The sequence below is a fragment of the Frigidibacter sp. genome (assembly GCF_030695035.1).
Lineage (GTDB): Bacteria > Pseudomonadota > Alphaproteobacteria > Rhodobacterales > Rhodobacteraceae > Frigidibacter.
This window is the reverse complement of sequence record NZ_JAUYTT010000020.1, coordinates 1-171690: the sequence shown is the minus strand read 5'-3', so window position 1 is coordinate 171690 and position 171690 is coordinate 1. Positions and strand designations below refer to the sequence as shown.

The window sequence follows — 171690 nt, the reverse complement described above, 5'->3', positions numbered from 1 at the left end:
GTGCCTGCGCGACCGTATGTGAGGTTGATCGTGCCCGGGACCGGGCCGCGTCATGCATTCGGGCTCGGACCTCGGATCCTGAAACACAAGGAGCACCATCATGTGACCGCCAACCGTTGACATCGAAATGCCCATGTGAGGATCTGACCGGGCAATTCGCGCACCGGGTGCATTCGCTCGACCTGTTCGCGCAGGGCACGACACTCTTCGCCATCGGCCTCGCAAAAAAGGTCCTGCTGGCAGACACGGTCGCGCCGCTGGCTAATCTTGCCTTCCAGACCCCCGATCCATCGCTGGTGTTGTCCTGGGTCGGCGCAATTGCCTACATGATCCAGCTCTACTTCGATTTTTCCGGCTACAGCGACATGGCCATCGGCATCGGCATGATGCTGGGCTTCCACTTCATGCGCAATTTCGACACGCCCTATATCAGCAGCTCGATCACCGAGTTCTGGCGGCGCTGGCATATCAGCCTGTCGGTCTGGCTTCGCGATTACCTCTACATCCCCCTGGGCGGCAACCGGCTTGGGGTGGCGCGGACCTATGTGAACCTGATGCTGGTCATGTTTCTGGGCGGGCTGTGGCACGGGGCGAACTGGACCTTCGTGCTTTGGGGTCTGTGGCATGGTGGCTGGCTCGCGGTAGAGCGGGCAACCGGGCAGGTTGCAGGATCGAGGGCCTTTGCCCATGCCACGACGCTGCTGATCGTGCTGATCGGCTGGGTCATGTTCCGCGCCGCCGATGTGTCCGAGGCGATGGGCGTCTATCGCGGCATGATGGGGCTGAACGGGCTTGCCACGGCGCCCGACATCGCCCTGGCGATCACGACGGAAAGCCTGCTGTTCCTGATGCTGGGCCTCTCGGTCGCAGCGTTCGAGCCGCAATTGAACCGGCTGGCTGCGCACCGCCTGAGCCCTGTCTCGCCAGATGCACTGACCCTGTTCAACACCGCGATTCCCACGTCCCTGATGATCGGTCTGGGCGCCTTCACGGTGATGAAGATGGCAGAGCAGAGCTTCTCTCCATTCCTGTATTTCCAGTTCTAGGGGGCCCGATGACCATCATCTTGAAAACCATTCGCGTCGCCCTGCCTGTGCTGCTCTTCGGCTATGGCACCGTAGCCAGTCTCTCGATGCTGGCCGCGCCGCAGCCGGCATTCGGCCTTCCGGCCGACGGCCTTCTGTCCGGCGGGCTGACCCGCGATATCGACGGGATCTACAAGAAGAACCTGCCGCATATGGACCTGTCCTTCGGCCTGATCGGAGCCGCGCGCTATGCGCTGCTTGGCGAAGCGCGTGAGGGCGCCATTGTCGGACAGGATGGGTGGCTGTTCAGCGCCGAAGAGCTGCGAAGCCAGCCAAGCGATGCAGAACTCGCCTCCGCCGTGGCGACTGTGGCGGAGGTGCGCGACCGGCTGAGCGCCGCCGGGGTGGATCTGGTGGTGGTGCCCCTGCCCGCCAAGATCGACATCTACCATGACCGCAGCCCCGACCCGGTGTTCGGCCAGGATCTGGCGGCGCTGCTGGCCGGCTTTGCGGCGCAACTGGCGGGTGAAGGCATCATGGTTGTCGATGCGCGTTCGGCCCTGTTGAGCCCCAATCCCGTGGTGCCGGTGTTCTTTGCGACCGACACGCACTGGTCGCCGGCGGGCGCCGAACTGGTGGCCGGGGCGGTTGCGGCCTCCGGCCTCGTGGCCCAAGGCAGCAGCGACTTCACCCGCGCGGACACGGCGACAAAGCCCTTGGCCGGGGATCTGGTTCGCTTTGTCACCACCTCCGCATTGGCACCCAGGCTTGGCCTTGCGTCCGAGACACTGGTGCCCTTCGTGCTGACGCCGACGGGCGACGCCGGGGATATCTTCAGCGCGGCACCTGCGGATGTGGTGCTGGTCGGAACCAGCTACAGCGCCAATTCCGACTGGGGTTTCGCAGAGTTTCTGATGCTCGCCCTGCACCGCGACGTCCTCAACATGGCGGCCGAGGGCCAAGGGCCACTGCAGCCGATGCGGGACTATCTCGCCTCGGATCTGATGCGCGATGCGCCACCTGCGGTGGTGATCTGGGAAATTCCCGTCCGCTATCTGACCGACCCGGCGATGTGGAATGCCACCGGCGTCGCCCCCGATGAAATAGCAACGCTGCCCTATGGAGGACATGCCGATGGATAGGCTGATGACGACCTTGCTTTGTCTGGCGCTGATGCCCTTGGCATCCGAAGCAGCCGCCACGCCGAACGGCGAGGCGGCGTCGCCGCCGGTCGTGAAGGTCGATTTCGTCTTCGACAACGCGGTCCGCAAGACGAGGGATCTCCCGACCTCGGCCTTGCGCGCGGCACGGCGACAGATGATAGCGGGCGAACCGATGAGCGGCTCGAAGCTGCAGATGCTGGCGGATGCCGGCGACGGTCTGGCGGCCTTCCGCTATGCCAAGCAGCTGCAAGAGGAGGGGAAACCCGACCCGAGCGGCGCGACGGCGCATTACTTCGCCATTGCGGCCTATACCGGACGGGCCTTTGCGGTTGCACCGCTGGCACGGCTGCTGAAGGCCGATGGCAGCACCTATTCCGCCAGCCGACTTCGGCATTGCCTGAACGCGATGACCGTGCAGGCGCTGAGCGGCAACGCAGAGGCGGCGACGCTTCTGGGCGAGATGTATGCCGATGGCACGCCCTTTGGCCGCGACCTGGCACAGGCCCAGCATTTTCTGGGCATGGGGACTGGCGATGTCAGCAGGAAAGCGGCGCTGAGCCTTGGCCTGGCGTTGTTGTCCGACCCCGAAGACGCCGCGGCCGGCCATGTCGGGGCGTTATCCGCCCTGCGGGTGGCGGCCGAGGGCGAAGACCTGTCGGTGCGCGTGACGGCTGAAAACTTGCTTCGCCAGATCGAGGCGGCACCCGCACCCGGCGCTGCGCCTGAAAACCCGCCCATGATACAGCCAGAGGTAACCCAATGATCGCTTCCAGACTCGTGCTTCCTGCCGTGCTGGGTCTGATGGCCTGCCCGGCCCTGGCCCAGACCTCGGCCTTCGGCTGCAGCCAGACCGAAACCGCGGTGGGCGTGCCTTCCATCGAAGGCCGCGACGGGGTCTTTTACAGGGTGCTGGCCGACCTTCGCCTGCGCCACCCGATGGAAGACGCGGTCACAGAGCAGATGGGCGCGCTGTCCTTGGCACTTGCCGGCCGGGGAACCACGCTGATCTATGTGACCGTGCCGACCAAAAGCCAGGCGATGCCGGAGTTCCTGCCGCCACTGGCCGCCGACTATGCCTATGACAGCACGACGGCGCAGCTGGTCTATGACGACATCGTGGGCCGACTTGCTGCGCGCGGCGTCCTTGCGCCCAATATCCTTGCGGCGCTGACCAGCGAGGGCGCAGACGCGCTACCCTTCTTTCAGACCGACTTTCACTGGACCTCGGACGGCGCGCGTCTTGCTGCCAAGGTGATCGGCGAGGTCATGAAGGCACAGCCCGGTTACGACCAACTCGGCCTGTCCACCTATCACACGGTTGCGCTTGAACCGACCCCCGCGTTTTCAACCATGCGCCGCAGCCTGCAGGCGTTCTGCGTCGATCAGTTGCCCCGGGTCGAGGCAATGGCCCATCTGACCGAGGAGACCGCCACCTCGGTCGAAGGCGTGTCCGACATCTTCGCAAGCGGTACCGATCAGACCGGGATCGTGCTGGTCGGCACCTCGTTCTCGGATTCGCCGCTGGCCAATTTCGCGGGCTACCTGTCGGAGTTTTCCGGGTTGGATGTCGTGAACTACGCGGTGACCGGCGGCAACCAGTATGGCGCGATGACGTCATACCTGACCTCGCGGGACTTCGCCGACAACCCGCCCCGTTTCCTGGTCTGGGAAAACCCGATCTACAGCAACCTGGCGCAATACGGGCCCGATCCGCTGGACGAGTTGATCGCCGCCGCCGGGGACACCTGCGGCACGAACCTGCCTGCCACACGGACAGGTTCGAATACCCTCTCTGCCGATCTGCGCGGCGTGACGCTGACCCCGGGTGACGTGATCCTGGCCGATCTGGGCACCGACGGCCCGCGCGAGGTGCTGTTCACTCTGACCACGGCAGCCGGAGTTACCCGGTCGGCGCTGATGCAGCGCAGTGACCGGATGCTGGCTTCGGGACGGTTCTTCAAGCCGCTCGCCAGCATCTACCACCCCGATTTCGTCACACTGACCGCAACGTTCGACCGGCCCGTCAGCGAGGTCTCGACCCTGACGCTGTGCCCCCTCGCCAAAAAGGACGCCACATGATGACCCGATTTCCCACGTTCCTGAGCTGTGCCCTGATCTGTGCCGCCCTTCCCGCGCTGGCGCAGGACAACCAGCTTTATCAGGATCCCGCCGATCCCGATGCCTCGTTCGTGCGGATCGTCGCACCTGACGAGACCCTTGCCGTTGTGGCCGGGAAGACCTTCGACGCAGTCGAGGGCGGCATGACCCCTTATGTCATGGTGATGGCGGGGCCGGTCTCGGTGGCGGTCGGCGATCTGGCGGGGGAGGGCGAGATCGAGCCCGCGTCGTTCTACACCTTTGTGCGGGGCGTGGATGGCGGGCTGCACATGGTGCAGGACGCGATCACCAACAGCCCGGCGCAGGCCGATCTGGTGTTTTACAACCTGTCCGACCTGCCCTTGGTTGACCTGTTCGTGCCCTCTGTCAACGCGATGGCGATGGAGGAGATCGCCCAGAACACCTCGCGCCAGGTGACGCTGAAGGCTCCGCTGACCCTCGACTTCGAGATCCGTGACGATAGCGCCACCTTGGCCAGCGTGACGGCGTTGAAGATGCGCCGACGTGCCGGCGCAACCGTGATCTTCAGCGGTTCTGCCGGGAACTATTCGGCCTACAGCGCCGAAAACCTCTACGCCAATTGATCCCGGAAAGGGCCCGCACCATGTCCATCACCACACTTCGCGCCAGCGCAATCATGGTAGCAGCGGTTACCGCCGTCGCAGCCCTGCCCACAGCACTTTGGTCGCAGACGCTGGAGCTTCGGTTCGAACCCCCTGAAATGGAGGTGGCACCGATCTGCGTGGCCCGGTCTTCCGATACAGATCTGATCGCGGCCTGGGGCGAGTGGGACGGCAAGGCCCTGCCCGACCGCGATACCGGCCTGATCAACCGCGACATGCGGCGCTTGGCAGAAATCGACCCCGTGGCATGGGACGCGACGATACAGGCCGTCATCACCCTTTTGCCGCAGGTTTCCCCCAGCTTCACCCAAGACCATGTCACCCTCGCCCGCATCGAGCAGATGATCGCCACGGGAGACTTGCAGGCGCTGAACTCCGCAGGGCTGGTCCAGAAGTTGCTGGACCGTGGCGAGGAGAATTCCCCCCGGATGCTCAACGCGCTGGCGGGCTATCTGACGGAGGGCGTGGGCATCGAACGGGATGCGGCGCGGGGTGCCGAAATGCTGATGGCTGCGGGCTATGGCGGCAATGCGGATGCGCTGCTGAAACTGTCGCACCAGAGCGTTGCGGGCACGGCGCCTGAGGGGTGGGACATCAACCCTCAGCTGGCCGTGACAATGGCCTTCGGCGCGCTGGTCGGCCAGATGGACCCGCTGATCTGTGACCGCATCGCGCGGATCGCACGGGAATACTCCAGCGGCGAGGTTGTGCAACTCGACCACGATCTGGCACTGCGCTGGTACCGGTTTGCGGCCGACCTCGGCGACCCGCTCGCCGCGTGGCGTGTGGCAGAGTATGAGCTGCAATCGGAACTGGTGACCAAAGACAACGCCGTCCTTCTTACCTACCTGCAGCTCGCGGCGGCAGGGGGGCTTCCTTATGCCCAGGTGACGCTGGGGCGGGCCTATGAGACGGGGGCGCTGGTGCCGGCGGACCTTGAGAGGGCGCAGCAGCTCTATGAGGCGGCGGCGCGGAACAACGACCGGGCCGCGCTGATCCGCCTGTCAGGGTTCCTGGAATCGCAACTTGCAGCGCGGCCCGAGCTAGGGCCGGAGTTTGTAGAAACGCTTGTTCGGCTGGGGGACCTGCCGGCACCGCCTCCTTGGGTATTTGGCAAGCACGCCGCCTTGATCCAGGCCGACAAGGGTCGTTGGGATGGCTCGGACGAAGCCTATGCGCTGTTGCAGCGCGGGGCTGCGCTGGACGATTCCGCAGCCATCCAGATGCTAGCGCAGATGGATCTTGGCACCGCGACAACGGACGCCGCCTTTTACGCCGTCGTGGACCGGCTGATCCACGCGGTCACCAATCTTGGCGAGGCAGGGCCGACAGCCGACCTGCAAGCCGCGTTCTTGTGCAAGGCACCGGGCGCGCCGCTGCTGGATCAGGCCGCTTACTGGGCCAAAACCGAGGATACGGTCGGGTCATCGTCTACGCCGTTCAACCCGGATGATCTGACGGCCCTTGCCGACAACCCGGAACCGCTGACGATGGCAGCCCTGCAGACCCAGGCGCTCTACGGTCGCGCGACCCCGCTGGCGAATTTCCTCGCCGTGCTGGAACAGCGTGCCGCGCCCGCATCCGAACAGGCGTTCTGGGTGGACTATGCCGCCCGCTATCCGAACGTGGGCACCGCCCGGGCCGCGCTTGCCCTGTCGCAGGCGACAACACCGGTGGCTCATGCTGCGGCGCTGGACATGTTCCGCGCGGCACATGCCGCGGGGGAAGAGGGCGCGGCGCTGAAGCTAGGGGACACGCTCTTGACGGACGCTACCCCCGAAGCCCGCGCAGAGGCGCTGGTTCTGCTGACCGGACTTGCACAGACGGGCAATGGCGCGGCGATGCTTCTGCTGCCCAGGGCTGATCCGGGCGCCTTCCCTGATCTCGGCGCGGTCTACTCCGCCTATGCTCCGGCCATTGCCGCGCGGGGCGATTTCGAGGCCACCCTTCTGGCGATGCCCTTCTTGCCAGACGAGGCCGGCCGCGAGACCTATCGCCAGCGCGCCATGACCGCGATGCAATGTTCCTTTCCCGAGGCCATCGCGATGGCACAGGTCGAGGACCAACTGGACAATCCCGATGAGGCACGCCGCTGGCTGTCCATCGCCACGCATCTTGCGGGTGACGACGGTTGGAAAATCGTTGAACTTGCCGACAGCTCCCGCGCACTTCTGGACGACGAGGCGGAGCCCACAGCGCTTGCCCTCTATGAGCGGGCCCATGATCTTGGCAACCGGACGGCCGTGCAGCGCCTGCTGCGGCTCAAGGGCAATCCGAAACGACCCGGCTACGATCCCGAAGACGTCGTGACCCTTTATGTCGAGCTTGTTACGCTCAGCACGCCAGATCAGATTCCGCAGGTTCTGACCGATCTGGCCCGCAAGGAGACCAGCCTGCGCCAAGCGGTCGAAGCGCGCCTTGACCTCGATACGCTCTATCGCCGGTCGGCCGAAGCAGGCAATCCCGCAGCGATGCGCGAACACGCAACCCGCCTGCAAGCGGCGGCAACGACGGGCGCGGATATCGAAGCCTCGACCAAGTGGCTGATCCGCGCCTCGGAAGCAGGCGATGTGCAGGCCATGGTCACGCTGGCACAGGCCTATTCGATGGGTGTGGGCGTTGCCCCGTCCCTGACAAGCGCACGCGGCTGGCTTGAAAAAGCGGCACTTGCGGGCGATCCGACCGCCATCAGCATGGTGAAACTGTTCACAGTCAACGCGGAGACGAATTGATGACCCCGATCAGGACCGCCATCATGGCCCTCTGTCTGGCCCAGCCTTTGGCCGCACAGGAGCCGACGCCCCCGCCCCCGCCCCCGCCCGAGGCCTATGTCTGCAAGCCGATCCCGGACCCGGTTGTAACGCTTGACCACGGCAGCCGCTACATTGCCAAGGACAAAAGTCGGTCCGAATTCGACAGCGCGTCGAACGCCGACGTCAACGCGCAGCTGAAGCCGGTTGACGACTTCATCAGCACGCTTGCAAGCGCCGCGAACCATGCGGCCAGCTCTGAGACGGATCAGCTTGTCGCGGCAGAGTGTGTGCTGGCGGGGCTTGCAGCCTGGGCCGAGGCGGATGCGCTCAGCGAGCTGGGGACAATGAATGCGCAACTCTCGGCGCCGTCGCGGGTCGCTGGGCTGGCTTTTGCCTTTGCCCAGGTGCAACCGCTGTTACCGGCATCCGATGACAAGGCGCGTGTCGAGCATTGGCTGGCCGCCCGCGCACTTGCGACGATGGATTATTTCGACACGGAGGCGCCCAAGAATGCCAGCCGCAACAACCTGCGGGCCTGGGCCGCGCTGGCCGTGGCGCGGGTCGGCCTGACTGTCGGGGACCAGGCGATGATCGACTGGGCAGATGCCTCGGTCCAGGTCATGGTCTGCAGCGCGGCCGAGGACGGCAGCCTGCCGCTGGAAATGGCGCGCAAGGATCTGGCCCTGCATTATCAGTTGCATGCCGTGGCGCCGCTGGTCGTCACGGCGGCCTTGCTGCAGCCAGAGGGTCACGACCTGTTCTCGGCCTGCGACGGCGCGTTGCATCGCTTGGTGGATTTCGTCCTGGCCGCCTTCGACGACCCATCGCTCGTGGAAGGGATCACGGGCCATGAACAGTCCTATTTCAACGGCAAAGAGGATTTGCGCGGATTCGAAATGGCCTGGGCCGACGCCTATCTGTCATTGTTCGAAAACCCGGAACTGGCCAAGTTTACCGAACAGTTCGTCCCGCTTGGCAATTCCAAGCTCGGCGGGGAGCAATCCTTGATCTGGGCATCAGCCGATGGACAGAACTGACCCTTTCTGTGCCAGAACTGTCCCGTTGCGACTTCAAGGCATGAGCCGGCACCCTTGATCGTCACCATGACATTCGACAGCTGGACCTCGGCCAACACCGGCAACGCTTCACAGACAGCATCTCTCCCGGTGTCTTTCCGCAACTGATTATTTTGTGTGCACAAGTCGGCGACTGCGCTAGGGTCAACTGCGAAGGACAGAACTCTGTGTGTGTCGCGCCGCCTTTGGCGGAGGCGCAGCGAAGAACCGGCCAGCCTCAGGGGCTGCGATCGTCTGCACATCCCTGCATAGCAGCGATGGGGCGCTGAGCAGCGGAATTGTAACCGAATTCTCCCTCAAATGGCCCGTAAGAACGGAGTGCATCGTGCGGAACTTCCTGACACAAGAAATCGAGCGCCTTCAGATGCTCTTTCGCGATGCGCCTGGTTTCATTTGTGTCCTCCAGGGCAAGCAGCACGTCTATGAGCTGGCAAACGATGCCTATTATCAGCTTATTGGTCACCGCCCCATCATCGGCGGAGCCTTGGCCGAGGTGCTGCCAGAAGTGATATGGCAAGGATTCCTCGACAAGCTCGACCATGTCTATTTGACCGGAGAGCCTTTCGTAGGCCGGGCCATCCCCATCCAGCTCCAGCGCGTTGCGGGCGGCGACCTCGAGCAGCGCTACATCGATCTGACCTACCAGCCCCTGCGGGATCATGATGGCAAAGTCATCGGCATTTTTGCTCAGGGCCACGATGTCACCGAGGCGCACGAACTGGCCAGGAAGCTGGCCTATCAGGCCGCCCATGATCCCTTGACCGGTCTGTATAACAGGCGGGAGTTTACCAATCGCCTCGAAGCGCTTGATGCCCCCGGGCCACACGCCATCCTTTATCTCGACATCGATCACTTCAAGCTCATCAATGACCGATGCGGTCATGCCGCGGGCGACGTCGTCCTGGTTCAGATCGCCGAGGCGCTGCGGGCCGAGGTGGCCAGCGATCACCTCCTGGCGCGGATCGGAGGGGACGAGTTCGCCCTGATCCTGCCGGCCTGCGATACGGAAACCGCCTTCGAGGTTGCGCACCGCCTGAGGATGGCGGTGCAGGGTCTCCACCCGGTCTTCCGTGGCAGGCGCTACAGCTTGTCTCTCAGTGTTGGCATTGCCGTCTGCGGCCAGAAAGACGGGCTGTCATTCGAGGCCGCCTTGGGGCTCGCGGATACGGCCTGCTACCTCGCCAAGGAGAAGGGACGCAATCGCACGCAGGCCAGTTCATCGACGGATGAGGAAATCAGGCTGCGGCGACGCGACATGGATGGTGCGACACTTCTGACGGAGGCGCTTCGGGAAGACCGGGTTGTTCTGCATGCACAGCGAATTTTCCCTTTGCAGCCCGGCGCACAACAGGGTCCCATTTTCCATGAGGTCCTCGCGCGTATCCAGGGTCACGATGGAAGACTGATCCTGCCGAGTGACTTCATACCGGCGGCCGAACGCTTCGGCCTGGTGGAGCAGCTCGATCATCATGTCATCGGCAAGGTGTTCGCCCACCTGCAAAATGTCCGACAGGAAGATGGTGACACCGCCTGCTATTTTGTCAACGTGTCAGGCCTGACCCTCGGTTCTCCGGAATTTGCACCTTTCGTCGAAAGACAGCTTGGTTCCAACCCCGATCTGTCTGCGTCCCAAATCTGCTTCGAAGTGACAGAGACGGCTGCCATCTCGAATATTCGGTGGGTCTGTGAAACGATGCACAAGCTGATCGGAGCCGGATTTCGGTTTGCTCTGGATGATTTTGGCAGCGGGATGTCGTCCTTCGCCTATCTTCAGGATTTGCCGGTGCATTTCGTCAAGATCGACGGAGAGTTCATCAAGGGCACCCTGACCAGGCCTGCGGGTGCGGCCATCGTCGAGGCTGTCGTCAAGGTTGCACGTGTCATGAACATGCAGACGATCGCTGAATCGGTTGAGGTCGCCGATCTGCTTCCGCTGCTTCGCGGGATCGGCATAGACTACGGTCAGGGTTTTGCGCTTCAATACCCGGAACCCCTTTGCGGGTTCGTCGCATCCAGTTGATGCGTTGTGCAGGCCGCTGTGACGGCTTCCCCCACCGAATGACATCGCCGTCCTTGGCGATATCCTGCAGAACCTTCGCCACTTTCGATCCCCCGCGGGGGACAGGCGTCACTCATTCACACGGGCGCGGCCGGCGGCTTTGGCATCATAGAGGCATTTGTCGGCCCGCCGGATCGCGTTATGGATGTCCTCGTCCGGGTCGATCCTGACCAGCCCAGCCGAGAAGCTGTAGCGGAATGACGGATGGTCCGCGATAGGCCCCGATTGATCGAGTTTCTGCTGCAGTGATCCCAATCGCTCACGTGCGACCTCCAGCGGGCAATTGGGCATCAGGACAAGGAACTCCTCTCCGCCGATGCGGCCGAACAGATCCTGGGACCGGATCCCCCCCACCACGTCCCGGCAGAACGAGATCAACACCGCATCGCCACAGCTATGGCCGTAGCGATCGTTCACCTGTTTGAAATGATCCAGATCCACCACAGCCAGACAGTGGGTGCCGAGGTCCGGGTGAGCGCACTGCTTCTGATGCCACTCCTCAAGCCGAGCCATGAGGTAGCGGCGGTTGGGAACTCCGGTCAGAGCATCCGTCCAGGATTCGCGCCGCGCCGCGTCACGTTCGAGGCGCAGCATCCGCCCCTCGGTCCGGAGCCCCGAGATGTCCGTGGCACGGAACAGCATGCGCCCTTCCGGACAGACCGTCTCTGTGATCCAGATCCACCCTCTGCCATACAAACCCGCCTCGAAAGATCTGTAGGGAACTGTGCCACGACGGGCCATGGCGATCGTCAGCCAGCCATCAATGTCCCCGGTCTCTATGATGGGACCACGCTTGTGTTCGAAGTTGACCCGCATGATCTCGCGCCAGCACAGGTGTTCGGCGGGATCACAATGGTAGGCGTCGCGGTAGGCGGGATTGGCCGCCTGCAGTCGATCATCGCCGTCATAAAGTGCAACCAGATCCGGAGACTGCATCAAGAGATCAACGACATCCTCTCGCCAAGCCTCGCCGTCTGCCGTGCCGAGTCTTGTCACTTTATTGTGGCGCGACAATCTGGGTGAGAAGAGCGCGACAATCAGGATGAGAGTCGTGGTTGTCGCGGCGGGTTCAGGATGGCCGCATGGCGATCAGCGATCAAGTGGTTTCGCATCCTGATTGTCGCGGAGCGTCAATCAGGGGTGTTCTTGATTGTCGCGCGGGTTGGCGGGCGGCCAGGTCCCTTCTTCCGCTCAATTGCGGTGCGTCGCCTGTAGCTCTCCACGTTCAGTTCAATGATGGTCGCGTGGTGGACCAGCCGGTCCACGGCGGCGAGCGTCATCGCCGGATCGGGGAAGATCCTGTTCCATTCGCCGAATGGCTGATTGGCGGTGATCAGGATGGAGCGGCGCTCATACCGTGCGCTGATCAGTTCGAAGAGCGCACTGGTCTCGGCCTGATCTTTGGTGACGTAGGCGAGGTCATCGAGGATCAGCAGGTGGTATTTGTCGAGCTTGGCGATGGCCTGCTCCAAGGCCAGTTCCCGGCGCGCGACCTGCAGGCGCTGGACGAGGTCGGTGGTGCGGGCGAAGAGCACGCGCCAGCCGTTCTCGATCAGGCCCAGTCCGATGGCCGCCGCGAGATGGCTCTTGCCGCCGCCGGGCGGCCCGAACACGAGAAGATTGTCGCCCTTCTCAAGCCAACTGTCGCCGGCGACCATCGCCATGATCTGAGCCTTGGACAGCATCGGCACGGCGTCGAAGTCGAAGCCATCGAGGGTTTTGCCCGGCGGAAGATGCGCCTCGGTCAGGTGTCGCTCGATGCGGCGCCGGGCGCGCTCAGCAATCTCGTGTTCGGCGAGGGCCGCAAGGAAACGTGCGGCGGGCCAGCCCTCCTTGTCGGCGCGCCCGGCGAAGGCTGGCCATATGTACTTGATGGTGGGCAGACGCAGCTCGCCGAGGATCAGTCCGAGGCGGGCCTCGTCGATGGGTTCGCTCGCGGTCATGCCCGGGCCTCCCCGCAGGAGGTGGTCAGGGCGTCATAGGCGCTGAGCGGGGCCATCTGCACCGTGACCTGCGGCAGGGCTTCGGGGTCAGGCGCGAAGCGAGTGCGAAGCTCGGCCAGGTCCGGGAGCGCTCCCGCATCGAGGCAGGCGTCGATCAGGGAGGCAAGGTCGGCCTCGCAGGCACGTTCATGGGCAATTGCCAACGCACCCACCACGAGTTTGCACGCGGCCCTTTCGGGCAAAGCCTCCATCGCGACTTCGTAGAGACGACGATAGGCCTGCCGCGGAAAGAGCTGGTCGCGGTAGACTAGACCGGGCAGCGCCCCCGGTTTGGCCCGGAGGGAGTGGATGACGTGGCGATAGTCCACGACATGAGCGCGGCGGTTGTCGCCATAGCCGCGGCCGCGCGCCAGGGTCATCAGGAGCGTGCCGCCGAGGAACACTTCGAGCCGGTCGTCGTGCAGGCGCACCCGGAGCCGGTGGCCGATGAGGCGCGAGGGGACGCTGTAGAAGACCCGCCTCAGCATGAAGCCGCCCGATGAGGTGACCGTGACCATAGTGTCCTCGCCATCTTCGGCCCGCCGCGCCGGCAGGGGCCGCAGCGCCGCCCGCTCGGCATCGATGCGCTTGCGGTTGCGGGCGTTGTGCCGCCCGACCAGCGTGTCGATGAAGGCGCGGTAGGCATCGACTGTGCCGAAGTCGCGAGAGGTGCGGAGCAGCAGGGCATCCTCGACCCGGCGCTTCAGGTGGCCGTGCGGCCCCTCGATCGCGCCGTTCTCGTGCGCAACGCCGCGATTGTTGCGGCTGGCAGCCATGCCGTAGTGATCGCACAGTGCCGAGTAGCGGCGGGTCCAGTCATCCTCGACCTCAGGCGCAAGGTTTTTGAATGCCGCCGAGAGGCTGTCGGTCCTGTGCTCGCGTGGTGCGCCCCCGAGGGTCCAAAGCGCGTCCTGAAGGCCGGCGGCCAGCGCCACGAAGCTCTCACCCTGCAACACGACCAGGGCATGCTCGAAGCCACTGAAGACCAGCCGGAAATGGTAGAGCCGGTGCGGCAGCGGCGTGCCCGCCACCGTGATGCCAAGCCCAGCCATGTCAGTGAAGTCGGAAAGACCCATTCGGCCTGGCTCGTGGGTCTGGCGGAAGATGACCTCGCGATCCGGCCCGTTCAGGGCACGCCACTGGCGGACGCGCCGCTCGAGCGTCCGGCGGATCCCATGGCCAAGTTCCGGATGCCGGCGCAGCAGTTCCTCGAGGAGGGCAACGGGTCTCAGGCCGGGGTTGGCCTGCAGCATCGGCACGACCTCTGCTTCGAAGACCTCGGCCAGCGGATCGGGGCGCCGCCGCCCGCGGGTCCCATGCTTCTCGGAGGGAGGTCGCGTGTCCTCGGCAAGGCGGTAGCCGGTGGCGACGCTGAACCCCGCACGCGCAGCGGCGACGGGGATCGGGTGGGTCAGGCGGTGCTTCATGAAGAGCCTCATCTGGTGATCGGTCACATGGCGGCCGGGCAAGGGGCTCCTCCAGACAGAGAAAAGCACCAGAATAGCCCATCCGACCGCGATCACCCCGACTTCCGGACCGGAAGTTTGGCCGCAGCGCGCGGGGCGTCGACTTCCGATCGGGCTACGCCCTCCCTTCAGTCGACGCCCCGCGCGCCAGTCTCATCCTGATTGTCGCTCAGTTCTCATCCTGTTTGTCGCGCCGCACTTTATGCCCCTCTCCGACACCACGTCACTGGACCAACTGCTGAAGACGCGTTTGGGTTACGTGCAACATGGGCTCTTTTCGGCCCTCATAGGTTCGCCGCACCAAAGCAGGGCATTGCCGCCGAACCTGTTTGGTCCGGTGCGGAAACCGAGGAGGGCCAGACCAACCTGCATCAATGCACGGGATCGGGGACGGGTGCACTGTGGATCATCGGAGGTGGCCGACTTCCCGTCTATCCTCCGCTTTCCAGCAAGGACGCCGCCATGAAGGGCTATCTCGCCGACATCGTACATCTGACCGAAGCAAACACCGACTTCCGGAATGTGCTGTATACCGGCCAACACCTGCAACTCGTCCTGATGACCCTGACACCCGGCGAGGACATCGGCACGGAGACCCACGCGACCCATGACCAGTTCTTTCGCATCGAAACGGGCAAAGGCACGGTCGTGATCGACGGCGTGACCCGCGAGTTCAAGGAGGGCGACGGCATTGTCGTGCCCGCCGGGGCCGTCCACAACCTGACCAACACCGGCGACGAGCCCCTGCGGCTCTATACGATCTACGGCCCACCGAACCACATCGACGCGCTGGTCCAGGCGACGAAATCGCAGGCAGAAGCCTCGCACGAGGTGTTCGACGGCGTTACGTCCGAGTAGGGCGGCAGGCGACGGCTCTGGGGTCGCGCGCCACAATAACCAGCTTGTCTGGTTGTTGCCCTCCGGCATCACCCCCGGCCAAGCCGATCCGGCCGGCCTAGACGGCCACCCCCGCCCGCGCCCGTCAACCCGTCACAACCCCGTCGCCCACCACGATCTGCCGGCGGCACAGGCCCGCTATCTTCTCGTCATGGGTCGAGATCAGGAAGGTCGTGCCCTCGTCCCGGTTGATCTCGGCGATCAGGTCCATGACCTGCATGGCCGAGGCGCGGTCGAGGTTGCCGGTCGGCTCATCCGCCAGCACCAGTTCGGGGCGGTTCATCAGCGCGCGCGCCACCGCGACCCGCTGCTTTTGTCCGCCCGACAGGTTGGCCGAGGGGAAGTCGATCCGCGCCTCCAGCCCCATCCGCGTCAGGAGTTCGCGCCCGCGTGCCCGGGCGGCGGCGGTTTCGCGCCCCTCGCGCACGGCTGTCGGGAACACCACGTTTTCCAGCGCAGTGAAATCGGGCAGCAGGTTGTGGAACTGAAAGACGAAGCCGATATGGCGGTTGCGGAACTCGGTCAGCTCGGTGTCATCTGCACTGACCAGATCCTGCCCCAGCATGGCATAGCGCCCCGAGGTCGGCTTCATCAGCGTGCCAAGGATCGTCAGAAGCGTGCTCTTGCCTGACCCGGACGGCCCGAGCAGCGCCGCCATCTCGCCCACCGCCAGCACCAGCGACAGGCCGCGCAACACGCGGGTCTCGGCCTCGCCTGTTCCGAAGGTTTTGACCAGCTCTGACACTTCCAGCAGCGCTGTCATTGGCCAATCGCCGTGACCGGATCGACCCGTGCCGCCGACCGGGCGGGCAGGATCGAGGCGAGGATGGCGCCGATCACCGTCAGGGTGATGGCAAGACCGTAGGAGCCTTGGGTGATGTCCATGGGCAGGGTGCCGACCTCGAAATCCTCGCGGGACGGAAACGGCAATAGCGCCAGATAGCCAAGCGCGGCGCCAGTGACGCCGCCCATCAGCCCGACCAGCGCGCCTTGCGTGACGAAGACGAACACCACGAACCCCCTGCCTGCCCCCATCGCCCGCATGATCCCGATCTCGGGGCGGCGGCGATAGGTGGACAGCAGCAGCGCCGAGGCGACGCCGATCACGATGGTGATCAGCGCGAAGGATTTGAGGAAGACCCCTGTCTGCGCCTGCGCGTCCAGCGCCTCCAGCAGCTGTTCGGCGCCCTCGGTCCAGGGCTCGGCATCCAGCCCCGTCAGCGCCGCGATGCGCAGCGCTGCGGCATCGGCATCGTTCAGGTCGCGCAGCTTGATCTCGATCCGCGTGACCCCTTGCGGCAGCGCGAAGAGCGTGCGCGCGGTGGACAGGCTGACATAAATGCTGCTGCCGTCGATCAGCCCGTTGCCGGTGTCGTAGAGCCCGCTGAGCGTCAGCACCGCCGACACCCCGGTCGAGGATTGCAGCCGCACCGTCTGCCCCAGCCGCAGCGACATATCCTCGGCCAGCGCCTCCCCCAGCACGATCAGACCCGAGCCAAGGCGCACCGAGCCTTGGGTCATGTAGCCATCGAGATCGAGGATGTCGGACTCGCGCCCCGGCTCCAGCCCGGTCACGCTGACCTGCGCCACCTGCGCCCCGCGCGCCAGAAACCCCGCGCCGGTGATCTGCGGCGAGACGGCGATCACCCCCGGCACCGTCTCGATCAGCGGGATGAAGGTCGCGGCCTCGGACAGCGAGGCGGTGCGGGCGCGGCCGCGTTCAATGACGGCCAGAACCTGGCCCCCCGGGTGGATCAGGATCGCAGGGTCAGGATCCTCGGCCTCGATCGTCACATGGCTGAGATCGCCCACGGTGCGCGACAGGATGAACTCCGCCAGCCCCCCGATCAGCGCCGACATGAAGATGAAGATGAACACCCCCACCGCCACCCCCAGCACCAGAAGCGCGGTCTGGGCCTTGCTGGCCGTCAGGTAGCGTGCGGCGATCTTGAGCGCGTAGAGCATCAGGGCGCCTCCACGCGCACGGCCTGCCCTTCGGTGATGCCGGACGCGTCGAGGATCAGCACATCGCCCGGCGTCAGACCCTCGGTCACCACCAACCGGGCGGCAGGCCATTCGATCACCGAGACCGGACGGCGTTGCGCCTTGCCGTCGCTGACCACGAACACCGCGTCGCCGCCATCGCCGGTCTGGATGGCCGCGCGGGGCGCGGTCAGGGCCGCGTCCCGGCTGTCGACGATGATGTTGATGGTCACGGTCAGGCCAACCGGCGCACTTACAGGCGCGTCGAAGAGCAGCTCGACGGCGAGGCCCCCGGTTGCCGCGTCAACCCGCTGCGAGACATAGCTGACACGTCCATCGCGCGGGATCGTCTCGCCCGCCAGTTGCAACACGGCCGGCAGGCCCACGCGGATCTGGGTGGCATAGGCTTCGTCCACATCCGTCTCGACCACCAGTTGGCCCAGGTCCGCAATCGTCATCAGCACGGTGGAGGAGTCGATGCTCTGGCCAGGATCGACATTCAGATCAAGCACCGTGCCCGTCATGGGCGCGCGGATGGTGGAGTATTCGAGCTGCACCTGCGCCTGATCGACGACGGCGGTGGCCCGCGCCACCTCCTGCTCTGCAGATTGAAGGGCGCGCGCGGCTGTGTCCAGAGCGGTCCTTGCCACATTGGCCCCAAGAGCTTCGGCCCGTGCAAAGCTGTCCTTTGCCTGCGCTGCGGCCACCAAGGCGGCATCCAGCCCCGCCACAGCCTGCCGCAACACGGCCTGTTGCGTGCCCGCGTCGATCCGGGCGATATCCACGCCCGCTTGCACGTTGTCGCCTTCGGCCACGGACACATCCGCAAGGCTGCCGCCGACCAAAGCCCGCACATCCACAGAATGAGCCGCGGCGATCCTGCCATTAACCGCCAGAACCCGCGTGACCGGCGCCAATGCAGCGGTTTCCACCGCAACGGCAACCGGGCCGGTGACCCAAGGCTGGAAATACAGGCCCAGACCCGCCCCGCCAGCAAGAGCGAAGCCAACGGCCCAGACCCAGACGCGCCGCGATGGCTTGGGGATAGGGGTCCCAGAGGACGGACGCACTGCGGGCAAACGAGGTTCGTGGGTCGCGGGGGGAATGGTCCCGGCCGCTTGAGACCCGCCTAACTCCTTTTGTTGTTCCGGAGTTGCCATTTCCCGCTCCAAGCCCGTGAAATCGCCCGGACGCGTCGCTGATACCATGTCACTTTTCGTCACGCGCTGATCTGAATCAGGGACCGAGCCGGCGCCGCCGTGAGATGAGTTGGACTGGGCTCCTGCCGGAGAGGGGAACTTCACGGATGACTCTCGATCCCTATGCCGCACTCGGCTTGGCCAAATCGGCCACACCGGACGACATCAAGAAAGCCTACCGCAAGCTGGCGCGCACCAGCCACCCTGATCTGCACCCCGATGACGCCGGAGCCGAGGCGCGGTTCAAGGCTATCTCCGCCGCGTATGATCTGCTGAAGGATCCCGAAACCCGGGCCCGTTTCGACGCGGGTGAGATTGATGCCACGGGCACGGAGCGGCCGCAGCGCCAATACTACCGCGACTTTGCCGAAGCTGGGGGCAACCCCTACCAACAGCGGCATGGCTTTGAAACACATGGCGATCCAGCCGACATCTTCGCCGAGATCCTGCGCCAGCGAACGCGCCAGGGCGCCGAAGGGTTTGGCAGCCGCGGTTTCGCCGCACCCGGCCCCGACCTTCGATACGCGCTTGAAGTGCCATTTCTCGACGCCGTGCGTGGCGGCGAGATGCGCATCACCTTGCCCGGCGGAGATAACCTCGCGGTGCGGATACCGCAGGGGGCGCATGACGGCCAGACCCTGCGCCTGCGCGGCAAGGGCGGGCCGGGCCAGGGCGGCGGTGGACCGGGTGACGTACTCATCACCCTCTCGGTGCGCCCGCATCCGGTCTTCCAGCGAGAGGGCGACGATATCGTGGTGACCCTGCCCATCACCATTGACGAGGCGGTTCTTGGGGCAAAGGTCACGGCACCGACCATCTCGGGGCCCGTGAGCCTGACCATTCCCAAAGGTGTAAGCTCCGGCCGGGTTCTGCGCCTGCGCGGGCGCGGCGTGGCCGGTTCGGGGGGCAAGATTGCGGGCGATCAGCTTGTGGAACTGACGATCGTCTCCCCCCCTGTGATCGATGATACCCTGCGCGATTTTCTGACCGAATGGCGCAAGACCCATTCCCACGACCCACGCGCGGAACTGCTGAACGAGGCCGCATCATGACCGACCATCTTACCGAGGATGAAGTGCTTGCAGCCATTCCGGGGCTGACCCGTACCCGCCTGGTCGCGTTCATCGAGACCGAGTTGATCGTTCCACTGCGCCGGGATGATGACCGCGGTTCGCCCCCTGTGTTCCGCCGGGTCGACTTCGCGCGCGTGCAACTGCTTTGTGATCTGACCAGCGATCTCGACCTGGGTGAAGACGCACTCGCTGTTGTCATCGCGCTGATTGATCAGCTTCATGCTACACGCCAGGAGCTATTGGCGATTGCGCGGGCTGTGGAGGCTGAGCCACCCGACATACGCGCCCGGATCGGATCGGTTCTTGTCGAAAACCACAGATGATGGTTTGTGGCCGCTCTCGACGCAACGCCGCTGCGCTTTTTCTGCCGGAGCGGGGTCGCCCGCTATAGCAACGGCCCGTCCTGATCCAGATAGTCTGGGATGAACCCAGCCAGATCCTTGAGCCTTTCGAAGTCATTGAAGCTGACGAGTTCGTTCTGGAAAGTGACCAATCCGTCTTCGCGCAGGCGCCGCAGGACACGGTTCACATGCACCGGACTGAGACCCAAGGCATCGGCAAGGTAATGCTGCTTGAGCGGACAGCCAAAGCCCGTGTCATCTCCTTTTCCCACCAGCTTCAAGCGCGCTCCCAATTCGAGGAGGTAGTGGGCGACGCGCGCCTCCGCGGAGCGCCGGCCAAGGTCGACAAGGTGTTCCACAACCGTCGCTTCGTCCCGGGCCGCCGCCCATAGAACAGCGGTTGCAATGCGTGGCGCCTGAGAAAAGCAGGCAAGAAGATCTGGAATAAGAACCTCGGACGCCTTGACCGGCGTCACGGCTTCGACGCTATGATCCGACCTGCGAAGCAAGATACTTCGGAGACCCAGAACGTCACCAGGGACATGGAAGTCCACGATCTGTCGCTCGCCTTCGGGGAGCAGCTTGAAAGAACATGCCCAACCTGATTCAACGATAAAAGCGGACAGGCTTCGCTGCCCTTCAAGAATTATCTCCCGCTTGGCCGCAAACGTGCGACGGCGCCGGCGAAGGCGCGCAAGAGCCTGATGTTCCGCGCTGGACAAGGTGACGAAGGCAGCAAGCTTTAGGGAAAGTGGGTCCTCGGGGTTCAGCATTTTGGTTTCCAGCCGTGATCGGGCGCTTGAAGCGTTCGATCGCGCCTAGCCGGAAAAATTGCGCCCGACGCTGATCCTGATTAAATCAACGTATCAGTTGAGGTGCAATCTATCAACCTGCCGACGCCGGGCGGCGCTCTCGCGAACTATCCCCGCGCGGCTGGAGAGGAAAGCCAATCATGCCCGCATCCTGTGACATTGCCGGAACTGCCGCCCTATCAATCTGCGAGTCGTTGCTACTTGCGCTGAGCGATCGAAATATCCTGCCAGAGAACGAAATTGCCGGGATCCTCATGGATGCAGCGGCCGCACATGAGTATGCTTCGGACGAAGCCAGCGCCGAAATGCATGCGGGGGTGGTCGCCTTGATTAAAGCGATCCGGACAGGCGGACATCTTGTTCGCCGGCGCTGAAGGTCGGCCCGGACCCAATAATCACGGCCATCGCCGTAGGTCTGTCGCGCCATCGCAAGGTCCAGAGCAGGGGGGCGCCATCGACATCTGTAACTTGCATGTGGTTGCCATAGATTCCTCGCATCGACGGGTAAATGGGGGTATTCGCGGCGCGTTCGCCGTCAGAGCATCGACATCAGGTGACTGGGTCTAGCCAGACCGCGAACCCTGTCGCCTCAATGTGATCTTGGCAGCGCCCGACGGGTAGTATAGCGAAGATTTGGTGCGAACCAAGGCGGCCCATGACGTGACTTCGGACGAGACCCAGCACATTCCCGGCATCCCTGCAGGTTGCAAAACAGGGTCCGAGGACAGCCAGACACAGCTCGACTCCGCGCTTGAGGCGCTAATGTCAGAGGTGCGCGCAGAAGACGTTCCCGAGCGGATCCGCGACTTGGCCGAGGAGCTGAGCCGGGCCCTCGAAGTGCGCCGGAAGGGGTGAGGCTGCGGGAGTAAGGGGAACCCCCCGCTCGTCGGCGCGTTGGCTGGTATCTTCCCAAGCCTCCCCGAAGGATAGACACCGTGAGCGGTCCCGTTCCCCACGCCCAGACCGTGACCGAGGACCACATCACCTGTGACGTCGTCTCCCTGATCCCGCCACTGCGCGCCTATGCGCGGGCGCTGACCCGGAACAGCGTGGACGCCGACGATCTGGTGCAAGAAACACTGTGCAAGGCGCTGGCGAACCTGCACCGCTTCCAACCGGGAACGCATCTCCGGGCCTGGCTTTTCACCATCATGCGCAACACCTTCTACACCCGCGCCGGCCGGGCCCAACGCGAGGTGACGGGCGGGGCTGACTGCATCTCAGGAACGCTCGTCTCGCAGCCGACGCAGGAATGGTCGGTGCGCGGCAATGAGCTGATGGCCGCCGTCTCGCGCCTGCCGGTGCATTACCGCGAGACCCTGGTGCTGGTGGTGATGCTGGGGGAAAGCTACGAAACGGCGGCGGGCATCTTTGGCTGCACGATTGGCACCATCAAGAGCCGGGTGAACCGGGCCCGCGGGATGGTGCGGCAGGATCTGGGCGATCACGGCGTTTAGCCAAGGTTCGGCACCTCGCCAAGCGGCCCCATCGGGTGGGCGCTGAACGCATCGTTCCCGTCCATCGAGGTGCTTCGGACCAGCGGCCCGGCGCCCGTTCGCCGCCATACTTGTGGAAACCCAGATAGGCATAGCTGAGCTCGGAGCTCTCTTCGGTCGCCAGGAAGCTGTTCGGGATCGCGAACACGTTTTCCGTCCCCCCGGTTCTTCCAGCGCGGCCAGCCCCTGGTTCTGGTGCTGGGCACGCAATCGCAAGGTGTCACCGGCGCGGTCACGCCGCACCGGGGCGGTCAGGGCCGCAATCCCCATCCCCGAACCTGCACCCAGGAGGCCACGAGATGCCACGCCAGAAGTTTCTGGAACAGAAGGCCGATCCACCGGTTTCAAGCGCACCGAAAAGCCGCCTGTCCGGCGAGCGCGCTTGTGCCGGGACAGACGCAGCCGGGCGTTCGCCGCGCCTCAACCTCTCTATCAGGAGACGATCAATGTCCTATTCCAACCACCTGCTTCCGCCTCGCGCCTTCGGGCCCCATTCCGGCGGGACCCGCTAGATGCGCGCGCTGTGCTGGCATGGGAAAGGCGACGTTCGCGTTGACACCGTGCCCGACCCGACAATCGAGCATCCCCGCGACGCCGTGATCAAGATCACCGCCTGCGCCATCTGCGGGTCGGACCTGCATTTGCTGGACGGCTACCAGCCGACGATGGAAAGTGGTGACATCCTGGGCCATGAGAACATGGGCGAGGTGGTCGCGCTTGGGTCTGAGGTCACGAACCTCAAGATCGGCGACCGGGTCGTGGTGCCCTTCACCATCAGCTGCGGCCAATGCTGGTTCTGCCAGAAGGGCCTGTTCTCGCTGTGTGACCGGACCAATCCGAATGCGGAAATAGCCATCAAGGCGATGGGCCATTCGCCGGCGGGCCTGTTCGGCTTCAGCCACATGCTGGGTGGTTATAGCGGCGGACAGGCCGAATACCTGCGCGTGCCGATGGCCGATGTCGGGCCGATCAAGGTGCCGGACAGCGTGACGGACGAGCAGGCGCTGTTCCTGTCGGACATCTTCCCCACCGGCTACATGGCGGCGGTGAACGCGCAAATCGAGCCGGGGGACACCGTCGCGGTCTGGGGCTGCGGCCCTGTCGGTCAGTTCGCCATCCGCTCGGCGCTGATGATGGGCGCGGGCCGGGTCATCGCGATTGACGAGGTGCCCGAGCGGCTGGCCATGGCCGCGGCGGGCGGGGCCGAGACCATCGATTTCTCGGAGCTTGATGTCTACGACGAGCTGATGGTCCGCACCAAGGGTCGCGGCCCGGACAGCTGCATCGACGCCGTCGGCTGCGAGGCTGCGGGCCACGGCGCCGCCGATGCCGTGCTCGACCGGGCCAAGGCGGCGGTGGGGCTGGCGACCGACCGGGTGCATGTCCTGCGCGAGGCGATCTTCAGCTGCCGCAAGGGCGGCACCATCTCAATCCCCGGCGTCTATGTCGGGATGGGGGACAAGCTGCCCATTGGCGCCGCGATGAACAAGGGCCTGACCTTCAAGATGGGCCAAACCCATGTGCAGGCCTATACCAAGCCGCTGCTGGAGAAGATCGAGGCGGGAGAGATCGACCCGAGCTTCGTGGTGACGAATACCACCTCGCTGGAGGAAGCCCCCGAAATGTACAAGAAATTCCGCGACAAGGAGGATGGCGTCATCAAGGTCGTCCTGCGCCCGGGCAGCTGAGGCGGCCCAAGCCGCGACACGGACCAGTCCGGGGACTTGCCTGCCCCCGGGCGGGTTGAAGGTCCGAGAACTTCCATTCGGAGGGCAGGACAATCCGCGCCAGGCGGCCGATTTCGCAGGAGCCTGACAAAGGCGCGTTGCATGATCCACAGACTTCAGCCCGGCACGCGTGAGCGGCCGGGCTGTTCCTCATCCGTTGTAGCCTTGAATGCTCGTCTTGGGCCGGGTGGCGAACCGAACTGGGCGACCGGCTCCCGCGCTACCGCCGCAGGCGATAGGCGACTGCCTGATCCGAAACCTCGGGCTTCAGGATCGAGTTGCCGCCCACGGCGAAGACTACGTAATCCTCGCCCTCATGCGTGAAGACGGCGGGGATCGACACGGCCGGAGCCTCGACCAGGTCCGACCACAGCTCTTCGCCGGTCGCCGCGTCCAGCGCGCGCACGCGGGCATCCATCGAGGCGCCGATGAAGACCACGCCGCCTGCCGTCACCACCGGCCCCCCAAGGGTCGGCGAGCCCCAGTCGGACACCCCGTAGAAGCCGTGGAACTGCGCCTTGCCGAAGGGCACCTCATACAGCAGCTCCCCCGTCGCAAGGTCGATCGCCGAGAAGGTGCCGAACGGCGGCTTCCAGCACGGGATCCCTGCCCAATTGCTCCAATCGGTGAGGTAGATGCCGTAGGGGGAGCCAAGCTGCGGCGAGTAGCCCTCTTCATTGCCGCCCCCTGCCGGGTCCAGCGCGTCATACTCGGCGCGCGGGATCAGCTGGATCAGCTGCACGATGCGCGAGGCATTGCTGTAGAGGATGCCGCTGCGCGGATCGACCGCGACCCCGCCCCAGTTCGTGGCGCCTGCCGTGCCGGGAAACATCAGCGTCCCCTGTTCGGAAGGCGGGGTGTAGATGCCCTGATAGAGATACTTCTCGCGGTCGCGCGAGCATTGTCCGAAACCGACGATATCGGCAAGGGGCCACACCTCAGGCAGTTCCAGCGCGCCACCGACGGGTGCGGGGGTCATCGCGAAGGGCTGCGTAGGGGCCGTGACCTCGCCTTCTGCGGTGCTTTCCGGCACCGGGCGCTCCTCGATGGGAAACAGCGGCTCACCTGTCCGGCGGTCGAGGACGAACAAGAAGCCCTGCTTGGTCGCCTGCACCAGCGCCGGGATGGTCTGACCATCGCGCGTGATATCGACCAGCGTCGGGGCCGAGGGCGTGTCGTAATCCCAGATGTCGTGGCGCACATGCTGGAAGGTCCAGACGACCTCGCCCGAGGCAATATCCAGCGCGGTCACCGACGTGGCCAGCGGCAGCGGTTCGGTCCGGTCCCCGCCCCAGTAGTTCGGGCTCGGGGACGAGACCGGTGCATAGACAAGCCCAAGCTCGGGATCGGCCGTCATCGCCGTCCAGATATTCGCGGTGCCGGTCTTCGGGATCATCTCGGGCGGGATGAAGCCGGTATCCCAAAGCAGCTCACCCGTCCGCGCATCGATGGCCAGCAGGTTGCCGGGCGGCGCGACGGCATATTCCCAGTCCTTCCCCGCCCAACCCAGCAGCAGCACGTCCCCTACGACCAGAGGCGGCTGGAGAAGCGAGAAGGGAAAGACGTCGTTGACGTCGTTCCACTGGTTGACGTTCAGCACGCCGCCTTCGGCGAAACCTGCGCAGCGTTGGCCGGTATCGGCGTCGACCGCGTGCAGTTCGGCATCCATCGTGCCCAGAAAGACCCGCTTTTCGCAGATGCCCGACTGACCGCTTTCCCAATAGGCGACGCCGCGGTTCTTCAGGGCCGGCTGGGTCAGCGCCTCCAGCCGTGACTCGCTGTCGTAGGTCCAGCGTTCCGCCCCGGTCGCAGGGTTGAGGGCGACGATGCGGTAGAAGGGTGTGCCGAGATAGAGGGTGCCGTTTGCATAGATGGGCGTGGCCGACCATACTGTCTCTGGCAGGTCTCCGGACCCATCGGCGACATCGCCGGTGCGATAGTCCCAGGCCCGCTCCAGATTGCCCACGGTCTCGGGGGTAATGGTGCCGGCGTGGGAGAATTTGGTGGAGGCCAGATCGCCGTGGAACGCCGTCCAGCTGTCCTGCTGCGCATGGGCAGCCGAGGCGGTGAGGAGGGTCAGGGCGGCCGGCAAGATGCGAGCGGTCATGAAAACCTCCTGCGTTGGCTGGAAAGGACGAATGCCAGGGCCATAAGCGTGACGACCATCGCCGCCAGCAGGAGCGTTTGCATCAGGAAATAGGCCGCGAGGGCGGTCAGCAGCACCGCGATCATGGCAAGCGTCACAAGGCTGACGAACCAGCTGCGCGGCAAGGGTCGCATCAGGACGACCACGATGACCGAGGCGACGAAGACGCTGCCGAGAAGGGCGAGGGCCGCCCCGAGGGTTCCGTCGACGCCGGTGTTTCCGAACGGCGCCACAAGCGCAACGGTCGCGATAGCAACGCCGACGAGGGCCGGAAACAGGGGGATTGCATTCAATTTGTTCATGGCAACCAAACGGCGGTCACGTCGAATTGTTCCTGGTTTAGGGTCGACTTCAGCCTTTGGACCTAAACCAGAATATTCACGGAGCTTGCTGATATGTGGGACTTCGAAATCCCGTCATACGCCGCAAATTACTGCCTGCGACCCAATTTGGCGCTATGAGTGCCCGAAGGCCACCGATCCGGGACACGAAGGGCACCCCTGCAAGCGCAAGGAAAGACGCCGCGAACACGGTCCATCCTGCTTTTTCAGGCGTCGGCCTTTTCCATCAGCCGCCGGATATGGCCGGCGAAAGCCCATGTGGCGGGGATGCCCAGTGCCGCGCCGCCGATGACGGACTGCACGGGCGTCAGAACCGGCCAGCCGACCCACGATGCGATCAGCGAGGCGAAGAACAGATTGACCGCCATGGCCCCGGCCCCGAACGGGTAGAGGATAAGGGTCAGGCGCACTTGGGTCATTTGCGGCTGATCAGCCATTGCACGGCGACCAAGGCCATCAGCAGCAGTACCGAGGCGGCGAAATAGCTGATCTCGGCCTGCGCGGTCTGCGGCTGCGGGATCGGACGCTGGAAGGCCTCGGCAAAGGCTATGGTCGGGGCGAGGATGGCGGCAAGGCAGAGGGGAAGGCGCATGTCAGGTCTCCTGTGTCAGCGAACGGTAGATGTCGGGAAGGGCACGGCCAAGCCGCGCGGGGTCGGGCAGCAGGGTGAAGCCGGCGCGGCCGAAGATGCGGGCGAACCAGTCCTGCCCGTCGGCATCGACGATCACGGCATGGACCGCCTGCCCCGCGCGGCGCGCCTCGCGCACCGCCATGTGGCTGTCTTCGATGCCGTGGATGCCCTCGTAATGGTCGAGGTCGTTGGGCTTGCCATCGGTCAGCACCAGCAGCAGCTTGCGGGCCGAGGGCTCGGCGGCAAGCTGGGTTGAGGCATGGCGGATCGCCGCCCCCAGCCGTGTATAGTGGCCGGGATGCAGCCCGCCAATGCGGGCAGTCACCTCGGGCGTCACCCGCCCCTCGAACCCCTTGCAGCGGGTCAGGAACACCCGGTCGCGGCGCAGCGAGGAAAAGCCCCATATAGCCAGCCGGTCCCCCGCGGCGTCGATGCCGCCCGCCAGCGCCGCCAGCGCCTCGCGCATCGTGTCGATGATGCTGCGCGTGCCCACGACGGATTCGGTGGAGCGCGAGCAATCCATCAGGATCGCCACCGACAGGTCGCGCTCCACCTGCCGCAGGTCGCGGAAGATACGGTCGCTCGCCTGCCCGCTGGCGCGCAGCGTGACGCGCGCGGCGATCAGCGCGTCAAGGTCCAGTTCCGCCCCGTCCACCTGCCGGGGCATCAGGATGCGGCGGGGGCGCAGCGCCTGGAACTGCTGGCGCACGCGGGCCATCAGGCGGGGATCGGGGGCGAAGCTCTCGCCCGGGGCACCATCCGCCTCCAGCACGCGGGTGTGGTCCGGCATGTAGCCGCGGGCGCGGTGGTTCCATTCGGGGTAGGTGAAGCGGTCCGACAGCCGTTCATGGTCCGCATCTTGCGGCGCAAGGTCCAGATGCAGGCGCAGACGGGTCGCGGCGCGCTTGTGGTGGCGGGTCAGGGCGATGTGGTCCTGATCCTCGGCCGCCTTCTGGGCGTTTTCCAGATCGTCATCATCGGTGGCACGGTTCAGCCCCATGCTCTCGACCCATGAGAAGATGGATTCGAAGCGGTGCATGATGAAACTGTCGGTGCGGTTGGCCTGCTCGTTATCCTCGCGCATCGCCTGCTTGCGGGTGGCAGAGGCAAGGCCGGGAGGGGCGCTGATCGCATCGCCATCTTGCGCGGCACTCGCCCCGGCACCGTGCTCATCCAGTCGCAGCCAGATCGGCAACGGTGCCAGCGGAGCATAGCCGCGCGGGGCGGGGGCTGTGTCTTGCGGCGGCAGCGCCTCGCCCGCGAGCACGGCGCGCGCAAGATCGGCCACCCGGCGTTCGGCCGGGGAGGCGGCAGTCAGGGGCGCGGCGACCAGATGCGCGCACATCACGGCATGGGGCGCGCGCAGGCCGGGGCAGAGCAGCAGGACCCGGGTCGAAGCCCGGTGCATTGCCGCCAGATGCGCAATGTCGGCAGCCAAGGGGTCAGCGGGCGCGGCGCAGGGCGGCGAGAGGGCCGCCAGCGCGGCCAGCCACAGATAGGCGGCGCGGTTCAGCTCTACCGTCGGGAACGCGTCCATCACCGGCGGCAGGCGCAGGCTGGCGCCGTCGAAACGGGCGACATGCTCCAGCACCCGGGCCTCGGCGAGATGCGCACCAAGCCCGCGGCGGTGGCGCGAGGCGGTGCCGGGGCTGGCCGCAACCTCGACCCCCGGCACGCCGCCAAGCGCGCGGAACAGCAGCGTGACGCTGGGGCGCATGGTCTCCAGCGTGACGGCGCTGCCCTGATGGCCCGTCACCGGCGCCAGCCGCAGGGCGAGCCCGTGCCAGAGGTTGCCCATCGTCTCCTCGGGCTCCATCAGGTCCATCGGGTGCAGGGCCATGGCGCTACCCGTAGACGCTGGCGATGAGGTCGCGCAGGGCCTGCGCCACGTCGGGCTCATCGGTCAGCGGCTCGACCACGGCGGCCTGCAGGGCGCGCTCGATCGGCATCCCCCCGGCAATCAGGCTGGCGGCGTAGATCAGCAGGCGGGTGGACACGCCCTCCTCCAGATCCATGCCCGACAGCGCGCGGATCATCCCCGCCAGCCGCACCAGCGGGGCAACCCGCGCCGCATCGAGCCCGCTTTCGCGCGCCACCACGGTCACTTCGGTCGCCGCATCGGGAAAGCCGAAGGTGATCGACAGGAAGCGCTGCCGGGTCGAAGGCTTCAGGCGCTTGAGGATGTTCTGGTAGCCTGGGTTGTAGCTGGCCACCAGCATGAAGCCCGGCGGGGCCAGCAACTCCTCGCCGGTGCGGTCGATCATCAGGGTGCGGCGGTTGTCGGTGAGCGGATGCAGCACCACCGTCACGTCCTTGCGCGCCTCAATCACCTCATCGAGGTAGCAGATCGCCCCTTCCCGCACGGCGCGGGTCAGCGGGCCATCCACCCATTCCGTCTCGCCGCCGCGCAGCAGGTAGCGGCCGATCAGGTCGGCGGCGGAGAGGTCATCGTGGCAGGCGACGGTGTAGAGGGGGCGGCCGAGACGGGCCGCCATATGCTCCACGAACCGGGTCTTGCCGCAGCCGGTCGGCCCCTTCAGAAGAAGGGGAAGACCTTTGGCATGGGCCGCCTCGAACAGCGCGCATTCCTGCGCAACGGGGCGGTAGTAGGGCGCCGTGCGGTCGGCGCGGTCCGGGGCGAGCGCGTTCATACGGTCTCTCCCTCTGCCTGTCCGTCAGGCTTGGGCATGGTGTTCGGCGTGATCACCTCACGCCGCACCACGACCTGGCTGTAGATGAACAGCAGCGCCCCCAGCACCACGCAGACGCCAGCGCCAAGACGCATCATGTAGAACAGGGCCAGCTGGTCCTGCACATCCATGTAATAGTCGCCGACGATGCGCTGCATATGGGTCTGGATCGTGCCGGCAAATGTCAGCACGAAGGTCATGAACGCCATGCCGCCGGTCATCAGCCAGAACGAGATCATGTTCAGCACCTGATTATAAGGCGCCCTGCCCCGCAGCAGCGGCATCGCATAGGTGATGATGGCAAGGTTCATCGCGACATAGGCGCCGTAGAAGGACAGGTGGCCATGCGCCGCGGTGATCTGGGTGCCGTGGGTGTAGAAGTTCACGCCGTGGAAGGTATGGAGGAAACCCCAGACGCCTGCCCCGAAGAACGCGACAGTGGCAGATCCAAGCGCCCACAGAAGCGCCGCCTTGTTGGGATGGTTGCGGCGGCCCTTCCAGACCATGATGAACGCAAAGGACATCATCGCGAAGAACGGCACCACCTCGAAGGCCGAGAAGATCGAGCCGGTCCACTGCCAGTAGCCTGGAAGGCCGATCCAGTAGAAGTGGTGCCCGGTGCCGAGGATGCCCGAGAATAGCGCGGTGGCGACGATGACATAGAGCCACTTCTCCACCACCTCGCGGTCGACACCCGTCAGCTTCAGCATCAGGAAGGCGAGGATCGCAGCCATCACCAGCTCCCATGTGCCTTCGACCCACAGGTGGACGACGAACCACCAATACATCTTGTCGAGGCTAAGGTTGTTAGGGTTGACGAAGGCGAAGATCCACAGCAGCGACAACAGCCACAGCCCGGTCAGCAGCACGCCGGTGATCGCCGTCTTGCGCCCGGCCAGCACGGTCATCGAGATGTTGATCAAGAAGATCACCGCGGCGACGAGGATGCCGAACTTGACCCAGAGCGGCTGCTCCAGAAACTCCCGCCCTCCATGGATGCCGACGAGGTAGCCACCGACGGCCCCAAGGGTGCCGACCACCAGGATGATCAGCTGCAGATAGGCCAGCTTGACCGACCAGATCTCCCGCTCTGCCTCCTCGGGCACAAGGAAATAGGCAGCCCCGAAGAACCCCAGCAGCAGCCAGACGATCAACGCATTGGTGTGGATCATGCGGATGATGTTGAAGGGCAGCAATTCGGACAGGGTGTTGGGCCAGACATAGATCCAGCCGGCCATCAGCCCGCCGATGACCTGAATGCCGAACAGCCCCATCGCCACCAGGAAGTAGGCGTAGGCGACCTTTTGCGATTGGTATTTCATGTGCTCTCTCCTAGCCCGCATCCGTCGGCGGCCAGCCTTGGGTGTCGGTCTGATCGGCCCAGCGCAGAAACTCTGCCAGACCGCGCATCTCTTCGGGGGTGATCTCGAAGAACGGCATCTGGCGCCGCCCTTCGATGCCGCTTGGCTGTGCAGCCATCCAGCCATCCAGCGTCTCGTACGCGGTTTCCGGATCATCCTGCACGCCCCAGCGGGTCATGACATTGCCAAGCTCTGGCGCGAAATAGGCGCCCTCGCCATGCAGGGTGTGGCAGTTGATGCAGCTGTGCCGCTCCCAGACATGCTTGCCAAGGATCACCTCGGGCGACAACGGCATGCCGGCGGTGGAGACGTTCACCACATAGCGGTGGGAATGGACCGTCATGGCGATGAACACGACGATGAAGAACAGCGAGCCGCCATAGAAGATGTTCCGGGCCCGTGACTTCGTGAGGATCTCTGACATGGCGTCATCCTGGCGATTGTTGCGGATCGGGCCGGTCTATCCCGCGCCGCTGCGGGCGACGTTGTGCCAGCACAACGACGTAGGGCGTTTGCGCGGCGAGGCTGCGGCACGGCCCACCCGGCCGAGGCGGAGGCATTATGCGCGGCCCCAAGCTCGACGATCCCGACCTGCCGCTGCGGCTGCTGTTCGACCGCTGGCCCGAGGCGGCGACGGTGTTCATATCGCGCAAGATGCTGTGCTTCGGCTGCCCGATCTCACCTTTTCACACGGTGATCGATGCCTGCGCCGAATATGCGCTGGACGAGGACGCCTTCCGCGCCGCGCTGGCCGCGGCGGTGGCGTAAAGCGCCTGCGCCTTAGCCTGAATTATCGGATCGTCGGCATCGGTGCCGAGTCCCGCCCCGCTCATCACCACAAGGCGGTGCGGATCTGTCACGATCACAAGGCAGCGGGTGCTTTTCACCACACCGTCCCGCTCCCAAAGGCTCAGCACCCGGCTGACGGTGTGCAATGTGGTGCCGGTCATGTCGGCGATATTCTGCCGGGTGATCGGAAAGCCGATCTCGATGCCGCCGGCGACTTTGCGCCCGGATTGGCCGATCATCCGAAGCAAGGCACAGGCGATGCGCTGTTCCACCAATTGGGTCGACAGCTCGACGATCCGGTTGCTCATCTCATCGGCCCGGGCGCCAAAGGCCCGGAAGGTTTCAACGGCAAAACCATCATACGCGCTGGAAAAACCCGGCCAAAGGGCATTGGGCCATGAGAGGACGCGGCAGTCACCGGCGGCAATCGCCGATGCGTGATACGTCTCCTGCCCAAGCGCGGCCCCGATCCCGAACACCTGCCCGGCCTGGATGTGGAGCAAGATGATCTGGTCGCCTTCGGCCGTCACCCTGACGAGACGGATGTTGCCGGACATCAGCAGATGAAACCGCCGGACAGGCTGCCCCTCGTCAAAGACCGTGGCGCCGCCCGTCAGGTGCCGCGAATCGGACAGGGCAAGGATCTCGCGCAATTGCCGCAGATCGAGGCGGCAGAACGGTGGCATTGCGCCAAGCTGGTTGATGTCGGGCCTGATCATCGGGCTGTCCAGAGGTTGAGCCAGCACAACGACGCTGACGTTCATCCTGGGGCACCGTCCGGGCCAAGGTGCTGACGCAGATCAGGGGTAAGTCCGTTTCCGGTCCCGCCTTGTGGCTTGGACTTCGTGCGCCGTCTCCACCACGACAAAGGACAGCTGTAGACCATGCCCACCCCGACCCGCCCGCCCTATGCCGGCCCCGCGTTGTTCAGCTACGGGTTCCGGCCGCTGTTCCTTGCCGCGGGCCTCTTCGCGGTGCTGATCGTCCCGCTGTGGATGGCGGTGTGGTCGGGACATGTGACCCTGTCCGGCCCGTTCTCGGCGCTGGACTGGCATATCCATGAAATGCTGTTCGGCTATACCTCGGCCGTGATCGCGGGGTTCCTGTTCACCGCGATCCCGAACTGGACCGGGCGGATGCCGACGCGGGGCTGGCCGCTGATGGCGCTGGCGGGTCTATGGGCCCTCGGGAGGCTGGCAATGGCCTTCGCGCCTTGGCCGCTGCTGGTGATGGTGGTGGATTGCGCCTTCCTTCTCGCCATTGGCGCGATGGTGGTGACGGAAATCGTGGCCGGCCGGAACTGGCGGAACCTGATGGTGGTGGTGCCGGTGCTGCTCTATCTGGCCGCAAACATCACCTTCCATCTGGAGGCAATGGTTCAGGGCAGCGCCGACATCGGCCGCCGCCTTGGCTTTGCGATGGTCACGCTGCTGATCACGCTGATCGGCGGGCGGATCATCCCCAGCTTTACCCGCAACTGGCTGACCAAACAGGGGCCGGGCCCGCTGCCGGTGCCGTTCGGGCGCTTCGATGCCGCCTGCCTTGCGGTGACGCTGGCGGCGCTGCTGATCTGGGTGGCGGTGCCGGAGACGGCGCCGTCCGGGGCGGGATTGCTGCTGGCCGGGGCTTTGCAGGCCGTGCGGCTGGCGCGGTGGCGCGGCATCCGCGTCTGGCGCTCGCCGCTGCTGGCGATGCTGCATCTGGCCTTTGCCTTCATCCCTGCGGGGCTGGCCGCCTTGGGGCTGGCCTCGCTCGGGATCTGGCCGGCGGTGACGGGGTTGCACCTCTTGGGCATCGGCGGGATTGGCGGGATGACACTGTCGGTGATGATCCGCGCCTCGCTTGGCCATACCGCGCGCGAGCTGGTGGCGGGGCGGGCGCTGACGGTGGCTTTCGGGTGTGTGGCGCTGGCGGCGGTGGTTCGGGTGGTGGTGCCCTCGGGCGCGGGCCTCTGGGTCGCGGCCACGCTGTGGGTGCTGGGGTTTGGTCTCTTCATCTGGCGGTTCGGGCCGATCCTGAGCCAGCCCAATCCGGCGCGGCGGGCGCCCGGCGGGCGATAGCCGTTGTACCGACCCCCGGCACCTTTACACTGCGCGTCAGAGATGGAGGCACGGCATGGGCGCGATCAGCTTTGAAGACGGCCGGATCGAGGTCGATGCGGCGCTGGTGGCCAAGGCCCTGCAGCTCGACCCCGAGGCGCTGCGCGCCGCCCTGCGCAGCGGCGGCGTCACCAGCCAGTGCGAGACGGGCATGGATGAGGATGCCGGGCGCTTTCGCCTGACGTTCTTCTCCGCCACCCGGCGGCTGCGGCTGACCGTCGATGCCAGCGGCACCATCCTGCAAACCTCTACCGCCGATTACCGCCGCTGACCCTCAGCCCTCGGCACCGCTCAGCAGCACCAGCCGGTGCGGCGCGGTCACGGTGATCTTGCGGCGTTCGGAAGCCACGATCCCTTCGCGCTCCCACGCGCTCAGCAAGCGGCTGACGGTGTGCAGCGTGGTGCCGGTCATGTCGGAGATGTTCTGCCGGGTGATCGGGATGCCGATCTCGATCCCGCCCTCGACCTTGCGGCCCATTTGGGTGACGAGGCGCAGGATGGCATTGGCGATGCGCTGTTCCACCTGCTGCGTTGCCAGTTCCACGATCCGGTTGTTCATCTCGCCTACGCGGGCGCCCACGACCTTGTAGGTCTCGGTGGCAAAGCCGTCATGGCGGGCGGTGAACTCGGCCCAGAGCCGGTTCGGCCAGGCCAGCACCACACATTCATCCGCCGTCATCGCGGTCGCCGGATAGGCGGTATGGCCAAGCGCCGCACCGATCCCGAACAGCTGCCCCGGCGCGATATGCAGCGCGATGATCTGGTCCCCTGCCGCCGTGGTGCGGATCACCCTTATGTGGCCGTCCAGCAGCAGGAAGAACCGCTCCACCGGCATCCCCTCGCTGAACACCGGCACCCCGGCATCGAAGCGCAGCGCCTGCGCCGCATCGAGGATCTCGCGGATCTGCGGGCGGGCGAGCTTGCGGAACGGCGGCAGGCCGGTCAGCAGGCTTTCGTCGAGTTTGTGCAAACGCAGCCTCCGAGGTTGTGGCAGCACAACGAGCCGCGCGCGACCTTAGCCTAGAACCGGGGCAACACCAATCGCTGCCATCCTTGGAAAGGACGCACCATGTTCCCGAAACTGATCACGACTACCTTTGCTGCCGGCCTTGCCGCCCTGCTGCTGGCCCCGGCCGCCCATGCCGCCAATGTCGATGTGCTGATGCTGAACAAAGGCGCCGAGGGCGCTATGGTCTTCGAGCCGGCTTTTGTGAAGGTCGCCCCCGGCGACACCGTCACCTTCATCTCGACCGACAAGGGCCACAACGTCGAGGGTATCAAGGACATGCTGCCCGAGGGCGTAGAGGCGTTCAAAAGCAAGATGGGCGAGGACTATGTGCTGACCATCGACGCCGAGGGCCTTTATGGTGTGAAGTGCACGCCGCATTACAGCATGGGCATGGTCGCCCTGATCCAGTCCGGAACGCCGGTCAATCTGGAAACGGCCGCGGCTGTCACCCAGAAGGGCAAGGCGAAAGCCCGGTTCGAGCCGCTGTTCGCGCAGGTTGCAGAGTAAGTTTGTCTGAAGCGCCCCGCGGTTCGGAGCGATTCAATCCGCAAACGGCGCTGCGAAGAGATTCTGCGGCCTGACGCTCTCACAACGCTCCCTTGCAGAATTTCGGCGACAAGACGAAATTCTGCTGTGCCCGCCCCCCTCAGGGCGGGCACATTCGTACCCACTAGGCGGTTCCATCAGAATTTAGCATCCTCCGAACCAAGCGGCACCCCCCTTGCCCTGCGGCTTGCGCCTCCGGGCAACCCGCGGGACGGAGGTGTTGGCCGAGGAGAAATGGACCACATAACTGTTCTGCCGCCCGCGGGTGAGGGCGAGGAAGACGGCGGGGCTCGGATCGGCCGGCTGCATTGCTCACAGGCTCGTCGTAGGACCACAGCATGTGGTTGGTGATAGCCACCGCAGGCAAGGGTCGCTGCACGCTGCAGGCGCAATCATGCGGTCCAGATTTCTCTGGCCGTGCGCGGCCAGCTTGCAGGCCGGTCTCGTGCCAACCGTGACATTGCCACAAGGTAGATGCGCTCGACGGCGAGTCGACCGGCCCAGCTATGAAGCGCGCGAATAGCGCACGCCGTCAGGCACATGGGTGTCGAACATGCTGGCCACGATCCGCGTCAGGGGCCGCCCGTCCGGAAGGATGGCAAGACGGTCGCCCTCATGGCAGACCATCGCGCCGAAGCGCGCCGCGACCTGTTTCAGGATCGGGGAAAGCGCTGCGGCGCCAGCGCCGAATTCCTGCCTCAGATCGGCCAGGTCCAGCTGGAAATCACACATCAGGAACTCGATCGCCCGGGCGCGCAGGGCGTCTTCCCCGGCCATGGTATAGCCGCGCGACCCCGCGAACTCTCCGGCGGTAATCCGCTGGATATAGGCAGCCGTTGCGGGCGCATTCTGCACATAGCCGCCGGGGAAGCGCGAGATCGACGACGCGCCGAGGCCGATCAGCGTCTGGCAGCCATCGGTGGTGTAGCCTTGGAAATTGCGGCGCAGGCGGCCCGCGGCCTGCGCCTGTGCCAGCGCATCTTCGGGCCGGGCGAAATGGTCGATTCCGATGGCTTGCAGGCCGGCCTCGGCGAAGCGCTCAGCAGCGAAGGCCGCAAGGTGATAGCGCGCCAGATCCCCCGGAAGCGCGCTTTCGTCGATCAGCTTCTGGCGCTTGGAGACCCACGGCACATGGGCATAGCCGAACAGCGCCACCCGGTCGGGCGCAAAGGTCAGCACCTTCTCGACCGTGTCCGCGATGCGCGCCTCGGTCTGGTGCGGCAGGCCATAGACCAGATCGGTATTCAGCGAGGTGATCCCCGCCGCCCGCAGATCGGCAACACAGGCCTGCGTCACCTCGAAGGGCTGCTCCCGCCCGATCGCTGCCTGCACCTCGGGCGCGAAATCCTGAATGCCGATCGAGGCGCGGGTCAGGCCCTCGGCGGCCAGTGCGTCGATCTTGGCGCGGTCAACCATCGTGGGATCAATCTCGACCGAGAACTCGAACCCATCCGCCGGTTCGAAAACGCCGCGGATCGCACGCGCCAGCCGGTGGATCAGCGCCGGGGGCAGGATCGTCGGCGTGCCGCCGCCCCAGTGCAGCTGACCCATCTGCAGCCCCTTGGGCAGGATGCGCCGCAGCAGGGCCAGTTCCGCCTCGAGTGTTTCGATATATCCCTCGACCGGTGCCAGCGTCTGGGTACCTTGGGTATGGCAGGCGCAGAACCAGCACAGACGCTCGCAAAACGGGATGTGGATATAGACCGAAACCGGCGTGTGGGGGTCCAGTCCCGCGAGGGACTCCGCCTGAAAGGCGGCCCCGGTCCGGGGCGAGAACACGGCCGCTGTTGGGTACGAGGTATAGCGCGGCACGCGCGCATCGAAGAGGCCAAGGGCGCCGAGATGATCTATGTGTTTCATCTGCCCCTTGTCCCAGACATGGCGCGCGGCATCGTTGCGCTATGTCAAATGCCGCCCAAGCTTGCGCACGCGGCGGGAACCGCCCGGTGCGGTGCGGCAACAAAGGTCACGCTCCACTGTAGGACTGCGGCTATCTGCCTCAAGGGGCTAGATTGACAGGCCAATGCGGCTCGGCCCATTAGTTAGTGTGTAGTAACTAACCAACGGATCACCCCATGCGCAAATCTGCCGAGGACCGCAAAGCCGAGATCGTGGCGACCATGCTGAGTCTGGCCGACGAGCTTGGCCCGGACCGTTTGACGACACTGGCGGTGGCAAAGGCGGTCGGCGTCACCCAACCGGGGATCTTCCGGCATTTTCCCACCAAGCAGGATCTTTGGCTGGCCGTGGCGGCGCAGATTGCCCAGACGATGACCTCAGCTTGGGAGGTGGTTCTGGAAGCCGACGCCCCACCGAAAGATCGCGTCACCGACCTTATCACGGTGCAGCTGCGCCAGATCACGGCCCACCCGGCGATCCCGGCCATTTTGCATTCCCGCGAGTTGCACACCGAAAACGCAGCCCTGCGCGCACAGTTCATCGCGCTGATGACGCAGTTTCAAACTCTGCTGGTCGACGCCCTGACCGAAGGCCGCGCGCAGGGCGTGTTTCGCGCCGATCTTGTGCCAAAGGACGCCGCCATCTTGCTGATCTCGCTTGTTCAGGGCCTGGCGCTCCGCTGGTCGCTCGGCCAGCGCGCCTTTTCGCTCGAGACCGAGGGGGGCCGCCTGCTGGCATGCCAGATCGATCTGTTCCGACCGCAGGCCCCGGAGACAATGACATGACCTTTCCTGCAAAACGCACACTGTTCGGGCTCGCCGTCCTGAGTGCGGTCGCCGTCGGGGGCTGGTTCTTTCTGAACGAACGCCCCGTGTTCGTGCCGGTGGTCACGGCGGATCAGACCACGCAGGTGCGGGTTTACGGGTTGGGAACGGTCGAAGCGCGGATCGTGTCGAAGATCGGGTTCGAGGTCGGGGCCGCGCTGGCCGATCTGCTGGTGGACAGCAACGATGCGGTGACGAAAGGCCAGGTGCTGGCCCGCCTGCATCCCGCGCAACAGCAGGCCCGCGTCACGCGGGCCGAGGCTGGTGTGGCCGCCTCGGATGCGGCGACCCTCAAGGCCGAGGCCAATGTCACAAGGGCGCAGGCAGTGCTGGCGCAGCGCAATTCGGCCAATGCCCGGCAGCAGGAACTGGCGTCGCGCAGCGCCGTCGCCGCGACATCCGCCGAAGAGGCGCAGCGCGATGTCGATGTGGCGGCGGCGGAACTGACAGTTGCACAAAGCGATGTCGCAGTGACCCGCGCCCAGACGGCCGATGCCCGGGCCGCGTTGCTTTATGAACAGACCCTGCTTGCCCAACACACCCTGACCGCCCCCTTCGATGCCGTGATCGTTCAGCGCCATGCCGAGGCGGGCACGGTGGTGCGGGCGGGGGATGTGATCTTTACCCTGATGGACCCCGAGACTGTGTGGCTGCAGACCTATATCGACGAAGGCCGCGCCGGGGATCTGGCCCTGGGGCAACCCGCCGAGATCCGGCTGCGGTCGCTGCCGCATTCGGCCTTTGCCGGTGCCGTTGTCCGCATCGGCATCGAAAGCGACCGTGTGAATGAAGAGCGCCGCGTCTGGGTCAGTTGCACCGACTGCCCCGCACAGGTGTTTCTGGGCGAACAGGCCGAGGTGCGGATTACTACCGCTTCCCTCACGGGCAGCCTTCTGGTGCCGGAAATCGCCATTCAGGGCTTCGATGGCCATCAGGGCCGCGTCTGGACCCTGCAGGATGGGCATCTGGCGCAGATACAGCTGATCTTTGGCCACCGCACCGAGGATGCGCGGGCCGAAGTCGTCTCGGGCCTGCCCGACGGCGCACAAATCATCTCTGGCCCGGTCAAGGGCCTGACGGACGGGCGGCTGGCCCGCGTCGCGGAGGATGCGCCATGAACCTCGCCTTCCGCGATGTGCGCCACAACCTCTTTCGCTTTTTGCTGACATGTCTCGGGCTGGGGCTGCTGATGACGGTCGTACTGGCAATGATGGGCATCTACAACGGCCTCGTCGCCGATGCGCTGAACATCGTAAAGGCTCCTCAGGCGGACCTGTGGGTGGTCGAGGCCGGAACACAGGGGCCGTTTGCCGAGGCGTCGAACATCCCAGGCGACACCCGCGATGCGGTGGCACGACTGCACGGCGTTGCGCAGGCCGGCAGCATCACCTACCAGACCATCGAGGCGCCGTTCGAGGGCGGCGCGCTACGGCTCTATGTCATTGGCTATGAACGCGGGCGCCTCGGCGGGCCGCAGACCATCGCGCAGGGCCGCGGGCTGCAAGCGAGCCATTTCGAGCTGGTGGCCGATGCCAAGACCGGCCTGACGCCGGGCGACACCCTCATGCTTGGGCGCAACCGGTTTACGGTGGTGGGGCTTGTGCGCGACACGATGAACTCGGGTGGTGACCCGGCGGTTTTCCTGACGCTGGCCGATGCGCAGGTGCTGCAGACCCAGCTCGCGCCCCCCGCAGCCCGCGTGCAGGCCGCGCGCGGTGGCAGCGTGAATGATGGGGCCACGGTGGCGGCGGTGATCGCCCGGCTGGACCCTTCGGTGGATGCGCAAAGCGTGGCCCACACCGTGCGACAGTGGAAACATCTGTCGGCACTGACCCAGGCCGAGCAGGAGGACATCCTGATCAGATCGGTGGTGGACAAGGCGCGCAAGCAGATCGGCCTGTTCCTTGGCATCTTGCTGACCGTGTCCGCCGTCGTGATCGCGCTGATCATCTACACCATGACGATGGAAAAGCTGAAGCAGATCGCCACGCTGAAGCTGATCGGCGCGCCCGACCGGGTGATCATCGGGCTTATCGTGCAGCAATCCGTGGCACTTGGGGTGGTCGGGCTGACCCTCGGCCTCGCGCTGATCATGGCGGTCAAGGACTACTTCCCGCGCCGCGTGATGCTGGAGCCGGTCAATGCGCTGGCGCTGACCGGGATTATCCTGGTGGTCTGTGTACTGGCCTCGGGTCTTGGCGTGCGTGCCGCCCTGAAGGTGGACCCCGCCACCGCCTTGGGGGGCTGATATGCTTCATGACAGCCGCCGGGTGATCGTGGATATCAAGGGAGTCGCCAAGCACTATGGGGACGGTGAGGCGCGGGTGGACGCCCTACGCAACCTGGATCTGACAGTGCATGCGGGCGAGGTTGTGGCGCTGCTCGGCCCCTCAGGCTCGGGCAAGACCACGCTGCTGAACATCATCGGTTGCATCATCGACCCGTCCAAAGGCCAGGTCAGCCTTGATGGGGAGATGGTTTATGACAACCGCTGGCTGCGCGGCGACCTGCGCCGCCTGCGGCTCGACAAGGTTGGCTTCATCTTTCAGGCCCACAACCTGCTGCCGTTCCTGAATGCCACCGACAATGTGGCGCTGGTGCTGCAACTGGCCGGCAAGACCGCGGCCGAGGCGCAGGCCCGCGCGCAGGAGCTGCTGGAGTATCTGGAGGTCGGCCACCGCGCCCGCGCCATGCCAGCGCTGTTGTCAGGGGGCGAGGCGCAACGGGTGGCGATTGCCCGTGCGCTGGCCAACGGCCCGCGCATCATTCTGGCCGATGAACCCACCGCCGCGCTGGACAGCAAACGCGCCGGGATCGTGATGGACCTGCTGCGCAAACTGGCCGCGGAACAGGACGCCTGCATCATCGCCGTGACTCATGACGAAAAGATCCTCGACCGGTTCGACCGCCTGTTTCACCTGCGGGATGGGCGTTTGGAGGATGACGAGGGAGAGCGGACCTGACCGCGATCAGGCGCGGCCGCCCGGCCTTTCGTCAGGTGACTTCGGGGCGGGCGGCGGCGGCAAAGGCTGGTCCGGCGTGATCAGGATGCGGGATGCAGCCCCCTGCAGATCGTCATACTGATCGTGGCGCATCGACCAGAAGAATGCGCCAAGCCCCGTCAGTCCAAGCGCGATCGAGATGGGGATCAGGAACAGATAGCTCATTCCTCCGCCCCGCTTGCTGCGGGGCTCAGGGCCCGCCAGGCGTGCCAGGTGCCATGACCTAGCAGCGGAAAGATCACGATCAGGCCAAGCAGGCCAGTCGCAGCCGACAGGGCAAAACCAGCCACCACGATGGCGCCCCACGGCAGCACGGCGCGGAGGTTTTGCGTGGTAATGGCGAAGCTGGTGCCAAGGGCGGTCAGCGCATCGACCCGGCGTTCCAGCAGCATCGGGATGGAAAACAGGCTGATCGCCATGGCGAAGGCGGCGAACAGGCCGCCGACGGCAGACCCCACCAGGATCAGCGCCCAGCCGCGCGGGGTGGTCAACAACTGCCCAAGGATCTGGTCATACCCCGGAAACGGCAGCAGCCCATAAAACAGCGCATACAAAAGGTCCGCCGCCCGAAGCCAGAGCATGACCAGAAGGCACAGCAGCAACCCGGCAAAAACCAGCTGCCTGCCAGAACGCGGATGCGCCAGGATCATACTTGCAAGCGTGACAGGCTGCCCCGCCTGCAAACGGCGGCTCTTTTCGTAAAGGCCGATCGCCAGCAGCGGGCCCACCACCAGAAAGCCCGAAAGCGCCGGCAGGATCAGCGAGGGCAGCCCGGCCGCGACCAGCCCCCAGATGACCAGCACCGAAAGGGCAAAGACCACCAGCCCATAGGCAAGGCTTTGTGCGGGCTTGGTCCGAAAGTCAGACCATCCGGCGGCGAGCCAGTCGCGGGCCACCAAGGGTGGGAGGTCTCGCGCAAACCCGTTGTCGGGGCGGACCCGAGGGGCGATGGCGGGAAGTGGTTCCAGCATTGTGTCCCTTCCTCAGCAGGCGGGCTTGGCGGCGGGACGGGCGGCATCCACCGGCACGCAGCCGGGGGCCGTGTCGAACGCAAGCCGCACGAATTGCCAGTTTGCCGCTATCACCAGCGACAGCCCTGCGCAGGCCGCAAGGATTGCCAAGTGGCGCGGCGCGATGGTCATGGAGCCATCCCCGCCAAGCCTTCGACATAGAGGGCCAGCGCGCGGATCTCGGCTTCGGTCAGCCGCGACTGCCAGCTTGGCATCTGTCCCTGCCGCCCGGCCATCAGGGTCTGGTGGATGCTGACGGCATCCCCGCCATAGACCCAGTCGTCATCGGTCAGGTTCGGCGACCCCGTGCCTTCGATCCCGAGGCCATCCTCGCCATGGCAGGCGGCGCAGTTGGTCTGATAAAGCACCGCACCTTCGGATGTGTCCTCAAGGTTCACGCCCTCGCCGAGCGTCTGAACGTAGTCGGTCAGCACGGCGATCTCGGGGCGGGTCAGCAATCCGTCGCGGCCAAATGCAGGCATCTGCGCGAAATGCGTGTCGGGATGCGCTGCGTTGATGCCAACCCGCAAGGTGGTGGCGATCTCTTCTGCCGTGCCGCCCCACAGCCATATGCCGTCATTCAATCGCGGAAAGCCCGGCCCGCCGATACCATCCGCGCCGTGGCAGACCTGACAGTTCTGCCCGAACAGAGGCTCGGCCGTCGCCAAGGCGCGCCCCAGAAGGTCCGGATCGGCACGGATAGCGTCGAACTCCTCGGTGGCCAGCGCTTCGGTCCAGCCCGCGCGGGCGGCGTTCGCCGCGGCGAGGTCGGCGGCGACAGAGGTTTTCTGGTCGATGCCGAGAACGCCCTTGGTGAACGTATCCCAGAGTGGCCAGGCCGGCAGCAAGACCCACACGACCAGCGCATAGAGATGGGTCACTGCCATGAAGAAGAACACGGTGCGCGGCACCGGCGAGTTCAGCTCGGTGATGCCGTTCCAGTCATGCCCGGTGGTCAGATAGCCCGAGACGGGATCGCGCTTTTCTACGGACATGGCCGGTCCTCCTCTGTCAGGATGGACCGGGCGGCATGGTCTGCGGCCGCCCTGCGCGACGGGCGGCATGTGACGATGACCACGATCAGGAAGAAACCCATCAGATAGAACAGGCCAAAGGTCTTGGCGATGAAAACGAAGGTTTCATGGGTCATTGCAAAACCTCCGTGTCGGCGGGCTGTGCCGCATAGGGCGCCTGGGTCAACTGGCCGAGCACCTGAAGATAGGCGACCAGCGCATCCATTTCCGTTAGCCGGGGCATTCCGGAAAACCGGCGCAGGGTCGTGGCCTCGCCGTATCGCTCGACAACACCACCGGCGCCGGCCGAGTCCGGGTTGGCCTGTGCCGCCGCATCTTGCGAAGCGTTGGCGATCATGTCCTCTGTATACGGCACGCCCAACCGGCGCAGCGCCACCAGATGGTCACTGAGGTCATCGACTTCCAACGGCGCGGATGCCAGCCAAGGATAGGCCGGCATGATCGAGCTCGGCACCACAGCGCGCGGATTGATCAGATGCGCAACATGCCAATCGTCCGAGTATTTGCCCCCCAGACGCGCGATGTCTGGCCCGGTGCGTTTGGACCCCCACAGCATCGGGTGGTCATACTGGCTTTCGGCGGCCAGCGAATAGGGGCCGTAGCGTTCGACCTCGTCGCGCAGGGTGCGGATCATCTGGCTGTGGCAGGCATAGCATCCCTCGCGGATGTAGATGTTGCGGCCTGCAAGCTCCAACGGCGTGTAGACACGCATGTCTTCGGTCGTTTCGACGGTCTCATCTATGGTGAACAGGGGCGCTATTTCCACCAGCCCGCCCACGCTGGCGGCAAGGATGATTGCGATGACCAGCGCGATGGAGTTCTTCTCCAAATTGTAGTGCGCCTTGAACAGGGCCATGCGTCTACTCCGCTGCCTGAGGTGCAAGGGGCCGGTCGGCGGCGTGATTGCGCGCGCCCCGCACCGTCAGCCAGATATTCGCCGCGCCGACACAGATACCTGCAAGGAACAGCGAGCCGCCAACCACACGGGCGATGTAATAGGGGCGCATCGCCTCCATGCTCTCGATGAAGGAATAGTTCAGCGTGCCCGCATCGTTATAGGTCCGCCACATCAGCCCCTGGGTGATGCCTGCATTCCACAGCGCGAACACGTAGGTCAGCAGCCCGCCCAGCGCGAGCCAGAAGTGCCATTCCACCAGCCGGGACGAATGCATCGCGGGCCGTCCCCAGATCTGCGGAACCACGGAATAGAACGCGCCGAAGGTGACCATCGCAAGCCAGCCCAAGGCCCCCGAATGCACGTGTCCCACCGTCCAGTCGGTGTAATGCGACAGCGCATTGACCGGCCGGATGGCAAGGAAGGATCCCTCGAAGGTCGAGAGGCCATAGAACACCGCCGCCACGAACATGAAGCGCAGCGTCGCATCATCCCGAACCCGGTGCCATGCCCCGTTCAATGTCAGCAATGCGTTGCCCGCCGAGGCCCAGCTTGGCACCAGCAACATCACCGAGAAGGTCATCCCCAGCGTCTGCACCCAGTGCGGCAGCGCGGTATAGTGCAAGTGGTGCGACCCGACCCACAGGTAGAAGAAGGTGATCCCCCAGAAGCTGAGGATCGAGAGGCGGTAGGAAAAGATCGGCCTCTGGGCCCTGACCGGCAGGTAGTAATACAGCATCCCCAGAAAGCCCGAGGTCATGAAGAACGCCACCGCGTTATGCCCATACCACCATTGCACCATGGCATCTTGCACACCCGAGAAGGCGGGATAGCTCTTCGCGCCCGTCCAGCTGACCGGCAGCGCGGCTGCGTTCACGATATGCAGCATCGCCACCACGACGATGAAGGCGAGGTAATACCAATTGGCGACGTAGATATGCGGTTCGGCCCGGCGCCTCAGCGTGCGCAGATACAGCACCAGATAGGTCACCCAGACGATCACCAGCAAGATATCGGCATACCATTCCGGTTCGGCATATTCCTTGGACTGGGTGATGCCCATCAGATAGCCGCTGACTGCCCAGAGACAGAACAGGTTATAGCCGACCAGCACGAACCACGGAGACAGCTGGTCCGCCAGCCGCGCGCGGCAGGTGCGTTGCATAACATGGAACGAGGTCGCGATCAGCGCATTGCCGCCAAAGGCAAAGATCACGCCGGTGGTATGCACCGGGCGCAGGCGGCCGTAGCTGGACCACGCCTGCCCGAAGGTGGCGTCGGGCCAGACCATCAATGCGGCGACCCACAGCCCTATCGACATCGCGAACACGCCCCAGACCATCGCCAGCACGATGCCGACCTTGATCGGGTCGTCATAATATTGCTGCAACCGGGCGGGGCTCGGGGAAGGCTCTTCCAGCACGCTGCCCACCGCGAACACAAGCCCAACACCCAGCCCAAGCGCCATGAATCCGTGCACTGCCATCGGATCATGGTCGCCCAAAGCCGCCATCGTCAGGCCCAAGAGCAGCAGAATCACGGCCAGAGCCATCGCGACAGAGCGCTCGGTGCGGGTCAGTCGGGCAATCATTCCTGTTCCTTCGGCGGGTCAGCTAGAAGGTGAAGCTACATGAAGCCATTGAGGCTCATGCTGATGCAGGTCAGGATGCGGGCTTCATGCGCACTCATTCACAGAAATCTGGGCAACACCACATCGCCGGGATGGCCGTCGCTATTGGAATCGATGGGAACACGGCGCTGCAGCGTCTAAAGAGCCCGGCTAGATGCAACTGGCGGATCACAAGACCAGATCGCCGCGATGGAGTCGGACGTTGCCCTGCGACTGGATGCGCTGAGAATCGGCACATCGCAGAACCCGGACGAACCCGGTTCTGCAGCTGAAATATCCCGACATCGGCCGGCGGGGGCGAGCGATCTCTATCGCATGAATTGGGCCCCGACGGTCAGGTCCACCTCCCACGTTTCGGATTTACCGCGCCGTTTTTCGAACTGCACCCCGCCCTCGGGAAAGCCAAAGATCGGCGGGTTCTTTGCAACCCATTGGCCAACGCCCCCATGCCACCGCCGGTGCCCGGGCCGCCACGGCAGGCGACCCGGGCCATCGCTTAAAGGTCCGGCGAGACTTTCCAGTCGCGCAGCTTGTAGACGGTGCCGGGCCGTGGCCGCGGCTTGTCTTCCGCCTCGCGCATCCGGCGCTTGAAACCGTGGATCGGGGTGGCGCGGTCGTCGATCCGCACCTCTACCACCGAGGGCCCGTCATGGGCAAAGGCCCGGTCCAGCGCATCGGCGATGTCGCCCGGCTTGTCCACATAGATGCCCAGCAGGCCAAGCCCCTGCGCTGCAGCGGCGTAGCCGGGGACCGAGCTTTGCGTCTCCAGCTCGGCTGATTGCACGTTCTTGAAGTAGATCTCCTGCCACAGCTGGATCCAGCCCAGCTTGCCGTTGTTGATCACCACGTTGACGATGCGCTGGTTGTAATGCGCCTGCGTCGCCAGCTCGCCGATGGTGTAGGAGAAGGCACCGTCGCCGGCAACCGTCACCACCCGCGCGCCCTTGGCCATGACCGTCGCGGCGCCGATGGCGCCGGGCACTGCATAGCCAAGCCCCCCCTGCCCGCGCGCGAACAGGAACTGCCTCTTGGCGTGCTTGGCCGGGATATAGCCCGAAATCCAGCCGGCCGAGAACGAGGCGTCGGACACGACCACATCGTCATCCCCCAGCCGCTTCGCGATTTCCACCATGATCCGCGGCGGCAGGATCGGCACCTGGTTCGAGGTCATCTCCTCGGCCTTGGCCGCGTCGCAGCGCGCCTTTACCTCGGCGATGCGGGCGTCCCATTCGGGGTTGGCGCCTGTTCGGCTGTCCCCCATTGCGGCGTCCAGCGCCAGCACCGTGTCGCGCACATCGCCCAGCAGGGCCACCGTGGGCCGGAAGGTGCGGCCATGCTCCAGCGGGTCGAAGTCGATGGTGATCGTCGCTTGGTCGGGCTTCGGCAGGGTCCAGTTCATGCCGGTGTTCTGGCTGACCTTGGAGCCGCACCAGATGATCAGGTCCGCCTCCTGGATCAGCTCGATGGCCGCGGCCGATCCCAGCGGGTTCAGCACCCCCGCCACGTAGTCGCGCGTCTCGGGCACCGATCCCTTGCCCGACAGCGAGGTCACAACCAAGCCGCCAAGCCGGTCGGCAAAGGCGGTCGCCGCCTCGGTCGCCACGGATCCATGCACGCCGCCGCCGCAGACCAGCGCCGGGCGCTTGGCCTTGCGGATCAGCTCGGCCGCGGCCGCGATCTCGGCCGCAGGCGCGACAGAGCGCAGGTAGGGCATGGCGATGGCGCGGTCATCGACCTTGATCTTCAACAGCTCTTCGTCCCAGTCGGCATCGAAGATGTCATGCGGGATGATCAGCGCCACCGGGCCGGGCCGCGGCGCCGTGGCGATGCGGAAGGCGGTGCGGATCAGTTCGGGCAGCGCCGCGACCGAAGGCACAAGGAACGCCTCTTTCGAGCAGGTCTTGAAGAAGGACAGCTGATCGAAGCCCTGGCTCGCGATGCCTTTTTCCTTCAGCGGCAGCCAGTCCAGCGGCAGCTCTCCGATGATGCCGATCATCGGGATCGAGGCGTTCAGCGCCTCGAGAAACCCTGCCGGCAGCAGGTTGGCGCCGGGCCCGACCGTCACGTCGCAGATGCCGGGCTTGCCGGTCAGCCGCGCATAGGCATCGGCGGCATAGGCGGCGTTGCGTTCGTCGCGCATCAGGATATGTCGGATGCGGTCGGTGCGGCGCGAGATGCCGTCATGCAGCGCGGTCGTCTGTCCACCGGGCATCCCGAAGACATATTCGACCCCGTACTGGGCAAGCATCTCTGCAATGAGATCTCCGATATGGGCCATGGTTCGTCCTTTCATCTGGCAACAAGGGGCCTGTCCGCGCCGAAGGGGCTGCGGAGGCATGAGGGTGTGGGGTGTGGGTGGCCGGGGGTCTACATGGCGGACGCCGCCGTGGCCCGGGTAAGGGCAGCCATCCGGTGCATCAGCGGTTTCAGCGCCGCATGGGTCTGCAGATAGACATCAAGCTGCGCGCGGAACTGCGCGTGGCTGGCGGGGTCGGGGTGAATTTCGTCGCGGATGCGCACCATGGCATCGGCGGCGGCTTCGAGGGACGGGTGCAGCCCCGCCCCTACGACGGCGGCGATGGCCGCGCCAAAGGCCGTGGCCTCACCCACCTCGGGGATGCGCAGCACGGTGCCAGTCGCATCGGCATGCATCTGCGCCCAGAACCGAGAGCGCAGCACGCCGCCCGCCAGCGTCATGCTGGACACCGCCATGCCCTTGCCGGTCAGCCGGTCAAGGATGTTGGCGGTGCCCAAGGCCACCGCTTCCATCAGCGCCCGGGTAATCTCGGCGCGGCCATGCTTCAGCGTCAGGCCCCAGATGGCGCCCTGCAGGTCGTAATCGGTGAAGGGGTTGCGGTTGCCTTGCCAGAAATCCAGCACGACCAGACCGCGGGCGCCCGGCGGCACCGTCTGCGCCGCGGCCAGCAGGGCATCATAGCCGTCCTGTCCCTGATGCAGCAGGTCATGCCACCAGCGCAGCACCGCGCCCGAAGAGACCTGCCCGCCCTCCATCACGAAGACGCCCTTGGTCACGCAGTCGGGATGCGGCCCGAACAGGCCCTCGACCTCGATATCCTCGGCCACGACCGGCAGGACCAGATGCGAGGTGCCGGTGATCAGCGCCGTCTCGCCCGGGCGAAGGGTGTTCAGGCCGACCATCGCCACATAGGCATCGGTGCCGCCCGCCACCACCAGCGTTTCGAGGTCCAGCCCCATCGCCGCCGCGGCCTCTGGCTGCATCGGCGCGATGACCTCGCCCACGGCGGGCATCTTGGCAGGGAAGCGGGCGGTGATCCCCTCCAGCCCCATCGCCGCCAGAAAATCCTCGGGCCAGCCGGTGCGGGGGTCATAGAACCAGCGGTTGATGGTCTGGTTCTGGCCGAGGGTCAGCTTTCCCGACAGGCGCAGCGCCAGATAGTCGGCCATCTCGACGAACCAGCGGCTGCGCTCGAAGACCGCCGGCGCCGTATCCTTCAGCCACAGGATCTTGGGCAGCGCGGTTTCGGCGCTGACCCCGGCCCGGCTGCGGCGCAAGGCGGGATGGCCGGTCGCCTCTATCCGGCGCGCCTGCGGCGAGGCGCGGCAATCCATCCACAGGATCGCATCCCCCAGCGGCTCCAACCCGGCATCCAGCGCAACCATTGTCGAGGAGGTGCCGGTGGCGCAGATCGCCGCCACCCGCCCGGGCGCGATGCCGCCCTGCGCCAGCGCCGCGCGCACCGCGCCGCAGGCCGCCTCCCACCAGTCGGCGGGGCTTTGTGTGGCCCAGCCGGGATGGGGATGCGCGGTCGGATAGTCGCGCACCGCCATCGCCAGCACCTGGCCCGCCGCATCGGTGACCAGTGCCCGCGCGCCGCCCGTGCCGCAATCAAGCCCAATCGTCAGATTACGCATCTCAGCCCCCTTTCCGGCGTTCGCCGTGGTGGCGTGCCGCGAGTGTCGCCACCACCAGCCCCGACAGCAGCAGCGCCCCTTGAATGATCTGGCGCTGGTAATCGGGCAGCCCCAGCAGGGCCGCACCGCTGAACAGCACGCCGATGAACAGCGTCGCGGTCAGCGTGCCAAGGATGTTGGGCTTGCCGACATGCACCATCATCCCGCCCAACAAGACCACCGTCAGCCCGTTGATGAGATAAGGCCCGCCGATCATCGGCTGCCCCGAGGCAAGGTTCTCGGCCAGGATGACCCCGGCGAGGGAGGCACAGAGCCCCGAGAACACGAACAGCAACAGGGTCAGCCCCACCACCGGCACGCCGACGCTGCGGATCGCCGCCTCGTTCTGCGCCATCGCGTAGATGTAGCGTCCCATCGTCAGCCGCTCTTGCACGAACCACGCGGCCCCGGCCAGCGCCAACACCGGCAACACGATCAGCGGCACCGCGCCGCCGAACTGCGGCTCCAGCAGGCTGGCGAGCGGGCCCGGGGCTGCGATGCGGATCACGGTGCCCTTGCCAAGCGCCGCGGCCAGCGAGGCACAGAGCCCAGCGGTCGAGATCGTGACGATCAGCGCCGGCAGGCGCATCACCGCCACCAGCCAGCCGTTCAGCAGGCCGACGGCCAGCCCGGCACAGAGGCCCGCACCGATCGCCCCCCACCAGCCCCAGCCCTGCGACAGGCCCCAGGCGCACAGCATGTTCGACAGCGCCGCGACCTGCATGAAGCTGACATCGATTTTGCCCGCGGCAATCACCCAGGTCAGCCCCAAGACCATCATCACCATGATCGAAAAGCTCTTCAGCACAGCGACCACGTTGCCCGGGTCCAGAAGCTGCGGCTTCTGGCTGGCAATGGCCGCCGTCATCAGCACCAGCGCCGCGACAAGCCAGAGGTTGGTGGTCAGCCGTGCGAGGCGGCGGCCCTTGCTGTGCCTGCGGTCCATTGCGCCCTCCAAAATCATTGTCATGCCTTGCCCCCCGAGCGCGCGCGGCGCAGGGCACGGACCGCCACCAACCCGGCCAGATAACCGCGCGCGGTGTCGGAAAAGGCCAGAACACCGGCCAGCAGGATCAGGCTGATCACCCCGTCGCTGTAGTAGTAGGGCACGCCCATCAGGGAGAATCCGTCCAGAAGCATGGTGATCAACAAGATCCCCCCAAGCGTCGCCAGAACAGAGGTTCCCCCCAGGATCGCTGCGCCCAGGAACACGCCAGCATAGGCTGGCATCATCAGGTTCGCGCCCTTGTTGGTTTCGGCATTGCCCGATTCCGCCAGGATCAGCAGCACCGCCAGCACCGTGCAGATCGCGCACATCACATAGGCCAGCGCGATGTAGCGCCGCGTGGCGATGCCCGAGAAATGCGCCGCCACCTGATTTTCGCCCGTGGCATAGAAGGCCATGCCAGTGCGGGTGCGGTGCATCACGAACCAGGCCACCGCGTAGACGGCCAGCAAGATCCACAGTGACACGCCAAGGCCCAGAAGGCGTGCATCGTTCAGATCGGTAATGCCGACCTGGAAGAAGTTCTGAAAGATCGACCGCCCGCCGGTATAGAGGAACGCCAGCCCGGCGCAGATCGACCCGACGGCGATGGTCGTCACGATATCGGGCAGGCCAAAGCGGCTGATGGCCGTGCCCGAGATCAGGCCGATGACAGCGCCGATGGCGATGCCCGCCGCAACGGCCAGCCAAAGCGGCGCGCCCGCGGCAATCACCGCGCCCATCGACATCGCGGTGAAAGCGGCCACGCCCGAGATCGACAGATCGAACTTGCGCACGATCACCACAAAAGTCAGCCCCAGCGCCGCCAGCCCGTTGGCCGCCATGTGCCGCGCAATGCCGTTCAGGCTGGCCGCGCTCAGAAACCGCGGCTCGGCAAGGGCCAGTGCGCCGCCGACCAGCGCCACCAGCGCCAGAAAGCCAAGGCCGCGCGCCGACTGGCGGGCCATGTCCTGCAATCCGCTCATTGTGTCACCTCGCCCATGATCCCGGCCATCAGCAGCGCATCGCGGCTGAACGTGCCGACGGCAGGCTCGATCTGCCGCCCCTTGTGCAGCGCAAGCGTGCGGTCGGCCACGCCATGCACCTCGTCGCAATCGCTGGAAATCACGATCACCGCCGCCTCCCGCGACAGCTGCCGCATCAGCGCATAGATCTTGGCCCGTGCGCCGATATCTACGCCCACCGTGGGCTCCACGAAAATGTAGACATCGGCCTGGCTGTAAAGCCCCTTGGCCAGCACGATCTTCTGCTGGTTGCCGCCTGAAAAGCCGCTGGCCGGCGTGGTCAGGCTGGGCGGATGCAGGGCCACCTGCCCTGTCAGCTCGCGCGCATCGCCCTGCATCCGGCGCCGTTTCAGGCCCCAGCGCCCGGCGGCGGCGCGGCCCAGATTGGCCAGCGGCACGTTGAACAGCGCCGGGCGCGACAGCACCAGTCCCTCGGTCCGCCGGTCGCCGGGCACCAGAAATACCCCCGCATCCAGCGCCTGACGTGGCGATCTCAGCGAAACCGGCTGGCCGTGCAGCCGAAGGGTGCCGCGATCGGGCGGAGTGACACCGAAGACCGCCTTGGCGAACTCGTCGCAGCCCGACCCGACCAGCCCGAAGATCCCCAGGATCTCGCCCTTGCGCGCGGTCAGGCTGATGCCCCTAAAATCGCCCTCGAGGCAGAAGTCTTCCACCTCCAGCACCGCGGCGCCGGGCGGCGTTTCTGCGCGGGGTGGGAAGATGTCGCCGATCGCCTCGCCCAGCATCAGGTTGGCGAGCGAGACGTCGCCGGCCTTGGCCTCGGCCACGGTCATCCGCGCCACGCAGGTGCCGCCCCGGAACACGCTGAAGCTGTCGGCGATGGCAAATACCTCTTCCAACTGATGGGTGATGTAGATGATGGCGATGCCCTGCGCCTTGAGCAGCCCCATCAGCGCGAAAAGGTCCTCACGCTCTACTTCCGTCAGGGTGGAGGTCGGCTCATCAAGGATCAGCACCCGCGTATGCTCGCCGGCGATGGCCTGAAGGATCGCCACCGCCTCGCGCTCGACCGCCGACATGCGGCCAACCTCCTGCCAGAGGTCCAGCGCCACCGGAAAGCGCGCCAGCAGCGCCTCGGCCCGCCGTTCCAGCCCGCGTTGGTCGATGCGCGAGAACAGCCCGCGGCTGGCGCTTTCCCGGCCAAGGAAGATATTGTCCAGACCCGACATGTCGGGCACCAGTTCGGGGTGCTGTTGCACAGTGGCGATGCCGGCGCGGATCGCATCCTCGGGCGTGCGGAAGGTCACCTCGGCCCCGGCAACGGTGATCCGGCCGCCATCTTTCTGGATGATCCCCGACAGGATCTTGATGAAGGTCGATTTTCCCGCGCCGTTGATCCCCAAAAGCGCGTGGACCTCGCCCGGCTCGACATGGAAGTCCACGCCGCGCAGGGCCAGCACCGGGCCGAACCTCTTGGACACATCCGACGCCATCAGGACGGGCGCTGCCATGACTGTCACTTCCTGTTGCTGAAGAAGGGGTGAGGGGCGCGCGGACGCGCCCCCTAAGGGAAAGGCTGCGCCTAGACGGCGCGGGTCCAGCCGAGTTCGGCGCCGCGGCCAGGCACGTCATAGTCGTCGGGGATGCCGGCCTGAAGCATGTCCTTGACCACGGCATAGGTGGGGGTGATCAGCAGGCGCGGCGTCTTGCGCCCGGCCAGCGCCTCATGCGCGTAGAAGACGTTGGAATAGGCCATCTCGTAGAAGCTTTGCGCCATCGACAGCTTCAAGGGCGTGTCCGAGGCGATGTAGTTGAACGCCTGCGATCCGCCATCGATGCCGGTCAGGATCAGGTCATCGCGGCCTGCGGCCCGCGCGGCCAACGTGCCCTCGACCGCCGCGCCGTCCCAGGCGCACCAGACCGCGTCGATATCGGGGTTCGAGGTCAGGATATTGTCCACTGCCTGCCGGGGGGTGACATTGCCGGCCAGGGCAAAGGCCCATTCGGTGACGATTTCCACGTCCGGATAGCTGCGCAGCACCCATTCCATCCCCAATGTGCGCTGATCCCAGCTTTCGTTCTGCGGCAGCATCACGCGGGCGATCTTGCCGGTGCCGCCGATGGACTTGCAGATGAACTCGCACGAATGCACGCCCATCCCGAAGTTGTTCGACATCGAGGTGGTGGTAACGGTCGCGCCCGGAACCGCGCTGTCGGCACAGAAGACCGGGATGCCCGCCGCGATGGCGCGCTGCACGGCGGGGGCGATGGCCACAGCGTCGGCCGGAGTGATGAACAGCGCATCGGGCTTGGAGGCGACGAGCGAGTCGATCTGGTCGCTTTGCACCCGCGCGTCAAAGCCCGCATCGGTGGTGGTCAGGTTGCCGCCCAGTTCGGCGACCGCGGCGGTAAAGCCGTCCTGGAGGTGGCGACCCGAGTCATAGGTCGTCCAGCCCAGCGCCGCCGCAAAATTGCGCTCCGCCGCCTGCGCCCGCATCGCCTTGGGCCAAAGCGCCGCGCTGGCGGCAAGGGCCGCAGCGCCCGACATGAATGCACGCCGCCCGAAGGCCGAGCCGAAAATCTGGTCCGTCATGATAAACTCCTCCACTGTTGTGCCGGCGAAACGCCGATCGTTATGCGCCGCCCCTCCCCGGGCGGGTGCCCAAACGGGCGGTCGTCAACACAGGCTGGCGAACGCCTTCCAGCGTTTGAAGGCCTGGGTATAGCTATCTGCATGGGCGGCAACCGGCCCGATGGTGGCGCCGATCTGCGGCCGGGTCAGAACCTCGGCCACCGGCTGCCCCGTCGCCGCGATCATCCCCAGCCGGGCCGCGCCAAAGGCGGTGCCCAGCGCGCTGGTGCACGGCACGTCAAGCTCAACACCAAGGTTCGTGGCCAGCATCGACATCCACAGCGGCGAGCGTGATCCGCCGCCGAGGGCCAGAAGCCGCCGCAGCTCGGCGCCGCTCTCGCCAAAGGCCTCGGCGCATTCGCGGATGGCAAAGGCGACCCCCTGCATCACCGCCTGCGCCATCGCGGCATCGTCATGCTGATGCGCCAGTCCCATGAAACCGCCGCGCACGGTGCCATCGCTGCGCGGTGACCAGCAGCCATCAAGGAACGGCACGAAGATCAGGTCCGTCGCGGGGCGCGGGTCATCCCCCAGCAGTGCCACCAGCTCTGCCGGGCTGCGCTTGAGCCGCGCGCCAAGCCATGTCAGGCACGAGGTGGCCGACAGCACCACCGACATCTGGTGCCAGCGCCCCGGGACGGCATGGCACAGTGCCTCAATGGCATGGGCCCCGGCCGGACGCGGCCGGTCATTCGCCACGAACAGCACACCCGAGGTGCCCAGCGAGACTGTGCCCTCACCATCCGCAATCACGCCAGACCCGCAAGCGCCGCAGGCATTGTCGCCGCCGCCCGCCGCCAGCACCGGGCGCCGCCCCATGCCCCAGCGCTGCGCCAGTCCGGCGCGCAGGGTGCCGGTCGGCTCTGTGCCCTCATGCAGGCTTGGCATCTGGGCGCGGTCCATGCCCGAGGCATCGAGCATCGGCCCCGACCAATCGCGCGCGGCAAGGTCCACCCACATCGTGCCGCTGGAATCGGCCAGGTCGCTGGCCTTGTCCCCCGACAGCCGCAGGCGGACATAGTCCTTGGGCAACAGCACCGTGCGCACCGCGGCATAGGTCTCGGGCTCGTGCCGGCGCAGCCACATCAGCTTGCTGGCGGTCACGCCGGGGGTCGGGTTGCGCCCCACGCGGCCCAACAGGTCGGGCACTGCCGCGGCCAGCTCATCGCATTCGGCAGCGCTGCGTGTGTCGTTCCACAAGATCGCCGAACGCAGCGGCTTGTCGGCGCCGTCCAGCACCGTCGCGCCATACATCTGTCCCGACAGACCAATGCCCGATACCTCGGCCATCGCACCCGGATGGCTGGCGGCCAGCGCATCAAGGCTTTCGCAGACTGCATCCCACCACAGGTCCGGATCCTGCTCGGACCAGCCGGGCCGTGACCGCGTCACCTCCAGCGGGCGGGACGAGGCTTCGGCGACAAGGGTCTGACCCTCGTCGATGATCACGGATTTCACCCCGGATGTCCCAAGGTCGATGCCCAGAAACATGTTTTCCTCCTCCCTGATATGGCGTCGTCAGGCGCCGCTGCTCTGCCACCGTGGCAAGGGCCTCCACTCCCTTGCCGCGGCGCTGTTCAAGCCGTCATTCTTTGTCGCACATCCTTTCGCAGATGGTCTTCCAGCGCCGCAATCTGCGCAGGTGTCAGCTGCAGCCCCAGCTTACTACGCCGGAACAAGATGTCCTCGGCCGTGCGCGCCCATTCGGTGCGGCACATGTAATCGACCTCGCATTCGCTGAGCCCGGCGCCGAAGTCGCGGCCCAGATCGGCGCGGCCGCGGGCATCTCCCAGCATCTCGGCCGCGCGGGTGCCGTAGAAGCGCACCAGCCGGGTTGCCTCGGGGCCGGTCAAGAAGCTGTAAGCCGACATCAGCTTGCGCACTTCGGCGTCGAACCCCCGGGGCGCAAAGCCGCCCCCCGGCAGGGGCTGTCGCCCCGTCCAGCCGGCGGGCTCGCCCGTTGCCCGGCCCAAGGTAGCCTCAATCCGTTCCAGCGCGGATTCCGCCAGCCGGCGATAGGTCGTGATCTTGCCACCGAACACCGACAGCATCGGGGCGCCGCCCGCGTCATCCAGCTCCAGCACATAATCGCGCGTGGCCTTCTGCGCCTCGGAGCTGCCGTCGTCATACAGCGGGCGCACACCCGAGTAGCTCCACACCACATCCTTGGGCGTGATCGGGCGTTTGAAATACTGCCCGACCAATGCGCAAAGGTAAGCGATCTCCTCCTCCGAGGCCACGACCTTTGCCGGATCGCCCGGATAGTCGCGGTCGGTGGTGCCGATCAGGGTGAAACGGTCCTCATAGGGGATGGTGAAGACGATCCGCCCATCCTCGTTCTGGAAGATGAAGCAACGGTCATGGCCGTAGAGCCGCGGCACCACGATATGCGAGCCCTGCACCTGCCGAACCGAACCCTTGGGTGGGCGCTGCACCAGATCGCGCGCCACCGCGTTGGCCCAGGGCCCACCGGCATTGATCACCATGCGCGCATGGACGACCTCTTCCGCGCCGGTTTCCTGATCGCGGGCCACTATGCGCCAACCGCCGCCCGGCAGTGGCCGCGCCTCGGTGCAGCGGGTGCGCACGTGGATATCGGCCCCCCGCTCTGCCGCGTCCTGCGCGTTGAGGATGGTCAGGCGGTTATCCTCGACCCAGCAGTCGGAATATTCGAACCCCAGCCGCAGATCGGCGTTCAGCCCCTCGCCATAAGGCCCCTGCGCGAGGTTCACCCGCGACGTGCCGGGCAGCAGTTTGCGGCCGCCCAGATGGTCATAGATGAACAGCCCAAGGCGCAGCAGCCAGGCCGGGCGCATCCCCTTGCGATGTGGAAGGATGAAGCGCAGCGGACGCACGATCTGCGGGGCGATGCCCCACAGCACCTCGCGCTCGATCAGCGCCTCGCGGACCAGACGGAACTCATAGTGCTCCAGATAGCGCAGGCCGCCATGCAGAAGCTTGGTCGAGGATGACGAGGTCGCCCCGCCAAGGTCGCCCTGCTCGCACAGCCAGACCGAATAGCCCCGGCCCACCGCGTCGCGGGCGATGCCGCAGCCGTTGATGCCGCCACCGATGATCGCCAGATCGATCCTGCGGTCTGGTGCGGGGTCAGACATGGGCCACCTCCCGCGCCGCAAGGATACGGTCCGCCACCTCGACAAAACCGGCGCCGCCAACCGAGGGCGCCACAAAGGATGGCGGGGCGAAGCTGCCGGGCGCAAACTCGCGCACATTGGCCACGCCGCAGGACAGCGGAAAGAACTTGAACATCGGCCCGTCATTCGGGCTGTCGCCGACAAAGACCACGCGGTCGCGGGCCGCGTCGATATCCAGCCCCAGCACGTCCTTGGCGAAGATCCGCGTCATCGACAGCTTGTCGTAATTGCCGAACCAGCCGTTGACGTGGATCGACGACAGTTTCGCCACCGCCCCCGCTTCGGCAAAGAGGTCCAGGATGCGCTGCACCTGTTCGGCCGGCAAGGCGGGCACGTCCTCACAGAAGTCGATGGCCAGATCCGCCTCGCGGTAAAGCTGGTCGGACGCGATGCCTGCGCCCGGAACCTCGGCCAGGATCTGCTCGCGCAGCGCGTCCAGCTTGGCGCGGTTGGCGCGGCGTTCAGCGGTGGTGGCAAAGAAGCGCTGCCGCATCACCCGCGCCTCGCGGTCATAGCTGAAATAGAAGGCGCCGTTCTCGCCAACGATGCCCGCAACCGGCCACAGCCGGGCAATCATGTCGCACCAGCCCGCGGGGCGGCCGGTAATCGGCACGACCTGCAACCCCGCCTGCGCCAGCCGCTCCAGCGCCTCATAGGCGGCGGCGGGCAGTTGGCCGTCGGTGGTCAGCGTGTCGTCGATATCGGTCAGGACCGCTTCGCAGCGTGACAGCGCCGCCAGATCAAGCTCGTGCAAAGGGCGCATCACAGCGTCTCCTCGATGAAATCTTCCAAAATGCCCATGTCGGCGGCCAGATCCAGCAACGAGAAGCGGTCGCGCATCTCGCGGCAGTGGCGGAGGGCGTCGATATAAAGGGTGCGGTCCATCCCGATCTCTTCGGGCGTGGCGCCGCCACCCGCGGCGCGCAGATGGGCCGCCATCTCATCCGCCGGCAGCATCATCGCCCGCAGGGTCTGGCGCAGGTCGGGCCAGATCGCGGCCAGCCGGTCGTTGAAGGCCGCGGCCTCGTCCGCCGTCATCGCCTTGGCGCGGCTGGCAGCAAGGCAATCCCCCACCGCCGCCGCGGGATAGCGGGCACGGATCCCGGCTTCATCCGGTTGCCAGCCGGTGATGCGCGGCGCCTCTTCCATCGCAAGAATGCGCTCTTGCAGCCGCGCCATCGTGATCGAGGCGACGCCGACCTGCTGGCCATGTACAGTGCCCGGATGCCGGTCGCCCGCGAAACTGTCGATCCAGTGCGAAATCTGATGCTCGCCCATCGAGCCCGGATGGCTCATCCCCACCGCGGCGATGCCAAGCCCGCCGAGAGTCAGCAGCCGCTGAAGATAGCCGATGGCGTCATGGTCGCGCTGGCCAAGACCGGCGCTGCGGGCCAGAACCTCTGCCTCATCAGCATCTTGAAGCCGGTAGGGTGCGGTGGCATAGCGGCTGCCCAGCAGGATATGCGAGAAGTACCAGTCCACCTGCGCGGTGGGGCGGCACAGGCTGTCGCCGAGCCCGGCGCCGATCAGGTATTGCGGCGCCCCGGCTGACACGCCGATGTCGATGAACACGCCCTTGGCGGCATGGGCTTTCTGGGTGGTCTTCAGACCTGAGTCGAGTGTGATCGAGGCTGTGGAGGAGGTGTAGCCATTCATCGACGGCGCCGTGCCGTAGACGCTGTAGTTGCGCCCGTCCTTGTAGGTGGCGAACTTGCACAGGTCGTTGATGGTGCCCGACCCGACCGCGACAAGCGCCGCCACATCGCGGGTCGCTTCCTGAAGCGCGCGCACCTGGCCTTCATCGGCATGGGGATGGTCCAGCACCACCAGCCGGGCACTGGCGCCCAGACGGCGGGCAATCTCGGCCCCCATCACATCGGCTGTCGCTGCATCACAGACCACGCCATAGCTGCTTGCAGGCATCACCTGCGCCAAAGCCTCGGGGGCATGGGCGGCAAGATCGTCGCCGATGTCGATATGCTTGAACGGAACCGTGACCAAGGACCCGGTATCGGGGTCGCGCCAGATGCCTTCGGTGACGTCACGGATGAGGGCATTCCACCCCCCGGACACGCTGTCGCGCGCCGAATGCATCAAGGTCATCTGAGCCTCCCAACTCATCTCGTCTCCCTGATATGAAAGTTGCCAGACTACCATGGCATATGTCAATGACGTTTTTCACTTACCATGGGCATATGCCAAAGCGCTTGAATTTTCGCGGATTTGGCAGGAAGGTGTCGCGGCCACGACCAAGGATTGCCGCATGGCCCGCAAGGATAGCGCTGACGCCGCCGACCCCAGACTGCGCCGACCGATTCCCGCCGCCTTCGGCATGGACGAGGTGTTCTGGGCCGCCTGGCTTTATTATGAGCAGGGCCAGAAGCAGGATCAGATCGCCGAGCAGCTTGGGATCTCGCGGGCCTCGGTGTTCAACCTGCTGCAAAAGGCGCGGGACGAGGGGGTGGTTAACATCTCTATCGACCCCAGCCGGATCGCGCGGGCGGACCTGTCACAGCGCCTGTGCGAGGCCTTCGGCATCGCCGAGTGCTTCATCCTGACCGGCCACAAGGATGCCGGGCCACTGCACCGGCAGATCGGGCATCTGGGCGCGCGGGTGCTGGAGAGCCGCTTGCAGGGGAATGACACCATCGGCGTCGCCTGGGGGCGCACGGTGCTGGCGCTGTCGCAATACCTCAACACCGTGAACCAGCCCAACGTGACCATCGCGCAGATCACCGGAAGCTCGGCGGCGACCTTCGACTTTTCGCCGGTGCTGTGCACCTCGAACATCGCGGGGAGGCTTTCGGCGCGCTGTGTCAACCTCCACGCCCCGGGCGTGGTCTCATCCGCGCGCGTCAAGGATATCCTGATGGAGGAGCCGGCGATCCGCGAGCATTTCGCGCTGCTCAAGCAATGCCGCAAGACGGTCTTCGGCGTCACGCAGCTGACCGGCGAGACGCTGCTGGTCACCGGCGGGTTCATGTCGCAGGCTGAGCTGGAGGCCTACTGCGATCTGGGCGCGGTCGGCTTTGCCTCGGGCTATTTCTTCGCCGAGGATGGCCGGATCATCAACAGCGAGTTCGATAACCGCCACATCACCATGCCGCTGGACGATCTGCGCGCCGTGCCCGAACGCATCTGCGTGGGTGGCGGGCCAGGAAAGGCAGTGGCAATCCGCGCGATGCTGCGGGCGGGGATCGCCTCGGTGCTGGTGACAGACGAGGCCACGGCGCGCAGCGTGGTCAGCGGCGCCTGAGCTTTGGCGCTTGCCGTTTCGCGGCGTTGGGCCCGACAGGCATGAAGATTTCGCCACTGCCCTTGTAGGCCAGAAGCTGGAGACGGCGAAGTCTATCTTAGCCGCAGAACCGCGACCCTCCCGCTCTGCACCCAAGACTGACCGCCCTTACTGACCCCCCCTTGTGCCGCGCCGAAGGGGCGTTGGCCGGCAAGGCTTATTTGACCTGTACGTCGGCTCTGCTGGATTTTGCGACTGCTTCGCAGATTCAAGCCTATTTGGTCCAGACCTACTAAATCGGGTCGGTGCGTTGATCTGTGACTTCGGCGATGCTTCCGCGCCCGGGATCCCGGGTACCGCGCCGGTTGCTCAAATCACATCCCGCTTCCCATCGGCGACGCCTACTTGTGCCATGCCTTTTAAACCGCAGAGCAGCTGTTGGCATGACCTTCACAGAGAAGGATGTCACCCGCCCACTCCTGCGGAGATCACCCCACCTTCGGCTTACTGAAAGATCAAGGCGATCTCGTCTTCACTCAGCAGCTTCCACTGACCGGGAGCCAACCCATCAGGCAAGGACAGACCGCCCAGACGTTCGCGGTGCAGGTCCTCGACATGGTTGCCGGTGGCGGCAAACATGCGGCGCACCTGATGGTATCGGCCCTCGGTCACACTCAGCAGGGCTTCGGTGTCCGAGACCACCTCCAGTTCGGCAGGCGCCAGCGGCTTGTCCTCGCCCTCCAGCATCAACTGGCCCGAGGCAAAGAGGTCGCCTTCGGTGCCACCCAACGGGCGGGCCAGCTTGGCGCGATAGGTCTTTTTGACGTGGCGCCGGGGGCTGATGACACGGTGCAGCAGGTCACCATCATCGGTCAGCAACAAAAGACCGGAGGTCTGCTTGTCCAGGCGGCCGATGGTCGAGATCGCCGGATCCCTCCGCTTCCAGCGCTGGGGCAGGATGTCATAGACGAGTGCGCCGGCTTCCTTGTGCGAACAGGTCATGCCCAAAGGCTTGTTGAGCAGGATGACCATGCCCACCACGGGATCGAGCGGCTCGCCGTCGATCTGGATGCGTGCAGGCAAGTCTCTGGTCACCGGGATGCGTTTGCTGACGTCCGATAGCTCTGCACCGTCCAGAGTGATACCGCCAGCCTTGGCCATGTGCACCATTTCGCTGCGCGAGCCATAGCCCATGGAAGACAGGAGCTTGTCGACGCGAGAGGTTGGAATCTTGGCCATGACTTCTGGTTCCTCTGGTAGCGATGGGCCCGCGCCGGCATCGCAAGCGCCGATTTGATGCTGACGAGATCCCAGACCCACCTTTGGCTGGGGCGTGCAGCGACTTGGGTTTAGCGCCTTGATCGCTGCCTTTCATCGTTCGCCTCTCATGTAAATGGTTCGCCCGATCCAAACGTGGCGCCGGGCAAGACCCCACGCCCAACGCAGCTCGTCCGTGTATCACCCTCCTCACGCGCCGCCGTTCATGATGTGGTTCATCCACCCGACCGGCGGCCGCCGCGAAACCGCCGCCCGGACCGATTTTGCTTTGGGTGGCGGTGGCAGAGATGGCGACCCGCGTGCCCGACGGGCTATATGCGGTGTTCACCTTCGTCGGCGCCGGCCGAGCACCATTGCGCGGCTGCTTCCCCGTGAGGCGAGGCGGAGGACAGGTCGCCAGTGCCCTCCGCCTGCCGGGTCAGCGCAAGCTAGGCGGCCAGCGCCTCTTTCGTCAGGCTCCAGGCCTGGTTGAGTTTTGCGGATCGCGCATCCAGATCTGCCTTCGCAGCGGCGATGCGCTTCTCGATCCGCGCCTTGGTGCGGTCGTTTGCGTCCTTGGCCTGCTCTTGCAGGGCCGCGATCCGGCCTTCCGTTTCGGCCGTGACCTGATCGAGCCGGGCCCGGGCCTGCTCTTGCGTGACCTGGATCCGCTTCTTCACCTGTTCGATGTCTTTCCGGATCGCCGCCTCATCCTCGGCAATCGCCTGGTTCAGGTCGTCGCTGAGGGCCTTGAGCTCGGCCTGGGCTTCGGCGCTTTCGCGCAGCAGTTGATCCTCGACAACCTCCGACCGCAGCCGCCGGAGCACAACCCCGCCAAGCGCTTCCAGGCGGCTGTCGACCGGCGTTGTCCAGCTCTCGTCCGCTTCGGCCAGCAGCGCCACCTTGCCAGGGGTCAGCGCCGCCGACACATCGTCGATGATCGTTGCGGTGATCCCGGCCTGATCCAGATCGAACAGCGAGCCGGTGAGGCCGCCAAGCGAGGCGCCGATGGCGATACCAGCCGGCCCGCCCAGAATGCCCAGCAGCCCGCCGGTCAGCAGGCCGACCGCGGTGCCGACAGGGCCTTCGTCAACCGCCTGCCGGAGGCTGACCGCACCGGCCTTGTCCTTCACGATCACCGCTGTGGCATAAAGGGTGATGTCGCCATCCCGGTGCAGGTCTTTCAACGCGCTCAGCCCCTCGAAGGCCGCGGGTTCGGACTCGAGGATGGCGACGATGATCTTGTTCATGGGGTACTCTCCTGTGTGAATGGCTGTTCGACGCCGCGGATGCCGGGGCTGGCGGGTGTAGGGCGAACGCCCGTCTTCTGACCTGTCGCGGGCGACGGGTCTGTCCGGTTTCGAACAGTGGCAGGCCTTCTTTCGGAGAATGCCCATACCTGCGGCGGGAGAGCCGTTGGCAGGCCCGCCCCGGTGCCGCGGTCAGGCTGCGAACACCGGCGACGTTTTCCCGGGCGGAAGGAAGTCGTCCAGCTCGCCCTGCGTTTCGCGGTAGCAGCCACAGGTGTGCTGCTCCAGGCCGGGGCGGTTGACCACCGTCACTATACCCCGCCTATGCTCGATCAGGCCGGCCTTGACGAGCGCCCCCATGGCGATGGAAACGCCCGCGCGCTGGTAGCCAAGCATCATTGCCAGAAACTCATGCGTCACGGGAAAGTCGGCCGAAAGCGCGCTGTCATGCGCGATCAGCAGCCAGTGGCAGCAGCGCTGCTCTATGTGATGCAGGCGGTTGCACGCGATGCGCCGGGCCAACTCGCTCAGCCCGAAGCTGACATATCGCTGCATCAAACGGTGAATGCCTTCATCCCTTTCGAGCTCGGCCCGCATTGCCTCGCAGCCGATGCGAAGGGCGGTGCCCGGTATCTGCACGTCCACGTCCAGTATCGTCTTCGGGACATCGATGAGCGGAAGCAGGTTCGCCACGCCCTCGATGCCGATAGCGCCGACCTCTACCGTCCGCCCGTCATCTGTCGTCTTGACCATGCAGACCAGCCCCCGGTTGATGAAATGGATGTGCCGGATTGGCTGGTCCGCACTGTCGATCCGTTGTCCCCGGACCAGACTGACGGGTTCTGACATCGCCAGGATGCGGTCCAGCCTGCCCGAAGGCAACGCAAGGAGCAGACGATTGTTGATGCTTCTGTGTTTGTCAGGGGGATGCGAGGCCCGCGCCGATCTGTCATGCACAGGCCATTCCCCTCTCATTGGCTCTGCCAGCACGCCCGGGCCCGGGCCTCCCTCCGGGGACCCGTGCCACGCCGGTCCCGACGGTCAACGCCGACAGTAGCATAAATTCGCGGCGTTTTGCCGATGGTCTCGCGCCGCAGGCGTTTGGCGGGCCTTGGGCAGGCGCAGGCGCCTCCGTTCCATTTTCTGATCCATGCCGCTGTTCGAAATCATACAGACCGGATCGCAATGGAAGCGCACACGGGGGCAACACCGAGGTTTCATTTCCTGAAAGGACAGAGATATGAACAAGACCAACAGCAGCGCCCATTTCTTTTTCGATTGGGCGAAGGCGCGGATCGACGAGATGGACGCCACCCTCACGTCGCTCGAAGGCAAGTCCGGCGCGATGCAGGCAGAAACCCGCGCCAAGGCAGATCGCTTCATCGCGGATCTGAAAGAGAAGCGGGAAGAGTTCGACCGCAAGGTCAAGACGCAGACAGAGGCAGCGGACGACGCCCTGGACGTCGCCCAGGCGCGCCTGGAAGCCGATTGGAAGGGCTTTCAGACCGAGACCAGCAAATACCTTGAAACGTTCGGCACGGGGATCGGAGAGCAGCAGGCGGTGTTCCAGAGCCAGGCCAGCGCGCAGATGAACGCCTGGCGCGAAACGGCTGACAAGCTCAATGCCGCTGGCAAGGAGTTCGCCGTCGAGCGTCGGCGCGAAATTGAAGAGCAGGTCGCGCGGATGAAGGCCGATGCCGGGGCCGCAGAGACGAAGCTTGCCGAGCTTGCCAAGGCGGGAACGGAGTCTTGGAACGCGCTTAATGCCGCGCTGGCTGAAACGCGCGCTTCGTTCGATCTGGCTCACAAGGCAGCCCGTGAGGCCTTTGATCGGGCGACCGGTCGCGACGCGGACAAGTGACCGCCGCCCGGCCTAATTCAAGCGGTTGAGAGGAAGCCGCCAATCCATCCGCAACCCGGCGGCAGGCACGCTGCGCCCCGGGCGCACGCTTGCGCATGCGCCCGGGGCGATCTCTTCAGCCGATGCTCACTTCAGCAGGGCGTTCACATCCTTCGCCGCGCGGGTGCGGGCCTCGTCGGCGGTCAGCTGGCCGTTCATCAGCGCCTGCAGCGTTTCGGTGATCTTGGCATGGATCCGCAGCCCGTTATCGCCGGGGAAGGCGTACCATTCCCCCAGCAGCGGCAGCTGCTGCAGGCTGAGCGCCTGGTTGGGGTTGGCTTCATACATCGCTTTCATGCGTTCTGCGACCAGCGCGTTGGGCGGCATGTAGCCCGAGGCCTTGACCAGAACCTCGCCGCCATCGGCCGAGGAGATGAAGCGCACGAAAGCCCATGCGGCCTTCTGCCGCTCGGGATCCGTGGTCAGGATCATGTTGACATTGCCGCCCGGCGCCAGGGTGCCGTCAGTGGCATTGCGCGGGAACAACCCGGTGCGTAGCTCGAACCGGCCGCCGATATTTTCGGTATGCCGGTTCAGCCCGTTGATGGATTGCAAGAAGATGCCGAGCTTGCCGGCATAGAACAGCTGCACCGCATTGTTCATCGAGGTGGCGGGCATACCACCCTCGGCCAGCATCGACGCGAAGATGTCGAAGGCCTGCGCGCCGGGCTCCTGATCGAACATCACCTCGGTGCCGTCCTCGTTGGCCATCCGGCCGCCAGAGCCGGAGACCAGCGACTGGAAGATCCAGTCTTCGTCGGCGGTGGTATAGAGCCCCGAGATATCCTCGCCAAGCGCGTCGATCTTCGCCGCCAGCGCAATCATCTCGGGCCAGGTGGTCGGGAAGGTGTCGATCTTGCCGACAGCGCGTTCCACCAGATCCATGTTGTAATAGGCGACCGGCGAGGAGAAGGCGACGGCGAGACCATAGGTCTTGCCGCCTTCCGAGGCGACATCGGTCATCGCGCCGCCAAAGCCTTCGGCAGCCCAGTTCGGTTCGGCCGCGATAAACGGTGTCAGGTCCACGGCCAGCCCGCGCGAGATCAGGGTTTTCTGCCGGTTCAAGGCCTGGTTGGTGATGTCGGGCATCTGGCCGCCGATCGACTGGCGCAGGACCTGCTGCAGGCCGTCATCGTAATCGGCATAGGGCGGCAGGAAGGTCACTTCATAGTCGGGGTGGCTGGCCTCGAAGGCGGTCTTCATCTCGGTGAAGATGCCCTCCATCCAGGGCACGAACTGTACGGTGATTTCGGTCTTGGCGGCGGCCGGCAGGGCAAGAAGCCCTGCGAAGGCGGTGGCCAGAAGGGGGATACGCATGAAAGTGCTCCTTTTCAGGGTTGGGGACAGAGGCTAGCCCTTCACCCCGCTGAGGGTGATGCCGTCGATGAAGCGGCGTTGGGCAAGAAGGAAGGCCAGCACGAGCGGCGCGGTGACGATCACTGTGGCGGCCATCATCGGGCCGAAATCCACCCCGCTTTCATCGCGGCGGAAATAGACGACGCCAAGCGCGGGCGGCGCGAGCTCGGTGGACTGGATGACGATGAAGGGCCAGAACAGGTCGTTCCAGTGACTGGTGACGGAGAAGATCGCAAAGGCGGTGATCGCGGGCCAGGAGGCCGGCACAACAACCCGCCAGATGATCGCCCATTCGGAAAACCCATCCACCCGCGCGGCGGCGATCAGGTCATCGGGGATCGCGGCGAAGAACTGGCGGAAGAGGAAGATGCCGAAGACCGAGATCGTGAAGGGCGCAATCAGCGCAGCATAGCTGTCCAGCAGGCCAAGCCGCGCAAACCCCAGGTAGAGCGGGATCGCGGTGACATGGACCGGGATCAGCAGGCCGACCAACACCGCCCCGAAGATCACCGTGCGCCCGGCAAAGCGGTGCTTGGACAGCGCATAGGCGCAGGGGATGGCGAAGATCAGCTGAAACAGCAAGATGCCGGCGCAGACGATCAGCCCATTCAGAAGGAACCGGCCGAAGGGCGCCCGGCTCAGCGCGGCAGAGTAGTTCTCCCAGCCGTGGAAGGTCTGGGGGATCAGTCGCAGCGATCCGCTCCAGATCTCGGCGGCCGGCTTGAACGAGGCGGCAAGGCCCCAGACGAAAGGGGCCAGCATCACCGCCGCCCCAAGGCACAGCACCACAAGCCGTGCGATGCGGGCGGTGCGGCCCAGACGATGCGCGCCGCTCATGCCCCGCCCCCCCGCCGGCCGCGCATCTGCACCATCGCGACCGCCAGGATCAGCGCCAGGAACACCAGCGTCATCGCGCTGGCATAGCCGGTGCGCAGATAGACGAACCCCTCGCGGTAGATGTTGTAAAGCAGCACGTTCGACGCATTCGAAGGCCCGCCTTGCGTCAGCGCCGCCACCGTGTCGAACACCCGGAACGAGTAGAGCGTGGTGATGACGGTCACGAACAGCGTCGTCGCCGCCAGCCCGGGCCAGGTGACCATCGCAAAGCGCTCGATCCCCCGGTCGGCGCCATCGACGCGCGCGGCGTGGTAGAGCTCGGACGGGATGCCCTTCAGCCCGGCCAGGAACAGGATCATGTTATAGCCGGTCTGCTGCCAGACGAAGATGAAGCCCAGCGAGGGCAGCACCCAGTCGGGATCGGCCAGCCAGTCCGGCCCCGTCACCCCGATCTGCGCCAGCGCGACGTTCACGAGGCCAAGCTGCGGGTGCAAGATGAACTCCCACACCGTCGCCATCGCCACCAGAAGCGCGGTCACGGGAAGGAAATAGATGGTGCGGAACGTGGTGCGACCCAGGGGATCCGCCTCGATCAGCAGGGCCGCGCCCAGGCCGAGCCCGACCGAGACCGGCACCGTCAGCGCGGTATAGATCAGGGTGTTGGCAAAGGCCTGCCAGAACACGCGGTCCTCCCACATCGCGGCGAAATTCGCCCCGCCGACAAAGCGGATGCTGCGCGCGCCAAGCTGGTAGTCGGTCAGCGCGAGGATCGCGGCCGAAAGGGTCGGGATCAGGATCATCACCAGCATCAGCAGCGCGGCCGGCAGCGACAGGCCCCAGCCCGTCAGCGCCGCGCCGATCCGGCGCAGACGCTGCGCACGGCCCAGAAGGCCCTCGCCCGGTGCAAGCTCAGCGGGCATGATACAGCTCGCGGGCTGCGGCCACGCTGTGACCGAACCCGATCCGGGCGCCATCGGCATCAAAAGCCAGCGCCTTGCCGGGCAGGACATCCAGCGCCACCCGCGAGCCGGGGCGCAGCCCCGCCCCCTGATCAGGCGTCAGCCGCGCGACCAGCACCGTGTCGCCCTCTGTCAGGACCGACACGAACAGCTCGGGCCCGGTATTCTCGATCGCCGTCACCGTGCCTACTCCGCCCGGATCCGCGCGCAGGATCAGATGCTCCGGCCGGATGCCGATCTGCACCGAAGCCCCCGCCGGTGCCGCGATCCGGCCCTGCAGGGCAAGGCCCGCCAGCTGCGCAGCGCCGCCCGACCCGACGCGCGCGGGCAGGACATTGATCCGGGGGCTGCCGATGAACTCGGCCACCTGCAGGTTCGCAGGCTCGGCATAGATCTCGGCCGGGGTGGCGACCTGCAGCAGCCGCCCCTCCATCATCACCGCCACATGGGTGGACATGGTCATCGCCTCGATCTGGTCATGCGTGACATAGACAAAGGTCGTGCCCAGCCGGGCGTGCAGCGCAGCAATCTCCGCGCGCATGTGCACGCGCAGCTTCGCATCGAGGTTCGAGAGCGGCTCATCGAGCAGGAACACCGCCGGCTGGCGCACCAGCGCCCGCCCCAGTGCCACGCGCTGGCGCTGCCCGCCCGATAGCTGCACAGGGCGGCGGTCCGCCAGGTGGGTCAGGCCCAGCATCGCCATGGCCCCTGCCACCTCGGCCTCTATCTGGCCAAGCGTCGCCCGCGCCTGCGGCAGCAGGCGCGAGAGCAGCGGCAGGCGCTGCCACAAAGGCAGGCGGCGCAGGATCAGCGGAATGGCAATATTCTGCGCCACCGTCATATGCGGGTAGAGCGCATAGGACTGGAATACCATGGCGATGTCGCGCCGGCTGGGCCGCAGATGCGACACGTCCTGCCCGCCGATCCGCAGCCGACCGCCGTCCTGCAGTTCCAGCCCGGCCAGAATGCGCAACAAGGTGGATTTGCCGCAGCCCGAGGGGCCGACAAGCGTCAGAAACGCCCCGTCCGGCACCGCGACACTGACCCGGTCGAGGATCAGGGTCGCGCCATAGCTTTTCGTCACGTCTTCGATTTCAAGCGATGCCATCGCCCAGTACCTCTGATGCCCCAGATGAAGCGCGACACGTCATGGCGCCGCACACCCGAAACCGCAGAAATCCTTGCGTTCGCCCGCTTTTCGCCGCGACGTGTTTCCAGAAAACCTTTGGTGCGCCCGATCTAGGACTGCCCTGTCACAGAGCGATGACGGCTGAATGAAGTTTCCTTGTCACGGGAGGCCTGCCCGTGCCCCCGATGACCGTCATTCGCATGTCACCTTGCGATGCGACCTGCTGCGGGGATCAACCGCGCAAGGACCAGCCACATGCTCATCGCCCAGATCACGGATGCCCATGTCGGCCCTGAAGGAGAGCTCTTCTATGACCGACTCGACACTGGCGCCGCGCTGGTGCGGGCTGTGGCTGCGCTCAATGCCCTGACCCCGCGCCCCGATATCGTGCTGTTCACCGGCGATCTGGCCGACCGCGGCACGCCGGCAGAATACGACTATATCCGCCGCCTGCTGGCCCCGCTGGAGATGCCGCTTGCCGTGATCCCAGGCAATCATGATCGCCGCGAGGCAATGCGCGCAGCCTTTGCCGAGATCCTGCCCGACGCCGGGTTCCTGCATCAGGTGATCGAGGAGTTCCCGCTGCGCCTGATCGGCCTCGACACGCTCGACGAGGCCGAGTTCAGCCTGGGCCTAATCTGCGCCGAGCGGCGGGACTGGCTGGACCGGCAGCTTTCGGCCGCGCCGGACCGACCCACGGTGGTGTTCATGCACCATCCGCCCTTTCTGACGGGCATCGGCCATATGGACCCGATCAACTGTGCCGGTGGCGCCGCGCTGGAAGCGGTGATCGCCCGGCATCCCCAGGTAATCCGGGTCCTGTGCGGCCATGTCCATCGCCCGGTCGTCGTCGGCTGGGGCGGCACGATTGCCTCGATCGCGCCTGCCGTGGCGCATCAGCTTCCGCTCGACCTGCGCCCCGACGCGCCCTCGGCCTTCGTGCTCGAACCGCCGGCCTTCGATCTGCATCTGTGGATCGAGGGGCAAGGGCTGACCTCGCACCGCCAGCTCATCGGCGAGTTCGGCCCGGCCATCTCCTACGACACCGGCCAGCCATTGTAACCGGAGCCCTCCCGCTCGTCATTTGATGCCAGCCAAAGGTGTCTCGCTGACATCAAGCGAGGTTGGTAGCACTTTGCTGTCGCCAACAGGCTTTGACGACAGGAGGCAAATTCCGTTGGCAAGCTGTGTTGCTGCGACTGCGGATGCTGTCCCAGGGCGTGGTGTAGGTTCTGCCCTGCCAAGAGCGACGGTCCCAGGCCGTATCCAGCACGCGTCCAGGCAAAGCGTCCCAGGTCCGGGGGTAGTCGGACCGTGTTCCAGACCGCGGCGGTATCCCCGAGACCTGCTTCAAAGACGACCATCGGCCCCCGGGTTGATTGGGTCACGTCCGGGGCTGGGGCAGCGCAGGCGCAAATTGAAAACAGCAGTGGCAGGCAGAGTGCGCCCGCTGGCCGCGCCATTGGAGGTGGTCATTTTCGAAGGCCTCAACCACTTGTTCCAGCGCAGTCAAAGTGGCGCCCCAAGCGAATACCGGCGTATCGAAACCACGATTGAGCCGGAGGTGCTTGGCAAGATCATCCAGTTTCTGGATAGCGACATAGGTCTGCTTCATTGAATGCCTGCGCTGTTCATATGGGTCCGCTTGCTGGACTGGGGGGTCGACCAGGTGGGTTTCGACTGGGCGAGCGGGGGTCGAATGGCCAGACCGAGGGCCCGATCCATCGCCTGAAGTTCCTCAAGCGTCAGACGTATGGCCGGGCCGCGGCCATGCCCATCGCGTCGTCCAGCGCGGTGACGAACAGGTCAGCCTCGGCGTGGCTCAGGCAAAGTGGTGGGCGCAGCTTGAGCGTTGCACCATGCAGCCCCGCCGCACCGATCAGCACACCGCGGCTGCGCATCGCGTCGATGACCCGCAGAGTCAGGTCCGGGTCTGGCGCGCCTTCGGCGCCAATGTCGACGCCAATGAACAGGCCCGCGCCGCGCACCGTCGCGATCTGCGGGCGGGCGGCGGCCAGCGCCCGGATCTCGGCCAGCAGGTGCTGGCCCGTGACACTGGCATTGTGCTGCAGGGCCTCTTCCTCGATCACCCGCAGCACCGCCGCGCCGGCAGCCGCCGCGACCGGGTTGCCGCCGAAGGTGTTGAAATAGCCGGTATCGGCGCAGAAGGCGGCCAGGTAGTCGGGCCGGGTCGCCATCGCCGCCATCGGAAAGCCGTTGCCCATCGGCTTGCCCATGGTCACGATATCGGGCGCAGCGCCATGGCGCGCAAAGCCCCAGAAGGCGGCGCCGGTGCGCCCGAAGCCGGGCTGCACCTCGTCGGCGATGAAGAGCCCGCCGCGCGCCCGCACCAGATCAGCCGCGCGGGCCAGAAAGCCCGGCGGCCCCTCATGGATCCCGTCGCTGGAAAAGATCGCGTCACAGAGGAAGGCCGCCGTGCCGAAACCCCGCGCACCCAGTTCGGCCATCGCAGCCTCCAGCGCCGCCAGAAAGCCTGCTTCGGCATCCGGCGTTGCACCCGGCGGCGCAATCGCCACCACATGCGCCGGCAGCCCGCCGCGTTTCAGCGCCGAGGGCGACACCCCCGTCACCAGATCGGTATTGCCGTGATAGGCGTTCGTGGTGACGACAAAACCCTGCCTCCCCGTGACCGCGCGGGCGATGCGCAGGGCCAGATCGTTGGCCTCGCTGCCCGAGCAGGTCATCACCACGTTCGACAGATCGGCCGGCAGCCGGGCCTTCAGCGCATCCAGATAGTCATCGACCACCGCCACCACATAGCGCGTATTGGTGTTCAGCCGCGCGATCTGGTCAGCTACGGCGCGCACGACCGCGGGGTGGCTGTGTCCGACCGAGGGGACGTTGTTGTAAAAATCCAGATAGCGCCGCCCGGCCGCGTCCGTCATCCAGCAACCGCTGGCCGACACCATCTCGATCGGGTCGCGGTAGAACAGGACCGAGGCTGCACCGACATTGCCCAGCCTGCGGCGCACCGCCGGCGCGGCATCCGCTGCAGCGCTGGCGTCGAAGGCGTTCATGTCGAGGATCTGGCGGATGGCGGGGGTGTCGGTCATGGGCGCGGCTCTGCCAGATAGCGCTCTGCCAGTTCCGCGGTGCCTTCGGTATAGGCGCCAAGGCCGGCCTCTTGCGCGGTTTCGGTTTCCGCATGGCTGCCAATCCACGCGGTCAGCAGCAGCCGCCGGAACAGGATCAGCGCCGGCAGCATTGCCTCGTGCTCTGCTCCGAAGGCAGCGACCTCGCGATAACCCTCCAGCCAGGCGACCTGCAAGGCCGGGATCATCGGCGAGGTTTCCAGAAAGCTGATCGCGGCGGCGAAATCATAGGCGAACCATGACAAGCCGCAGTCGTCGAAATCGATCACTGCCAGCTGGTCATCGGCGGCCAGCAGGTTGGCAAGCCGCAGATCCGCATGCACCAGACCGAAGCGGTCGGCGCCGCTGCCATAGGCGGCAAGCTCGCGCTGCAGCCGCGCCGCCAGCGCGGACAGCACCGCGGCGCTGTCTGCCGTCAGGCCCGGCGCGGCGCGCCAGTCGCCCCAGAGCGGCGCGGGGCCAAAGGCGCTGTCGAAATCCCACGTCTTGCGGGTGAAGCCCGCGGGCGGCTGCCACCCGCGGGCATGGCCATGCAGCCGGGCGCTGACCGCGCCAAGCTGGCGGAACCCCGCGGCAAGATCGCCCGCCGGATCGGGCTCTGATCCGGGCATGAACTCGAAGGCCACCACATGGCGCAGATCGCCGCCCTCCTCAAACCTTGCGATCATCTCGCCGGACTGCAGCGGCAGCGGGGCTGGTGCGGTGACTGCCCCGGCCTGCCGCAGCGCCGCGATCCATGCCAGTTCTGACGCGATCTCGGCCTCGGTATGATAGCCGGGGCGATGAACGCGCAAGATCAACGGCGCATCGCGGGCCGGATCATCGGCGCGGAAGGTCGCATTCTCGGACAGGGTCAGCAGCCGCACCTGCGTTTGCGGCGACAGGCCCCAATGCGGGGCGAGCGACTGCGCCCCGGCCCGCAACCGTTCCACCAGATCGCCTTGATAGAGACCCATCGCCGTCCCTCCCGTGCCCGCCCGTTACCGCAGCCTAGAAACCGATTGCTGCACTTGCAACACGGGCCTTGCGCGATTGCCGCGCGCGCGTGATCCTGTCGCAAAGGCGCCCGGCACGAGGCGCCGCATGACCGGCAACAGGGAGACTGGAATGCTGACATCCATCAGCGGGCGCAGCGTGATCGTGACCGGCGGGTCCAAGGGCATCGGTCTTGGCATCGCGCGGGTCTTTGCGGCGCAAGGCGCCAAGGTGATGATCGCCGCACGGGGCGAGGCCGCGGCGAACGCGGCCGTTGAGGCAATCCGCGCCGCGGGCGGCATCGCCGCCTTCCACCTGTGCGACGTGTCGGACTGGCAGGAGGTGCAGCGCCTCGTCGCCGCGGCGACGGCAGCCCATGGCGGCGTCGATATCCTGTGCGCCAATGCCGGGATCTTCCCGCAGGTCAAGATCGTCGACATGACGCCCGAGGATTGGGATGGCGTGATGTCCACCAACCTCAAGAGCACGTTCCTGTGCGTGAAGGCCTGCATTCCTGCCTTCGAGGCGGCCGGCAAGGGCCGGGTCATCGTCACCTCCTCGATCACCGGGCCGGTGACGGGCTATCCGGGTTGGGCGCATTACGGCGCCTCCAAGGCCGGGCAACTGGGCTTCCTGAAGACCGCGGCGATGGAGCTGGCGCGCTACAACACCACGATCAACGCGGTGATGCCCGGCAACATTATTACCGAAGGGCTGCAGGGGCTTGGCGAGGACTATCTGGCAAGCATGGCCGCGTCGATCCCGCTGGGGCGCCTCGGTGCCGTTGAAGATATCGGCAATGCCGCGCTGTTCTTCGCCTCGGACGAGGCGGGCTACATCACCGGCCAGCAGATCGTTGTCGATGGGGGGCAGATCCTGCCCGAAAGCCTTGAATCGCTCGCAGGGATCTGAGGGCCGGATTGGGTTCGAGTAGCCGCAGCACAGGAGGGAGAGTTGTCCAGACGCCTTGAAGGAAAGACCGCCCTGATCACCGGCGGGGCCGGGGGCTGCGGGCGCGCCGCCTCTGAACTCTTCGCCCGCGAAGGCGCGCGGGTCGGCATCGTGGACCTGCCCCGCAGCGAGGGCGCCGCCTTGGCCGAACGGCTGCGGGCCGAGGGGCATGAGGCGGTCTTTGCGCCAGCCGATGTGTCGGACGCTGCGCAGGTCATCGCGGCGGTCGCCAAGGTGGAGGCGGCCTTTGGCCCGATCACGGTGCTGATGAACCATGCCGGGATCCTCGCCGCGCTGCCCTTCCTCGAGACGTCCGAGGACGAGTGGGACCGCATCATGGCGGTGAACGTGAAAAGCATGTTCCTTGTCACCAAGGCGGTGCTGCCGGGCATGATCGCGGCCGGGGGCGGCTCCATCGTCTGCACCTCGTCGATCTCGGGCGTTGTCGGCACGCCGATGGAGGTGCTCTACTGCACCTCGAAGGGCGCCTGCCACATGTTCGCCCGCGCCATCGCGGTGGAATTCCGGGACCGGGGCATCCGGTCGAACGCGACCTGCCCCGGCTTCATCGCCACCGCGCATGGGCTGCGGGAAATCGAGCTGCTGCAAAAGCACGGCGTCGACGTATCCGAGGCCGCCATCGCCACCGCGCAGGGGCGCCTCTGCCGCCCCGAGGAGGTTGCTTCGGCGGCGCTGTTCCTGGCGAGCGACGAGGCCAGCTTCGTCAACGGCGCGCATCTGTTTGCCGACAATGCCTATACGGCCATGTGATTTAAGGGGGCTCCGCCATGACGGTTTCGTCGCATAACATGCAGGTCAACGACTTCGGCATCGACCATGCCCATTGGCGCAACTGGGTGGGCAATCAGTCTTGCGTGCGTGCGGCCCGCGGCGCGCCGCAAAGTGAGGATGAGCTTTGCGCCATGATCGCGGCGGCGACGGGCAAGGGGCTGAACGTGCGCGTCGCGGGATCGGGCCACAGCTTCACGCCGGTGGCGCTGACCAGCGGCCTGCACCTCACGCTGTCGGGGATGAAGGGCGTCCGCCATGTCGACCACGAAAAGCGCCGGGTGACGGCCGCCGCCGGGACCACGATCAACGAGCTGGTGAAGGTGCTGAAGGCCGAGGGGCTGTCGATGCTGAACCAGGGCGACATCGACAGCCAGGCCATCGCCGGGGCCTTCACCACCGGCACCCACGGCACCGGCGGCGCCTTGCCGGTTCTGGCCGATTGCATCGTCGGGATGAAGCTGGTGCAGCCGGATGGCTCAATCCTTGTCGTGGACGAAACCACACCCGATCTGCTGCTGGCCGGGCGCGTCTCTCTGGGCACCCTCGGCGCCATTTCCGAAATGACGCTGCAGGTGACGGACAGCTACCGCCTGAAGGAGCGCATCTGGCGCGAGGATTTTGAATCCGCGATGGAGATGCATGACGAGCTGGCCGAAAAGCACCGGCATTTCAGCTTCTTCTGGTGCCCGTATGAGGAGAGCCGCCACTGCTATTGCCTGCCCGACACCTCTGCCACTTCGAAGACCGGGCGCACCAGCGATGTGTGCGAGATGAAGGTGATGGACATCACGGATGAGGCGCCGTTCGAGGGGGAGTTCGAGAAGGTCGCCTACAGCTCGGATGTCTATCCCATCGAGTACATCCCGAACTTCCACGAGCTGGAATATGCCGTGCCGCGCCAGCACGGCAAGGATGCGGTGCGGGCGGTCCGCAAGATCATGCTCGAACAATTCCCCGAGGCGATCTTTCCCATCGAATACCGCTTCACCGCCGACGACGAGGCGTGGATGAGCCCCTTCCACCGGCAGGACAGCGTGACCGTTTCGGTCTCGGGCGAGCCGGGCAAGGACTACTGGGACTACCTGCGTGCGGTCGACAAGATCCTGCGCGGCTATGGTGCCCGTCCGCATTGGGGCAAGCTGCATTTCCTGACCGGCGAGGATGTGGACGCGATCTATCCGCATGCGCAGGACTTCCGCACGCTGCGCCGCAAGCTGGATCCGCAGGGCTTCTATCTGAATGACCACCTGAGCCAGCTGTTCCGCTGAGCCCCCGGGGCGGCAAGCGGGCCCGCGGGCTGCAACCGGATTTTTGTCGCTGAGATCTCCGCAGGCCCCACAGCGAGGCTGCCGCGCGACGCCTGATCGTAGCTGCCCAACAGCGCCCGAAACAGCGCCGCCGGACGCAACGGGCTGAAGCAGTTCCTCGGCACGGAGATCATGCGCAGACCGACATGCAGCGTGCCGCCTCGATTGAGGACCCCATCGCCAAGGCAGGCGACGCGGCCATCAGGTGCTTGGCCCCGATCTGTGCGGCGCCGCGTCCGCAGCTACCAGCGGGTCAACCCCGGAAACATCACCAGCAGCGCCAGCATCAGCGCCATCATCGCCGCGAAGGGGAAGGCGCCCCTGAAGATGTCGCCCAAGGTCGTGTCCGGGTCGCGGATCGCGTCCTTCACCACAAAGACGCTGATTCCCAGGGGCGGCGTCAGAAGCCCGATTTCCGCGCCCAAAACGGTAATGATCCCGAACCAGACCGGATCTGCCCCGAAGGCCAGTGCCGTCGGCAGGAAGATCGGGATCAGGATCAGCATGGTCGAGGTGGAATCGAGGATCATCCCCAGCAGGATCATCAGCACGCAGTAGAGGATCATCAGCTGCACGAACCCCACCTCGATCTCGCGCAGCCATTCGGTCAGCATGTAGGGAAGACCGGTCACGCCCAGCATCCGGCTGTACATCGTGGCGCAGATGATCAGGAACAGGATTGAGGCGGTCAGCCGCCCGCTTTCCACCAGCGAGGCCCAGAGCATCGCAACCGAAAACCGGCGCTTGGCGATGACGATCAGCAGCGCCAGGGTTGCGCCCGCCGCGCCGGCCTCTGTCGGGGTGAAGACCCCGCCGTAGATGCCGCCCATCACCATGACGATCAGCAGCAGGATCGGTCCGGACAGCGACATAGACTGCCAGGCCCCCAGTTTCGGGCCCCTCTCGGCGGCCGGGTTGAAACCGGGCTGCACGAAGCCCGGAGTCAGGCGGGTCATGATCAGGATGCCGACAGAGAACAGGGTCGCCAGCAGGATCGCCGGAAGGATGGCGGCACGAAACATGGCGGCCACGGATTGCTGCGCGACAATGGCATAGACGATCAGCAGCACGCTTGGCGGCATCAGCATCCCAAGGATCGAGCTGCCGGCAACGACCCCGGTCGCGAACTGCTTGCTATAGCCAAAGCGGCGCATTTCCGGGACGGCAACCCGCGAGAAGATCGCCGCCGAGGCGATGGAGATGCCGGTGATCGCGGCAAAGACCGCATTGGCCAGCACCGTGGCGATGCCAAGCCCGCCGCGGATGCGCCCGACCGCGGCATGTGCCACCCTGAAGGCATCGCGCCCCAGATCGGCATGGCCGACAAGGATGCCCATCAAGATGAACAGCGGCACTACCCCGAAGGAATAGCTTGAAACGCCATCGGTCGCTGCGAGAACAGCCAGACGCACCGGCAGGATCAGCGAGCCGCTATGCGCCAGAAGCGCCAGCCCCGACACCAGCGCAAGCGCGATGGCAACATGCATTCCCAGATACACCAGCAGCAGAATGCCGATGACCGACGTCAGGCCGACAACGATAGCGGGATCCATCAGCGGCCCTCCGGGGCACGGATCAGCCGCCGGACGGCCGATCCTGCATAGATCGCGACGCCAAGGGCGCAGCCGATCAGGCAAATGGCAGTGACGGGCCAGATAGGGGCGGTGAACATCCCGGGCTGGCCCTTGTAGAGGCTATCAGTCCAGGCCTCGGCCAATTTGGGCAGCAGCCCCGCCGCCAGCACCCCCAGCACGATGACCCCGGCCAGTTCGAAGAGCACGGTCAGCCCCTGCCCCAGACGCGGCACCCGCGCGGACAAGACCCGCAACAGCTCACCTGATCGCACCATGCCGCCATCTGCCACGGCCATCGGCAGCTGCAAGAATACCAGCGCCACGATGGTCAGCTCCACCAGTTCCGCGACACCGTTCAGGGGGCGGTTGAAGAAGAATCGGCTGCCGATATCAGCATCGATGAGCAGCACCAGCGCGAGGACCATGATGGCCCCCGCAATCGAAAGAAGCCGGGCCACACGGCACAGAAGTCCGGGGGCGAGGCCGCCCGGTTCGTCGGTGCTCTCGGCACCGGGTTGCATATCCATGATCGGACAGTCCTGTCACAAGAGGAAAGGCGCATTGCCGGGCGCGCGGAGGCGGCCCGGCAATGGCACGGGTCACTCGGTCCAGTCACGCAAGGGGGTGGCCCCCGCTGCCGTCATGCCCGACAGGTAGTTCGCAAGGATTGCCTTGCCGGGAACGCCCTGCGCCTCGAGGCTGTCGGCCCATTCCGTAGCAATCGGCGGGATGCCCTGCGCCCAGGCCTGGCGGGCAGGAGTGTCCATCTCGATCACGGTGCCGCCATTGGCCTTGAACGTTTCCACGCTTTGCACCGACCGGTCCATTGCATAGTTCGCCAGCGCCAAGCGGTATTCATCGGCCACCTCAGTCAGCACCGTCTGAACCTCCTCCGGCAGGGCCTCCCAGCGGTCTGCGTTCACCGTCAGCGCCATGGAGTTCACACCGCCGAAACTGACATCGACCAGATAGGGTGCCACCTCGTAGAGCTTGAAGTTCACGATCGCCTCGGGCCACACGACCGTTCCGTCGCAGATACCCGAGCGGATATTATTGTACCAATCCGACAGCGGCGAGGGTACGCCGACAACGCCCTGCCCTTCCACATAGCGCAGGTTCAGTCCGGCGCCGCACAGCTTGCGGCCCTGCAGATCGGCGGGGCTGGTGATCGGGTCTTTCAGCAGCAGCTGATAGTTGTCGACCCCGGCCAGCGTGGTCAGCATGTGCTGATCATATTTGGCCCAAACCTCAGTCATGGACGGTTCCACCTTGGCCAGACCGTTCACCACGGCGGTGATCTGGGCGATATCGGCCGACACGAACGGGGTGACATAGGCGATGTTGTACATCGGCACCTTGTCGGGGTGAAACACCGTCTGGATGATGCCGATATCGCCAAGCCCGGTCTCGATGGCCTCGAACTCTCCGGCCGGTTTCGCAATCGTCCCCCAGGCCAGGTTCCAGCGGATCTCATGATTGCCGGTTTCGGCCAGGCGCTTGTCCACTTGCGGCACAAAGACCTCTTCGAATTGCTTGACCCAGCCTGCGGTGGGCGCATAGCCCGAGACGACGGTCAGGCGGATGGTTTCGGCACTGGCAGGCGCTGCAAGCACTGCAAGTCCCAAGACACCGCCAGCGGCGGCTTTCGTCAGAATATTCATAATATCTCCCTCCCTATGACAGGTTTGCCGTACGGGCCCCGTCGCCGCCTGCCCGGCGACGGGGTGTCTGTTTCCCCGATGTCAGAAGGCCACGCGGTCGCCCCCCTTGAGGCCGAGGATCTCGCGCGCTTCATCGGGCGAGGCGACCTCGCAGCCCAGATCCTCGACAATGCGGCGGATCTTGGCGACCTGAGCGGCGTTGCTGGTGGCCAGCTTGCCGCGGCTGAGGAACAGGCTGTCCTCCAGCCCCACCCGCACATTCCCGCCCATCTGGCTTGCCGTCGTGGCCAGCCCCATCTGCGCGCCGCCCGCCCCCAGCACCGACCAGCGATAATCATCGCCGAACAGCCGGTCCGCGGTGCGTTTCATGAAGATCAGGTTGTCCACCTCGGGGCCGATCCCGCCAAGGATGCCAAAGATGAACTGGATGAACACCGGCGCTTTGAACAGGCCAATATCCATGCAAAAGCGCAGGTTATAAAGGTGGCCGACATCATAGCATTCGTGCTCGAACTTGATGTCATGGGGCGCCAACGCTGCGGCAACCGTGCCGATGTCGCGGAAGGTGTTGCGGAAGATGTAACTGTCGGAATTTTCGACATAGGCCTTTTCCCAGTCGAATTTCCACGTGTCATAGCGCTTGGCCAGCGGATGAAAGCTGAAGTTCATCGAGCCCATGTTCAGGCTGCACATCTCGGGCGAGAAGCGCAACGCGGGAGCGATGCGGTCCTCGATCGTCGTCAGCAGGCTGCCGCCGGTCGAGATGTTCACCACCGCGCCCGTCGCCTGCTTGATGCGGGGAAGGAAGGCGGCGAAATGATCCGGGTCGATGGACACGCCGCCATCTTCGGGGCGGCGGGCATGAAGATGCAGGATCGAGGCGCCCGCCTCGGCCGCGGCGATGGCCTGCCCGGCGATATCGTCCGGCGTGAAGGGCAGCGCATCCGACATGGTGGGCGTATGGATCGCGCCGGTGATGGCGCAGGTGATGATCGTCTTGGGGCGCTTGGCCATGTCTATCAGTCCTTGATCGGGGCGGGTTTGGGACCGGGACGCCCGGTCACGCGGTGGGAAAGGGGGGATTGGTCACGACCCGGCGCGCGTGAACGCGACACCCACGCCAGCGCATCGGCACCGGCCCGGAATGGGCGACGGTTTGACAAGGTTGTCATGTCAGGCTCCCCCTTATGGTCAGTCCGGCTCTCCCAAACCGGCCGATACGTCAGTCTTTGCCTGGAAGGATCCCCTCCAGGCGGATCAGATGGCGCGCCACGTTTTCGCGCACGTCCTGCGCCTGCTGCGGTGTCCAGTGCCGGAAGCCCTCGCCGGTTTTCATGCCCAGCTTTCCCTCGGCCACCAGCTGCTGCAGATAGGGCGACGGGCCGGGGCGATGCTCCAGATCGGCCAGCACGGTGTTGTGGATGTCGAGCGTCAGGTCAGTGCCCACCAGATCGGCATTCTCCAGCGGGCCAAGCACGGCCAGCCGCCGCCCGAAACAGGACTTCACGACGGTATCGACAGACTCCGCGTCGCAAATCCCGCGCTCGACAAGGCTGACGGCCTCGCGCCACAGCGCGTGTTGCAGACGGTTGCCGATGAAGCCCGGAACATCCTTTTCCACGCGGACGGGGGTTTTCCCGGCATCGGCCAGAAGCTCCATCATACGGGTGAGCGTATCTTCCGAGGTATCCGCAGTGCGGATCACCTCGACCAGCGGGATCAGGTGCGGCGGGTTCCACCAATGCGTCCCGAGCGCCCGCGCCTTGGTCTGTAGCCCCGACATGATCTCGGTGATCGGCATCACCGAGGTGTTGGAGGCGAGGATCGCCTCTGCCGGGGCATGGGCCTCGATCTCGGCGAAGATCGCCTGTTTCAGCGCCATCTTCTCGGGCGCCGCCTCGAACACGAAGTCGGCATTTCGCACCGCGCCGGGGATGGTGTCGCAGATCTCGATCCGCTTCAGCACCTTGGCGATGCTGCCCTCAGTCTCGCCCATCAGGCGCAGACTGTCCCCGATCCGGCCAGAGACCGAGGCGCGGGCGGCAGCCTGCGGGTCTGTCAGGGTGACATACTGCCCAGCCCGCGCCAGGGTCAGGGCGATGCCATGGCCCATCAGGCCAGCACCGATCACGGCGATCTGAAGGTTCTTTGTCATGCCTCAGCCCGCCGTATAGCCGCCATCGGCATAGAGGATATGCCCGGTGTAGAAGTCCGAGGCCTTGGAGGCGAGAAACAGCAGCGGCCCCGCCAGATCCTCGGGCTCGCCCAGGCGACCCTTCGGCACCCGCGCCAGAAAGCCGGCGCGCACGGCCTGCGCCTTCTCGTCGTCCTCGAACATCCAGGCGGTCAACGGGCTGCGGAAGACGGTCGGGGCGATGGCATTCACCGTGATTCCCGTCGGCCCAAGCTCGCAGCCAAGCGCCTTGGTGATCCCGTCCACCGCCGACTTCGACGCGCAATAGGCGGTGTAGCCCGCCGGATGCCCCAGCAGCCCGCGCGCCGAGGAGACGAACACGATCTTGCCGCCCTCGCCCTGCGCCTTCATCTGAACGGTCGCCGCACGGGCCAGAAGCCAGCTTTGGGTGACGTTGGCATCCATGACCGACAGGAAATCCGCCGGCGCCATCTCATCGATCTTGGCGACCTTGTTCATGCCCGAGGCGACGACCAGAATGTCGAGCTGGCCAAAGGCCGCAACAGCCTGCGCCACCATATCGGTGCAGGCGGCATCCGAGTCCGGGCGGGCGTTGATCTCGATCACCTCGGCCCCGACCGCGCGGCATTCGGCGGCGATGGCCGCCAGATCGGCCGCCTTGCCCGCCGCCAGCGCAAGGCGACACCCGGCCCCCGCCAGAACCCGGGCGGCGACCATGCCAAAGGCGCCCGAAGCCCCGGTGACCAGCGCCACCTTGCCCCGCACGTCGAACATCGAAAGAGGATCTGTCAGGCTCATGACGGCACCTTCGGGGGATAGGGGATGACGACCAGCATCTTGCAGACATGGTTGGACCGGTTGACCAGCTCGCGCTGCTCACCCGCCGCGATGGTGCAGCTGTCGAGCGGGCCAAGGACGGTTTCCTGCTCGTCCAGGATCACCGTCATCTCGCCCTCCAGCACCAGATAGACCTTCTCGAAGGGCGTGGCGTCGGGGCCGGCACCCCCGCCGGGCAGGAATTGCGAATAGCCCAGCCACTGATTGGTCGGGCCGCCCGCCTCGAACCCTTGCAGGCGCAGGCCCGTCACGCCCCGGTGGTTCGGGGCTTCGTAGGGCAGCGCGTCCTGAAAGCGCTTGACCAGCATCAGAACGACTCGCCCTGCTCGATGCGGTATCCCTGCCCCTTGTCGATCATGGCGACGAGGCGAATGATGCAGCCATCGCCGCGATCCCAGTTCCAAGGGAAGAAGGCGAAGGTGCAGCGCTTGCCCGTCACCGCGTCCAGATCACCGCCGACATTCTCGATGCCCATGATCCCGTTCTTGAACAGGATCTGGTGCACGGGTTCCCATTCCGGGAAATCCACCTTCCAGTCGCCACCGCCGGTATGCTCTTTCCACTCCTGCTCCAGATGCGGCAGAAGCGGGCCGTTGCGCTGCGGGCCGATGGCGGTGGCGAGCGGATGGTCATTGGCCTGGGTGTCGTGGCCGACGACCTTGACGCCTTTTTCCACCATCCAATGCGCGGCCGAAGGCACGAAGCCCGGGCAATAGGCGAAGTAGTCGCCATCCTCATACTGCTTGTGCCAGCCGGTATTGAGGATCAGCACATCGCCCTTGCGGATGACATGGCCGCAGGCCGCCTCAAGATCGTCGCCGGTGATGAACTCCCATTTCTTCTTGGGCATGTTGACCACGATGCCGGAGCCAAAGAAATGCGGCAGCGGCACTTCGTCGATGAAGGGCGTACCCTGAACCACATGGGCGGGTGCGTCGATATGGGTCGTCGCATGCATCGTGGTGGTGATCCGCTGGCTGAGCACGCCGGACTTCGCCATGTAGTGGATGCGCTCGATCTTGGTGTCCTGGAAATACGGCCAGTTCGGGTTCTGAAACCCGAAGCGATGGCTGAGGTTGTAGAACTCCAGCCCCATGCTGTTGTCGAGATTTCCCTCGAATTCGATGCCACGGACCTTGACCACGGGAATACTCCTTCGTTCACCGCGAGCGGTGTTTTGATCTTGCGAAATGTCAGGAAGGCTCCTCCCCACCTGTCCCGCATATTGATGCATTTGAACCGTATGGCGGTCAACAGGAATCTGCGCGATTTCAGGCCGCATGTATCGCATTGCAGTTCGAGGCGGATCTGCGTAACCATCGCCCGAACAAATGAAAGGGACAGCCAGCGATGAAGGACGACGGAGAGGACGGCGCCGGCGCCCGTAGCGGGATTCAGGTCATCGCGCGGGCGGCGTCGATCCTGCGGGTGCTGCGCGAGAACACTGACGGGATGAGCCTTGGACAGATCGCCGAGAAGGTCGAGCTGCCCCGCTCCACCGTGCAGCGGATCGTTGGCGCGCTGCAGACCGAGCGGCTGGTGATGGCCACAAGCTCTGGCGGCAGCATTCGTCTTGGCCCCGAGATCACCAAACTGTCCGAGGCGACGCGCTACTCCGTGGTCGAGGATTGCCGGCTGATCCTGTCGGAACTGTCGCGCGCCCTTGGCGAAACTGCGGATCTTTCGGTGCTGCGCGGCGCCGCAGTCATCTTCCTTGATCAGGTTCCCGGCACGCACCGGCTGCGGGCGGTGTCCTCTGTTGGCGAGGTGTTTCCGCTGACAACAACCGCAAACGGCCGCGCCGCGCTAGCGATGCTGCCGGAAGATCAGGCACGGCGGCTGGTCGAGGAAGAGTGGAAGCGGCGCCACATCGAGGGAAGCTGGGACGAGTTTTCCGCGCTGCTGGCGCGCGTCCGGGAAACAGGTCTCGCCTATGACATAGACGAGCACACGCAGGGCCTGTCAGCCGTGGGCGGCGCCTTCAGCGACCGGAACGGCGAGATTCACGCCCTGTCGGTCCCCGTCCCGTCAGGCCGCTTCGCCCTGCGTAAGGCCGAGATCGAAGCGGCCCTGCGGCACGCGCTCCGCGCGATCGAGGCGCAGATGGCACGCTAGGCGCCGGGCCAGTCACAGGCCCAGCAGGGCCTGCGCCGTTCCAAAGCACACCGCCTGCCGCTCGGCTTCGGTCAGGGGCGCAGCCTCGATCCACTCGCCGGCCTCTGCGGGCCGCTCGAACGGATAGTCGACCGCGAACATCACCCGGCCCGCGCCCACGCTATCCAGCGCGCAGCGCAGCGGCGCGTCGGCACAGACGCCCGAGGTGGTCATCCAGATATTCGTGCGGAAATAATGCGAGGGCGGATGCGCCAGCCGCATCGTCCCGCGGTTGGAAATCTCCCACCGGCTGTCGAGGCGCCAGAGCAGGAACGGAAGGGTCTCGCCCATATGCCCCAGGATCAGCTTGGCGCCGGGATAGCGGTCGAAGGTGCCGGAAAACAGCAGCCGCAAGGCATGGGTCGCGGTCTCGACCGTCCAGCTCCAGACCGGGCCGAAGAGTTCGGGGTGGTTGTGATACATGTAACCCATGTCGGCAGGGTTGTTCGGGTGGATGTAGATCGCCGCGCCAAGGTCTGACACACGCTCCCAGAACGGCGCATAGCGGTCATCATCCAGATAGGTGCCATTGGTCTGCCCGTTGATCATCGCCCCCTGCATCCCCAGCTGGCGGATGCAGCGTTCCAGCTCGTCCGCCGCCGCTGCCGGGTCCTGCATCGGCAGATGGGCAAAGCCGCCATAGCGGCCCGGCTGCGCAGACATCTTCTCGGCCAGATAGTCATTGACCTGGCTGGCAAGGCGGCAGGCAGTGGCCGTCTCGCGCTCTGCCTGAACGCCCGGACCGGCGAGCGACAGCACAGCGGTGCGCACTCCGATCTGGTCCATCGCTTCCAGCCGCCGCTCGCCGAAATCCTGCAAGGACTCCAGCGCCTTGCCGAAGAGGTCAGGGCTGATGTTAATCGCCGTGCGATTGAAATAGCCGATGAAGTCGGGATGCATGAAATGCTCTTCAAGCGCGATTTTCGGCGTGCGGGTCATATCGGTCATGGGTCGGTCCTTCAAAGCTCGAAGATCTTCTTTTCGGTCCGGTGCAGGCACTCGCCCGGGCCATTGGGGCCGATCAGGTAGTTGTCGCAAATCACCGCAAAGACGCGCCCGTCGTCATACCCCGGGTGAACGGCCATCAACATGCCCTCGGCCAGAGGCAGCGTCTCATCCTGGCGGATCAGCGGGCGCTCGACCATCTCGCTGCCCTGCCCGTGGGCAAAGAGGCGCGTCTCGGCCGGCAAGTCGCGCGCCTGCATGAAGCCATCATGCGCGAGCGCCACCGCTGCCGGATCGGCGCCGGGCAGCAGCAGGCCCAGAACATGGTCCTGTGCCGCCTTCACATGCGCAAAGGCCTGCAGCAGATGGTCGTCGGCCGCGCCCAGAACCATGGTGCGGGCAATCTCCAGATAGATCCCGCCGGGGCCGTTCACCTCGATCAGGATCGACAGATGGTCGCCCTGCGCCATCTCTCGCTGCTGCAAGTGCCGGCCGTGGAACCGCGACGCCTCGCCCAGCCGGGCCGAGAGGCCAAGATGGATGCCCTGATCGCTGCCCAGCCTACGGCCTGCCGCTTCGGCCACCGCCATGATCTGGCGGTCGGTGACGCCGGGGCGCATGGCATCGCAGACCTCGGCAAAGACCGCATCCTGAAGCGCGGCCGTCAGGCGGATCAGCTCCTGCTCCTCGGGGCTCTTGGGCGCCTTCACAAGATCAAGCGCATCGGTCGCATCCACCGCTTCGAACCCCCACGCCGCGATCCCCGCGACAAGGGAGTGCGGCAGCGCACCCGGCGCCAGCAGGCCGACACGCCGCGCGCCGCCCTCGGACAGCGCCTGCACGACCAGCGCGCTGTCATATTCGACCGTGTAGTGAATCGACACGAACGAAGGCGTGCCCAGGATCCGGTCCACGCCGCGATGCACAGCATCGTGGGTAAGCGATCGGTCGGTACCGAAAGCGCCCATCTCGACCACCGTCATCGGCCGGTCCGCCCAGAAGATCACCGACCGGGGGTAGCCGTTCATCGCCGGAACGTCGGTAAACCAGCGGACATAGCCGCCCATCCAATCCTCGCGCGCCTGCATCACCAGCGCGTCCAAGCCAAGCTCTGACATGACGGTGCGGGCCAGCTGCCAGCGCCGTGCCATCTCTGCGTCCGAAATCGGGGAAACCGTCTTCATGCGTCGCCTCCATGTGCGATATGCCCCGGCAGAGCCACTGTCCCGCCCTCACGCCACATGCCGATATTGCGGATCAGCAGCGGCAGGGCCTGTTCGTGATACGAGTCCGACATCCCGCCGATATGCGGCGTGACGATGCAGTTTGGCGCCGACCAGAGCGGGCTTTCGGGCGGCAGTGGTTCAGTCGCAAACACATCCAGCGCCGCGCCGGCGATCTGCCCCTCGGTTAAGGCCGCCAGAACCGCCGCCTCGTCCACGCAGCCGCCGCGGGCAATGTTCACCAGCACCGCAGCGGGCTTCATTGCCGCCAGCACCGCGCCGTCCACGATATGATGGGTCGAGGCGGAATAGGGCACCAGAACGACCAGAACATCCGTCTCGGTCGCAGCAAGGCCAAGCTCTGCTCGCGGATAGACCCGGGCAAAGCCGGGTGCCTGCGTGCGGCCGTTCGACACCGCAGTGACGCGCATCCCGAAGGCGCGTGCGCGGTGCGCCAGATCCTCGGCGATGGCCCCGAGGCCCACGATGCACAGTGTCTTGCCCGACAGCAGCGGCTGCGGCCAGCGGGCCCACCGACCCTCTGCCTGATTGGCCAGGATCTCGGGAAAGCGGCGCAGCAGGGACAGCATCAGCAGGAAGGCCAGTTCCGACATCTGCGGGCCGTGGATGCCGTTGCAGTTGGTCAGCGTCACATGCGGCGGCAGCACACCCGGCTTCAGCAGATTGTCCACCCCGGTGGTCAGCGCCTGAACCCAGTCCAGCTGCGGCGCGCTAGCGACCAGCGCCGGCGTCAGCGCCGGGGCAAGGCCGACCAGCACCCGCGCGTCCCGTCCATGCTGCAGGGCGACCGCCATGTCAGAGGTTCCGACGACATCAAGATCGGGATAATACTCCCGCAGCTTGTCGGCATAGAAGTCGGCCTTCGTGTCGAAGATCAGGATCGGTCCGCCCATGGCGTCCTCCGGTTAATACAGGACGCCCGGCAACCACAGCGCCAGCGACGGCATGGCAAAGAGCAGAAGAACCAGCACGACCGGTGCCAGCAAGAACGGCAAGATGGCGCGGTAGAGCTCGGCCATGGACAGGGTCGGGGCCTGGCCACGGATGATGAACAGGTTCATCCCCACCGGCGGCGTGATCAGGCCCAGTTCCACCAGAACCGTCACCAGAACGCCGAACCAGATCGGGTCGAACCCGAAACCGGTGACGACCGGCAGGAACACCGGCACGGTGATCAGCACCATTCCGATGCCTTCGAGGAAGCACCCCAGTAGGATGTAGATGAAGACGATCAGCCCCATCACCACGAAGGGCGAAAGCTCGGCCGCGGTGGCGAGGTTCAAGAGCGTGTCCGGCAGCCGGGTCTGCACCACGAAATTGGCAAAGATCGTCGCGCCGATGATGATCATGAACAGCGCGCAGGACAGCGCGACCGAGGCACGCACCGCCCTGACCAGCCCACGCAGGGTCAGCGAGCGGCGCAGCAGGCCCAGAACGATGGCGCCGAAGGCCCCGATCGAGGCAGCCTCGTTCGGGCTGAAAATCCCTGCATAGATCCCGCCGATGGTGATTGCGAACAGCAAGATGAACTGCCAGGGCCGGAGCAGCGCCCGCAGCCGCGCGCCAAGCGGCAGGCCGGCATCATGCGGCGCGGCATCGGAGCGGTGCGCGAGCCAGACGGCGATGACCGCATAGAGCCCCATGAGCACGAGGCCCGGCAGCATCGACGCTGCGAAGAGGCGGGCCACCGATTGCTCGGCAATGGACCCGTAGATGACGAGGATGATGGACGGCGGGATCAAGATGCCGAGGGTTCCGCCCGCCGCAACGGACGCAGCGGCCGTGCCCTGGCGATAGCCCGCCCGCTCCATCTCCGGCATGGCGATGCGGGTCATTGCGGCGGCGGTGGCCACCGACGAGCCGCAGATCGCCCCGAACGCGCCCGAGGCGGCAATGGTCGCCACAGACAGGCCGCCGCGCAGCCCCGAGACCAACGCGCGCGCCGCCTGAAACAGGTCGGCCGACATACGCGACCCCGAAGCGACCTCTCCCATCAGGATGAACAGCGGCACGACAGACAGGCTGTAGCCTTGCGCCACGTCGAAAAAGGTCGTGCCGACCACGAATTTGGCGACCTGCACATTGTTGAGGGCAATGATGCCGCCGATCCCGCACAGCACCATGGCGAGCCAGACCGGCTGGCGCAGAAACAGGAGTATGAACAGCAGGCCGATGCCGGTGCAGCCAAGAATAAAGGGCGTCATTCCTTTGCCCCTGTCCCGAACCCAGCGAGGCGATCAACCGAGGCGACAAGGATGCCCGCCATCCCGGCAAAGGCCAGCGCCCAGAGCATCCAGACCGACAGGCCCAGTTCCAGCGACCGTTCCTTGTAGCGCCAGGCATCCCCGGCTGGCCCGATCATCGCATAGAACACAAAGGCGATGACTGCGATGGTCAGCAAGACGGACAAGGCCTTGAGAAGCCACACCACGCGCGCCGGCAGCATCGCATCGACCAGATCGATGGCGATCTCGGCGCCACGGGCAATGACCCCACCCATACCGAAGAACACCATGATCAGCAGAGAAAATGACACCATGTCATAAGATCCGCGCAGCGGCTGCCCCAGAAGATGGCGCATGGCCACATCGGCGACGACGACCAGCATCATGACAACGAGGGCGGCAGCGGCCAGCCATTCCTGCGCGCCGACCAATGCGCGCGCAACCCTGTGAAGCGGCCTGTCCGGCATCTGGGCCTCCTGTTGGTGGGGCATATCTGTGGGATGGCGGGGCGGAGCACGCCCCGCCCCTGCGCAGCCTACTTCATGTAATCCGCAAGGAACTCTGCGCCCCGTCCGCCTGTGGCGGCGACAGCGCTGTCCACGATCGGCGAGATCGCTGCGCGCAGCTTCTCCTGCTCGGCGTCCGGCAGGCTGAGGATCTCGACTCCGTTTTCGACCATGTAGTCGCGGCCCTCTGCCTCGCCCGCATCCCACATGGCGCCGAACCATGCAGCGCGTTCAGGTCCGGTCGTCTCAACCACCAACGCCTGCTGTTCGGGTGTCAGCCGCGCATAGGCACTGTCGGAAATGACCACCGCGAAAGAGGCCGAGGCCAGACCCGGCTCCATCGAGAATTTCGTGACCGGCCCCAGATCAAAGGACTTGGTCGCCTCGAACGGGAAGGCGGCGGCATCGATCACGCCCTTCGATAGGGCATCCGCCGTCTCGCCCGGCGGAACCGGCAGCGGCGAGGCGCCGACAGCCTCGATGATCTGCTGCCAGATAGTCCCGGCATAGCGCACCCGCAGGCCCGACAGATCGGAGACTGAGGTCGGCTTGCGGTCCCGGAAATGCACCTTGAGCGGCGGCGTGACCGCCATCCACAGGATCCGCGTGCCCGGATGCTCTGCAGCCAGATAGTCGGGTGCAAGTTCGGTCAGGCGGCGCGAGGACACGGCGCTGGCATCGCCCTCGGCGGGGTGAGACAGCGGCAGGCCAGCCAGTTCGGTCATCGGGAACCGCCCGGGCGTCGCACTGTGAAGGATGATCGCCATATCGGCGGCGCCGGAAGTCACCAGATCGAACTGCCGCGGCGGCGGGCCAAGCTGGGCGGCGGGAAACACCTCGAGCGACAGCTCGCCACCAGTTTTCTCCGACAGTTCCTCCGACCAAAGCCCGAGCGCCTGGTTGAAGGTGTGGTTGGGCGGCAAGTAGCTTGAAACCTTCAAGGTTTCGGCGGAAACAGCGGTCGTGGCGGTATAGAGTACCACAGCCGCAAACGCGGCTTTCCGTGCAAATCTCATGATGTCCTCCCTCTTCGGATCCTCCATCCGAATTCCACGATACAATGCATCTGTATCGCTATTCAGTCAACGCCTATCCGAATGGAGCTATGAGCGACGACTAAAACGTACAAGTAGAAGTTTCGAAAATATCTTTATTTAACGAAAAATATCATCTAGCCTTGCTTCAAACGGCCAAGCGGGGCCTCGGCAAGGAGATGATGCGTGCAAGAATCTGACGTCAAACTGCGCCTCGGCGTGATGCTGGGAAGCCTGCGCAAGGCCTCCTTCAATGCCGCCCTTGGCCGCAGCCTGGCCACCTATGCGCCAAGCAATACCCGGATCGACTTGCTTCCGTCGATCGGCATGCTGCCCCATTATAATCAGGATATCCTCGACGAAGGCATCCCCGAAGCGCTGGCGCAACTGGCCGAGGCCATTCGCGCCGTCGATGGGGTGATCATCGTATCGCCTGAATACAATTGGTCGATGCCGGGGGTGCTGAAGAACGCGCTGGACTGGCTGTCACGGCTGAACCCGGGCCCGTTGCAGGACAAGCCGGTCACGCTCTTCACCTCTTCTCCGGGCCTGCTTGGCGGTGCCCGCGCGCATGCGCCGATCCGCAACGTGCTGCTTGCGCTGGATTGTAAGGTGCTGGTCAAGCCAGAGGTGCAGATCTCGCAGATCAAGGCCAAGCTATCGGCGGACACGCCCACCATCACCGACGCGGCGACGGCAGATTTCGTCACGCAGCGGTTGGCCGCATTCAGCGACTTCGCGCGGCGGGGCTGACCCGCCGCAAAAGACCATCACATCTTCAGGGGAGGAAAGATGCAATGAAATTCAAGGGTTTCCTGGGGCTTGCCCTTTCGGCGACTGCCTTCGCTTCGGCGGCCTATGCCGAGCCGGAAGTGCTGCGGTTTGCCGTCTCTGTTCCAGCGCAGGTTCACTACAACCAGAAGGTTCTGATTCCCTGGGCCGAAAAGGTCACGGCGGATTCGCAAGGAACGCTGGTGGTAGAGATGTATTTTGCCGGCGCGCTCGGCAAGGCGGGCCAGTTCGTGGATATCGTCCAGAGCGGGGCCGCCGACATCGCCATGGACATCACATCCTACTATCCGGGCCGCTTTCAGCAATCGGATGTGGCCTATCTTCCGAACCTGATCGGCTACGATTCGGTCAAGGCGTCCGAGGCTCTGTGGGCCATGTATGACGAGGGCGCTTTCGATGAGGACTACGCCGGCCTGAAACTGCTGGCCGTCAGCACGCCCACCGCCGCGATGATGATGACAACCGAGACGCCAGTGACGGCGCCAGCGGATGCGGCGGGCCTTCGGATCGGTGCCGGCGGACGTATCAAGGCGGCGATCCTCGATGAGGTCGGCGCGGCGATGATCAACCTCGATGCCTTCAACATGTATCAGCCGCTCGGCCGCGGCGTGGTTGATGGTGTGGTCACGCATTTCACAGGCATCGCAGCATTCCGGCTGAACGAGGTGGGCAAGTTCTACACCGAGGTTCCTCTGGGCGGGTCCTTCACGCCGGTATTCATGTCGCAAGGCCGGTTCGACGCCCTGCCCGAAGCGGCGCGCAATGCCATCGAAATGAACTCGGGCGCGGCGATGTCCGCAGCCCTGGGTGAGGTCTGGCGCGAGGCCCATGCCGAGGGCCAGGCTCTTGCGACAAGCACGGGCGGCACGATCATCGTGCCCGAGGGCGAGGCTGCTGCGGCATGGGAAGGCGCCCTCAACCCGGTCGTGGAGCAGTGGGTGTCCGAGGGCGAAGGCCGTCAGGTGCTGGTCGACCAGCTGAAGGCGCATCTGGCCGACTAGCCCCGGTCGTCGCCCGGCAGCCTTGCACTGCATGAAGCCGGCCGCTGGAGCAAAGCGGCCGGTTGCGTTTGGAGGCAGCGCCTAGATTTTCCCGGTCAGGGTGGGTTGCAAGACATGATCCCCGGTCAGCTCCGCCAGATCGTTGACGCCAACAAGCGCCATGTCCGTCAGGATCTCGTTTCTCAGCAGGCTGTGGGCATGGGCTATGCCGGCCTCGCCGGCCAGCGCGGCGGCATAGTTGAACGGGCGACCGACCCAGACAAAGGCCGCGCCGAGCGCCAGCGCCTTCACGACATCGGTTCCGCGCCGGAAGCCGCTGTCGATCATCACCGGCATCTCGCCCGCCGCCGCAACCGCTGCAGGCAGCATCCGCATTGGCGAGGGCGCACCATCCAGTTGGCGGCCGCCGTGATTGGACAGGATGATGGCATCGGCCCCGGCCTTGCGGGCCAGCGCAACGTCACCCGCGTGAAGGATCCCCTTCAGCACCAGCTTGCCCCGCCAGCGGCCCCGCAGACGGTGGATGTCCTCCCAGGACAGCCAGTCGCGGCCGCCGGTTTCGCGTTCGACATTCCGGGCGAGAATGGGCACGCCCCGGATTGCCTCGTTATTCTCGAAATGCGGGATCCCGTGGCGGACCAGCGTCCGCAGCGCGGTGTTGATCGTCCAGGCCGGATGCGTGACCCCCTGCCAAAGCAGCGACAGGCTGGGCTTCAGCGGTGTTCTGAACCCGGCGCGCAGGTTATTCTCGCGGTTAGGCAGGACACTGACATCGACGGTTATGACCAGCGTGGTGAACCCCGCCGCCTCAATCCGGCGCACAAGCGCCTCGGTACGTTCGGGCGTCGGGGGAACATAGGCCTGAAACCATGTGTCGGGGGCTTCCCGCACCACATCCTCGAGACGGATCAGGGATGAGCCCGACATGATCGCGGGAATGCCAAGCGCCGCCGCCGCGCGGGCCTGCGCCAAGTCGCCGCGATAGGCAGACAGGGCGCTGAGCCCCATCGGCGCGATGCCGAAAGGCGCAGAATGGCTGCGCCCCAGCAGCGAGGTCTCGGCCCGCCGCCGCTGCACATTCACCAGAACCCGAGGGGCAAGCTGGATCTCGCGGAACACGGCGCGGTTGTCGGCAAGGCTGGTGTTATCCTCGGCGCCGCCGGCGATGTAGCCAAAGACCGGCCCCGGCAGATGCCGCCGCGCAGCCCGTTCGAAATCGTCGAGGTTGAGGATCTGCGCCAGCCTGCGCTGCACAAAGAACGCCGTCATTGCCAAGGCTCCGGGCAGGCATATCGCCAAGCCCTCCGAAAGTCATTCATACAGGCGGAACGCGCGGCCTGTAGCGGCCGCGCGGCGCCCGGTCAGGCTTCGTCCGCGATGCCGTTGACGAGCACGCCGATGCCGCTGATCTCCACCTCGGCCAGATCGCCGGGTTTCATGAAGATCGGCGGCTTGCGCGTGAAGCCTACCCCGCCCATCGTGCCGCTGGCGATCAGGTCGCCCGGTTTCAGCGGCAGCCATTCCGAAATGTAGCTGATCAGCTTGGCCACCGAGAAGATCATGTCGCGGGTATTGGCCGTCTGCAAGACCTCGCCGTTCAGCCGGAACTCGATATCCAGCGCCTGCGGATCGGGGATCTCGTCGGCGGTGACCAGCCAAGGGCCCACGGCGCCAGTGCGGTAGAAGTTCTTGCCGGGCGTCAGCTGGCGGCTGTGGAACTGATAGTCGCGGACGCTGGCCTCGTTCATGGCGCTGTAGCCGAACACATAGGGCAGTGCTTCTTCCGGCGTCACATAGCGCGGCACATGGCCGCCGATCACCACCAGCAGCTCTGCCTCATAGTCCAGATGCTCGGACACCTTGGGCCGGATGATATCCTCGCGGTGGCCCAGAAGGGTGTCGGCCATGCGTGCAAACATCATCGGATATTTCGGAACCTCGCGCCCGCCCGGAAGGTGGGCGTTCGCCTCAGCGACATGGTCGCCGTAGTTCAGCGCCACGCAGAGGATCTTGTCGGGATTGGGGATCACCGGCAGCAGCGTCACGCTGTCCAAGGCGATTTCACCCGGTCCGGCGGCCAGCGCGCGTTCGGCCTCAGCGCGCCAGTCACTGCTTGCGATGAGCGTCTTGAGATCGGGATATTTCCCGTTCAGCCGCGCCTTCAGATCCACGATCTGATCGCCCTGGACGAGCCCGAAGCTGGCCTCGGAGTTCCGTTCATAGCTGACAAATTTCATCTTGGTTTGCTCCGTCACGCTTGCATGGGTTTGGGGGTTCAGAACTTCGGGCCTTCGCCCCGCGCACCTTCGGCAAAGGTCAGACCGCCAAGGCGCGCGTGGATCCGGCCACCGTTGGAGATGGCAAGGGCGAAGAGAATCTCGTTGGGCCGGGGGCCATCGGCGACGCTGATGTCGATGCCGTCGAAATGGCTGCGCACCCAGGGGCTGTGGACGCTGACCAGCGGGATATGCAGGCGGTCGCCCGCATTGCCGATGATCTGGCCTGCCGAGACAAATCCGCGGACCCCAAGCAGCCGTTTCAGCGCGGCGCCACCCGGCGCGTGCCAGGCGGCGCCTGTCTCGATCTCGCCATGCACCCCGACGATGGTGCCCTTGCCGAAGGATTCGATCTGCTCGGCCGGCAGCCCGAGCGCATCTAGGAGCCGCTGCGCCAGCATGGCGCCGAGGCCGTCAAGCGCCTGAACCCATTCGCCCAGTTCCTCGACATAGCGCCCCGCATAGGGGTTGGCGACCACGGCCGCCACGGCGCCCTTGCGCAGGGGCCGGTCCGCCGGCTTCCCGCCGTCGTGCCAGATGTCCTCAACGAAGACAGCGATCTTGCGACATTCGATCTTGATCATCGGTTCCTACCTCTGTGCGCCACAGTCCGACCTTTCAGCCGGATAGCATCGTTTTCGCACAGTGTCTATAATTTCGAAAAAAAGAATTACGCTCGACAAACTGGCTGTCACCATATAATTGAGAGACCCAAGGGAGACGGTCGCACTAGGGGGGCGGGGCATTCGTGCCCGTCACGCGCAGCGCGGCCACAGGGAATCCCAGTGACAAGGCTCTTGAACGGATGGCACAGCACATGAGCGGCATTGAATTCACGTTCCGGAAAACGCGCCCCGCGGACCACCCGAAGGCGCGGTACCCCGGCCTCCGCCCCACGCAGAAACGCTTCTCAAAGGGCGAACAGGTCGCCCCGGGCGCCCTGCCCCTGCTCTGCGATATCGTGATGGATCAGGATGTCGCCGTCACCTTGCGCGACGGCAAGCGCATCTATGTCGATATCTTCCGCCCGGCCGACCACACCCAGCCATTGCCGACCCTTGTCAACTGGGGCCCCTATGGCAAACAAGGCGGTGTGATCGCATTCGAGGATCTGCCCTTCCGCGGGGGCGTGACACCCGGCATGGTCTCGGGGTTGGAAATGTTCGAAGGTGCCGACCCCGCCTATTGGTGTGCCCACGGCTATGCGGTGGTTAATGTCGATGCCCCCGGCACCATGAGCAGCGAAGGCGACATTCACTGCTGGGGCCGCCAGGAAGGCCGCGACGGCCATGATCTGGTGGAGTGGGTCGGGGCGCAGAGCTGGAGCAATGGCAAGGTCGGCCTGACCGGCACCTCATGGCTGGCGATCGTGCAATGGTTCATCGCGGCAGAACAGCCGCCTCACCTTGCCGCGATCTCGCCCTGCGAGGGCTGGACCGATCTTTACCGCACCGATGTGGTGCGCGGAGGCATCCCCGATTTCGGCTTCAACGACCATATGCTGTCGATGTTTGCCGGGCCCGGCGGGGTCGAGGACGTGCCGGCAATCGGCAGGACGGACACGCTGATGAACGACTATTGGCGCGACAAGATCCCCGATCTGGGCAAGATCGAGGTGCCGGCATATGTCATCTCCAGCTGGACCAACCTTATCCACGCCATCGGCACCTTCAACGGCTGGTGCGGGCTCGCCTCGGCTCAGAAGTGGCTGCGCGTCCACAACAGCCACGAATGGGCCCATTACTACACCGAGGTCGACGATCTGCGCCGGTTCTTCGACCGCTTCCTGAAGGGCGATCAGAACGGGTGGGACGAAACGCCCCCGGTGCGGCTCGCGGTTCTTGATCCGGGCGGCGAGGACATTCTGGACCGGGCCGAGGCAGATTTCCCGCTGCCCCGAACGGTCTATACCCCGCTCTATTTGGATGCTGCGACCGGGACGATGGCGGCCGAGGCACCGGCGCAGGCGGCTTTCGCCGAGTATGACCCGGCCGACAAGACAAGCCGTGCCGTCTTCACCCATCGCTTTGACCGCGACACCGAGATTGTCGGCTACCTCAAGGCCCAGCTTTGGGTTGAGGCCAAGGAGGCCGACGACCTCGACCTCTACGTCGAGGTTCGCAAGCTGGATGCGGATGGGCGCCATCTGGGCTGCTGGACCTTCCTGCCGCCGGGCAAGTCGCGGGACGTACCGCCCGACAACGTGGAAAGCCAACCCGGCATGTTCGTCTTTTCAGGGGCGAAGGGCATGCAGCGCGCGTCCCTGCGCGCCGTCGATCCGGCACTGTCCGGCCCGGCGCGGCCCCATCACACCTATGACCGCACCCAAAAGCTTGCACCGGGCGAGGTTGTGCCCGTCGATGTGCAGATCTGGCCGTTGGGAATGCGCTGGTCTACCGGGCAGCAGATCCAGCTGGTGATAGCCGGTCAGAAACTTTCAGGCGCCGAGTTTCCGGGGCTGGCAGGCCCCGACACGGTCAACCGCGGCCGGCATGTGATCCACACCGGCGCGGAGCATGGCTCGTACCTGATGCTGCCGGTCACCGGATAGGTGCCTCGGCATGAACGATTGCCCGGCCACCAGGCACAGGCAGGAACGGAGGAGAAGACCTTGAAAATCGCAGTCATCGGCGCGACCGGCACCATCGGCAGCCTCGTCACGGGCCTGCTACTGGACCGCGGCCATGCCGTCACCGCCATTGCCCGCAACCCGGGCAGCGTGCCGGACCATCCGGGTCTGACCCGCGCGCAGGCGGATATCTTCAAGTTCGATCAGCTGCGCGAGGCGCTGGCGGGGCATGAGTCGCTGGTCGTGGCCTTCGCACCCAAGGACAACAGCTATCCGGGCTACATGCAGCTGGTCGAGGCTGCCTGGCGGATCAAGCGCGCCTTCAAGGAGGTGATCCCCGAGGCCTATTTCCTGAACGTGGGCGGCGCCTCCAGCCTCTGGACCCCGCGCGGTTTTCAGATGTTCGAGGACCCGGGCTGGCCGCACTGGTTCTTCAACGCGGCCGGGCCGGAGCATTGGGCGCGGCTCTACAAGCTCAGCGGCGGGATGCCCGCCTTCAAGGAAATGGCCGCGCAACGCGAGGCGATCCTCGCCGACCCCACCAAGGACCGCTATGCCAACTTCACCGGCGAGGTGATCGAGGGCTGGTACAGCGAGATCGACAAGATCTTCGGCAAGGGCATGGGCGGGCGGGCACAGCTCGAGTTCTTCGACTGTGATCGCAGCTTCCGATGGAGCTTTGTCTCACCGCCCTGGTTGCTGGGCCAGCCAGAGGTGACGGGCACCTATCGCACCACGATTGACACGTTGCCGGTCGAGGACGGGCAGCCGGCGGGCATCTCGGTCCAGGATCTGGCGCTGGCGATCACCGACACGGTCGAGGCCAATGGCCGCGTCCACCAGCATTGGAGCGCGGCGCGGGCCCTGCCCGAGGGCGTGGCGGGCTGAAGCATTGGCACCCGGGCGGGACTGGTCCCGCCCGGGTGCCCGCTGTCAGGCGGCCTGCGCGGTCGATTCTGCGGGGAAGAGGTGGCCCGCGAAGGTCAGCACATTCTCGGTCGTCTCGCGGATGTGGCGTTCGATCAGGTCCAGCGCCAGCGGCGAGCGGTCCAGCACGGCATCGCGGATCGCCTTGTGCTCGGCATCCTTGGGCCGCCAGCTGGTGCGGAACTGCGAGGACATCCGGCGATAGCGCAGCGCCCGGTCGAACAGCTTCTGCCGCATCTCGAGCAGCAGCGGCGAGCGCGAGGCGGCGACCAGCGACATGTGGAACTTGCTGTGCAGTGCGCCCCATTCGTCATCGAGGGAGTAATTCTCGCCAAGCCGTTCCTGCAGGCGCTCCATCCGGTGATAGATGGCCAGAACGCCGGCCTCCCAGGCATCGTCGCCGTATTGCATGGACAGGCGCATCAGCTCGCGGTCCAGAAGCACCCGCGCATTGGTCAGATCCTGCAGATCCGCCACCGAAACCGGCGCCACGGCGAAGCCGCGCTGACCTTCCGACAGGACAAGCCCTTCCTCGGTCAGCCGCGACAGCGCCTCACGCAGTGTGGAAAAGCTGACCTCGTAGCGATCCTTCAGCGCCTCGAACCGCAGCTTTTCGCCCGGCGTCAGACGGCAGGTCAGGATGTCGTCCCGGATGCGCATCAACACGTCGCCGGCGCGGGTCTCCCCTTTGATTTTCATGCTCGCCTACTCTCTTATGGCCCCAAGAGGGACTGCGATCCTCGCCAACTTCTAACATAGCACGTATCGAGAGTGAAGTTTCGTAAAACCAACGATTTTCGCATATAGCGGAGAAATCAGAGCCGACATGCCGCGCGTGTATCGCGACAGCAGAAATACCGCTTGTTGAGGCGTGCTGGCAGCCTGCAACCCCCATCCCCCATGCTCCGCTCTCGCTTTTTCGCAATACTCAACTATTTCGAAATTACTTGAGTTGCCACTGCCCGCGCGCTATAGGTTGCTGGTTCACTTGCCCATCCCGGAGGAAAGCTATGGCCCAGATCGTTCACGCTGCAGGGCATCTGAAAATCAACGCCAAGGACGTGGAGGCCTTGGTCAAGGACTCGACCGAAGTGCTCGGCCTGCGCGTCACGCGCGAAACCGGCAATCAGGTCTGGCTGTCGTCAAACGGTCGCATGGCCGAGCTGGTGGTGGTGGAGGCCGAGGAAAACTCGGCCCACACCATCGGGCTCGAAGCGCTGACGGCCGAAGATGTCAAAACCGCCGCGTCACGCATCGAGGCGGCCGGCTGCACCATCGTCGATGACGCGCCCAGCCTGGACTGCATGGATGCCGGCGTCACCTTCACCACGCCCGAGGGGCTGCGCTTCGAAATCCACAGCCCGATCCGCGATGCGATATTCAAGCCGCGCTACGACACCCTCGGCGTCGGCCCGCGGCGGCTGGACCATATCAACCTGCTGACACCCGATCCGCTGGCGACGCAGACCCAGCTGAAGATGATCGGCGATCTGCGCCTGGCCGAGAAGCTGGTGGACGATTCGCTGGCCTGGTTCTATGGCGGCAACCGTCAGCACCACATTCTGGGGCTGGTCAAAAGCCACGCGCCGGGGATCCACCACTACTCGTTCGAATTTGTCGAGTTCAACATGTATTGCCGTCTGGGCGACCTTCTCGACGGCAAGGACCGGCAGGTCCTGTGGGGCCCGGGCCGGCACCGCCCGGGGGACAACACCTACGCCTATTACCTCGATGCCAGCGGCGCGATGGTCGAGTGTTCCGGGCCGATGGCCTGCATCGCGGACGAGCAGTATTTCGAGCCGCGGATCATCACCAATCTGGCGCGCCCCGGCAACGTGCGCGAGATGAATGTCTGGGGCTCTCCGGCACCGCTGGAATGGCGCCAGCACTTCCACCCGTTCATGGCGCTCTGAGGCGCAAGCAGGGTCGGGATGGGCGCCGTGGAGGGCGCCTGTCCCGGTCTGGCCTGTGTCTGCCCCCTAACAGCCTGCAACGCCGCCCCGGCGTTGCCTTGTCGGAACGGACCTTCGGAGGAGAGGACCATGAACCTTGACCGGCTCGACCGTACAGCCTTGGCGGTGACAGAGCGCGTTGCCGCGTTGGGGGTCATCGGCATTATCGCCGTGGCTGTGTTCACCGTGGCGGATGTCCTGCTGAGGGTGGGCTTCAACAGCCCGATCCGCGGGCTGAACGAGATCACGCAGCCGCTGATGGCGCTTGGGGTCGCGGCCTGTCTTCCGGCAGGTGTGATGGGCCGGGTAAACATCTCGATCGACGCCGCCCAGTCCGTGATGCCCAAGACCGTCTATGCTTGGCTTCGGGTGCTGGGGGCCGTGGCGCTGCTGGTGTTTCTGGTGCTGGTGTCGTGGCGGTTGTTTGCCATCGCCGCGCGGGCCTACGATCTGGGCAGCGCGACCTCGGTCCTGCGCCTGCCGCTGGGGCCGATCCTGATGTCGGCCACGGTCATCGTGGGATTGTCGGTGCCGTTCCAGCTGATCCCCGTCGCCCGGTCGCTGTGGGATGCATTCGAGGTCAACCGCCGCGCCGCGATTGCCATCTGTGCGGTGCTGGCGGTTCTGGCCGGGGCAGTGGCCTTCAACTGGCCCGGCGCCGTGGCTCTGGCGCAGCCCTTGCTGGATCTGCCCCCGACCTATCTCGCTCTGGTCTGCTTCGGGCTGATCTGGATCGGGGTGCTGCTGACGATCCCGATCGCCGCCGCGACCGGCCTTGCCGGGCTGCTGGGAAGCGTGCTGCTGCTGGGGCCGGGGCCGGGCCTGTCGATGTTCGGCAATAAGATCCAGGAAATGCTGTTCAATGACAGCCTCGCTGTCCTGCCGCTGTTCCTGCTGATGGGGTCCTTCGCCACGGTCGCCGGCATGTCGGGTGAGATCTACCGCTGCGCGCAGGCCATGATCGGGCATCTGCGGGGCGGCCTCGCGATTGCCACGGTCCTTGGCTCTGCCGGGTTCGGCGCGCTGACCGGATCCTCGCTCGCCACCTCTGCCACCATCGGCAAGGTGGCTCTGCCGGAAATGGCGGCGCGCAACTACAGCCGGTCGCTTGCGGCTGGCTCGGTCGCCGCCGGCGGCACGCTTGGCCAGCTTGTGCCACCCTCGACGATCATCGTGCTCTATGCCCTGCTGACCGAGGAATCCATCGGCACCCTCTTTATCGCCAGCATCGGTCCAGCAGTGCTGACCGTGCTGCTGTATATCGCGGCCATCTTCATCAGCGTCTCGCTGAAACCCAGCTGGGCTCCGGCCGGGACGCGTCCCAGCTTGCGTGACATGGCCGCGTCCTTCCTCGGCGCATGGAAGGCCATCCTGCTGATCGGCGCCGTCATCGGCGGGATCTATACCGGGGTCTTCACCGAGGTCGAGGCCGCGTCTGTCGGGGTCATCGGCGCCTTCATCATCGGCCTCCTGAAGGGAGCCATCCGGCGTGAGACGATCTGGACCATCATGCGCGAGACAACGACGACGGTGGCGATGGTCTATATGCTTATCTTCGGGGCCGCCAGTTTCTCGTTCCTGATGGGGATTTCCGGCCTGCCGGATCTGCTGGTCACCGCAATGACCTCGATCACGCAAGAGCCGATGCTGATCATCGTGATGATCGTGATGATCTATCTTGTGCTTGGCACTGTGATGGACAGCATCGCGATCATGATCATCGCCGTGCCGGTTCTGATGCCGCTGATCACCCAGATGGGGCTTGACCCGATCTGGTGGGCGATCCTGACGATCTGTATCGTTGAGATCGGACTGATCACGCCGCCCTTCGGGCTCAACCTCTTCATTATGAAGTCGATCGATCCCGAGCTTTCGCTGTCGGACGTCTATCGCGGCGTCGCTCCGTTCATCCTCGCCGACCTGATCAAGATCGTGCTGCTGATCGCCTTCCCGATCATCGTGCTCTGGCTGCCGGGCACGAGGTAGCCTCAACCGCGCAGGCGCCACGTCACCCTAAGGCTGACGTGGTTTCTACGCCTGAGAACATCAGGAACGCGCGAAGCTCTTCCACGATCAGCGACAGCATCTTCTCGACGCCGGACTCTCCCTCTGCCGCCAAGCCATAGAGCGGCGCGCGGCCCAGCATCACGGCATCGGCGCCGGCAGCCAGCAGCTTTGCGACATCGCTTCCGCGGCGCACGCCGCTGTCTGCCAGCAGCGTCGCCTCCGCCCCGACGGCGGCGCGGATGGCCGGCAGCATCTCCAGCGGTGTCGCCGCGCTGTCATGGTTCCGGCCGCCGTGACTGGACACAACGACCGCGTCGCATCCGGCACCAAACGCCGCACTCGCGTCGTCTGGATGTGCAATGCCCTTCAACACCAGCTTTCCCGGCCAGCGTCGGCGAAGCTCTTCGACAAAGTGGAGATCGAGGATCGTATCGAGCGCAAAGCGCGGATCAATGACCGCCGATGTGACCTGAGTGCCGACCGCGGGCGGATAGTTCGCGTAGGAGGGCAGCCCCGATCCCGCCCAATACCGACCCATGACGCCAAGCGTCCAGCCCGGGTGCCGCACAAGATCGGCCGCCAAGCGAAGCGAGGGGCGCAGGGGGATCCCGAAGCCGTTGCGCTGGTTGTGGATCTTCTTGGGCGAGGCCGGGGTGTCGACCGTCAGCACCAGCGTCTGCACGCCCTGCGCGGCGACCCGATCGAGCAGCTTCCACGTCTCGCCCCGGTCGCGCCAGACGTAGAGCTGGAACCAAAGCTCCGCCGCCCTCGCATTGCCGGCGATAGCCTCGATGCTGGTCGAGGATTGCGTCGCCGCGCAGAATGGCACGCCCGCCGCCCCGGCCGCCCGTGCGATCTTGACCTCGCCGTCATGGCGCACCAGCCCGGCAAGCGCGGTCGGTGCCACGATCAGCGGCGTCGGGTAGCGCCGGCCCATGACGCTGACCGAGATATCGGGCGCGGCGACCGGCCGCAGGACACGCGGCACGACGCGGCAGCGGTCGAACCCTTGGCGGAGCGCATCAAGCGCCAGCTCCGCTTCGGTGCCGCGGTCGATATAGTCGAACAGCGCTCGCGGCAGGAACCGCCGCGCCTGAACGCGGGCCTCGTCGAAATCGAGGAACCCTGCGTGCGTCACGCGGGTCGACCACGGTCAGCCATGCTCCACCTTGGACAGGAAGGTACGCAGACGCTCTGCCTTCGGCGCGCCCAGAACCTGCTCGGGCGGGCCGTTTTCCACGATGACGCCGCCATCGAGGAACACGACGCGATTGGCGACGTTGCGCGCAAAGCTCATCTCATGCGTCACGACGATCATGGTCGTGCCGTCGCGGGCGAGCGATTGCATCACATCCAGCACCTCGCCGACAAGTTCGGGGTCCAGCGCCGATGTCGGCTCGTCGAACAGCATAACCTTGGGGTCCAGCGCCAAGGCGCGGGCGATGGCCACGCGCTGCGACTGACCGCCCGAGATCTGCCGCGGATAAAGGCCCAGCCGGTGGCCGAGCCCGACCCGGTCCAGCAACGACGCCGCCAGATCGCGCGCGTCCTTCTTGCCCAAGATGCCGTTGAACAGCGGCCCCGACATCACGTTTTCCAGCACCGTCATATGCGGGAACAGGTTGAAGCTTTGAAACACCATGCCGGTCGCCGCCCGGAACTCTGCCCGCTGACGCTCGCGGATGCGGGCCTTGCCGTCGAACTCGAGGCTGCGGCCGGCAATCTCCAACCTGCCCGCGGTCGGCTCTTCCAGCAGGTTGAGGCAGCGCAGCAGGGTGGATTTTCCGCAGCCCGACGGGCCGATCAGCACCGCCACATCGCCAGCCGACACATCCAGATCGATGCCCCGCAGCACTTCCAGCGTGCCGAAGTTCTTGCGCAGATTCCGGATCTTGATCATGTCCGCCCCCGTCAGTGTTTGATTTCGAAGCGGTTCGCCAGCAGCGTCACCGGCGTCAGGATCACAAGGTACAGCAGCGCGGCGAAGGTATAGACCTCCAGCGGGCGGTAGGTCGACATGGTCAGCCCGCCAGCCGCATACATGATGTCGGGCACCGCCACGACCGACAGCAGCGAGGTGTTCTTCAGCTGCAGGATCGTCTGGCTGACGATCGGCGGGATCATCCGGCGCGTTGCCTGCGGCAAGATGATATAGCGCATCTTGGTGAAGTAGCCGAAGCCAAGCACCGTCGACGCCTCCCACTGCCCCTTCTCGATGGAGATCACGCCGGCGCGGAAAATCTCGGCCGCGAAGGCCGCCATGTAGAGCGTCAGCCCCAGCCCGGCCGCAAACCAGTCCGGCAGGGTGTAGCCGGTCACCATCGGCAGCGCGTAGAAGAACCACACGATCTGAACCAGAAGCGGCGTGCAGCGGAAGACGTGGATGTAGAGGTTGACGATGATGTTCAGCACCGGGATCCGCGCCACCAGAACCAGTCCGAGGACGACCCCCAGCAGCAGGCCGACGACGGCGGTGACGAAAGCATAGGCGATCGTCACGCCCGCTGCGCGCAGCCACATCTCGGCGTCGAGCACCACCGACCAATCAAACTCATACATCCTGAACCTCCACAGCTGTTGGTCTGGCAGGGTGCCGCAGGACCGATGGATGCAGCCTAGCCAAGCAATCCCGAAACGCCACTGTTAAGATAAGAAAACCGCCACATCATCGCCATATCCCTAATATGTTATCGAAATACGATAACATATGTCCAGAAACTGGCCGTATTTCGGCTGAATGTAAATATTTCTGGTCTCTTTTGCAGAATATTCTTGCCCCAAGGTCCGCTTGCGAACAGGCTTTGAGTCAAGCGGCGAGGACCAACGCCGTGCCATCCAGACGGGAGACTGACATGACGCTGAAATTCGCCGCCATCGCCACGCTGGCACTCACTGCCGCAACCCCCGCCTTCAGCGAGGCGCTGTGGGACAAGATCGAACGCACCGGCGAAGTCGTGTGCGGGGGCATCCATGCCTACAAGCCGACCTCGTTCTACACGGGCAGCGAGCTGGAATATGAAGGCTACGGGCCGAACGTCTGCCGCCAGATGGTCGCCGACCTGTCCGAAGAGATGGGCAAGCCGCTGACCGTGAAATGGCACGAGACCACATGGCAGGGCGTCGTGCTGGACCTTCAGGCCGGCCGGATCGACATCTTCCCCGGCATGACCGCGACCGAGGAACGCAAAAAGGCGCTGGACATGGCCGGCCCGCTGTACCGGATGACCGATTGCGTCATCGCCGGCACCGGCGCCGAGACCAAGGCGACCTGGGACGAGTACAACTCTGCCGACGTGACCTTTGCCATGGTCACCGGCACCGCGCAGACCCAGTTCATCAAGGACGAGCTGCCGGAAGCCAAGGTCATGACGCTGAAGGAAATGAGCGAGGCGGTGATGGCGGTGCAATCGGGCCGCGCCGACTACCTGCTGCAAGAGCTGCCGATCTGCCTGCAGACCTTCTCGACCGCGCCGGGCGTGTTCTCGGGGTACACCGTGCCGACCCCCGCCCGCGGCATCCCGGCAGCGGCCGGCCTGCGCAAGGACGGCGATGGCCGCCTGCGGGATTTCATCCAGGCTTGGGGTGAAGAGAAGCGCGCCGACCGCTCCATCGTGCCGCTGCTGATCACCGGCTTCCAGGCTGCCGGGATGGACACCTCGGCCATTCCCGAAGGCATCGAGTTCTGATCAGCGCAGGCAGCGTAACGGGAAAGGCGCCGGATTTCTCCGGCGCCTTTTTTCATTTGCGGTCGAGGAACTTGGCCATCTGCGCCTGTGTCTCGCCAAGCTCGAAGGCCTTGCGGTGGATCTGGCGGGCAAGCTCGAAGGTCTCATCGAAGCCGGACTGGGTCGCCGCGCAGATGCGCTGCTTGTTGAAGGCATAGGCGCGCTTGGGCTTGGCCGCGAGATCCCGCGCCAGCTCCAGCGACCGGGCCATGACCTGATCCTGCGCCACGATATGATTGATCAGGCCAAGGCGGTGGCACTCTTCGGCCTCCATGATGCGGCCGGTCATCACAAGGTCGATGGCGCGCGCAAGGCCCAGCATCTCGCGCAGGATCCAGAAGCCGGTGGCGCTGGCGATGCCGTTGTTGATCTCGGGCTGACCCATGCGAGACATCGCATGGCCGATGCGGAAGTCGGCCAGCAGCGACACCTGGAACGCGGAACCGGCAGCGATCCCGTTCAGGGCGGCGACGAACGGCTTTTCGAACCGGCGGATCGCATTGTAAAGCGTGCGCCACTCCTCGATCCACAGCTCGGCCCGGTCGGCATCAAAGCTCTTGCCTTCGTTCAGGTCCTGCCCGGCGCAAAAGGCCCGGTCGCCCGCGCCGGTCAGGATCACCGCCTCGACCTCGGGGTTCTTCGATGCGCGCAGGATCGCGGTCACCAGATCGTCGCGCATGGGCTTGTCCCAGGCGTTCAGCTTGGCAGGCTTGTTCAGCGTGATGACGAGGACAGAGCCCTCCATCACTTCAAGGATATGGTCGGTCATCTTTGGTCCTTTCAGGGGCGGGTCCAGTCGCCCGAGGGCGATGCATCGAGCAAATGCTTCATGATCCGCTGGCTTGGGGTTCGCTCGAATTCTTGGGTAAAGGCGATGTGACGCGGCAGTTGATGGGGCGCGAGGCGGGTGCGAGCCCATGTGAAGATATCGGCTGCGGTCACTTCGGTTTCGGGGGCCAGTTGGATGAACAACTTGATATCGGCCTCGCCCACCTCGGCCTTGACGGGGATCACCGCGCAGGCGGCGACAGCGTCATGCTGCTCCACCACATGCTCCACCTCCCAGGCCGAGACATTCTCGCCGCGCACGCGGATCGTGTCCTTCAGCCGGCCGTGAAACTTGAAGCGGCCCTCGGCATCCATCTCGCCTTGGTCGCCGGTATGCAGGCGCCCGCCGCGCAGCGCATCGCGCGTGGCGGCTTCCGAGTTGAGGTAGCCGGTGAACAGCGCCGCCCTCCCCGTCCCGATCGGCTCCACCACGATCTCGCCGCGGGTGCCGGGCGGGCATTCGCTGCCATCCTCGGCCAGGATCTTCACGTCGAACCACGGCAGGGCGCGGCCGATATAACCGGGCAGCCCTTCGGTGTTGACCGTGGTCAGACTGGAGGCTTCGGTCATGCCGTAGCCCTCGACGATGCGCACGCCGAACCGGTCCGAGAACGCCGTCCAGACATCCGCCGTGCAGCCCCCGCCCCAGGCGACGGTGACCTTGTGATCCTTGTCGCGCGGGCTGGCGGGCTGCTTCAGCAGCATCTGCAAGATGCCGCCCAGATGGTGGATGCGGGTCGCGCCGCAAGCCCGCACCTGATCCCAGAAGCCCGACACCGTCAGCCGCGGGGTCAGTGCCAGCGTCACGTCGCGGATCAGCGGCAGCATGATCAGCTGTGCCCCGCCGATATGGTGGAACGGCTCCCAGACATAGAGCACATCGCCGGCTTCGGATTGCGAGGAGCGCGCCGCCGCCTCGGCCGCGAAGCGCATCATCGCATGGGTCACGGGCACGGATTTGGGCCGCCCCGTGGTGCCGGAGGTGAAGCTGATCATCAGGATATCCGACGGATCGACGTCCACCTTGGGCGGCGCAGCATCGGCCCCCAGCGAGGCTGCCAGATCGCCGTCGCGCAGGACGACCGGTACACCCGGATGCCCCGCCTTTGCCACCACATCCGCCAGACCCGTCTCGGCCAGCGCAAGCTGCACGCCCGCCTCGGCAAAGATGTAGTCCAGATTGGCCGGCAGCAGCCGCGTGCCGACCGGAACCCAGATCGCCCCAAGCCGCGCGATGGCCAGCACGGCGCAGAGGTAGTCGCTATGCGTGTCCATCATGCAGGCGACGCGGTCGCCCTTCCGGATGCCGCGCGCAGCAAGACCTGCCGCAATCCGGTCCGCGCGGGCCATGATGTCGGCCAGACGGTGGGTGATCAGGCCATCCGCGGTAAATTCCGATGCATATATCCTGTCCGGCTCGTCCCGGACGCAGCCCGCCACCAGATGCAGAAATCCGTAACCTTCCCAGTCGAACACCTGATGCTCCGTCCTTCAGATAAGTTATCGCATTACGATAAGTATTATTGACAGTAGAGGGTTAGGTGCGCAGAATGTCAATGTGCAGTTGGGCATACCCGGAAAGGAAGAGGGCGCAGATGTCAGATGAGAAGGACGATCCGCTGATGGTTCGGGCGGTCGAGAAGGCCTTTCGCATCCTTGCCACCTTTGACGCGGCCAATCCGCGCCAGACGCTGACCCAACTTGCCGACAAGGCCGGGCTGGACAGGTCGGCCACGCAGCGATTCACCCACACGCTGTCGCGCCTTGGCTACCTGCGCAAGGACGGCCGCACCAAGGCCTATGAGCTGACGCCCAAGACCCTGAACCTGGCCTATCAGTACACGCGGTCAAGCCCGGTCGTGCTGCGCGCCCATCCCTACCTGTCGCACCTGAACCGCACGACAGAGGAGACGATTTCCCTGACGGTTCTTGATGATACAGAGATCATCTACCTCTCGCGCTACCTGTCGCCCAACGTGCTCGACACCGATGTCATCGTCGGAAGCCGGCTACCGGCCTATTGCAGCGCGGGCGGCCTCGCGCTGCTGTCGATGCTGGAGGATGCGAAGATCGAGGAGGTTCTGGACCGGTCTCACCTGCGCGCCTACACCGCCAAGACCATCTATGACCGCGAGGGGATCTGGACCCGCATCCGCTTTGTCCGCGAGCATGGTTTTGCCATGGTCGAAGAGCAGATCTACCCCGGCGACATCTCCATCGCGGCGCCGATCCTGCTGGCGGACGGGAATGTCATGGCGGCGGTCAGCCTTGGCGCCTCGCGGTTCCGCTATCAGGCGGATGCCATGGTCCAGCGCTTTGTGCCGGCATTGGTCGCCGCGACGCGTTCGATGTCGCAAGCGATTCCGACCTGAATTTTCGGTAGCTTGTATTGTATTATAATGAAACTTCTTGCACCTTGCGACAAGGCGCGGTGATCAGGAAGGCCCTCCCATGCAGCAAGAAGACCTTATCGCGGCACTGAGGGCGATCACCGGGCCGGGCCATGTTCTGCACGATCCGGCCAGCATGGCGCCCTTCCTGCAGGACTGGCGCGGCTATGGCAGCGGCAGCGCTGCGGCGGTCGTGCTGCCGGCGAGCACGGCGCAGGTCGCCGAGGTCATGGCCCTTGCCGCACGCGCGGGGCGCCCCGTCGTGCCGCAAGGTGGCAATACCGGACTGTCGCAGGGGGCGCAGCCTTCGGGCGACGGCAGCGCAATCGTGGTGGCGATGCGGCGCATGGCGGCGATCCGCGAGATCGACAAACCCTCGGGCGTGATGCTGGTCGATGCGGGGGCGACGCTGTCGGCGGTTCATGCCGCCGCGCTGGAGGTGGGCCGCCGGGTGCCGCTGAACCTTGGCAGCGAGGGCACGGCCCAGATCGGCGGGCTCGTCTCCACCAATGCCGGCGGCACCAGCGCCCTGCGCTACGGCCCCATGCGCGAGCTGGTCTGCGGGATCGAGGTCGTGCTGCCGGACGGGCGGATTTTCAGCGACCTTCAGGCCCTGCGCAAGAACAACACCGGATATGACCTGAAGAACCTTTTCATCGGGGCCGAGGGCACCTTGGGCATCGTCACCGGCGCGGCGCTGCGGATGCATCCGGTGCTGCACGCCTCGGCCCATGCCTGGATCGCGCTGTCCGGGCTGGAGGCCGTGGCCCCGATCCTCAGCGGCTTGCAGGACGCGTTCGACACGGGGTTGCAGGCGGCGGAACTGCTGTCGGGCACACAGGTCGATCTGGTGCTGCAGCATATTCCGCGCACACGGCACCCGCTGGACTCGCGCCCCGAATGGTCCTTGCTGGTCGAGCTTGGCCAGACAGATCCCGGGGCCGATCTGCGCGGCAGGCTGGAGGACTGGCTGGCAGAGCGGTTCGAGGACGGCCTTGTCATCGATGGGGCCATTGCGCAGTCCGACGCGCAGGCCGCCGGCATCTGGCATATCCGCCATTCGGTGTCAGAGGCCAACAAGATCCACGGTCACAGCCTGTCGCATGACGTTGCGGTTCGCCCCTCGCGCCTGGCCGGGATGATCGCGCGGTGCCGGGGGGCCGTGCAGGGCGCCTATCCGGGTGCGAAGATCCTGATCGTGTCGCATATCGGCGACGGGAATGTGCATTTCATCGTGCATTTCACGCATGACGAATGGGCCCGGTTCCCCGATCCGGACGCCGCGACCCGGCAGGTCATGAAACTGGTGCATGACGAGGTCGGCGCGCTTGGCGGCACGTTCTCGGCCGAGCATGGCATCGGGCGCAAGCTGCGGCAGGAGCTGGCGCAGCGGGCCGATCCGGTTCGCCTGCAGATGATGCATGACATCCGCGGGCTGTTCGACCCGGAAGGGCGGATGAACCCCGGTGCGGTTCTGTAGAGCGCCCGCCCCTTGCCGGGGCGGGTCACCTGGCCATTACGCCAGCTGCTCTTCGCGGATCGCCTTCAGCGCCGTATCCATCAGCGCGCGGGTCGCGGCCCCGGGTGCGCGCAGCGGCAAGGCGACATCCCCGACCGGCTGCCCCATGGCGGCCAGCATCGCCTTGAGCGGGCCAGGGTTGGTCTCGTTGAACAGCGCCGCGAAGACCGGCAGCAGCTTGCGGTGCAGCGCGATGCCTTCTGCGAACTCGCCCCGCGCAAGGGTGCCGTGCAGGCGCACCCAGTAGCCCGGCAGCAGCGGCGCGCTCGCCAGCACCCCGCCCCGCGCGCCATGCATCAGGTGGATCGCGTAGAGCATATCGTCGCCCGACATCAGCGAGATCTTGTCCGCGACCCGCTCCGCCAGACGGTTGAAGTAATGCGCATCGGTGTTGCAGATTTTGGCGCCGATAATGACGCCATCATCCGCCAGCCCCGCGATCATGTCGATCTGCGTATAAAAGCCCGTCCGGCCCGGGATGTCGTAATACACCAGCGGGGCATCGACCGCCTTGCGATAGGCGCGGAAATACTCCGCCACGCCCTCTTGTGTCGGCACCACATAGAAGGGGGTGACCAGCATGATCGCGTCGGCCCCTGCCGCGCGGAACGCCTGCCCCATCGTCACGGCATCGGCAAAACCCGTGGACAGCACACCCGGCACGACCGGCAGCGCGCCCCTGGCCGCCTCGACCGTGCGGCGGACAACCGCGATGCGGTCCTCGTCCGACAGCGCGGTGAACTCACCCGTGCCGCCCATCGGGACGAGACCCGTGACGCCGGCAGCGATGTTGCGCTCGACAAGGTCGGTCAACGCCGCCAGATCGGGCCGGCCTGCGGGAGTCAGCGGCGTCGGCAGGGCGGGGAAAATTCCGTGCAGGTCATCGGTCAGCATGTGGGGTCCAGTCATTCTTGGTCCACCCACTCTAATAATTTTCGTAAACGAAAATCAAGCGCACTATGATGCATGATTGCGCGGCCCCGGCATCACGCTTATTCAGGGATCACCAAAGCCGCCGCGGGGATCGCCCAGATGGAATTCAACGCCGCCACCTTGCGACCAGAGCCCGAAGACGGGCCCTCCAGCGACGAGACGGTCGATGTCGGCACCCGGATCGCGCGGCTGCGCGCCAGAAACGGCTGGACGCTTCAGGAAACCGCGCGCCGGACCGGCGTGGCCTTTTCGACCCTGTCCAAGATCGAGCGGCAGGACCTGTCGCCGACCGTAACGACCCTGACCAAGATCGCGCGCGGCATGGGGCTGACCCTCAGCCAACTGCTCGAAGCGCCCCGCCCCGTCGTGGGCGTGGCAAGGCGCAGCATCGCGCGCGGGGCAGAGGGGCGCGTCTCCGCGACCTCGACCTGTGACAACATGATTCTGTGCAGCGACCTGACCAACCGCAAGATGACCCCAATCCGCACCAGGGTCCGCGCGCGGGATCTGACCGTCTATGAGGAATGGGCCAGCTATGATGCCGAGATCTTCCTGACGGTGCTCAGCGGCACGCTGGTCATCCACAGCCAAAGCTATGTTCCCACCCGTCTGACCGCCGGGGACAGCATCTACTACGACGCCTCGGCCCGCCATCTGTGGACCTCGGAAGGCGAAGACGATGCCGTCGTGCTGTGGGTCTATGCCGAATAGGCCAGCCGGGCCCGTCAGGACTCGGCTGGTGCGAGGGCTTCTGCCCCCTGAAGCAGGGCGCAGGCGGCGGTGATGCGGGCCATCGCCTCGGTCAGCTCCGCCTCTGACGTGGCATAGGAAATGCGGAAATAGGGCGACAGGCCGAAGGCCGATCCCGGCACCACCGCAACATTCGCCGCCTCCAGTAGCCAGGCGCAGAAGTCGCGGTCATCGCGCAGCCTTGCGCCACCCGGGGTGACGCGGCCCAGCATCCCCTCGCAGCTTGCATAGGTGTAGAAGGCCCCCTCGGGCCGGCGGCAGGTGATCCCGTCGATCCGGTTCAGCGCATCGACCACCAGATCGCGGCGCCGGGCAAAGCTGGCGGCGCGGTCCTTCAGGAAGTCCTGCGGGCCGTCCAGCGCGGCGATGGAGGCCGCCTGCGTCACCGAGCAGGGACAGGACGTGGACTGGCTTTGCACCACGGCCATCCCTGCGATCAGACCCGCCGGGCCGCCCGCATATCCCAGCCGCCAGCCGGTCATCGCATAGGCCTTGCTGACGCCGTTGATCGTCAGGCAACGGTCCTTCAGCGACGGGTCGAGCGCCAGCGGTGTCACGAAGCGGAAATCGTCGTAGATGATGTGTTCATACATGTCATCGACCATCAGCCAGACATGCGGGTGCCGGTGCAGAACCTCCAGCAGCGGGCGGTAATGCTCCTCGGCATAGGCCGCCCCGGTCGGGTTCGAGGGAGAGTTCAGCAGCAGCCATTTCGTGCGGGGCGTGATCGCCGCCTCCAGCGCCTCGGCCGACAGGCGGAAGCCGGCCTCCCCGGGGCAGGGAATGGCCACGGGAACGCCGCCCGCAATCTGGACGATGTCGAAATAGCTGGTCCAGCAAGGCGTCGGGATGATGACCTCATCGCCGTCGTTCAGGCTGGCCATCATGGCGTTGTACAGCATCTGCTTGGCGCCCGCCCCGGCCGTCACCTCATTCTGGGCGAAGCTCAGGCCGTTCTCGCGCGCGAACTTGTCGCGGATCGCCCGTTTCATCTCGGGCGAGCCGTCAAGGTTGGTGTACTTCGTCTCACCCCTGCGGATCGCGGCGATTGCCGCGTCCTTGATGTGGCTTGGGGTGTCGAAATCCGGCTCGCCCGTGCCAAGGATGATGACGGGGCGCCCCTCACGCTTCAGCGCCGCTGCACGGGCAGTGATCGCAAGGATCTCGGACACGCCGAGATCCGCGATCCGGCCCGCAGGCTGGAAGGTACTGGTCATGTCGCTCTCTCAGATATCGAAGACCACGCCCTGCGCCAAGGGGAGCGCGCGGGAGTAGTTGATGGTGTTGGTGGCGCGGCGCATATAGCCCTTCCACGCATCCGAGCCGCTTTCGCGCCCGCCCCCGGTTTCCTTCTCGCCGCCAAAGGCCCCGCCGATTTCAGCGCCCGAGGTGCCGATGTTGACGTTGGCGATGCCGCAATCGGAGCCGGCGGCCGACAGGAACAGCTCGCTCTCGCGCAGGTCGGTGGTGAAGATCGACGACGACAGGCCCGCGCCGACTGCGTTGTGATCCTCGATCACCGCCGGCAGGTCGGTGTAGCGCATCACATAGAGGATCGGCGCGAAGGTTTCCTCGAACACCGGCCCGGTCTGCGAGGGCATCTCGACCAGTGCCGGCTTCACGTAGAACGCCGCCTCGGGGCCGGCCTCGGTCACCCGGGCGCCGCCATGGACGGTGCCGCCAGCGGATTTCGCCGCGGCCAGCGCCGATTGCATGGCGTCAAAGGCGGCCTTGTCGACCAGCGGGCCCACCAGCGCCTGCGTCGTCAGCGGGTTGCCCACCGAAACCGAGCCGTAAGCCTTGATCAGCCGCGGCACCAGCGCGTCATAGACAGAGTCATGCACGAACAGCCGCCGCATCGTCGTGCAGCGCTGGCCCGCTGTGCCCATCGCGCCAAAGGCAATCGCCCGCAGCGCCATATCCAGATCGGCCGAGGGGCAGACGATCCCGGCATTGTTGCCGCCGAGTTCAAGGATCGAGCGCCCGAACCGCGCCGCGACCTTCGGGCCGACCTGCCGGCCCATGCGGGTGGAGCCGGTGGCCGAGACAACCGCCACGCGCGGGTCATCCACCAGCGTCTCGCCAGCCTCGCGCCCGCCGATGATCACCTGCGCCAGATGCGCGGGCGCGTCGCCGAACCGGGCCAGAGCGCGGTCCAGTATCGCCTGCGAGGCAAGCGCGGTCAGCGGAGTCTTTTCCGAGGGCTTCCACACGACCGGATTGCCGCAGACCAGCGCCAGCGCGGTGTTCCAGGACCAGACCGCGACCGGGAAGTTGAAGGCCGAGATGACGCCGACCACCCCCAGCGGGTGCCAGGTTTCCATCATCCGGTGCCCGGGCCGTTCCGTCGCGATGGTCAGACCGTACAGTTGCCGCGACAGGCCCACGGCGAAGTCGCAGATGTCGATCATCTCCTGCACCTCGCCCGCGCCTTCGGACGGGCTCTTGCCCGCCTCGATCGACACGAGCCGGCCCAGATCGGCCTTGGAGGCGCGCAGCTCTTCGCCCAGCAACCGCACCAGCTCGCCCCGGCGCGGGGCGGGCACGTCGCGCCATGCCCGGAAGGCCGCAGCAGCGCGGCCGATGGTGGCGCCGACTGCCGCCGCATCCTGCTCTGGCAGCTCGGCCGTCCGCTCACCCGTAACGGGCGAGAAGCTGTGCAGCGTGCCGCCAGTGTAGAGTTTGGCATCGACCCCGAGACGGGTCAGAAGGTCGGCGCAGTCCTTGGCGATGGTATCGGTCATGTCATGTCCTCAGTCGAAACGGGCGGCGCCAAGGCGGGCACCCCCGAGGGTTTCAAGAATGGCTTTCGACAACCTGCGTAGCGCAGGGTCGGCGTATGTGTCGTGGAATTTCTGGTTGCGGCGGCCGATGGCATGCTCGGCGCTGAAACTGCCGCCGAAGTCGCGCACCGCCACCTCGACGATGCGCGCGCGCAGGGCGGCTTCGGCGGCGGGGTCGGTTGCGCAGGCGCTGCCGGGCGGCACGACAAGGTTAAAGTGAACGCCGCCGTCGCCGATATGGCCGAAGTCGCAGACGGACACCTCGGGATGGGTGCGGGCCAGCTCTGCCCGCATCTGGGCGCAGAACCGCATCGTATCGCCGCGCCGGAAGCCCAGATCGAAGGCAATCAGCCGGCCCGCGGCCTTGACGCCTTCCGACAGCGCATGGCGCAGCGCCCAGCCATGTTCGGGGCGGCCGAAGCGCGCATCAGCCAGCAGGTCCGGCTCTGCCTCGATCAGGTCGGACAGCACCGTTTGCAGCAGGTCGTCCAGCCCCGGTTCGCCAGGGGCGGGGGCCGAGGTCCGCGCGATCTCGATCAAGATGGTGTAGTCCGGCACTGGGCCGGGCGCGAAGGGGTCGCGCAGCGAGGGCACATGCGCCAGCGCCGCGGCCACAGCCTCGCGCGACATGCCCTCGAAGGCGCTGAGCCGCGTGCCGAAGCGGCGTTCAGCCTCGCGCAGCAGCGGCAGCACCGCCTCGGGCCCGGTCGGCACCAACAGCGCCACCGCGGTTTCGCGCGGCACGGGGGACAGGCGCAGCTCTGCCTCGGTCACGATGCCAAAGGCGCCGCTGGTGCCGATCAGCAAGTGCTTCCAGTCCGGCCCGGTATTGTCCTTGCGCAGCCCCGCGCCAAGCCGCAGCACCTGCCCGTCCGGCAGCACGGCGGTCAGGCCCATGACATTCGCGCGCACATCGCCGTGGCGCAGGAACCGCGCGCCGCCGGTATTGGTGGCGATCATGCCGCCGACCGAAGGATCGGCGCCAAGGTCGATGGGAAAGAACAGCCCGTCGCCGGCAAGCCTGTCGTTCAGCTCCGACAGCAGCAGCCCCGCGCCGACCAGTGCCGAGGCGTTGTCGATGTCGAGCGCGAAGCCCTTCAGCCGCTCGAGGCTGAGCACCAGCTCGGTGCCGCTGCCATCGGGGGTGGAGCCGCCGACGAGGCCTGTGTTCGCGCCCTGCGGCACGATCCGCATCCCGTGCCGCGCCGCGATGGTGACACAGGCTGCCACTTCTTCAGTGTCAGCCGGGCGCAGGACCGCCAGACAGGTGCCACTGTCATAGCGCGCGCCCTGCTCGTACCGCGCCCGGTCCGCCGGTTCGGTCAGAACTGCCGCTGCGCCAAGGACGGCCCGGATCTCGTCCAGCCCGGTCATGCGCGGCCGAGCGCTTGCAGGCTGGCCTTCAGCGAGGCCGCCTCGATGCCCGCGTAATGGGCGAACTCGTCCAGAACGGCCGCCCCCAGATCCGCCTCGAACATCCGCTGGTTCGGGCTCGCGGCAAACTCCTGCACGCCGGAATCGCCGAGGTTCGACTGGAAGATGCCCGCCGCCGAGACCGGCAGGAAATCCTCGTAGACGATTGGATCGCAGCGCAGCGCCCCCGCGGCCAGCAGCGCCTCGGCATCGCCCGGGGCGGCGGGCTTGCCCGTGGTGGACCATTCGAAATAGCCAAGGCCCTGCGCGCGGATCGCGTCCCAGCTGTCGGGGAAGGCGGTGAACACCTCTGCCAGCACGGCATTATACTCTGCCGCATTCGATCCATCCGCAGCGGGAACGATGCGCGCGCGCACCTCGTCCAGCAGCTTGTCGTAAAGCGCCCGGCCCTTCGGGGTCAGCGCGATGCCCCGCGCCTCGATCTCGCCGAAACGGGCGGTGTGCGAGCCGCTGACCGCCGTCTCACCGGGGAATGTCACCGCCTCCTGAAGCGCCTTGAACGAGGTCTGGCGCAGAAGGATCGGGCATTTGCGCCGCGGCGGCCCCTCGATCACCGCCTTGGGCGTGATGCCGACCGCCGGCATCCCCTCCTGCACCGCGTCGATATCCAGCGTGCGGGGCGTGAGGTGGTTGATATGCGGCCCCTTGAAGGACACGACATCCGCGACCAGCCGGTGCGCATCGTGCAGCCGGTGGTAGAGATCCGCCGAGACCAGAGCATCGGGGTGCCAGCGGAAGGTCTTGGTCGCCTCGGCCACGAAACGGTCTGCATCCTCCTCTGACAGGCCACCCTCGGCCTCGGCCTTCTCGATCAGCGAAAGGCAGGCGGGGGTGAAGATGCTGCGGCGCGCGAGGATCTCTGCCGCCTCGGCCCGCAGCGCCGGGTCGGCGATCAGATCCAGACGCAGGAGCGAGGTGAACACGCGGAAGGGATTGTGGCGCAGCGCCGCCTCGCCCACCGGGCGGAAGGCGGTGGAATGCACCGGAACGCCCGCCTCGCTGAGGTCATAGTAACCGACCGGATACATGCCCATCACCGCGAACAGCCGGCGCATCGTGGCAAGCTCGGCGGCCGTGCCAAGCCGGATCGCGCCATGGCGTTCCTCGGAAATGCGCTGAAGCTGATCCGTCGCGGCAAGATCGGCGGCAAGGCCGGCATCGCGCGCCAGCACGTCGCCATTCACCTCGGCCACAAGCGACAGAAGGGTGCCATAGGCAGGAACCTCGTCGCGGTACATCGCCGACATGGCCGAGGAAAACCGGGCGCGGATCTGATCGGGCGAAAGCGGGGAGGGGGTGGTGGACATGATACCTGCAAGCTTGATGATTGCTGTAGTCATCCAGATAGCGTACCCCATATCCCAAGAAACGCGCTGATTTGGACTGACTTGATGTGGATCCGGAATGAAGTTGAGCCGTAGCCGTGTCCCCGGCATCCTGTCACTGCAATCCTTCGAGGCCGCGGCGCGCCACGGCAGCTTTACCCGCGCCGCCGAAGAGCTGAGCCTGACGCAAAGCGCCGTCAGCCGGCAGATCAAGGATCTGGAGGCGCAGCTGGGTGTCGCGCTGTTCGAACGCGTGCGCCAGCGCGTGGTGCTGTCGAACGCCGGCACGCGCCTGCTGCCCGATGCCGCGCGGCTGCTATCGCAGGTCGAGATGCTGGCCCTGCGCGCCGCAGGCTCGCGCGACGTGACCGGGCAGATCTCCATCGCCACCCTGCCGACCTTCGGCAGCCGCTGGCTGGTGCCGCGCCTCACCGATTTTCTGGCGCAGCACCCCGGCCTGCAGGTCACGGTCACCTGCCGGGCGGAGCCGTTCGACCTGAACGAGGCGGGCGTCAACGTCGCGATCCACTATGGGCAGCCGGTCTGGCCCCGCGCCAGCTGCACCTATCTGTGCGGCGAGACGGTAGTGCCCGTGGCCTCGCCGACGCTGGCCCGGGAGCACGCCGACCCGATCCTGACGGCGCCCCTGCTGCATATGGATTCGCGCCCGATGCTGTGGGTCGAATGGCTTGCCGCGAATGGCGAGACCACGACCGACGGGCTGCGCGGCCACAGGTTCGACCAGTTCACGCTGCTGATCGAGGCGGCGATGGCCGGGCTGGGAGTCGCGCTGGTGCCGACTTATCTGGTCGAGCGCGAGTTGCGGGAGGCCGCCTTGCAGATCGTCCGCGATGCCCCGCTGAGAACGGACGCTGCCTATTACGTGGTGCTGCCGAATGACCGCGCCTCGGACCCGGCCTGCAGCGCATTCCTGAGCTGGATCACGGATCGCGTGGCCCCCTAGCCGGGGCAGGGCGAGCCCCTGCCCCACTTGCGTCAATCCCCCTGCTCGAGCTTCCTGGCGAGTTGCTTTCCTTTGGTCGCCGACCAGATCAACAGCACCACGGTGGTCAGGATGACGCCAGCACTGATGGGTTCGGTCAGGAACACCGTCAGATCGCCCATCGACAGCAGCACAGCGCGGCGGAAGTATTCCTCCATCATCGGGCCAAGGATCAGCCCCATCAACAAGGGTGCTGCATCAATCTGCAGCAACCGCATCGCATATCCAAGGCCACAGATGCCAAGCACCATGAAGACATCGAAGCTGGAGAGCTTCAGGCTGTAGACCCCCACACAGGTCAGGCACACCACCGCGGGAAACAGGAAACGGTAGGGAATGCTGAGCAGCTTGATCCAGACCCCCACCAGCGGGATGTTCAGCACCAGAAGCAGAAGATTGCCGATCCAGAAGCTGGCGACCAGCGCCCAGAACAGGTCGGCATGTTCCGTCATCAGCCGCGGCCCCGGCGGAATGCCGTGGATCATCAGCGCACCAAGGATCAGCGCCATCGTCGCGCTACCCGGAATGCCGAGTGTCAGGGTTGGAATGAACGCCGTCTGCGCGGCGGCGTTGTTCGCCGCTTCCGGGCCGGTGACGCCTTCGACGATGCCGGTGCCAAAGCGTTCGGGATGGCGGCTGACCCGCTTTTCCAGCGCATAGGCCAGAAAGGCCGCGATAGTGGGGCCCGTGGCGGGAAGCGCCCCCAGCAACGAGCCAAGCAGGCCGCCGCGGGCAACCGGACCGGCGCTTTGCCTCACATCCTCGCGCGTGGGGCGCATGTCGCGCAGCCTGACGGAGGTTTTCGCCGGGCCGTGCCGCGGCTGGCCGATATTGGCGATGATCTCGGGCAGCCCGAACAGGCCCATTGCGATGATGACGACGCTGATCCCGTCATAAAGATCGAAGCTGCCGAAGGTGAAGCGCTGGATGCCGGTGTTCACATCGGTCCCAACCGTTCCCAGCAGCACGCCCACGACCACCGCGCCGCAGCTTTTCACCACCGACCCTTGGGTGATGCAGGTGGCCGCGATCAGTCCGAGGACCATCACCGAAAAGTAATCGGCCGGGCCGAAGCGCAGCGAAAGATCGGCGAGGAGCGGCGAGAAGACCGCGAGGATGACGATCCCGATGGATCCGCCGATGAAGGAGGCGATGGCCGTCAGGAACAGCGCCTGCGCCGAACGGCCCTTCAGCGTCATCTGGTAGCCATCCAGCGTGGTGACGGCGCTGGAGGCCGATCCCGGCAGGTTGATCATGATCGAGGCAATCGATCCGCCATACTCGCCGCCGTAATAGATGCCCGCCAGCATGACCAGCGCCGCATCTGCGGGCAGATAGAAGGTCATCGGCAGCAACAGCGAGATCGCGATCATCGAGCCGATGCCGGGCAACACGCCCACGAAGGTGCCGACGGTCACGCCGATGAAGCAATAGAACAGGTTCGTCAGGGTCAGCGCTTGCACAAAGCCGGACCCGAGATTGGCCAGTATTTCCATCTCAGACCCCCGCTACAGCTGGAATGGGCATCCCCAGCAGTTGGACGAAGACCAGCCAGATGCCGATGGCGAGTGAGACCGCGAGCAGCGCAGCCTCGTGCAGCCTGGTGCTGCGATCCGCGAGGGCGCTGATGATGCCGCACAGCACAATCGCGGGCAGCAAGCCCAGGCGATCGATCGTCAGCGCGAAGACCACGACGCTGGCCGTCACGAACAGCACGGCCCGCACGGCCGGGCGCGTGATCGGGACAGGGGGTTTTCGCCAAGCGCTCACAAAAACCGCAAACCCCAGAAGAATTGCGATCAGTCCTGCGGCGAAGGGAAAAAAGCCTGCCCCCATCTCGGTCAGCGTGCCTGTCCCGAATCGCAGCGCTCCGAGGGCAAAGACGCCGCCGATGGCGGCAATACCCAAGCCCGCGACCGAGTCCCGGGACCGGAATTTCTCTGGCAAATCAGCCATCACGACCTTCATCCCCTTGCTGGAAAACAGATTATTATTCTCTGCGAAAGTCTGACTGCGGCAACGCGTCGCGCAATCTTCGCTTGCCGCTTGACAGTAGCATCCAACTTTCTCACCATCAAAAAAATAATTACAATAATTGCAATCCAATAGTGAGGACTGAACATGCTCTATAAACTGCTAAGCGGCCTTGCCGTCACGGCCATGGCCCTGATCACCACCACCGCCCCTGTCAGCGCGCAGGACTACCCGTCCAAGCCCTCGCGGATCGTCGTGCCCTACAATGCCGGCGGCGCCGTCGACTATGTCGGCCGGGTCTCGGCAGAGGGCCTGTCGAAGCTGTTCGGCCAGAACTTCGTGGTCGAAAACCGCCCCGGCGCCTCGGCCGCCATCGGCATCCAGTTCGTGAAGAACGCCGCGCCCGACGGCTACACGTTCCTCTTCACCTCGGTGACCAGCAACGCGATCACCGCAGCGATGGAACCCGGCGTCGGGGGTTATGACCTGAAGGCCGATCTGCAGCCGGTCGGCCTCGTCGGTCAGGTGCCGCTGGTTCTGGTCGCCAGTGCCTCGGTTCCCGCGACAACGGTTGCCGAGCTGATCGAGTATGCAAAAACCCAGGAACAGCCGCTGGCCTATGCGTCCTCGGGCGTCGGGTCGACCGAACACCTGGGCGCGCTGGCCTTTGCGCAGGCGGCGGGGATCGAGCTGCGGCACATCCCCTATACCGGCGGCGCACCGGCCATGACCGACGTCGCAGCGGGCCGCGTCCCGCTGATGATCGCCACCCTGCCGACCGCGCAGCCGCAGATTGAGGCGGGCACCATCAAGGCCCTGGCCGTTGCCGTTGAGGAGCGGGTCCAGAACCTGCCGGATGTGCCGACTGCCGCCGAAGCTGGGCTCGAGGGGTTCGCTGTCGCATCCGTCTACGGCCTGCTGGCGCCTGCCGGGATAGATGCCGGCATCCTCGCCGCGCTGCGCGAGAACCTCGCGGCGATGGTGGCAAGCCCCGAGTTTTCGCAGATGATGCTCGACCGCGGCATCATCCCGAACGCGCTGGTCAGCGAAGATCCGGATGCGGCCTATGTTGCGGAAATCGACCTCTGGGCTGAATTGGTCGCCCAGATCGAAGCCGAGTGACGCGCCAAGACTGCCCCTACTGAGCTTCCGCCCGGCCCCGACACTCCTGTCCGGGCCGGGCGCCTGATTGAGCCCTGCGGTGCCCGATGGCGCCCTCTACGAACGAAAGATTGGCGATGCGCAACTCCGTACCGATGGACCTCGTTGACTCTGTCCTGTTTCGCGACACCCTTGCCCGCCGGGCCGCGGAAGAACCGGAGGCCCCGTTTCTGAAGTTTCGCGACGAGACCTATACCATCGCCCAGATCAACGCCTCGGCGAACCGCGTTGCGAATGCGCTTCTTGCCAGCGGGCTGCGCCCCGGGGACCGGGTGGGCCTGATGCTGCCCAGCCATCCCGACCATATCATCGCGATCTTCGCCACCATGAAGGCGGGGCTGGTGCGGGTGCCGGTCAACGTGCATGCCAAGGGCCCTTCGCTGGCCCATTACTTCACCGCCTATGACCTGTCGGCGCTGATCGCGGACGAGCCCTATCGCGAGCAATTGGACGAGGTCTTTGCAGAGGTCTCCGCCCCCAAACTCCTCTGGCGCGGCGCCCCGGGCGAGGACAGCTTCGAGACCCTCGTGGCGGCGGCAAGCGAGGCAGAACCGACCGTGGCCTTCGGCCCGGACGATATCCTTGCCCTCACCCCAAGCTCGGGCACGACCGGCGCCCCCAAGGGCGTGCTGAAATCCGACCGGACCCTGCGCGCCGGCCCCTTGGCGGTGCTGAAGGTCACCTCCGCGCGCCCCGGCGATGTGTTCTTGCTGTGGGAACCGTTGCACCACGGCGCCGGGGTCGCCGTCGTCATCGCGGCGGTTCTGGGCAAGATCACCCTGGCGATGGTGGAACGCTTCAGCGCCTCGAACTTCTGGAACGACGTGCGCCAGCACGGGGTCACCCATATCCACTATCTCGGCGGCGTGTTGCCCCTGCTGCTGAAGCAGCCCCCCAGTGACCGTGACCGCGACCATGCCGTGCGCATCGCCTGGGGCGGCGGATGCCCGCCCGAGATCTGGAAGGACGTCGAAGAGCGCTTTGGCGTCACCCTGCGCGAAGGCTATGGCCTGTCCGAGTTGATCACCTTCGTGATGATCAACGTGGACCGCCGCGTCGGGTCCTGCGGACTGCCGCTGTCGCTCTATGACATCAAGGTCGTCGATGATGCCGGGGCCGAGGTTCCCGCGGGCGAGGTCGGTGAGATCGTGGCACGCGCCAACCAGCCCGAGCTGGGGTTCATCGGCTACTACCGCAACGAGGCCACGACGGCCGAGACGCAGCGGGGCGGCTGGCTGCTGACCGGCGATCTGGCGCGCCGGGATGAGGACGGGTTCTTCTTTTACGCCGGCCGCAAGAAAGAGATGCTGCGCCGCCGGGGCATCAACATCTCTGCCTGGGAGGTGGAGCAGGTCGTCAGCAAGCACCCAAGCATTGCGGAATGCGCCCTGATCGGCGTGCCGAGCGAGCTTGGCGAGGACGACCTGAAGATCGTGGTGCGTCTGGTCGATGGCGCCAGCCTTGACCAGATGGAGCTGATCGACTTCTGCGAGGCGCGGATGCCCTATTATCAGGTGCCCCGCTATATCGAACAGATCGGCGAATTCCCCAAGACACCGACGCAGCGGATCCGCAAGAAAGAGCTGTCCCGGTCCGTTGAGGATGTCTGGGACCTCGAAGCCTCGGGCCGCGTCATCTCCAAGAGCAAGGCCAAGGCATGAGCGCGGCGGTCGACGGCTGCGACTATGTCAGGGTCGATCAAGATGGCGGTGTGGTCGCCACGGTGGTCATCGATCGTCCGCACAAGCGCAATGCGCTGGACCGCGCTGGATGGCACGCGCTTGGCGCGGCGCTCACGCGCCTGGCTGCCGACAAGACCCTGCGCTGCCTGATCGTGACGGGCGTCCCGGGTGCCTTTTGCGCCGGGGATGACATCCCTGCCTTCGCGGCCGTGCAGGACGATCCAGCCGCGCGGCGGGACTACTGGGACACGATCATGCGCTGCTACGCCGCGATCAGCGCTGTCCCCTTCCCTGTCATCGCAGCCATCGACGGGCCCTGCATCGGCGGCGGCTGCACCCTCGCCCTGCGCGCCGACTTCCGGGTTGCGGGCCAGGGTGCCTCGTTCGCGGTTCCGCCGGCCCGGCTGGGTCTGGTCTATCCCGCAGACAGCACCGCGCTTCTGGCCCATATCGTCGGCGACAGCTTCGCGCGCTACATGCTCTATGCCGGCCAGAAGATCGACGCTGCTCGCGCCGTCGCTGCGGGGTTGGCAATGGGGTCTGGCGAAAGCAGCGGGTTGGGGGCGGCCCGCGAGCTTGCGAAGGACTTTGCCCACAGCGCCCCCCTCTCGGTCCGGGCCTCGAAGCTGGCGCTGAACGCTGTCGCCAACGGCACGCTGGACCTCGTGCGAAGCGAGGTCGAGCAGCTCTCTCATCAAGCAGAGCAAAGCGCGGACCGGCGCGAGGGAACCGCGGCCTTCAAGGCAAAAAGACTGCCGAAGTTCAGCGGGAATTGATAAGCCGTCCAGAGCCGTACTTCCGCCAAGGGACAATCCGCCATGACCAAGCCACCCGTGGTCGATACCGACCGCGACCCTGCCGGGGCTGATCCCCGGCTGTTCATCCAGTCGGTTCGCAAGGCGATGGTGGTTCTCGAGGCCTTCAATGCGGGCGAGCCTGCCATGACGCTTCAGCAGCTGACCGAACGCACGGGGCTGGGGCGCAGTGCCACGCAGCGGTTTGTCCACACGCTCGAGGTGCTGCAATACCTCAAGCGCGATCCCAAGACCTTGCGCTACCAGCTGTCGAACCGCGCCTTCCTGTTCGTGCGCAGCATCCTGTCGGCCAATTCGGCGCTGGAGCGGTCCTTTCACCTTCTCTCGCGCCTGACCGAGAAGACCGGCGAGACGGTGTCGTGGCTGGAGCGTGACGGCGCTGCGGCCGTCGTCATCGGCACCGTTCCCAGCCCGAACAGAACCGCCATCGTGCTTCCGGTCGGCACGCGGATCGGCCTTGCGGGGTCCTGCGCCGGGCTGTTTCTTCTGGGCCAGACGGCGCCCTCGCAAGTGGGTTTGGAGGCGTTGGCACGAGGCTGGGCCATGGCCGAAGCCGAGCTTGACCGAGGCAGCCTGTCGGTGGCGGCGCCTGTCAAGGACGTCAGGGGCAACATCATCGCAGTGATCAACGTGTCGATCCTGCGCGACCGGATGACCCCGGACGAGGCGCAGAAGCTGGTCGTGCCCCCCCTGCTCGAGGCGAGCCGGAGCGCTAGCGAACTGCTTCTGGGCTGAGCTAAAGCCCGAGCGCCCGGCCAATCCGGGCGGCCGCCGCTCGCATGGGCGCCAGCAGCCGCGCCTCGGCCTCCGCCTTGGGCAGCCTGCTTTGCAGCGCCGAGACGTTGACCGCGCCGACGGGGCGCCCGTCAGCGCCGATGACGCCGACCGACATGGATACGCTGTAAAGATCCTCGGCCTTTTCCGTCAGGGCGTAGCCACGGGATTTCACCAGATCCAGCAGCTGCGAATAGGCCGCGAAATCCCTGATGTTCAGCCGTTCCCGGGCGTTGCCGCCTGTCCGGGCGAAAATCGCTTCGGCCTCCTTGGGATCCTCATATGCCAGGAAGACTTGGCCAGAGGCCGCGGTCACCACGCCGAAGCGCTTTCCGATCGGCAGGCTGACATGGCTGTAATGGCGGCTCCGCACCGATTGCAGGATGACGATCTCGTCGGCTTCGCGCCCGACCCAGGCGGCGGACTCGCCGGTTTCACTCGCCAACACCTGCAAGGCAGACAGAATTTCCGGCCCGGCATTCGCGCTTCCGAAAAGCCCTTCGCAGATCTGCAGCATCTGCGACGACAGCCCGAACTGCTGGGTCGAGTCGTCGCGGCGCAAGAATCCCAAATGCGCCAGGGTGTAGACGATGCGTTGTACGGCGCTTCGCCCGATCCCGCTGCGTTCGGCGATCTCGGACAGGGTCAACAGACGTCGCCCCCCATCGAAGGACTGCAAGATCGTCATGTTGCGCTCGACCGCTTGAACATAGAGACGCCGGTCCAGATCGATTTCAGCAGGGAATCCTGCTTGTGGATCTAGATCGTCGGCCATTTCATCCTCAGGTCTTGCATACCAAGACGATTGTCCGCAGGGCGCTGTTTTTGCTTCGGTTAAGCCACCATATTCGCGCTGCATCTGACTTGCCACCGCTCTTTGGCCGAGCCGCCGTTGCTCAACAAGCTGCGGGCCAGTCCTAAGGCAGCGACAAGCATGCCACTTGCCCTACGCGGCTTCCTTACCGCGAAGGCACTGGCTCTCTCACGCGTCCGCCGGCGAGGCTATGTCCAATGACGTTTGGTCGGGGTACGGCGCCGCGTCGGTCCTTCGCCTGTTTTCACAAGGGATAGTCAGTCCTGCCCTGCGCGGCTGGTGTCGCACGGGCCCGCCTGGTGATGGCCACGCGCCGCCTCTCTGGCGCCCCTGAAATTATGTTGACAGACTCGGGAAAGAGTCGTTCATTAAAATGAACGATCATAGCAAACGGACCTATACCGTGACCAAAGCCTATACCATCCCGAATGCGGCGCCCCTGTTTCAGGATCCGCCCTATCAATACCGCAATGTCCGCAAGATCTCCGCATTCTGCAAGTGTGATCCGGCAAAGCTGGCGCTGTTCCTCCCCGACGAGTTCTCCCTTGCCGGGGAGATTTGCGAGGTCTTCGTGATGGAATCCCCCGATGCCGGCCCGCTGGGGCGGTATAACGAGGGCGGGATCGTCATTCCGGTCAGCTATGACGGGCAGACGGGCGGGCATGTGGCCTTTGAATATGTCGAGACCGACGACTCCATGGCCGCCGGACGCGAGATCTGGGGCTATCCGAAAAAGATAGCCGATGTGCCAATGACCTTTGCCGCAGACGGCAAGGTATCCGGCAGCGTCGTGCGGCGGGGCGCCCGGATCATCGCTGTGGATTTCACCCCAGCCGAAGCAGGTTTCGACAAGCCGGTCCTGCAACCGCGCTTCCAGCTGAAACTGGTACCCCCGGCCGATGGTGTCTCGAAGGGCTGCCGTCAGGTGATCCGCAATGCCGTGACCGATTTCACATTGCATGACCGGGTGACCGGCAAGGTCGAACTGCATCTGGAAAGCTCGGCCCAGGATCCGATGGCGGATCTGGGCGTGATCGAGGTGCTGGGCGGTGAACTGAGCAGCTACAGCTTCGTCCTGGGGTACGGTGAGATCCTCGTCGATCTTTAACTCCCTACTGGCCGGCGGTCCGCCGCCGGTCCGTTTCATCACAGCGCCGAAGGCGCGGAACCGGAAAGGGAAGGAAGATCATGTCGCGCTTCGGACTGGACGGCAGGATCGCGGTGGTGACCGGCGCGGCCCGGGGGCTCGGTGCCGCGCAGGTACACGCGCTTGCCGAGGCTGGTGCCCGGGTGCTGGCTGTCGATCTGGATCCCGAGGCAGTGCGCGCGGCCTTTGCGGATGATCCGCTGCGCGACCGGATCACGGCCCACCGGCTGGATGTGACATCGGAAGACGAGGTGACCACCTTTGCGACACTTTGCCGCGAAGACCTCGGCGGCATCGACATACTGGTGAACAACGCCGGGATCTCGCGCCCTGCCCCAGCGCTGGACTATCCGATGGCGGATTTCGACATCACGTCTGCAGTGAACTTTCGCGCAGTCTTTCGGCTAAGTCAGATATTCGGGCGCATGATGATCGACACGGGCCGCCGCGGTGCGATCGTCAATCTTGCCTCGATCGGCGGCATGGTTGTCGATGGGCCGGGCGCTTCGGCTTATGACGGGACCAAGGCGGCAGTCATCCAGATCACCAAGAATTTCGCGGTAGATCTGGCCCCGCATGGCATCCGCGTGAACGCCGTGGCCCCTGGCTATATCGAAACCGAGATGACCCGCCGCTATGTTCAGGACGCGGCCTATATGTCCGGCCTCTATGAATACAAGATCCCGATGAAACGCGTGGGCCAGCCCCATGAGATCGCATCGGCAGTGGTCTTTCTTGCCTCTGATGCGGCATCCTACATGACCGGACATACAATGAATGTCGATGGCGGCTGGGTGATCGTCTAATGGACCGGACCGGCGCCCTTGGGATATTCCATGATCAGCAGCATCCGCGTCTCGCCCCCGGGCGAGTGGTAGAGATGCGGCTCGTTCCCGGGGAAACGCAGGCTCTCGCCCTTGGTCAGCAGGCTGGGGGAGCCGCTGGGGCCGATCAGGGCCTCGCCCTCCAGCAAAAAGATATGCTCGATCCCGTCATGGGTTTCGGAATGGAATGGCGCATCGCCCTGCGGCAGCGTCGCCTCGAACACCTCCCAAACCGCATCACCCTCGCGCCGCGACAGAAAGCGCATCACGACATAGGGACCGCTGAGGGCGGCGGTGGTGGGGCCGGGATCGTCGCTTCTGCCCCCGGGCGAAAGGAAATCGCTGGGAGTCAGATCCAGCACACGGCCCAGAGCCACCAGCGTCATGATGGTCGGATTGCCCTGACCACCTTCCAGCGCAGAGAGCGTGCCTTTGGCGACACCCGCCCTGCGCGACAGTTCCGACAGCGACAGACCACGCAATTCGCGATACCAGCGGATCCTCTGCCCCACCCGGCTGGCATAGGGAGCATGATCGTCCTCTACGGGGTGTGGCCCGGCATTCCGGGGGATCGTGTCGCTCATATCTTCGGTGTCCGGTTCTTGGCCAAAGCCCGCCCTGCCTATCCCAACCTTTCGTCACCGAGTAGCAGAAAAAAGCCGCGCGGGGCCGGTTTCCTCACGAGCCCCTGCCACGGCGCATCGTGGGGACTTCCGACGTCCTGCGGGGCCTTTCGGACGCATGGAAAACTGCCCGCACAGGCGAGGAATGCAGCGACCGGCACAGGACGACGGTTCCATTCGGGACTTGTCTATTTCGTCCCGAATGGAACAGTATCAGGTTCAAGGATGATCGAATCGGATCGTTGTCCGGCCCCGCATGCCAGGGCCCCCACAGGCCTGCCCAATCACCCCGATCAAGCGGCACGCCGCCGGATCTGACTCCAGCCCAAACAGTGAAACCCGCGACAAACGCGGGACCAACAGGAGAAGAGGAATGAAACTGAACACATATCTTTCCCTCGCCGCCATCGCCATTGCGGCCACGGCAACCGGGGCACTGGCTGAATCGGGCGCTACGCTGAAAACCGTGAAGGAACGCGGCAAGCTGATCTGCACCGGCCACAACGGATCTTACCCCGGCATGACCGAGCTGGATGATCGCGGCAACTGGGCGGGCTTTGATGTGGATCTCTGCCGCGCGCTCGCCACGGCGATCTTTGGCACCCATGAGTCGCATCTGGACATCGTGCCGACAAGCTGGGCGCAGCGCTGGCCCTCGATCCAGTCGGGAGAGGTGGATGCGGTGATCAAATCCACCGGCTGGACCCTGAACCGCGATACCGAAATCGGCCTGCAATTCAGCCGCCCCTACATGCTGGGCTCGGTCAATTACATGGCACCGGTAGAACTGGGGGCCAAAACGCCGCAGGATCTGGACGGCGGCACGCTCTGCCTGCAATCCGGCACCACCTATGAGCGCTACGCCGTCTCGCATGCCGCCTCGATGGGCTATGAGATCGGAATGGTGCCCTTCGAGAAAACCGAAGAGATGAAGGCCGCCTTCATGGCCGGGCGTTGCGATGCGATCCTGGAGTGGGATCTGCAGCTTGCGGTTTTCAAGGCGCTGGAACTGCCCAATCCCGATGACTACGCCATCATCCCCGCCCCGGTCGCGGCAGAGCCGCTGGCGATCGCCATGCGTCAGGGCGACGACAACTGGGTCGATATCGCCAACTGGACGCTGTCGGTGCTGGTCGCTGCAGAAGAATACGGCATCACCAGTGCCAATGTCGATGAGATGAAAGCCAATCCCCCTACCCCCGAAGTGGCCAAGATGCTGGGCGCGACGCCGGGCTTTGGCACAGTTCTGGGGCTGGAAGATGACTTTGGCTACAACATCATCAAGGTGATCGGCAACTATGCCGAAATCTGGGATCGCAATGTGGGTGAAGGCTCTGTCTACAAGCTGCCGCGCGGCGTGAATGCGCTGCTGCGCGACGGTGGGATCAACTACCCCCTCGTCATCGACTGAGGCCAGCGCCCTGCCCCGACCGACGCGCCGATATTCACGAGGTAGTCAGACCTTGCCAAGTCTCTTGCGAAATCGAAAGTTCCGAAGCGCCACGCTCCAGGTCCTGTTCGTTCTGGCCGTGATGGTGATCCTTGTCAGCGCGGTGACCACCGCCCAAGACACCATTGCCACCAATGGCATGCGCTCCGGCTTCGGCTTTCTGGATCGCACGACCGGCGTCAATATCGGCTTTTCCGTCCTGCAATATGACGCGAATTCCACCTACCGCCAGCTGATCCTCGTGGGGCTGGTGAATACGGCAATCCTCGGCATTCTGGGCATCATTCTGGCCCATATCGTGGGCCTCGTAGTCGCGGCCATGGCGATCTCGCGCAACGGATCGTTGAACCTCGTGGCGCAGGGTTATGTGGAGCTGTTCCGCAGCATCCCACTGATCCTGCAGGCGCTTTTCTGGTATGCGTTAGTCACGCATCTGCCTGCGCCGCGCAATGCCCACGAACCTTTGCCTGGCCTGTTCCTGACAGGGCGCGGCATTTTCATGCCCGGCCTGTCGGTTACCGGCGAGGCGGTCGCCTTGGTGCTTGGCTGTCTGCTACTGGGGGCGATCGCCTTTGCCTGGTTCATGATCGACCACCGCTTCCGCCGCATCAGCGACAGCCGCAGGCGCACTGGCCGCCTTGTCATCATTGGGCTGACGTTGCTCGCTTGCGCGCTGGCGCTGAACGCGGGCCGGGTTCCGGATATGCCCCTGATCTCGGTCCCCGAACTGCGCGGGCTGAACTTCCGCGGGGGCTTTGCCCTGCCACCCGAACTGACGGCGCTGGCCATCGCCATCGCCATCTATGGGGGGGCCTATGTCTCTGAGATCCTGCGTGCCGGCTTTCAGGCCGTACCGCGCGGACAGCTGGAGGCCGCCGCCGCCCTCGGTCTGCGCCCGCTGCATGTCTTTACCCGTGTGCATCTGCCGATGGCCTTTCGGGCCGTGCTGCCCACCCTGACCAATCAATGCGTCTGGATGTTCAAGGCCACCACGCTCGGCATCGCCGTGGGCTATTCGGACCTTTTCTATGTGATCTCGATCTCGATCACCCAGAGCGGCCAGACACTGGAACTCATCGGTATCCTGATGCTGGGCTTCCTCGTGATGAACAACATGATTTCCTTCCTACTCAACCGTTTGAACAAGGCGATTGCGCTGAAGGGCACGTAGTTGCGGGGTTGAGAGGGAGATATGACCGACATGACCCATCCGATCCCCCGCAACAGCCGGCTGGAGCAGCTGCGCCATCGTTTCCTGCGCACCCCGCTGGACATCGCGGTCACCGCTGCCAGCCTGCTGCTGGCGCTGTTCGTGGGCTGGAAGCTGCTCGACTGGGCCGTGCTGAGCGCCGTCTGGACATCGCCCGATGGCCTATCGCAACCCTGCCGGGACGCATCCGGCGCCTGCTGGGCGGTGATCGAGGCGCGCTGGCGGCTCATCCTGTTCGGGGTATTTCCCTATGCCGAACAATGGCGCGCCGCCGTGGCAACGGCTGCTCTGATCCTTGCGGGTGGGCTGTCCTGCCTGCCACTGTTCTGGAGCGTGATCCGCCAGGCGCTGCTGTGGATTGCTGCTTTTGCGCTGTTCATGGTCTTCATGCACGGGGGGGTTTTCGGCCTCAGCTCGGTGCCGCCCGCGCAATGGGGCGGGCTTGCCCTGACGCTGTTCTTCTTCGTGGCCGTGGTGATCGTCGGCATGCCGCTGTCAATATGCCTTGCGCTGATGCGGCGGTCCGACCTGCCTGTCATCCGGGGCACCGCGATCATCCTGATCGATGGGGTGCGTGCACTGCCGCTGGTGACGATCCTGTTCACCGCCGCGCTGATCCTGCCCTTTGTGCTGCCGGGCTGGTTGCAGGGCGACAAGATCTGGCGGGTAATCGCCGGCTTCGCCCTGTTCTTCGCCGCCTACCAGGCCGAGGTGCTGAGATCGGGCATCCAAGCCCTGCCCCGCGGTCAGGAAGAGGCTGCCAAGGCTCTGGGCATGGGCTACTTTCACCGCATCACCCGGGTCGTGCTGCCGCAGGCCTTCCGCAATGCGCTGCCTCCCACGATCAACCAGCTGGTGATCACGCTGATGGAGACATCGCTGATCGTAATCATCGGCTTCTTCGACCTCATGGCTTCGGGCAATGCCGCCTATGGCACGGGCGAATGGTCCTTCGCCTATGTCGAGGTCTATGCCTTCATCGCTTTGATCTACGGGGTTTTCGTCTTCAGCCTGTCCCGCTATGGCCGCTATCTGGAACGCCGCCTGCGGGTAGGGTCCAGCTGAAAGGGTCCGCCAAAATGACCGATACCGCCATCCAGATCCGCCGGATGAACAAGTTCTACGGCTCTTTCCAGGTGCTGCGCGACATCAACCTGACGGTGCGAAAGGGCGAACGCATCGTGATCTGCGGGCCCTCCGGCTCTGGTAAATCCACGCTGATCCGCTGCATCAACCGGCTAGAGGACCATCAGGACGGCTCGATCAACGTTCTGGGCACCGAGCTGAACGAGGATGTGGGCAGTATCGACTTGATCCGTCGCGAGGTGGGCATGGTCTTTCAGCATTTCAACCTGTTCCCCCATCTGACCGTGCTGGAAAACTGTACCCTCGCGCCGATGCTGGTGCGCAGATTTTCGCGCGCCGAGGCCGAGAGGGTCGCCAGGGAATATCTCGAACGCGTGCGGATCCCCGAAAAGGCCGATGCCTTCCCGAGCGAATTGTCCGGCGGCCAGCAGCAGCGCGTAGCCATTGCCCGCGCGCTTTGTATGCGACCCGAGATTTTGCTGTTCGACGAGCCGACTTCGGCGCTCGATCCCGAGATGATCAACGAGGTGCTCGATGTGATGCGCGAACTGGCGATGGATGGCATGACGATGGTCTGTGTGACACATGAAATGGGCTTTGCCCGTCAGGTGGCTGACCGGGTGATCTTCATGAGCAATGGCGAGATCGTAGAGGAAAATACGCCCGAGGCCTTCTTCACCAACCCGCGGAACGAGAGGACACGCGGTTTTCTGGCCAAGATCCTCGCGCATTGAGCGCAGGCCGGGCCAGCAGTCGCGAGCGCCCCGGCGAGGTTTCGCAATTATAGTTCCATTTGGGACTTGAAATGAAGCAACCCGTCAAGCAGTCTTGACGCCGGTCGCGCGGCGTGGCGCCGCGATTCCCTTCGCCGCCCCCGTGTCAGGAGTGACCCGCCGCATGACCACCGCCAAGAAATCGCGCAAGGCAGACCCAAGGGGAGCCGCGACCCGCGGCTCCAGCAGATTTCTGGAGTTGCTGGAACCCATGATGGCGGCACCGGGGGTGGCCCGCGATGCCTATCGCATCAGCCTCGTGGGTAATTTTTTCAACGGCCCTATCTATCTGGTCATCCAGAAGCAGTTCGGCCTGTTGCGAGACGAGATCAACACGCTGTTTTGCCTCGCGCATTTTCCCGAACTGTCGCAGACCGATATCTGCCTGGTGATGGGTCGGCCCAAGAACAGCGTCAGCCGCGCCATTTCGCGCCTGCTGCAACGCGGACTGATCGCGGTGCGGGATGATCCCGATGACGGCCGCAAGGGTGTGTTGTCGCTGCGCCCCGAGGGGTACCGACTTTATCAAGATACCCGGCGGCTGTTCGAGGAGCGCGAGGCGCAGATGCTGGCGAGCCTCACGAAAGCGGATCGGGCCACATTGGATCGGTTGCTTACCAAGATCATGGCATCACACGAAGACTGGTCAGAGCTCTTCTGACCCCCAGCCGAGAGATCCATCATGGCCTATGACGTGCAGAACGGGAACAACATGCCGGTTCAGGCGCCGCTGATCCCAGATCCTTTCGTTCCCTATGACTGCCCTGACAATGCCACGCTCAGCGTATTCTGCCGTGTCGATCCGGCGCTACTGAAGCGCTATCTGGCACCCACGCCGTTCGAACCGCGCGGCGATATCGTCGTCGTCTATGCGTCGGATTTCACCAATTGCCGCAAGGCCCAGTTCATGGATGCGGGCATCATCGTGCCGATGACCTTTCAGGGCCAGCCCGGCGCCACATATCTCTTTGAATATGAGGATAATGACGCAGCCATCGCCGCCGGGCGCGATCTTTGGGGGTATCCCAAGAAATATGCCGAGATCAGCCTGAAGACCGAGGGCGATACTGCCACAGCAAGTGTGGTCCGCCGTGGCACCGAGATCCTTCGGATCGAGGCGGATCTTTCGCAACCACACGAGTTTCAGACTGTCAGGACCGCCCCACATTTCCACCTGCATGTGCAGCCCGGTCCCGATGGCAAGGTGCTCAGCCGGCGGGTGATCAAGCGAGACACATCGCCCGATTTCCAGCTGAAAAGCAGCCGCACCGGCACCGCCCGCGTGGTACTTGCCAGCCTGCCCGCAGATCCGCTGGCGGAATTCATGCCGCAGCACATCCTCGGCGCGGTGCTGACCCGGGGTGATTTCTACGCGACCGAGGAAAACGGCTGGGGCAAGACCGTCCTGACGATGGAGTGACCGGGCTGGCCCGCCCGAGTGCCTGACCGGGGCGGGCGACATTCCGCCCCGTCCCCCGGCTCTGGCTTCCCCGCGCCCGCAGGTCGTTTCGCAATGAATGCAGTGGCGGACTCGCGTATGGTGCGGCTCAGGCTGGCGATCCAGGCCTATCAACACCTGATCAGCTGATTGAACCAGAACCAGCGCTAGCCGGGGGCGAGCCGACTTCGCCGCGGCGGTTTTAGCCAGCATATCGCGTTACAAGCCCGCGATGAGGACCGCGAAGAGCTGTCACGCCGTGCCCGGCCTGTGGTGGGCAAATCTCACGCAGGATAAAGCCGCGAGGCAGCCATCATCTTGTAAACCAAGTTATGAGGTTGCTATATTCCATGCCTGTGCAACACCTCGGGTCCTATGAAAACACTTTTGATTGCCGACGATCTGACCGGCGCGCTTGACAGCTCCGCGGCCTTTGCTGCGCGCGGATTGCGGGTCGTCTGCGCGTTGTCCCCCGCCGATGTGTCCGTCGCACTGGTGCATGATCCGGACATCCTGGCAGTGACGACCAACAGTCGGGAAATAGACAGGGATCAGGCGGTTGCTCGGATCGGGCAGGTGCTGGGCGCGCTTGCCGCAGCCCCTGGCTGGCAGACTGCGCTGCTATTCAAGAAGATCGACAGCAGACTGAAGGGCAACCTGGCCGCCGAGGTGGCGCGGCTGGCGCCGCTGCGGCCTGCGGCGCTGGCCTGCCCCGCCATCCCGCGCCTTGGCCGACTTGTAAAGAACGGTGCGCTGATCGGGGCGGGGGTGACAGAACCCCTGTCGGTCGCGACGCGCCTTCGCCTGCCGCAGGCGCATGTGCTTGATGCCGGCTCCGATGCCGAGATCGACACGGCACTGGCGCGCACCGGACTTGAAGACACTCTGTTCATCGGCGCTGCAGGGCTGGCAGAGGCGTTGGCCCGCCGGCTGGTGCCGGATGCGCCGGAACCGCAGCCCGTGCGCCTTCACGCCCCCGCGCTCTTCGCCATAGGCTCGCGCGATCCGGTGACGCTGGCACAGCTCGCTGCGCTCGACCCGGTCGCAGCACCCAATGGCCAGGTTCCAGAGGCTCCGCCGGGGCACCTTAGAATCGTCCAGATGATACCTGGCGCCGAGCCGATCTGCCCGGCAGAGGCCAGCGCCCGCTTTGCCGAAGGCGTCGCCCGCTGGGTGCGCGAGGCGCCGCCCGCCACACTGCTGGCCTGCGGCGGCGAAAGCGCCGCGGCGATCTTGCGCAACCTTGGCACCGGGCTGCTGTTGGTGAGCGGCGAGGCCCTGCCGGGGGTTCCGGTCTCGACGATGCTCGACGGGGTGCCCGGACTGCAGATTCTGACCAAGTCCGGCGGCTTCGGCGCGCCCGATACGCTTGAGAGCCTTGCGAAAATGCTCCTATGCTCCACCCTGGACCCCTGTTGAAAGTGATGCCCTGTGCCAGCCAGCTACGCCCCCGTCGATAAACCCAAGCGCACGCTGGCCGACCGGGTGTATCACTCGCTGTTCAGCCGGATCTCCAACGGCGACTACCGGATCAACCAGAAGCTGCCATCGGAACACGCGCTGTCCGAAGAGTTCGGCGTATCGCGCCCGATCCTGCGGGCAGCGCTGGAAAAGCTGCGGGCCGAGGGCGTGATCTATTCGCGGCAGGGGGCCGGAAATTTCGTGCGCGCCTCGATCTCGCATCCGGTTGGGTTTGCGCGGGTGGAAACGCTGGCCGATGTCCAGCGCTGCTATGAGTTCCGCATCACCATCGAAACGGCGGCGGCCGGGCTGGCCTCTGACCGGCGCAACCATGCGGCGCTCGATGAGATTTCCGAGGCGCTGGGGATGATGCGGATGGCGACCGGCAGCCGCGAGCATCGCGAGGATGCCGACTTCGCCTTTCACCTGGCCATCACTCGCGCCGCGAATAACCAGTATTACGAGGCCTCGATGCGGGCCCTGCGCGAGCATATCTATGTCGGCATGAAGATGCATGGCGAGTCGCTGATGACCGATGGCGCCAAGGCGCTGGAGGCGGTCCTGGCAGAGCATACGGCGATCTTCGACGCGATCCGCGATGGCAAGGCAACCGCAGCCGAAACGCTGATGCGCGGCCACCTTGAACAATCGCGCGACCGGCTGTTCGGCAGCGGACTGCTGGACCTGAGCATGAAAAACTGACGAGGGGCGCCCGTGGGCGCCCCTTGGGCGGGTCAGCGCTTGCTGGCGGCGAGCTTGCCGGCATAGTCCAGCGCGGCCAGCATGTTTACATGGTTGGCCTTGCCCGTGCCGGCGATGTCGAACGCCGTGCCATGATCGACCGAGCAGCGGTCGATGGGCAGGCCAAGCGACACGTTCACGGCGGTATCGAAAGCGATCAGCTTGATCGGAATGTGGCCCTGATCGTGATACTGGGCGATCACCAGATCGAAGGCGCCGCTATGGGCGCGGTAATAGACCGTATCGGCCGAAATCGGCCCCTGCACATTGATGCCCTCGTCCTGTGCCAGCTTCACGCCGGGGGCAATCTGGTCGTCATCCTCGCGCCCAAACAGCCCGTTCTCGCCGCAATGCGGGTTGATGCCGGCCACCGCGATGCGCGGGTTCTCGATGCCCATTCGCCGCAGGTGGGTGTGCCCGGTCCGGATGGTGTCGCGCACCCGTTCCGGCGTGGCGCGGCCGATGGCATCCTTCAGCGAGACATGTGTGGAGACATGCAGCACGTTCAGTGTGGGCGAGGCCAGCAGCATCCAGCTGGATTTTGAACCGGACAGATGCGCCAGCATCCCGGTATGGCCGTCATAGTGATGGCCCGCGGCGTTCAGCGCCTCCTTGTTGATGGGCGCGGTGACGATGCCAAGCGCCGCGCCGCCCATCGTCATCTCGACCGCCTTTTCGATATAGCGGAACGAGGCGTCGCCGCAGGCGGGGGACAGCACGCCGAATGCTCCCGGCAGCCCGTTGACGGGAACATGGACGACCTTCAGCGCCCCCTCCGGCGCGGCCTCGCCGTAGTTCGCCAGTACAAGGTCCAGTCCGCAGGCCACCAGCGCGCGTTCCAGCGTCGGCCGGTCGCCGATCACCGCATAGCGGGCGCGGTCCTGCGGGCCGAGGGCCGCCATGGCCTTGACGGTCACTTCGGCGCCAACCCCGGAAGGGTCACCCATGGTGATGATGACGGGTTTGTCGGTCATGTCGGTCTCCTTGGGGATCCTGCGCCGGGCGCCTCCCCGATAAGGTCAAAGATCCTTGGCATTCAGGCAGCGCGCGGGGGTCTTGCCCTGGGCCAGCGTCTCGATATCCTCGATCACCATCAGCCCGACATTCTCGACCGCTTCCGCCGTATCCGCACCCGAATGCGGGGTGAAGATCGCGTTGGAGTGGGAAAACACCGGATGATCGGTCGCGGGCGGTTCGGTCACATAGGCGTCGATGGCCACGCCGCCAAGCTGGCCGCTGGCCAGCGCTGCGGCGACAGCATCAAGATCCACCACCTCGCCGCGGGCCAGGTTGATCAGCCGCGCGCCGCGCTTCATCTGCGCCAGCGCATCGGAGCCCACCAGCGCCGCATTGTCCTTGCCGCCGAAGACATGCAGCGAGACGTAGTCCGACCGCGCCAGCAGTGCGCCAAGGTCCAGCACCTCAATCCCCTGTGCCGCAGCATAGGCCGTGTCGGGGTACTTGTCCGTGGCGACCACCGTCATCCCCAGCCCCTGCGCCAGCTTGGCCAGCCGCTTGCCGATATTGCCAAGCCCGACGATGCCAAGGGTCTTGCCGCCAAGCTGCGAGCCGACCCGGCGTTCCCAGCCGCCCGAGGTGACGGAGGCATGACCCTGCGGAATGAACCGCGCCATCCCGAACATCAGCCCCACGGCGAGTTCCGCCACCGCATCGGCATTGGCGGCGGGCGTGTTGCATACCGGCAGGCCCGCCGCGGTGCAGGCGGCAATGTCGATATTGTCCACGCCCACGCCGTGCTTGAGAACGCCGCGCAACCGCCCTGCCCCGGCCAGCGTCTCCGCCGTCACCGGGATCAGCCCGACCACAAGGTAATCGGCCCGCGCGATATGGGCCGAAACGCCACCGTCCGGCAGCGAGGTGTCGGTGCAGCGCACAAGCTCCCAACCTTTTTCGGCAATCAGTTCCGGGACGCGCCCGTGCTTGCCGAAGCCGGGTGAGGTTGTCAGGATAACGGTCATGCCCGCAGCCCCCGCGCCTCGAGGATCGCCACGATGGCCTTGTCCTGGCCCGCATCGGGCAGCAGCGCCGGCTGGCGCGACAGGCCGACGGACGGGTCATTCATGTAGAGTGCGCGTTTGACCAGCGCCGGCGGGAAGCCAAGCGCGTAGAGATCCTTGCGCAGCCCGGCGAAATTCTCCTGCGCCGCCTTCGCCGCCTCGATATCCCCGGCATTGAAGCCGGTGATGATCGCCGCCAGCGTCTCGGGCGCGACATTGCCAAGGCCCGACACGACGCCGGCGCAGCCTTGCTCCAACCCCCACAGCACCAAATGGTCGGGCGCACAATAGACCTCAAACCCCTCCACCTCCTGCGCCACCGCCAGATATTCCAGCACGGTTTCGGTCGATCCGCCCGAATCCTTGATCCCGGCGATATTGGGATGCTGCGCCAGCACCCGGGCCGTGGCCGGTTCGATATGGTTCTGGGTGCGGGCGGGGATGTCGTAGAGATAGACCGGCGTCTTCACCGCATCGGCGATGGTGGTGAAATGCCGGATCAGCCCGTCCTGCGTGCAGGCGATGAAATAGGGCGTGATCACCGCGATCCCGTGGAGCCCCAGCCCGTCGACGGCGCGTGCCAGCTGCAGCGTCTCGAACGTCGCCGGGCAGCCGACATTGGCAATCACCTTCACCCGGCCGGCAACTTCGTCCATCACCTCTTCGACCAGGCGGATCTTCTCGTCATGCATCAGCGCCGAGAAGTCGCCATTGGTGCCGCAGACCATCAGGTCATTGCCGGCCGCCACCTGCCGGCGCACCTGCGCGCGGGTGGCAGCGTAGTTGATCGTCTCATCCTCGTGAAAACAGGTCACAAGGGCGACATGGGCGTTTCTGGTCATGGGAAGGCTCCGTCAGTTCGTTTGGGTGCGGCGGGCCGCGCGGCGCGCCGCGATCATCGGCCAGCACAGCGACAGCGCGGTAAGGGCAAGGAACAGCAGGGTGATCGGGCCCGACAGCATCGCGATCAGGTCATCGCCCGCCTGCAGCATCCCGCGGCGGAAGTTGGCCTCCATCATCGGGCCGAGGATCAGCGCGATGCACAGCGCGGCCTGCGAGAAGCCGAACTTCTGCATCCCCCACCCCAGCACGCCAAAGCCGACCATCGTGTAAAGGTCCACCGGGTTGAGGTTGATCGAGAAGGCCCCGATGAAGCAGAAGATCACGATCGACATGGTCAGCAGCCGACGCGGAACCTTGAGGATGCGCGAGAAGACCGGGATCAGCGCCATCCCGAAGATGAACATGAAGATCGTCGCCATGAAGGTGCCGCCAAAGATGCCGACGACGATCTCGGGATTGGTCTGGAACAGCAGCGGCCCGGGCGCCAGGCCCTGGATCATCAGCCCGCCCATCAGCACAGCGGTCACCACATCCCCCGGGATCCCAAGCGCCAGCAGCGGGATCAGGGCGGCAGCGCAGACGGCATTGTTGGCGCTCTCGGTGGCGGCGATGCCCGGCATGTGGCCGGTGCCGAATTTCTCGGGCGTCTTCGAGGTGCGCCGCGCCTCGTTATAGGCGATCCAGGATGCGGTGCCCGATCCCGTACCCGGAATGATGCCGATGATCGTGCCTATGATCGACCCGCGCACCAGCGCCCCGCGGCTTTCGTGCATGTCGGCGCGCGAGGGCCAGCGGTTCTTGACCAGCGTGATCGCGGGCTCTCGCAGCCCGATGCGCTCGATCTGGGTGAAGACCTCGGACAGGGCGAACAGGCCGATCAACGCGGGCGTGAAGGCAAAGCCCGAGGCAAAGCCCTGAACGCCGAAAGTGTAGCGCATCACACCCGAAATCGGATCGGCGCCGACGGTGGAGATGAGGATGCCGAGGATGCCGGAAATCGCGCCCTTCAGGATGTCGCCGGACAGCGAGGCGATGATCGTCAGCCCGAATAGCGCCAGCGCGAAATATTCCGGCGCCCCGAATTGCAGCGCGACGCCGGCAAGCTGCGGCGCCAGTGTCGCCAGCACCACGGCCGAGACCAGCCCGCCGATGGTCGAGGCGATGGTGGCCATGCCAAGCGCCTTGCCCGCCTCGCCGCGCTGCGCCATCGGATAGCCGTCAAGCACCGTCGCGGCGGAGGCCGGCGTTCCCGGCGTGCGCAGCAGGATCGACGAGACGCAGCCGCCATAGATGCCGCCGATATAGATGCCGATCAGCATGTTCAGCCCCATCACCGGGGTCATGCCGAAGGTCAGCGGGATCAGCAGCGCCACGCCCATGGTCGCGGTCAGCCCCGGCAGCGCGCCGATGATCAGGCCGCCCAATGTGCCAAGGGCGATGGTCCACATGACATCGAGCTGAAACAGCGGGGCGAGGTAAGAGAGCGTTTCCATGAGGCCAGACTTTCGCGCGAGGCGTGACGGGGACAAGGCCAGAGCGGCGCGCCGCTCTGGCTGGTATCAACAGGGGCGCGGCGTGATCAGTTGTTCATGCCCAGAAGCCCGAGGTTCTCCAGAACCGAGCGGGAAATCTCGGCATCCTTCGTCACCATCGCCTCGAAGGCCGGGCCATCCTCATAGGCAACAAGCTCGCCCATTTCGGTCATGGTCTCGATGAACTCCGGGTCGGCGGCAACCGCTGCCACCGCTTCACGCAGCCAGGCCAGCTCTGCCTCGGGGATGCCCTTGGGCGCGATGATGCCCTTGTAGGACGACCAGGTGAAATCCACGCCCTTCTCCACCGCCGTCGGCGTATCGGGGAACAGGTCGATGCGCTCGTCCTCCATCACGAACAGCGGGATCATCTGCCCCGATTCCGCCGCGCCAAGCGCTTCGGCGGGCGAGGCCACCATCGCGTCGATATGGCCGCCGATGCAGGCGGTGCGCGCCTCGGACGAACCGCCGAAGGGCACGGATTCAACCTTGATCCCGGCTGCCATCGCAAAGGCCTCGGCCGAGATGTGGTTCGCGCCGCCCGCTCCCGAATTGCCGATCTGCGGTGCCTTGTCCGCAGCAGAGCCGATGAAGCTGTCATAATCGGTGAAGGGCGCATCCTTGCAGGCCACCAGCAGTTGCAGCGAGCGGGCGAAGATGCCGATATATTCCAGATCGTCCGGGGTATATTCCGCGCCGCCGACATGCGGCAGGATCGCGATCGGCCCCTGCGCGCCGGCGCCGACGGTGTAGCCGTCCGGCCGCGCATGGACCACGGCCGAGGTGCCGATGCCGCCCCCGCCGCCCGGCTGGTTGCGCACCACGACGGTGGAGCCGTCATAGAGCCGCTCGATGGCTTCCGCGAGGATCCGCAGCCCGAGGTCGGTGGAACCGCCTGCGGCATAAGGCACGATCACCTGCAGCGGGCGCTGGGGAAAGTCGGCCAGCGCCGGGGTGGCAAGGGTTGCGGCCAGGGCGGCGGCAGCGGCGATACGAGATTTTGTCATGTATGGTCCTCCCATGTGACAGTGCCCGGCCTTACGGCAGCCAGACGGACAGTAATTCGGTGAAGGCGAGATAGACCGCGCCGGTCATCACGACCGGAAAGCCGATCAACAGCCAGGGCTTGCGTTCGCCGATCAGCAGCAGCCCCAGCACGAAGGTCACCAGCGTGGCCGGAAGGTAGCCGATAGGGAAGAAGGCGGCGGAATAGGCGGCAAGCAGCAGCGCGAAGACCCCGAGGCGCAGAAGGGTGCGCCGATCAGGCATCGCAATCACAGCAACCCCATCGGCCCCTGCCGCCCGTTGGCGGCGCAACGCGCGAAGGATCAGGAAGGCGGCCAGCACCGCGGTGGCGCCGACCATGATCCAGGGAACGAAGGATGGCCCGGCGATCGAGGTGGTAAAGCCCTGCTTGATGCGCAGCGTCCGCCATGCGGCAAAGGCGCAGAAGGCCAGCAGCCCGCCGCCAATCCAGATATCGGCCTTGCTCTCGCGTAGATCCGTCATTCCCACCTCCCTATGGCCGAAACTTTGCCGAACATGCCGTCAAGTTGCAAAGTTGTCAATGGCATCGCCGGAAATTAATACGGTCCGACCAAGCCTCCGCACATTCTACCTGATTGGACCCCACTTGCAATTCTGCATAATATCTTTTTAATCAATGGCTTGACGACATTTCTTAAGGTAACTTCTTAACTGCCCGCCCCGATATTCTGCCGTCGAAGCGTCAGTTTCGGATTTGACAAGTGGCTTTACAACGGTCTAGGAAACCTGCAGCAGCCAACGGCTCCCGCGCCCCCAGCAGCGCGATTCCAGATGATCCGAAGCGGAGAACACCATGCAGGCCATTGATAAAGCTATCGAAATTCAGCGCCCTCCGGTTGTACGGTTCGGGGTCGGCACGCTCGACAGCCTCGCAGGCTGGATCGCCCAGCAAGGCTACCGCGCGCCCTTCGTCGTGGCGGATCCCGTGAACGCCGCGCGGATCGACCGGCTGGGGCTCGGCGAGGTCACGCTGTTCGGTGAGGTGGTGCCGGAACCGGACCTGACCAACCTATCCCAAGCGGTTGCCGCTGCAGGTGCCGCCGATGTGGTGATCGGCTTTGGCGGCGGCTCGGCGATGGATCTGGCCAAGCTGGTCGCAGTGCTGGCGGGCACCGACCTAGGTCTGCACGACATTTCGGGCCCAAACCGGGCCCCCGCCCGCAAGCTGGGCCTGGTGCAGATCCCGACGACGGCAGGCACCGGGTCCGAGGTCGGCACCCGCGCACTGGTGACCGATCCCGCGACCATGGCCAAGGTCGCCACCGAGAGCGTCCACATGCTGGCCGATCTGGCGATCATCGACCCGGCGCTGACGGTCTCCGTCCCGCCGCATGTCACCGCCGCCACCGGGGTGGATGCGATGGCCCATTGCGTCGAGGCCTATACCTCGCGCCGCGCCCATCCGCTGATCGACGCCTATGCCCTGCAGGGCATCGAACTCGTCGGCAAATACCTGCGCCGCGCGGTCGAGAACGGCGAGGATCTCGAGGCGCGCGCCGGGCTGGCGCTGGCCGCCTTCTATGGCGGAGTCTGCCTTGGCCCGGTCAACACCACCTCGGGCCATGCCGTCGCCTACCCGCTTGGCACCCGCCACAAGCTGCCGCATGGCATCGCCAATGCGCTGATCTTCCCGCATACGCTCGCCGCCAATGCCGCGGCGGCGCCCGAGAAGACCCGCGCGATCTGCGCCGCGCTTGGATGCCCCGCCGAGGGCGTGGATGCCGTGCGCGCCGCCGCGACCGCGTTTTGCGAGGGCCTTGGCCTCGACATGCGGCTGTCGGCTTACGGTGTGCCCGAGGAGGATCTGCCGAACATGGCCCGCGATGCGCATGCAATCCGCCGCCTGCTGGACTGGAACCCGATCGACCTGTCCGAGGCCGAGATCCTCGCAATTTACCGCACAGCGTTCTGACACGAGGCGCCGGGCTGGCGCCTCAGCCGTAAAGCACCCGTGGCAACCAAAGCGCGACCTGGGGGAACAGCACACCTAGGTCATCGACCCGCGCCCGCAAATCAGTAGGTCCTGACCCGAAGCCCCAACAGGCGAGCAGGTGCAGTAGCGCTGTCATCGCCAAGGCTTGTCTGAGAGAATTGTGCTCCGGACTTCGGCGATGACAGGGACTACAGCATCCGGATCGAGCGGGTCAACGAGGCCGCACCGGGCGCGACCTATCCACGGCTTCTGAAGGCCAGCGGATGCCTGCCCGCCCGAGGACGTCGGTGGCACCCCCGGCTACGAAGAGTTCCTCGAAGCCCTCGCCTCCGGATCACGAGCAGCACGACGGCATGGTCAACTGGTCAGGTAGATTCTTTGATCCTGAAGATGCCAAGATCGACAGGATCGTCGAACGCCTTGACCAGCTTGGTCAGAAATGGGCTCCCCAGCCCGGCAAACCCAAAGCCCCCAAGGCCACTCCCTGAGCGCTGCCACCTGTCCGCGGCCTACGACGGGTGGTTACAGTTATTAGCTTCATCATCCGCCCCTTCCTTGGGGCGGACTCTAGTCGCAAATGAAGCAAAAAGGGGCCCCGCATGGGGGCCTCGTTCAACGTTGATGTGGCGCCATGAACTAAGGCGAAGTGGCGGTGTCGATCATCGCAGCGCATCGCGGGGTGTATCGCGCCGAGCCGATCTGTGACGCGCTGCCGACCACCCTATCGCGCATCATGGACATTCGGCGAAGCGGGCCGGCCCCACAGGTCTATCATCCCGCGCGCGCGACGGCATGATTGTTCCGGTCCCGCGCTTGAGCCTCCGGCGCGGGGACAACACGACCCGGCCCTGCCTCGCGGCGGCGTCCCTAACGCCGCCGCAGGGGCGGCTCTCAACTGAATACGACCTGCGCTACCGTGTTCTCGGCCAGGCCCTCCTCGGCGAATTGAACACCCATGCCCGATGACTTGACCCCGCCGAAGGGTGCATTGGGCTGAACCGCGCCGTGCTTGTTGATCCAGGCCGACCCGCATTCGAGCTGCAGGGCGATCGCCCGTGCCGCATCGAGGTCAGAGCTCCAGATCGACCCCCCGAGGCCGTTGGGGTTGTCATTCGCAGCCGCCACTGCACCCGCGACGTCGGTGTAGCGGATGATCGGCAGGGCGGGCCCGAACTGCTCGCGATCGACAAGCGGATCGCCGTTGGCAAGGCCTGCGATGAGGGTCGGCGGGAAGAACAGCCCCTCGCCCGGCTGGCCGCCCAACAGAACCTGCCCGCGGTCTGCCGCGCTGGCCACAAGACCGGACACGATATCGAACTGCATCCTGTTCTGGACCGGCCCAAGGATCGACGCCTCGTCCATCCCGTCACCCACCGGGATGTTGCGGGTATATTCGACCAGCGCATCACACACCTGATCGTGGATGTCGTCATGGACATAAAGCCGCTTGAGCGCTGCGCAGGTCTGGCCGTTGTTGATGAACGCGCCCCAGAACAGGCCCTCGGCGATCAGGCCCGGATCGGCATCTGGCAGCACGATGCCCGCGTCATTGCCCCCCAGTTCGAGCGTCAGCCGCTTGAGCGTGCCTGCGGCCGAACGCATGACCTGCCGGCCCGTGGCGGTGGACCCGGTGAAGACGATCTTGTCGATGCCGGGATGGCTGGTCATCTCGGCGCCCAGATTGACGGCGCGGTCATCGCCGGTGACGATGGTCAGCACGCCCGCAGGAAGAACCGCCGAAGCCAGCTCCACAAATCGCAAGGCCGCCAGCGGTGTCAGCGGCGAGGGTTTCATGACGACCGTATTGCCGACGCGCAGCGCGGGGACAATGTGCCAGATCGCGATCATCACCGGGAAATTCCAGGGCGTGATCGACCCGACGACGCCCACGGGCTTGCGGTGCAACTCGACACGGGCGGTCGCATCATCCTGCAAGACCTTGGGGGGCAAGGAGAGCCCGGCCGTATAACCCGCCCATGCGGCGGCACCGCCAATTTCCCACCGCGAGCCAAGGCCGTTCAGCGGCTTGCCCTGCTCTTGCGTCAGAAGGCGCGCCAATTCTTCGGAGTGATCGGTCAGCAGCGCCGCAAGGGCGCGGCAAGCCTCGGCGCGCTGGTCATCGGGGGCCGCGGCCCAACCCGGCTGCGCTGCGCGGGCCCTTGCCACCGCGCGGTCCAGATCGGCAGCGGTCATGTTGGGGGCGTCGCCGATCACGGCCCCGGTGGCGGGGTTGTGGACGGCGAAGCCTGCGGGCCTCCCGGTCGTCGAAATGGTCATCTTGTCCTCCCAGAAATTTGATTCAGAGCGGCCGCGCAGCGGCGATTGCCTCCTCGGTCACCTGCCGGTCGCCGATGTGATTGATCAGGATCAGCGCCAGCCGCGACCACAGGCGCAGGCTTTCGGCATCGCTGAGTCCCTCGTGCATCTGGATCAGCTGATCATAAAGATCGTCATGCTGGCTGAGATTTGGCGTCAGGTTCAGTGCGGGCATGGCGTGGCCCCCTTTGCGCGTGACAGGGCGGATTGCACGGCAGCCACGGTCGGCTGATGCCAGCGCGCGGCCACATATTGATCCGGGCGCACCAGACATGCCGATCCGCGCGGCATCGCCAGCCGCGCGGCCGCCGCGTCGTCCAACTGCAGCACCCGCAACCCGGCGGGGGGATCGCCATCCCAGGCATGGGCCAGCAGCGCAAAGTCATCGCCCAGTGTCTCAAGCAGCCAGCCGCCTTCATGCTGGGCGTCCAGCATCGGGCTGCCGGGGGCCACCCCGCCCGACCACGTATCTTGATCCGGGGTCGAGAGGCTGCTGACGGGATAGCTGACCGGCGTGGACAGCCGGCCCGAGTTCACGAAGGGCCGGGCAAAGGCGTGGTCGCGCGCCAGCTCCAGCACCGCGTCGCGCAGGGCCTGACTGGCAGGCGACTTGGGCGTCAGGAAATCGGTGGAGCGGGTCGAGTTCAGGATGTTCTCATCCGCCGTGACAATTGCCTCGTCATTATAGGTCTCGATCAGCGAGGCATCCGCCTGCCCGGTCAGGACAAGGTCCAGCTTCCATCCCAGATTGTCGATATCGGCCAGCCCGCCATTGCAGCCGCGTGCCCCGAAGGGCGAGACCAGATGGGCGGCATCGCCCGCAAAGACCACCCTTCCATGCACGAAGCGCGCCATGCGGCGGCACTGGAAAGTATATACGGAATACCATTCGCGCTCGTACTGGACATCCTCGCCCAGCATGGCGCGGATGAAAGGATCCACATTCTCGGGGCGCACCGCTGCCTCGCGGTCGACATTCCAGCCCAGCTGGAAATCCAGCCTCCAGACATTGTCAGGCTGCTTGTGCATCAGTGCCGAGCGGCCCGGGTTGAAGGGCGGATCGAACCAGAACCAGCGCTCGGACGGCATCTCATGCGTCATACGGATATCGGCGATCAGGAAGTTGTCCTCGAACACCCGCCCCTCGAAATCCAGCCCCATCTGATCGCGCACGGTGGACCGCGCGCCGTCGCAGGCGATCAGCCAGTCGGCGTGCAGGGTGTAGGCGCCCGTATCCGTCTGCACCTCCACCTCGACTCCGCCCTGCAGCGGCGTGACCGAGGTCAGGCGGTGGCCCCAGCGGATGTCGATATTGGGATGGGCGCGGCAGCCCTCCAGCAGGTAATCCTCGATGTAATATTGCTGAATGTTGATGAAGCCGGGATTCTTCTGACCCTTCACCGGCAGCATGTCGAACTGGTAGACGGGGTCCGGCTCGCCGCCCCAGAACACCTTGCCGAGGTTCCAGGTCACGCCCTTCTCGACCGCCGGGTCGCGGACCCCAAGCCGGTCCAGGATGTCCAGCGACCGCTTGGAAAAGCAGATCGCCTTGGAACAATGCGCGACGAAATCCAGCCGGTTGAGCACGGTGACCGCATGCCCGCGCCGCCCCAGATCCAGCGCCATGGCGAGGCCCACCGGGCCTGCGCCGATCACCACCACCGGCGCGCGGTCCTGCGCCGTTCCGGGCGCCGGCGTGGCCCCGATCTCCTTGTAGACGGGAATGCCCGCGATATTTGCCATGATCTCCTCCCCTGCCCCCGATCAGTCCTGCAGCTTGGCCCAGACCTCGCGGTCGCGCTCGGCGGTCCAGATGCGGGGATGTTCGATGCCGTCGAACTCATCCCACAGGCGCTGCACGTCGAAGGGGAGGCAATGCTCGAAGATCGGCCAGGCGCCGAATTCGGGGGCCAGCGCATCGCGTGTCGCCTCGAACGCCGCGCGCAGGGTGCCGCCCGCCTTGTGGACGCGGCCGACATTCTCGATCATTCCGTTCAGGAACTTGCGGGTCTGTTCGACCGCGGCATCCGTCTCGGCCACGCCGCGCGAGACGGCGCCGCGCCCGCCGACCAGGTTGTCGGCGCGGTAGGCCTTGACGTTGTCCAGCGTCTTTCCCGCCCAGTCGAAGTGATAGGCGTCGCCGGTGTAAAGCGCGGCCTTGGACTCGACCAGATCGCCGGCGAACAGCGTGCGCGTCTTGTCGTGCCAGACGGCGACATCGCCTCCGGTATGGCCGCGGCCGACAAAGCGCAGCTCCAGCCGGCCGCGGTCGCCGCCAAGCTCGATATCGTAGCTGTCCTTGAAGGTGATGGTCGGCCAGGTCAGGCCCGGCACCTCTTCGGCATTCTTGGCCAGGCGCGGCATCCGGCCGAACTCGCTCTTCCAGTCCTGCTCGCCCCGTTCGGCCACCAGATCGCGGCTGGCCTCGGACATCAGGATATCGCCGGCGTCAAAGGCGCTGGCCCCCAGCACACGGACGGCGTGGTAATGGGTCAGCACCAGATACCGCACCGGCTTGTCGGTCTGCTGGCGCAGGATCTTCAGCCATTCGCGCGTGGCGGCGGGGGTAGCGCGGCTCTCGATGGCGACGACGAAATCCTCGCCCTCGACGGCGCCGACATTGGGATCGCCCTCGGCGGTGAGCGCATAAACGCCCTCGCCCAGGGTTTCCAAGGTGTCGGTCTTGATGTCGGTATCGGCTGCGGATGCGAAGGGTTTCGCCATGATCTCTCTCCCGGTGAACATCAGGTCGAAATCATTTCTATTGCAACGATCTACCTCTGTATGTCATCAGATCAGGGGACAGAGGGAGGAATCGTCATGCTGTCCGGCCTGATCGACCCCGACCGTGCCGGCGCGCTGATGGAGGCGCGCGACGGCGGGCTGTTTGCCGAACGCCTGCTGGATCTGGCGCAATCGGTCGCGGGCGTGGATGAGCTGTTCGCCTGCCGCGTCGTGGGGGATGTGCCGCAGACGCTGGCCTCGGGCAGTGACCTCGACGATGCATCGGACCGCGCCCATGCCTATTCCAGCCGCTTTCACCGCAGCGACCCGGCGCAGGACGCCCGGCGCGCGGCGCGTCCGGGCAGCGGGTTTGCCTGCCGCATCCCGGCGGATGCCATCATGCTTTCGCCCTATCGAAAGCTGTGCTTCGAGAAGCCGCGCTTTGCCGAGAAGATCTGCTTTGGCTGGCGGTTCGGCGGGGACTGCCTGATGGTCACCTTCTACCACCGCCGGTCTGGCGAGCATGTCGACATGGCCCAACTGGGCGGGCTGGCGCAGCTGGCGATCACCGGGCTGCGGCAAATTACGGCGACCCCGTCCGATGCCGATATCATCCCACGGATCGAGCGGCGGCTGGCCGACGCGCATCCGGTGCTGACCCCGCGCGAACGCGCCGTCTGTGCCCGCTCCATGGCGGGCCACCCGGCGCGGGCGATTGCCGAGGATCTGCGGATCGCGCAATCGTCGGTGCTGACCTATCGCCAGCGCGCGTATCTGAAGCTGGGGGTGTCGCGCTCGGCCGATCTGCTGGCGGCAGTGATGGGTTAGGTCAGGGCGCCGGGTCCGGGGTCTTGGCCGTCTCTTCGATGGCCCGGCCAAGCGCGGCGATGCCTTGCAGCAGCGCGGCGTGATCCTCGGGCGACAGTGCCCCCAGTATTTCGGCAGCGCGCTTCTCGACCCCCGCAAAGGCCAGCGCGAACAGGCTGCGCCCCTCGGGCGTCACGGCATAGTTGCGCAGCCGCCGGTCACTTCCCGACACCTCGCGCGTGATCAGGCCCTTCTCCTCCAGCCGGGTTGCGGCGCGGCTGACCTGCACCTTGTCCAGCGAGGTGCGCTGCGCGATCTGCAGCGAGTCGAGCCCGCCGGCATCGGCCAGCAGGAACAGCAACCGCCACTCCTCACGCGAGAGGCCGTGATCGCGGCCATAGACCTTGACGAGCTGCCGCGAGAAGGCCGCGGCCGTGATGGCAAGCTGATAGGGGAAAAACGTTTCGATATGCATTTTCGCACCTTGGGCGGGCGGGCCTGATGGGTCTTATCGCGTCAGAGGCGCGAGGGGAACAGGGCGGGGGGCCGCAGGGTGGTTCCCCTGCAGCCCCCCCCTTTGGTCATCAGGTCAGATACAGGGACAGCACCGGCAACGCGATGATCACCGCCAGCCGGACGATATCGGCGATCCAGAACGGCACGACGCCGCGAAAGATCGTCCCCAGCGGCACGTCGGGCAGAACCGTGCGCAGCACGAAGACGTTCATGCCCACCGGCGGCGTGATCAGGCTGATCTCGGTCACCACCACCACGATGATGGCGAACCAGATCAGCACCGCCTCGGGGTCTTGCAGGCTGGCCAGCCCGAAGTCGAGATTCATCACCAGCGGGTAGAAGACCGGCACGGTCAGCAGGATCATCGACAGGCTTTCCAGAAAACAGCCCAGAACCATGTAGACCAGCACGATCAGGATCAGCACCAGCCAGGGCGACAGGCCCATGTCGCCGATAGCTGACGCGAGCGTGTCAGGCAGGCCGGCGAAGGTGATGAAGTTGCCGAAGATCTCGGCCCCGATGATGATGACGAAGATCATCGCCGAGGCGGTGGCGCTGTCCAGAAACGCCCGCCACAGCTTGAGGCGCGACAGGCCGCCGGTTGCGGCGGCGATCAGCAGGGCGAAGGCCGCACCCATCCCGGCGGCTTCGATGGGGGTGAAGAAGCCGCCATAGATGCCGATCATGATGAAGGCGAACAGCGCCAGCACCGCCGCCACGCTGACGGCATCGCGCCGGGTCAGCGGCGCGGGCGCAACGCTTTGCGGCGCAAGGCCGGGGTTCAGCCGCACGGCAACCAGCACCGCCACCAGATAACCGACGATCCCCAGCATCCCGGGCAGGATGCCCGCCAGGAACAGCTTGCCGATATCGGCCTCGGTCAGCAGGCCGAAGATGATCAGCACGACCGAAGGCGGGATCAGAATACCAAGCGTGCCGCCCGCCGCAATCGACCCCGCCGCTAGGCTGTCGGCATAGCCGAAGGCCCGCATCGACGGCATGGCGACCTTGGCCATGGTTGCGGCCGTGGCGAGGGACGAACCGCTGACCGCCGAGAACCCGCCGCAGGACAGCACGCTGGCCATGGCGAGCCCGCCCCGCATCTTGCCGAACACCCGGTTGGCGGCCGCGAACAGCCCCTGCGCGATGCCCGATCCGGCCAGCACATTGCCCATGAAGATGAACAGCGGCACCACCGACAGCGAATAGTTCAGCCCGGTCTCGAACACCGCATTGCCGACCATCGAACCGGCAGGGCCCCATCCGCGCATGATGGCAAATCCCACGCCCCCTACCAGCGCCATGGCAAAGGCGATAGGCACGCGGGCCAGCATCAGGACCAGCAGGACGGCGATGGCAATCAGCGACAGCGTCATCCGCGGCCCCTCCGCATTAGGACGGCAATGGCCGACACCGCACAGCTGGCGGCCGCCAGAAAGGCCAGCGGGGCCATTGGCAGCGCGAGGGACGCGCTGCGCGTGCCCTCATGCAGCTGCTGCAGGCCGATCAGCACCAGCCGCCAAGCGAACACTCCCAGCACCACTGCCGAGACCAGCCCCGCAAGCCAGCCCAGAACCACCTGCGCCGCAGGCGGCAGCAGGTGCAGCGCCAGGTCAACCTCGACATGGCCGCCATCCGCCGTGGTCAGCGGCAGCGCCACGAAGACCAGCGCCGCCAGCAGCATCTGCGTCAGCTCGAATGCGCCCCCGAAAGGGCGGTTCATCAGGTAGCGGCCCACCACGTCGATGCAGGTCACCGCAATCAGCGACAGGATCAGCAGGGCCGCCATCGCCGCCAGCAGGCGATACCATGCGGCCTGAACATGCGGGGTGCGCCCGGGGATCATGTCCGGGGGGGGGGCGTCGGAATGCGTCATTCGAGGGTGACCCCGGTGCGCTTGCGGAACTCGGCCAGCGCGGCGAGCCCGTCAAACTCGCCCAGGCTCTCGGCCCATTGCGCTTCCAGCGCGGATGCGGCCTCGCGCAGGGCGGTCACGACCTCGGGGCTGGCCTCGTGGAACTCGACCTTGCCACCGACTTCTTCCTTGGCGGCAATGTCGGCATCGTTCCAGGCCTTGCCCACCCGCTCGGCAAAGGCCGGGCCCGAGATGGCGTCGATGGCGGCACGGTCCGCATCCGACAGTCCGTCCCACTTGCCCTCGTTCATCACCAGGAACCAGGTGGTGTTGTAGATCCCGCCCGGAACCGTCATCGAATACTTGATGTGGTCGGTCAGGTTGAAGGCCGTCATCGCCTCATAGGTGAAGGCCACCCCGTCGATCACGCCGCGCGACAGCCGCTCATAGACCTCGGGCGAGGACATGAACAACGGCGCCGCACCAAGGGCCGCGACCAGCTCCCCCGCATAGCCGCCCGGCACGCGGATCTTCATGCCGGCCATGTCGGCTGGCGTCTCGATCCGGCGCTGGTTGTTGTGCAGAAGGCCGGGGCCATGCATGAACAGGCCCAACAGATGGGTGCCTGCATGTTCGGCGGACGCGTCCAGCTGGCCGCTATAGATGTCCCAATAGGCCTGCGAGTTGGTGATGGCGTCGTCGCCCAGGAAGCTGAACTGCCCCAGCTTCGCGCGGTCGAAACGGTCATCCTCGGTGAAGGAGTGCAGGCCATAGGTGATGTCGGCCACGCCGTCGCGGGCCATGTCGAAATGCGCCGGCGGGGTGCCGAGTGGGCGCGCCATGATCCGCACGGTGACGCGGCCTTCGGTGACCTCGGCGACCTCTTCGGCCCAGGGCTCGATGGCGTTCACCACGATCGGATGGCGCGGCGGCAGCCAGGACGACAGGATCAGTTCTTCGGCCAGGGCGGGGGCCGCGCCCAGCAGCAGGCTTGCCAGCGAAAGTGTCAGGGTCTTCATCTTTGGTCCTCCATGACCCTCGCCTCCCGCGAGGGGTTGAAATTGTCTGCATGCGCCGCCGCAAAGGCAGGGTGGTCGGCACAGGCTGCGGAAATGGCCGTGATGCGCGGCAGGTGGTCGGTTGCCACCCCCCACCGCGCGGCGTTGAAAAGCTGCGGGATCAGGACGCAGTCGGCCATGCCGGGCGCGCCCCCGTGGCAGAAGGGGCCGGGGGTGGTCGTCAGCATCGCCTCGACCGCAATCAGGCCCCGGGTGATGTTGTCACGGTTCCACGCGGCGCGGGCCTCGGCCCCGGCCAGATCCTCGACCCGCGCCAGCACGGCCAGGTTCGACACCGGATGGATCTCGCAGGCAATCGCCAGCGCCACCGCACGGGCCTGCGCCCGCGCGACAGGACCTTCCGGCAGCAGCGGCGGCAACGGGCGGGTGTCGTCGAGATATTCGAGGATCGCCAGCGATTGGGTCAGACGCAGCCCGTCGATCTCCAGCACCGGCACCAGCCCCTGCGGATTGAGCGCCAGATGATCCGGGCCGCGCTGATCGCCCGCCACCAAATCGACGGGCACACGGTCATAGGCGATGCCCTTCAGCGCCAGCGCGATTCGCACCCGCCACGAGGCCGAAGACCTCCAGTAATCATGCAGCCGCACCGTCATGGCTGGGCGGGCAGGATGCGCCCCGTGCAGGGGCCAAAGCCAACGCGGAACCCCTCGCCTTGGGCAAAGCCGAACAGCCCGACCTCGTCCCCGTCCTCGATGAAGGTGCGGGGTGCGCCGTTCACGGTGACCGGCACCTTGCCGCCCTGCGTCATCTCCAGCAGGGCGCCGGTCTGGTCGGGCGCGGGGCCGGAAATCGTGCCCGTCCCCAGCAGATCGCCCACCCGCATCGGGCAGCCAGAGACAGTATGGTGGGCCAGTTGCTGGGCGCTGGACCAATACATGACGGTGTAGTTCGTGCGGGCCATCTGCTGGCCGTTCATCGTCCACCCCAGGGTCAGGTCGTAGAACCCGGGGCGATCCTCACGCAGATAGGGCAGCAGATCGTTGTCGCGGGGGGCGCCTGCGCTGCGGAACGGCTCCAGCGCCGCCTGCGTCACGATCCAGGGGCTGATCGTGGTGCCAAGCGCCTTGGCCTGGAACGGCCCCAGCGGCTGGTACTCCCACGCTTGAATATCGCGCGCCGACCAGTCGTTCAGCAGCACATAGCCAAAGATCATGTCTTCAGCCTGATCGACCCCGATCCGCTGGCCCATGGTGCTGTCCGCCCCGACGATGGCGCCCAGCTCCAGCTCCAGATCCAGACGGCGGCAGGCGGTCCATTCGGGACCGGCCTCGCCCTTGACCTGCCCCATCGGGCGCCGGATGTCGGTGCCCGAGACGACCACCGACGACGCGCGCCCGTTATAGCCGATGGGCATATGCGTCCATTGCGCGGGCAGCGCGTTCTCCGGCCCGCGGAACAGCACACCTACGTTGAAAGCATGGTTCTTGGAGGCATAGAAATCAGTGAACTCGGTGACCCGGATCGGCAGATGCAAAGCCACCGCCGCCATCGCCAGCAGGGGAAGGTCGCGCGGCCCATCTTCGGCCAGCAATTCGGTCAGCCGGGCACGGGCGCGGTCCCATTCGGCCCGGCCCCGCGCGATGAAGTCGTTCATCTGCGGTGCTGCAAAAGTGCCGCCCGCGTCGATCAGGCCCAGCGCCTCGCAGGCGGCAAGGTCCAGCACCTTGTCCCCGATCGCGACTCCGCAGCGCGGCCCCGCCCCGTCACTCGAAAACACGCCATAAGGCAGGTTCTGGAGCGGAAAATCGCACGAAGGGTAGTTCGCGGCAGCCACCTGGCTGCGCGGGATCTGATGCGTCATCGGAAGTCTCGCTTGTCTTGTGCAGAAGTGGGGCAGCGGAACGTTTCAAGTGAAACGAATAGCAGATATTGTTACGCCTGCAACGATAATCGGGTGGCGGGCGAACCCGCCCCCCTCATTTCACCCCCGGCGTGCCGTCGAACTTCTTCTGCAGCTGGTCCCAGACCTCGATATATTCCTGCTGCATCGGCGCCTCGCGGGCGGCGAATTCGGTCAGGTGCTGGGGGAACCGAGTCTCGAACATGAAGGACATGGTGTTGTCGAGCTTTTCGGGGCCCAGCTCCGCATTGCTGGCACCTTCGAAGGCGTCGCGGTCCGGACCGTGGGGCAACATGCAATTGTGCAGGCTGATCCCGCCCGGCGCGAACCCTTGGGGCTTGGCGTCATAGACGCCGTAGATATTGCCCATCAGCTCGGACATGATGTTCTTGTGATACCACGGCGGCCGGAAGCTGTGCTCTGCCACCATCCAGCGCTCACGGAACAGCACGAAGTCGATATTCGCGGTCCCCTCCTGCCCAGAGGCCGCGGTCAGCACGGTAAAGATCGACGGGTCCGGGTGGTCGAACAGGATCGCGCCGACGGGGGAATAGGTCCGCAGGTCATATTTGTAGGCGCAGTAATTGCCGTGCCAGGCGACCACATCCAGCGGGCTGTGGCCGATATGGCTCTCATGGAACTGGCCGCACCATTTGATCACCACGCGGCTTGGCACCTCGCGGTCCTCAAAGGCGGCCACGGGGCATTTGAAGTCGCGTGGGTTGGCGAGGCAGTTGGCGCCGATGGGGCCGCGGCCGGGCAGGTCGAACTTCTGGCCGTAGTTTTCGCAGACGAAACCACGGGCCGGGCCCTCCAGCAGCTCGACACGGTAGACGAGGCCGCGCGGAAGGATGGCGATCTCTTTCGGCTCGAGGTCGATCACCCCCAGCTCGGTGCAAAACCGCAGCCGGCCTTCTTGCGGGACCACCAGCAGCTCGCTGTCGGCGGAAAAGAAATACTCGTCCTGCATGGATTGCGTGACCAGATAGACATGGGTGGCCATGCCGACCTGGATATTGACATCGCCCGCCGTGGTCATCGTCCGCATGCCCGTCAGCCAGGTCAGCGGCTGGTCTGGCACCGGGATCGGGTCCCACCGATACTGCCCCAGGCTGGTCACGCCTGGCAGCACATGCGGCGCGGTCTTCCAATGCGGCAGGTCGATGGGCGTGAAGCGGCCCGTATGGTGGACCGAAGGGCGGATGCGATAGCACCATGTCCGCTCATTCTGGCCGCGCGGCGCGGTGAAGGCCGTGCCCGACAGCTGCTCGGCATAGAGGCCGTAGTTGCACTTCTGCGGGCTGTTCTGGCCCTGCGGCAGGGCACCCGGCAGCGCTTCGGTTTCGAAGTCATTGCCGAAGCCGGGCATGTAGCCCATGTGCGGGCCCATCGAGGCGGCGCGGGTCATGCCTTGCGGCAGGTCATCAGTCGTCACGGCAATCCTCCGTCAGATTCGTTGCGATTGCAATGACCGTATCGTTGCTGGCGCAACGATGTCAATACCGTTGCATCAGCAATGGTTTTCAGCGACGTTTCGCACAGGAGGCCCCGATGCCCTTTCACCTCGACACGTTCCTGCCCTATCTGCTGTCTGTCGCGGCGCACCGGACCAGCGCAAGGTTCAGCGCGCTCTATGCCGCCGAGGCGGGGCTGACGATCCCGGAATGGCGGGTGCTGGCGCATCTGGACCATTCGGGCGCGGCCAGCGTCCGCGACATCCACAACCTCGTGCATCTGGACAAATCGGTGGTCAGCCGCGCAGCCTCGCGGCTGGAGCTTGCCGGGTTGGTGCAAAAGGAGGGTGACCCGCACGATCGTCGCCTGATCGTGCTGCAGCTGACCGAGGACGGCCGCGCCTTGATGCAGCGGCTCAGCCGCGTTGCCGGCAGCTTTCAGGCGCAGATCCTCAGCGAGCTTGGAGCGGATGGCCCCGCCCTCGCCCGCGCCCTGCGCCAGTTGGGACCGGGCCAGCCCGGCGACTGACCCGCGCGGGACTGCCTTTCAGTCTTGGGACAGCAGTTGAGCGAGCCTTTGCCGCAGCGCCGGCATATGCGGGTTGCCGCGCGTCACCGCGTCAAAGACCTCGGGCGCATCCTGTCCAACCATGCCAAGCCCCTCCATGATCAGATCAAAGCTGCGGGTGCGGATCTTGGGATGCGGGGCAAGCTCGCGCATCGCATGGGCCAGCAGATGCGTCAGCCCTTGGGTCAGGGCCGCGTGGCGGTCATGCTCCTCGGGCGAGGACAGCACGATCTGCAGCCGCAGCCGATGGCGCAGGAACGCCGCGATCCGCCACCAACCGCTGCCGCGCAGCGGGCACAGCACCACGCGCTGGCCCGCCAGCCCGGGACGCGCGCTTTGCGGGCCGAACATCGGATGGCATCCCAGCAGTTGCACATGCGGCGGCAGAAGCTCCTGCATCAGCCGCGCCGGTTCCTGCTTGATCGAGCAGGTGTCGATCACGATCTGGCCGGGGCGCAGATGCGGCGCGATCTGGCGCAGGCACCCAGCGAAGGCCGGAACCGGCACCGCCAGCACCACGATGTCGAAGGCGCCAGCGCCGGATAGCTGCACGACCGGCAGACCGGTGCTGCCGGGGTCCGCCGCCGGATCGCAGACCGCGACCGTCAGGTGGGATGCCAGATGGGTGGCCAGCAGCCGCCCGAAGGCACCGAAGCCGATGATGAGGACCGAGGGAAGCATTGGGCGGGACATGGCGATTTCCTTGAGGGGAGGAGGCGCCAGGGTCCGGGGGATGTCTCCGATATGCGACCGCTGGCGGGCGCAGCGGTGACATGGGAAGGCCGTCCGCTGCTCAGGGCAGCGGGTAATAGCAGCTTTGCAGGGGGCGGCTTGTCGGTTCCATGCTGTGGGCCAGTATCGGCGCCAGATGGACCTGTCAATCCTCGCGGTGCCGCGAGGGCGGTTTGCCGGTCCCGCGCTTGAACGCACGCCAGAAGGCGGTGCTGTCGGCATAGCCCAACTGCCGCGCGATCTCGCTGTGCGACGCGTTCCGGTCGCGCAGGCGGGCGCTGCCCATCTCCAGCCGCGCCTCCTGGACCAGCGCCCGGAACGACAGGCCAAGGTCCGACAGATGGCGCTGCAAGCTGCGGGGCGACATGTGCAGCACATCGGCCAGCAGGGTCACCGTCACCGGGCGCTGGCCAAGGTTCAGGCGGATCAGCCGGCGCACCTGCTGCGCCAGATCGGCGGCGTCCGTTGGCGGGGCGAGGTCGGCCAGATGCCGGGACAGGATCGCCATCAGCCCGCTATCCTCGGCCCGCTGCACACGTTCGGCGGCCTTGAGGTCGAACAGCAGCCGGTTGGCCATCCGCCCGAAGCTGGGCGCGGTGCCAAAGGCGCGGGCAAGGGCTGCCGCCTCGGGCAGCGCATCATGCTCCAGATGCAGGTCCACCGGGCGCCCCGCCGCGCCGAACGCCCCCCGAGCCAGCGCGATGGTGGCCGACAGCGTGTATTCCGCGTCCTGCCGCCGCGGCCAGAGGGTCGGGTCCTCCAGCCGGTAGGTCCAGACCAGATAGGTGTCCTGCACCTCGACCCGGATCGAGGTGCCGTCCTGCCAGGCGTTCAGCATCTCGGCCAGCCGCGTCAGCCCGCGCTTGAGGGTAGCCGAGCTGGCGAAGATCAGGCCGACCGGCCCCAGATCGGTGGCGCTGAAGCTGGTGCCCGCGCGCGCGCCGAAGGCCGGATCCCCCGCCGTGACCGCCGCTTCCTCCAGAAACGCCACGTAGTGATGCAGCGGGATTTGGGAATAGGGGTCCGACAACTGCGCGCGGGTCAGCTTGTGCCGTGCCAGCAGAGGCGCCGCAGGAAGGGCGCCGCGATCCAGCATCCGAAGGACCGGGCTGAGTGTCGAGGCACGGATCAACGGCACCGGCCCGCGCGGCACTTCCGATTCTGGCGCAATATATCGAATCATTGGCGCAATTCGCAATTCGGTGAGGTCTTCCGATCCCATAGCATCCGTTGCAGTTGAAATGAACAGGGCGGCGTCAGATCGCCCCGCACCAACAGGGAAATGACAATGTCACAGACAGCTTCGGGGGGCGCGAGCCTTCCCGCGGGCCTTGCCCGCAATTCCGTCGGCACCACGCATATCGTTTTCTTCGTCGTCGCGGCGGCGGCGCCGCTTGCGTCCGTAGTCGGCGCCTCGCCTGCCGCCTTCGCCTTCGGCAACGGCGCCGGGGTGCCGGGCGTCTATCTGCTGGCCGGCCTGATGTATCTGATCTTCTCGGTGGGCTTCACCGCCATGAGCCGCAGCGCAGGATCGGCCGGTGGCTTCTACACCTATATCGCCAAGGGGTTGGGACGCCCGGCCGGGGTTGCTGCGGCCTCGATCGCGCTGCTGACCTACAAGATGATCCAGCTGGCGGTCTACACGCTGTTCGGCATCTTCGTGTCCGGCGCGCTGGCCGGCCTCGGTATCCAGATCGCATGGTGGGCGCCGGTGCTGGCCGTCATGGTGCTGATCTGGCTCTGCGGCGCGCGCAACATCTCGTTCTCGGGTCACCTTCTGGGCCTGTGCATGCTGGCCGAGATCGCGATCCTCTTTGCGCTGAATGTCGGCATCCTGATGGGCGGCGGCGGGCCAGAGGGGATCACCCTGACCTCCTTCGCCCCGGCAACCGTCTTCAGCCCCGGTCTTGGCGCGGCACTGGTCTTCGTCGTCGGCTCCTTCATGGGGTTCGAGGCGACCGCGATCTTCAGCGAAGAGGCCCGCCACCCTGAACGCACCATCCCGCGCGCCACTTTCGCGGCAGTGGCCTTGATTGCCGGCTTCTACGCCTTCTCGACCTGGTCGATCACCCAGTTCTATGGCCCAGCCAACGCGCAGGCCGCAGCGCAGGCAGGGCTGGAGAGCTATTTCTTCACCGCCGCCGCCGAGGTTCTGGGCCCGTGGTCGGTGACCGCCATCGAGATCCTGCTGATCGTGAGCCTGTTCGCCTCGGCGCTGGCTTTCCACAATACGGTCAACCGCTATTTCTTTGCCCTTGGGCGCGAGGGCGTGCTGCCCCGCTTTCTGGGCAACGTCCATGACCGCCACGGCTCTCCGCATGTTGCGGGGCGGGCGCAAAGCGTTATCGCAGCCGTGCTGCTGATCGCGGCGGTGGTGTCGGGGCTTGACCCCTATGCAGCGATCTTTTCATGGACCTCGGCCATCGCGGTCATCGGCATCCTGTCGGTGCAGACCCTCGTCTGCTTTGCCATCATCGCCTGGTTCGGCCGCAACCCAATGGGCTATGGCGCCTGGACCCGCCTGATCGCCCCTGCCCTGTCGATCCTTGGCCTTGGCATCGGACTGGTGCTGGTCATCCTGAACCTGCCGCTGCTGGCGGGCGACAGCCCGGTGATCTGGACCTTCCCGTGGCTGGTGCTGGTCTTTGGCCTGATCGGCGCCGGCTATGCCATCTATCTCAGATCACGCCGACCCGCGCTCTACGATGCGCTTGGCGCCGCCGTGACGGAGGTCTGACCCATGAGCCTGATCAACCCGATCCGCATGCAAAAGCTGGACGCGCTGAACTACTACACCGCGACGCGCAAATATGACCTCAGCTTCCCCCGCCTGACCCAGGATATCGATTGCGACGTGGTGGTGATCGGCGGCGGCTTTTCCGGCATCAACACGGCGCTGGAACTGGCCGAGCGGGGCATCACCAATATCGTCGTGCTGGAGGGACGCCATCTGGGCTATGGTGGCACAGGGCGCAATGGCGGGCAGGTGATGGCCGGCATCGGCCACGATCTGAACGCGGTCAGGAAGCATGTCGGCCCCGAAGGGCTGCAGACGCTGTTCAAGATCGCCAATATGGGCGCAGGCATCATCCGCGAGCGGATCGCCCGCTACGGCATCGACGCCGATTTCTGCAACGGTTACGGCTACATGGCCTATAACCGGCGTCAGGTGCAAACCCTGCGCGGCTGGCTGGACGAGTTCCGCAGCGCCGATCCCGAGCAAGAGATCGAGCTGCTGGAAGGGCGCGACGTGCGCCAGATCGTCGGATCTGACGTCTATGCGGGCGCGATCAAGCATATGGGAGGCGGGCATGTCCACTCGCTGAACCTGCTACTGGGAGAGGCGAAGGCACTGGCGGGCCACGGCGCGCGCATCTTCGAGAATTCGGCTGCGGTGTCGGTAGATTACGGCCCGCGCATCACCGTCCGCACCAATGCGGGGCGAGTGACGGCCTCCAAGCTGCTCTGGGCCTGCGATGCCTTCCTCAACCGGCTGGAACCCGCGATAGCGTCCAAGACGGTCAACACCTACTCGTTCCAGATGGCGACCGCGCCCCTGCCGGACGAGTTGATCGACCGGATCAGCCCGATCCGTGGCGCCTATTCCGACATCCGCCCGATCATCGACTATTACCGCGTCACTCGCGAGAATCGGCTGCTGTTCGGCTCGGCGACACGGATGGCCGACTACATCCCGCAGGACATGACCGCGTGGAACCGGCAGCTGATGCTGAAGACATTCCCCTATCTTGCCGATGTCAGGATCGACATGGCCTGGGGCGGGCCGATGGCCTGTTCGGCCAACCTCTTCCCGCAGATCGGCACCCTGCCCGGCCGCGCCAATGCCTTCTACGTCCAGGGCTATTCCGGCTTTGGCGTCACACCCAGCCACATCGTCTGCAAGGTGCTGGCCGAGGGGATGAGCGAGGGCTCCGCCCGCTACGACCTGATGGCGCAGATCCCGCATGTCTCGATCCCGGGCACCGACACCGCCCGCGCCGCCGTCACCACTGCCGCCAAGACCTGGCATCAGCTGTCGGGCTACTTCAACGGCCGCCGCTGACCTTCACCTCCCAAGGAGACTCCCTATGCTCACCAAGATCGACCGCACCATCCCCCCGTTGGACAGCTGGGGCAGCGTCACGAACCTCGGCTCCGAGATCATCGAAGGCGATGTGCAGGCCATGGGCCACATTGTCCACGGCGCCCCGACCGACCCGGTGTCCTGCGCCTATTTCGGCGTCACACGCGGCAAGTTCCGCATGACCTATCCGTTCGACGAACATGCGGTGGTCGTCGAAGGCACCGTGACCCTGACCGACGAGGCGACCGGCACCACGACCAGCTACGGCGTTGGGGATGCCTGGTTCGTGCGGAAGGGGACACCCGTTCTGTGGGATGTGACCTCGGACCGCTTCGTGAAGAACTACTTCGCCATCGCCTGAGGTCAAGGAAGGGCCCCGGCCAGCCAGCCGGGGCCCTTTGTGCGATGTAGTGACGGGCAGCCGGTCAAGCAACCCGTCTTGGCGCCCTCGCGTCCCTCACCGCGCCCCGGCGCTTGCCTGGCAATCAGGGGCAGCGCCCATTCTTCACCCTTGCAGGTCAGCCCACATCTGCAGGTCACGCTCTGCGGTCCAGATGCGGGGGGTGTCGATCCCCCGCGCCTCGTCATAGGCGCGGCCGACGTTGAAGGGCAGGCAGTGCTCGTAGATCGCGTAGCTGGTGAACTTGGGGTCGCATTCGGCCCGCACCGCGTCCCACGCTTGCTTGAGACTGCCGCCCCGCGCCACGACCCGCGCGACCGGCTTGTAGGTCGAGCGCACGAAATCTGCAGTGTTGGCGATGGCCGCCGCGACCATGTCCTCCCCCATCAGCGCATCGCCCCGCCCCGGCGCGATGGCCCTCGGCTCATAGGCGGCGATGTTCATCAGCGTGTCCTCCCAATCCCCGAAATGCCCGTCGCCGCAATAGCAGGCCGAGTGATATTCGACGATGTCGCCCGTGAACATCACCTCCTCATCGGGCACCCAGACCACGGCGTCCCCAGCCGTATGCGCGCGGCCAAGATGCAGGATGTCCACCCGGCGATTGCCCAGATAGACGGTCATGGACTCGCTGAAGGTGGTGGTGGGCCAGGTCAGGCCGGGGATTTCTTCATGGCCCTGGAACAGCCGCGGGAAGCGGCCGAACTCACTGTCCCAATCCTCCTGCCCGCGCTCCACCACCATCGCCCGCGCCGCGTCCGACATGATGATCTCACGCGCGCCATAGGCACTGGCGCCCAGAACGCGCACGGCATGGTAATGTGTCAGCACCAGATGGCTGATCGGCTTGTCAGTGACCGAGCGCACGCATTCGATCACCTTGCGCGCCAGCCGCGGCGTCGCCTGCGCCTCGACGATCATCACGCTGTCATCCCCGATGATGACGCCGGTATTGGGGTCCCCCTCGGCGGTGAAGGCGTAGAGCCCCTCGCCCAGCTGCGTGAAGGAGATCTTCTTGTCGCTCATGTCGCCCTGTGAGGCGAAGGCCTTGGTCATGTGGATACTCCAGTCTGAAATCAGCTCAGCGCATGGCCATGGGAAGCCACAGCGCGATGGCCGGGAAAAGGATCACCAGCAGCAACGCAGTGATTTGGATGAAGACGAAGGGAAGCACGCCGCGATAGATCGTCGTGATCGGCAGTTCGGGCGCGATGCCGCGCAGGTAGAACAGCGCATAGCCGAAGGGCGGTGTCAGAAAACTGGTCTGCAGGTTCACCGCCAGCGCGATGCCGAACCAGATCATCACCTGATCCGCGGGCAGGCCGAAATCCAGCTGCGCGACAATGGGGGCGACGATGGGCACCACGACAGCGGTGATCTCGACCCAGTCGAGAATGAAGCCGAGGATGAACACCAGCACCATGATGATCGAAAGCACGACATAGGGGCTGGTCTCTTCGATGTTGAACAGGTCAAGGATCATCGCATCCCCGCCAAGCCGCCGGAACACCACCGAGAAGATCGAGGCGCCGATCATCACGAAGACGATCATCGCGGTGGTCTTGGTGGTCTCATAGAGCGCCCCTGTCATCGCCCGCCGGGTCAGCTTGCGCGAGAGCAGTGCGAGGATCAGCGCCCCGGCGGCCCCGATTGCCGCGGATTCCGTGGGAGTGGCGATGCCGGCAACGATCGTGCCCAGCACCGACAGGATCAGCAGCATCGGTGCCACCAGATCGCGCAGCAGCGACTGAACGGTTTCTGCGAGGCTGCGTGTCTCGATACGCTCGGGTGCGGGAACGCGATGGGGCGCGAATACCGCCACGGAGCCGAGATAGAGGAAATACATCCCCGACAGCACCAGCCCTGGCACGATGGCCGCCATGAAGAGATCACCCACCGACACGCGCATCTGGTCCCCCAGAATGATCAGCATGATCGATGGCGGCAGCAAGATTCCCAGCGTCCCCGACGAGGCGATCAGCCCCGAGGCCAGCTTCATGTCATATTTCGCCTCGCGCATCGCGGGCAGCGACATCATCCCCATCATCACCACCGAAGCGCCGATGATGCCGGTCGAGGCGGCCATGATCACGCCGATGATCATGACCGAGAACGCATATCCGCCCGGCGTGCGCTGGAACAGCGCGGCGAGCGAGCGCATCAGGCGCTCGGCGATGCCCGAGCGTTCCAGCATCAGGCCCATGAAGACGAAAAGCGGGATCGCCACCAGCAGCCAGTTGGTCAGCGTGCCCGAGTAGATGCGCTGAACGCCCATCGACAGGAACAGCATCGGCACACCGTTGAGCAGGGCAAAGCTGATGCCGATTCCGGCCAGCACGAAGGCGACGGGATAGCCGGTGAAGATGCCGGCGATCAGGCCCAGAAGCATCAGCTCGGGGCCAAGATGTTCGATCATTGGATATCCTCGGTAAGGTCGCCGCAGTAGAGCTGGATTGCGGTGCCGATCGCGCGGATCAGTCCCAGCAGCCCCAGCATGGCAAAGGAAAGCGGCAGCATCATCTTGATCAGCCAGCGGCTGTTCAGCCCGCCCTGAGTCGAGCCTTCGGCAGTGCGGAACGCGACCTCGGCAAAGTCGGCGCCATACCAGGCGATGATGGCGCAGAACGGCACCAGGAACACGAGGTCCCCGAGCATGCGCACCCAGAGCCGCTGGCGGGGGCTCATCAGCAGCGACAGGAAATCGACCGAAACATGCCGGTTATCGTGCAGAGCCCAGATCCCCCCGAACAACACCAGCAAGGCGAAGATATACCACTGGATATCGAAGAGGCTGTTGACGGTCAGCGCCCGCCCCAGCACCGGGATCGTTCCGTCCCAGCCGATCAGGGTGTTCTGGCCCATCTTGGCCAGGATGACCGACAGCAGGATGGTCAGGATCAGCGGCAGTATCAGCCAGCTGACCCACACCGCCGGAAGGCAGAGTAGTGTCATCGCTCGTTTCAGGATTGCCGGCATGGTCTCTCCCCCCAAGGCCAGGATGCCGGAGGCGGCACGCGGCCGCCGTCCGGGTTCTTTGCAATCAGATCATGCCGATCAGCGGGCCGGAAGGGCCTGCAGCGAGCTCCATTCGCCGACGCTGGTCATGTAGGCGCGCAGCGATTCCAGGGCCTCGGCGAAGATCGGGTCCTGCAGTGCCTGTTCGTCCAGCACGGCGTCCGACGCATCGCGCAATGCCAGCAGCACCTCATCTGGGAAGCGGCGCACGTCGGTGCCGGCGTCGCGGATGGTGGCGATGGCCTCGGCCTGGCTGTTGATCTGGTCACCCAGGTTGAAGGCGATGTTGGCCTGACAAGCCTCGGTCATGATGTCCTGGGTGCGCTCGTCGAAGCTGTTCCAGACATCCATGTTGATGATGATGCTGTCCCAGCTCGACGGCTGGTGCCACCCCGGGAAGTAGTAGTATTTCGTCACGCGCTGAAAGCCGAAGCCCACATCGAGTTGCGGCGCCGAGAATTCGGCGGCGTCGATGCGCCCCGTTTCCAGCGACAGGAAGATCTCGCCCGCCGGCACCAGCTGCGTGTTCGCGCCAAGACGCGCCATCGCCATGCCGCCAAGGCCCGCGATGCGCATGTTCAGGCCCTGCAGGTCGGCCGCGGTGTTGATCTCGCGGTTGAACCAGCCGCCGGCCTCGGCGCCCACCAGATGGCAGGGCAGGACCTTGACGTTGAACGGGTCATAGGCACGCTGGATGATCTCCAGACCGCCACCCTCGAACATCCAGCCCAGTGCGACCTCGGGCGTGGGACCGAAGGGCATGGACCCGACGAGGTTCGCCACCGGGATCTGCTGCGCCCAGTATCCGATCCAGTCAAAGCCCATCGGCAGCGCGCCGGAACTGACCGCACCGAAGACTTCGAAGGGTGGCACGAAGTCGCCTGCGCCATGCACGTTGATCGTCACCGCGCCATCGGTCATTTCGTTGACCCGGTCGGCCCAGAGCTGAGGGCTCGGGCCGATGGAGGGCACGTTTAGCCCGAAGACGCTCTGTAGGTCATAGGTCTGCGCTTGCGCCGCCGCGCCCGTCGCAATGGCCAGCGCAGCCACGGCGCACATAGGCAACCGATTGAAATTCCTCATGTCTTCTCCTCCCTAAACCCCGCCAAAACTGACGGCTCCTCCCCTTGAGCGTGGAAAGCTGTATCCTCGCCTCGCATTTTGTTAGTCATCAACAAATCTATTTGCAACCGACAAATTTTATGCCAGACGAAATAGGCGGCGGGCACTTGGGAGGTGCTGCGCGCGCATGCATCAATGGGAGGACAGCGATGCAGGCTCTATCGCTTGGTTTGGAAGGCGCGGTCGCCGTGGTCACAGGCGCCGCGCAGGGCAATGGCCGCGCGATTGCGCTCGGGCTGGCTGCCGCCGGAGCACGGGTGGCGTGCTGCGACCTGCAGGGTGATCTGGTGGCGGCGCTGGCCGAAGAGATCGGCGCGGCCGGCGGCTCGGCCCTCGGGATCACACTGGACGTGACGAAGGCCGACAGCTGCGCCGAGGCTGCGCAGCAGGTGGCGGCGCTGCTCGGACAGGCCTCGGTTCTGGTGAACAATGCGGGGATCATCCGCCGCACCCTGCCCGATGCCGACAGCTTCGCGCAGGATTGGGATGCCGTGATCGCCGTCAACGCGACCGGGACGATGCAAATGATCCGGGCCTTCCTGCCGCAGCTGCGCGCGACGCAGGGCCGCATCGTCAACCTTGGGTCGATCATGTCGGTGACGGCCGGCCCGGGCCTTGCGGCCTATGCGGCGTCCAAGGGGGCAGTGCTGCAACTGACCAAGGTGCTGGCGCATGATCTTGCCCCCGACGGTATCCGCGTCAACGCCATCGCCCCGGGCGTGATCGAGACGCCGATGACCGCGGTCACGCGCGCCGATCCCGACACGCTCGGCCGCTTCATGGCGCACACCCCTCTGCGCCGCCCCGGCCGCCCCGAAGAGCTGGTGGGGCCGGTCCTGTTCCTCACCTCGGCGGCATCGAGCTATGTGACGGGAGCCCTGCTTCCCGTCGACGGCGGCTATCTGGCCGCATAACAAGGAAGAAGACTGATGAACCGACAAGAAGTTGATGTTCTGGTGGTCGGCTCGGGCGCGGGCGGGCTGTCGACCGCCGTGGCCGCCGCCCACCGGCGGCTCAAGGTGCTGGTCGTCGAGAAGGAGCCGGTGTTCGGCGGCACCACGGCGCGGTCGGGCGGATGGATGTGGATCCCCGGCAACGGGCCAGAGTTGCGCGCCGGGATCGAGGATGATGCCGCCAAGGCGCGCATCTATCTGCAGCACGAGGCCGGGGCGCATTTCGACGCGGACCGCGTGGATGCCTTCCTTGAAGCGGGCCCCAAGGCGGTGCAGTTCTTCGAGGAGAACACCGCGCTGCAATTCGACCTCGGGCCGTTCTTCGCCGACTATCACCCCGATGCACCGGGCGGCATGGACGGCGGACGCTCGATCATCGCGCGGCCCTTCGACGGGCGCGAGCTTGGGATAGAGATTCGCCGCCTGCGCCCGCCGCTGCAGGAGATCACCTTTCTTGGCATGATGATCGGATCGGGCAAGGAGCTGCTGCATTTCTTCAACGTGATGCGCTCGCCGGTGTCGGCCTTCTATGTCGGCAAGCTGTTTCTCAAGTTCCTGCGTGACATGGCGCTTCACGGCCGGCCGATGCGGCTGATGAACGGCAATGCGCTGGCCGGCCGGCTGGCGAAATCGGCCTTCGACAAGGGTGTTGAGCTCTGGACCCACGCGCCGGTGCGCGCCCTGATCCGCGATGACAGCGGCAGGGTGATCGGCGCCCGGATCGACCGGCGCGACGGCCCGGTCGAGGTGATCGCGCGCAAGGGCGTGGTCCTGGCAGCGGGCGGTTTCCCGCAGGACGTGCTGCGGCGCAAACAGCTGATGCCCCATGCGCCCACCGGATATGAGCATGTCAGCCCCGCCCCTCCGGGCAATACCGGCGATGGCCTGCGGCTGGGCGAGTCGGTCGGCGCGGTGGTCGATACCTCGCTACCCCATGCCGCCGCCTGGGTTCCGATCTCGCGCCCGGTGAAGCCCAACGGGACGCTGGGGACCTTCCCGCATTTCGTCGACCGCTCGAAGCCCGGAGTTATCGCGGTGACGCGGTCGGGCAAGCGCTTTGTCAACGAGTCCAATTCCTACCACGACTTCTGCCAGGCCATGGTGGCGCGCTGCCGCGCCGAAGAGGGCGAGGGAACGGAACCCGCAGCGTGGTTCGTGATCGATCACCGCGCCTTCCGAAAATACGGTCTTGGCTATGCCAAGCCCGCGCCTGTGCCCTACAAGGCCTTGATCAGGAACGGCTACCTTTTGCGCGGCCGGACTCTCTCCGAGCTTGCGGCGCAGATGGGTGCGGACGCGGCGCAGCTGGAGCGGACCGTGGCTGAGTTCAACGGTCCCGCCGCGCGCGGCGAGGACCCGGCCTTTGGCAAGGGCACGACCAGCTACAACCGGTCCCTGGGCGACCCCGAGCACGGGCCGAACCCCTGCCTTGCGCCGATCAAGGACGCCCCCTTCTACGCCGTGCGCCTCTATGTCGGCGACCTGGGCACCTTTGCCGGGCTGAAGACCAACAGCAACGCGCAGGTGCTGGACGAAGACGGCCGGCCGCTGCAGGGGCTCTATTCCGTCGGTAACGACGCGGCCTCGATCATGGGCGGCAACTATCCGGGCGGCGGCATCACCTTGGGTCCGGCGATCACCTTCGGCTATATCGCCGCCCGGCATATCGCCGGGGCCAATGAGTGATCGCACCCGGCAGGGCATCGCGCTGGGGTTCCTCGCGGCGCTGAGCTGGGGGATCTACAATGTCGGTGCCGAGATCGGTCAGGCCAGCGGGTTTCGCCCCGCCGACCTGACCTTTCTGCGCTATGGCGGGGCGGCGCTGCTGATGGCGCCGCTGCTGGTGCTCGCGCGCCGCCGGCTGCCACCGCTGTGGCAAGTGGCGATCCTGACGCTGCTGGTCGGGCCCCTGTTCGCGCTGGCCTTCAATGAGGGGTTCCAGCGCGCGCCGCTGTCGCATGCGGTGGTGATCGGGCCGGGAATGTCGATGCTGGTGGCCAACCTGCTGGACCGCTGGGCTACTGGCCGCCGAATGGGCTGGAACCGCAAGATCGGGATTGCAGTGCTGATTACCGGACTGCTGATCATCGTGACCGATGCCCCAGCCCCACGCGGCAGCGGTATCTCGGTGCTGGCGGGCGATCTGTTCTTCGTCACCTCGGGGTCGCTGTGGGGCACCTACGTCTTCACTATGGGCCGCTGGCAACTGCCGCCCATCGAGACCAGCGCAGCAATTGCCGCGCTGGCGACACTGGCCTATGCCCCGGTCTACCTATGGGTCTGGGGCCTGCCCGATCTGGCACCGGCGCTGTGGGTCGAGCAGTTCGTCTATCAGGGTGCGATAGGCGGCTGCCTCGCTTTCGTGATCTTCGCGGCCGCCGTGCTGCGGCTGGGGGCCGGACGTGCGGCGCTGTTCTCGGCCCTGGTGCCCTCCTGCGCGGTGGTGCTGGCGATACCGCTGGTCGGGCAATGGCCGAATGCCGTGCAATGGGCGGGTGTCGCCGTCGCCTCTCTGGGTATGGTCATCTCGCTCGACCTGTGGCGGCGCGCGCCTACATTGCCCGAGACGCCCGGAGACGATAGGGACTGACGACACGGATGGACGGGGGAAGCAGCGTGGCGAGTGACGACGACACCGAGGGCGGCAGGCCGGCAAAGGCCCAGCGCGGCATCCGGTCGATCGAGACGGCGGGCGCAATCTTGCGGGTGATGGCCGAGGCCAGCGGACCGATGAAGCTACGCGACCTTGCCGAGGCGATCGAAGTCGCGCCGGCACAACTGCACCCCTACCTTGTCAGCCTGCGCTCGCTTCGCATGGTCGAGCAGACCGAGAGCGGGCTTTACGGTCTGGGACCCTTTGCGTTGGAGCTGGGGCTCAGCCGCCTGCGCGCACAGGACGCCTATCACGAGGCGATCCTGCGCATCAGCAGCCTTGCCGAGGAGACGGGCATGATGGTGGCGCTGACGGTCTGGGGCCTGCATGGCGCCACCATCGTCCATGTGCGTGAGACCATCGCCCGCATCCATGCCAACGTGCGCGCGGGGGGCGGTTTCGCTCTGACCGCGACCGCGACGGGACGGCTGTTTGTGGCCTTCCTGCCCGCCCCGATGACCGACCCGCTGATCCGCCGCGAACTGGCCGAACGGGCCAGCGCCGAGGCGCGCTTCGCCTTCGACGAGGCGAGGTTCCGCGCCGATATCGCGCGGGTTCGTGCGCGGGGTTACGAAACCACGCTCGACCTGCCCATCCCCGGCGTCAGCGCCGTCACAGCCCCGGTATTCGACTTCTCGGGCGAGATGAAGCTTGCGGTGACGGTGATCGGGCCGACGCAGCAGATCGACCTGAGCCCCGACGGGCCGCTGGTCCGCGCGACGTTGAATTTCACCCAACGGCTATCGTCCGATCTCGGCTTTCGCCCCTCCTGAGCCAGTGATCCCTGCCGTTTCGTATCCGGGCAGCGGATGTCCCCTCGCTTGCCCCGAAAGACCAGCTCATCTGTGCAGAGGCGAAAGCGGCCTCCTTGCAGACGACCACCGACAAGACACTCGGGAGGTGCGTTAAGTTCGTAGGCACGTCATATCGTCGCGAGCCCAGCCCCGGCAAGCGCATGGTCCCGCGGATCGACCTTCAGAGCTCGCTTGCGGCGATCATGGCGTTGTCGGTGGGAGCGGAGCGGGTTTCCGGACAGCAAAAAACCGCCTGCGAACAGACGGTTGTGCAAAGTGTAGAATTTATGGTTGCGGGAGTAGGATTTGAACCTACGACCTTCAGGTTATGAGCCTGACGAGCTACCGGGCTGCTCCATCCCGCGTCCGTGCCCGCGGGCATTGAGTGCTTGCGGGTGTGGTGTAGTTATTGACATCGTATATTGAGAG

Annotated in this window: 165 protein-coding genes, 1 tRNA gene and 1 pseudogene; 66 read left to right on the top strand and 101 right to left on the bottom strand. The window is 65.6% G+C overall.

Going from position 1 to position 171690, the window contains the following annotated elements; translation table 11 throughout:
• The first annotated feature begins 116 nt into the window (after positions 1–116).
• The 8 genes from Q8S30_RS18350 to Q8S30_RS18315 all read left to right on the top strand — a co-directional run bounded on the left by Q8S30_RS18350 (position 117) and on the right by Q8S30_RS18315 (position 10778).
• A complete protein-coding gene (locus Q8S30_RS18350) occupies positions 117–1046 on the top strand; it encodes an MBOAT family protein (RefSeq protein ID WP_305667468.1) in 930 nt (309 codons plus the stop codon).
• 8 nt (positions 1047–1054) lie between these two features.
• Positions 1055–2167: a hypothetical protein gene (locus Q8S30_RS18345; RefSeq protein ID WP_305667467.1), complete on the top strand. Its 1113-nt coding sequence runs from the start codon at positions 1055–1057 to the stop codon at positions 2165–2167.
• 4 nt (positions 2168–2171) lie between these two features.
• Positions 2172–2951, top strand: coding sequence for a hypothetical protein (locus tag Q8S30_RS18340; RefSeq protein WP_305667466.1), 780 nt, complete (start codon positions 2172–2174; stop codon positions 2949–2951).
• Entirely contained in the window at positions 2948–4267 is a 1320-nt protein-coding gene (locus tag Q8S30_RS18335) for a hypothetical protein (protein WP_305667465.1), read from the top strand. Before Q8S30_RS18340 ends, Q8S30_RS18335 begins: the two co-directional genes overlap by 4 nt.
• Positions 4267–4890, top strand: a complete 624-nt coding sequence (locus Q8S30_RS18330) for an alginate O-acetyltransferase AlgF (RefSeq protein WP_305667464.1) — start codon at positions 4267–4269, stop codon at positions 4888–4890. The genes Q8S30_RS18335 and Q8S30_RS18330 overlap by 1 nt, the downstream gene beginning before the upstream one ends.
• A gap of 20 nt (positions 4891–4910) precedes the next feature.
• Positions 4911–7661: a hypothetical protein gene (locus Q8S30_RS18325; RefSeq protein ID WP_305667463.1), complete on the top strand. Its 2751-nt coding sequence runs from the start codon at positions 4911–4913 to the stop codon at positions 7659–7661.
• Between the two features lie 23 nt (positions 7662–7684).
• On the top strand, positions 7685–8719 hold the full coding sequence (locus Q8S30_RS18320) for an alginate lyase family protein (protein WP_305667462.1): 1035 nt from the start codon (positions 7685–7687) through the stop codon (positions 8717–8719).
• A 364-nt stretch (positions 8720–9083) separates the two neighbouring features.
• Complete coding sequence (locus Q8S30_RS18315) at positions 9084–10778, top strand: bifunctional diguanylate cyclase/phosphodiesterase (RefSeq protein WP_305667461.1); 1695 nt, start codon at positions 9084–9086, stop codon at positions 10776–10778.
• Between the two features lie 108 nt (positions 10779–10886).
• Here Q8S30_RS18315 and Q8S30_RS18310 read toward each other — a convergent pair whose 3' ends face one another.
• From Q8S30_RS18310 to istA, 3 genes are all read right to left on the bottom strand, one after another.
• On the bottom strand, positions 10887–11831 hold the full coding sequence (locus Q8S30_RS18310) for a GGDEF domain-containing protein (protein WP_305667460.1): 945 nt from the start codon (positions 11829–11831) through the stop codon (positions 10887–10889).
• Between the two features lie 116 nt (positions 11832–11947).
• Positions 11948–12760 (bottom strand): IS21-like element helper ATPase IstB, encoded by an 813-nt coding sequence (gene istB, locus Q8S30_RS18305; RefSeq protein WP_305667459.1) that lies wholly within the window; start codon positions 12758–12760, stop codon positions 11948–11950.
• Positions 12757–14238: an IS21 family transposase gene (gene istA, locus Q8S30_RS18300; RefSeq protein WP_305667469.1), complete on the bottom strand. Its 1482-nt coding sequence runs from the start codon at positions 14236–14238 to the stop codon at positions 12757–12759. The genes istB and istA overlap by 4 nt, the downstream gene beginning before the upstream one ends.
• 489 nt (positions 14239–14727) lie before the next feature.
• Here istA and Q8S30_RS18295 point away from each other — a divergent pair, with 489 nt between their 5' ends.
• On the top strand, positions 14728–15123 hold the full coding sequence (locus tag Q8S30_RS18295) for a cupin domain-containing protein (protein WP_305667458.1): 396 nt from the start codon (positions 14728–14730) through the stop codon (positions 15121–15123).
• Positions 15124–15247: 124 nt separating this feature from the next.
• On the opposite strand, the gene Q8S30_RS18290 is transcribed toward Q8S30_RS18295, so the two are convergent.
• Genes Q8S30_RS18290 through Q8S30_RS18280 form a run of 3 tightly spaced genes read right to left on the bottom strand, consistent with a single transcriptional unit; the run spans position 15248 to position 18077 of the window.
• A complete protein-coding gene (locus tag Q8S30_RS18290; protein ID WP_305667457.1) occupies positions 15248–15925 on the bottom strand; it encodes an ABC transporter ATP-binding protein in 678 nt (225 codons plus the stop codon).
• On the bottom strand, positions 15922–17127 hold the full coding sequence (locus Q8S30_RS18285) for an ABC transporter permease (protein WP_305667456.1): 1206 nt from the start codon (positions 17125–17127) through the stop codon (positions 15922–15924). Before Q8S30_RS18285 ends, Q8S30_RS18290 begins: the two co-directional genes overlap by 4 nt.
• Positions 17127–18077, bottom strand: coding sequence for an efflux RND transporter periplasmic adaptor subunit (locus Q8S30_RS18280; RefSeq protein WP_305667455.1), 951 nt, complete (start codon positions 18075–18077; stop codon positions 17127–17129). The genes Q8S30_RS18285 and Q8S30_RS18280 overlap by 1 nt, the downstream gene beginning before the upstream one ends.
• Positions 18078–18451: 374 nt before the next feature.
• Here Q8S30_RS18280 and Q8S30_RS18275 point away from each other — a divergent pair, with 374 nt between their 5' ends.
• On the top strand, positions 18452–19396 hold the full coding sequence (locus tag Q8S30_RS18275; protein ID WP_305667454.1) for a J domain-containing protein: 945 nt from the start codon (positions 18452–18454) through the stop codon (positions 19394–19396).
• On the top strand, positions 19393–19740 hold the full coding sequence (locus Q8S30_RS18270) for a hypothetical protein (protein ID WP_305667453.1): 348 nt from the start codon (positions 19393–19395) through the stop codon (positions 19738–19740). The genes Q8S30_RS18275 and Q8S30_RS18270 overlap by 4 nt, the downstream gene beginning before the upstream one ends.
• 62 nt (positions 19741–19802) lie before the next feature.
• Here the strand turns inward: Q8S30_RS18270 and Q8S30_RS18265 are convergent, their stop codons facing one another.
• A complete protein-coding gene (locus tag Q8S30_RS18265) occupies positions 19803–20531 on the bottom strand; it encodes a Crp/Fnr family transcriptional regulator (protein WP_305667452.1) in 729 nt (242 codons plus the stop codon).
• Positions 20532–20710: 179 nt separating this feature from the next.
• Between Q8S30_RS18265 and Q8S30_RS18260 the strand changes: the two genes are divergently transcribed.
• From Q8S30_RS18260 to Q8S30_RS18250, 3 genes are all read left to right on the top strand, one after another.
• Complete coding sequence (locus tag Q8S30_RS18260; protein WP_305667451.1) at positions 20711–20944, top strand: hypothetical protein; 234 nt, start codon at positions 20711–20713, stop codon at positions 20942–20944.
• Between the two features lie 561 nt (positions 20945–21505).
• Positions 21506–22027 carry a sigma-70 family RNA polymerase sigma factor gene (locus Q8S30_RS18255; protein ID WP_305667450.1) on the top strand — a complete coding sequence of 174 codons (522 nt, stop codon included), beginning with the start codon at positions 21506–21508 and terminating at the stop codon, positions 22025–22027.
• Between the two features lie 551 nt (positions 22028–22578).
• On the top strand, positions 22579–23754 hold the full coding sequence (locus Q8S30_RS18250; protein ID WP_305667449.1) for a zinc-dependent alcohol dehydrogenase: 1176 nt from the start codon (positions 22579–22581) through the stop codon (positions 23752–23754).
• A 259-nt stretch (positions 23755–24013) separates the two neighbouring features.
• Here Q8S30_RS18250 and Q8S30_RS18245 read toward each other — a convergent pair whose 3' ends face one another.
• The 8 genes from Q8S30_RS18245 to Q8S30_RS18210 all read right to left on the bottom strand — a co-directional run bounded on the left by Q8S30_RS18245 (position 24014) and on the right by Q8S30_RS18210 (position 31386).
• The gene (locus tag Q8S30_RS18245) at positions 24014–25900 is read right to left on the bottom strand and encodes a pyrroloquinoline quinone-dependent dehydrogenase (protein ID WP_305667448.1); all 1887 of its coding nucleotides are present in this window, start codon (positions 25898–25900) and stop codon (positions 24014–24016) included.
• Positions 25897–26241 (bottom strand): hypothetical protein, encoded by a 345-nt coding sequence (locus Q8S30_RS18240; RefSeq protein ID WP_305667447.1) that lies wholly within the window; start codon positions 26239–26241, stop codon positions 25897–25899. Before Q8S30_RS18240 ends, Q8S30_RS18245 begins: the two co-directional genes overlap by 4 nt.
• Positions 26242–26486: 245 nt before the next feature.
• A complete protein-coding gene (locus Q8S30_RS18235; protein ID WP_305667446.1) occupies positions 26487–26699 on the bottom strand; it encodes an NnrT protein in 213 nt (70 codons plus the stop codon).
• Positions 26696–26872, bottom strand: a complete 177-nt coding sequence (locus tag Q8S30_RS18230) for a hypothetical protein (RefSeq protein WP_305667445.1) — start codon at positions 26870–26872, stop codon at positions 26696–26698. Before Q8S30_RS18230 ends, Q8S30_RS18235 begins: the two co-directional genes overlap by 4 nt.
• Position 26873: 1 nt before the next feature.
• Positions 26874–28751 (bottom strand): nitric oxide reductase activation protein NorD, encoded by a 1878-nt coding sequence (locus tag Q8S30_RS18225; RefSeq protein WP_305667444.1) that lies wholly within the window; start codon positions 28749–28751, stop codon positions 26874–26876.
• A 4-nt stretch (positions 28752–28755) separates the two neighbouring features.
• The gene (locus Q8S30_RS18220; RefSeq protein WP_305667443.1) at positions 28756–29562 is read right to left on the bottom strand and encodes a CbbQ/NirQ/NorQ/GpvN family protein; all 807 of its coding nucleotides are present in this window, start codon (positions 29560–29562) and stop codon (positions 28756–28758) included.
• Positions 29559–30923, bottom strand: coding sequence for a cbb3-type cytochrome c oxidase subunit I (locus Q8S30_RS18215; RefSeq protein ID WP_305667442.1), 1365 nt, complete (start codon positions 30921–30923; stop codon positions 29559–29561). Before Q8S30_RS18215 ends, Q8S30_RS18220 begins: the two co-directional genes overlap by 4 nt.
• Before the next feature lie 10 nt (positions 30924–30933).
• Positions 30934–31386 carry a cytochrome c gene (locus Q8S30_RS18210; RefSeq protein WP_305667441.1) on the bottom strand — a complete coding sequence of 151 codons (453 nt, stop codon included), beginning with the start codon at positions 31384–31386 and terminating at the stop codon, positions 30934–30936.
• A 137-nt stretch (positions 31387–31523) separates the two neighbouring features.
• Here Q8S30_RS18210 and Q8S30_RS18205 point away from each other — a divergent pair, with 137 nt between their 5' ends.
• Positions 31524–31730, top strand: coding sequence for a hypothetical protein (locus Q8S30_RS18205; protein WP_305667440.1), 207 nt, complete (start codon positions 31524–31526; stop codon positions 31728–31730).
• Here the strand turns inward: Q8S30_RS18205 and Q8S30_RS18200 are convergent.
• Positions 31649–32470 (bottom strand): Crp/Fnr family transcriptional regulator, encoded by an 822-nt coding sequence (locus Q8S30_RS18200; protein WP_371135550.1) that lies wholly within the window; start codon positions 32468–32470, stop codon positions 31649–31651. The two genes, Q8S30_RS18205 and Q8S30_RS18200, sit on opposite strands and share 82 nt — an antisense overlap.
• 165 nt (positions 32471–32635) lie before the next feature.
• Here Q8S30_RS18200 and Q8S30_RS18195 point away from each other — a divergent pair, with 165 nt between their 5' ends.
• The gene (locus Q8S30_RS18195; RefSeq protein ID WP_305667439.1) at positions 32636–33811 is read left to right on the top strand and encodes an NnrS family protein; all 1176 of its coding nucleotides are present in this window, start codon (positions 32636–32638) and stop codon (positions 33809–33811) included.
• Between the two features lie 55 nt (positions 33812–33866).
• Positions 33867–34121 (top strand): DUF6522 family protein, encoded by a 255-nt coding sequence (locus Q8S30_RS18190; RefSeq protein WP_305667438.1) that lies wholly within the window; start codon positions 33867–33869, stop codon positions 34119–34121.
• A 3-nt stretch (positions 34122–34124) separates the two neighbouring features.
• On the opposite strand, the gene Q8S30_RS18185 is transcribed toward Q8S30_RS18190, so the two are convergent.
• Complete coding sequence (locus Q8S30_RS18185; RefSeq protein WP_305667437.1) at positions 34125–34820, bottom strand: Crp/Fnr family transcriptional regulator; 696 nt, start codon at positions 34818–34820, stop codon at positions 34125–34127.
• Between the two features lie 99 nt (positions 34821–34919).
• Here Q8S30_RS18185 and Q8S30_RS18180 point away from each other — a divergent pair, with 99 nt between their 5' ends.
• Positions 34920–35366, top strand: coding sequence for a pseudoazurin (locus tag Q8S30_RS18180; protein ID WP_305667436.1), 447 nt, complete (start codon positions 34920–34922; stop codon positions 35364–35366).
• Between the two features lie 543 nt (positions 35367–35909).
• On the opposite strand, the gene hemN is transcribed toward Q8S30_RS18180, so the two are convergent.
• Positions 35910–37265: an oxygen-independent coproporphyrinogen III oxidase gene (hemN, locus tag Q8S30_RS18175; RefSeq protein ID WP_305667435.1), complete on the bottom strand. Its 1356-nt coding sequence runs from the start codon at positions 37263–37265 to the stop codon at positions 35910–35912.
• Positions 37266–37480: 215 nt separating this feature from the next.
• Between hemN and Q8S30_RS18170 the strand changes: the two genes are divergently transcribed.
• Genes Q8S30_RS18170 through Q8S30_RS18155 form a run of 4 tightly spaced genes read left to right on the top strand, consistent with a single transcriptional unit; the run spans position 37481 to position 41091 of the window.
• Positions 37481–38089, top strand: coding sequence for a TetR/AcrR family transcriptional regulator (locus tag Q8S30_RS18170; protein ID WP_305667434.1), 609 nt, complete (start codon positions 37481–37483; stop codon positions 38087–38089).
• Positions 38086–39246: an efflux RND transporter periplasmic adaptor subunit gene (locus Q8S30_RS18165; RefSeq protein WP_305667433.1), complete on the top strand. Its 1161-nt coding sequence runs from the start codon at positions 38086–38088 to the stop codon at positions 39244–39246. Before Q8S30_RS18170 ends, Q8S30_RS18165 begins: the two co-directional genes overlap by 4 nt.
• Positions 39243–40376: an ABC transporter permease gene (locus Q8S30_RS18160; protein WP_305667432.1), complete on the top strand. Its 1134-nt coding sequence runs from the start codon at positions 39243–39245 to the stop codon at positions 40374–40376. The genes Q8S30_RS18165 and Q8S30_RS18160 overlap by 4 nt, the downstream gene beginning before the upstream one ends.
• Position 40377: 1 nt before the next feature.
• On the top strand, positions 40378–41091 hold the full coding sequence (locus Q8S30_RS18155) for an ABC transporter ATP-binding protein (RefSeq protein WP_305667431.1): 714 nt from the start codon (positions 40378–40380) through the stop codon (positions 41089–41091).
• 6 nt (positions 41092–41097) lie between these two features.
• Here Q8S30_RS18155 and ccoS read toward each other — a convergent pair whose 3' ends face one another.
• The 17 genes from ccoS to Q8S30_RS18070 form a co-directional block, all read right to left on the bottom strand.
• A complete protein-coding gene (gene ccoS, locus Q8S30_RS18150) occupies positions 41098–41295 on the bottom strand; it encodes a cbb3-type cytochrome oxidase assembly protein CcoS (protein WP_305667430.1) in 198 nt (65 codons plus the stop codon).
• Complete coding sequence (locus tag Q8S30_RS18145) at positions 41292–42101, bottom strand: DUF2189 domain-containing protein (protein WP_305667429.1); 810 nt, start codon at positions 42099–42101, stop codon at positions 41292–41294. The genes ccoS and Q8S30_RS18145 overlap by 4 nt, the downstream gene beginning before the upstream one ends.
• Positions 42102–42113: 12 nt before the next feature.
• Positions 42114–42272: a hypothetical protein gene (locus Q8S30_RS18140; RefSeq protein WP_305667428.1), complete on the bottom strand. Its 159-nt coding sequence runs from the start codon at positions 42270–42272 to the stop codon at positions 42114–42116.
• Positions 42269–43135, bottom strand: coding sequence for a cytochrome-c oxidase, cbb3-type subunit III (gene ccoP / locus Q8S30_RS18135; protein WP_305667427.1), 867 nt, complete (start codon positions 43133–43135; stop codon positions 42269–42271). The genes Q8S30_RS18140 and ccoP overlap by 4 nt, the downstream gene beginning before the upstream one ends.
• Positions 43126–43290 carry a cbb3-type cytochrome c oxidase subunit 3 gene (locus Q8S30_RS18130; protein WP_305667426.1) on the bottom strand — a complete coding sequence of 55 codons (165 nt, stop codon included), beginning with the start codon at positions 43288–43290 and terminating at the stop codon, positions 43126–43128. The genes ccoP and Q8S30_RS18130 overlap by 10 nt, the downstream gene beginning before the upstream one ends.
• On the bottom strand, positions 43287–44030 hold the full coding sequence (ccoO, locus tag Q8S30_RS18125) for a cytochrome-c oxidase, cbb3-type subunit II (protein WP_305667425.1): 744 nt from the start codon (positions 44028–44030) through the stop codon (positions 43287–43289). Before ccoO ends, Q8S30_RS18130 begins: the two co-directional genes overlap by 4 nt.
• A 4-nt stretch (positions 44031–44034) precedes the next feature.
• The gene (gene ccoN, locus Q8S30_RS18120; protein WP_305667424.1) at positions 44035–45660 is read right to left on the bottom strand and encodes a cytochrome-c oxidase, cbb3-type subunit I; all 1626 of its coding nucleotides are present in this window, start codon (positions 45658–45660) and stop codon (positions 44035–44037) included.
• Positions 45661–46195: 535 nt separating this feature from the next.
• On the bottom strand, positions 46196–47977 hold the full coding sequence (locus Q8S30_RS18115; RefSeq protein ID WP_305667423.1) for a thiamine pyrophosphate-binding protein: 1782 nt from the start codon (positions 47975–47977) through the stop codon (positions 46196–46198).
• A gap of 89 nt (positions 47978–48066) precedes the next feature.
• Positions 48067–49593 carry a ribulokinase gene (locus tag Q8S30_RS18110; RefSeq protein ID WP_305667422.1) on the bottom strand — a complete coding sequence of 509 codons (1527 nt, stop codon included), beginning with the start codon at positions 49591–49593 and terminating at the stop codon, positions 48067–48069.
• A gap of 1 nt (position 49594) precedes the next feature.
• On the bottom strand, positions 49595–50602 hold the full coding sequence (locus Q8S30_RS18105) for an ABC transporter permease (protein ID WP_305667421.1): 1008 nt from the start codon (positions 50600–50602) through the stop codon (positions 49595–49597).
• The gene (locus Q8S30_RS18100) at positions 50599–51603 is read right to left on the bottom strand and encodes an ABC transporter permease (protein WP_305667420.1); all 1005 of its coding nucleotides are present in this window, start codon (positions 51601–51603) and stop codon (positions 50599–50601) included. Before Q8S30_RS18100 ends, Q8S30_RS18105 begins: the two co-directional genes overlap by 4 nt.
• Positions 51600–53114 (bottom strand): sugar ABC transporter ATP-binding protein, encoded by a 1515-nt coding sequence (locus tag Q8S30_RS18095; protein ID WP_305667419.1) that lies wholly within the window; start codon positions 53112–53114, stop codon positions 51600–51602. Before Q8S30_RS18095 ends, Q8S30_RS18100 begins: the two co-directional genes overlap by 4 nt.
• A gap of 71 nt (positions 53115–53185) precedes the next feature.
• Positions 53186–54196, bottom strand: a complete 1011-nt coding sequence (locus Q8S30_RS18090; protein WP_305667418.1) for a sugar ABC transporter substrate-binding protein — start codon at positions 54194–54196, stop codon at positions 53186–53188.
• An 84-nt stretch (positions 54197–54280) separates the two neighbouring features.
• On the bottom strand, positions 54281–55726 hold the full coding sequence (gene xylB / locus Q8S30_RS18085; RefSeq protein WP_305667417.1) for a xylulokinase: 1446 nt from the start codon (positions 55724–55726) through the stop codon (positions 54281–54283).
• Between the two features lie 86 nt (positions 55727–55812).
• Positions 55813–57351: a glycerol-3-phosphate dehydrogenase gene (glpD, locus tag Q8S30_RS18080; protein WP_305667416.1), complete on the bottom strand. Its 1539-nt coding sequence runs from the start codon at positions 57349–57351 to the stop codon at positions 55813–55815.
• On the bottom strand, positions 57344–58153 hold the full coding sequence (locus tag Q8S30_RS18075) for an HAD family hydrolase (protein ID WP_305667415.1): 810 nt from the start codon (positions 58151–58153) through the stop codon (positions 57344–57346). Before Q8S30_RS18075 ends, glpD begins: the two co-directional genes overlap by 8 nt.
• Entirely contained in the window at positions 58153–59493 is a 1341-nt protein-coding gene (locus Q8S30_RS18070; protein WP_305667414.1) for a sn-glycerol-1-phosphate dehydrogenase, read from the bottom strand. The genes Q8S30_RS18075 and Q8S30_RS18070 overlap by 1 nt, the downstream gene beginning before the upstream one ends.
• Positions 59494–59653: 160 nt before the next feature.
• Between Q8S30_RS18070 and Q8S30_RS18065 the strand changes: the two genes are divergently transcribed.
• Positions 59654–60646, top strand: coding sequence for a sugar-binding transcriptional regulator (locus Q8S30_RS18065; protein WP_305667413.1), 993 nt, complete (start codon positions 59654–59656; stop codon positions 60644–60646).
• Positions 60647–61129: 483 nt separating this feature from the next.
• Here the strand turns inward: Q8S30_RS18065 and Q8S30_RS18060 are convergent, their stop codons facing one another.
• From Q8S30_RS18060 to Q8S30_RS18050, 3 genes are all read right to left on the bottom strand, one after another.
• Positions 61130–61864 (bottom strand): pseudouridine synthase, encoded by a 735-nt coding sequence (locus tag Q8S30_RS18060; RefSeq protein WP_305667412.1) that lies wholly within the window; start codon positions 61862–61864, stop codon positions 61130–61132.
• 467 nt (positions 61865–62331) lie between these two features.
• On the bottom strand, positions 62332–63132 hold the full coding sequence (locus Q8S30_RS18055; RefSeq protein ID WP_305667411.1) for a DUF1269 domain-containing protein: 801 nt from the start codon (positions 63130–63132) through the stop codon (positions 62332–62334).
• A gap of 192 nt (positions 63133–63324) precedes the next feature.
• A complete protein-coding gene (locus Q8S30_RS18050) occupies positions 63325–63981 on the bottom strand; it encodes a Crp/Fnr family transcriptional regulator (RefSeq protein WP_305667410.1) in 657 nt (218 codons plus the stop codon).
• 391 nt (positions 63982–64372) lie between these two features.
• Between Q8S30_RS18050 and Q8S30_RS18045 the strand changes: the two genes are divergently transcribed.
• Positions 64373–64993 carry a hypothetical protein gene (locus Q8S30_RS18045; RefSeq protein ID WP_305667409.1) on the top strand — a complete coding sequence of 207 codons (621 nt, stop codon included), beginning with the start codon at positions 64373–64375 and terminating at the stop codon, positions 64991–64993.
• A 126-nt stretch (positions 64994–65119) separates the two neighbouring features.
• Here Q8S30_RS18045 and Q8S30_RS18040 read toward each other — a convergent pair whose 3' ends face one another.
• Genes Q8S30_RS18040 through Q8S30_RS18025 form a run of 4 tightly spaced genes read right to left on the bottom strand, consistent with a single transcriptional unit; the run spans position 65120 to position 69292 of the window.
• Entirely contained in the window at positions 65120–66349 is a 1230-nt protein-coding gene (locus Q8S30_RS18040) for an extracellular solute-binding protein (RefSeq protein ID WP_305667408.1), read from the bottom strand.
• Between the two features lie 33 nt (positions 66350–66382).
• Positions 66383–67225 (bottom strand): carbohydrate ABC transporter permease, encoded by an 843-nt coding sequence (locus Q8S30_RS18035; protein WP_305667407.1) that lies wholly within the window; start codon positions 67223–67225, stop codon positions 66383–66385.
• Positions 67222–68145, bottom strand: a complete 924-nt coding sequence (locus Q8S30_RS18030) for a carbohydrate ABC transporter permease (protein ID WP_305667406.1) — start codon at positions 68143–68145, stop codon at positions 67222–67224. The genes Q8S30_RS18035 and Q8S30_RS18030 overlap by 4 nt, the downstream gene beginning before the upstream one ends.
• A complete protein-coding gene (locus Q8S30_RS18025; protein ID WP_305667405.1) occupies positions 68135–69292 on the bottom strand; it encodes an ABC transporter ATP-binding protein in 1158 nt (385 codons plus the stop codon). Before Q8S30_RS18025 ends, Q8S30_RS18030 begins: the two co-directional genes overlap by 11 nt.
• Before the next feature lie 276 nt (positions 69293–69568).
• On the opposite strand from Q8S30_RS18025, the gene Q8S30_RS18020 reads away from it, so the two are divergent.
• Positions 69569–70375 (top strand): phosphodiesterase, encoded by an 807-nt coding sequence (locus Q8S30_RS18020; protein ID WP_305667404.1) that lies wholly within the window; start codon positions 69569–69571, stop codon positions 70373–70375.
• 322 nt (positions 70376–70697) lie between these two features.
• Here the strand turns inward: Q8S30_RS18020 and Q8S30_RS18015 are convergent, their stop codons facing one another.
• From Q8S30_RS18015 to Q8S30_RS18005, 3 genes are all read right to left on the bottom strand, one after another.
• The gene (locus Q8S30_RS18015) at positions 70698–70928 is read right to left on the bottom strand and encodes a hypothetical protein (RefSeq protein ID WP_305667403.1); all 231 of its coding nucleotides are present in this window, start codon (positions 70926–70928) and stop codon (positions 70698–70700) included.
• A 130-nt stretch (positions 70929–71058) separates the two neighbouring features.
• The gene (locus Q8S30_RS18010; RefSeq protein WP_305667402.1) at positions 71059–72387 is read right to left on the bottom strand and encodes an aspartate aminotransferase family protein; all 1329 of its coding nucleotides are present in this window, start codon (positions 72385–72387) and stop codon (positions 71059–71061) included.
• Positions 72384–73382, bottom strand: a complete 999-nt coding sequence (locus Q8S30_RS18005) for a phosphotransferase enzyme family protein (RefSeq protein WP_305667401.1) — start codon at positions 73380–73382, stop codon at positions 72384–72386. Before Q8S30_RS18005 ends, Q8S30_RS18010 begins: the two co-directional genes overlap by 4 nt.
• Before the next feature lie 151 nt (positions 73383–73533).
• Here Q8S30_RS18005 and fabG point away from each other — a divergent pair, with 151 nt between their 5' ends.
• From fabG to Q8S30_RS17990, 3 genes are read left to right on the top strand one after another with little or no spacing between them, the layout of a single operon-like run.
• On the top strand, positions 73534–74313 hold the full coding sequence (gene fabG / locus Q8S30_RS18000) for a 3-oxoacyl-ACP reductase FabG (RefSeq protein WP_305667400.1): 780 nt from the start codon (positions 73534–73536) through the stop codon (positions 74311–74313).
• A gap of 42 nt (positions 74314–74355) precedes the next feature.
• Positions 74356–75123, top strand: coding sequence for an SDR family NAD(P)-dependent oxidoreductase (locus Q8S30_RS17995; RefSeq protein ID WP_305667399.1), 768 nt, complete (start codon positions 74356–74358; stop codon positions 75121–75123).
• Between the two features lie 17 nt (positions 75124–75140).
• Positions 75141–76412 carry a D-arabinono-1,4-lactone oxidase gene (locus Q8S30_RS17990; RefSeq protein ID WP_305667398.1) on the top strand — a complete coding sequence of 424 codons (1272 nt, stop codon included), beginning with the start codon at positions 75141–75143 and terminating at the stop codon, positions 76410–76412.
• 281 nt (positions 76413–76693) lie between these two features.
• Here the strand turns inward: Q8S30_RS17990 and Q8S30_RS17985 are convergent, their stop codons facing one another.
• The 8 genes from Q8S30_RS17985 to Q8S30_RS17950 all read right to left on the bottom strand — a co-directional run bounded on the left by Q8S30_RS17985 (position 76694) and on the right by Q8S30_RS17950 (position 83822).
• Positions 76694–78004: a TRAP transporter large permease gene (locus Q8S30_RS17985; RefSeq protein WP_305667397.1), complete on the bottom strand. Its 1311-nt coding sequence runs from the start codon at positions 78002–78004 to the stop codon at positions 76694–76696.
• Positions 78004–78552 (bottom strand): TRAP transporter small permease subunit, encoded by a 549-nt coding sequence (locus Q8S30_RS17980; RefSeq protein ID WP_305667396.1) that lies wholly within the window; start codon positions 78550–78552, stop codon positions 78004–78006. The genes Q8S30_RS17985 and Q8S30_RS17980 overlap by 1 nt, the downstream gene beginning before the upstream one ends.
• A 72-nt stretch (positions 78553–78624) precedes the next feature.
• Positions 78625–79686 carry a C4-dicarboxylate TRAP transporter substrate-binding protein gene (locus Q8S30_RS17975; RefSeq protein WP_305667395.1) on the bottom strand — a complete coding sequence of 354 codons (1062 nt, stop codon included), beginning with the start codon at positions 79684–79686 and terminating at the stop codon, positions 78625–78627.
• An 81-nt stretch (positions 79687–79767) separates the two neighbouring features.
• Positions 79768–80700 carry a 3-keto-5-aminohexanoate cleavage protein gene (locus Q8S30_RS17970; RefSeq protein ID WP_305667394.1) on the bottom strand — a complete coding sequence of 311 codons (933 nt, stop codon included), beginning with the start codon at positions 80698–80700 and terminating at the stop codon, positions 79768–79770.
• A 208-nt stretch (positions 80701–80908) separates the two neighbouring features.
• Positions 80909–81841, bottom strand: a complete 933-nt coding sequence (locus Q8S30_RS17965) for a 3-hydroxyacyl-CoA dehydrogenase family protein (protein ID WP_305667393.1) — start codon at positions 81839–81841, stop codon at positions 80909–80911.
• Between the two features lie 3 nt (positions 81842–81844).
• Positions 81845–82639 carry an SDR family NAD(P)-dependent oxidoreductase gene (locus Q8S30_RS17960; RefSeq protein ID WP_305667392.1) on the bottom strand — a complete coding sequence of 265 codons (795 nt, stop codon included), beginning with the start codon at positions 82637–82639 and terminating at the stop codon, positions 81845–81847.
• Positions 82636–82986, bottom strand: coding sequence for a cupin domain-containing protein (locus tag Q8S30_RS17955; protein ID WP_305667391.1), 351 nt, complete (start codon positions 82984–82986; stop codon positions 82636–82638). The genes Q8S30_RS17960 and Q8S30_RS17955 overlap by 4 nt, the downstream gene beginning before the upstream one ends.
• Complete coding sequence (locus Q8S30_RS17950) at positions 82986–83822, bottom strand: cyclase family protein (protein ID WP_305667390.1); 837 nt, start codon at positions 83820–83822, stop codon at positions 82986–82988. Before Q8S30_RS17950 ends, Q8S30_RS17955 begins: the two co-directional genes overlap by 1 nt.
• Before the next feature lie 206 nt (positions 83823–84028).
• Here Q8S30_RS17950 and Q8S30_RS17945 point away from each other — a divergent pair, with 206 nt between their 5' ends.
• Positions 84029–84793: an IclR family transcriptional regulator gene (locus tag Q8S30_RS17945; RefSeq protein WP_305667389.1), complete on the top strand. Its 765-nt coding sequence runs from the start codon at positions 84029–84031 to the stop codon at positions 84791–84793.
• A gap of 12 nt (positions 84794–84805) precedes the next feature.
• Here the strand turns inward: Q8S30_RS17945 and Q8S30_RS17940 are convergent, their stop codons facing one another.
• From Q8S30_RS17940 to Q8S30_RS17915, 6 genes are all read right to left on the bottom strand, one after another.
• Entirely contained in the window at positions 84806–85780 is a 975-nt protein-coding gene (locus Q8S30_RS17940) for an amidohydrolase family protein (RefSeq protein WP_305667388.1), read from the bottom strand.
• A gap of 11 nt (positions 85781–85791) precedes the next feature.
• Entirely contained in the window at positions 85792–86961 is a 1170-nt protein-coding gene (locus tag Q8S30_RS17935) for a Xaa-Pro peptidase family protein (protein ID WP_305667387.1), read from the bottom strand.
• The gene (locus Q8S30_RS17930; RefSeq protein ID WP_305667386.1) at positions 86958–87914 is read right to left on the bottom strand and encodes a D-2-hydroxyacid dehydrogenase; all 957 of its coding nucleotides are present in this window, start codon (positions 87912–87914) and stop codon (positions 86958–86960) included. The genes Q8S30_RS17935 and Q8S30_RS17930 overlap by 4 nt, the downstream gene beginning before the upstream one ends.
• Before the next feature lie 12 nt (positions 87915–87926).
• A complete protein-coding gene (locus Q8S30_RS17925) occupies positions 87927–89225 on the bottom strand; it encodes a TRAP transporter large permease (RefSeq protein WP_305667385.1) in 1299 nt (432 codons plus the stop codon).
• On the bottom strand, positions 89222–89713 hold the full coding sequence (locus Q8S30_RS17920; RefSeq protein WP_305667384.1) for a TRAP transporter small permease: 492 nt from the start codon (positions 89711–89713) through the stop codon (positions 89222–89224). Before Q8S30_RS17920 ends, Q8S30_RS17925 begins: the two co-directional genes overlap by 4 nt.
• 68 nt (positions 89714–89781) lie before the next feature.
• On the bottom strand, positions 89782–90768 hold the full coding sequence (locus tag Q8S30_RS17915; RefSeq protein ID WP_305667383.1) for a TRAP transporter substrate-binding protein: 987 nt from the start codon (positions 90766–90768) through the stop codon (positions 89782–89784).
• Positions 90769–90972: 204 nt separating this feature from the next.
• On the opposite strand from Q8S30_RS17915, the gene Q8S30_RS17910 reads away from it, so the two are divergent.
• Positions 90973–91539: an NADPH-dependent FMN reductase gene (locus Q8S30_RS17910; protein WP_305667382.1), complete on the top strand. Its 567-nt coding sequence runs from the start codon at positions 90973–90975 to the stop codon at positions 91537–91539.
• Between the two features lie 44 nt (positions 91540–91583).
• The gene (gene dctP / locus Q8S30_RS17905) at positions 91584–92579 is read left to right on the top strand and encodes a TRAP transporter substrate-binding protein DctP (RefSeq protein WP_305667381.1); all 996 of its coding nucleotides are present in this window, start codon (positions 91584–91586) and stop codon (positions 92577–92579) included.
• An 81-nt stretch (positions 92580–92660) separates the two neighbouring features.
• Here the strand turns inward: dctP and Q8S30_RS17900 are convergent, their stop codons facing one another.
• The 3 genes from Q8S30_RS17900 to Q8S30_RS17890 all read right to left on the bottom strand — a co-directional run bounded on the left by Q8S30_RS17900 (position 92661) and on the right by Q8S30_RS17890 (position 95439).
• On the bottom strand, positions 92661–93848 hold the full coding sequence (locus Q8S30_RS17900; protein ID WP_305667380.1) for an alpha-hydroxy acid oxidase: 1188 nt from the start codon (positions 93846–93848) through the stop codon (positions 92661–92663).
• Positions 93849–93940: 92 nt separating this feature from the next.
• Positions 93941–94816, bottom strand: a complete 876-nt coding sequence (locus Q8S30_RS17895) for a fumarylacetoacetate hydrolase family protein (RefSeq protein WP_305667379.1) — start codon at positions 94814–94816, stop codon at positions 93941–93943.
• 38 nt (positions 94817–94854) lie between these two features.
• Positions 94855–95439, bottom strand: a complete 585-nt coding sequence (locus Q8S30_RS17890; RefSeq protein WP_305667378.1) for an amino acid synthesis family protein — start codon at positions 95437–95439, stop codon at positions 94855–94857.
• 233 nt (positions 95440–95672) lie between these two features.
• Here Q8S30_RS17890 and Q8S30_RS17885 point away from each other — a divergent pair, with 233 nt between their 5' ends.
• Together Q8S30_RS17885 and Q8S30_RS17880 are read left to right on the top strand one after the other, a co-directional pair.
• Complete coding sequence (locus tag Q8S30_RS17885; protein ID WP_305667377.1) at positions 95673–97406, top strand: CocE/NonD family hydrolase; 1734 nt, start codon at positions 95673–95675, stop codon at positions 97404–97406.
• A gap of 60 nt (positions 97407–97466) precedes the next feature.
• Positions 97467–98312 (top strand): NAD(P)-dependent oxidoreductase, encoded by an 846-nt coding sequence (locus Q8S30_RS17880; RefSeq protein ID WP_305667376.1) that lies wholly within the window; start codon positions 97467–97469, stop codon positions 98310–98312.
• A 45-nt stretch (positions 98313–98357) separates the two neighbouring features.
• Here Q8S30_RS17880 and Q8S30_RS17875 read toward each other — a convergent pair whose 3' ends face one another.
• The gene (locus Q8S30_RS17875) at positions 98358–99050 is read right to left on the bottom strand and encodes a GntR family transcriptional regulator (RefSeq protein ID WP_305667375.1); all 693 of its coding nucleotides are present in this window, start codon (positions 99048–99050) and stop codon (positions 98358–98360) included.
• A gap of 311 nt (positions 99051–99361) precedes the next feature.
• Between Q8S30_RS17875 and Q8S30_RS17870 the strand changes: the two genes are divergently transcribed.
• Positions 99362–100264 (top strand): VOC family protein, encoded by a 903-nt coding sequence (locus Q8S30_RS17870; RefSeq protein ID WP_305667374.1) that lies wholly within the window; start codon positions 99362–99364, stop codon positions 100262–100264.
• Positions 100265–100393: 129 nt separating this feature from the next.
• A complete protein-coding gene (locus tag Q8S30_RS17865) occupies positions 100394–102289 on the top strand; it encodes a TRAP transporter large permease subunit (protein WP_305667373.1) in 1896 nt (631 codons plus the stop codon).
• Between the two features lie 22 nt (positions 102290–102311).
• On the opposite strand, the gene Q8S30_RS17860 is transcribed toward Q8S30_RS17865, so the two are convergent.
• Genes Q8S30_RS17860 through Q8S30_RS17850 form a run of 3 tightly spaced genes read right to left on the bottom strand, consistent with a single transcriptional unit; the run spans position 102312 to position 104869 of the window.
• Complete coding sequence (locus tag Q8S30_RS17860; protein ID WP_305667372.1) at positions 102312–103448, bottom strand: alpha-hydroxy acid oxidase; 1137 nt, start codon at positions 103446–103448, stop codon at positions 102312–102314.
• Positions 103449–103463: 15 nt separating this feature from the next.
• On the bottom strand, positions 103464–104210 hold the full coding sequence (locus Q8S30_RS17855; protein WP_305667371.1) for an amino acid ABC transporter ATP-binding protein: 747 nt from the start codon (positions 104208–104210) through the stop codon (positions 103464–103466).
• Positions 104211–104221: 11 nt separating this feature from the next.
• Complete coding sequence (locus Q8S30_RS17850) at positions 104222–104869, bottom strand: amino acid ABC transporter permease (RefSeq protein WP_305667370.1); 648 nt, start codon at positions 104867–104869, stop codon at positions 104222–104224.
• Positions 104870–105162: 293 nt separating this feature from the next.
• Here Q8S30_RS17850 and Q8S30_RS17845 point away from each other — a divergent pair, with 293 nt between their 5' ends.
• Positions 105163–105996 (top strand): transporter substrate-binding domain-containing protein, encoded by an 834-nt coding sequence (locus Q8S30_RS17845; RefSeq protein ID WP_305667369.1) that lies wholly within the window; start codon positions 105163–105165, stop codon positions 105994–105996.
• Between the two features lie 52 nt (positions 105997–106048).
• Here Q8S30_RS17845 and Q8S30_RS17840 read toward each other — a convergent pair whose 3' ends face one another.
• Both Q8S30_RS17840 and Q8S30_RS17835 read right to left on the bottom strand, forming a co-directional pair.
• Positions 106049–106804 (bottom strand): enoyl-CoA hydratase/isomerase family protein, encoded by a 756-nt coding sequence (locus tag Q8S30_RS17840; RefSeq protein WP_305667368.1) that lies wholly within the window; start codon positions 106802–106804, stop codon positions 106049–106051.
• Between the two features lie 11 nt (positions 106805–106815).
• Positions 106816–108339 carry an AMP-binding protein gene (locus tag Q8S30_RS17835; RefSeq protein ID WP_305667367.1) on the bottom strand — a complete coding sequence of 508 codons (1524 nt, stop codon included), beginning with the start codon at positions 108337–108339 and terminating at the stop codon, positions 106816–106818.
• A 119-nt stretch (positions 108340–108458) separates the two neighbouring features.
• On the opposite strand from Q8S30_RS17835, the gene Q8S30_RS17830 reads away from it, so the two are divergent.
• A complete protein-coding gene (locus Q8S30_RS17830) occupies positions 108459–109235 on the top strand; it encodes an IclR family transcriptional regulator (protein WP_305667366.1) in 777 nt (258 codons plus the stop codon).
• A gap of 79 nt (positions 109236–109314) precedes the next feature.
• Positions 109315–110733 (top strand): FAD-binding oxidoreductase, encoded by a 1419-nt coding sequence (locus Q8S30_RS17825; RefSeq protein WP_305667365.1) that lies wholly within the window; start codon positions 109315–109317, stop codon positions 110731–110733.
• A gap of 36 nt (positions 110734–110769) precedes the next feature.
• On the opposite strand, the gene Q8S30_RS17820 is transcribed toward Q8S30_RS17825, so the two are convergent.
• The gene (locus Q8S30_RS17820) at positions 110770–111681 is read right to left on the bottom strand and encodes a dihydrodipicolinate synthase family protein (protein ID WP_305667364.1); all 912 of its coding nucleotides are present in this window, start codon (positions 111679–111681) and stop codon (positions 110770–110772) included.
• 123 nt (positions 111682–111804) lie between these two features.
• Between Q8S30_RS17820 and Q8S30_RS17815 the strand changes: the two genes are divergently transcribed.
• A complete protein-coding gene (locus tag Q8S30_RS17815) occupies positions 111805–112416 on the top strand; it encodes a helix-turn-helix domain-containing protein (protein ID WP_305667363.1) in 612 nt (203 codons plus the stop codon).
• A gap of 14 nt (positions 112417–112430) precedes the next feature.
• On the opposite strand, the gene Q8S30_RS17810 is transcribed toward Q8S30_RS17815, so the two are convergent.
• The 4 genes from Q8S30_RS17810 to Q8S30_RS17795 are packed head-to-tail and all read right to left on the bottom strand — an operon-like array spanning position 112431 to position 117979.
• On the bottom strand, positions 112431–113672 hold the full coding sequence (locus tag Q8S30_RS17810; RefSeq protein ID WP_305667362.1) for a pyridoxal phosphate-dependent aminotransferase: 1242 nt from the start codon (positions 113670–113672) through the stop codon (positions 112431–112433).
• 9 nt (positions 113673–113681) lie between these two features.
• Entirely contained in the window at positions 113682–115199 is a 1518-nt protein-coding gene (locus Q8S30_RS17805) for an aldehyde dehydrogenase family protein (protein ID WP_305667361.1), read from the bottom strand.
• Between the two features lie 9 nt (positions 115200–115208).
• Positions 115209–116612: an FAD-binding oxidoreductase gene (locus tag Q8S30_RS17800; protein ID WP_305667360.1), complete on the bottom strand. Its 1404-nt coding sequence runs from the start codon at positions 116610–116612 to the stop codon at positions 115209–115211.
• Positions 116609–117979, bottom strand: coding sequence for a VOC family protein (locus tag Q8S30_RS17795; RefSeq protein WP_305667359.1), 1371 nt, complete (start codon positions 117977–117979; stop codon positions 116609–116611). Before Q8S30_RS17795 ends, Q8S30_RS17800 begins: the two co-directional genes overlap by 4 nt.
• Before the next feature lie 97 nt (positions 117980–118076).
• Between Q8S30_RS17795 and Q8S30_RS17790 the strand changes: the two genes are divergently transcribed.
• On the top strand, positions 118077–118961 hold the full coding sequence (locus tag Q8S30_RS17790) for a LysR family transcriptional regulator (protein WP_305667358.1): 885 nt from the start codon (positions 118077–118079) through the stop codon (positions 118959–118961).
• Positions 118962–118993: 32 nt separating this feature from the next.
• On the opposite strand, the gene Q8S30_RS17785 is transcribed toward Q8S30_RS17790, so the two are convergent.
• Both Q8S30_RS17785 and Q8S30_RS17780 read right to left on the bottom strand, forming a co-directional pair.
• Positions 118994–120496: a tripartite tricarboxylate transporter permease gene (locus Q8S30_RS17785; protein ID WP_305667357.1), complete on the bottom strand. Its 1503-nt coding sequence runs from the start codon at positions 120494–120496 to the stop codon at positions 118994–118996.
• A 1-nt stretch (position 120497) separates the two neighbouring features.
• Positions 120498–120968, bottom strand: a complete 471-nt coding sequence (locus Q8S30_RS17780; RefSeq protein ID WP_305667356.1) for a tripartite tricarboxylate transporter TctB family protein — start codon at positions 120966–120968, stop codon at positions 120498–120500.
• A 153-nt stretch (positions 120969–121121) separates the two neighbouring features.
• Between Q8S30_RS17780 and Q8S30_RS17775 the strand changes: the two genes are divergently transcribed.
• The 4 genes from Q8S30_RS17775 (at position 121122) to Q8S30_RS17760 (ending at position 125367) form a co-directional block, all read left to right on the top strand.
• Complete coding sequence (locus tag Q8S30_RS17775) at positions 121122–122096, top strand: tripartite tricarboxylate transporter substrate binding protein (protein WP_305667355.1); 975 nt, start codon at positions 121122–121124, stop codon at positions 122094–122096.
• Positions 122097–122212: 116 nt separating this feature from the next.
• On the top strand, positions 122213–123796 hold the full coding sequence (locus Q8S30_RS17770; protein WP_305667354.1) for an AMP-binding protein: 1584 nt from the start codon (positions 122213–122215) through the stop codon (positions 123794–123796).
• Positions 123793–124593, top strand: a complete 801-nt coding sequence (locus Q8S30_RS17765) for an enoyl-CoA hydratase/isomerase family protein (protein ID WP_305667353.1) — start codon at positions 123793–123795, stop codon at positions 124591–124593. Before Q8S30_RS17770 ends, Q8S30_RS17765 begins: the two co-directional genes overlap by 4 nt.
• A 42-nt stretch (positions 124594–124635) precedes the next feature.
• Positions 124636–125367 (top strand): IclR family transcriptional regulator, encoded by a 732-nt coding sequence (locus Q8S30_RS17760; RefSeq protein ID WP_305667352.1) that lies wholly within the window; start codon positions 124636–124638, stop codon positions 125365–125367.
• 1 nt (position 125368) lies between these two features.
• On the opposite strand, the gene Q8S30_RS17755 is transcribed toward Q8S30_RS17760, so the two are convergent.
• Entirely contained in the window at positions 125369–126181 is an 813-nt protein-coding gene (locus tag Q8S30_RS17755) for an IclR family transcriptional regulator (RefSeq protein WP_305667351.1), read from the bottom strand.
• A gap of 412 nt (positions 126182–126593) precedes the next feature.
• Between Q8S30_RS17755 and Q8S30_RS17750 the strand changes: the two genes are divergently transcribed.
• Both Q8S30_RS17750 and Q8S30_RS17745 read left to right on the top strand, forming a co-directional pair.
• Entirely contained in the window at positions 126594–127328 is a 735-nt protein-coding gene (locus Q8S30_RS17750; RefSeq protein WP_305667350.1) for an acetoacetate decarboxylase family protein, read from the top strand.
• Positions 127329–127408: 80 nt separating this feature from the next.
• Positions 127409–128173 (top strand): SDR family NAD(P)-dependent oxidoreductase, encoded by a 765-nt coding sequence (locus Q8S30_RS17745; protein ID WP_305667349.1) that lies wholly within the window; start codon positions 127409–127411, stop codon positions 128171–128173.
• Here Q8S30_RS17745 and Q8S30_RS17740 read toward each other — a convergent pair.
• Positions 128170–128775, bottom strand: a complete 606-nt coding sequence (locus Q8S30_RS17740) for a helix-turn-helix domain-containing protein (RefSeq protein ID WP_305667348.1) — start codon at positions 128773–128775, stop codon at positions 128170–128172. The two genes, Q8S30_RS17745 and Q8S30_RS17740, sit on opposite strands and share 4 nt — an antisense overlap.
• 412 nt (positions 128776–129187) lie before the next feature.
• Between Q8S30_RS17740 and Q8S30_RS17735 the strand changes: the two genes are divergently transcribed.
• The 8 genes from Q8S30_RS17735 to Q8S30_RS17700 all read left to right on the top strand — a co-directional run bounded on the left by Q8S30_RS17735 (position 129188) and on the right by Q8S30_RS17700 (position 136934).
• Entirely contained in the window at positions 129188–130225 is a 1038-nt protein-coding gene (locus Q8S30_RS17735; RefSeq protein ID WP_305667347.1) for a transporter substrate-binding domain-containing protein, read from the top strand.
• 64 nt (positions 130226–130289) lie between these two features.
• Positions 130290–131435, top strand: a complete 1146-nt coding sequence (locus tag Q8S30_RS17730; protein ID WP_305667346.1) for an ABC transporter permease subunit — start codon at positions 130290–130292, stop codon at positions 131433–131435.
• Between the two features lie 30 nt (positions 131436–131465).
• Entirely contained in the window at positions 131466–132539 is a 1074-nt protein-coding gene (locus Q8S30_RS17725; RefSeq protein ID WP_305667345.1) for an amino acid ABC transporter permease, read from the top strand.
• Between the two features lie 14 nt (positions 132540–132553).
• Complete coding sequence (locus Q8S30_RS17720; protein ID WP_305667344.1) at positions 132554–133294, top strand: amino acid ABC transporter ATP-binding protein; 741 nt, start codon at positions 132554–132556, stop codon at positions 133292–133294.
• A 163-nt stretch (positions 133295–133457) separates the two neighbouring features.
• A complete protein-coding gene (locus Q8S30_RS17715; protein ID WP_305667343.1) occupies positions 133458–133994 on the top strand; it encodes a MarR family winged helix-turn-helix transcriptional regulator in 537 nt (178 codons plus the stop codon).
• A gap of 21 nt (positions 133995–134015) precedes the next feature.
• Positions 134016–134753, top strand: a complete 738-nt coding sequence (locus tag Q8S30_RS17710) for an acetoacetate decarboxylase family protein (protein ID WP_305667342.1) — start codon at positions 134016–134018, stop codon at positions 134751–134753.
• Between the two features lie 393 nt (positions 134754–135146).
• Complete coding sequence (locus tag Q8S30_RS17705; RefSeq protein WP_305667341.1) at positions 135147–136190, top strand: four-carbon acid sugar kinase family protein; 1044 nt, start codon at positions 135147–135149, stop codon at positions 136188–136190.
• 12 nt (positions 136191–136202) lie between these two features.
• Positions 136203–136934, top strand: a complete 732-nt coding sequence (locus Q8S30_RS17700) for a FadR/GntR family transcriptional regulator (RefSeq protein WP_305667340.1) — start codon at positions 136203–136205, stop codon at positions 136932–136934.
• 32 nt (positions 136935–136966) lie between these two features.
• Here Q8S30_RS17700 and pdxA read toward each other — a convergent pair whose 3' ends face one another.
• The 6 genes from pdxA to Q8S30_RS17670 form a co-directional block, all read right to left on the bottom strand.
• Positions 136967–137947 carry a 4-hydroxythreonine-4-phosphate dehydrogenase PdxA gene (pdxA, locus tag Q8S30_RS17695; protein ID WP_305667339.1) on the bottom strand — a complete coding sequence of 327 codons (981 nt, stop codon included), beginning with the start codon at positions 137945–137947 and terminating at the stop codon, positions 136967–136969.
• Positions 137948–137992: 45 nt separating this feature from the next.
• Entirely contained in the window at positions 137993–138952 is a 960-nt protein-coding gene (locus tag Q8S30_RS17690; protein WP_305667338.1) for a phosphoglycerate dehydrogenase, read from the bottom strand.
• Positions 138949–139833 (bottom strand): dihydrodipicolinate synthase family protein, encoded by an 885-nt coding sequence (locus tag Q8S30_RS17685; RefSeq protein WP_305667337.1) that lies wholly within the window; start codon positions 139831–139833, stop codon positions 138949–138951. Before Q8S30_RS17685 ends, Q8S30_RS17690 begins: the two co-directional genes overlap by 4 nt.
• Positions 139834–139845: 12 nt before the next feature.
• Positions 139846–141327, bottom strand: a complete 1482-nt coding sequence (locus Q8S30_RS17680) for a tripartite tricarboxylate transporter permease (protein ID WP_305667336.1) — start codon at positions 141325–141327, stop codon at positions 139846–139848.
• A gap of 86 nt (positions 141328–141413) precedes the next feature.
• On the bottom strand, positions 141414–142373 hold the full coding sequence (locus tag Q8S30_RS17675; RefSeq protein WP_305667335.1) for a tripartite tricarboxylate transporter substrate binding protein: 960 nt from the start codon (positions 142371–142373) through the stop codon (positions 141414–141416).
• Between the two features lie 31 nt (positions 142374–142404).
• Entirely contained in the window at positions 142405–142875 is a 471-nt protein-coding gene (locus Q8S30_RS17670; RefSeq protein WP_305667334.1) for a tripartite tricarboxylate transporter TctB family protein, read from the bottom strand.
• Positions 142876–143206: 331 nt separating this feature from the next.
• On the opposite strand from Q8S30_RS17670, the gene Q8S30_RS17665 reads away from it, so the two are divergent.
• The 3 genes and pseudogenes from Q8S30_RS17665 (at position 143207) to Q8S30_RS17660 (ending at position 145142) form a co-directional block, all read left to right on the top strand.
• Positions 143207–144325 (top strand): iron-containing alcohol dehydrogenase, encoded by a 1119-nt coding sequence (locus tag Q8S30_RS17665; RefSeq protein WP_305667333.1) that lies wholly within the window; start codon positions 143207–143209, stop codon positions 144323–144325.
• Positions 144326–144641: 316 nt separating this feature from the next.
• Positions 144642–144719, top strand: a pseudogene (locus tag Q8S30_RS21130) (hypothetical protein); the annotation flags it as partial.
• A gap of 279 nt (positions 144720–144998) precedes the next feature.
• Positions 144999–145142 (top strand): hypothetical protein, encoded by a 144-nt coding sequence (locus Q8S30_RS17660; RefSeq protein ID WP_305667332.1) that lies wholly within the window; start codon positions 144999–145001, stop codon positions 145140–145142.
• A 95-nt stretch (positions 145143–145237) separates the two neighbouring features.
• On the opposite strand, the gene Q8S30_RS17655 is transcribed toward Q8S30_RS17660, so the two are convergent.
• From Q8S30_RS17655 to Q8S30_RS17640, 4 genes are read right to left on the bottom strand one after another with little or no spacing between them, the layout of a single operon-like run.
• On the bottom strand, positions 145238–146623 hold the full coding sequence (locus Q8S30_RS17655) for an aldehyde dehydrogenase family protein (RefSeq protein ID WP_305667331.1): 1386 nt from the start codon (positions 146621–146623) through the stop codon (positions 145238–145240).
• 22 nt (positions 146624–146645) lie between these two features.
• Positions 146646–146837 (bottom strand): DUF2783 domain-containing protein, encoded by a 192-nt coding sequence (locus Q8S30_RS17650; RefSeq protein WP_305667330.1) that lies wholly within the window; start codon positions 146835–146837, stop codon positions 146646–146648.
• Positions 146825–148405 carry an FAD-dependent oxidoreductase gene (locus tag Q8S30_RS17645; protein ID WP_305667329.1) on the bottom strand — a complete coding sequence of 527 codons (1581 nt, stop codon included), beginning with the start codon at positions 148403–148405 and terminating at the stop codon, positions 146825–146827. The genes Q8S30_RS17650 and Q8S30_RS17645 overlap by 13 nt, the downstream gene beginning before the upstream one ends.
• A gap of 21 nt (positions 148406–148426) precedes the next feature.
• Positions 148427–149386: an MBL fold metallo-hydrolase gene (locus tag Q8S30_RS17640; RefSeq protein ID WP_305667328.1), complete on the bottom strand. Its 960-nt coding sequence runs from the start codon at positions 149384–149386 to the stop codon at positions 148427–148429.
• A 96-nt stretch (positions 149387–149482) separates the two neighbouring features.
• Between Q8S30_RS17640 and Q8S30_RS17635 the strand changes: the two genes are divergently transcribed.
• Complete coding sequence (locus Q8S30_RS17635; protein ID WP_305667327.1) at positions 149483–150214, top strand: helix-turn-helix transcriptional regulator; 732 nt, start codon at positions 149483–149485, stop codon at positions 150212–150214.
• 1 nt (position 150215) lies between these two features.
• Here Q8S30_RS17635 and Q8S30_RS17630 read toward each other — a convergent pair whose 3' ends face one another.
• The 7 genes from Q8S30_RS17630 to hmgA form a co-directional block, all read right to left on the bottom strand.
• On the bottom strand, positions 150216–150668 hold the full coding sequence (locus Q8S30_RS17630; protein ID WP_305667326.1) for a MarR family winged helix-turn-helix transcriptional regulator: 453 nt from the start codon (positions 150666–150668) through the stop codon (positions 150216–150218).
• Between the two features lie 109 nt (positions 150669–150777).
• The gene (locus tag Q8S30_RS17625; protein WP_305667325.1) at positions 150778–152085 is read right to left on the bottom strand and encodes a TRAP transporter large permease; all 1308 of its coding nucleotides are present in this window, start codon (positions 152083–152085) and stop codon (positions 150778–150780) included.
• A complete protein-coding gene (locus Q8S30_RS17620) occupies positions 152082–152585 on the bottom strand; it encodes a TRAP transporter small permease (RefSeq protein WP_305667324.1) in 504 nt (167 codons plus the stop codon). Before Q8S30_RS17620 ends, Q8S30_RS17625 begins: the two co-directional genes overlap by 4 nt.
• Positions 152582–153583, bottom strand: coding sequence for a TRAP transporter substrate-binding protein (locus Q8S30_RS17615; RefSeq protein ID WP_305667323.1), 1002 nt, complete (start codon positions 153581–153583; stop codon positions 152582–152584). The genes Q8S30_RS17620 and Q8S30_RS17615 overlap by 4 nt, the downstream gene beginning before the upstream one ends.
• The gene (gene maiA, locus Q8S30_RS17610; RefSeq protein ID WP_305667322.1) at positions 153580–154239 is read right to left on the bottom strand and encodes a maleylacetoacetate isomerase; all 660 of its coding nucleotides are present in this window, start codon (positions 154237–154239) and stop codon (positions 153580–153582) included. Before maiA ends, Q8S30_RS17615 begins: the two co-directional genes overlap by 4 nt.
• Positions 154236–155447 carry a fumarylacetoacetase gene (fahA, locus tag Q8S30_RS17605; RefSeq protein ID WP_305667321.1) on the bottom strand — a complete coding sequence of 404 codons (1212 nt, stop codon included), beginning with the start codon at positions 155445–155447 and terminating at the stop codon, positions 154236–154238. Before fahA ends, maiA begins: the two co-directional genes overlap by 4 nt.
• A 115-nt stretch (positions 155448–155562) precedes the next feature.
• Entirely contained in the window at positions 155563–156894 is a 1332-nt protein-coding gene (gene hmgA / locus Q8S30_RS17600) for a homogentisate 1,2-dioxygenase (protein WP_371135551.1), read from the bottom strand.
• A gap of 143 nt (positions 156895–157037) precedes the next feature.
• On the opposite strand from hmgA, the gene Q8S30_RS17595 reads away from it, so the two are divergent.
• Positions 157038–157469 carry a MarR family winged helix-turn-helix transcriptional regulator gene (locus Q8S30_RS17595; RefSeq protein ID WP_305667319.1) on the top strand — a complete coding sequence of 144 codons (432 nt, stop codon included), beginning with the start codon at positions 157038–157040 and terminating at the stop codon, positions 157467–157469.
• 18 nt (positions 157470–157487) lie between these two features.
• On the opposite strand, the gene Q8S30_RS17590 is transcribed toward Q8S30_RS17595, so the two are convergent.
• Together Q8S30_RS17590 and Q8S30_RS17585 are read right to left on the bottom strand one after the other, a co-directional pair.
• Entirely contained in the window at positions 157488–158201 is a 714-nt protein-coding gene (locus Q8S30_RS17590) for a prephenate dehydrogenase (RefSeq protein ID WP_305667318.1), read from the bottom strand.
• Between the two features lie 184 nt (positions 158202–158385).
• Positions 158386–159423, bottom strand: a complete 1038-nt coding sequence (locus tag Q8S30_RS17585; protein ID WP_305667317.1) for an AraC family transcriptional regulator — start codon at positions 159421–159423, stop codon at positions 158386–158388.
• Between the two features lie 105 nt (positions 159424–159528).
• Here Q8S30_RS17585 and Q8S30_RS17580 point away from each other — a divergent pair, with 105 nt between their 5' ends.
• The 3 genes from Q8S30_RS17580 to Q8S30_RS17570 are packed head-to-tail and all read left to right on the top strand — an operon-like array spanning position 159529 to position 162685.
• Entirely contained in the window at positions 159529–160977 is a 1449-nt protein-coding gene (locus Q8S30_RS17580) for an APC family permease (protein WP_305667316.1), read from the top strand.
• Positions 160978–160980: 3 nt separating this feature from the next.
• Entirely contained in the window at positions 160981–162303 is a 1323-nt protein-coding gene (locus Q8S30_RS17575; RefSeq protein ID WP_305667315.1) for an FAD-binding oxidoreductase, read from the top strand.
• A gap of 25 nt (positions 162304–162328) precedes the next feature.
• Positions 162329–162685, top strand: coding sequence for a cupin domain-containing protein (locus tag Q8S30_RS17570; protein WP_305667314.1), 357 nt, complete (start codon positions 162329–162331; stop codon positions 162683–162685).
• A gap of 144 nt (positions 162686–162829) precedes the next feature.
• On the opposite strand, the gene Q8S30_RS17565 is transcribed toward Q8S30_RS17570, so the two are convergent.
• From Q8S30_RS17565 to Q8S30_RS17550, 4 genes are all read right to left on the bottom strand, one after another.
• Positions 162830–163780, bottom strand: coding sequence for an MBL fold metallo-hydrolase (locus Q8S30_RS17565; protein WP_305667313.1), 951 nt, complete (start codon positions 163778–163780; stop codon positions 162830–162832).
• Between the two features lie 25 nt (positions 163781–163805).
• Complete coding sequence (locus Q8S30_RS17560; protein ID WP_305667312.1) at positions 163806–165140, bottom strand: TRAP transporter large permease subunit; 1335 nt, start codon at positions 165138–165140, stop codon at positions 163806–163808.
• Positions 165137–165676: a TRAP transporter small permease subunit gene (locus Q8S30_RS17555; RefSeq protein ID WP_305667311.1), complete on the bottom strand. Its 540-nt coding sequence runs from the start codon at positions 165674–165676 to the stop codon at positions 165137–165139. The genes Q8S30_RS17560 and Q8S30_RS17555 overlap by 4 nt, the downstream gene beginning before the upstream one ends.
• 102 nt (positions 165677–165778) lie before the next feature.
• A complete protein-coding gene (locus Q8S30_RS17550; RefSeq protein WP_305667310.1) occupies positions 165779–166822 on the bottom strand; it encodes a TRAP transporter substrate-binding protein in 1044 nt (347 codons plus the stop codon).
• A 188-nt stretch (positions 166823–167010) separates the two neighbouring features.
• Here Q8S30_RS17550 and Q8S30_RS17545 point away from each other — a divergent pair, with 188 nt between their 5' ends.
• Genes Q8S30_RS17545 through Q8S30_RS17530 form a run of 4 tightly spaced genes read left to right on the top strand, consistent with a single transcriptional unit; the run spans position 167011 to position 171240 of the window.
• Positions 167011–167775 carry an SDR family NAD(P)-dependent oxidoreductase gene (locus Q8S30_RS17545; RefSeq protein ID WP_305667309.1) on the top strand — a complete coding sequence of 255 codons (765 nt, stop codon included), beginning with the start codon at positions 167011–167013 and terminating at the stop codon, positions 167773–167775.
• Between the two features lie 15 nt (positions 167776–167790).
• Positions 167791–169500, top strand: a complete 1710-nt coding sequence (locus Q8S30_RS17540; protein ID WP_305667308.1) for an FAD-dependent oxidoreductase — start codon at positions 167791–167793, stop codon at positions 169498–169500.
• The gene (locus tag Q8S30_RS17535) at positions 169493–170404 is read left to right on the top strand and encodes a DMT family transporter (protein ID WP_305667307.1); all 912 of its coding nucleotides are present in this window, start codon (positions 169493–169495) and stop codon (positions 170402–170404) included. Before Q8S30_RS17540 ends, Q8S30_RS17535 begins: the two co-directional genes overlap by 8 nt.
• An 8-nt stretch (positions 170405–170412) precedes the next feature.
• Positions 170413–171240, top strand: coding sequence for an IclR family transcriptional regulator (locus Q8S30_RS17530; RefSeq protein ID WP_305667306.1), 828 nt, complete (start codon positions 170413–170415; stop codon positions 171238–171240).
• A 309-nt stretch (positions 171241–171549) separates the two neighbouring features.
• On the opposite strand, the gene Q8S30_RS17525 is transcribed toward Q8S30_RS17530, so the two are convergent.
• Positions 171550–171626, bottom strand: a tRNA-Met gene (locus Q8S30_RS17525).
• Between the last annotated feature and the right edge of the window lie 64 nt (positions 171627–171690).

Bases quoted from the DNA above. Each gene is read 5' to 3' on its own strand.
- Q8S30_RS17975 (WP_305667395.1), bottom strand. From the start codon at position 79,686: ATGAATATTCTGACGAAAGCCGCCGCTGGCGGTGTCTTGGGACTTGCA.
- Q8S30_RS17915 (WP_305667383.1), bottom strand. From the start codon at position 90,768: ATGAGATTTGCACGGAAAGCCGCGTTTGCGGCTGTGGTACTCTATACC.
- Q8S30_RS18160 (WP_305667432.1), top strand. From the start codon at position 39,243: ATGAACCTCGCCTTCCGCGATGTGCGCCACAACCTCTTTCGCTTTTTG.
- Q8S30_RS17870 (WP_305667374.1), top strand. From the start codon at position 99,362: ATGGCCCAGATCGTTCACGCTGCAGGGCATCTGAAAATCAACGCCAAG.
- Q8S30_RS17895 (WP_305667379.1), bottom strand. From the start codon at position 94,816: ATGAAATTTGTCAGCTATGAACGGAACTCCGAGGCCAGCTTCGGGCTC.
- Q8S30_RS17545 (WP_305667309.1), top strand. From the start codon at position 167,011: ATGCAGGCTCTATCGCTTGGTTTGGAAGGCGCGGTCGCCGTGGTCACA.
- Q8S30_RS17805 (WP_305667361.1), bottom strand. From the start codon at position 115,199: ATGACCGATACCATCGCCAAGGACTGCGCCGACCTTCTGACCCGTCTC.
- Q8S30_RS18060 (WP_305667412.1), bottom strand. From the start codon at position 61,864: ATGGCCAAGATTCCAACCTCTCGCGTCGACAAGCTCCTGTCTTCCATG.
- Q8S30_RS17945 (WP_305667389.1), top strand. From the start codon at position 84,029: ATGAAGGACGACGGAGAGGACGGCGCCGGCGCCCGTAGCGGGATTCAG.
- Q8S30_RS17830 (WP_305667366.1), top strand. From the start codon at position 108,459: ATGTCAGATGAGAAGGACGATCCGCTGATGGTTCGGGCGGTCGAGAAG.
- Q8S30_RS17845 (WP_305667369.1), top strand. From the start codon at position 105,163: ATGACGCTGAAATTCGCCGCCATCGCCACGCTGGCACTCACTGCCGCA.
- Q8S30_RS17580 (WP_305667316.1), top strand. From the start codon at position 159,529: ATGTCACAGACAGCTTCGGGGGGCGCGAGCCTTCCCGCGGGCCTTGCC.
- Q8S30_RS18050 (WP_305667410.1), bottom strand. From the start codon at position 63,981: ATGTCAGAACCCGTCAGTCTGGTCCGGGGACAACGGATCGACAGTGCG.
- Q8S30_RS17655 (WP_305667331.1), bottom strand. From the start codon at position 146,623: ATGACCATTTCGACGACCGGGAGGCCCGCAGGCTTCGCCGTCCACAAC.
- Q8S30_RS17625 (WP_305667325.1), bottom strand. From the start codon at position 152,085: ATGACGCTGTCGCTGATTGCCATCGCCGTCCTGCTGGTCCTGATGCTG.
- Q8S30_RS17725 (WP_305667345.1), top strand. From the start codon at position 131,466: ATGACCCATCCGATCCCCCGCAACAGCCGGCTGGAGCAGCTGCGCCAT.
- Q8S30_RS17570 (WP_305667314.1), top strand. From the start codon at position 162,329: ATGCTCACCAAGATCGACCGCACCATCCCCCCGTTGGACAGCTGGGGC.
- Q8S30_RS18030 (WP_305667406.1), bottom strand. From the start codon at position 68,145: ATGCCCGCTGAGCTTGCACCGGGCGAGGGCCTTCTGGGCCGTGCGCAG.
- Q8S30_RS18170 (WP_305667434.1), top strand. From the start codon at position 37,481: ATGCGCAAATCTGCCGAGGACCGCAAAGCCGAGATCGTGGCGACCATG.
- Q8S30_RS17960 (WP_305667392.1), bottom strand. From the start codon at position 82,639: ATGAGCCTGACAGATCCTCTTTCGATGTTCGACGTGCGGGGCAAGGTG.
- Q8S30_RS17555 (WP_305667311.1), bottom strand. From the start codon at position 165,676: ATGACACTACTCTGCCTTCCGGCGGTGTGGGTCAGCTGGCTGATACTG.
- Q8S30_RS17875 (WP_305667375.1), bottom strand. From the start codon at position 99,050: ATGAAAATCAAAGGGGAGACCCGCGCCGGCGACGTGTTGATGCGCATC.
- Q8S30_RS18145 (WP_305667429.1), bottom strand. From the start codon at position 42,101: ATGCTGGAACCACTTCCCGCCATCGCCCCTCGGGTCCGCCCCGACAAC.
- glpD (WP_305667416.1), bottom strand. From the start codon at position 57,351: ATGTCTGACCCCGCACCAGACCGCAGGATCGATCTGGCGATCATCGGT.
- Q8S30_RS17735 (WP_305667347.1), top strand. From the start codon at position 129,188: ATGAAACTGAACACATATCTTTCCCTCGCCGCCATCGCCATTGCGGCC.
- Q8S30_RS17560 (WP_305667312.1), bottom strand. From the start codon at position 165,140: ATGATCGAACATCTTGGCCCCGAGCTGATGCTTCTGGGCCTGATCGCC.
- Q8S30_RS18330 (WP_305667464.1), top strand. From the start codon at position 4,267: ATGACCCGATTTCCCACGTTCCTGAGCTGTGCCCTGATCTGTGCCGCC.
- Q8S30_RS17595 (WP_305667319.1), top strand. From the start codon at position 157,038: ATGCCCTTTCACCTCGACACGTTCCTGCCCTATCTGCTGTCTGTCGCG.
- Q8S30_RS17780 (WP_305667356.1), bottom strand. From the start codon at position 120,968: ATGAAGGTCGTGATGGCTGATTTGCCAGAGAAATTCCGGTCCCGGGAC.
- Q8S30_RS17765 (WP_305667353.1), top strand. From the start codon at position 123,793: ATGAGCGCGGCGGTCGACGGCTGCGACTATGTCAGGGTCGATCAAGAT.
- Q8S30_RS18075 (WP_305667415.1), bottom strand. From the start codon at position 58,153: ATGCGCCCTTTGCACGAGCTTGATCTGGCGGCGCTGTCACGCTGCGAA.
- Q8S30_RS17635 (WP_305667327.1), top strand. From the start codon at position 149,483: ATGCTGTCCGGCCTGATCGACCCCGACCGTGCCGGCGCGCTGATGGAG.
- Q8S30_RS18065 (WP_305667413.1), top strand. From the start codon at position 59,654: ATGGCCCGCAAGGATAGCGCTGACGCCGCCGACCCCAGACTGCGCCGA.
- Q8S30_RS17720 (WP_305667344.1), top strand. From the start codon at position 132,554: ATGACCGATACCGCCATCCAGATCCGCCGGATGAACAAGTTCTACGGC.
- Q8S30_RS18205 (WP_305667440.1), top strand. From the start codon at position 31,524: ATGCGCGGCCCCAAGCTCGACGATCCCGACCTGCCGCTGCGGCTGCTG.
- Q8S30_RS17855 (WP_305667371.1), bottom strand. From the start codon at position 104,210: ATGATCAAGATCCGGAATCTGCGCAAGAACTTCGGCACGCTGGAAGTG.
- Q8S30_RS17900 (WP_305667380.1), bottom strand. From the start codon at position 93,848: ATGACGGCGTTCTTTGTGCAGCGCAGGCTGGCGCAGATCCTCAACCTC.
- ccoN (WP_305667424.1), bottom strand. From the start codon at position 45,660: ATGATTGCCCGACTGACCCGCACCGAGCGCTCTGTCGCGATGGCTCTG.
- Q8S30_RS17890 (WP_305667378.1), bottom strand. From the start codon at position 95,439: ATGATCAAGATCGAATGTCGCAAGATCGCTGTCTTCGTTGAGGACATC.
- Q8S30_RS17980 (WP_305667396.1), bottom strand. From the start codon at position 78,552: ATGGATATGCAACCCGGTGCCGAGAGCACCGACGAACCGGGCGGCCTC.
- pdxA (WP_305667339.1), bottom strand. From the start codon at position 137,947: ATGACCGACAAACCCGTCATCATCACCATGGGTGACCCTTCCGGGGTT.
- Q8S30_RS18190 (WP_305667438.1), top strand. From the start codon at position 33,867: ATGGGCGCGATCAGCTTTGAAGACGGCCGGATCGAGGTCGATGCGGCG.
- ccoS (WP_305667430.1), bottom strand. From the start codon at position 41,295: ATGAGCTATCTGTTCCTGATCCCCATCTCGATCGCGCTTGGACTGACG.
- Q8S30_RS17650 (WP_305667330.1), bottom strand. From the start codon at position 146,837: ATGCCCGCACTGAACCTGACGCCAAATCTCAGCCAGCATGACGATCTT.
- Q8S30_RS17760 (WP_305667352.1), top strand. From the start codon at position 124,636: ATGACCAAGCCACCCGTGGTCGATACCGACCGCGACCCTGCCGGGGCT.
- Q8S30_RS17620 (WP_305667324.1), bottom strand. From the start codon at position 152,585: ATGACGCATTCCGACGCCCCCCCCCCGGACATGATCCCCGGGCGCACC.
- Q8S30_RS17770 (WP_305667354.1), top strand. From the start codon at position 122,213: ATGCGCAACTCCGTACCGATGGACCTCGTTGACTCTGTCCTGTTTCGC.
- Q8S30_RS18015 (WP_305667403.1), bottom strand. From the start codon at position 70,928: ATGAAGCAGACCTATGTCGCTATCCAGAAACTGGATGATCTTGCCAAG.
- Q8S30_RS17825 (WP_305667365.1), top strand. From the start codon at position 109,315: ATGCAGCAAGAAGACCTTATCGCGGCACTGAGGGCGATCACCGGGCCG.
- Q8S30_RS18230 (WP_305667445.1), bottom strand. From the start codon at position 26,872: ATGCGCCTTCCCCTCTGCCTTGCCGCCATCCTCGCCCCGACCATAGCC.
- Q8S30_RS18270 (WP_305667453.1), top strand. From the start codon at position 19,393: ATGACCGACCATCTTACCGAGGATGAAGTGCTTGCAGCCATTCCGGGG.
- Q8S30_RS18010 (WP_305667402.1), bottom strand. From the start codon at position 72,387: ATGACCGACACCCCCGCCATCCGCCAGATCCTCGACATGAACGCCTTC.
- Q8S30_RS17885 (WP_305667377.1), top strand. From the start codon at position 95,673: ATGAGCGGCATTGAATTCACGTTCCGGAAAACGCGCCCCGCGGACCAC.
- Q8S30_RS17840 (WP_305667368.1), bottom strand. From the start codon at position 106,804: ATGACCGACCATATCCTTGAAGTGATGGAGGGCTCTGTCCTCGTCATC.
- Q8S30_RS17850 (WP_305667370.1), bottom strand. From the start codon at position 104,869: ATGTATGAGTTTGATTGGTCGGTGGTGCTCGACGCCGAGATGTGGCTG.
- Q8S30_RS18290 (WP_305667457.1), bottom strand. From the start codon at position 15,925: ATGACAGCGCTGCTGGAAGTGTCAGAGCTGGTCAAAACCTTCGGAACA.
- Q8S30_RS18345 (WP_305667467.1), top strand. From the start codon at position 1,055: ATGACCATCATCTTGAAAACCATTCGCGTCGCCCTGCCTGTGCTGCTC.
- Q8S30_RS17790 (WP_305667358.1), top strand. From the start codon at position 118,077: ATGAAGTTGAGCCGTAGCCGTGTCCCCGGCATCCTGTCACTGCAATCC.
- Q8S30_RS17785 (WP_305667357.1), bottom strand. From the start codon at position 120,496: ATGGAAATACTGGCCAATCTCGGGTCCGGCTTTGTGCAAGCGCTGACC.
- Q8S30_RS17540 (WP_305667308.1), top strand. From the start codon at position 167,791: ATGAACCGACAAGAAGTTGATGTTCTGGTGGTCGGCTCGGGCGCGGGC.
- istB (WP_305667459.1), bottom strand. From the start codon at position 12,760: ATGACCGCGAGCGAACCCATCGACGAGGCCCGCCTCGGACTGATCCTC.
- Q8S30_RS18320 (WP_305667462.1), top strand. From the start codon at position 7,685: ATGGCCCTCTGTCTGGCCCAGCCTTTGGCCGCACAGGAGCCGACGCCC.
- Q8S30_RS17530 (WP_305667306.1), top strand. From the start codon at position 170,413: ATGGACGGGGGAAGCAGCGTGGCGAGTGACGACGACACCGAGGGCGGC.
- Q8S30_RS18040 (WP_305667408.1), bottom strand. From the start codon at position 66,349: ATGCGTATCCCCCTTCTGGCCACCGCCTTCGCAGGGCTTCTTGCCCTG.
- ccoP (WP_305667427.1), bottom strand. From the start codon at position 43,135: ATGTCCGTAGAAAAGCGCGATCCCGTCTCGGGCTATCTGACCACCGGG.
- Q8S30_RS18335 (WP_305667465.1), top strand. From the start codon at position 2,948: ATGATCGCTTCCAGACTCGTGCTTCCTGCCGTGCTGGGTCTGATGGCC.
- Q8S30_RS17550 (WP_305667310.1), bottom strand. From the start codon at position 166,822: ATGAGGAATTTCAATCGGTTGCCTATGTGCGCCGTGGCTGCGCTGGCC.
- fahA (WP_305667321.1), bottom strand. From the start codon at position 155,447: ATGACGCATCAGATCCCGCGCAGCCAGGTGGCTGCCGCGAACTACCCT.
- Q8S30_RS17965 (WP_305667393.1), bottom strand. From the start codon at position 81,841: ATGACAAAGAACCTTCAGATCGCCGTGATCGGTGCTGGCCTGATGGGC.
- Q8S30_RS17800 (WP_305667360.1), bottom strand. From the start codon at position 116,612: ATGACCGGGCTGGACGAGATCCGGGCCGTCCTTGGCGCAGCGGCAGTT.
- Q8S30_RS18045 (WP_305667409.1), top strand. From the start codon at position 64,373: ATGAACAAGACCAACAGCAGCGCCCATTTCTTTTTCGATTGGGCGAAG.
- Q8S30_RS17630 (WP_305667326.1), bottom strand. From the start codon at position 150,668: ATGCATATCGAAACGTTTTTCCCCTATCAGCTTGCCATCACGGCCGCG.
- Q8S30_RS17940 (WP_305667388.1), bottom strand. From the start codon at position 85,780: ATGACCGATATGACCCGCACGCCGAAAATCGCGCTTGAAGAGCATTTC.
- maiA (WP_305667322.1), bottom strand. From the start codon at position 154,239: ATGACGGTGCGGCTGCATGATTACTGGAGGTCTTCGGCCTCGTGGCGG.
- Q8S30_RS17820 (WP_305667364.1), bottom strand. From the start codon at position 111,681: ATGACTGGACCCCACATGCTGACCGATGACCTGCACGGAATTTTCCCC.
- Q8S30_RS18285 (WP_305667456.1), bottom strand. From the start codon at position 17,127: ATGCTCTACGCGCTCAAGATCGCCGCACGCTACCTGACGGCCAGCAAG.
- Q8S30_RS17795 (WP_305667359.1), bottom strand. From the start codon at position 117,979: ATGTCCACCACCCCCTCCCCGCTTTCGCCCGATCAGATCCGCGCCCGG.
- Q8S30_RS18100 (WP_305667420.1), bottom strand. From the start codon at position 51,603: ATGAGCGGATTGCAGGACATGGCCCGCCAGTCGGCGCGCGGCCTTGGC.
- fabG (WP_305667400.1), top strand. From the start codon at position 73,534: ATGCTGACATCCATCAGCGGGCGCAGCGTGATCGTGACCGGCGGGTCC.
- Q8S30_RS17930 (WP_305667386.1), bottom strand. From the start codon at position 87,914: ATGGGCGGACCGATCCTGATCTTCGACACGAAGGCCGACTTCTATGCC.
- Q8S30_RS18240 (WP_305667447.1), bottom strand. From the start codon at position 26,241: ATGAACAAATTGAATGCAATCCCCCTGTTTCCGGCCCTCGTCGGCGTT.
- Q8S30_RS17690 (WP_305667338.1), bottom strand. From the start codon at position 138,952: ATGACCGTTATCCTGACAACCTCACCCGGCTTCGGCAAGCACGGGCGC.
- Q8S30_RS18200 (WP_371135550.1), bottom strand. From the start codon at position 32,470: ATGATCAGGCCCGACATCAACCAGCTTGGCGCAATGCCACCGTTCTGC.
- Q8S30_RS18070 (WP_305667414.1), bottom strand. From the start codon at position 59,493: ATGACCTTGATGCATTCGGCGCGCGACAGCGTGTCCGGGGGGTGGAAT.
- Q8S30_RS18140 (WP_305667428.1), bottom strand. From the start codon at position 42,272: ATGACCATCGCGCCGCGCCACTTGGCAATCCTTGCGGCCTGCGCAGGG.
- Q8S30_RS18090 (WP_305667418.1), bottom strand. From the start codon at position 54,196: ATGACGGACCAGATTTTCGGCTCGGCCTTCGGGCGGCGTGCATTCATG.
- Q8S30_RS18035 (WP_305667407.1), bottom strand. From the start codon at position 67,225: ATGAGCGGCGCGCATCGTCTGGGCCGCACCGCCCGCATCGCACGGCTT.
- dctP (WP_305667381.1), top strand. From the start codon at position 91,584: ATGAAATTCAAGGGTTTCCTGGGGCTTGCCCTTTCGGCGACTGCCTTC.
- Q8S30_RS17775 (WP_305667355.1), top strand. From the start codon at position 121,122: ATGCTCTATAAACTGCTAAGCGGCCTTGCCGTCACGGCCATGGCCCTG.
- Q8S30_RS17535 (WP_305667307.1), top strand. From the start codon at position 169,493: ATGAGTGATCGCACCCGGCAGGGCATCGCGCTGGGGTTCCTCGCGGCG.
- hemN (WP_305667435.1), bottom strand. From the start codon at position 37,265: ATGAAACACATAGATCATCTCGGCGCCCTTGGCCTCTTCGATGCGCGC.
- Q8S30_RS18025 (WP_305667405.1), bottom strand. From the start codon at position 69,292: ATGGCATCGCTTGAAATCGAAGACGTGACGAAAAGCTATGGCGCGACC.
- Q8S30_RS18195 (WP_305667439.1), top strand. From the start codon at position 32,636: ATGCCCACCCCGACCCGCCCGCCCTATGCCGGCCCCGCGTTGTTCAGC.
- Q8S30_RS17590 (WP_305667318.1), bottom strand. From the start codon at position 158,201: ATGTCCCGCCCAATGCTTCCCTCGGTCCTCATCATCGGCTTCGGTGCC.
- xylB (WP_305667417.1), bottom strand. From the start codon at position 55,726: ATGTTTCTGGGCATCGACCTTGGGACATCCGGGGTGAAATCCGTGATC.
- Q8S30_RS17990 (WP_305667398.1), top strand. From the start codon at position 75,141: ATGACGGTTTCGTCGCATAACATGCAGGTCAACGACTTCGGCATCGAC.
- Q8S30_RS17810 (WP_305667362.1), bottom strand. From the start codon at position 113,672: ATGACCAGTACCTTCCAGCCTGCGGGCCGGATCGCGGATCTCGGCGTG.
- Q8S30_RS17925 (WP_305667385.1), bottom strand. From the start codon at position 89,225: ATGACGCCCTTTATTCTTGGCTGCACCGGCATCGGCCTGCTGTTCATA.
- Q8S30_RS17675 (WP_305667335.1), bottom strand. From the start codon at position 142,373: ATGACAAAATCTCGTATCGCCGCTGCCGCCGCCCTGGCCGCAACCCTT.
- Q8S30_RS17670 (WP_305667334.1), bottom strand. From the start codon at position 142,875: ATGACGGATCTACGCGAGAGCAAGGCCGATATCTGGATTGGCGGCGGG.
- Q8S30_RS17865 (WP_305667373.1), top strand. From the start codon at position 100,394: ATGAACCTTGACCGGCTCGACCGTACAGCCTTGGCGGTGACAGAGCGC.
- ccoO (WP_305667425.1), bottom strand. From the start codon at position 44,030: ATGGCCCTGTTCAAGGCGCACTACAATTTGGAGAAGAACTCCATCGCG.
- Q8S30_RS18340 (WP_305667466.1), top strand. From the start codon at position 2,172: ATGACGACCTTGCTTTGTCTGGCGCTGATGCCCTTGGCATCCGAAGCA.
- Q8S30_RS17615 (WP_305667323.1), bottom strand. From the start codon at position 153,583: ATGAAGACCCTGACACTTTCGCTGGCAAGCCTGCTGCTGGGCGCGGCC.
- Q8S30_RS18055 (WP_305667411.1), bottom strand. From the start codon at position 63,132: ATGAACAAGATCATCGTCGCCATCCTCGAGTCCGAACCCGCGGCCTTC.
- Q8S30_RS18105 (WP_305667421.1), bottom strand. From the start codon at position 50,602: ATGACAATGATTTTGGAGGGCGCAATGGACCGCAGGCACAGCAAGGGC.
- Q8S30_RS18260 (WP_305667451.1), top strand. From the start codon at position 20,711: ATGCCCGCATCCTGTGACATTGCCGGAACTGCCGCCCTATCAATCTGC.
- Q8S30_RS18295 (WP_305667458.1), top strand. From the start codon at position 14,728: ATGAAGGGCTATCTCGCCGACATCGTACATCTGACCGAAGCAAACACC.
- Q8S30_RS18095 (WP_305667419.1), bottom strand. From the start codon at position 53,114: ATGGCAGCGCCCGTCCTGATGGCGTCGGATGTGTCCAAGAGGTTCGGC.
- Q8S30_RS18265 (WP_305667452.1), bottom strand. From the start codon at position 20,531: ATGCTGAACCCCGAGGACCCACTTTCCCTAAAGCTTGCTGCCTTCGTC.
- Q8S30_RS17715 (WP_305667343.1), top strand. From the start codon at position 133,458: ATGACCACCGCCAAGAAATCGCGCAAGGCAGACCCAAGGGGAGCCGCG.
- Q8S30_RS18210 (WP_305667441.1), bottom strand. From the start codon at position 31,386: ATGTCAGAGATCCTCACGAAGTCACGGGCCCGGAACATCTTCTATGGC.
- Q8S30_RS17815 (WP_305667363.1), top strand. From the start codon at position 111,805: ATGGAATTCAACGCCGCCACCTTGCGACCAGAGCCCGAAGACGGGCCC.
- Q8S30_RS17665 (WP_305667333.1), top strand. From the start codon at position 143,207: ATGCAGGCCATTGATAAAGCTATCGAAATTCAGCGCCCTCCGGTTGTA.
- Q8S30_RS17565 (WP_305667313.1), bottom strand. From the start codon at position 163,780: ATGACCAAGGCCTTCGCCTCACAGGGCGACATGAGCGACAAGAAGATC.
- Q8S30_RS17645 (WP_305667329.1), bottom strand. From the start codon at position 148,405: ATGGCAAATATCGCGGGCATTCCCGTCTACAAGGAGATCGGGGCCACG.
- Q8S30_RS18220 (WP_305667443.1), bottom strand. From the start codon at position 29,562: ATGAACGCGCTCGCCCCGGACCGCGCCGACCGCACGGCGCCCTACTAC.
- Q8S30_RS17680 (WP_305667336.1), bottom strand. From the start codon at position 141,327: ATGGAAACGCTCTCTTACCTCGCCCCGCTGTTTCAGCTCGATGTCATG.
- Q8S30_RS18235 (WP_305667446.1), bottom strand. From the start codon at position 26,699: ATGACCCAAGTGCGCCTGACCCTTATCCTCTACCCGTTCGGGGCCGGG.
- Q8S30_RS17685 (WP_305667337.1), bottom strand. From the start codon at position 139,833: ATGACCAGAAACGCCCATGTCGCCCTTGTGACCTGTTTTCACGAGGAT.
- Q8S30_RS17920 (WP_305667384.1), bottom strand. From the start codon at position 89,713: ATGCCGGACAGGCCGCTTCACAGGGTTGCGCGCGCATTGGTCGGCGCG.
- Q8S30_RS17705 (WP_305667341.1), top strand. From the start codon at position 135,147: ATGAAAACACTTTTGATTGCCGACGATCTGACCGGCGCGCTTGACAGC.
- Q8S30_RS18225 (WP_305667444.1), bottom strand. From the start codon at position 28,751: ATGGCCCTGCACCCGATGGACCTGATGGAGCCCGAGGAGACGATGGGC.
- Q8S30_RS18275 (WP_305667454.1), top strand. From the start codon at position 18,452: ATGACTCTCGATCCCTATGCCGCACTCGGCTTGGCCAAATCGGCCACA.
- Q8S30_RS17710 (WP_305667342.1), top strand. From the start codon at position 134,016: ATGGCCTATGACGTGCAGAACGGGAACAACATGCCGGTTCAGGCGCCG.
- Q8S30_RS17935 (WP_305667387.1), bottom strand. From the start codon at position 86,961: ATGAAGACGGTTTCCCCGATTTCGGACGCAGAGATGGCACGGCGCTGG.
- Q8S30_RS18245 (WP_305667448.1), bottom strand. From the start codon at position 25,900: ATGACCGCTCGCATCTTGCCGGCCGCCCTGACCCTCCTCACCGCCTCG.
- Q8S30_RS18250 (WP_305667449.1), top strand. From the start codon at position 22,579: ATGCGCGCGCTGTGCTGGCATGGGAAAGGCGACGTTCGCGTTGACACC.
- Q8S30_RS17955 (WP_305667391.1), bottom strand. From the start codon at position 82,986: ATGCTGGTCAAGCGCTTTCAGGACGCGCTGCCCTACGAAGCCCCGAAC.
- Q8S30_RS17745 (WP_305667349.1), top strand. From the start codon at position 127,409: ATGTCGCGCTTCGGACTGGACGGCAGGATCGCGGTGGTGACCGGCGCG.
- Q8S30_RS18180 (WP_305667436.1), top strand. From the start codon at position 34,920: ATGTTCCCGAAACTGATCACGACTACCTTTGCTGCCGGCCTTGCCGCC.
- Q8S30_RS18115 (WP_305667423.1), bottom strand. From the start codon at position 47,977: ATGGCCCATATCGGAGATCTCATTGCAGAGATGCTTGCCCAGTACGGG.
- Q8S30_RS18155 (WP_305667431.1), top strand. From the start codon at position 40,378: ATGCTTCATGACAGCCGCCGGGTGATCGTGGATATCAAGGGAGTCGCC.
- Q8S30_RS17740 (WP_305667348.1), bottom strand. From the start codon at position 128,775: ATGAGCGACACGATCCCCCGGAATGCCGGGCCACACCCCGTAGAGGAC.
- Q8S30_RS17970 (WP_305667394.1), bottom strand. From the start codon at position 80,700: ATGGCCAAGCGCCCCAAGACGATCATCACCTGCGCCATCACCGGCGCG.
- hmgA (WP_371135551.1), bottom strand. From the start codon at position 156,894: ATGACCCGCGCCGCCTCGATGGGCCCGCACATGGGCTACATGCCCGGC.
- Q8S30_RS18020 (WP_305667404.1), top strand. From the start codon at position 69,569: ATGCTCATCGCCCAGATCACGGATGCCCATGTCGGCCCTGAAGGAGAG.
- Q8S30_RS17750 (WP_305667350.1), top strand. From the start codon at position 126,594: ATGAACGATCATAGCAAACGGACCTATACCGTGACCAAAGCCTATACC.
- Q8S30_RS18130 (WP_305667426.1), bottom strand. From the start codon at position 43,290: ATGACCCATGAAACCTTCGTTTTCATCGCCAAGACCTTTGGCCTGTTC.
- Q8S30_RS18215 (WP_305667442.1), bottom strand. From the start codon at position 30,923: ATGAAATACCAATCGCAAAAGGTCGCCTACGCCTACTTCCTGGTGGCG.
- Q8S30_RS17755 (WP_305667351.1), bottom strand. From the start codon at position 126,181: ATGGCCGACGATCTAGATCCACAAGCAGGATTCCCTGCTGAAATCGAT.
- Q8S30_RS17575 (WP_305667315.1), top strand. From the start codon at position 160,981: ATGAGCCTGATCAACCCGATCCGCATGCAAAAGCTGGACGCGCTGAAC.
- Q8S30_RS17640 (WP_305667328.1), bottom strand. From the start codon at position 149,386: ATGGCGAAACCCTTCGCATCCGCAGCCGATACCGACATCAAGACCGAC.
- Q8S30_RS18165 (WP_305667433.1), top strand. From the start codon at position 38,086: ATGACCTTTCCTGCAAAACGCACACTGTTCGGGCTCGCCGTCCTGAGT.
- Q8S30_RS18110 (WP_305667422.1), bottom strand. From the start codon at position 49,593: ATGCGTAATCTGACGATTGGGCTTGATTGCGGCACGGGCGGCGCGCGG.
- Q8S30_RS17985 (WP_305667397.1), bottom strand. From the start codon at position 78,004: ATGGATCCCGCTATCGTTGTCGGCCTGACGTCGGTCATCGGCATTCTG.
- Q8S30_RS18005 (WP_305667401.1), bottom strand. From the start codon at position 73,382: ATGGGTCTCTATCAAGGCGATCTGGTGGAACGGTTGCGGGCCGGGGCG.
- istA (WP_305667469.1), bottom strand. From the start codon at position 14,238: ATGAGGCTCTTCATGAAGCACCGCCTGACCCACCCGATCCCCGTCGCC.
- Q8S30_RS18325 (WP_305667463.1), top strand. From the start codon at position 4,911: ATGTCCATCACCACACTTCGCGCCAGCGCAATCATGGTAGCAGCGGTT.
- Q8S30_RS17585 (WP_305667317.1), bottom strand. From the start codon at position 159,423: ATGATTCGATATATTGCGCCAGAATCGGAAGTGCCGCGCGGGCCGGTG.